Genomic DNA, 228,383 nt, shown 5'->3' with positions numbered 1-228,383 from the left:
GCTGGGTCGTGCTGGCGTCGCTCATCGGTAGAACTCACCCCGTCAACATCATCTTTCGTACAGCCGGGCGAGTCTAACCGTCCCCCCTCGGAACGGATCCAGGCGGCCACGCCGACCGGCACGACTTTGTTACGTGCCCGCCATACGACCTGTCAGGGGTGCCTGCTGCAGCGGAACCGGGCGCGGCGCGTCGGCCGCCGCGGCCTGCCGCGCCGGGTCGGCCGGATCGTCCGCGTGCAGTGCTGCCTGCAGCCCCGCCTGCGGTCCCATCCGGGGTCCCTCCTGCGGCCCCATCCGGGGTCCCTCCTGCGGGAACGAGGGCAGCGCGGGCCCGTCCGCCGGGTGCGGCGGCCCCCCGTCCGGCCCCGTCGCCCGCGCGTCCGCCGGGTCCGGACCGTCCGCCGCGCACGGCGCCGGACGCGGGGGCGCCGCCCACCGCGCCACCGCGCAGGGCACCTCCTCGGTGGCGTACGGCAGGCACAGCTCGGCCTCCGGAGTCCACCGGCCCGCGCCCGCCAACCACCCCTCCGGTGCCGGGAGATGGTGCACCCGGCGGTCGGCGGGGCGCCACATCCCGACCCAGCTGCCGAGCGCGCCCTCGCAGTGCAGGGCGACCGCGCAGTGCTCCGGCGTCAGCACCTGCCCCGGCTGGATCGCGAACGGCGTCACCACGCAGTCCGCCAGCCGCAGGCACGCGGGGAACCGCACCGGCAGCGCGCTGCCGAGGACGCCCCAGCCCAGCCGGGGCTGCCCGGGGGAGGGGGCGTCCGAGCGGATCAGCAGCAGCCCGCTGTCCGGGTCGGCGAGCAGCAGCCGGTCGTCGCTGCCCGGCGCGATCTGGAGCAGCGGCGACACCTCGCCCTCGCACTCCAGGTCCACCACGACCGTCCGCGTCCGCCCGGCGATCTCCCGGTCCAGGGCCAGCATCCGCCCCGAGCGGTCCAGCCACACCCCGCCCGAGCAGCGGCCCGGCACCTCCGCCACCAGCTCCGGCCCGAGGGCGCCGCCCACCACCAGCCACACCGCGGTCGACCGGCGGCCCACGGCGATCGCGTAGGCCCGCCCGCCGCAGGGCGCCGGGGGCAGCAGCCGCAGCCCGGTGCCCTCCGGGCACTCCACCGCGCCGAGCGCCAGCTCACCGGTGCCCGGACCGGTCGGGTACAGCAGCGCGAACGTGTGCCGGCCGGCCGCGAGCCGCCGGACCAGGACCCGGCCGTCGCCCATCGGCTGGACCTCGGTGCCGGGCTCCTCGGGCTGGTTCCCCGGCAGCGGCACCGCGTAGGGCTCGGGGCCGTCCAGCGTCCAGCGCTCCGGGAACAGGGAGTCTCCCCGGCGGGCGAGACGGGCCGCGTACGCGCCGTCCGCGGTGATCGTGCAGCCTGCCCGCGGCGCGTCGCCGGGCTCCTGCTCCGCCGTCGGCGGTGGGACCACCCCCTGCTCGAACGCCGCCGGGAGCTTGGGAGACGCACAGGCCGTCATCGTTCGGTCACCTCCGGTGGGTGACGCTAGTTTTCGCCCGCGCAGCGGGTGGGGCGGCGGGCGGCGGCTTCACACATAAGGGTGGTGCAGAAGCGATTCGCCTGAGGGAACGGAGAGCCCTGTGCTGGACGCCGGGGGCCGCCACCGGGGCGGGCGGCACCGGTACGGCGGCGCAGTACGGGCAGGTAGCCTTGCACCCGTGCCCCGTCTGTCTGAAGTCATCGCCGCGCTGAACGACCTGTGGCCCGCCGAGCGGGCCGAGTCCTGGGACGCGGTCGGCACCGTCGTGGGCGACCCCGACCAGGAGGTCCGCCGCGTGCTGTTCGCGGTCGACCCGGTCCAGGAGATCGTCGACGAGGCGGTGAAGCTGGGCGCCGACCTGCTCGTCACCCACCACCCGCTCTACCTGCGCGGGACGACGACGGTCGCGGCCTCCACCTTCAAGGGCCGCGTGGTGCACACCCTCATCAAGCACGACGTCGCGCTGCACGTGGCGCACACCAACGCCGACACCGCCGACCCGGGAGTCTCCGACGCCCTCGCCGGCGCGCTCGACCTGCGCGTGGTGGGCCCCCTGGTGCCCGACGCCGGCGACCCCGCGGGCCGCCGCGGGCTGGGCCGGATCTGCGAACTCGACCACCCCATCACCGTCCGCGAACTCGCCGCCCGCGCAGCCGAGCGGCTGCCCGCCACCGCGCAGGGCGTCCGCGTCGCCGGCGACGCGGAGGCCGTGGTCCGCACCGTCGCCGTCAGCGGCGGCTCCGGCGACGGCCTCTTCGACGCCGTGCGCGCCGCCGGCGTGGACGCCTTCCTCACCGCGGACCTGCGCCACCACCCGGCGTCCGAGGCCGTCGCGGACCGCACCCACGGATCCCTCGCGCTGCTCGACGCGGCGCACTGGGCCACCGAGTGGCCCTGGTGCGAGCTGGCCGCCGCGCAGCTCGACCAGATCTCCGACCGGCACGGATGGGACCTGCGCGTCCACGTCTCCAAGACGGTCACCGACCCCTGGACCGCCCACGCGGCGTCCACCGCCACCACTAGCTAACGGGAGCCCCCAACTGAACGCCGCGCCCGCCGACCAGATCCGACTCCTCGACGTGCAGGCCCTGGACGTGCGCCTGCAGCAGCTCGCGCACAAGCGCCGGTCGCTGCCCGAGCACGCCGAGATCGAGTCGCTGACCAAGGACCTCACCCAGCTGCGCGACCTGCTGGTCGCCGCGCAGACCCAGGACAGCGACACCGCCCGCGAGCAGACCAAGGCCGAGCAGGACGTGGACCAGGTGCGCCAGCGCGCCGCCCGCGACCAGCAGCGCCTGGACTCCGGCGCGATCACCTCGCCGAAGGACCTCGCCAACCTCCAGCACGAGATCGTCTCCCTCGCGAAGCGGCAGGGCGACCTGGAGGACGTCGTCCTCGAGGTCATGGAGCGCCGCGAGGCCGCCCAGGAGCGGGTCGCGGAGCTGACCGAGCGCGTCGGCTCCGTCCAGGCGAAGATCGACGACGCGACCGGGCGCCGGGACGCCGCCTTCGAGGAGATCGACGGCGAGGCCGCGTCGGTGTCCAAGGAGCGCGAGGTCGTCGCCGGCTCCGTCCCCGCGGACCTGCTGAAGCTCTACGACAAGCTGCGCGGGCAGCAGGGCGGCATCGGTGCGGCCAAGCTGTACCAGCGCACCTGCCAGGGCTGCCGCCAGGAGCTCGCCATCACCGAGCTGAGCGAGATCCGCGCGGCCGCCCCCGACACGGTCGTGCGCTGCGAGAACTGCCGCCGGATCCTGGTGCGCACCACCGAGTCCGGCCTGTAGGGAGCGAGCGGCGTGCGGGAGTTCGTCGTCGAGGCCGACGGCGGGTCGCGGGGCAACCCGGGACCCGCGGGCTACGGCGCGCTGGTGGCCGACGCGGCGACGGGGGAGACCCTCGCCGAGGTCGCCGAGTACGTGGGCGTGGCCACCAACAACGTCGCCGAGTACGGCGGTCTGCTGGCCGGACTGCGCGCCGCGCACGCCCTCGACCCGGCGGCCCGCGTGCACGTCCGGATGGACTCCAAGCTCGTCGTCGAGCAGATGTCGGGCCGCTGGAAGATCAAGCACCCCGCGCTCAAGCCCCTGGCCGGGCAGGCGTCCCGGGTGTTCCCGGCCGACCGGGTGACGTACGAGTGGATCCCGCGCGAGCAGAACAAGCGGGCGGACCGGCTGGCGAACCTGGCGATGGACACAGGGGTGGCCGGCGGAGGCGCGCCGCCGGCCGGGGCCGAGCCGTCCTCCGGGCAGCACCAGCCCGCGTCCGACGCATCGTCCACCGCCGGTGAACCGCCCGCCGGTGAAGCGTCCGCCGGTGACGCATCCGTTGGCGCACTGCCCCTCGGTGAACCGCCCGCCGGTGAAGCGTCCGTCGGCGCACTGCCCGTCGGCGAACCGCCCGCCGGACGGGCCGCTGCGGACCTCCGCGCGGCCCGCACCGTGGGCACCGCCGCCCCCACGGCGACCGGCGCCCTCCCCGCCGCCGGCTGGGCCCCCGCCGACCTCGGCGCCCCCGCCACCCTGGTGCTGCTGCGCCACGGCGAGACCCCGCTGACCCCGCAGAAGCGGTTCTCCGGCAGCGGAGGCAGCGACCCCTCGCTCTCCGGCATCGGCCGGGAGCAGGCCGAGCGCGCCGCGGCGGCCTTCGCCCGGCGCGGGACGATCCAGGCCGTCGTCTCCTCGCCGCTGGCCCGCACCCGCGAGACCGCGGGCATCGTGGCCGCCCGGCTCGGCCTCGACGTCACCGTCGACGACGGCCTGCGCGAGACCGACTTCGGCGCCTGGGAGGGCCTCACCTTCGCCGAGGTGCGCGAGCGCCACCCCGAGGACCTGAACGCCTGGCTGGCCTCCCCGGACGCTGAACCCACCGGCGGCGGCGAGAGTTTCGCGGCCACCGCGGACCGGATCGCCGTCACCCGCGACCGGCTGGTCGCGGCGCACGCGGGCCGTACGGTCCTGCTGGTCACGCACGTCACCCCGATCAAGACGCTGGTCCGGCTGGCGCTCGGCGCCCCGCCCGAGGCGCTGTTCCGCATGGAGCTGTCGGCGGCCTCCGTCTCCGCGGTGGCGTACTACGCGGACGGCAACGCGAGCGTGCGCCTGCTCAACGACACGTCCCACCTGCGCTGAGCGCCTCGGTCCCGTCCGGACCCGGCGCCCGGATCCCGTACGCACCCGCGGGCCGGAGACCCCCTGCCCCGGCCCGCGGTCCCTGCCCGCGACCCCGCGTCACGCCGCCCGGACCAGCCCCGACGCCGCGCGGGCCAGGGCCTCGATCCGCGTCCAGTCCCGGTCGGCGACCGCGTCCGGGGGAAGCATCCACGTACCCCCCACGCAACCGACGTTGGGCAGGGCGAGGTACTCCGCCGCGTTGCCGGGGCCGATGCCACCGGTCGGGCAGAAGCGGGCGCCGGGCAGCGGCCCGGCCAGTGACCTCAGATAGGCGGTGCCGCCCGCGGCCTCGGCCGGGAAGAACTTCATCTCCCGCACGCCCCGCTCCAGCAGCGACACGACCTCCGTCGCCGTCGACACCCCCGGCAGGTACGGCAGTCCGGACGCGTCCATGGCCGCCAGCAGGGCGTCCGTCCAGCCAGGGCTGACCAGGAAGCGCGCCCCGGCCGCCCGGCACCGCGCCACCTGGGCCGGACCGAGGACCGTGCCCGCGCCGACCACCGCGTCCGGCACCTCCTGCGCGATCGCCCGGATCGCGTCGGGCGCGGCCGGCGTCCGCAGGGTCACCTCGATCGCGGGCAGTCCCCCGGCCACCAGGGCCCGCGCCAGCGGTACGGCGTCGGCGGCGTCGTCGACCACGGCGACCGGCACCACGGGCGCGAGGTCCAGCACGGAGCCGTGCCGGGCGGCCGGGGAGGAGGGCGGGGACGAGGTCATGGGCTCATCGTGCCGCCGCGTTTCACTCCACGCAAAGGCTGTTGCACACACTGCAACACCAGGCCCGGGTCCGCGGCAACCGCCCTCCGCGGGGGCACAGGACCCCTCCGCCGGGGCGCGGGAACCTCCGCCGGGCGCAGGCGCCCCCTCAGTGGATCTCCGACACCACCACGTCCAGTGCCCACGCCCGGCCGGCCCGCGCCGGCGGCTCCGCCTCGACCGTGTGGCCGAGGTCGCGCAGCGCCTCGACCAGCTCCGCCGGGTTCCTCGGGGCGGCTCCCTCGGTCAGCAGGCCGCGGACGATCCGGCCCTTGGTGGCCTTGTTGAAGTGGCTGACCACGGACCGCTTCTCCACGCCGTCCACGATCTGCGTGTGCAGCACCCGCACGGTCGCCGTCCGGCCCGCGACCTCGCCCCGGGGCTTCCAGGCGGCCGCGTAGGCGGCGGACCGCAGATCCAGCACCAGACCGTCACCGGCGGTCTCGGGCATGACCGACGCCATCGGGGCGCGCCAGTACGCGCCCAGCGCGCCGAGCCCCGGCAGCCGCACCCCCATCGAGCACCGGTAGGAGGGGATCCGGTCCGTCACCCGCACAGCACCCCACAACCCGGAGAACACCAGCAGGGACCGCGCGGCGCGCCTCTTGGCGGCGGTGTCCAGGGAGGCCAGGCCGAGGGCGTCGTAGAGCACACCGGTGTAGATCTCCCCGGCGGGACGCGTGCCGGCCGTGAGCAGCCCGGTGTTCTTCGCGACCTCCCCGCGCAGCCCCTCGCTCAGCCCGAGCACCTCGCGCGCCTTCTCCTCGTCGCCGGCGCACAGCCCGGCCAGCTCGTCGAGGACGGCGGCCCGGGCGTCGGCGAGCCCCGGCAGCGACAGCGAATCCGGCCGCAGCGGGGCACCGCGACCGGAGGACGCCTTGCCTTCGGACGGGGGCAGCAGGACAAGCACGGGGTCTCTCCTTCGACGATCCTTCGGCGCCAGCGTACGGCGCCCACGGCCGTCTTCCCCCACCCGCTCACGCCGCCAGGTCTCCCGCCACCGCGACCGGGCGGAAGCGGTCGGATCCGCCCGGTACCATGGTCGGCACGGCAGACGAGCCGGGCGGGCGGCCGCGTGGAGTCCCTCAGGGGGCTTCCCGAGGAACGTCCGGGCTCCACAGGGCAGGGTGGTGGCCAACGGCCACCCGGGGTGACCCGCGGGACAGTGCCACAGAAAGCAGACCGCCGGGGACCTCGGTCCTCGGTAAGGGTGAAACGGTGGTGTAAGAGACCACCAGTGCCCAGGGTGACCTGGGCAGCTAGGTAAACCCCACCCGGAGCAAGGTCAAGAGGAGCGCCGTGAAAAGCGCTCTGCGCGGACGTTCGAGGGCTGCCCGCCCGAGTCCGCGGGTAGACCGCACGAGGCCGGCGGCAACGCCGGCCCTAGATGGATGGCCGTCGCCCCGGCGCCCGCGAGGACACCGGGGAACAGAACCCGGCGTACAGCCCGACTCGTCTGCCCCCCGTTCGGAGAGCCGGCCGGTGGATCGGGGCCGCGCGCCCGCGCGCGGGATGCCGGCTTCCGGTCCCGGTCAGGGCAGTGTCCAGAACCGGACCGTGACGAGGTAGAAGACGACCGCCCAGAGGGCCATCGCCACCGCGACGACGCCGAGGCCACGGAGCCCGGCCCGTGCCGGTTCGTCCGGCGGCGGCCGCAGCCATCGCCCGAGCAGCGGGTTCACGTAGTAGGGCATCGTCAGGAAGCTCATGATGAAGCTCGACAGAAGATTGCCCACGAGCAGGCCGATCCAGAGCGGCATGTGCAGCGGGAACAGAGCGAGCGTCAGCAGCACGACGGTCGGGTACAGGCCGACCCAGACGGCGAGGGACGTCCTGGTCTCGGAGGGAGGCGGCGGGGCCTCCTTGCCGTTGCCCTCGAAGGCGAACCAGCTGCCGAACGAGTTGTCGATCGTGCGCAGCCTGAAGTCGCTGAACTTCGCGCCCTCGGCCAGGACCTTGCGCCGCTCGGGCGAGGTCAGCCAGGCGTCGAGGTGCTCGGCGGTGTCGTAGCGGTACAGCGTGGTCCATTCCTCCTGGAGCCCCTCGATGGGACGGAAGAGCTCGGTCCCGCGAAACCCCTCGAACCTGCTCTCCTCCTCGACCATGCGGTGCTGCCAGTCGAGGAAGTCGTCGACCTGGTTCGGCTGGACGCGGTGGGTGACCACCACGGTGACCAGCGGGTCCAGTGACTGCGTGCCGCTGCTCACCACCTGCTGGGTCGCCGGGCCGTCGAAGTACTGGGCGCCGACGTCGAGATACGTCTGCCGGGTCGCGCTGTTGACCCACGCCTGCAGATGGGCCACCGAGTCGAACCGGTACACGACGACCCAGTCGGCCTGCAGCGATGTCGGCCGGGAGATCTCGGCGCCGAGGAAGCCGGGGTAGTAGGCGGCTGCGGCGTTGAGGTTCTCCTGCCACGACTCGAACTCCCTTTCCCTCCCGGGCAGGACCTTCTGGCCGATGATCACCGTCGCTGCGGCGGCGATGTTCTTCCCGGTGTTCATGGCGGCTCAACCTGCCGACACCGACTGCTCCGCGAGGAGCCGGCCGTAAATGCGTTCCGGGGTCAGCGGCAGCGCACGGTAGCGGACGCCCGTGGCGTCGTGCACCGCGTTCGCGAGCGCGGGGGCCACGGGGTTGATGCAGCACTCCGCCATCCCCTTCGCCCGCATGGGTCCCACCGAATCCGCCGATCCCACCAGGAGCACCTCGGTGCGGGGGATGTCGGCGTAGGTGGGGATGCGGTAGTTCCGGAGGTTCGGGTTGACCATGACGCCGCTGCCGTCGAGGTGGTGGTTCTCGGTCAGTGCGAAGCCGATTCCCTGGGCGACGCCGCCCTCCACCTGTCCCCGGACCTGCGCCGGGTTGATGATCACCCCGGCGTCCGCCGCCTGCACGCTGTACAGGATCCGTATCTCGCCCGTCACGCGGTGCACGGCGACCCGGAACCCCTGCGTGTTGGAGGTGACGCTCCGGGGCGAGCCGTACGCCTTGCGTGCGGCAGTGAAGCGGATTCCACGCGCCCGGCCCAGCGCGACGAGTTCGGCCAGCGACACCCGCCGGTCCCCGCACACGACACCGTCGTCGTCCATCGTGCACATCACGACATGGACGCCGGTGTGCGTCGCGGCGCATTCCAGGATGCGGTCGCGCACGGCGTTGGCCGCCCGCAGGACCGCGTTGCCCGCGACGAAGAGGCCCGCGCTCGCGAAGGCGCCGGTGTCGAATCCCGTGCGGTCGGTGTCGGACTGCACCAGGCGGATCCGCGACGGCGTCGTGCCCAGCTGGTTGGCGGCGATCTGGACATGGGCCGTGGAGGTGCCCTCCCCGAACTCAACGGTCCCGACGGCCACTTCGTAGATGAGATCGTCGCCCAGCGTGACCCAGGCCTCGGAGAGGTGTTCCGTCGGGGGCGCGGTCTCGTGCAGGGAACTCGCCACGCCGGCTCCGACGAGCCACTCGGGGCCCGGGGGCACCTGGTCGGCCGTCCGGGCCAGGGCGTCGCCCACCAGGTCGAGGCACGTGGCGAGCCCGTCCTCGCCGAAGACCACGTCGTCGGGGCCGTCGTGCAGGGCGACCAGGGGCTCAGCCGGCCGCACGATGTTGCGCCGTCGCAGTTCCAGCGGGTCGATGTGCAGGGCGCGGGCCAGTTCGTCCATCGCCGACTCCACGGCGAACGCCGGCTGCGTCATCCCGTAACCCCGCAGCGCCCCGCTCGGCACGGTGTTGGTGTACACGGAGTACGCGTCGAACTTCTTGTTCGGGCAGCGGTAGATCATGACGGCGGCTCCGCCCGCGTACATCGTTTCGCCGCCGTGGTTGCCGTAGGCGCCCGTGTTCGACACGTTGCGGACCTGGAACGCCGTGAGCGTTCCGTCGGCCTTCGCGCCGAGCTTGACCGTCAGGGTCATCGGATGCCGCGGCGAGGCCGTGGTGAACTCCTCCTCACGGGTGAACTCGAGGCAGGCGGGCCGCCCGGTGTCCAGGGTGGCGAGCGCGACCAGGTCCTCCGTGATCACCTCCTGCTTGCCGCCGAACCCGCCGCCGACGCGCCGGCAGAACACCCTCACCTGGTCCGGGCGCAGCGCGAACAGGTGCTCCAGCTTGACCTTCGCGATCGACGGCGACTGCGAACTGGTGCGGACGTTCAGCCGGCCGTCCTCCATCCAGGCGATCGAACCGTGGGTCTCCAGGTGCGCGTGCTGCACCCGCGGTGAGAAGTACGTGCCCTCGTGGATCACGTCGGCCGCGGCGAACCCCGCGTCCACGTCGCCGATGTGCGCGTGGAGTTCGAGCAGGATGTTGTGGGCGGGGTCGCGGACGAACGGGTCGTCGGAGCCGTGCAGCTGGGGCGCGCCGTCGGCCATGGCCGCCTCCGGGTCGAACACCGCAGGCAGCACCTCGTACTCCACCGCGAGGCGCCGGCAGCCCTCCTCGGCCGCCCCGACCGTGTCGGCCAGGACCGCCGCGACGCGCTGGCCGGCGAAGCGGACCGTGTCGTCGAGGACGTAGGTGTCGTCCGGGTCGACCAGGTGGTCGGTGTGGATCGCCGTGGTGAAGCGCCTGCGGGGGACGTCCTCCCAGGTGTAGACCCGGTGCACGCCGGGCACGGCGAGGGCGGCGCTCCTGTCGATCGAGAGGACACGGGCGTGCGCGTGGGGCGAGTGCAGCACCTTGAGGTGCAGCATGCCGTCGATCCGGGTGTCCATGGTGAACTCGGCGTGACCCGTCACCACGTCGTGGCCCGCGGGAGCGCCGACGCTCGCCCCTACGGCCTTGCCCGGTGCCGCCGCCTCCACCGCGCCGACGCCCTTCACGGCGTCCTCGATCGCCCGGTATCCGGTGCAGCGGCAGAGGTTGCCCTTCAACGCCCTCGGCAGATCCGCCCTCTGGTCCTCGGTGAAGGTCGCCGAGGTCATGATCATCCCTGCGGTGCAGAAACCGCACTGGAACCCCGGGGCGTCCTCGAACTGCCGCTGCACGGGATGCAGGGCGCCGGGCCGACCCAGGCCCTCGATCGTGGTCACCTCCCGGCCGTCCGCGCGGAACGCGGGGGTGATGCAGCTGTGCACCGGCGCGCCGTCCAGCCACACCGTGCAGGCGCCGCAGTCGCCCGCGTCGCACCCCTTCTTGACGCCGAAGTGGCCGAGTTCGCGCAGGAAGGTCCGCAGGCACTGGCCGGGTGCCGGCTCCCGGCCGAACTCCCTGCCGTTCACGATGCAGCTCATGCCGGGCCCCCAGCCGTGAGTTCGCGGCGGATCTCCTCGGCGAAGTGCCGTGTCAGATGCCGACGGTGGTCGGGGGTCCCGTTGGGATCGGCGAACCAGACGTCGGCCGGGACAGCGTCGATGCTCTGCCGCAGGGTGCGCGCATCGGGCAGGGAGTCGAAGGCGATACGGAGGGGCCGCGTGGTGCCGGCTGTGACGGTCAGCACCAGGTCGTCCCCTCCTGGCCGCTGCGTGCCGACGAGGAACACCGTCGAGCGGCCGAGCCGGGTCAGCGTGAAGCGGCGGTGCGCGGTGCGTCTGCGCAGCGCGTGCTCCGGAATGACGATGCGCCGCAGGACCTCCCCGGGGGCGAGGACGTTGCGGTGATCGCCCGTGACGAAGTCGAGGGCGTCGACGAAGCGCACGGAACCGTCGGGCGCCCACAGTTCGTACTGCGCCTCCAGCGCGACCGTCAATGTGATCATCGGGCCGGCGGGCAGGGACAGGCAGACGTTTCCGCCGACGGTCGCCGTGTTCCAGACCTTGAACGAGGACAGGAACGCCTCACAGCTCCTCCGGAAGAGGACTCCGGCGCTCCGGCCCTCAGGCCACGGGAAGGCGTACAGGTCACGGATGGTGCAGGTGGCGCCGATCTCCAGACCCGTGTCCGTGGGAACGAGGGGCTCCCAGTGCAACGCCGTCAGGTCGATCAGGCGGCGCAGGTCCGGCTGCTCCGTGGAGTAGAGCCATGTTCCGCCGGCGAGCCAGGCGTCGCCCTCGTGCCAGCCCGCACCCGGCCGCTCGGACGGCCGCCGGACTACTTCGGTGATGGTGTTGAGGTCCATGGAAACCGACCTACGGGAGAACGGACCTGCAGGAGGACAACGGACCTGCAGCAGGGAGGCGCCCCCGGCACTGTGGAGTGGATTTCCTGCCGATAAGGCAGTCGTCGCCGCGATCCCGCACCTTCGGAGCGGCGGAGCCGCGAGGGACCGGCGGGCCCGGACACTGTTTTTTCAGCTTATCGCAGCATAGGGGCGAGGGCTCGGCCGGCGCCGGCGCGGCCATCGCCTCCGCACAGGACCGCGAGGAGACGGGCCTCCTCGCCGTCGCCCCGGACCGGTGACCGTGCGTCAGTCGAGTGTGAGGCGCCAGGCGTCCCTGCCCCGCAGCCGCCCCGGCGGCAGTGGCGCGGAGTCACCCGCAGCGGTGGCCCGTCCGGAGCGTCGGGGCGCGCTCGTCCACGGCCGCGTGGCGCCGTCCGCGATCCCCGCGATCTCCGTGCCCTCCTCGCCGAGTTGGGGCGGTGCCCCCGCCGGAGTCCCGGACGAACCCTTCACTGCGGGGTGACTTCGCCGCCCTGGTGCGGGGGCCGTGGCGTCACCGCGTTCAGGGACCGGGCCGTCACCCGGTTCAGATGGTGGGTGAAGACCGCGCGGGCGTCGGGGGTGAGGGTGCGCAGGGCGACCAGGGCCGTGATCGCCACGTTGCAGAGTTCCGCCTGGACGTCCTCCCAGGTGTGGCTGGCTCCCTTGCGGGGGTTGTGGCCCATCGCGCCGATCACCGCCTGGGCGACCTCGCCGACCTCCTCGGAGAGCTTCAGCAGGCGCAGCAGCAGTTCCGCGCCGTCGTCGCGCCGGGTGTTTCCGTCGAGCCAGGCCCACAGGCCGTCGATCGAGTCCCACAGGTCGTCCATGTGCGCCGGTAGGGGCGCGTCCTGGTCAGCAGCCATGGCGGCAAGCGTGCCAGGCGGGCGGACGCCCCGGGGGCGTGCGGGGAGACGGACGGCCGCGGCGTACGGGGACGAGGCCGGCCGAGGTGCGGGGGAGGGGGCGGCGAGGGCGGGTGCTACGCGCCGAAGAGGGCCTGCTGCTCGCCCTCCTTCTCCCTGCGCAGCCGCTGGTTGCGCAGGCCCACGACCACCGCGGTCGCCGCCGCCACCGCGGCCAACGCCGCCGGGACCATCCAGCCGCGGTTGGCGGTGTGGCCGAGGGCGTGGTCGAGGGACAGCCGGCCGGGGCCGGTGATGGCGAGGCCGGCGGCCGTCAGACCCAGCGTGGCCGCGTACTCGTAGCCGCCGCTCTGGGCGAAGAAGCCGTTCGGCGCGTGCACGGCCGCCGCCCCCGCCATCGCACCCGCCGCCGAGGCACCGGCCGCGGGGGTCGCCAGGCCCATCGCCAGCAGCACTCCGCCGCCCGCCTCCGCGAGCCCCGCCGCGGTCGCGCTCTCCCGGCCGGGCCGGTAGCCGACGGACTCCATGAACTGCCCGGTCGCCTCGATCCCGCCCCCGCCGAACCAGCCGAACAGCTTCTGCGCGCCGTGCGCGGCGAGCACACCCCCGGTGCCCAGCCGGAGCAGCAGCAGGCCCAGATCACGCCGGTCGTAACAGGTCACGTCGACTCCCGAAGACAGGGACGGTGCTCGTCCTCCGCCCGTCCACCGTCGCACCCGGTCCCCCTCCCCGGCCCGTCCCATGAGCCGTACGGGTGACGGATCGGTGGCGGGGCCCGGGGTGCGGTGTGACGCTGCCGACATGACGATTTCGACCGCCAAACTGAGCGACCCGGCCGTCCGTGCCTTCGTCACCGCCGTCAACTCGCACGACCGCGAGGGCTTCATGCAGCTCCTCGCGCCCGGCGCGACCATGTCCGACGACGGCTCCGACCGCGACCTCGCCGAGTGGATCGAGCAGGAGATCTTCGCCACGCACGGCCACATGGAGGTCGACAACGAGTCCCGGGGCGGCCTCGCGCTCCTCGCCCGCTACAGCAACGACACCTGGGGCGAGATGCGCACCCGGTGGGACTTCGCGGTGGGCGACGACGGCCGCATCACCCGCTTCGAGACCGGACAGGCGTAGACCCGGGCGCACGCGGCGGTGCAGGCAGCGCAGGCGGAGTACGGGGCGTGTGCGGCGTGCGCCCGGGGCCCGCCGTCCGGCCGGTCGGCCCGCCCCGAAGCCCGCCGGGCCGCCGGACGGCCCGGCCCGCCGGACCGGTGATCCGGACCCGGCGGGTCCGCCGGGCCGGATCGGTGGCTGTCAACCGGCGCGGTGCGGTCTTTGATGATCCTTTGACCCGGCTTTGAGGACCCTCCGTGCGTCCGCACAGGGTCACTCTGTACGGTCCCCGACGTGCGTCATTCGTCTCCGCCGATCCGAGGGGCCGCCGCCGGGCCGTCCCGCCGCTCCCTGCTCGCCGCCACCGCAGCCGTGCCCCTGGCCGTCGCCGGGGCCGCCCCGGCCGCCGCCGCGAGCCCGGTCGTCGGTGGTGAGCGGCTGGCCCGCGACGGGGTGCAGGCGGAGGGAGCCGTCGGCCTGCCGAAGAACCTGACCGCCCGTTCCTGGCTCGTCGCCGACGGCACCACGGGCGAGGTGCTCGCCGCCTACCGCGCGCACCACCGCCTGCCCCCGGCGTCCACACTGAAGATGCTCTTCGCGGGCACGGTGCTGAAGAAGTTCTCCCGTGAGGAACGCCACACGGTCACGCCCGCCGACCTGGCCGACATCCCCGAGGGCTCCAGCCTGGTCGGCATCCAGGCGGGCACCACCTACACGGTGGAGCAGCTGTGGCAGGGCGTCTTCCTGCGCTCCGGCAACGACGCGGTGCACGTGCTCGCCCACATGAACGGCGGCGTCGGGCGGACGGTCGCCGAGATGCAGGCCCTGGCGACCGACCTCCAGGCCCTGGACACGCACGTGGTCAGCCCCGACGGCTTCGACCACCCGGGCCAGACGTCCTCCGCGTACGACCTGACGCTGTTCGCCCGGCACGGGCTGAAGAACGCCGACTTCCGCTCCTACTGCGGAACCCGCACCGCCGACTTCCCGGCCGGCGGGCACAGGACCTTCCAGATCCAGAACACCGACCGCCTGCTGACCGGGGCGTGGGGCCTGCGGACGTACCCGGGCCTGGTCGGTGTGAAGAACGGCTACACCAGCAACGCCGGCAACACCTTCACCGGTGCCGCCACCCGCGACGGCCGTACCCTGCTCGTCACCGTGATGCACCCCGGCATCGGCGGCAACGCGGTCTACGAGGAGACCGCGGCGCTGCTCGACTGGGGCTTCGCGCACGGCGCTTCGGCGCGTCCGGTGGGCACGCTGGCCCGGCCGCTCAGCGAGGGCGGTTCCCGGGCCGGTGCCGCCGGGCCTGCCCGCCGGGCCCAGACCGCGGCCGGGGCGGCCGGGGTGCCCGGGAAGCCCTCGGGATGGCGGCTGCTGGAGGGTGCGGGCGGCACGGTCGCGCTGCTCGCGGGCGGGGTGTGGGCGCTGCGCCGGCGCCGTCGCGAGGCGCCCGCCGGAGACGAATCCGGCCGGCGCCCTCGTACGGTGCCCGCGAGGGAGGAGTCCGGGGGCCGGCGCCGTCGTGCGGTGCCCGCGGGGGAGGAGTCCGGGGGCCGGCGCCGTCGTGCGGTGCCCGGCGGGGAGGAGCCCGGGGGGCGGCGCCGTCCCACGGTGCGCGTGGCGGACGAGTCCGGGGGCCGCCACCGGCGTTGAGGCCGGTCGGACGAGCCCGTGCCGCGTCCTGCGGACACGTGTGCGGCGGCCGTTCCCCGCTACCGGTGCGCACCCCGCGGTCCCGCACGAGGTCCACCCCCAACCGGTGGCGGGGAACGGCTGCCGCCTACCCCCCTCGGAGTGGTATCGGAAGCCGCCTCCTCCATATGTGAAGCTCGTGTGGAGGACTTGAAGAGCATAAGCCCGTCCTCGGCCGTACAGTGCGGAGTTTGACATTCCGCTTGTGCCGATTGCGTTCCCGGTGAACCTCCGGGTGTGCCGCCGCGCGTGCCCGCGGCGTGCTCCGGCCGGCCTCCCGCACCGGCGCGGACCGGCGGGACCGGCACCCCGTTCGAGCTGAGACCATGAGGGCGCACCGGTCGGAGAGGGAGGCACACATGACCGACGGCGGGGGGACGGCACCGCACGCGTCAGGGACGGCGGTGACGGACACGGGGACGGGGAGCCCTCCGGGGCCCCGGGCCGAGGCGCTGCGCCGCACCGGGTTTCTGGTCGTCCTGATCCTCGGCGGCCTGACCGCCACGCCCCCGCTGGCGATGGACATGTACCTCCCGTCGCTGCCGCAGGTCACCCGCTCCCTGCACGCGCCCGCCGCGACCGTCCAGCTCACGCTCACCGCCTGCCTGGCCGGCATGGCGCTGGGACAGCTGGCGGTCGGCCCGATGAGCGACCGCTGGGGCCGCCGCCGCCCCCTGCTCGCCGGGCTCGCCGTCTACGTCGCCGCCACCGCGCTCTGCGCGCTCGCGCCCACCGTCGAGTCCCTGGTCGCCTTCCGGCTGGTGCAGGGCCTGGCGGGCGCCGCCGGCATCGTGATCGCCCGGGCGGTCGTCCGGGACCTGTACGACGGCGTGGCCATGGCCCGCTTCTTCTCCACGCTGATGCTGGTCTCCGGGGCCGCCCCGATCGTCGCGCCGCTGATCGGCGGGCAGATCCTGCGGGTGACGGACTGGCGGGGCGTGTTCGTCGTCCTGACCGGAGTCGGCCTGCTGCTGGCGGCGCTCGTCCGGGCGCGGCTGCCCGAGACCCTGCCGCCCGGCCGGCGGCACACGGGCGGGGCCGGGGAGACCCTCGCCGCCGTGCGCGGGCTGCTCGCCGACCGCGTCTTCGCCGGATACGTGCTCACCGGCGGCTTCGCCTTCGCCGCGCTGTTCGCGTACATATCGGCCTCCCCGTACGTGATCCAGGAGATCTACGGCGCCTCCCCGCAGACCTTCAGCCTGCTCTTCGGGCTGAACTCCGTCGGCCTCGTCGCCGCCGGCCAGATCAACGGCAAGGTGCTGGTCGGGCGGGTCCGCATGGACCGGGTGCTCGGCGCCGGACTGGCCGCCGTCGTCACGGCCGCGGCCGCGCTGCTGCTGATGGCGTCCGGCGCCCTCGGCGAAGTGGGGCTCGCCCCGGTCGCCGGCGCGCTGTTCGTGCTGATGTCCGCGATGGGCCTCACCCTGCCCAACGCGCAGGCCCTCGCCCTGATGCGCACCCGGCACGCCGCCGGTTCCGCGTCCGCCCTGCTGGGCGCCACCTCCTTCCTCGTCGGCGCGGTCGCCTCCCCGCTCGTCGGCATCGCCGGGGAGGGCACCGCCGTCCCGATGGCCGTCGTCCAGCTGGCCGCCGCCCTGGTGGCGGCGGCGTGCTTCCTGGGAATGTGCCGTCCGTGGAGCCCGCGCGCGCATCCGGACGGCGCGGCTGCCCACCCGGGCGCCGGGACCCCGGGGGAGGGCAGCTGAGCGCCCCGCGGCTGCGCCTCGACACCGCGCAGCGGGCCGGGCTCGACCCCGGCGGGATCGAGCGGCTCGTCCGGGAGGTCCACGGCCTCACCGCCGGGGACCGCCCCTGGGCGGCCGGCGCCGTCGTGGTCGCCGGGCGCGGCCCCGTGATCGCGGTCGCCGAGGCGGCCGGCTGGGCCGTGCGCTACGCGGCCCACGACCCGGTGGCCGACCGGGGGGTGGAGCTGCCGCCTGGCGAGCGCGTGCCGACGACCGTGGACACCCCCTTCGACCTGGCCTCCCTCACGAAGCTGTTCACCGCCCTCGCCGCGGTGCAGCAGATCGAGCGGGGCACCCTCGGCATCGACGCCCGCGTCGGCGCCTACCTGCCGGACTTCCGGGCCGTCGCCGCGGCCGGGGTCACCGTCCGGCAGCTGCTCACCCACACCTCCGGGATGCGCCCCGAACTCCCGCTGTACGAACGGCCCGACGCGGCCTCCCGCCTGGCGATGCTGCGGGCGGAGGGCCCGGCCGGGCCGCCCGGCACGCCCGTCTACTCCGACCTCAACCCGATCCTGCTCCAGCACGTCCTCGAGCGCCTCACCGGCCGCCCCCTCGACGTCCTGGTCCGCGACGGCATCACCCGCCCCCTCGGCATGACCGCGACCCGCTTCGGCCCCTGCCCCGGTGCCGCCGCGACCGAGGACCAGCGCCGGCCCTGGGCCAAGGCCGACCGGGGGATGCTGCGCGGCGAGGTGCACGACGAGAACGCCTGGGCGCTGGGCGGGGTCGCCGGGCACGCCGGGCTGTTCTCCACCGGCCGTGACCTCGCCGTCCTGTGCCGTGCCCTGCTGGCGGGCGGGGCCTACGGGCCCGCCCGCATCCTCGGCCCCGACTTCGTGGAGCTGCTGCTGGCCCCGCCCGGCCTCGGGTTCGCCGTGGACCAGCCGTGGTTCATGGGGGAGCTGGCGGGACGCGGGGCTGCGGGCCACACCGGCTTCACCGGCACGTCCCTGGTCCTCGACCCGGCCACGGACACCTTCCTCGTCCTGCTCGCCAACACCGTCCACCCCCGCCGCCGCCCCCCGGACAACACCCCCCGGGCCGCGGCGGCCACCCGTCTGGCCCGCGCGGTCCGCGACGCGTAGGCACCGCCCGGGGACGGCGGCTCCCGGGCCGGCCGCCCCCGGACGGGGAGGGGCACCGCCGACCGGACCACCCCGCCGGCCCCCGTCCCCGGCGCCCGTAGAATCGCCGGGTGAACGAGCTGTCCCCGGCCGAGACCCTGCGTGCCGCCCTTGCCGGTCTTCTCGACGGGCTCCCCGCCCGGCAGGCCGCGGGCGCCGTCGAGCGGCTGATCGCCACCTACCGGGGGACCACCCCCACCGACGCCCCGATCCTGCGCGACCGCGCCGACGTGGCCGCGTACGCCGCGTACCGGATGCCCGCCACCTTCGAGGCGGTGCGCTCCGCGCTGGCCGCGTTCGCGGCGGCCACCCCGGGGTGGGAGCCGGCCGGCCACGTGGACGTCGGCGGCGGCACCGGCGCCGCGACCTGGGCGGTCAGCGCCACCTGGGACGGCACCCGGCCGGTGACCGTGCTCGACTGGGCCGAGCCCGCGCTCGCCCTCGGCCGGGAGATCGCCGCCGCCCGCCCGGAACTCCGCGAGGCCCGCTGGCAGCGCGCCCGGATCGGCGCCGCGCTCACCCTCGACCCCGCCGACCTCGTCACCGTCTCCTACGTCCTCGGCGAGCTGGCCGAGGCCGACCGCGCGGCCGTCGTGGACGCCGCCGCGCAGGCCGCCCGGGCCGTCGTGGTCGTGGAACCCGGTACGCCCGACGGCTACGCCCGCGTCCTCGCCGCCCGCGACCGCCTGATCGCCGCCGGGTTCCGCGTCGCCGCGCCCTGCCCGCACAGCGGCGCCTGCCCCGTCGTGCCCGGCACGGACTGGTGCCACTTCTCGGCCCGGGTCAGCCGCTCCTCCCTGCACCGCCAGGTCAAGGGCGGCTCCCTGGCGTACGAGGACGAGAAGTTCGCCTACGTCGCCGCCACCCGCCTGCCGGCGGCCCCCGCCGCCGCCCGGGTCGTCCGCAAGCCGCAGATCCGCAAGGGCCAGGTGCTCCTCGAACTGTGCGAGGCCGACGGCGGGCTCGCCCGGCAGACCGTCACCAAGCGCCACGGCACGCTGTACCGGGCGGCCCGGGACGCCGACTGGGGCGACGCCTGGCCCCCGGAGGCGGAGGGGGCGTAGCCCCGCGCGGTCAGTCGCGCAGCTCCTGCGTGCAGCACTTGACCGCGCCGCCGCCCTTGAGGAGTTCGCCCAGGTCCACCCCGACGGGCTCGAAGCCCCGCTCGCGCAGCGCGGCCGTCAGCCCGGCGGCGGCCTGCGGCAGCACCACGTGCAGCCCGTCGGACACCGCGTTCAGGCCGAACACGGCGGCGTCCTCGTCGTCCGCGACCAGCGCGTGCGGGAACAGCCGGCGCAGCACCTCCCGGCTGCCCGGCGAGAACGCGGGCGGGTAGTACGCCACCTCGTCCGCCGCGTCGTCCAGAACGGCCAGCGCCAGGTCGAGGTGGTAGTACCGCGGGTCGATCAGCTCCAGCCCGATCACCGGGCGCCCGAAGAACTCCTGCGCCTCGCCGTGCGCGAGCGGGTTCGTGCGGAAGCCGCGCCCGGCGAGCACGTAGGAGGCGGTGACGGCGAAGTCGCCCTCCCCCTCGTTGATGTGCACCGGCACGTGCAGGTGCCCGAAGCCGTGCGCGGCGAACCACTGGAGGTGCGCCTCGGCCTCCGGCTCCCGCTCCGGGTGTGCGAACCGTGCCCCGAACACCCGGCCGTCGACCACCGTCGCGCCGTTCGCCGTGAACACCATGTCGGGCAGGCCCCGCACGGGCGCGAGCTCCTCCACGGTGTGGCCGAGGGAGCGGTGCACGGCCCGCAGGTCCTCCCACTGGGCGAGGGCGAGAGCCGGGTCGACCGGCTTGGCCGGGTCCATCCACGGGTTGATGGCGTAGGCGACGTCGAAGTGGGCCGGCGGGCACATCAGGTAGCGCCGGGGCACGGCGCGGCGGGAACGGGCCAAGGTGGGCTCCTCCGAGACCGCAGGGGTGCGGGGGGACGTACCGCGGGGACGCTCTGCTGCCCATGGTGCGGTGCCCGGCCGCACCGCGCGTCCGGGCGAACGGGTTCACTACGGTGCGTGGTGGCCCCCGCCCGCGGCGAGACGGCCCGTCTCACCCCCCTGCTACGGTCGGCCCATGGTCAAGAAGCCCGCGCCCGACGCCACCCGCCGGAGCCAGAGGTCCCGCCGCGCGATCTACGAGGCCGCCCTCGCGCTCGTCGTCGAGGAGGGCTACCCCCGGACGACCGTCGAGGGCATCGCCGCCCGGGCCGGCGTGGGCAAGCAGACCATCTACCGGTGGTGGTCCTCCAAGGCGGACGTCCTGCTGGAGGCGTTCCTGGACCTGGGCGAGCAGGCCGCCCGCCAGGCCGGGTACGAGCCGTACTCCGTCCCCGACACCGGAGACCTCGCCGCCGACCTCAAGGCGGTCCTGCGCGCCACCGTCGACGAGCTGGTCGACCCCCGCTTCGAGGCCCCCTGGCGGGCCCTGGCCGCCGAGGGCCTCGTCGACGAGCAGCTCGGCCGGGAGTTCGTCGCCAAGCTGCTCGAGCCGCAACTGGACCTGTACGCGCGGCGGCTGCGCGCCGCCCAGGCGGCCGGCGCGGTACGGCCCGACGTCGATCCGCGCATCGGGCTGGAGCTCTTCGTCTCCCCGCTCGCGCAGCGCTGGCTGCAGCGCACGGCGCCGATCTCGCACGCCTACACCGACACCCTGGTCGACTACGCCCTGTACGGTCTCGCCCCGCGCTGACCGGCCCACGATCCGGGGCGGGCACCCCGGTTCCCGGGTCCGGCCACCCGGGGCGCAGGATGGTGGGACCATAGGGCATGCTGACCACACCAGCGAGGCGAGGGGATAGATGAGCGCGGAGTTCGGCGGCCGCACGGGCCGGCAGAGCAGGATCTCCCAGTGGCTGCGCGGACGCCGGCCGAAGGAGGCAGCCGGGGACGGCGGCCGTGAGGACCTGCTGCTCGCCGCCGCCGCCGCGGGACTGCCCCTCGCGCCCGCCGCGCATCCGGCCGACGGCTACGGCTGCTCGTGCGACCGCGTCGGCTGCCCCACCCCCGCCCGCCACCCCGTCTCGTTCGCCTGGCAGACTCAGTCGACCACCGACCGCGCGCAGGTCGAGCGCTGGGCCCGCCACCAGTCGCAGGCCAACTTCGTCACCGCCACCGGCATGGTGCACGACGTCTTCGACGTCCCGCTGGAGGCCGGGCGGCAGGCGCTGCGGCGGCTGCTGGAGGAGGGTGTCGAGGCCGGCCCGGTCGCCGAGAGCGACGACGGCCGCATGCTGTTCTTCACCCTCACCCGCGGCACCCCCGAGGACGAGGACGAGTGGTGGCCGTGCGAGCTGGACTGCCACCCGGAGACCATGGACGAGCATCCCGGCCTGCGCTGGCACTGCCGCGGTTCGTACGTCCTCGTGCCGCCCGCGCGGCTGCCCGGCGACGACCGCGGGGTGCGCTGGGTGCGCGGCCCGGAGCACGCGCTGCCGGACCCGCTGAGCCTGCTGGAGGCGCTCACCGACGCGTGCGCCCGGTACGCGGGCGACGAGCCCGACCACGTCGGCGCGTCCTGGCCGCGCCACTGACCCCGCCCGGCCCCCCCACCGGGACGCGCGGCCGGCACCCGGCGGTACGTGCCGCCGAGGCTACTCGCCCTGCGCGCCCGTCAGCCCCTGGATCCGCCCGAGCACCGACACCCGCCGGCCGGCCCCCTGCACCGGGTCGAGCACGACCTCGTTGGAGACGAACTCCATCGTCAGGGACTGCTTGACCTCGCCGGTGGTCAGCGCCTGCACGTCCTGGTTGGGCGTCGGCACGGCGGCGCCGGCCGCGGCCGTCTGCTTCTCGTAGTGGTGCGTGGCGAAGAACACCAGCGCGCCGCCGTCCGCGGTGCGCAGCGCCAGCGGCGCGTAGTCCCCGTCGGTCAGCGGCTGGTCGATGTACTGGGTGGCCAGGCCCGGCCTGCGGGCGTCCTTCGTGCGCAGCGCCCGCCAGCCCGTGGTGTGCGGTCCGGGGGCGAAGGCGCCGCCGCCGCTGTGCAGGTACGTGGCGTAGGACGCGCTCAGGTCCCGCGGCGCGACGGCCGGGACGGCGGAGTCCGCGGGCACCGCCCGCGCCCAGCCGTCGGCGTCCTTCGCGAAGCCGGGGACGTCGCCGGGGGCCACCAGGGTCAGGAAGGCCACCTGCCACGGTCCGGCGGGCCCGGAGCGCGTGAACACCAGCAGCCAGCGCACGTCGCCGCCCTTGTTGCCGCGGGCGTCGGCGAGGAACCAGCGCGGCCAGCCGGCCTTCTTCGGGATGGTGAACTTCGCGTCGGTGAGTTCCAGCGGGGTGTGCGCGGGGTTCCCGGCCGGGTGGTTGGCGTGCCCCGCCTTCAGCCGGGCCGCGTCGATGGCGGCGAGCGCCCCGGTGACCCGGCCGGCGTCCAGGGAACTGTCGTACGCGCGGTCGGCCTTGTTGTACGCGGCCGTGAACTGCGTGAGCGCGGCGGCCGCCTGGGTGCGGGTGGCGGCCGGGAGCACCTCGCGCTCCCCGTGCACCACCACGCACCCGCTCGCCGTCAGCGACAGTGCGCTCGCGAACACCGCCGCCAGCAGCCGCCGTTCACGCCTGCGAGGCCTCCGTGGGCCGCGGACCCTGCTCATCCGTTGACGTCACCTTCCCCTTCCCGGAGGCGAACCCTACCGGGGCGAAGAACACGGCGAGCGTGGGGACCAGGTACAGCAGCCACACCGTGACCTGGAGGACCGTCGGATCGGGCTGGAAGTTGAACACGCCCTTCAGCAGGGTGCCGTACCAGCTGTCCGGCGGGACGGTGCCGCTGATGTCGAAGGCCAGGCGGTTCAGGCCCGGGATCCAGCCGGCCTCCTGGAGGTCGTGCACCCCGTAGGCCAGGACGCCCGCGGCGACGACGACCAGCATGGCGCCGGTCCAGGTGAAGAAGCGGGCGAGGTTGATCCGCAGCGCGCCCCGGTAGAACAGCCAGCCCAGCAGGACCGCCGTGGCGAGCCCCAGCGCGACGCCGATCAGCGGCCGCGGGGTGCCGTCGGAGGCCGCGTGCACCGACGCCCACACGAACAGCGCGGTCTCCAGGCCCTCCCGGCCGACGGCGAGGAAGGCGGTGGCCACCAGCGCGCCGGTGCCGAGCCGCAGGGCGCTGTCGAGGCGGCCGTGCAGTTCGGACTTCAGATGCCGGGCGGTGCGCCGCATCCAGAACACCATCCACGTCACCAGGCCGACCGCCACGATCGACAGGGACCCGCCGAGCGCCTCCTGCGCCTCGAACGTCAGCTCCTGGGAGCCGAACTCGAGGACGCAGCCGAAGCCCAGGGCGATGGCGACGGCGATGCCGATGCCGGCCCAGATGGGCCGCAGGGCGTCCCGGCGGCCGGTCTTGACCAGGTAGGCGATCAGGATGCAGACGACGAGGCTTGCCTCCAGCCCCTCGCGCAGGCCGATCAGGTAGTTGGAGAACACGGGCTACGCCTCCTCGGTCAGCAGGCTGCGGCCCCACCAGTCGCCGGCGTCCCGGACGCCGGGCGGCACCGCGAAGACCGCCGAACCCACGTGCTGGATGTACTCGTTGAGCGCGTCGTGCGCGGACAGCCGGCGCTGCAGCGGGACGAACCCCTTGCGGACGTCGCGCTGGTAGGCCAGGAAGAACAGGCCCGCGTCCAGGCGGCCGAGGCCGTCGGTGCCGTCGGTGAAGGAGTAGCCGCGGCGCAGGATGGTGATGCCGTCGTTGGAGTCCGGGTGCGCGAGCCGGACGTGGGCGTCGGGCTTCATCCCCTTGAGGAACGGCCGGTCGTGCTCCTCAGCCCGGCCGGCCGGCGCGCCCTCGCCCTTGTCGCGGCCGAAGACGTCCTCCTGCTCCTGCAGCGAGGTGCGGTCCCAGGTCTCGATGTTCATCCGGATGCGCCGGGCGACGAGGTACGAACCGCCCGTCATCCACGACGACTTCGCGTCGCCGTCGGAGGTGCCGACCCACACGTGCCGGTCGAGCCGGCCGGTCTCCGTGCCGGCGATGTTGCGGGTGCCGTCCTTGAAGCCGAAGAGGTTGCGCGGGGTCTGCGCGTCCGGGGTCGTCGACGAGGTCTTGCCGAAGCCGAGCTGGGACCAGCGCACGGCGACCTTGCCGAAGCCGATGCGGGCGAGGTTGCGGATGGCGTGCACGGCGACCTGCGGGTCGTCGGCACAGGCCTGGACGCACAGGTCGCCGCCGGTGCGGAAGCGGTCCAGGTTGTCGCCGGGGAACTTCGGCAGGTCCACCAGCGCCTCGGGCCGGCGGTCCGCCAGCCCGAACCTGTCGAACAGCGACGGGCCGAAGCCGACGGTCAGCGTCAGCCGCGAGGGCCGCAGGCCCATCGCCTCGCCGGTGTCGTCCGGCGGGGCCTCGGCGAGCCCGCCGAAGGCACCCTCGCCGACCGCCTTCCCGGCCGTCATCCGCCGTGCCGCGGCCGTCCAGTCCTTCATCAGCTGCACGAACGCGGCCCGGTCGTCGGTCCGCACGTCGAAGGCGGCGAAGTGCAGCCGGTCCTGCACCGGGGTGGCGATCCCCGCCTGGTGCGCGCCGTGGAACTCCACCGCGGCGCCCGTCCCGGCGTCCGCGGGGTCCGCGTCGGGTCCCGCGTGCGCCACCGCCACCGCGCCGCCGGCCGCGGCGGCGCCGAGCGCGATCCCGGCCCCGCCCCAGCCGATCAGGGCGCGGCGCGACGGGCTGCTCTCGAGGGGTTCGGTCATCGGTCCGTCCTCCCGGTCACTTCGCGACGGCCGCGGCGAGCTTCGACAGCGGCTCGGCCAGTGCGTTGACGGCGTCGGACAGTTCCTTGCGCTGCTCCTTCGTGACCTTGTCGTAGGAGACGAAGTCGTAGGAGTCCTTCTCGGCGCGGTACCGGTCCAGCAGCGTGTTCAGCGCGCCGAACTGCTTGTCCAGCTCCGCGGCCAGCGCCGCGTCGTTCCCGGCGGCGACGGGCCTGAGCAGCTCGTACGCCTTCTGCGCGCCCTCGACGTTGCCCTTGAAGTCGACGAGGTCGGTGTGCGCGTAGCGGTCCTCCTCGCCGGTGACCTTGCCGGTGGCGACCTCGTCGAGGAGTTCCTTGGCGCCGTTGGCCATGGAGGTCGGGGTGATGGCCGCCTTGCCGACGCGGCGCTGCCAGTCCTTCAGGTCGGCGACGAGCCGGTCGCCGAGGGCCTTCTCCTCGCCGCCGATCCTCCCGTCCTGCCAGAGGGACTTCTCCAGCCGGTGCCAGCCGGTCCACTTCTGGCCCTGCTCCAGGCCGTCGGCGCGGGTGTCGGTCTTCGGGTCGATGTCCCCGAAGGACTCCGCCACGGGCTCGGTGCGCTCCCAGCCGAGGCGGGAGGGCGCGTAGGCCTTCTTCGCGGCCTCCAGGTCCCCGGCGCGGATCGCCTTCGCGAACGTCTCGGCGAGCGGCACGGTCGCGTCGGCCTGCTCCTGCGCGTACGCGCGGTACCCGGCGACCGCCCGGTCCAGCCGCGGGTCGCGCCGGGCCGCCCTGCCGGACCCGGTGACGTCCAGCTTCTGCCGGATGCCGTGGCCCTTCATGCCGGGTCGGCACGCGATCTCGTACGAGCCCGCCTTCACCTCGGCGGTCAGCGTGTAGGTGGTGCCCGGCCCGATGTTCTCCTTCTCGGAGACGATCCGGTCGTCGGGCAGGACGATCTCGACCTCGGTCGCGCGCGAGCCCTTGTTCGCTATCTCCAGCGTGACCCGGCCGGCCGGGACCGCGGTGGTCGAGGTGTCGCACCGGGAGTCGGCGGCGGTCACGCGGATCGCCTGGCCTTTCTCGGCGCCGCCCTTCGCGGTGCAGGCCGTCAGGGCGGTCAGGGCGGCCGCGGTGGCGGCGGCGGTGACGACGGAGAGGCGGGCGGCTCGCATGCGGGCTCCAGACGGAAACGGTTCGGTGAGGCTGCCCTAACTTACCTGAGGCTTACCTGACTCATACCATCGCGGTCTGTGATTCGGATCGCATGCGGGCCCCGGGGGCCGTGATGTTTCAATGCCGGAGTGACTGATTACGACGTGCTGCGCGTGTTCTGCGGACCGAAGGGCGGCTACGGCAACGAGCTCGGTGTCGTCCGCGACGGCTCGGTGATCCAGGCGCAGAGCGAGCGGCAGGAACTCGCGGCGAAACTCGGCTTCAGCGAGACCGTCTTCGTCGACGACCCCGAGCGCGGCGTCATCGAGATCTACACCCCCACCCTGCGCCTGCCCTTCGCCGGGCACCCCTGCGTCGGCACGGCCTGGCTCCTGGACGTACCCGAACTGGTCACTCCCGCGGGCGTGGTGGGCGCCCGCCTGGACGGGGAGTTCACCTGGATCGAGGCGCGGGCGGAGTGGGCGCCGCCGCGCACGCTGCGCCAGTACCCGACCGCCGCCGAGGTCGAGGCGCTCCCCGTGCCGCCGCCCGGCGAGTGGATCTACGCCTGGGCCTGGGAGGACGAGGCGGCCGGGCGCATCCGGGCCCGCGCCTTCCCCGGGCGCGTGGATGAGCGCGGCGGCAGCCGCTCCGGTGGAGCCGGGGCTTGCCCCGGGGGCATCGTGGAGGACGAGGCGACCGGTGCCGCGGCCCTGCTGCTCACCGACGGACTCGGCCGCGCCCTCAACATCACCCAGGGCGCCGGCTCCCAGATCCTGACGGCACCGCAGCCGGACGGCTGGGTCGAGATCGGCGGCCGCGTGGTCCTGGAGCGGTAGGGGGCCGGGACGGCCCTCAGGTGCTCACGCCGAACTCCTCGGCCAGCTCCCGGAACATCCCCGTGTTCAGGGCGAACGCCCGGCGGCACTCGTCGACCATCCGCCCGCGTTCCGGCTCGTCGGCCCGGACGGTGTCCAGAAGGTGCCGGTAACTCCGCTTGAAGGCGGCCGGGTTGGGGATCCGGTCGAAGACGTAGAACCGCACCCCGTCGCCCTTGCGGACGAAGCCCCAGGCGCGCTCCGCCCGGTCGCGGACGACCTGGCCGCCGGAGAGGTCGCCGAGGTAGCGCGTGTAGTGGTGGGCGACCCAGCCCGCGGGCCAGGTGCGGGCGCAGCCCGCTATCCGGTCGGCGTACGCGCGGGTCGCCGGGAGGGTCCGCAGTGCCGCGCGCCAGTCCGGCCCCCGCAGGTGCGCCAGGTCCCGCTCCAGCGCCGCCAGCCGCATCAGCTCCGGCCGCACGAAGGGCCCGGCCACCGGATCCCGGGCCAGGTCCGGGGGGCCGGACTCCAGCGCCTCGTAGACCACCCACAACTGCTCGGTGTAGCGCGTGAACGCCTCCCGGCCCAGCCGTCCGTCCAGCAGGCCGCTCATGAACGCCGAGGTCTCCGCCTCCGTGTGCTGCTGCCGGGAGGCGGTGCGGATGACCGTGGAGAAGGGGTCCATGGGACCTTCCTGTCGGAACGGATGCCGACACCATGTCGGTAAATTTTATCCGGAAAGCGGATCAACCGCAGAAAGGGGCCCGCCCTCCTCGGAGAGCGGGCCCCGGCGGGCGGCGCGTCACGGGAGGGTCAGGATCTCCGCGCCCGTGTCGGTCACCACCAGCGTGTGCTCGAACTGGGCCGTCCGCTTCCGGTCGCGGGTGACGACCGTCCAGCCGTCGTCCCACATGTCGTACTCGTGCGTCCCGAGCGTCAGCATCGGCTCGATCGTGAACGTCATGCCGCGCTGGATCACGGCCGTGGCGTGCGGGCTGTCGTAGTGCGGGACGATCAGCCCGGAGTGGAACGACGTGCTGATGCCGTGCCCGGTGAAGTCCCGCACCACGCCGTAGCCGAACCGCTTGGCGTACGACTCGATGACCCGCCCGATGACGTTGATCTGCCGACCCGGCCGGACCGCCCTGATCGCCCGGGCCAGCGCCTCGCGGGTCCGCTCGACCAGCAGCCGGCTCTCCTCGTCCACCTCGCCGACCAGGTACGTGGCGTTGTTGTCGCCGTGCACCCCGCCGATGTACGCCGTCACGTCCAGGTTGACGATGTCGCCGTCGCGCAGCACCGTCGAGTCGGGGATGCCGTGGCAGATGACCTCGTTGACCGAGGTGCACAGGGACTTCGGGAAGCCGCGGTAGCCGAGCGTCGACGGGTAGGCGCCGTGGTCGCACATGAAGGTGTGCGCGATCCGGTCCAGCTCGTCGGTGGTGACGCCCGGCGCGATGTGCCGGGCCGCCTCCTCCATCGCCTGCGCGGCGATGCGCCCGGCGACCCGCATCGCCTCGACGGTCTCCGGCGTCTGCACCTCCGGACCGCCGTACGGCTTCGGTGCGGGCTTGCCGACGTACTCGGGACGGCGGATGTTCCCGGGCACGGTACGGGTGGGGGACAGCTCCCCCGGGACGAGCAGCGACTGGCCAGACATGCCAGCGAGTCTATCCAGGGCCGATGGGGGAACATGTCCGTGGCGAAAGGAGCTGGTCATGGCCCTGTTCAAGAAGAGCACCGCCGGGAAGCCGGGCGAGTGGTACTACTGCCTGGAGCACAAGAAGGTCGAGGAAGGACCGGAGTGCCCGGCGAAGGACCGGTTCGGTCCGTACGCCTCACGGGAGGAGGCGCAGCACGCGATGGACACCGCGCGCGAGCGCAACCTCGAATGGGAGAACGACCCACGGTGGCACGACAAGGCACCGGACGGGAGCACCGCCGAGGAGTGATCGGGCCGCGGCCCGCACCGCGGCTGCGCGCCGGTCGCGCAGCCGCGCCGCGTGCTCGTCGGCCCGCGCGTCGCACGCCGGCCGCCGGGGCAGGCCCACCGCCGGCGGTGCGACCGCCCCCGTGCACAGCAGCCCGCCCCACCACACCGAGGCACGCACCCCGGCCCGGGCGGCCACCGCGCCGGAACGGACCTGGCCGACCTGCGACCGGCCGTGCAGGCCAGCACGTCGATCCCGGCCGCCGCGCAGCCCGTCGGGGATCGTCGGGATCTTCCACATCGCGCTGCGGAAGCTCCCGCCGGCCATGTCGCGGGCGCCGGCGCGGGGACCGTCACCAGCGGGCCGGTGGCGGGGCCGTCAGGGAGTCCGCCAGGCGCGACAGACGGTCCCGGAGGCGCCCCCGGCCCCGCGGGGCCGGCACCGCGTTCTCCCCGGCGGCCGCGCTGACCAGGTGCTGCACGGTGTCGAGATCCAGCTCGGCGCCGTCCGTCACGGCCAGCGACTCGTGCGCAAGCGCCGTGAGGTCGCGGCCCCCGCAGCCGAGCGCCAGCACCGTCGCCCCCGCCCGCCGCGCGTCGTGCACCCGCTCCAGCAGCGGCCCACCCGACGCCTCCGGCGCCACCACCAGCAGCGTCTCCCCGCGCCGTGCCGCCTCCAGCCGGCCGAGCCCCACGGCCAGGTGCGCCGGATCCGACGGGCGGGCCGCGTGCCGGACCAGCGTCGGCTCCAGCTCCGGCGTGCCCGACCAGGCCGCCTCGTCCACCAGGTGCGCGGCCAGGTGCCAGGGCTCGTACCCGGGCGTGCCCACCAGCAGCAGCCCGCCCCCGTGCGACACGACCGACCCGCGCAGGACCCCCGCGAACCGGCGGGTGGCGCCCAGCCACTCGGTCCCCGACAGCACTTCGCGCAGCAATGCGACCCGTACGGCGTCCATACGGGCGCATCCTGCCGTACCCGGCGCCGCCCGGCGCGCGGTTCGCCGCGGATTCGCCCGACCCGGGGACGCGACCGCCGTCCGCACCCGGCAGTGACCGCCCCGCCCGGGCGCCCGGGCGGGCGCCGACCCGGGCCGTCCGCGCCGCCGGGGCGGACGTAGAGTCGGCCCATGACCTCTAGCGACAGCGCACAGAAGGCCCCCGCCAAGGACCCCTGGGACCTCCCCGACGTGTCCGGGCTCGTCGTCGGCGTGCTCGGCGGGACCGGACCGCAGGGCAAGGGCCTGGCCTACCGCCTCGCCCTGGCCGGCCAGAAGGTGATCATCGGGTCCCGGGCCGCCGAGCGCGCGCACGCGGCCGCCGAGGAGATCGGCCACGGCGTCGAGGGCGCCGACAACGCCGAGACCGCCCGCCGCAGCGACATCGTGATCGTCGCCGTGCCGTGGGACGGCCACGGCAAGACGCTGGAGTCGCTGCGCACCGAACTCGCCGGCAAGCTCGTCGTCGACTGCGTCAACCCGCTCGGCTTCGACAAGAAGGGCGCCTACGCCCTCAAGCCGGAGGAGGGCAGCGCCGCCGAGCAGGCCGCCGCGCTGCTGCCGGAGTCGCGGGTCACCGCGGCCTTCCACCACCTGTCGGCCGTGCTGCTCCAGGACCCGGGGACCGAGCGCATCGACACCGACGTGATGGTGCTCGGCGAGGAGCGCGCCGACGTGGAGACCGTGCAGGCGCTGGCCGGGCGCGTCCCCGGCATGCGCGGCGTCTTCGCCGGGCGGCTGCGCAACGCCCACCAGGTCGAGTCGCTGGTCGCCAACCTGATCTCGGTCAACCGCCGGTACAAGGCGCACGCGGGACTCCGCGTCACGGACGTATGAGCCGATGGGGGACACTGGTCCTCGAAGCAGTGTCCCCCGACAGGAGCCGTCCCCATGTCCCCCCTGCCCCCGCACGGCCCGGCCCGGCGCCTCGGTCTCTACGCCCTCGTCGTCTGCGTGCTCGCCGTGGCCGCGGCCGTCGTCTCCTTCGCCCGGGGCAGCTGGCTGGGTGTGGTCTGGGTCCTGCTGGCCGGCCTGTCGTCCAACATGGCCTGGTACTACGTCCGCCGGGGCCGCGCGGCCGGCCGCGACGGCACCGTCACCGGCTGACCGAGCACAGGTCCGGCGTCGCCTCCCAGAACCGGTAGAGCGACTGCCCGCAGTAGGTGTCGAAGTCGCCGATGCCCAGGGCCCGCAGCACCGCGTCGATCACGTCGAAGAACGCGGTGTTCAGCGACGGCACCCACAGCAGCGCGAACACGAACAGCAGGCCGAACGGCGCGAACGGCTCCACCTGCCGCTTCACGCCGTGCGACAGCCAGGGCTCGACGACGCCGTAGCCGTCCAGGCCGGGCACCGGCAGGAGGTTCAGCAGGGCGGCGGAGACCTGGAGCAGGGCGAGGAAGGCGAGGGCGAACCGGAACTCGCCGGGCACCCCGTCCAGGCCGCCCAGCCAGAACGGCGCGGTGCACACGGCCGCGAACAGCACGTTCGTCAGCGGGCCCGCCGCCGACACCAGGCTGTGCCGCCACCGGCCGCGGATCCGGCCGCGCTCGATGAACACCGCGCCGCCGGGCAGGCCGATCCCGCCCATGATCACGAACACCACGGGCAGCACGATGCTCAGCAGGGCGTGCGTGTACTTCAGCGGGTTCAGCGTGAGATAGCCCTTGGCGCCGACCGTGATGTCGCCGCTGTGCAGGGCGGTGCGGGCGTGCGCGTACTCGTGCAGGCAGAGGGAGACGACCCAGGCCGCCGTCACGAACAGGAACACCGCCACCCCGGGCCGGGCGGCGAACCCCGTCCAGGTGGCCCAGGCGGTGACCGCCGTGACGGCCAGGATCCCGACGAACACGGGACTGATCCGGCGGTCGCCGCGGCGGGTGGTCGCGGTGGTCATGGGCGGCTCCATCGGGACGGGCGAAACGGTACGGTCGGAAGGCCCGACCGTACCGGCCGGCACCTCCCGAGGAAAACGCCTCGCGCCACCGCCGGGGTTCCTGGAGGCTGGGGGCGGCGGAACGGGGCCGCGCGGCAGGCCCAGCGACCCGCCGAACGGATCCGACCCCACCGGAGACAATGGACCCCGTGCGCTTCTCGCTTCTCGGACCCACGCAGGCGTTCCGCCCCGACGGCGCGCCCGTCCCGGTCGGCGGGGCCCGGCTGCGCGCCCTGCTGAGCGTCCTCGCCCTGCGGGCCGGACGGACCGTGCCGGTGGGCCTGCTGGTGGACGAGGTCTGGGGCGACGACCCGCCCGCCGACGCGGCCGGTGCCCTGCAGGCCCTGGTCGGCAGGCTGCGCCGGGCCCTCGGCGCGGACACGGTCGCCTCCGCCGACGGCGGCTACCGGCTCACCGCCGCCCCCGACGACGTCGACCTCACCCGCTTCGACCGGCTCACCGCCGAGGGCCTCGGCGCCCTCGCGGACGGCGACCCGGCCAAGGCCGCCGCCGTCCTGGACGACGCGCTCGCCCTGTGGCGCGGCCCCGCCCTCGCCGACCTGCCCGACCGCACCGCCGAGGCGGCCCGCTGGGAGACCCGCCGCCTCGACGCCCTGCGCGGCCGGCACGCCGCCGCCCTCGGCCTCGGCCACGCCGGGCAGTCGCTGCCCGAGCTGGCCGCGCTGTGCGACGGCCACCCCCTGGACGAGCCGCTCCAGGCGCTGCGGCTGCGTGCCCTGCGCGACGCCGGCCGCCCGGCCCAGGCCCTGGCCGCCTACGAGGACGTCCGCCGGCTGCTCGCGGACCGGCTCGGCTCCGACCCCGGACCCGAACTGCGGGCCCTGCACGCCGAACTGCTCGCCAGGGCCCCGCGGGAGGCACCCCGGGAAGCCCGCCGCGCGCCCCTGCCGCAGGCCCCGCCCGCGCCGCCCCGGCCCCCGGGCAACCTGCCCGCCCGGCTCACCTCCTTCGTCGGCCGGGAGCAGGAACTCGCGGCCGTCGGCGCCGACCTCGCGCACGCCCGGCTGGTCACCCTGCTCGGGCCCGGCGGAGCGGGGAAGACCCGGCTGTCCCAGGAGGCCGCCGAGGCGGTGCGGGCCGATTTCCGCGACGGCGTGTGGCTGGCCGAGCTGGCACCCGTGGACGACCCGGACGCCGTGCCGCAGGCCGTGCTGACCGCGATCGGCGCCCGCGAGACCGTGCTGCACGGCGCCGGCGTCGAGACCCTGCGCGCCGTGACCGACGCCGACGACCCCGTCGTGCGGCTGGTGGAGCACTGCGCCCGGCGCCGGATGCTGCTGATCCTGGACAACTGCGAGCACGTCGTGGGGGCGGCCGCCCTGCTGGCGGAGCGGCTGCTGGCCCGCTGCCCGGAGCTGACCGTGCTGGCCACCAGCCGGGAACCGCTCGGCGTGCCGGGGGAGGCGGTGCGACCCCTGGACCCGCTGCCCGAGCCCGTCGCGCTGCGGCTGCTCGCCGACCGGGGCGCGGCGGCCCGGCCCGGGTTCCGGGTCGCGGACGACCCCGAGGCGTGTGCCGAGATCTGCCTGCGGCTCGACGGGCTGCCCCTGGCGATCGAGCTGGCCGCAGCCCGTCTGCGCATGCTGACCCCGCGCCAGATCGCGGACCGGCTGGACGACCGCTTCCGGCTGCTGACCGGCGGCAGCCGCACCGTGCTGCCCCGCCAGCAGACGCTGCGGGCCGTCGTGGACTGGTCCTGGGACCTGCTCGGCGAAGACGAGCGCGACGTCCTGTCCCGCCTGTCCGTCTTCGCGGGCGGCTGCGACCTGGCCGCCGCGGAGGCGGTGTGCGGCCCGCTCGCCCTCGACGCCCTCGGCTCCCTGGTCGACAAGTCCCTGGTGGTGTCAGCCCCTTCGGCGGAGGGAGGCATGCGCTACCGGCTGCTGGAGACCGTCGCCGAGTACGCCGCCGCACGCCTGGACGAGGCCGGCCGCCGCACCGCGGCCGAACGCGCCCACCTGGCGTACTATCGCGAACTCGCCCGCACCACCGATCCGTTGCTGCGCGGCCCCGGCCAGCGGGCCGCCATCGAGCGCTTCCAGCTGGAGTACGAGAACCTGCGCACCGCCCTGCGGCACGCCGTCGCCCACGCCGACGAGCAGGAGGCGCTCAGCCTGGTGCTGTCCCTGGTCTGGTACTGGCAGATGCGGGACCTGCGCATCGAGTGCCGCACCTGGTGCCGGGAGGTCATGGCGCTGGGGCCCGACCCGTTCACCGAGCCGGTGCGGCGCGCCCGCCCGGTGCGGGAGCGCTGCACCGACACCCCGCCCCCGCTCACCGGCGAGGTCCTCGCCGAGGCCCGGCGCGGGGTGCACCTCGCCCATCTCGCCTGCATGGACACCGAGCTGGATGCCTGGCAGACGCCCGAGGCGCAGGCGAGGCTGCGGGTGGTCACCCAGGTCTACGAACCGGGCCTGCCGCAGACCTGCCGGGCCCCGGGCATGCTGTGGTTCTTCGCCGAGATGCTGACCGCCGGGGTGGACCGGCTGCGCACGATCCTCGACGCCGCCGTCCGCACCTGCCGCGCCACCCCCGGCTTCGAGTGGGAGCTGGCGGGCGCGCTGCACCTGCGCGCCAACCTGCTGGCCAACCGCGCCGACTGGGCGGGCCACGCCCTGCACGACGCCGACGAGGCGCTGGAGATCTACCGCCGCCTCGGCGACGAGTGGGGAGCCGCCGAGGCGCTGTCCGCCCGGGGCGAGGCCCACGAGCGCCGGGGCGCCCACCAGGCGGCGGCCACCGACTACCGGGCGGCCGTGGAACACGCCGAACGCCTCGGCGCCCGCGCGCAGAAGGCCGTCCTCAACGCCCGCCTCGGCAACGTGCTCATGGAGACGGGCGACCTGGAGGGCGGCGAGCGGCTGCTGCGCGACGTCATCGCCGGGCAGGAGGGCGTGCACACCGACGCGATGCCCGCCGCCCGCCTGTTCCTCGCCTGCTGGCTCGCCCTGACCGACCGCGTCGGCGAGGCCCGCGAGCAGCTGCGGCACCTGCGCGAGGAGTTCCGGATCGCCTACTTCGTCGTCTTCGACGCCCTGATCCTCGGCCAGGAGGCCTGGCTGGACGCCCTCGACGGCCGGTCCGACGCCGCCCTGGAACGGGTCCGCGGGGCCCTGCGGCTCGCGGACGACCCGCTGTCCCGGGCCATCACCCCGCACCTGCCGTCCATCTGCCTCACGGTCGCGGCGACGGCCCTGGCCGGAGTGGACGGCGGCACCCGCGCGGCGGACGGCGCCCGCTGCCTGGCCGCCGCCGACGCCCTGCTGCCGCCCGGGCACGTCCCGTCCGGGGTGGAGCGCCGGGTGCACGACCTCACGGTGGCCCGCCTCAGGGAGGTGCTCGACGCCCCCGCCTACGCGGCCGCCTACGCCGAGGGCGGCGGCCTCTCCCTCGCGGAGGCCACCGCCCTGGTCTGAGCCGGCGGAGGTCAGGTCTTCGTGCGGAACTTGTGGATGGCCACCGGGGCCGTCACCGCGGTGATCGCCGCCGACCAGCCCAGCGTCATCCACAGGTCGTGCGCGACCGGTCCGCCGGTCATGAGGCCGCGGGCCGTGTTGGCGAGCGTGGACAGCGGGTTGTAGTCGGTGAAGTGCCGCAGCCAGCCCGGCATCGAGTTGGGCGGGGCGAAGATGGACGAGCCGAACTGGAGCGGGAAGAGCACCAGGAAGCCCATCGCCTGCACCGACTGCGCGTTCTTCAGGACGACGCCGAGGGTGAGGAACACCCACATGACCGACGAGGCGAACACCGCGGACAGCCCCACCGTGGCGAGCAGGCCGGGCCAGTTGCCGATGTCGAAGCCGACCAGCACGGCGACGACCATGAGCACCGCCGTGGCGAACAGCATCCGGCCCAGCTCCACCGCGATCTTGGCGACCAGCACCGAGCCGCGCCCGATCGGCAGGGACCGGAAGCGGTCCATGACACCGCTGTTGAAGTCCTGGCTGAAGCCGGTGCCGACGCCCTGCGACAGCGTCATGCTCATCATCGCCAGCATGCCGGGGATGACGTACTGGACGTACCGGTGCTGACCGCCGCCCAGGGCCTGCCCGATGGAGCCGCCGAAGACGTACACGAACAGCAGGGTGAAGACCACCGGCATCAGCAGGACGTCGAACATCGACTCGGGGTCCTGGCGGATCCACAGCAGGTTGCGGCGGACCAGTGCACCGGTGTGGCGCAGATGGGCGCGCAGCGTGATCCGGGGGTCGGACCGGTGGTCCGGGGACGTGACGGTGGCGCTCATACGGCGACCTCCTCGCGGGTGCCGGCGGGCCGGGCGTCCTGCGGGGCACTGGCGCGGTGGCCGGTGAGCGACAGGAACACCTCGTCCAGGCTGGGCAGTTCGGTGGTGATCGAGGCGATGGTGATTCCGCGGGCGGTGACCGCGCCCACGACGGCGGTGAGCTGCTCGTCGCTGAGGACCGGCACGGCCAGCGAGCCGTCGACCGGGTCGACGGCGGCGGTCGCGAGCCCCGTGATGCCCAGCTCGTCCAGCATCGCGGCGAGCGGGCGGAGTTCTGCCGGGTCGGCCGGGCGCACGCGCAGGGCGCGCCCGCCCACCCGGGCCTTGAGCTCCTCGATGCGGCCGCCGGCCACGACCCGGCCGCGGTCGATCACGGTCAGCTCGGAGGCGAGCCGCTCGGCCTCCTCCATGTACTGGGTGGTGAGCAGCACGGTGACCCCGTCGCCGACCATGGCCTTCACCTCGTCCCACACCTCGTTGCGGGTGCGGGGGTCGAGCCCGGTCGTCGGCTCGTCCAGGTAGAGCACCGCGGGCCGGCCGATCATCGAGGCGGCCAGGTCCAGGCGGCGCCGCATGCCGCCGGAGTACGTGCTCGCCGGGCGCCGGGCCGCCTCGGTCAGGGAGAAGCGTTCCAGCAGTTCGTCGGCCCGGGCGCGGGCGTCCCGGCGGGACAGGTCCAGCAGCCGGCCGATCATGTACAGGTTCTCCCAGCCGGGCAGCTTCTCGTCGACCGAGGCGTACTGCCCGGTGAGCCCGATCACCCGGCGCAACTGCCGGGGCTGGCGCACCACGTCGTAGCCGGCGACGGTGGCCCGGCCGGCGTCGGGGGCGAGCAGGGTGGAGAGGATGCGTACGAGGGTGGTCTTGCCGGCGCCGTTCGGTCCCAGCACGCCCATGACGGTGCCCTCGCGCACGTCCAGGTCCACGCCGTCCAGCGCCCTGGTCCCGCCGTAGTGCTTGGCCAGGCCGCGCACGGTCACGGCGCTTCCCGCGCCGCCGGATTCGTCGTCCATTCGCGTCATGCCGTCGACGGTGCCGCACCCGGCCGACAGACCGCCGACATCCCGCCGACAGCAGCGCCGGCCCGCCGACGGACCCCCGACAGCCGGTGGCCCGCCCCGGCGGTCCGCCGCCGGTCTGCGCCCGCGGGCCTCCGGCGGACCACCGCCGGCCGCCGTCCGGACGCGGTGGGAAAGCCGACGGCCCCGCCGACGGGGGAAGATCGGCGGGGCCGCTCCGGTGCCGCAGTGGCTCGGTGGGGCGCGGGTCAGTGGACGGAGTGCTCCTCCAGCGGGAAGGTGCCGCCGACGACGTCCTCGGCGAACTCCTTCACCGCCTCACCCATGACCTCGCGCAGGTTCGCGTACTTCTTGACGAACTTCGGCACCCGCCCGCCGGTCAGGCCCAGCATGTCGGTCCACACCAGCACCTGGGCGTCCGTCTCCGGGCCCGCGCCGATGCCGACGGTCGGGATGTGCAGCACCCGGGTCACCTCGGCCGCCAGCTCCGCCGGGACCAGCTCCAGGACCACGGCGAAGGCACCGGCGTCCTGCACGGCCTTGGCGTCGCGCAGCAGCTGGGCGGCCGCCTCCTCGCCCCGGCCCTGTACGCGGTAGCCCATGGAGTTGACCGACTGCGGGGTCAGGCCGATGTGCGCCATCACCGGGATGCCGGACTCCACCAGGAGCCGGATCTGTTCGTGCGAGCGCTCGCCGCCCTCCAGCTTGACGGCGCCGACGCCGGCCTCCTTCACCAGCCGCGTCGCCGAGCGCAGCGCCTGGACGGATCCCTCCTGGTAGGAGCCGAAGGGCAGGTCGCCGACCACGAGGGAGCGGCTGGTGCCGCGCACCACCGCGGCGGAGAGCATGGTCATCTGGTCGAGCGTGACGGGCACGGTCGACTCGTAGCCGAGGTGGCAGTTGCCCGCGGAGTCGCCGACCAGGATCACCGGGATGCCGGCCTCGTCGAAGACGGAGGCGGTCATCGCGTCGTAGGCGGTGAGCATGGGCCACTTCTCGCCGCGCTCCTTGGCGGCGGTGATGTCGCGGACCGTGATGCGTCGCGTGCCCTTGCCCCCGTACAGCGCCTTGCTGCCGTCGGAGGACGTGTGAGGGGCAGCCGAAAGCTGCGTCATTGCAACGGCTCCTTCAGTCGTCTCGAGGCGCCCTGACGGCGTCCCCGGATCGCCTCCATGGTGGCACTCCGCACCGGCCGGGGCCAGAGGACCCCCGTGTGATCCACGGCCCGCCGCGGCCGCCCGGGCCGGAGCCGGGCGGGCAGGGGACGGCCGCGTAAGATCTCGGTAAAGGATTTCCGATACGAGACGGTCTCGTATCGGAAATGCCCTAGGCTCGGACCATGACTACTGCTGCCGCCACCGCCTCCCGGATCCCGGAAGCGGTGCACCGGCGCCGCTGGGCGATCCTCGGCGTCCTGATGCTGAGCCTGCTGATCGTCGTCCTCGACAACTCGATCCTGAACGTCGCCATCAAGACGATCTCCACCCCGGCGCCGACCGGACTCGGAGCCACGCAGAGCGAGCTGGAGTGGGCGATCAACGCCTACACCCTGGTCTTCGCGGGCCTGCTGTTCACGGCCGGCCTGGTCGGCGACCGGGTGGGCCGCAAGAAGGTGCTGCTCGGCGGGCTCGTCGTGTTCGGCGCGGGTTCCGCGCTGGCCGCCGAGTCCGGCTCGCCGGGCCAGCTGATCGCCTTCCGTGCCCTGATGGCCCTCGGCGCCGCCTTCGTCATGCCCGCCACCCTCGCCGTGCTCATGAACGTCTTCGAGCGCGAGGAGCAGCCGAAGGCCATCGGCATCTGGGCCGGCGGCGTCGGCCTCGCCATCGCCATAGGGCCGATCACCGGCGGACTCCTGCTGGACCACTTCTGGTGGGGCTCGGTCTTCCTCATCAACGTGCCGATCGTGGTCCTGGCGCTCGTGCTGATGCTGTGGCTGGTGCCCGACTCCCGCGACCCGCGGCCCGGCCGCGTCGACCCGATCGGCGTCGTGCTGTCCGTCGTCGGTCTGGTCCTGCTCGTCTACGGCATCATCAAGGGCGGCGAGCTGGCCGACTTCACCGACCCGAAGGTGCTGGCGACCATCGTGGCGGGCCTGGCCGCGCTGGCCGCGTTCGTGGTCGTCGAGAAGCGCAGCGACCACCCGTCGCTGGACGTCTCCTACTTCCGCAACAGGGTCTTCTCGGCCGCGATGACTGCGATCGCGCTGGTCTTCTTCGCGCTGATGGGCGTGACCTTCTTCGCCGTCTTCTACACCCAGAGCGTGCGCGGCTACTCGCCGCTGGAGTCGGGCCTGCTGATGCTGCCGCTGGCCGCCGCCCAGATGATCTTCGCCCCGCGGGCCCGGCTCGTCGTGGACCGGTTCGGGAACAAGGCCACCACCACGGCCGGACTGCTCGTCATCGCCGCCACCCTCGCATCCTTCGCCGGCTTCGAGGCGGACACGCCGATCTGGGTGCTCGAGGTCGTCTTCTTCCTCATGGGCACCGGCATGGCGCACATCATGACGCCGACCAGCGTGGTCATCATGCAGGCCCTGCCCCGCGAGAAGGCCGGCTCGGCGTCCGCGCTGAGCAACACCTTCCGCCAGGTCGGCGGTGCGCTCGGCATCGCCGTCCTCGGTTCCGTCCTGTCGACGGCCTACCGCGGCGGCATCGAGGGCAGGCTGGCCCTCCTCCCGCCCGGCCTGCGGGACGCCGCCGGCGAGTCCATCGAGGCCACCCTCGGCATCGCCGACCGGCTCGGCCCGCGGGGCCAGGCCCTGATCGGCCCCGCCGACGACGCCTTCCTGCACGCGATGCACGTCACCGCCCTGTGCGGCACCGGGGTCGCGCTGATCGGCGCCGTCGTGGTGGCGCTGTTCCTGCCGGGACGGCCCGCGGCCCCGCAGCAGGGCGAGGAGCAGGAGCTGGTGGCGGCCATGGAGTAGCAGCCGGTCGCGGGGGGCCTGCCGCCCGGGCGGCGGCGGGCGGGACAATTTCCCAGGACGACGAAAGGACGGCCCCCCAGTGAGCCTCGCCGACAGCCAGACCGCCCCCGGACTCCCCGTCCGGGGGCGCCCCCGCAGCGAGGCGGTGGAGCGCGCCATCGTCGAGGGCGTGATGAAGCTGCTGGAGGACGGCGTGCCGCTCGCCGAGCTCTCCATCGAGCGCATCGCCCGCACCGCCGGCGTCGGCAAGGCCACCATCTACCGCCGCTGGAGCGGCAAGGAGGAGCTGTTCGTCGACGTGGTCCGCGCGGCCGAGCCCGTCGACCCGGAGCTGCCCGGCACCTCCGTGCGCGACGACCTCGTGGCGCTGCTGGAGCAGTTGCGCCGGCGCGGACTGGTGAGCCGCTCCTCGGCCATCCTGCACAACGTCTACGCGCAGATGAAGAGCAGCCCGAAGATCTGGCGCGCCTACGACACGACCGTCGTCGAGCCCCGGCGCCGGATCCAGCTGGAGATCCTGCGCCGCGGGCAGCTGAGCGGCGAGCTGCGCGACGACGTGGACCTCGACCTGCTGAACGACCTCTTCGTGGGCCCCATGCTGGTCCGCACCGTCATGCGGCCCGACGGCGAGCTGCCCGAGGGCCTGGCGGAGCAGATCGTCGACTCGCTGCTCACCGGCCTACGGCCCGTCAGCTCCCGCGCGTAATGTGCGGGTTTCGTCACAGAGCGCGCTCCGCGGCCCGGTGATCGGAACCTACCCCGCCGCCTTGTTCGTCCTCGTGCCCGTACGGCCGTCATGGACGGCAGGAACGGAGCCGGTCATCCCCTAGGGTCGTAGGACGAGGGGGCGACGGAGTGCACGGCAGGCAGTGAGGCGACGGTATATGGCCCAGCAGGCGTACATGACGGAGACGGACGACGGCGGCTCGGGGCCCGAGCAGCCAGGATCCGGGTTCCGGCGCCTGATGAACCGGTTCCTCGGGGGCTGGCGCGGGGACCCCCGGATCTGGCGCCGCGGCCTCCTCCTCGCCGCCGTGGCGATCCTCCTCGCCCTGGTGATGCTGCTGCACTCGCGCATCCCCAACCGCGTCGGCAACCTCGGCAGTCTCACCGAGACCTTCCTGCCGTGGCTGGGGCTGCTCGTCCCGCTGCTGCTGGTGCTGGGCCTGGTGCGCCGGTCCGCCACCGCGCTGATCGCGGTGCTGCTGCCGGCGATCGTGTGGGTCAACCTCTTCGGCGGCCTGCTCACCGACAAGACCGGCGGCACCGGCGACCTGACGGTGGCCACCCACAACGTCAACGCCGACAACCCCGACCCCGCCGGCACCGCCCGCGCCGTGGCCGCCTCCGGAGCCGACGTCCTCGCCCTGGAGGAGCTGAAGGCGTCCGCGGTCCCGGTGTACGAGAAGGCGCTCGCCGCGACCTACCCGTACCACTCGGTGCAGGGCACGGTCGGGCTGTGGAGCCGCTATCCGCTCGGCGGGGTGCGGGCGGTCGACATCCGGCTGGGCTGGACCCGGGCGATGCGCGCCACCGTGGGCACGCCCTACGGCGACGTCGCGGTGTACGTCGCGCACATGCCGTCGGTGCGGGTGAAGCTGAACGCGGGGTTCACCGCCCGGCAGCGCGACACCAGCGCGGACGCCCTGGGCGAGGCGATCGCCGCCGAGCCGCTGCCCAGGAAGATCCTGCTCGGCGACCTGAACGGCACCATGAACGACCGCTCGCTCAACGAGGTGACCTCCCAGATGCGCTCCACGCAGGGAGCGGCGGGCAGCGGCTTCGGGTTCAGCTGGCCGGCGTCGTTCCCGATGGCGCGGATCGACCAGATCATGGTCCAGGGGATCGAGCCGGTCGGCTCCTGGACCCTGCCGCGGACCGGCAGCGACCACCTGCCCGTGGCCGCCCGGGTGAACGTGAACGCCACCACATCGGCCACCCGCTCGTAACCCGCGGGAATCAGAGACCCGGGGGACTTTGTTCCGTCAGTGAACATATTGACGTTACGCTGTACGGAACCCCGCTCTGAAAGGTCCCTCATGCCCCTGGCCCTGCTCGCCCTCGCCGTGGGCGCCTTCGGCATCGGCACCACCGAGTTCGTGATGATGGGGCTGCTGCCCGACGTCGCGGACGACCTGCACGTCTCCATCCCCACCGCCGGTCACCTGGTCTCGGCGTACGCGCTGGGCGTCGTCGTCGGCGCCCCGCTGCTGGCCGCGCTCACCGCGCGCCTGCCCCGGCGTTCGGTGCTGATCGGCCTCATGGCCCTGTTCGTCGCGGGCAACGCGCTGTCCGCCCTCGCCCCCGGCTACGACTCGCTGCTCGCCGCCCGCTTCCTGAGCGGTCTGCCGCACGGCGCCTTCTTCGGCGTCGGCGCCGTGGTCGCGACCGGCATGGTGGCGCCCGAGCGCAAGGCCCGCTCGGTGTCGCTGATGTTCCTCGGCCTGACCGTCGCGAACATCGCGGGCGTCCCCGCCGCCACGCTCATGGGCCAGCACCTCGGCTGGCGGGCGACCTTCCTCGGGGTGGGCGCGATCGGCCTGGCCGCCATCGCCGCGCTGACGCTGCTCGTCCCGCGCGACCGTCCGCACCCCGGGGCGGCCGGACTGCGCGGCGAGCTGGCCGCGCTGCGTCCGCTGCCGGTCTGGCTGGCCCTGGCCACCACGGTGGCCGGCTTCGGCGCCCTGTTCGCCGCCTACAGCTACGTCACCCCGATGCTGACCGGCGCCGCCGGGTTCGCCGAGTCCAGCGTGACGCTGCTGCTGGCCCTGTTCGGCGTCGGCGCGACCGCGGGCAACCTGCTCGGCGGCCGCCTCGCCGACCACTCGCTGCGCGGCACCCTGTGCGGCGGGCTCCTGTCGCTGACGGCCGTCCTGCTGCTCTTCCCCCTGCTGATGCGGGCCGGGTGGAGCGCGGCCCTCGCGGTCGCCCTGCTCGGCATGGCCGCGTTCGTCACCGGCTCCCCGCTCCAGCTCATGGTCATGGAGAAGGCCGCGGCCGCGCCGTCCCTGGCCTCCTCCGCCAACCAGGCCGCCTTCAACCTGGCGAACGCCGGGGGCGCCTGGATCGGCGGCCTCGCCCTGGCCGCCGGCTTCGGCACCACCTCCCCGGCCGTCGCGGGCGCGGGCCTGGCCGTCCTCGGGCTGGCCGTGGCGGGCGCGGCCCGCGTGGTGGACCGGCGGCGGGCCCTGCCGGGCGGCCGCGAGCGCGTGGTCGCCGCCCACCGGCCCGAGCCGGCGGAGACGTTCACCCACTGACCCGCCGCGAACGGCGGTGCGGGGGCCCGGTGCGCCAGGCACCGGGCCCCCGCGCGTTTCCTCCGGGGTGCCGTGCCGTGCCGTGCCGTCCGTCCGGCGCCCCGCGGGCCGCCGGGCCCGCGGGCGGTCATGATGCAGGGGAGGGCACCGTCCCGGCCCGCCGGCTGCGCGCCACGCGTACCGGACGGGACGGACGGCGCGGAGAGCAGCAGCCGGCAGGGACGGCAGCCACCGGCAAGGACGGCGAGGACCGGCCGAGGCAAGAGGAACGCCAGGGGCGGCGGGGCCGGGGAACGGCGGGAGCGGCACGTGACCTTCGTGCGGATCGACGGCGTCGCCCACCACGTCCTCGTGGAGGGCGCGGGCCCGCCGTGCGTGCTGAGCCCCGGCCTCGGGCTGTGCTGGTTCGACTGGGACCCGGTCGTCCGGCTGCTGGCGCCGCACCGCACCGTCGTCCGCTTCGACCGCCCCGGGCTCGGCCTGAGCGGGGCCGCACGGGCCTGGCCGACGCTGGCCGGGGAGGCCCGCCGCATCGCGGCCGTCCTCGGCTCGCTCGGCGTGGAAGGGCCCGCCACGGTGGTCGGGCACTCCCTCGCAGGTTTCCACGCCGAGGCCTTCGCCCGCCTGTTCCCGGCGCGCACGGCCGGGCTCGTCCTCGTCGACGGCAGCGTGGAGGAGGACCCCCGCCCGCGCCGGGCGCGGGCGGCCCGCGACGCCGCCACCCGGGCGTGCGCGGCGGTGGCGAGCGCCACCGGGCTGCCCCGTGTGGCCGGGCCGCCGCTGCGGCGGGCCGTGGTGTGCGCGGCCCGGATCGGCGGCGGCGAACCGGCTCCGGACGGCGCGGTCCGGCGCGCCTACTCCACCAGCCGCTGGGTGCGCGCGGCGCTGGCGGAGAACGCCACCTACACCGACCAGGCCGTCGCCCTGGCCGCCCTGCGCCGCCGGGCCGCGCTCCCGGCCGGGCTGCCCGTCACCGTGCTCGCCGCCGACGACCCGCGCGGGCCCGCCCGCCTGCGCGAGCGGAGACTCGCCCGCCAGCGCGCGCTCGCCGCCGGCCTGGGTGGCGTCCTGCGGGTCAGCGCACCCGCCGGGCACCTGGTCATGCTGGACCGCCCGGAGGACGTCGCCGACGCGGTGCTCCGCACAGGGGTGCGCCCGCCCCTCGTGAACGAGGAGCGGGCGCAGGGCCGTTGAACCGCTGACAGGTGTCAGTGGCGACGGTAGGAGTCGACGTAGCCGTTCGCGGGCGTACCCACGCCGGTGACGTCGTCGTAGCCCTTGACGGCCTTGAGCGAGCTGTCCTTGCCGAGGCTGCGGACGGAGGTGCTCAGACCGCCGGAGGCGTCCATGCCGTTGACGAAGTCCACGCGCGCCACGGCGAGTTCGGAACCCGTGGGGGTGTCCGTCACGTCGTGGTACAGCTTCGAGCCGTACTTGGCGTAGATCGACGGGTTGGCGAAGCCGATCGCCTTGCCGCCCTTCGCCTCCTGGGCGAGGGCCTGGACGGCGGCGATGACCGGCGCGGCCAGCGAGGTGCCGCCGATGCGGTACTCGCTGTACTGCTGCGACCCGTCCGGGAAGGTCTGCGTCTGGCCGACCTTGAAGCCGGTGTTCGGGTCGGCGATCGCCGAGATGTCCGGGACCACGCGGTTGCCCGCGGCGTTGTTCGCCGTGGCCAGCGTGTTCGGGACGATGCCCTTCTGGTAGTACGGCTGCGGCACGGTCCTGCTCGTGCCACCGCCGGCACCGGAGGTGTAGGCACCGGGGAAGTTGACCCAGCTCTTGCCGTCCGAGGACAGCGCGGCCTTGTCGGTGCCCCAGCCCGTCTCCCACATGTAGGAGTCGTTCTTGCCGACCGCCAGCGAGGTGCCGCCGACCGCCGTCACCCAGGCGGAGTTGGCCGGGGTGTCGACCTGCTTCGTCCCGGTGTTGGCGACCTCGTCGCCGTTGTCGCCGGAGGAGAAGTAGAAGCCGATGCCCTCGACCGCGCCGAACTGGAAGACCTGGTCGTAGGCGGCCGCGAGGTCCGGCGTCTGGCTGGCCTCGATGTCGCCCCAGGAGTTGGAGACGATGTCGGCCAGGTGGTTGTCGACGACCTTGCTGAGCGAGTCGAGCAGGTCGTCGTCGTAGCAGGACGCGGCACCGACGTACGTGACGTCGGCGGCCGGCGCGACCGCGTGCACGGCCTCGACGTCGAGGGTCTCCTCGCCGTACCAGCCGGCGGCCCCGCACTCCTTGGTCTTGGTGTACGTCTTGGGCAGCGACTGGCGCAGCTGGCCGGTCTTCCAGGCCGCGTCACCGTGCTTCTTCGCGTAGGTGGCCGCGTCGAAGGCGATCGTCGGCGAGGCGTACGCGTCGGTGATGGCGATCCGGACGCCCTTGCCGGTGTACGTCCCGGCGCCGTAGGCGGCCCGCAGCTGCTTGCCCGTGTAGCCCTCGACGGCGTACGGGATCTTGTGACCGTACGCGTCCGGCAGCGTGCTCGCGATCTTCGAGCCGAAGTACGAGGAGAACGGCCCGGAGTTCTTGAACACGGCGTCCGGGGGCGGCAGCTGGTCGTCGTGGTTCGCCTTGTGCGGGGCGTTGTCCAGACCGGTGACGGTCAGGACGGCGCCCTTGAGGCCGGCCGGCACCGTGGCCGCCGAGGACGGCGCGCGGTAGGTGCCGGAACCCTTGGCGAAGTTGTGCAGCTGGGTGCCGAACGCCTTCTCGGCGGCGGCCACGTCACCGGAGACGGCGACGTAGTGCGCAGTCACGGCGGTGACCTTCAGTCCCGAGGACTTCAGCCAGCTCTTCACCGCGGCCACCTGGGCCTTGGTGGCGCCGTAACGCGCCTGTGCCTGCTTGGCGTTCAGGTACTTGCCGTACGAGGCCGAGGACGGGTCGGAGACTGCCCTGGCGTACGCGGCGAGGCCGGAGGCGTCGCGGCCGGCCAGGTAGACACGCGCGTTGATCTGCGCGCTGTCGGACGTCGCCCCCTTGTCCGCCTTGGCCGTGGCCCACACGGGCTTGGTGCCCGCGAGCGCGTTCCGGCCCGGGTTGCCCGCGGCGTGGGCCGCGGGTATGCCGAGCGCCAGCGCACCGGCGAGCATCGGCAGCGTCGCCGCCATGCTGACACCGGCGCGCACGGTGGCGCGGTTGGATCTCATAGAACCCCCTGCGATGCGGATCGCATGTAACGCAATGAGTGGTTGGTCATCGATGTGGTCCGCGCAGGGCCGCGGCGGTTCGGCTCGCGAAGGGATCACACGATGGGGTCACTCTTCCCGATGAACCGTTCATGCCAGGGGAACGCGAAGGTCAAGAGAACGCCAAGGAACGTTCATCCAGGGCGATTTGAGGGTTTCGTCCGGGGGTGGTGTGGCGTGCGTATGCGTGTGCCACTCGTGAACGGGTGTGTGCACCGGGTGTTGTGCGTGCGGGCGTGCGGAGGTCGGGCCGACCGGAGGCGTGCGGCCGCGGACTCCTGCTCCACCCGGCCGCGGGCGTACGCTGAGTCGGGGCCGGAAGCCGCCGGACCGGGCGTCACCGTCCCGTGAAGGGGGAGGTGCCATGGCGTACGACACCGCCGCGGCCCGGGGTGAACGCCGGGCCGAGTGGGGCCTGTTCCTGGGATGGCTCGCGGTGGGCGCCTGCCTGGTCCTCGGGACGGCCGCGCTGCTGTCGGTGGGCCCCGTCCTGATCGCCCTCGCCGCCGCGGGCACCCTGCTCCTCCTGCGCGCCGGTCGCCGTCACGCGGCCGCCGGGGCCCTCACGGGGGCGGCGCTGCCGCTCTTCCTCCTCGCCGGCCTGAACCGGGGCGGCCCGGGCACCGTGTGCCACGCGGTGCCCGGCGGGCAGACCTGCGCGGACACCTACGCGCCGATGCCCTTCCTGGCAGCGGGCCTGCTGCTGTGCGCCGCCGGCCTGCTTCTCTTCCGGGTCCTCGTCCGCCGGCGCCGGGCCGCCGGCTGACCCGGCGCGCTCACCGCGGCTTCGCCCCGCGCTCCTTGAGCATCCCGGCCATCAGCTGGATCTCCGACTGCTGCGCGTCCACCATCCCCTGCGCGAGCCGCTTCTCCACCCCGACGGTGCACTTGGCCACGCACCCCTCGGCCATGTGGATGCCGCCCTTGTGGTGGTCCGTCATCAACTGCAGGTAGAAGACCTCGGCCTGCCGTCCGCTGAGCGTCCCGAGCTTCTTCATCTCGGTGTTCGTCGCCATGCCCGGCATCAGCGCGCCGTCCTTGCCGGAGGCCATGCCGCCCATGCCCATCCAGGTCATCGGCGGGTCCGCCGACACCTTCGGCAGCTCCCACAGGTCCAGCCAGCCGAGCAGCATGCCGCGCTGGTTGGCCTGCGTCTGGGCGATGTCGTAGGCGAGACGGCGCACGTCCGCGTTCCGGGTGCGGTCGCGCACGATCCACGACATCTCGACCGCCTGCTGGTGGTGGACCGCCATGTCCCGGGCGAACCCGGCGTCCGCGGAGCCGGCGGTGGGCGTGACGGGCGCGGGGGAGCCGCCGCCGTCCTCGGCGACGGCGTACGTGATCGCCCCGGCCGCGACGAGCGCGGCCGCGGCGGTCCCGGCGATCCAGCCGGCGTGGCGCCTCACCGCATCATCCCGCCGGTGCACGAGGCGCCCGGCTCGGGCGTCTGGGCGCCCTGCACATAGGTGGCGAAGAACCGGTCGACCGCCGGGTCGGCCGCGCTCCGCACGGTGAGCTGGTGCCCCCACGCCGACAGCATCAGCGGCGCGGCCTGCCCCGGGAAGGGGCTCATCAGCGTGTACGGCGTCTTCCTGACCTTGGCCGCGAGCGCCGCCACGTCGGACGTGGCCGCCTTGCCCGTGTAGGTCACCCAGACCGCGCCGTGCTCCAGGGCGTGCACCGCGTTCTCGTTCTTCACCGGCTGCGTGTAGACGTCGCCGTTGCAGTTCAGCCAGACCGGGTTGTGGTTGCCGCCGACCGGCGGCTGCATCGGGTACGTGACCGGAGTGGTGACGTGGGTCCGGGCCAGGGTCCCCTGCCAGGTGCGCACGCCGTCCTTGCCGGTCACGAAGTGCCCCGAGTCCCCGGAGTTGCCCGGAGCGGCCGACCCGCCGGAGTGCGCGGAGCCCTTTCCGTCGCTCGCGGTGTCCTTCGTGCCGCCGGACTGCGCGTGCACCAGCGCCACCCCGCCGACCGCCAGGCCGGCCACGACGACGGCGCTCGCCACGACGGCGAGGATCCGGTTGCGGCGCTGCCGGGAGCGCTCGGCCCGGCGCATCTCCTCTATGTGCGCCTTGCGGTGGTCGGCGCCGGTCGTGGGGGCGGAACCCATGGCAAGTCCTTCGGGTCAAGGGACGGGTGCGCTGATCGTAGTGGGCTGCCGGGCCCCTTACGCGGTAGGGGCACAGGAAGTACACGCGAGCCGCCGTGCTTCCGTCCGCCCCCGTGCCGCGGCCCGCACTCCGCAGCGGGAGTCGAACATTTGGAGCAGGGATATGCGTTGCCTAAGGTGGCCGCATGCGGCTGCTGCGCTCCACCGACCTGGCGTTGCGCGTCCTGATGCGGCTCGCCGTCGCCGGCGGGTCCACCCCCACGACCCGTGAGGTCGCGGAGGACATGGACGTGCCGTACACGCACGCCGCGAAGGTCGTCGCCGACCTCACGCACCGGGGTCTGCTCACCGCCCGGCGCGGACGGGGCGGCGGGCTGTCGCTCACCGAGCAGGGACGCACCGCGTCGGTCGGCGCCCTGGTGCGCGCCTACGAGGGGGACGGCGACGTCGTCGACTGCGAGGGTGCCACGCCCTGCCCGCTGCACACCGGCTGCCGGCTGCGGGGCGCCCTGCGCCGGGCGCAGGAGGCGTTCTTCGCCGCGCTGGACCCGGTGACGGTGGCGGACGTCGTGTCGGACCCGACCGGCCCCCTGCTGCTGGGCCTGCCGACGGCGTCCCGTACCCCGTCCGCCGATCCGCCGGGCGAACGCCGGCCCTGAACGCCGGGCCGCCGACGGCCCGGCCGGCGCCGCCGCCCCCTCGCCCGCGCCCGGTGTGCGGCGCGGCGCACACCGGGCGCGCCGCCTCCGTGGGACCTCGCCGTGCGCCGCCGCCGTGGCGTCCACCCGGGGCGCCGCCTCCCGGGCGCCTCCCCCCGGGGTGCCTTCTCCGCGGGGCGGCGTCCACCCGGGGCCGGTGCGGGCGGGCCCCGCCTCCGGCCTCCCCGTTCACCCCGCGGCGACCGCGACCCCGGAGCGCTCGGCGCCGGGGTGGGAGGCGGGAGCGGGTGGTGCGTCCTCGCCGGCGAGCCACAGGTCCGGCCCGAACACCTCGTAGCGCACGTCCGCCGCGGCCACGCCCCGCGCGATCAGCCCGTCCCGCAGTTCCCGCATGAAGGGCAGGGGCCCGCACAGGTACGCCCGGGTGCCCGGGTGGAGGGCGACGCCGTCGAGGCCGGCCCGTCCGGTCCGGGCGCCGGGCCCGGCGTCCCGCCCGTAGAAGAAGTGCACGTCCGCCCGGGGAAGACCGGCCGCGTACGCCTCGTGCTCGGCACGCAGGGCGTGGTCGGCGGGGGAGCGGTCGCCGTGCAGCACGGTCACCGGCGCCCGGTGGCCGGTCCCGGCGAGTTCCGCCAGCATCGCGACCACCGGGGTGACGCCGATGCCCGCGGAGGCGAGCAGCACGGGGGTGTCCGCGTCCGCGTCGAGCACGACGTCGCCGTACGGCTCCGACAGCCGCAGGACGTCGCCCGCCTGCACCCGCGCGTGGAGGTGCTCCGAGACCTCCCCGCCGGGCGTGCCGTCCCCGCCGCGCACTCGCTTCACGGTGATCCTGCGGAGCGCGGCGTCCGGTGCGCCGGACAGGCTGTACTGGCGCAGCTGCCGTGCGCCGTCGGGGAGTTCGACCTGGACGGAGACGTACTGGCCCGCCCGGTACGGGGTCACCGGGCCGCCGTCGGCCGGGCGGAGCAGGAAGGAGACCACGTCGGACGTCTCGGTGACCCGCTCGGCGACCTCCCAGTCCCGCCGGCCTGCGCCGCCGCCCTGCTCGTACAGCCCCCGCTCGGCCGCGGTCAGCGCGTCGGCCATCAGCCGGTAGACCTCGTCCCAGGCCGCCGCCACCGCGGGGGTCACCGCGTCGCCGAGGACGTCGGCGATCGCGGCGAAGAGGTGGTGGCGGACGAGCTCGTACTGCTCCGGGGCGACCCCGAGGGAGGCGTGCTTGTGCGCGATGCGGCCCAGCAGCGCGGCGGGACGCCGGTCCGGGTGCTCCACCAGGTGTGCGGCGAAGGCGGCGAAGGCGCCGGCCAGTGCCCGGCGCTGGGTGCCCGAGGCCTGGTTGCCCCGGTTGAAGAGGTCGCGCAGCAGGTCGGGGCGGGCGGCGAACAGGCCCGCGTAGAAGCGCTCGGTGATCTCGCCGAGGGCGTCGGTGACGGCGGGCAGGGTGGCGCGGACGACGGCCGCGGACGGTTGGGACAGCAACAGGACACACTCCTCGTGCCTCGACTGGACGGCACGGTATTGAAACTTGCATCTGAGATGCAAATTACGTGGCCGGGGGCGCCGCGGACCGCGCCGGATCGGCCCTGACGGATGGCGCCGCGAACAGGCAAGATGGGCTAGGAGCGGTCCGCCCGCCGGACGCGGCGCGTTCAGGCCGGGGACGGCCGGGCGAATCAGGTCCGCAACGCGCATGAAATGGTGTTGTGGTGGGATGCTCAGGTGCCCGACCGCCTTCCGGTGGCACCGGGGAAAGGCGGCCTGACCAGCAAGGATGGGGAAGCGGAAGATGGACAAGCAGCAGGAGTTCGTGCTCCGTACGTTGGAGGAGCGCGACATCCGGTTCGTGCGCCTGTGGTTCACCGACGTGCTGGGCTTCCTCAAGTCCGTGGCCGTGGCTCCCGCCGAGCTTGAACAGGCGTTCGACGAGGGCATCGGCTTCGACGGCTCCGCCATCGAGGGCTTCGCGCGGGTCTACGAGTCGGACATGATCGCCAAGCCCGACCCGTCCACCTTCCAGATCCTGCCCTGGCGCGCCGAGGCCCCCGGCACCGCCCGCATGTTCTGCGACATCCTCATGCCGGACGGCTCCCCGTCCTTCGCCGACCCGCGCTACGTCCTCAAGCGCGCCCTCGCCAAGACCTCCGACCTGGGCTTCACCTTCTACACCCACCCCGAGATCGAGTTCTACCTGCTGAAGGACCGCCCCCTTGACGGCTCCCGCCCCACCCCCGCCGACAACTCCGGCTACTTCGACCACACCCCGCAGAACGTGGGCATGGACTTCCGCCGCCAGGCCATCACCATGCTGGAGTCGATGGGCATCTCGGTGGAGTTCTCCCACCACGAGGGCGCCCCCGGCCAGCAGGAGATCGACCTGCGCTACGCCGACGCGCTCTCCACCGCGGACAACGTCATGACGTTCCGCCTGGTCATGAAGCAGGTGGCGCTGGAGCAGGGTGTCCAGGCGACCTTCATGCCGAAGCCGTTCTCGGAGTTCCCCGGCAGCGGCATGCACACCCACCTCTCCCTGTTCGAGGGCGACCGCAACGCGTTCTACGAGTCCGGCGCCGAGTACCAGCTCTCCAAGGTCGGCCGCTCCTTCATCGCGGGCCTGCTGCGGCACGCGGCGGAGATCTCCGCGGTCACCAACCAGTGGGTGAACTCCTACAAGCGCATCTGGGGCGGCTCCGAGCGCACCGCGGGCGCGGGCGGCGAGGCCCCCTCCTACATCTGCTGGGGCCACAACAACCGGTCCGCCCTGGTCCGCGTCCCCATGTACAAGCCCGGCAAGACGGGCTCCGCGCGCGTGGAGGTCCGCTCCCTGGACTCCGGCGCCAACCCGTACCTGGCCTACGCCCTCCTCCTGGCCGCCGGCCTGAAGGGCATCGAGGAGGGCTACGAGCTCCCGCCGGGCGCCGAGGACGACGTCTGGGCGCTCTCCGACGCCGAGCGCCGCGCCCTCGGCATCGAGCCCCTCCCGCAGAACCTCGGCGAGGCGCTGGCCCTGATGCAGCGCAGCGACCTGGTCGCCGAGACCCTCGGCGAGCACGTCTTCGACTTCTTCCTGCGCAACAAGAAGAGCGAGTGGGAGGAGTACCGCTCCGAGGTCACCGCCTTCGAGCTCCGGAAGAACCTGCCGGTGCTGTAGGCGCAGGTCAGAGGGAATTCGACCCCGTGGGGCCGACGATCGCGGATCGTCGGCCCCACGTCGTTCCACCGCCTCGGGGCCGCCGGTGCCGCCGGGGCCGTTCGGAGGCCCCGGCTTCGGGCGCCAGGGGGTGTCCGTCGGCGGTCCGGCCCCGCTGCCTGCCGACGGACGCCTCAGGACGCCCAGACGCCGGTGATGTCCTTGGCGGCGGCCGCGTTGCCCGCGTGGGTGGTCAGACCCTGCGAGTCCTCCAGCGTGCGCAGCAGGTCGTAGTGGTTGTACGTGACCGACGAGCTCGACCCCGGCGAGACCGGCCCGCCGTACAGGACCGTCGGGATCCGGTTGCTGCTGGAGTTGTCGTCCTCGTCGAAGGTGACGACGAGCAGGCTGTTGTGCGTCCTGGCCCAGGTCGCGTAGGCGCCGAGGTTGTTCTTCAGCCAGGTGTCACCGGTCGCCACCGAGCAGTTGTGCATGTCGCTGCAGAGGTTCGGGGTCACGAAGGAGAGCTGCGGCAGCGTCGTGTAGTCCGAGGGGAACTGGGCGAAGGTCCGGGCCGTCGAGGTGGGCACGTTGCCGAAGCCGAACCACGGGTTGTGCTTGCGCGCGTAGTCACCGCTGCTGCACGTGGTCGAACCCTGGCTGGGCAGGGACTCGTTGTAGCTGCCCCAGCTGCGGCCCGCCGCGATCAGCTCGGAGGCGAGGTTCGGGGCGGAGGAGAAGCCGGGGGTGTAGCAGCTGTCGTCCGTGATCCCCTGGGTGGAGCCGGAGAACAGGGCGAAGTAGTTCGGCTGGCTGGGGTGGGTCACGGCGTGGGACTGGGTGAGGTTCGCGCCGCCGGACTTCAGCGAGTTGAGGTACGGGGCGCTGGAGGAGCCGATCACCTCGCCGTAGGCGTGGTTCTCGAAGACCACGACGACCACGTGGTCGGGGGCCGGCACCCCGGTGGCGGCCTGAGCGGGTGGGCCGGAGAGGCCGGCCCACAGGCCGGCGGCGGCGAGCGCCGTCGCGGACGCCAGGGCGGTGCGGCCGCGACGAAGGAGGGACTTGCCGTTACTGCCGGACACATCGACCTCCGGTGGGGGGAAGACGGGGATGACGGTACGGATGCATCATGCACACGCCAACCTTCCCCTGTCCCACGGTGCCCAACCCGCCGGATGAAGACCGGATGAACGGGTCGCTCCCGCCGCCCTCCCGCTCCCCCTCCCGCGATCCCCCCACCAGCATCGCCCCGGAGATCCGGCGCCGCCGCCCCTGAGCCACCGCCGTCGACTGCGGATAGGCTCTCGCCAGGACGACCTTGATCCGACGGGAGGCCGGGCATGACGGGGCCGGGGCGCAGGAGCAGTACCTTCACACGGCTGCTGCGGCACGGCTTCACGGCGCCCGCGGCCGCCGAGCGGCTGCTGGACGGCGCGGAACTCGCCCCCGTCCGCGACGACCCGGTGCTGCTGGAGGCCCTCGGCGCCACCGCCGACCCCGACCTGGCGCTCGGCTCCCTCGTCCGGCTGCTGGAGGCCCAGCCGGACCCCACCGCCCGGCGGGAGCTGCTCGACACCCTGACCGCGGCCAAGCCGCTGCGCGACCGGCTGCTCGGCGTGCTCGGCGCGTCCGCCGCACTCGGCGACCACCTCGCCCGGCACGCCGGCGACTGGCAGGCCCTGGTCACCTACGAGCCGCGCGATCTGCACCCGGGCGTCGAGGAGTTCGAGCGGGGCCTCGCCGGCGCCCACGACCCCGTCGCGCTGCGCGTCGCCTACCGGCGCTGCCTGCTGTCCATCGCCGCCCGGGACGTCTGCGGCACCATCGCCGTCGCCGAGACCGCCGCCGAGCTGGCCGACCTCGCCACCGCCACGCTGCGCGCCGCGCTCCGCATCGCGGGCGCCGCCGCGCCCGACGACACCCGGCTGTGCCGGCTCGCCGTGATCGCGATGGGCAAGTGCGGCGGCCACGAACTGAACTACGTCTCCGACGTCGACGTCATCTTCGTCGCCGAGCCCGCGGACGGCGCCGACGAGGGCAAGGCGCTGCGCGCCGCGACCCGGCTCGCCTCGCACCTGATGCGGATCTGCTCCGAGACCACCGTCGAGGGGTCGATCTGGCCGGTCGACGCCAACCTGCGCCCCGAGGGCCGCAACGGCCCGCTCGTGCGCACCCTCAGCAGCCACGTCGCGTACTACCAGCGCTGGGCCAAGACCTGGGAGTTCCAGGCGCTGCTCAAGGCCCGCCCGGTGGCCGGCGACGCCGGGCTCGGCCAGGACTACGTCGCCGCCCTCAACCCGATGGTCTGGCAGGCCGCCGAGCGTGAGAACTTCGTCGCCGACGTGCAGAAGATGCGCCGCCGGGTGGTGGAGAACATCCCCGCCGCGGAGGTCGAGCGGGAGCTGAAGCTCGGCCCCGGCGGCCTGCGCGACGTGGAGTTCGCCGTCCAGCTGCTCCAGCTGGTGCACGGGCGGGCCGACGCCTCGCTGCGCAGCGGGACCACCCTAGACGCCCTCCGGGCCCTGGCCGCGGGGGGCTACGTCGGCCGCACGGACGCCGTGCAGCTCGACGAGGCGTACCGCTTCCTGCGCTCGATGGAGCACCGGATCCAGCTGCACCGGCTGCGCCGCACCCACCTGGTCCCCGAGGACGACGCCGACCTGCGCCGGCTGGGCCGCTCCCTGGGCCTGCGCACCGACCCGGCCGCGGACCTGGTCCGCGAGTGGAAGCGGCACACCGGCGTCGTACGGCGGCTGCACGAGAAGCTCTTCTACCGGCCGCTGCTCGACGCGGTCGCCCAGCTCGGCCCCACGGAGGCCCGGCTCAGCCCCGAGGCGGCCCGCGAGCGCCTGGTCGCCCTCGGCTACGCGGACCCGGCCTCCGCCCTGCGCCACCTGGAGGCGCTGGCTTCCGGCGTCACCCGCAAGGCGGCGATCCAGCGGACCCTGCTGCCGGTGCTGCTCGGCTGGTTCGCCGACTCCGCCGACCCGGACGCCGGCCTGCTCAACTTCCGCAAGGTCTCCGACGCGCTCGGCAAGACTCCGTGGTACCTGCGGCTGCTGCGCGACGAGGGCGCGGCCGCCGAGAACCTGGCGCGGGTGCTGTCGGCCGGGCGGCTCGCCCCCGACCTGCTGCTGCGGGCGCCCGAGGCGGTCGCTCTGCTCGGCGACGGCGACGGCGGCGGCCTGGAGCCGCGCCGGCGCTCCCACCTGGAGCAGGAGGTCCTCGCCGCGGTCGGCCGGGCGGGCAGCTCCGAGCAGGCGGTCGCGGCCGCGCGCGGGGTACGGCGCCGGGAGCTGTTCCGCACCGCCGCCGCCGACATCGTCGGCTCCTACGGCACCGAGGAGCAGCCGGCCGAGGCCGACCAGGGCGCCCTGGTGGACCTGGTGGGCGGCGCCGTGTCGGACCTGACGGCGGCCGCGCTGGCGGGCACCCTGCGGGCGGTCGTGGACGCGGGCTGGGGCGAGACGCTGCCGACCCGTTTCGCGGTCATCGCCATGGGTCGCTTCGGGGGCCACGAGCTGGGCTACGGCTCGGACGCGGACGTGCTCTTCGTGCACGAGCCGAGGGACGGCGTCGACGAGCACGAGGCCGGGCAGGCCGCGGGCCGGGTCGTCGCCGAGATGCGGCGCCTGCTGCAGATCCCGAGCGCGGACCCGCCGCTGCTGATCGACGCGGACCTGCGGCCCGAGGGGAAGACCGGGCCGCTGGTGCGGACCCTGACGTCGTACGCGGCCTACTACCGGCGCTGGTCGCTGGTGTGGGAGGCGCAGGCGCTGCTGCGCGCCGAGCCGGTGGCCGGGGACGAGGGCCTCGGGCGCCGATTCGTCGAACTGGTCGACCCGCTGCGGTACCCGGCCTCCGGACTGGACGAGGACGCGGTCCGGGAGATCCGGCGGCTCAAGGCGCGGATGGAGGTCGAGCGGCTGCCGCGGGGCGCCGACCCCAAGCTGCACACCAAGCTCGGGCCGGGCGGCCTGTCCGACGTGGAGTGGACGGTGCAGCTGCTGCAGATGCAGCACGGCGCCCAGGTGCCCGGCCTGCGCACCACCCGGACCCGGGCGGCCCTTGCGGCGGCCCGGGAGGCGGGCCTGCTCACGGAGGAGGACGCGGCGGTCCTCGACGAGGCATGGGTGCTGGCGACGCGGGTGCGCAACGCCGTGATGCTGGTCCGCGGACGGGCCGGGGACACCTTCCCGTCGGACCCGCGGGAGCTGGCGGCGGTGGGCCGCTACCTGGGGTACGGGGAGGGGCACGTGGGCGACATGCTGGACGCCTACCGGCGCACCGGCCGACGGGCCCGGGGCGTGGTGGAGCGGCTCTTCTACGGCACGTGAGGCCTCCCCGCCCGGCGGGCCGCGCCGGAGCCGCCCGGCGCCCCGTCCCGGACGGCACGGGGCCGTGTCACACCGGGCGGTCCTGCCGGGCGGCCGCCGCCGGCACCGGCGACGCGACCCCGGCGGGCAGCCGGGGCAGGGCGTGGGGAAGGGCGCCGTACCAGAGGCGGGCCAGGGTGAAGCCGACGGTCAGGCACAGCACGCCGCCCACCGCGTCCAGCCAGAAGTGGTTGGCGGTGGCGACGATCACGACGAGGGTGGCCGCCGGGTACAGCAGGCCGAGCAGCCGCACCCACGGGACGCGGGCCAGCGCGAAGAGGGTGAGCCCGCACCACAGGGACCAGCCGATGTGCATCGACGGCATCGCCGCGTACTGGTTCGACATGTGCTTCAGGTCGCCGGAGGCCATCGAGCCCCAGGTGTGGTGGACCTGCACGGTGTCCACGAAGCGGCCGCCGGTCATCAGTCGCGGGGGCGCCAGCGGATACAGGTAGTAGCCGAGCAGGGCGATTCCGGTGGTCGCGAACAGCACCGTGCGGGCCGCCGCGTACCGCCCGGGATGACGGCGGTACAGCCAGAACAGCACGCCCACCGTGATCACGAAGTGCAGCGTGGCGTAGTAGTAGTTCATGCCGACGATCAGCCAATTCACCGAGTTCACGACGTGGTTGACCGACTGCTCCACGGCGATGCCCAGGCGGTGCTCGGTGCGCCAGATCCAGTCCGCGTTGTGCAGCGCGGCCGCCTTCTGCTCGGGGACCGCGTTGCGGATCAGCGAGTACGTCCAGTAACTCACCGCGATCAGCAGGATCTCGAACCACAGCCGGGGCCGGCGCGGGGTGCGCAGCCGGTGCACGACATCCGTGCGCCCGGCGTCCGTGACGGGGTACGGAACGGCCTCCTCGGGGCCCTCCGGTCGCGTCACGGTCGTGTCACCCATAGGCACAGAGTCTGCCAGAAAAGACGTGTCCCACCGATCATCCCGCGGCCGGGTTCAGGACGCATGTTGTCCACCTGCCGGGGCCCGGCAGGGGTGTGCCGCGGCCGTCGGCGCGACGCCCCCGTGCGGCCCGCCCGAGCTCAGGCGCGCGTGCGGTCCCCGGGAGCGGAGGCCGTCGAGCCGCGCACCACCAGCTCCGGCATGAACACGAACTCGCTGTGCGGGGCGGGCGTCCCGCCGATCTCCTCCAGCAGCGTGCGCACCGCGGCCTGCCCCATGGCGGGCACCGGCTTGCGGATCGTCGTCAGCGGCGGGTCGGTGAAGGCGATCAGCAGGGAGTCGTCGAAGCCGACCACCGAGAAGTCCCGCGGCACCTCCAGGCCGCACTGCCGGGCGGCCCGTATGGCGCCGAGCGCCATCATGTCGCTCGCGCACACGACCGCGGTGCAGTCCCGGTCGATGAGTGCGCCCGCGGCGGCCTGGCCGCCCTCCAGGGTGTAGAGCGAGTGCTGGATCAGCTCGGTCTCCACGACGTCCGCGGTCAGGCCCAGCTGGTCCTGCACGGCGCGCACGAAGCCCTCGATCTTGCGCTGCACCGGCACGAACCGCTTCGGTCCGACCGCAAGCCCGATCCGGGTGTGGCCGAGGGAGACGAGGTGGGTGACCGCGAGCGTCATCGCGGCCCGGTCGTCGGGCGATATGAACGGCGCCTGCACCTTGGGGGAGAAGCCGTCCACCAGGACGAACGGCACGCCCTGCCCGCGGAGCTGCTCGTAGCGCTGCATGTCGGCCGTGGTGTCGGCGTGCAGTCCGGAGACGTAGATGATGCCCGCGACCCCGCGGTCCACCAGCATCTCGGTGAGCTCGTCCTCGGTGGACCCGCCCGGGGTCTGCGTGGCGAGGATCGGGGTGTAGCCCTGCCGGGTCAGCGCCTGTCCGATGACCTGCGTCAGAGCGGGGAATATCGGGTTGTCCAGCTCCGGGGTGATCAGGCCGACCAGGCCCTCGATGCGCTGCCGCAGGCGCACCGGGCGCTCGTAGCCCAGCACGTCGAGGGCGGCCAGTACGGACTGGCGGGTGGCGGAGGCGACGCCCGGCTTGCCGTTGAGGACGCGGCTGACGGTCGCTTCGCTCACCCCCGCCTGCGCAGCGATGTCGGCAAGCCGTGTGGTCACGGGATTGGACTGTACCGGTCGGGCGCGACGTTGCCCACCGACCGGACGCCGGGCGCGGGTTGTTGCACGGCGCCCTGCGGGCTGCTGCGTCATCGCATTCCCTCGTGTTCTGGTCGGCGTCCCCCGGTCCGCAAGGGGATGATTCCCCCCGCGGACACGGATGGCAAGAGCTTGCAGAGTCTTGCACAAAGGTGCGGATGCCCGCTGAACGGCCGGAAAACCCGGCCTCGAAGCAAGCGCGAAGAGGTCACGGGCGCGTAACTGTCATGATCTCTTGCACTTTTTTTCTGCAAGGTCTTTCGCCCGGCTTACATCGCTGTTACGTTCGCGGTCGCCCGGCGGCCGCAACGGCGCAGTCGGCAAGTCGGCGGGGACGGCGGACGGGACCGCTCCCCGCACACGGGCTTTCACCCTCAAGGAGAACTCATGCGGCGTGGCATAGCGGCCGGCGCGCTGGTGGCGTCCATCGCCCTCACGGCGACGGCGTGCGGCGGAAGTGACAGCAGCAGCAACAAGTCGAACGGGCCGGTGACCCTCACCTGGTGGGACACCTCCAACGCCACCAACGAGTCGCCGACGTACCAGAACCTGGTCAAGCAGTTCGAGGCGGCCAACAAGAACATCAAGGTCAAGTACGTCGACGTCCCCTTCGACCAGGCGCAGAACAAGTTCGACACCGCCGCCGGTTCCCAGGGCGCCCCGGACGTGCTGCGCTCCGAGGTCGGCTGGACGCCCGCCTTCGCGAAGAAGGGCTACTTCCTGCCGCTGGACGGCACGACGGCCCTCGCGGACCAGGCCAAGTTCCAGCCCAACCTGATCAAGCAGGCGCAGTTCGAGGGCAAGACCTACGGCGTCCCGCTGGTCACGGACACGCTCGCCTTCGTCTACAACAAGGCCCTGTTCAAGAAGGCCGGCATCACCGACGCCCCCAAGACCTGGGACGAGCTGAAGTCCGACGCCGCCAAGATCAAGGGCAAGACCGGCGTCGACGGCTACTGGGGCTCCACCCAGGCCTACTACGCCCAGTGCTTCCTCTACGGCGAGGGCACCGACACCGTCGACCCCGCCGCCAAGAAGATCACCGTCGACTCGGCCCCGGCCAAGAAGGGCTACGCCGCCTGGCTGAGCACCTTCTCCGGCAAGGGTCTGCACAAGGCCGACACCACCGCGGACGCCTACGCCCACATCCAGGACGCGTTCGTCAACGGCAAGGTCGCCGCGATCGTCCAGGGCCCGTGGGAGATCACGAACTTCTACAAGGGCTCCGCCTTCAAGGACAAGTCCAACCTCGGCATCGCCACCGTCCCGGCCGGCTCCACCGGCAAGGCGGGCGCCCCGACCGGCGGCCACAACCTCTCGGTCTACGCCGGCTCGGACAAGGCGCACCAGGAAGCGGCCCTGAAGTTCGTGCAGTTCATGACCTCGGCGAAGACCCAGGAGGCCATCGCCCTGAAGAACTCCACGCTGCCCACCCGCGCCGACGCCTACACCGCGCAGGTCAAGGCCGACCCGGGCATCGCCGGCTACCAGGGCGTGCTCTCCGCCGCCCAGCCGCGCCCGGCGCTGCCCGAGTACAGCTCCCTGTGGGGCCCGCTCGACACCGAGCTGCCCAAGATCGCCGGCGGCAAGGAGTCCCTGGACCAGGGTCTGAGCAACGCGCAGCTGGCCATCGCCAAGCTGGTGCCGGACTTCAGCAAGTGAGTCCGTGTGGCCGCCGGATCCGCCCCGCCCGGGGGCGGATCCGGCGGCCACCGGCCTGTGCCCGGGCCCGCCCCCTGAACCCCCCCGAAGGTGTCGAACCATGACAGTCGCCATCGACCGCGCGACCGGCAGTCCCCGCGGTGACCGCGCGCCTCGGCCCGGCCTGGGCCGGCGCATCAAGAACGGGTACCAGAAGCACTGGTACGCCTACGCGATGATCGCCCCGGTGGTCGCCGTCCTCGGCGTCATCGTCGGCTACCCGCTGGTGCGGGGCGTGTACCTCACGCTGACGGACGCCAACAGCCTCAACTCGGCGCGGACGATCGGCGTCAACCACATCGCCGCCACCTACAAGTACATCGGCTTCCACAACTACGCCGACATCCTCTGGGGCCCCACGGCCTACGACCGGTTCTGGTCGCACTTCCTGTGGACCGTCTTCTGGACGGCCGCCTGCGTGGCCCTGCACTACACCATCGGCCTCGGCCTGGCGCTCATGCTCAACGAGAAGCTGCGCGGTCGTACCTTCTACCGGTTGCTGCTGGTGCTGCCCTGGGCCGTGCCGACCTTCGTCACCGTCTTCTCCTGGCGGATCATGCTCGCCGACTCCGGCGTGCTGAACCAGGTGCTCGGCGCCCTCCACCTGCCCCAGCCGCAGTGGCTGGAGGACACCTTCTGGCAGCGGTTCGCCGCGATCATGGTGAACACCTGGTGCGGTGTGCCGTTCATGATGCTCTCGCTGCTCGGCGGCCTGCAGTCCATCGACCCCTCGCTCTACGAGGCGGCGGAGATGGACGGCGCCACCTCCTGGCAGCGGTTCCGGCACGTCACCCTGCCCGGTCTGCGCTCGGTCAGCTCCACCGTCGTCCTGCTCGGCATCATCTGGACCTTCAACCAGTTCGCCATCATCTTCCTGCTGTTCGGACCCACCGGTGCCCCCGACGCCCAGATCCTCGTCACGTGGGCCTACTTCCTGGGCTTCGGCCAGCAGCCGCGCGACTTCGCCCAGTCCGCCGCGTACGGTGTGCTGCTGCTGTCGATCCTGACCGTCTTCACCTCCTTCTACTTCCGCTGGCTGAAGCGCAATGACCAGCTCGCCGTCTGACGCCGCAGGAGCCGCCATGAGCACCACGACCCTCGAGAAGACGCCGGCCGCAGCGGCCGCCGCCGGGCGGTCCGCCCGCCGGTCCCGCGGGCGCGGCGAGCGCGGCCCGCTCGGCGCCGCCGTCCTGCACGCGGGCCTCGCCGTCGCGAGCCTGATCGCCCTGGCGCCGGTGGCCTGGCTGTTCTACCTGTCCCTCGGCCCGGACAAGGACGACTACCTGCACCCGAGCCGGATCGCGTCCCGGCTGACCTTCTCCAACTACAACTTCGTGCTGGAGCACACCGCCTTCTTCGACTGGTTCAAGTCGACGATGGTCGTGGCCCTCGGCACCACCGTGATCGGGGTCTTCGTCGCCGCGACCACCGGCTACGCCGTCTCGCGCATGCGCTTCCCCGGCTACAAGTCGCTGATGTGGGTGCTGCTGCTCACCCAGGCCTTCCCGATCGCCATCCTGATCGTGCCGATGTACGAGATCTTCAGCGAGCTCGGCCTGATCGACACCTACTGGGCCCTCATCGTCATCAACTGCACCACGGCCGTGCCCTACAGCGCCTGGCTGCTCAAGGGGTACTTCGACACCATCCCCTTCGAGATCGACGAGGCCGGACGCGTCGACGGGCTCAGCCCCTTCGGCACCTTCGCGCGGCTGATCCTGCCGCTGGCCCGCCCGGGTCTGGCGGTCGCCGCCTTCTACAACTTCATCACCGCCGTCGGCGAGGTGGCGTTCGCGACCACCTTCATGCTCGACGACTCCAAGTACACCTTCGCCGTCGGCCTGCAGACCTTCGTCAGCGAGCACGACGCCCAGTGGAACTACATGGCCGCCACCGCGGTGCTCATCGCGATACCCGTGTCGGTGTTCTTCTACCTGGTGCAGAAGAACCTCGTCACCGGTCTCACCGCCGGCGGCACCAAGGGCTGACCGGCGTCGAACGGCTCCCGCGCGCCTGTCCGCGCGGGCGGCGGCCGCGGTGTCCCCCCGCGGGCTCCGTGCCCGCGGGGGAATCCAACACCCCGCCGGCACCGCGGCCGCCTCGTCCTCCCGCCGGCCCCACCCCCGACCTGTATTCCGCCCCCGCTCCCGGCCCCGCCGGAGCGGGCGACCCCCCTCGCAGCAAGGACGCCATGAGCCAGCAGCACTCCTCGGCCGGAACCCCCACCTCCGACGCGCCCGTCGCCACCGTCGACCAGCGGCCCGACTGGTGGCGGGACGCGGTGATCTACCAGGTGTACCCGCGCAGCTTCGCCGACAGCAACGGCGACGGCATGGGCGACCTCGAAGGCGTCCGCTCCCGCCTGCCCCACCTGCGCGACCTCGGCGTCGACGCCGTGTGGCTCAGCCCCTTCTACGCCTCGCCGCAGGCGGACGCCGGCTACGACGTCGCCGACTACCGGGCCGTGGACCCCATGTTCGGCACCCTGCTCGACGCCGACGCCCTGATCCGCGACGCGCACGCGCTGGGCCTGCGCATCATCGTGGACCTGGTGCCCAACCACTCCTCCGACCAGCACGAGTGGTTCCGCCGCGCGGTCGCCGAGGGCCCCGGCTCGCCGCTGCGGGACCGCTACCACTTCCGCCAGGGCAAGGGTCGGGACGGTGAACTGCCGCCCAACGACTGGGAGTCCATCTTCGGCGGGCCGGCCTGGACCCGGGTCACCGAGCCGGACGGCACCCCGGGCGAGTGGTACCTGCACCTCTTCGCCCCGGAGCAGCCCGACTTCAACTGGGACCACCCGGCCGTCGGTGACGAGTTCCGCTCCATCCTGCGTTTCTGGCTCGACATGGGCGTGGACGGCTTCCGCATCGACGTGGCGCACGGCCTGGTCAAGGCCGACGGCCTGCCGGACCTCGGCGGCCACGACCAGCTGAAACTGCTGGGCAACGATGTCATGCCGTTCTTCGACCAGGACGGCGTGCACGCCATCTACCGCCAGTGGCGCACCGTCCTCGACGAGTACGCGGGCGAGCAGATCTTCGTGGCCGAGGCATGGACCCCGACCGTCGAGCGCACCGCGAACTACGTCCGTCCCGACGAACTGCACCAGGCATTCAACTTCCAGTACCTGGGCACGGAGTGGGACGCGGAGGAGCTGCGGACGGTCATCGACCGCACGCTGGAGGCGATGCGCCCGGTCGGCGCCCCCGCCACCTGGGTGCTGTCGAACCACGACGTCACCCGGCACGCCACCCGCTTCGCCAACCCGCCCGGCCTCGGGACCCAGATCCGCACCGCGGGCGACCGCGAACGCGGCCTGCGCCGGGCCCGCGCCGCCACCCTGCTGATGCTGGCGCTGCCCGGCTCGGCCTACGTCTACCAGGGCGAGGAGCTCGGCCTGCCGGACGTGGTCGACCTGCCGGACGAGGTGCGCCAGGACCCCGCGTACTTCCGGGGCGCGGGCCAGGACGGCTTCCGCGACGGCTGCCGGGTGCCGATCCCGTGGACCCGCGAGGGCTCCTCCTACGGTTTCGGCGAGGGCGGCAGCTGGCTGCCCCAGCCCGGGGCCTGGGGCGAGCTGAGCGTGGAGGCGCAGACGGGCGTGCCCGGCTCCACCCTGGAGCTGTACCGGGCGGCGCTCGCCGCCCGCCGCACCCACCCCTGCCTGGGTGCCGGTGACGCGGTGGAGTGGCTGCCGGCACCCGAGGGCGTCCTCGCGCTGCGCCGGGGCGAGTTCGTGTGCGTGGCCAACACCACCGGCGACCCGGTGAGCGTCCCCGCGTACGGCAGGGTGCTGCTGGCGAGCGTCGAGCCGGGCGAGCCGGGGGCGGACGGCCGGGCCGTGGTGCCCGCCGACGCCACCGTGTGGTGGACCACCGCCTGACCGGCACGGCCCGCGCGCACGTCCAGGGGCCCGCCGTCCGCACCGGACGGCGGGCCCCGCCGCGTCCCCGTGCCGCTGCGCGCCGGCCAACGCCCCGCAGAGCAGCCGCATTTCGCGTGGGTGACGGGAGCATGTCCAGGGGATTGACCGCCGGGGTCGAGGCTCGTACCTTCTGCTGCACTGCAAGTGGTTGAAAACTTGCAGCAATTGCCTTCAACGAAGAAGGAACCCCCACATGGCCAGCAGAATCCTTTCCGCCGCGCTCGCCCTGACGGCGGCCGCGTCGGTCGCGCTCGTGGTCCCGGCCGGGACCGCCGAGGCCTCCCCGCCCGGCACCAAGGACGTCACCGCCGTCCTCTTCGAGTGGAAGTACGACTCCGTCGCCAAGGAGTGCGGCAGCACCCTGGGCCCCGCCGGCTACGGCTACGTCCAGGTCTCCCCGCCCGCCGAGCACATACAGGGTCCGCAGTGGTGGACCTCCTACCAGCCCGTGAGCTACCGGATCGCCGGCCGGCTCGGCGACCGCACCTCCTTCCGGAACATGGTGGCCGCCTGCCACGCGGCCGGGGTCAAGGTCGTCGTCGACACGGTGATCAACCACATGTCGGCGGGCAGCGGCACCGGCACGGGCGGCTCGTCGTACACGAAGTACGACTACCCCGGCCTCTACTCGATGCCCGACTTCGACGACTGCACCGCCCAGGTCAGCAACTACCAGGACCGCTGGAACGTCCAGCACTGCGAACTGGTCGGCCTCGCCGACCTGGACACCGGCGAGGAGTACGTCCGCAAGACCATCGCCGGCTACATGAACGACCTGCTGAGCCTCGGTGTCGACGGCTTCCGCATCGACGCGGCCAAGCACATCGACGCAGCCGACCTCGCCAACATCAAGTCCCGCCTCACCAACCCGGGTGCCTACTGGAAGCAGGAGGTCATCTACGGCGCGGGCGAGGCGGTCCAGCCGACCGAGTACACCGGCAACGGCGACGTCCAGGAGTTCCGCTACGCCTACGACCTCAAGCGGGTCTTCAACAACGAGAAGCTCGCGTACCTGAACAACTTCGGCGAGGGCTGGGGCTACATGAGCAGCTCGGTCGCCGGCGTATTCGTCGACAACCACGACACCGAGCGCAACGGCTCCACGCTCAACTACAAGGACGGCGCCAACTACACCCTGGCCAACGTCTTCATGCTCGCCTGGCCCTACGGCGCCCCGGACATCAACTCCGGCTACGAGTGGTCGGACCCGGACGCCGGCCCGCCGAACGGCGGCACCGTGAACGCCTGCTGGCAGGACGGGTGGAAGTGCCAGCACGCCTGGCCGGAGATCAAGTCCATGGTGGCCTTCCGCAACGCCACCCGCGGCCAGGCCGTCACCGACTGGTGGGACAACGGCAACAACGCCATCGCCTTCGGCCGCGGCTCCAAGGGCTTCGTCGCCGTGAACCACGAAGCGGGCACGCTCAGCCGGACCTTCCAGACCTCCCTGCCCGCCGGCACGTACTGCAACGTGCAGAACAACACGACCGTCACGGTGAACTCCTCCGGGCAGCTCACCGCCACCCTGGGCGCCAACACCGCCCTGGCCGTGTACGCCGGCAAGTCCGGCTGCTGACCCCGCACCGCCCCGGCCCGCGCCCCCTTCCCGCGGGGGCGCGGGCCCCGGGCACGCCGCGCCCCGTCCCGTACCGGCCCCTCCGGCGCGCCGCGGGCGGTGCGTCCGGTCAGGAGGCCGGGTGGGAGCGGTGGTTGAAATTCCTTACCGATGCTTTCACGCCTCTTGCTGCAACCCTTTCGGCGGCGGTACGGTCGCGCGGGCGCCCGGCGACGCAGCCGTCCGCGCGAGCCGGAACGGGCCCGACTGAGCCGTAATCGCAAGGAGTTCACGCCTGTGATACCGAGATGGCCGGCGCCCCGGACGCGCCGCACCCCGTACAGGAGAGGGGGCGCGGCCACCCTCCCGGGCGGACGCGCCCGGCGGCTGGCGGCCGTCACCGTCGCCGCCCTGGCCGCGGCCCTCGTCCAGCCCCTCGCCGCACGGGCCGCCACACCGCCCGCGCCCCCGTCCGACGCACGGCTCGCCGCCGCGCCGGCCCGGCACGACGACACCCGCGAGCAGTTCTACTTCGTCATGCCGGACCGTTTCGCCAACGGCGACACGTCCAACGACCGCGGCGGCCTGACCGGTTCGCGGCTGAGCACCGGCTACGACCCCACCGACAAGGGCTTCTACCAGGGCGGCGACCTCAAGGGCCTGACGAAGCGGCTCGACTACATCAAGGGCCTCGGCACCACCGCCATCTGGCTGGCGCCGATCTTCAAGAACCAGGCCGTGCAGGGCACCGGCAAGGACGCCTCGGCCGGCTACCACGGCTACTGGATCACCGACTTCACCACGGTCGACCCGCACTTCGGCACCAACCAGGACCTGGCGACCCTCATCTCCTCGGCGCACGCCAAGGGCATGAAGGTCTTCTTCGACGTCATCACCAACCACACCGCCGACGTCGTCGACTACGAGGGCCAGTCCCACGACTACCTCTCCAAGGGCGCCTTCCCGTACCTGACCAAGGACGGCCGCCCCTTCGACGACGCCGACTACGCCGACGGGAAGCGGGCGTTCCCCGCCGTCGGCACCGCCTCCTTCCCGCGCACGCCGACCGTCCCGGCCGCGAAGCGGAACATCAAGGTCCCGTCGTGGCTGAACGACCCGACGATGTACCACAACCGCGGCGACTCCACCTACGCCGGCGAGAACGCCACCTACGGCGACTTCTCCGGCCTCGACGACCTGTGGACCGAGCGTCCCGAGGTCGTCGCCGGCATGGAGAAGATCTACGAGCGCTGGGTGAAGGACTTCGGCGTCGACGGCTTCCGGATCGACACGGTCAAGCACGTCGACATGGACTTCTGGACCCAGTGGGCCACGGCGCTCGACCGCTACGCCGCCGGGCGGGGCCGGAAGAACTTCTTCATGTTCGGCGAGGTGTACTCCGCCGACACCTCGGTCACGTCGCCGTACGTCACCCAGGGCCGCCTCGACGCCACGCTCGACTTCCCCTTCCAGGACGCGGCCCGCAGCTACGCCTCCCAGGGCGGCAGCGCGAAGAAGCTGGCGGGCGTCTTCGGTGACGACTACAAGTACACGACCGACAAGGCCAACGCGTACGAGCAGGTCACCTTCCTCGGCAACCACGACATGGGCCGCATCGGGTACTTCCTGAAGCAGGACAACCCGAAGGCGACCGACGCCGAGCTGCTCAAGAAGGACGAGCTGGCCAACGAGCTGATGTTCCTCAGCCGCGGCAACCCGGTCGTCTACTACGGCGACGAGCAGGGCTTCACCGGCGCAGGCGGCGACAAGGACGCCCGCCAGACCATGTTCGCCTCCAAGGTCGCCGACTACCTCGCCGACGACGAGATCGGCACCGACCGCACCCACGCCAGCGACTCCTACGACCCGAAGGAGCCCCTGTACCGGCAGATCGCCGCGCTGGCCGCGCTCCGCAGGGCCAACCCGGCGCTGACGGACGGCGTCCAGACGGAGCGGTACGCGGCGGACGGCGCGGGCGTCTACGCCTTCTCCCGCACCAGCACCGGCGCCGACCGCACCGAGTACCTGGTCGCCCTCAACAACGCCGACGCGCCGAAGACCGCGACCTTCGCGGCCGGCTCGGCGGACATGACCTACCGCGGCCTCTACGGCACCGGGTCCAGCGTGACCTCGGACGCCGACCGCAGGGTCACCGTCACCGTCCCGGCCGGCTCCGCCGTCGTCCTCAAGGCCGCGGGCCGTCTCCGGGCCCCCGCGGGCAAGCCCGCCATCACGCTCACCGCCCCGGCGGCCGGCGCCACCGGCACCGTCGACGTGCCCGCCGGCGTCCCCGGCGCCAGCCTCGACCGGGTCGTCTTCGCGGCCCAGGTCGGCAACGCCCCCTGGAAGGTGCTCGGCTCCGCCGACCACGCCCCCTACAAGGTCACCCAGACCCTCGCCCGGAGCGTCCCGCCCGGCACCGCGCTGCGCTACAAGGCCGTCGTCGTCGACGCGGCCGGCCGCACGGCGAGCGCCACGGCCGCCTCCACCACCGGCACCCCGCCGGCCCCCGAGGTCCCCACCGCGAGCTCGCGCGACTACGCCGTCGTCCACTACAAGCGCACCGACGGCGACTACGCGAACTGGGGCCTGTACGCCTGGGGCGACCTCGCCGACGGCGAGTCGACCACCTGGCCCGCCAGCCACCCCTTCATCGGCCGCGACGCCTACGGCGCCTTCGCCTACGTCAAGCTGAAGCCCGGCGCCTCCAACGTCGGCTTCCTCGTGATCGACAAGGACGGCAACAAGGACGTCTCCGCCGACCGCTCCATCGACGTCACGAAGACCGGCGAGGTCTGGATCGAGCAGGGCAAGGACACCGTCCTCACCCAGCGTCCCGACTACCCGGCGCAGGACACCACCAAGGCCGTCATCCACTACCACCGCGCCGACGGGAACTACGACGGCTGGGGCCTGCACGTCTGGACCGGCGCCGCGCAGCCCACCGACTGGTCGAGCCCGCTGAAGCCGGTGCGCACCGACGCCTTCGGCGCGGTCTTCGAGGTGCCGCTCACCGACGGCGCCACCAGCCTGAGCTACATCGTCCACAAGGGCGACGAGAAGGACCTCCCCGCCGACCAGTCACTGGACCTCAAGGCCGACGGCCACGAGGTGTGGCAGCTGAGCGGACAGGAGAAGTACCTGCTGCCGCAGCCCGCCGGCAGCGCGGCCGCCCTCGACCTCACCACCTCCAAGGCGGTCTGGATCGACCGCGACACCCTCGCGTGGAACGGCGTCGAGGGCGCCGCCTCCACCCAGCTGGTGTACTCCCACGACGGTTCGATCGCCGCCAAGGACGGAACGCTGACCAGCGACGACGAGCGCTGGCTGCGATTGGCGAAGACCACGCTCACCGACGCCCAGAAGGCGAAGTTCCCGTACCTGAAGGACTACACCGCCTGGTCCGTCGACCCGCGCGACCGCGGCCGGGTCCGTGAGGCCCTGCGCGGTCAGGTCGTCGCCTCCCAGCGCGCCGCGAACGGCGCGGTGCTCGCCGCGACCGGCGTCCAGCTCGCCGGCGTCCTCGACGACGTGTACGGCAGCAGCGCGGCGAAGGCGCAGCTCGGCCCGGTGTTCCGGCACGGCCGGCCCACGCTGTCGGTGTGGGCGCCCACCGCGCAGGGCGTCGCGCTGGAACTCGGCGGTTCCACCGTGCCGATGCACCGCGACGACACCACCGGCGTGTGGTCCGCGACCGGCCCCGCCTCCTGGAAGGGCAAGCCCTACCGGTACGTCGTGAAGGTCTGGGCGCCCAGCGTGCGCAAGGTGGTCACCAACAAGGTCACCGACCCGTACTCGCTCGCCCTCACCGCGAACTCCGGGCGCAGCCTCGTCGTCGACCTGGACGACCGGGCGCTCGCGCCGAGCGGCTGGTCGGCGCTGGCCAAGCCCCGGGCCGTGCCGCTGCGGGACGCGCAGATCCAGGAGCTGCACATCCGCGACTTCTCGATCGCCGACCGGACGGTCCCGGCCAAGGACAAGGGCGGCTACCTGGCCTTCGCCGACCGTAACAGCGACGGGTCGAAGCACCTGAGGGCCCTGGCGAAGGCGGGCACCTCCTACGTCCACCTGCTCCCGGCCTTCGACATCGCCACCATCCCGGAGAGGAAGGCGGACCAGGCGACCACCGACTGCGACCTCGCCTCCTACCCGGCGGACTCCGACAAGCAGCAGGCGTGCGTGGCCAAGATCGCCGCCAAGGACGCCTACAACTGGGGCTACGACCCGTACCACTACACGGTCCCGGAGGGCTCCTACGCCACCGACCCGGACGGCACGGCCCGCACGGTCCAGTTCCGGCAGATGGTCAAGGCGCTCAACCAGGACGGCCTGCGCGTCGTCATGGACGTGGTCTACAACCACACCGCGGCCGCCGGGCAGGCGGACACCTCCGTGCTCGACCGGATCGTGCCCGGCTACTACCAGCGCCTGCTGGCCGACGGCTCGGTGGCGAACAGCACCTGCTGCGCCAACACCGCCACCGAGAACACCATGATGGGCAAGCTGGTGGTCGACTCGGTCGTCACCTGGGCCAAGGAGTACAAGGTCGACGGCTTCCGCTTCGACCTCATGGGCCACCAGCCCAAGGCCAACATCCTCGCGGTCCGCAGGGCCCTCGACGCGCTCACCCCGCAGAAGGACGGCGTCGACGGCAAGAAGATCATCATGTACGGCGAGGGCTGGAACTTCGGCGAGGTCGCCGACGACGCCCGGTTCGTGCAGGCCACGCAGAAGAACATGGCAGGCACCGGCGTCGCCACCTTCTCCGACCGGGCCCGGGACGCGGTGCGCGGCGGCAGCCCCTTCGACTCCGACCCCGGCGTCCAGGGCTTCGCGTCCGGCCTCTACACCGACCCGAACTCCTCCACCGCCAACGGCACCCCGGCGGAGCAGAAGGCCCGCCTGCTGCACTACCAGGACCTCATCGAGGTCGGTCTGACCGGCAACCTCGCCACGTACCGCTTCACCGACTCCGGCGGCCGGCAGGTCACCGGCGCGGAGATCGACTACAACGGCGCGCCCGCCGGATACGCGCAGGCCCCCGGCGACGCCCTCGCCTACGTCGACGCGCACGACAACGAGTCGCTGTTCGACGCGCTCGCCTACAAGCTGCCGAAGGGCACCTCGGCCGCCGACCGGGCCCGCATGCAGGTCCTGGCGATGGCCACCGCGGCCCTGTCGCAGGGGCCGGCGCTCTCCCAGGCCGGCACCGACCTGCTGCGCTCCAAGTCCCTGGACCGCAACTCCTTCGACAGCGGCGACTGGTTCAACGCGATCCACTGGAACTGCGCGGACGGCAACGGCTTCGGCCGGGGCCTGCCGCCGGCGGCCGACAACCAGTCCAAGTGGCCCTACGCCACGCCGCTGCTGGACTCGGTGCGGGTGGGCTGCCCGCAGATCGACGCGACCTCGGCCGCGTACCGCGACCTGCTGCGGATCCGCACCACGGAGAAGGCGTTCTCCCTGGCCACCGCGGCGCAGGTGCAGGACCGGCTGTCCTTCCCGCTGTCCGGCAAGGACGAGACCCCCGGCGTGATCACCATGCGCCTGGGCGGCCTGGTCGTCGTGTTCAACGCGACGCCCCAGCGGCAGGACCAGCGCGTCGCGGACCTGGCCGGCACGCACCTGCGGCTGCACCCGGTGCAGTCCGCCGGCGCGGACCCGGTGGTGAGGACCTCGTCGTACGCGGCGGCGACCGGCACGTTCAGTGTCCCGGCCCGCACGGTGGCGGTGTTCACCCGGTAACCCGGACCGCCCGCAGCGGCGAGGGGGCCGGGGTCCGCACGGACCCCGGCCCCCTCGTGCGTACCGCGGTCAGGACGCCAGGGCGATCAGCCGGGCCACCAGGTCGCCGAACGGCCCGTCGGCCGGCTCGTCCCGCAGCATCCGCCGCACCACCGCGGCGGTCTCCTCGTCGTACGCGGCGCTGACCGCGGCCAGTGCGCCGAAGTCGTGCACCAGCTGCGACTCCAGCTCGGCACGCGGAATGCCCCGCCCGTCCAGCCAGAGCAGCGCCGTCGACTCCGCGAGGGAGATCCACGACCGCACCACGAGCTCCAGCCGGGCCGGCGGCTCCGCGACGTCCAGATGCGAAAGGATCTGGACATAGGCGGCCTGGCGTACGGAGTCGATCAGCGCGTTCGTCGTCGACGAGCCGACCGCCGGGCCGCCGCGCATCAGGGCCGCGAAACCGGGCCCGTGCTCGTCCACGAAGTCGAAGAAGCGCCGCATCACCCGCAGCAGCCGTGCCCCCAGCGGACCCTCGTGCGGCTCCACGAAGCGGCCCGCGAGATCCTCCGAGGCCCGCTTCAACGCGGCCTCGTACAGGCTGAGTTTGCCCGGGAAGTAGTGGTAGACCAGCGGGCGGGAGATACCGGCCGCCGAGGCTATCTCGTCGATGGAGACCTCGTCGGGCGAGCGGCGGCTGAACAGTTCGAGGGCGACGCCGATCAACTGCTGCCGCCGCTCCTCCACTCCCATCCTGCGGCGAACCCCGGTAGTCATGCGAACACCTTACCGATCGAATCCGGCCTCGCACGGACCGGACCGGAAGGTGACGTTCCCCCGGGGGTCTCACAGGTCCGGCACCGGCCGGCCGCCGTGCGCCCGGGAGACACGGACGAGCATCGAGCCGGCACGCTCCGCGTCCGTCGGCTCGACCCGGTGACCCACCTCGCCCTCCGGCACGCGCCGTTGGCTGGTCCCGCGCGGCCCTGCGCACAGGTGTGCGCGCTGTCCGGCGGCTCCGCCCGGACGGCCTCCCGGGGGAACTCCTTCGACCCGCCGGAGCCGGCCACGGCGGGCCGCTCGCGGACGCGCGTCCTTCAGTACTCACCGGAGCCCGGTGCGGCGACCTCGCGCACGGCCTCGGCGACGGCCCGGAAGTCCTTCCTGAGCACCGCACCGTGGTTGCCGGCGACCTTCGCGGCGATCCGGATGCGGGGGTTGCGGGCGGTCGCCGCGTCGAGGCCGGCGCGTATCCGCTCCTGCTCGTCGCCGCGGCTTCCGAAGGACGTCCCCGAAGCGACCACGTACCGCACCGGGACGGTGATGCCGTCCAGCACGGGGCCCAGTTCGCGCTCGCGGGAGAGCCTGCCGAGTTCGATGTTGCTGTCCGCCTGCTGCTCCGCGGTCATCCGCGGGGCCAGGCCCGTCGGCCGCAGCAGCGGCAGGAACCAGCCCAACCGCCGGAACAGCCTCCGGATCCGCTGCTCCATGGCCTCGTCGAGCCAGTCGTACGGGAACGCGCCGTCCACCAGGACCGCGCCCAGGGCGCGCTCCGGATTCCGCCCGGCCCAGTGCGCTGCGACGACCGCTCCGTAGGACCAGCCGACCACCAGCGCCCGGTCCACGCCCCGGGCGGCGAGCACGGCGTCGACATCCCGGACGGCGGCTTCGAACGAGTAGTCCGCCGAGCGCCCCGACCTGCCGCGGGCCCGCTCGTCGTAGGTGATGTGCCGCCATCCCGGTCCCAGTGCGGCGACGACCCGCCGCCAGTACCCCTGGGTGGCGAACTGGCCGTTGAGATAGACCACGGGGACACCGGGGCCTCCGGTGTCGGTGACGGCCAGGGCCGTGTCGTCGACCGGCACCCTGCCGGTCCAGGCCGAAGTGGCCGGGGGAGTGCTGTTCTTCGTCATGTGTTCCACCTCGTCGCGTCGGGTGTCCTGTACGGCTCCCGCGGCCCTGCGCGGGGGCGCAGGGCCGCGGGCCTTCAGAGGCTGCGGGCGGTGATGTCGCCGTGGGAGGTCGTGGCGTGGATGTCGAGTGCGGCGGTGCCGTCGTTCTTCAGGGTGTTGCTGACGCGGCCGAGGTCCGTGCCGGCGTCCAGGGCGGCCGAGACGCCGGCGGCGGCGCCGACCGTGATGTCGCCGGACCGGGTGCGCAGGACGACCGTGCCGCGCACGGCCTCGGTGACCCGGATGTCGCCCCGTGCGGTGCTGATCTCCGCGGGGCCGCCCAGCCGGCCGACCTCGACGTCGCCGTCGAGCGCGGTGAGGCGGAGGCTCGCGGCCTCGTCGATCTTGATGCGGTGGTACGCGCCGTCGAAGGCGACGTCGCCGAGGCGCCCCACGCCGCGGAGCTCGGAGCCGCCGGTCCTGGCCTCGACGCGGGAGCCGGCGGGCAGTCGGACGGTGACCTCCAGGGATCCGGAGGGGCCGAGGAGCCGGTTCCCGGATTCGGGGGTCCGGATCCGCAGGACGCCGTCGGCGCAGTCGACGACGGTCCGCTCGGCGGTCCGGACGTCACGGCTCCTGGAGGGGTCGGCGGGCAGGACCTCGACGGCGGTGTCGACGCGGTCGGCGGCGATGAACCGGATGCGTCCGGCGGGGATCTCCAGGACGGCGGAGATCGGGGCGGGCGTGTCGAACTTCTGCATCGTGCTCTCCCGTAGCGCTCGTTGTTTCCGACTCTTGAAAAGCTACGTTGCTTTCCATTGTCTGACAACGAGTTCGTTGCACAAGAATTACATATATGCAGCTAGGAGGCTAGAAAGTGTTGCAACGAATGTGGCGTTAACGCAATGCCCGTCGACAGGGTCGTTGCAATGGATGAGGAGTGAACGCGGCCGATGCACGGCTTCGCCGTGCCCGCTCCGCCGCGCTCGGCAGGCCGCCTCAGTGCAGCGCGTCCACCGGGTGGCCGTTCTCCAGCGTGCCCTTGAGGCCGGCCCGGGTGCCCTGCGGGGTGCGGACCGTCAGGAGGTTGCCCTGGGCGGCCGCACGGACCCCGCCCGTGGTGGCGATCGAGGCGGTGTCGCGGCTGCCCGCCGCGAGCAGGTACCAGTTGCCCCCGGCGGACTTCCACAGCACTCCGGCGAGCACGTGCGGATCGCGCGGGCCGCACGCCGGGACGTCCCCCGCCTGCGCCGCCACCGCGCCGAACTTCCCGCCCGGAGTGCGGAACTGGGCCAGTACCCGGGTCCCGTCGCCGCGCCAGGTCTCGGCACGGGTGCACACCCAGTCCGCCGCGCCGCTCGCGTCGGGCAGCGGCTGCTCCGCGTACGGCCAGGCGTTCACCGACCGCACGCCCTGTGCGCGCAGGGACCCCAGGGAGCAGGCGAAGGGCGCCCAGGAGCGCAGGCCCTGCGGGCCGGAGACCTCGCGCGGCGTGCCCGGGCGGCCCGCGGTGAGCAGGGCGGGCACCAGCTCGCCCAGGTCGCTCAGCAGGTGGGTGCCGGAGCCGTCGGTCAGCTGGAGCACGTCCCACGAGGTGCAGGCGCCCGTCCGGGCCGTGCCCGCCAGCGGTGCGGCCACGCCGTCCCGCAGCGGCAGCGCGGTCGATGCCGACGCCGGCTGCAGCAGGTCCCGCTCGGCGGCCCGGCGCACCCACGGCGCCGTCAGATAGCGGACGTTGCCGTCGGAGCGGCCGAGGACCACGGCGGACGCCCCGGCGCCGGTCGCGCCGTCGACCCGGGCGAAGTCGAGCGCCGCGCCGATCGTGGAGTCCCTCGGCTCGGCGTACCGGACGATGCGCAGGCCGTCGTACAGGATCACCACGCGGGCGGCGTCGACGTCGCCCGCGTAGAGCAGCTGCGGCGGCCCGGCGGGGCCGCCGGAGGGGGTGCCGGGGGTGGCCGACACCCGGACGGCGGCGCCCGGGCGGGCCCACACCGCGAGGGCGCGGCGCAGCAGGGCGGTGTCGCCGGCGAGGCTGCCGCGGGCGGGCCACACGGAGAAGTCGGTGCGCGCGGAGGTCCGCCAGGCGGCGGGGTCGGTCCTCGTCAGCCGCCCGGGGTCCAGGGCGGCCTCGGCGGACGGGTTCTGCGCGTACGCCGGGGCCGCGGCGCCGTCGGGCCCCCAGCCGTCACCCGGCAGTGCGGCCAGCGCTCCGCACACGGCGAGCGCGGCGACCGCGGCGAGCGCGGCCCGGCCGTGCTGGCGCCGCCGCACCAGGTCGGTGGGCCGGGCCTGGAGCGCGCAGGGGTCGAACTCGGCGGAGCCCAGCAGGGCGTCCTCGGCCGGGACCCGGTCGGCCTCGCGCAGAGCTGCGGCCGCGTCGGACGCGCCCGCCGAGGTGAGGATCTCGCGGACCGTCCCGTCCGGCAGCCCCTCCAGCCCGCGCAGCACGTAGGCGGCGCGGGCGGGCGCGGACAGTGCGGCAAGCCGCTGTTCCAGGGCGAGTTCGCCCGCGCCTCCGGAGCGCGGGAACAGCCGCAGGCCCCACACCTGGGGGAGCAGCGGCGGCAGCTGGGCGCGCCGCGGCCACCGCAGGCCCTTCGCCGGCCGGCCCGCCTCCAGCGCGGAGCGCACCACCCGTCGTCGCAGGAAGGCGTACCCGGGGCCGGTTCCGCGGCCGGCGGACTGGGCCGGGATCCGGGTCGCCGAGGAGCGGCGGCGGGGCAGGGCCCGCTGGGTGAGCGCGTGCGCGGTCAGGACGCGCCGGCTGCGGCCGAGGCCCGGGGGCAGTACCAGGTAGGCGAGCCGGACCAGCCGCGGGTAGTGCTCGACGAGCGCGGCCTCGGCCTGCTCGACGTCCATGGCCTGACCGGGGGAGGCGGACGAGGGGTGCGGGGCGACATCCTGTGACTGCACGTTCAGCAGAACGAGCGAATCGTCGGATGGTCACCGCCGGGGCAGGCGCGCCCGCCCCGCGGGGCCGGGGGCGTGCGATGGTGCGAGAGGTCAACGAGCCTGCGCGGCAGGGTCCTTCGGGTCCTGTGCTCCGGCGGTGTCCTCCGGCTCGACCAGCAGCCGGGCGTAATGCGCCATCGACCGCTGGTAGCGCGGCAGATGGGGGGCGAGGGCGCCGAGGACCAGGGACAGCCCCTCGCGGTCGCGGCCGAGACCGGACAGGCACAGGGCCAGACAGGCACGGACCGCGTCGTCCAACTCGTCGGACGGGGCGTCCAGTTCGGGGGTCAGCAGCGCGACGCCCTCCGCGGCCTGCCCGGTGTTCCGCAGCGAGCTGGCCAGCTGGATCCTCGTGCGCCGCGCGCGGTAGCCGGTCAGGCCCCGGGCCAGCGCCTCCCGGTACAGCGGCACCGCCCGGTCGGAGTGGCCGGTGGAGTCCCAGGCGCAGGCCTGCTCGAACGGCCCGAGTGGGCTGCCGGCGGGCAGTTCCGCGACCAGGCCGTCGATCACCGCGCGGAAGGCGGCCGCGTCGTCCTCCGCGTAGTCGTCGAGGCGGCCCCAGGCGGCGGCCACGCGCTCTTCCCAGTCCCTGTTCACCGGGTCACTCTCGCACAGGTGTGCCCGGCGGGGCCGGTGATTTGAGTGCTGCGGGCCCCGCGGCCGTATCGAAGGGCGGGCCCCCGCCGGGGCGCTCTGCGGCATGTCTGTGCTCCATGCCGCCGCAAGCGACCGCCGGAAGGACCGGAGGAACAGATGAGGATGACCCGACCGATGCTCGCGGGGGCCGGTGCCGTCGCGGCGCTGGTGCTGGCGGGCTGCGGCTCCTCGGGCGACGCGGCCGCGAAGGTGCCGCCGACGGCGACCGGCAGTCTCGAGAGCCTCGCCGCCGACGTCCGGTGCAAGCCGAACATCCAGACCGACGCCGACACGATCCGGCAGGCGATCTGCACCGCACCCGCGGGCAGGTTCGTCCTCGCCACCTTCTCCACCGACCGCGGCCAGCGGGAGTGGATCAACGAGGCCAAGGACTACGGGGGTTACTACCTCGTGGGCCGCAAGTGGGTCGCCGTCGGCGACGACGGCACCGTCACGGCACTGCGCGGCACCCTCGGCGGGGACGTGGAGATCGGCACCGACCACCACGCCCACAGCGGCCACCGGAGCTGAGCGGGCGCACCGCGCGCAGAAGGCCGGCGGCGGGGGATCCCGCCGCCGGCCTTCCTCAGGGGGTCACCGGTTCAGTGCGTCACTGGCACCGCTGGCCGTTGTTGACGCAGTCGGCGATCCTGTTCGCCAGGCCGCCGGTCGTGACGCTGATGAAGTCGTCGTGGTCGGTGGCCGCCTTGTGCAGCTGTTCCGGGAAGCCGTCCACGGCGTAGGCGTTCTTCACCTGGCCGTTCTGCAGGGTGGGCGGCGGGATGTCGTACACCAGGCGCATCGTCAGCTGCGGAATGGCCTTGAAGCCGTTCTGGCAGTTGCCGCCCGCGTCGGCGAAGGCGACGTGCGTGCGGTGGTTCGCACTGTCGATGTTCTGGCCGTCCCAGCAGCTCTGGAAGGCGAAGGTGCGGACCACCTGGCTGCCCTGCGGACAGATCGGGTACTGCGTGGTCAGCTGGACCTTGTTCTCGAAGCCGGTGCAGCTCCAGTGCGCGTTGGCGTTCGCCAGGCCGTTGGTGGTGGTCTTGGCGTCACCGGTGATGATGCGCAGGAACTGCGGCATCGGGACGACCTTGGAGGTCGGGCTGCCGACGTACTTGATCTGGGCCTGGACGGGCGTCAGGATCTTGCCGACGTTGCCCTCCTTGCCACCGCCGTCGGCGTTCTGGTCGAAGTCCTGCGAGCCGTCCTGGATGCGGACCACGGGCCAGTAGTACGCCGAGAGGTCGTTGCTGTTCTGGCAGCTGGTGCCGCCCTGCAGGAACGTGTCGTTGCTGGAGAACGCGTTGACCTTCTGGTTGCCGACGTAGTCGTGCAGGTGGTGGGCGCCGTTGGTGACACCGGGCGCCACGATCACGTTGTCGGTGTTGTGGTTCTTGTTGGCGTTCACGCCGCAGCGCGTGGTGAACGAGCCGGTCGAGGCCGCGTTGGTCCGCTGCGCCTTGGCCTGGACGTTCGGCTGGACCTGGGTGATGTCGACGAAGTCCGCCGCCGTCGGCCCGTTGCCGGCCTGGCCGCCGACGTTCTGCTGCTGGCCGTTGTCGCCCTGCTGTCCGCCCTGCTGCTGTCCGCCCTGCTGTTGGCCGCCGTTCTGCTGGCCGCCGTTCTGCTGGCCGCCGTTCTGCTGACCGCCCTGCTGTTGACCGCCGGTCTGCTGTCCGCCCTGCTGCTGGCCGCCGCCCGCGGTGGTCTGGTCGGCGGACTGCGTGGTGCACGCCGCGAGCTGCCCGAGCCAGCCGGACACGCTGCCTCCGCTGTGCCGGATGTCCATCCGGATGCGGTCGATGGTCGCGGAGCGCTTCGACTTCAGCGGGCCCACGATCGCGTTCTGCACGAAGTTCGCGTCGTTCGTCTGTGCCTGGCGGGTGGAGGCGAGTCGGGCGTAGGCGGCGGTGATCTGCTTGTCGAGGTTCGCCAGCTCCGCGGCCACGCGGGTGCGGGCTCCCCTCGGCACGTTCGTCAGCTTCTGGCCCACGTCCGGGCACGAGATCGTCGCCACCTGCGCGGCCGCCGATTTCGTCTGGTTCTGCCACCCGCCGTTGTTCTGCTCGTGGGCCGATGCGTAGAAGTTCGCCCAGATCAGCCCGCCCCCACCGAGCGCTAGGGCCGCCGATGCGGCAATGGCCTTGGTGGCCAGCGGCGTACGGCGTTTTCGTGTGTTGCGTCCCATGGAACTCCTCTGACTTCCTTGCGGGGCAGCATCGAGGCGCCCGACAGGAGTGAAGCGGCTCCCTTCCATACGGCTCCGGTCGCCCGTGTGTTCAGCCGCCCCACGAATTCCTCCGCGACGCCCTGGACGCAGCGCGCTCAACTGCCGCAACGGAATAGTCAGTTGTCGTCAGAGTCCCAGCACCTTGCGCTCCACCGCCGGGTCGAGACCGACCGGGGGCCGCCCCGCGCGCGGCGGCACCGATCCGCCCACCGTCCTCAGCCACTCCCAGGTCCCGGCCACGGTGTCGGCGACCGGACGGCAGCGCAGCCCCGCCGCGACGGCCCGGGAGACGTCGGCGGAGTGCAGGGCGTCGTGCAGGTCGGAGGCCGGCGGCACCCACACCGGCAGCTCGGTCCACGGCCGCACGCCCGCGCCGAGCACCGCCTCGGGTGCGGTCCAGCGCAGCTCGGCGTCCGCGCCGGTGGCCCGCACGCACGCCTCCAGCAGCGAGCCCATGGTGGCGTGTCCCGGCGGACTCGCCAGGTTGTACGGCCCGCTCAGCTCCCGCTCCACCGCCCCGAGCACCCATGCGGCCAGGTCGCGCACGTCGACGTAACTCAACGGCAGATCCCGGGGGCCGGGTGCCAGGACGGGGCCGCCGCGCGCGATCCGGCCGAGCCACCAGGGCAGCCGGCCGACGTTCTCGTACGGGCCGAGGATCAGTCCGCAGCGCACCAGCAGCGCACGGTCCGGGCCGAAGGACTCCAGCGCGGCCAGCTCGCCGCCGCGCTTGTCCCGGGCGTAGTCCGTCGCGTCGGCGCCGGCCTCGGCGCCCTTGACGACGGCCGCGTCCTCGGCGTACCCGGCGGGCGGGGCCCAGGTGTAGACCGAGCAGCTCGACACGTAGGCGTAGGTGCGCACCCGGTCGCGCAGCAGCCGTGCAGCCTCCCGGACCGCGCGGGGCGCGGCCGCCCAGGTGTCGACGACCGCGTCCCACTCGCCCCCGGCCAGGGCGGCGAGTCCGCCGGGCGCGGTGCGGTCGCCGTGCAGCGACCGCGCTCCCGCGGGCGGCTCGTGCCGCCCCCGGTTCAGGACCGTCACCTCCCAGCCGTTCCCGAGGGCCGCCTCGACGACGGCCCGCCCCACGAACTCCGTACCACCCAGCACCAGAAGTCTCATACCGGTGACTCTGCCCGCCGGGGACGCCGCGGGGAACAGGACTCTGCCGGAGGCAGAGCGCCGTTCGCCACGGTCGCCCCCGGACGGACGGCTCCGGGCCGGGCGGGGTCAGCCGCCCGTCGCCGGGACGTACTTGTAGCCGACGCGGCGCACCGTCTGGATCGCGCCGCGGTGGGCCGCGCCCAGCTTGCGGCGCAGCCGGGCGACGTGCACGTCGACGGTACGGCCGTCGCCCACGTGCCCGTAGCCCCACACGGTGCCGACGAGATGGTCGCGGGTGTGCACCCGGTGCGGATGGGCGACAAGATGCGCCAGCAGTTCGAACTCCAGGTACGTCAGGTCGAGCGCGCGGCCGTCCACCGCCGCGGTGCGCCGCACGGGGTCGATGCGGACCGGCCGCTCGCCGTCCTCCGCGCCGGACCCGGGCCCGGTTGCGATCTCGGGTGCGGGGCCGGTCCGCAGCCCGGTCCCGGCCCCCGGCCCGGTCTCGTTCCCGGCCGCGGTCCCGAGCGAGGTCTCGGGCCGGACCGGCTCCGGCACCGGCGCCGGCAGGAACGGCGGCTGCTGGTCCGCGGGGACGAGGACCAGGTAGCCGACCATGGGCGGCCGGCCCGGCAGCGCGGGCACGGTGTGCGGGGGAGCGGGCAGCCAGGTGGCGCCCGGGGGCAGGACGTCCGCGACGCTCACGACCTCGTCGCGGTCGACGGCCCGCAGCCGGTGGCGCGGGGTGCCGGACGAGGCGGGGGCGGCGGTCGGGGAGAGGTAACGGGTGATCGCCATGAGAGGTCAGCTCTTTCACGCGAGAGGTTCGTCGGAGGTTCCGGCAACCGCGAGTTCGTGGTCGGGGCGCCGGGGACGTACACCGTTGCGCGTGGCCGAGGGCCGGGGGTTACGGCTTCACTGGGCCGGCGCGGTCGTCGCGCGGCAACACATCCGGTCGAAGTCGTGGTGCTGACGGGAGGGCCAGAAGGGCTCCAGGTCATGGCGGCCCGCTGCGCTGCACTTCCGGAAGCCGACCATGGCTCCATTGAAGCAGACACCGCGCACGCGCAGGACCCTCCTCTCACGGGTTGGACGCACCTGGCCCGAAAGCGGCGGCCGGGGAACGGGCCGCGCCGCGCTCACCCCGCCGCGGGTCCCGCGACGTCCCGTGGAGCGCGCGCCGGGCGCGCCTGCGGACCGGACCTGGCCGGCCTTCTCCGGCGTGGTGCAGCAGGTGCCGACGGGCAGGCGCCTCGTCGGCACCTGCCCCGCCCCGCAGCAGCCGCCCCGGGGCGACGGGAAGCCGCCCGCGGGGAAGCCCGGCGGGCGGGTGCGCGCCGCGGGTCCTCGCCGGGCGGACCGCCACCGGGCGATGTCCCGGCCATGAACCCCGTGTTGCCCGGCGCCGGGCCGCCGGGGCACCGGCCGGGTCCTCCGGGGTGTGCGGTCCGGCCGCCGGCTTCCCCTCCGTACGAAGCCGGTGGCCGGACCGCGTCCGGCGCAGGCGCGCCGGTTCGCACGCGCCGGCCCTGCCGCCCCTGGCCGGGGGCGGCAGGACCGCGGTACGTGCGGGCGGCGGCGGGGCCGCCGCGTCACCGGTCTCCCGCGGGGCCGGGCCTCACCCCACCTTCTCGATCACGGCGCGCCGGATCAGGAACTTGCCCGGTTCCCGGACCTGTTCGAAGGCGGCGTTGTTGAGCAGGACGCAACTGCCGGAGGTGGAGGTGACCTTCACCGTGGTGGACTTGTTGTTGTCCAGGTTGGTGACCTTCAGGGCCGTCCCCGCCGGGAACTGGTTGCTGGACGCGGCCGGGGCCCCGCCCTCGCCGGACAGCGTCACGGTCGAGCCCTTGCACACCTGCTGCCCGGAGGCGGCACCACCGGCGGCCGCGCCACCGGCGTTCCCCGCTCCGGCGTTCCCCGCCCCGGCCGACTGCGCGGGCTGCCCGCCCTGCTGGGCGCCGCCGCCCTGCTGACCGGCCTGCTGTCCCGCCGGCCGGCCGCCCTGCGCCGACTGGGAGCCCTGAGCCGACTCCCCAACGGTGCAGCCCGCCGCCTTCTGCTGGACCTTGATCTGCGCGATGACGGCCTCGCGGTTGGCGATCCGGGCCGCCGACTGCGCGTCCGGCTGGGCCTTCTGGCCGTCGATGAACTTCTGGTTGTTGCCGAGGGCCGTGGCCAGCCCCTGGCAGACGGTCGAGTCCGCGGCGGACAGCGTCCGCGGGGACTGCGGCTGCGCCGCGTTGGACGTGGCCGCCATGGCGAAGGCGCCGCCGCCGGCCACCGCCGCGGCGCTGACCAGCAGGGCGACCTTCTTCTTGGTGCTGAGAGTTCTCCTACGCGACATGCGCGCCTCCTGAAGAGGTGGGGGAGCGTACGTCGCTAGGTACGGGATACCGAACGGGGTTACTCAGCGGTTACGGAATTCCCCGAAGTAACCTGCGTCACAGCCGAGTTGGCCGATCCCTCAACAGGGCGCTCAGCGGCGGCCGAGCGCGTCCCGCACGGCCTCCTCCGAGCGCGCCACCACCGCGGTGCCGTCCTCGGCCGTGATGATCGGGCGCTGGATCAGCTTCGGGTGCGCGGCCAGCGCCGAGATCCACCGCCCGCGCGCGGCGTCGTCCCGCGGCCAGCCCTTCAGTCCGAGCTCCTCGGCGTCGGCCTCCTGGGTCCGGGTGATGTCCCACGGCTCCAGCCCGAGCCGGTCGAGCACCGCGCGGATCTCGTCCTCGGTCGGCACGTCCTCAAGGTAGCGGCGGACGGTGTAGTCGGCGCCCTCGGCATCGAGCAGCGTGAGGGCGCTGCGGCACTTCGAGCAGGCCGGATTGATCCAGATCTCCATGCCGCACACGGTACGCGAACGCCCGTCCCCACTCCGGCCGTGCATCCTGTCTGTTCGAATTTCTGGCGCCCCGTACGTCCCTCCCGGAACGGGCGTGTCGCGCGGTCAAATACCTTTCCTACCAGTGCTTTTGACGGTGCTGGGAATCTTCGCTCTGTCAGTGCCGGGCAGTAGAATGGGGGCAGTGTTCGAGGGTGGCCGCCGGAATCCCGGCCGGTGCCCCGACCCGCGACAGGAGGATGCCCGTGCCCGCTGCCGCTCTCCGGCCCAAGCCGCTGCCGACCCAGTCCACCGCGAAGCGTCCCGTCCCGCTCGACCTGCCGTACGCGCCCGTCGCCAAGCGCCCGCTGCCGGCGGGCCTCCCGCGCGAGTGGTACGTCACGCACAACCGGCGCCTGAAGGCGATGCGCCTCGCCATCGCCCTGCTCGACTCCGGCGTCTACCTGCCCGACCAGGCCCGCAACGCGAGGATACGGAGCACCGCGGAGCTGATCGGGGTGCACCCGCCGTCCGACGCGACCTGCCGGCTGGTGCGCGCCCTGCTCCACCGGCACCGCTGATCCCGGCCGGGCGCCGTCCCGGGGGCGGCGCCCGGAACCCGCCGGCGGTGCGTGGCGCCCACCGTCACCCGATCGCCGTATCCGGCATGGCCGCCTCCCCGTCCGCGTTCCTGCGCGGCGCCGCCGCCGTGATGACCGCGGACCTCGCCGCGCAGCCGCACACCGGCCTGACCTTCCAGTTGTGCAAAGACGCCCACCTGCTCAACTTCGGTCTCCAGACATCTTCCTCGGCTGGACGAGCGGACCGCAGGGCCGGGCCTTCCACTGGCGCCGGCTCCGCGACATGAAGGGCTCGGCGGAGGTCGGCGGGACGGACCCCGTCGCGCCGGCGGCCTACGCCCGGCGTGCGGCACCGCGCCGGCCCGGGGCCACGCCCGCTCCGGCGACCGCATCGCCCTCGCCGGGCACCTCGGCGGCGGCGACGTCTTCGGCCGCGCCGTCGCCGACTTCGCCCCGCACCACGCCGACCGGAACGCCGCCGACCACGCCGCCCTCGCCGCGGGCCTCGTCCCGGCCGCCCCCGGCGTATGACCCGGCCGCCCGGTCAGGCCCCGCCGTACTGCTCCAGCACGCCCCGGACGTACGCCTCCAGCCGCGCGCCCACCACTCGGGTGTCAGGTCGGTGCGGCCCAGTTCGCGCCAGGGGACGGCGAGCTTGACGGCGTCGGGGCAGTGGGCCAGGGCGTCGATGAGCCGCCAGTACGCGTGGTCCCGGCCGCCGGCGAGCGGACGGCCGCCCCGGGCCTCGTAGCGCGCGCGGAACCCGAGGCCGTGCCGCGGCCCGTGCAGCAGAGCCAGCGCCGTCGAGCAGTGCGCGACGTCGAGGTCGGCCGGACCCCAGGAGGTCTCCACCCAGTCCACGACCCCGCTGACGCGCAGGGCGGCGCCCGCCCCGGTGAACAGCACGTTCCCCGGGTGGAAGTCCCGATGCAGGAAGCAGCCCTCGTAGGCGGGCGGCGGGCGCCGGACGACGTCCACCGCCCGCTCCCACAGGGCGCCGCCCGGGGTGCGCACCCGCTCCGCGGACGTCCACGCCTGGTACCTGCGCGGCCGCTCCCGCGGGACCACGCGGTGGATCCGTACGAGCTGGGCCGCCAGCAGGTCCAGGCGCCGCTCCAGGTCCTCCTCGTCGACCCGGACCCGCCCGGGCAGCCGGGTCGTCAGCAGCGAGGGGTGGTCGCAGTGGGAGGCACCGGCGTCGACCGCGACCGGGAGGGCCGCCGGCACGCCCTCCTCGGCGGCGAGCAGCTCCAGGACGTCCGCCTCACGGGTCAGCAGACCGGTCGCGTGGCGGCGGAAGAAGGGCTTCACGAAGCTGCGCAGCACCAGCCCGCTGCCGTCGTCGAGGGTCAGTGCCCGCATCTGGGAGCTCCAGCCCCCGTGCAGCGGACGGCTGTCCCGCACCGTCCGGCCGAGGGGAAGCTGCGCGGCGACCCAGGCTCGGGTCGCCGTCCAGCCGCGGTCGCCGGACCCGGTGAGCAGGGCGTCCACGAGGGCCCGCCGGTCGGCGTCGTGGTCGTGGAGCCACAGGCCCAGCTGGTGCCCGGCGTCCGGCAGGTCGAGGCGGGTGAACTGGGCGCGGGCGGCGAGCGCGTCCTGGACGGCCTCCGTGACCTCGGGCGGGATGACGGAGTCCGAGCCGGGCACCGCGAGCACCGCCCGGCCGGAGAAGGCGCGCAGCGCGTCCAGCGCGGGTGCCGACCGCCACCCGCCGCGGGTGCGGATGATCCGGGTGAACTCCCCGTCCCCGTCGCCGAACGGCACGTCCCACGCCTGCCCCGCGTACACCGCCGGCGCGCACAGGCCGAGCGCGGCGACCCGTTCCCCGTAGTGCCGGGCCAGGTCGGCCACGGTCTGCCCGCTCATGCTGAAGCCGACCAGGATCAGCGGGCCGCCCGCGGGCACGCGCGCCTCGATCACCGCGACGGACTGCTCCAGGCGCCGCCGCAGACTCAGCTCCCGCAGCGCGCCGGTGCTCTCGCCGTGTCCGGAGAAGTCGAAGGCGACGCCCCGGCAGCCGCGGGCGGCGAACTCGGCGAGCAGCGGGAGCAGCCGTTCCTTGCTGCCCTGTCCGGCGCCGTGCAGCAGGATTGCCGTGGGCCGGTCCGCCGGCGCGGCGCCAGCTCCGTCCGCGCCGTGCACCCCGCTGAGCCGTTCGCCTTCGTGGGCGTGCACGAAGGGAGAGAGTGTGATCATGCGGCCATTCACGCACGGTGCACGGCCCGCCGGTGCCGTTTCCGGCTGCCCCGGGCCGCTCGCCCCCGCACTCCGCGGACGCCGCGTCCCCCCGGAGAGCGCGGCCCTCCGCGCGTCACAGACCCGGCGCGCCCCACACCGGGAACCAGCGGCTCAGGTCCTGCTCGATGCGCAGGTCGTCCGCGAGGGCCGCCTTGACCTGCAACTCCAGTGCGCTGTCCCGCCGCTGACCGGAGCCGGGCAGCGGCGCGAACGGGTAGAAGGTCCCGCGCTTGTAGAGGTAGACCAGGGCGAGCCGGCGGCCGGAACCGTCGTGGAAGCCGGCCAGGGAGCACAGCAGCTGCGGCCCGAAGCCGTTGCCCTCCAGCGAACTGTTCACCGCATGCAGGTCGTTCACCAGCTCGGGCAGCCGGTCCGGCGGGCGGCGCGAGACCAGCCAGGAATAGCCGTAGGCGTCCCGGGACAACTCCACCGGCGAGCCGTCGCGGTCGGTGTCGGCGTCCAGCAGCTCCTGCACCTCCCGGTGCGTCTGCTCGAAGGCGCCGCCCTCGACCGTGGCGAAGCACACCGCGCCCTGCCCGGTCGGGGTGAAGCCCGCCGCGGCCTCCAGCGTCACGGCGGCCGAGGGCAGCGCGAACAGCCGGTCCAGGTCGGGCGCGACCGGCTTCGTCCGGCCGAGCAGGATGTCCAGCAGGCCCATCCTCAGCCCGCCTTCCCCGGAGTCGCGGCCTCGCCCAGCTCGGCGGAGATCCGGCCCAGCTGCTCCAGCCGCTGGTCCAGGCTCGGGTGGGTGGAGAAGATCCGCTCCAGGCCGGGCTCACGGCCCAGCGCCGGGGTGAAGTAGAAGGCGTTGAAGGCCTGCGCGGTGCGCAGGTCCTCCGTCGGGATCCGGGCGATCTCGCCCGTGACCTTGGTCAGGGCGGACGCCAGCGCCGAGGGCCGCCCGGTCAGCAGGGCCGCCGCCCGGTCCGCGGCCAGCTCCCGGTACCGCGACAGCGCCCGGATCAGCAGGAAGCTGATCGCGTACACGGCGGCCGAGACGCCCATCACCGCGGCGAACACCACGAGCGTGTTCTGGTCCTTGCGGCCGCGCCCGAACAGCTCCGAGTAGAAGGCGAACCGCACGATCAGGCCGGCGATCACCCCCAGGAAGGAGGCGATGGTGATCACGGCCACGTCCTTGTGGGCGACGTGCGACAGCTCGTGGGCCAGCACGCCCTCCAGCTCCGCCGGCTCCAGCCGCCGCAGCAGCCCGGTGGTCACGCACACCACCGCGTTGTCCGGGTTGCGGCCGGTGGCGAACGCGTTCGGCATGTCGACGCCGGACACGGCGACCACGGGCTTGGGCATGTCCGCCATGGCGCACAGCCGGTCGACGACCGCGTGCAGCTCCGGGTACTCCTCGCGTTCCACGACCCGGCCGTGCATCGCGAACAGCGCGATCCGGTCGGAGAACCAGTACTGGGCGCCCAGCAGGCCCGCGGCGACCACGACGACCAGCACCCACGACTTCAGCAGCACGATCAGCGCGGCGACGAACGCCACGTACAGCAACCCGAGCAGGAACAGCGTGACCCCCATGCGCACGGTCAGCCGCCGGTCGCTCCGGAAGCGGCTCTGCATCTTGCATCACCCCGCAGTCAGGAACTCGTCCCGCTGTCCAGTGTGCACCTGCCCCGCCCCATGAACAGGTCCAGAACGGCCCCCGCCGGGGCAAAAGGTCCCGACCCGGTCACCCCGTCCCCCTCGGCCGGGACGGGGCCCTTCTCCTCGCCGGGCCGGGAGCCCCGCGCCGCTCTCAGCGGCCGCCGCGCACCTGCGCGTAGCCGAGGAGCACGATCACCGCGGCCACGCAGCCGAGGACCACCACCGTGGAGACCCACGACGACCGGCGGGGAGCCGCCGGGCCCGGATCGGCGCGGAAGGGCACCGGCCCGGGCGGGTGGTCGCGCCAGCGGGCGGCCAGCATCCGGGCCCGCGCGGAGGGCTCCTTGTGCGCGGCGGCGTCCGCCCATCCGTGATCGAACTCGCGCTCCCAATGGTCCTGTTCTGACATCCCCGTTCACCTTTCCTCTTCGGTCGAGCAGGGAAGGAAGGTCCCGGAGAGGAGGACGCAGGACTGCGCCGAAGGGTGCACCCGCGGTCCGGCCCTTCCGCGCCCCACGCGCCGTCGGGGCCCGCACCGGGGTCCCGGCGATCCGGCCGGACCCCGGCACCGAGATGCCGCGCATTCGGGTGACGGCTACCTTTGACCGAGGAGCCGCACCGCGGAGGCCGATCCCCCGCCCGTGACCTGCAGCGCAGCACGTCCACGGCCGGCCCCGGCCTCCACCCTTCCCCTGCGGCGACCCCAACGACCGGGCCGACGATTCCCGCTGCGGCCGCGGCCACCCGTCCCGCGCTCCCCGAGCCACGCCCGGGGCGTGCGCGCGAGGGGTGGAAGAAGGGAGATCCCATGTCAGCACAGCGCGCGAGGCGCCTGCTCGCGACGTCCGCAGTCGGCCTCCTCCTGGCCGGCGGAGCCGCGATCGGCGCGGCGGGCACGGCCTCCGCGGCCGTCCCGTCGACGACCCATGCGTCCGCCCCGTACGGCGGGGGATGCGGCTACGGCCGCGGCTGGAACGACTGCCGCTACGGCTACGGACCCCGCGACGCCGGCCGTGCGGGCTTCGGCTACGGACCCGTCGGACTCGGGGGAGTGGGCGGCATCGGCGGAGTGGGCGGCATAGGCGGAGTGGGAGGGATCGGCGGAATCGGTGGCGTGGGCGGACTGGGCGGGCTCGTGGTGATCCTCGTGCCCTGACGGCGACGCCCGCTTCCGGAACCGGGGGGACCCCGTCCGTACCGGCCGCGTGCGGGCCCGTGGGGCTCGCACACGGCGTCTGTGACGCCGCGGCCCACCGCTGCCGGTTCGCCCGGGCCGGACACCCCCCACCTGCCCTGATCACCCCGACGGCACTGCCCGCCTCGTCGACCTGCCCTCCGGCGCGCCGCTCGGCATCGGTGGCGCCTCCTTCACCACCACCGAGGTCCCGGTCGCTCCCGGGACCGTGCTCGTCCTCTACACCGAGGGGCTCGTCGAAGCCCGGGAGCACGACCTCGACGAGCGCCTGGAGGAGCTCACCCACCTCCTCGCCGGTACCCGTCCGTCCCTCGACGAGCCGGCCGGCACCCTCGTCGACGGCCTCGCCCCGACCCCCGCGCAGGACGACGTCGCCCTCCTCATCGCCCGCGTCGGCACCTCGATCCCCCGGTGAACGCCCGATGGGGCCGTGAGGCGCCACCGGGACGCCGGCGACGTCGAGAAGGGGAGACCGCGTGCCGTGGACGACGCAGGCGGAGCAGGCCCCGGCACCCGGAGCCGAAAAAGCCGCCGGCCGGCTCTCCCGCGCGGGGAGAGCCGGCCGACGGCCCACGGACGGCCCAGGAGAGCGGAAACCCGCTCCGACCCGGGGCGACATCACACGTCGAAGTACATCTCGAACTCGTGCGGGTGCGGACGCAGCTGCAGCGGCGCGATCTCGTTCGTCCGCTTGAAGTCGATCCAGGTCTCGATCAGGTCGGACGTGAAGACGTCGCCCGCGAGCAGGAACTCGTGGTCGGCCTCCAGGGAGTCCAGCACGGCCGGCAGCGAGGTCGGGACCTGCGCCACGTTCGCGTGCTCCTCCGGAGCCAGCTCGTAGAGGTCCTTGTCGATCGGCTCGGCCGGCTCGATCTTGTTCTTGATGCCGTCCAGGCCCGCCATCAGCAGCGCGGAGAAGGCCAGGTACGGGTTGCCGGAGGAGTCGGGGGCGCGGAACTCGACGCGCTTGGCCTTCGGGTTCGAGCCGGTGATCGGGATGCGCATGGCGGCGGAGCGGTTGCGCTGCGAGTACACCAGGTTGATCGGGGCCTCGAAGCCCGGCACCAGGCGGTGGTACGAGTTCACCGTCGGGTTGGTGAAGGCCAGCAGCGACGGGGCGTGCTTGAGGATGCCGCCGATGTAGTAGCGGGCGGTGTCGGACAGGCCCGCGTACCCGGCCTCGTCGTAGAACAGCGGGTCGCCGTTGGTCCACAGCGACTGGTGGACGTGCATGCCCGAACCGTTGTCGCCGAAGATCGGCTTCGGCATGAAGGTCGCCGTCTTGCCGTTGCGCCAGGCGACGTTCTTCACGATGTACTTGAAGAGCTGGAGGTCGTCGGCGGCCGCGAGCAGCGTGTTGAACTTGTAGTTGATCTCCGCCTGGCCGGCGGTGCCGACCTCGTGGTGCTGGCGCTCGACCTTCAGGCCGGCCCGGTCCAGCTCGAGGGAGATCTCGGCGCGCAGGTCGGCGAAGTGGTCCACCGGGGCCACCGGGAAGTAGCCGCCCTTGTAGCGGACCTTGTAGCCGCGGTTGTTCTCGACGGCGCCCGTGTTCCAGGCACCCGCCTCGGAGTCGATGTGGTAGAACGACTCGTTCGCGCTGGTCGCGAAGCGGACGCTGTCGAAGACGTAGAACTCGGCCTCGGGACCGAAGTAGGCGGTGTCCGCGATGCCCGTGGAGGCCAGGTACGCCTCCGCCTTCTTCGCCACGTTCCGCGGGTCGCGGGAGTACTGCTCGCCCGTGATCGGGTCGTGGATGAAGAAGTTGACGTTGAGCGTCTTGTCGCGGCGGAACGGGTCGACACGAGCCGTCGACAGGTCGGCGCGCAGGGCCATGTCGGACTCGTGGATCGCCTGGAAACCGCGGATCGAGGATCCGTCGAACGCGAGCTCCTCGTCCGGGTCGAACGCCTCGACGGGCACCGTGAAGTGCTGCATGATGCCCGGCAGGTCGCAGAAGCGGACGTCGATGAACTCGACGTCCTCGTCCGCGATGAACTTCTTGGCCTCGTCGGCGTTCTGGAACATCCAGCTCCTCCTACTCCCGACCGTCCCGCCGGGGTGGTAGATCGTTCGTGCGGCCAGTGCGGTGGCACACGCTGCACTCGACCCTAGGGACGGGTGATTTCTCGGGCGTGACCCGTTTGTTTCGCAGAAGTTAACCGGCGCGGGTGCGGTCACGGCGTCGACACCCCGCCGTCCCCCGTCCCTCCAGGGTCGCAGTACCGTGGTCGGGTGGACAACAGGCAAGCAATCGGATCGTGGCTCTCCGGGCCGCGCGCGGCCGCCGAGGACGCCGGAGCCGACTTCGGGGCCCGGGGCGAACGGCTCGGGCTCCCGGAGGAGGGGCCGGGCTCCATCGCCCGTCCGGGCCGCCGGATCGCCGCCCTCGCGGTGGACTGGGCGCTGTGCCTGCTGATCGCATCCGGCCTGATCACGCACGGCTACGACCAGGCCACGGGCAACTGGGCGCTGCTGATCCTCTTCGTGCTCGGCGTCCTGACCGTCGGCACCGTCGGCTTCACCCCGGGCAAGCGTCTGCTGGGCCTGCGGGTCGTCGCCCTGGGCACGGGCCGGGTGAACCCGCTGCGGGCCGCGCTGCGCACCGCGCTGCTGTGCCTGGCGGTCCCGGCGCTGATCTGGGACCGCGACGGCCGCGGCCTGCACGACCGCCTGGCCGGCACGGTCGAAGTCCGCCTCTGACGGCCCCCGGGACCGAGGCCCCTCCGGCGCCTCGTCCCGGCCTCGCGCCCGCATGCCGCGTACGGCCGGCCTCCGCCCGGCTCCTGGCCGGACCCGCGGGGCCGCGCCCTGCCCGCCCGCCCGCGGACGACCGGGCCCGTACCCCCGGCACGGCACCCCTGCTGCCCGGGCCCACGCCCGCCCTCCCGGGGCCGCGGATCCCGGTGGAAGCCGGTCCCGCACATGACGAGGGGCCGGTCCCGCACCCGTGAAGGGTGCGGGACCGGCCCGTTCGGCTCGGAGGTTAGGGGACCCGTCGTCCTAGCGGGTCCGGGGGCCGCCCCGCGGCATCCGCATGCCCTTGGGCATCGGACCCTTCGGCAGCGGCATGTTGCTCATCAGGTCGCCCATGGCGCGCAGCCGGTCGGTGGTCGCGGTGACCTGCGGGCCGGTGAGCACCCGCGGGTACTTCAGCAGGGTGGTGCGGAGCTTCTTCAGCTCGACCTGGCCCTCGCCCTCGCCGACGATCACGTCGTGCACCGGGACGTCCGCGACGATGCGGTTCATCTTCCTCTTCTCGGCGGCGAGGAGGGTCTTCACCCGGTTCGGGTTGCCCTCGGCGACCAGCACGATGCCGGCCTTGCCCACCGCGCGGTGCACCACGTCCTGGCTGCGGTTCATCGCGACCGCCGGGGTCGTCGACCAGCCGCGGCCGATGTTCTCCAGCACCGCCGCGGCCGCGCCCGGCTGGCCCTCCATCTGACCGAAGGCGGCCCGCTCGGCCCGGCGGCCGAAGACGATCGCCATCGCGAGGAAGGCGAGCAGTACCCCGAGGATGCCGAGGTAGACGGGGTGGCCGATCAGGAAGCCGATCGCGAGGAGGACACCGAAGGTGATGATGCCGACAGCCGCGAGTACAAGACCGATCTTCTTGTCGGCCTTGCGGGTCATCTTGTACGTCAGAGCGATCTGCTTCAGTCGCCCGGGGGTGGCAGCCTCGGCTGCGTTGTCCTTCCTCGCCATGCGGCAAAGTCTACGTGGCCCGGGGGCGGGCCAGCGACGGCAGTGCCCCCGGCGCCCGGGGGACGGCCGGGAAGGGGCGCGCTCAGGGGCGGCCGGTGAAGGTCCGGTCGAGGACGCGCTGGGCCTCCACCCGGTCCTTGGCCCGGCGGCGGTCCTCCAGGACGGACGTCCAGGCGTTGCGGCGGGCGGTGCGCTGTCCGCTGCTCATGAGCAGGGACTCGACCGCACGCAGTGCGTCGGTGAAGGACGGGATCGCGGTGGCGCGAACGGGCGCGGCCTGCATGGTGGAGGTCCCCCTCGTCAGGGCTCGTGGTGTACGGGGCGTGAGTCCAGCGTCACTGATTGGTGTTACCAGGACGTGACCGGGGGGTCAAACACCAATGAAGCCTTGACGGAGGAGGCCGAAAGACTGACGCGGCCCTGACGGGCGCCCTCATCTGCGGCGACCGCCGGACCGCGCCGTATCGGCCAGTACCGAGCAGTAATGTCTTGTGCGCGAATTCACACGTGCACGGGCCCCCTTGCGGGGGAAGGGCGCTGACGGTACGTCAGACGGCCTGGGAGGCGACGTAGGAGCCGCGCTTCTCGATCGCCATCCGGTACAGGCGCCCGGCACGATACGACGAACGCACCAGCGGGCCCGACATCACACCGGAGAAACCGATCTGCTCGGCCTCCTCCTTCAGCTCCACGAACTCGTCCGGCTTGACCCACCGCTCCACCGGGTGGTGCCGGACGCTCGGCCGCAGGTACTGCGTGATCGTGATGAGCTCGCAGCCCGCCTCGTGCAGCTGCCGGAGCGCCTCGCCGACCTCCTCGCGGGTCTCGCCCATGCCGAGGATCAGGTTGGACTTGGTGACCAGGCCGACGTCGCGGGCCTCGGTGATGACCTTCAGCGAGCGCTCGTAGCGGAAGCCCGGGCGGATCCGCTTGAAGATCCGGGGCACGGTCTCGACGTTGTGCGCGAAGACCTCGGGCCGGGACGAGAAGACCTCGGCGAGCTGCTCCGGGACCGCGTTGAAGTCCGGGGCGAGCAGCTCCACCTTCGTGCGGCCGCCCTCGCGCTCCGCCGTCTGCCGGTGGATCTGGCGCACCGTCTCGGCGTACAGCCAGGCGCCGCCGTCCTCCAGGTCGTCGCGGGCGACGCCGGTGATGGTGGCGTAGTTCAGGTCCATGGTGACCACGGACTCGCCGACGCGGCGGGGCTCGTCGCGGTCGAGCGCCTCGGGCCTGCCGGTGTCGATCTGGCAGAAGTCGCACCGCCGGGTGCACTGGTCGCCGCCGATGAGGAAGGTCGCCTCGCGGTCCTCCCAGCACTCGTAGATGTTGGGGCAGCCGGCCTCCTGGCACACCGTGTGCAGCCCCTCGCTCTTCACGAGGCTCTGCATCTTGGTGTACTCGGGACCCATTTTCGCCCGGGTCTTGATCCACTCGGGCTTGCGCTCGATGGGGGTCTGGCTGTTGCGGACCTCCAGGCGCAGCATCTTGCGTCCGTCGGGTGCGACTGCGGACACGACCGGCTCCCTGTAGCTTCGATTCTTCGGCGTACACCAGGGTACGCCCGTGTTTACTGAGCCCTACCGGTGAGGCCGACCCTGCGGCCGCAGGGCGCATTCCCCGGGGGCGGTGCCGGTCAGGCGCTCGCCCGCTCGACCTCGCGCGGCCGGGGGTCGGCGTGCTCCAGCACGTCCCGCAGGTGGCGCTCGACCACCGGCAGGACCTCGGCGATCGTCACGTCCCGGCCCAGCTCGCCGGCCAGCGACGCGACCCCCGCGTCCCGGATCCCGCAGGGGATGATCCGGTCGAACCAGGTGTTGTCCGGGTTCACGTTCAGTGCGAAGCCGTGCATCGTGACGCCCTTGGCCACCCGGATGCCGATGGCGGCGATCTTGCGGTCCTCGCGCCGCTGGCCGGCGTTGGAGGGGGCGTAGTCCGGGCCGTTCAGCCGCGGGTCGAACTCCTCGTCGGCGAGCCGCGGGTCGAAGTCCAGCGACAGGCCGCCCGGGGTGGTCCGCCGCTCGACCGGGTCGCCGAGCACCCACACCCCGCTGCGGCCCTCGACCCGGGTGGTCTCCAGGCCGAACTCCGCACAGGCGCGGATCAGCGCGTCCTCCAGGCGCCGCACGTGGGCGACCACGTCCACCGGGCGCGGCAGCTTCTGGATCGGGTAGCCGACGAGCTGCCCGGGACCGTGCCAGGTGATCTTGCCGCCGCGGTCGACGTCGACGACGGGGGTCCCGTCGAGCGGGCGCTCGCTGTCCTGGGTGCGCCGGCCCGCGGTGTAGACCGGGGGGTGCTCCACCAGGAGCACGGTGTCGGGCACCTCGTCCGCGAACCGGGCGGCGTGCACCCGGCGCTGCTCGTCCCAGGCCTCCCGGTACTCCACGGCCTCGGCACCGAATCCCATGCGGACGAACCGCAGCTCACTCACGGCTAGCGCCTCCCTGGCAGGTCGTAAGGCACGAAACGTGCCCACGCCACTGTACGTCCGGCCGTCGCGGATCGGTCCGGCCGTCCCGCGTCAGCCGTACGGGCAATCCTCACACGATCGGATGAATGACCCCCGAAGCCTGCGACGGGCCGCTTACGCTCCGCTACATTCGCGCCGTTCACGAGGCCATAAGGGCTGCTCACAGGCAATCCGGGCACCACGCGGCCCCGCGGGTGCCCGAAAGGCAGGAGACCGCACCGCAGATGACGGAACGACCCGCGCAGCGCACGCCCAACCGACAGCTCGCCGCGCTCATCGCAGAAGCGGGGTTCTCCAACGCAGGTCTGGCCCGTCGCGTCGACCAGCTCGGCCTCGAACACGGACTGGACCTGAGATACGACAAGACGTCGGTCACCCGCTGGCTGCGCGGCCAGCAGCCCCGGGGGACCACGCCCGCCCTCATCGCCGAGGTCTTCACCCGGCGTCTCGGCCGCCGCCTGTCCGCGCAGGACCTCGGCCTGGACGCCTGCGCCCCGGTCTACGCGGGCCTGGAGTTCGCCGCAACCCCCGAGGAGGCCGTCGACATCGTCAGCGGGCTGTGGCGCAAGGACTCCGGCAGCCACGCCGAGCTGCGCAAGATCGCCTTCACGCCGGCCGGCCTGGTCGTCCCCAGCCGGGACTGGCTGATCGGGCGGGCCGACGAGCGGGTCGTGCGCGCCGAGGCCCACCCCGCCCGGGTCCCGGCCCAGGTCCGGGCCGCGCCCCGGCCGACGGCGGCCGCGGACCGCCCGGGGCCCCTGGTCCCGCTGCCCCGCCAGCGCGGGCAGGCCGAACGCGGCCCCGGCCAGCGCGTCACCGCCGGGGACATCGCCGCGCTGCGCTCGGTCGGCGAGCTGTTCCGCAGCCTGGACGACATGTACGGCGGCGGCCACGCCCGCCAGGCCCTGGTGCGCTACCTGGAGCACGAGTGCGAGCCGATGCTGCGCGGCACCTACGGCGAGCAGACCGGGCGCCGGCTGTTCGCCGCGGCCGCCGACCTCACCCGGCTCGCCGGCTGGACCTCGTACGACATCGCCGCGCACGGGCTAGCCCAGCGCTACTTCGTGCAGGCGCTGCGGCTGGCACAGGCCGCCGGGGACCGGTCCTACGGCGCCTACGTGCTGATCACCATGAGCCGCCAGGCCGTCTACCTCGGGCACGGGCGGGAGGCCGTTCAGCTCGCCCGCGTCGCCCAGCAGGGCCTGGGCGGGTCGGCCGCCCCGGTCGTGCAGGCGCTGCTGCACGCCGCCGAGGCCCGCGGGCACGCGGTCCTCGGCGAGGTGCGCGCCTGCACCGCCTCGCTGGCGCGGGCCGAGCGGTCCCTGGAGGCCGCCCGCCCCGGCGACGAGGTGCCTCCGTGGGCCCGCTGCTTCGACGAGGCCCAGCTCGCCGACGAGCTCGGGCACTGCCACCGCGACCTCCAGCAGTACCGCGCCGCGGCCCAGCACGCCGAGCGCTCCCTCCAGTTGCGCGCACCGGCGTACGCCCGCAGCCGGCTGTTCTCCCGGGTCGTCCTCGCCACCGCGCGCCTGGGCCTCGGCGACCTCGACCAGGCCTGCCGGCTGGGGGCCGAGGCGGCGGGGCAGGCGGCCGACATGCGCTCCGTCCGGGCCAACGAGTACGTCCGGGACTTCGAGCGCCGTCTGGAGCCGTACCGGGACGCCGCGCCGGTCCGGACCTACCGCGACAAGGTGGCGGCCCTCGGCTGACCCGCCGTGCCCCCCGCCGCGGCGGCCTCCGGGTCCGGCCGCCGCCGGGAGCGCCGCCGCCGGGCGTGTCAGGCCGCCTCGGCCTCCGGGTCCGGGGCCGTCCGGGGCGCCGGCCGGGTGGCGCCCAGGTCGGTCAGGACGGCCGAGGCGGCCCGGTGCGCGGAGTGCAGGGCGCCCTGGACCGTGCTGGTGTCGCGGTGGTCGCCGCACACGTACAGGCCCGCCAGCAGGCGCACCGTGCGCCGCAGGTCGTGCGGCGGACGCATCGCGGGCACGGCCTCGGCGGTGTGGTGCACGGCGAGGGTCTCCCAGCGGGACGTCGAGGTGCCGTAGAGGCGGGACAGGTGGATGCGGACCGCCGTGTCCACCTCGGCCGGGGGAGTGCCGAGGACCGTGGAGGACACCAGGGTCCGGCCCGCCGGCGCCCGCGAGGGGTCGACCCGGCTGATCACCGAGGTGTGGGCGACCGGCCCTCCCCGGTCGGCGTCCAGCAGCAGGTGGCCGCCCGTGGAGGGGGCCTCGTCCATGGTGTGGTGCACCACCGTCACCGGGTGGAAGTCCGGCACCCGCAGCCCCGGCAGCAGCGCGGCGGCCGCCCGGGCGTCGGTGGCGAGCAGGACGGCCCGGCAGCGGATCCTGCCGTGCTCGGCCGTGGTCACCGCGCTGGTGGACACCGAGGTGACCCGCACTCCGGTGTGCAGGGTCCCGGGCGGCAGCGTCCGGGCGAGCAGCTCCGGCAGGGCCTCCGCGCCGCCCTCGGGGAGGCACAGCCGGCCGGCGGCGAACGCGCGCAGCGCGAGGTCGGCGCACCGGCTGGACGTGGTGAGGTCCGGGTCGCACAGCAGCGCCGCCAGCAGCGGCCGCAGGAAGCCGTCGACCGTGCGGGCGGGCAGCCCGCGGGCCGCCAGCGCCTGGGCGGCCGGCTGCTCGGGCCGGGCCAGCAGCCGCTGGACCGGCATGCCCGCGATCCGGGCGAGCGCCGGTCCGAGCCGGGCCTGGTCGACCGCGGTGCCCAGCGGGGCGCCCGAGCGGGGCCGCACCACGGCCGGCCGCAGGGTGCCGGAGGCCCGCAGCCGGGGCGCCGTCGGCGGCCGGGGGGCGCTCGCGAGGGCGCGCACCGCATGGAGTGCGCCCCTTGCGCTCCTCCCGCCCGCCGGAGTGCCCGCCCGGTGGTGCCGTCCGTCGCTGTGCAGCAGCACCCCGGGCGCGAAGGAACGCAGGACGAGCGCGTCGAGCCCTGGAGTCAGCTCCAGTTCGGGATACGCCGTGGACAGCAGCTGTCCTATCCGGTCGAGCCGGAAACCGTCGACCTTCTCCGTCGACATGCGGCCGCCCGCGTAAGGGGCGGCCTCCAGGACGGCGGTCGTTACTCCTGCGCTGATCAGCCGATGCGCCGCCGAGAGCCCGGCAACCCCGGCTCCCACGACGACGACATCCGCCTGGTACGCGGGCTCAAGCACGTGCCCCTCCTCGAGGTTGCGCGACCGGTGGAGCTGTGATGCCCTCAACCGGCGTGAGGAATACCCGAGTTCGCGTCGAGGTTAGGGCGACGACCGGTCATGTGCAGTCGCGCAGAGGCAGGGCACGGTCGCACGACGGTCGCATACGATCGACAGGGGTCGTGAGCCGGAACACAGGCGGAAGTCCGCCCTCCGGCCCACCCGTCACAGGGCGGCCCGGATCGCTCCCTCCACATCCGGGAACGCAAAGGTGAACCCGGACTCCAGCAGCCGCCGGGGCACCACCCGTTGACTGCTCAGCACGTCCCCGGCCATCTCGCCGAGGGCCGCCCGCAGCACCGGTGCGGGGACGGACAGCACGGTCGGCCGGTGCAGCACCCGCCCCATCGCCTCCGTCACCTCACGGTTCGTCAGCGGCTCGGGGGCGGTGAGGTTGACCGGCCCGGACAGGTCCTCCGTGTCGATGAGGTGCCGCAGCGCCGCCACCTCGTCGTGCAGCGCGATGAACGACCAGTACTGCCGCCCGTCGCCGATCCGGCCGCCGAGCCCCGCCTTGAACAGAGGGAACAGCCGCCCCCACGCCCCTCCCTCGCCGGACACGACGAGTCCGGTGCGCGCGAACACCGTCCGCACGCCGGCCTCCTGCGCCGGAGCCGCGGCCTCCTCCCACTCCACGCACAGCGACGCCAGGAAGCCGTCGCCGGGCGGTGCGTCCTCGTCGACCTTCCGGTCGCCGGTGTCGCCGTAGAAGCCGATCGCGCTGCCGCCGACGAACACCCGGGGCGGCTCGTCCATGGACGCGACCGCCTCGGCCAGCGCGGCCGTGCCGAGGACCCGGCTGTCGCGGATCGTCTTCTTGTAGGCGTCCGTCCAGCGGTGGTCGCCGATGCCGGCGCCCGCCAGATCGACCACGGCCGTGCACCCGGCCAGCCCCGCCGTGTCCACGTACTGGCCCTCCGGGTCCCAGCGCACCTCGTCCGTTCCCCGGGTCTCCCGGCGCACCAGGCGCACCACCTCGTGCCCGTCCGAGGCCAGGGACCGGGCCAGGGCACCGCCGATGAGGCCGGACGCCCCGGCCACCGCAATTCGCGTACGTTCCATGGCCACATGGTGCCCCGCAGGCCGGAAAAATCCCCGGGAGGCCGTCCGGCGTCTGCCGTACAGTGACCCGCATGCCGGTTCCGTACCCCTCCATACGCCCCGCCCGGCCCGGCGACGAGGAGAGTCTCGGCCGGCTCGACCGCGCCACCTGGTCGCCGCTGCACTCCGTCCAGCCGCGACCGCAGGAGCCGCACCCGCCCTTCTTCGGCGAGCGCTCCGGCCCGCGCGACCACCTCGTCGCCGAACTCGACGGCACGGTCGTCGGTTACATCCGGCTGGCGCTGCCGACCCCGCTCGCGTGCAACACCCACGTCCGCCAGATCCAGGGGCTCGCCGTCGCCGACGAGGCGCGCGGGACCGGCGTCGGGCGCGCCCTGCTGCGGGCCTGCCTCGACGAGGCCCGGCGGCGCGGCGCCCGCCGGATCACCCTGCGGGTCCTCGGGCCCAACGCCCCGGCCCGCAGGCTCTACGAGTCCGAGGGCTTCGCGGTCGAGGGCGTGCTTCCCGGGGAGTTCCTCATCGACGGCGCCTACGTGGACGACGTCCTCATGGGCCGCCCGCTCTGACGGCCCCGCCCCGGGCCGCCGGGCCTCACGACGAGACCAGCCGCCCGGTGTCCACCGGGGTCGTGGCCGCCGCCGCGCGCTGCGCGTCCGGCCGGATCTCCGCCGCCGTCAGCGCGTACCCCGTCTCGTCGTCGGAGGTCGAGCGGGCGAACACCATGCCGTAGACCCGCCCGTCGGTGGTCAGCAGCGGCCCGCCGGAGTTGCCCGGGCGGACCGTGGAGCGGACCGAGTACACCTCACGGGTGACCGTGCCGGTGCTGTAGATGTTCTGCCCGGTCGCGCGGATCCGGTTCGCGACCGTCGCCGCCTGGAGGTTCAGGTCGCCGGCCTGCGGATAGCCGGCGACCACGGCCGAGTCGCCGTGCGCCGCGGTCCCGTCGAAGTGCAGGACGGGAGCCTGCAGCCGGGGGACGTACAGCACCGCCACGTCCCGGTCCGGGTCGAACAGCACCACGCGCGCCTCGAACGACCGCCCGACGCCGCCGATCCGCACGGCCGGGTCGTCGATGCCCGCCACCACGTGCGCGTTGGTCATCACGTGCCGGGGGGCGAAGACGAAACCACTGCCCTCACGCCCCTGGTTCCCCGAGGTGCCCTCGATCTTGACCGTGCTCAGCTGGGCGGCGTTGGTGCTGCTCCGCGTCACGCTGTCGCCGGAGGGCTCGGCCACGCCCGCCGCCGGCTCGTTCTCGAAGGGGTTGAAGACCTGCGGGAAGCCCGCCTCCGTCAGCGCCGAGGTGGCCCGCGAGAACCACGCCGGCGTGGTGTCCGGCATCGTGTCCTGCACCGCGCCCAGCACCCTGGAGTCGCGGATCGCCGAGGTGACCACGGGGGACGAGGAGGCGCCGAGGACGCTCGCAGCCACCCAGGCCACGATCAGCACCGCCACCGCGTTGGCCGCGGCCCCGCCGACCCCGTCGACCAGCCGCAGCGGACCCCGGCCCGCGCGGTCGAGCTCGCGCCGCAGCCGCAGCCCCAGCCGCCCCGCCAGTTCGTGCCCCAGCACCGCCGGCACCAGCACGGTGAGCACGGCGGTCACCGTCGCGGCCGAGGTGCCGCGGGTGACCAGGCCCATCGCCCAGGGCAGGATCCACACACCCACGACCGCGCCGCCCACGAACCCGGCCAGCGAGAGGCATCCGGCCACGAGTCCGCGCCGGTAGCCGGAGGCCGCGTACAGGACGATCACCAGCAACAGCAGGAGGTCGAGCAGATCCACTCACGCCGCCTTTCTCACGGATCCCCGGGGTGCGTGCGGCCGGAGCCGGTGCCCCGCCGCACGCGGGAACGGGCACCGGCCATGTGTACGTGTACCCCCAGAAACGTCCTGGAGCAGGACGATGGTTCCACCAGGTGGCAGAACACACATCGCGGACGAACCCGTTCGCGCCGACAGTGGGACCATGCGTGTCCTGGGAGGAGCCCGGCGGGCCCCGTGGAGTCCCGGCCGGCTGCGCCGCGCCGCCGTCGTCCTGCTGTGCTGCCTGGCGGGCTCCGCCGCGGTCGCGGCGCTGGTGCTGTGCACCCGGGACATCGACCGCGGGGCGGCCGCCTCCGCCCGCACCGCCCTGGTCCGCTCGGCCGGGCCCGCGCACCCCGCGCACCACGCGCCCCGGCCCCGCATCGTGCCGCGTTCGGCCTGGATGGACGCCACCGTCCGGCGCACGCAGCCCCCGCCCCACTACGACGACCGGGTCGTCGCCGTCTTCGTGCACCACACCGACTCGCCCAACGCGTACGACTGCGCCGACGCCCCGCGCATCATCCGCCACCTCTACGCGGGCCAGACCGGCATCCGCAGCTGGGACGACCTCGGCTACAACTTCGTCGTCGACCGCTGCGGCACCATCTACGAGGGCCGTGCGGGCGGCGTGGACCGTGCCGTCACCGGCGCCCACACGCTGGGCCTCAACCACCGCACGGCCGGTATCGCGGCGCTCGGCACCTTCACCTCCGGGGCCGAGGTGCCGCGGGCCATGACCGACGCGATCGCCGCGCTGGCCGCCTGGAAGCTGGGCCTCGCCGACGTCGACCCGCGCGCCCGGGCCCACCTGGTCTCCAGCAACGGCCAGAGCCGCTTCCAGGCGGGCACCGCCGCCGACCTCCCCGCCCTCGCCGGGCACCGGGACGGATACATGACCAGCTGCCCGGGAGCCGCCCTCACCGCCCTGCTCCCCGACATCCGGCAGGCCGCGGCCCGCCTCCAGGGCAGGGTGTGAACGGACGCCCCGAACGGTCCCGTGCGGGAGGGGGCCGGGTGGGGCGGGCCCGGCGGGACCTCGCGGAGGGCTACTCGCGGAAGCGGTCCCACAGCTTCGGGTACCGCTCCGCGAGCACCCGGTCGTTCTCGAAGTCGACCGGCGTCCCCTCCGGCTCGGCCGGCGCGGGCGCGATCCCGAGATCCGGGGCGACGATGCCGGTGAGCTGCTCGTACGCCTCGTCCGCCGCGTAGCCGAGCTCCTCGCCGTCGCCGTCGATCTCCTCGTCGAAGTCGGGGAGCAGTTCGGCCAGCACGTCCGGATCGTGCAGGGCGCCCTCGAAGACCTCCCGGCCCTGGCCGATCAGCCAGCACCGGAAGAAGTCGAACGCGTCGTCGCTGGCCCCGTCCAGCAGCACCCAGGCGGCGCCCCACAGGTCCCAGTGGTAGGCACGGTTGTAGCGGGCCTCGAAGTGACGGGCGAAGTCCAGCACCTGCTCGGGATCCTTCCCGAGCAGCCGCTCGAGGAGCAGGTCCGCCTGCTCCTCGGCATCGCCGCCGGCGGCCTCGCGGGTGGCGTCGATCAGCTCCCAGAACTCCGTCTCGTCCATCACGGGTCAAGCATCGGGCCTCGGGGCAGGGGGCGCACGCGGAGTGCGGCGGATTGTTATGGGCGGTACCGGGCCGCCAGCCGCAGCGCGTCCCGCGCGAACCGCTCCCGCAGCGCCGGGGGCGCCAGCACCTCGGCCTCCGGCCCGAGCGCCGTGAGCTGGGCGTGGGCGACCTCCTCGGACTCCACCGCCAGGGTCGCCGTCACCCAGCCCTCCGCGTCGGAGGCGCCCGCCCGCTCCAGCGCCTCCCCGGCCGCCCGCGCGTCCACCGCGTGCCGCAGCCGCCGCGCGCCGTCCGGAGAGAGCCGCACCACGACCTCGGCGCGCAGGAGCGACCGGGCGAACTGCTCCGCCCGCTCCTCCCAGAAGGCGGGCAGGTCGAAGTCCGCGTCCCGGGCGAACCGCTCCCCGCCGGTGGCCACGCCGGTGAACCGGTCGACCCGGTACGCCCGGAAGGAGCCGTGCCCGGTGACCCGCGCGCACAGGTACCACTCGCCCGCCTTGAGGACCAGCCCGTACGGCTCCAGCTCCCGCTCGGCCTCGCGCGACCCGCGCCGATAGCGGGCCCGGATCCGCCGGTCGTCCCACACCGCGTCCGCCACCGCGGGCAGCAGCGCCGGCGTCCCCGGCTCCCGGAACCAGCTCGGCGCGTCCAGGTGGAAGCGCTGCGCCGCGGTGCGCGAGGCGTCCCGCAGGGAGGGCAGCAGCGCGGCGGACACCTTCAGCCGGGCCGCGGAGGCCGCGTCGTCCAGCCCCATCTCCCGCAGCGCCCCCGGCACCCCGCTCAGGAAGAGCGCCTCGGCCTCACCGCGGGCCAGCCCGGTCAGCCTCGTGCGGTAGCCGCCGACCAGGCGGTACCCGCCGGCCCGCCCCCGGTCGGCGTACACCGGCACCCCCGCCTCCGACAGGGCCTGCGCGTCCCGCGTCACGGTCCGCTCCGACACCTCCAGCTCACGGGCGAGTTCGGCGGCGGTCATCGAGGGCCGCGACTGGAGCAGCAGCACCATGCGGATCAGACGGGCGGCACGCATGCCCTCATGATGCCGGGACCCACCGACACCACAGGGGCACGGCGATCGCCGTGCCCCTGTGCCGTCGATGTCCCGCGGCCGCTACAGGCCGTACTGCTCCCGGGCCTCCTTGACCGAGGACGCCTTCACCTCGCCGCGGCGGGCGAGCTGCGCGAGCGCCGCGACCACGATCGACGGTGCGTCCACGCCGAAGTGGCGGCGGGCCGCCTCACGGGTGTCCGACAGGCCGAAGCCGTCGGCGCCCAGCGAGGACCAGTCCTGCTCGACCCACTGCGCGATCTGGTCCGGGACCTGGCGCATGTAGTCGGACACCGCGAGGACCGGGCCCTCGGCGGCCTGCAGCGCCTGGCGGACGTACGGCACCCGCTCCTCGCCCCGCAGCAGCGCCGCGTCCGCGTCCATGGCGTCCCGGCGCAGCTCGGTCCACGAGGTCGCGGACCACACGTCGGCGGCCACGCCCCACTCCTCGGCGAGCATCCGCTGCGCCTGGAGCGCCCAGTGGATCGCCGTGCCGGAGCCCAGCAGCTGGATCCGCGGCGCGTTCGCCGGGGCGGTCAGGCCCGCGGACTCCGCCGTGTTGAACCGGTACAGGCCCTTGACGATGCCCTCGTCGATGCCGAGCCCCGACGGCTTCGCCGGCTGCGGCAGCGGCTCGTTGTAGACGGTCAGGTAGTAGAAGACGTTCGGGTCCTCGCCCGGCACCGGCTCGCCGTACATGCGGCGCAGGCCGTCCTTGACGATCACCGCGATCTCGTAGGCGAAGGCCGGGTCGTAGGACAGCGCCGCCGGGTTGGTCGCCGCGATCACCGGGGAGTGGCCGTCGGCGTGCTGCAGGCCCTCGCCGGTGAGCGTCGTGCGGCCCGCCGTGGCGCCGACCAGGAAGCCGCGGCCGAGCTGGTCGCCGAGCTGCCACATCTGGTCGGCGGTGCGCTGCCAGCCGAACATCGAGTAGAAGATGTAGAACGGGATCATCGCCTCGCCGTGCGTCGCGTACGCGGTGGACGCGGCGATGAAGTCGGCCATCGAACCGGCCTCGGTGATCCCCTCGTTGAGGATCTGGCCGTTCTTGGCCTCCTTGTAGTACATCAGCTGGTCGCGGTCGACCGGCTCGTACGTCTGGCCCTTGGGCGAGTAGATGCCGAGGGACGGGAAGAGGCTCTCCATGCCGAAGGTGCGCGCCTCGTCGGGGACGATCGGCACCCAGCGGCGGCCGGTCTCCTTGTCCCGGACCAGGTCCTTGACCAGGCGCACGAAAGCCATCGTGGTGGCCACGTTCTGCGAGCCGGAGCCCTTGTCGAAGGAGGCGAACGCCTTCTCGGCGGGCGCGGGCAGCGGCGCCACCGGGTGCGTGCGGCGGGCCGGGGCCGGGCCGCCGAGGGCCGCGCGGCGCTCCTGGAGGTAGCGGACCTCGGGGGCGTCCGCGCCGGGGTGGCCGTAGGGGACCTGGCCGTCGGCGAAGGCGCTGTCGGCGATCGGCAGCTCCAGCAGGTCGCGCATCGCCTTGAACTCGTCCACCGTCAGCTTCTTCATCTGGTGGTTGGCGTTCTTCGACGCGAAGCCCTCGCCGAGGGTGTGGCCCTTGACCGTCTGGGCCAGGATCACCGTCGGAGCGCCCTTGTGCTCCACGGCGGCCTTGTAGGCGGCGTACACCTTGCGGGGCTCGTGGCCGCCGCGGGAGAAGTGGAAGCAGTCGAGGATCTTGTCGTCGCTCAGCAGCTTCGCCATCTCGGCGAGCGCCGGGTCCGTGCCGAAGAAGTCCTCGCGGATGTAGGCCGCACCGCGGGTCTGGTACGTCTGCACCTGCGCGTCCGGCACCTGGCGCAGGCGGCGGACCAGCGCGCCCGTGGTGTCGAGGGCGAACAGCTCGTCCCAGGCCGAGCCCCAGAGCGTCTTGACGACGTTCCAGCCGGCGCCGCGGAACTGCGCCTCCAGCTCCTGCACGATCTTGAAGTTGGCGCGGACCGGGCCGTCGAGGCGCTGCAGGTTGCAGTTGATGACGAAGGTGAGGTTGTCCAGCTCCTCACGGGCGGCGAGTGCGAGGGCCGCCGTCGACTCCGGCTCGTCCATCTCGCCGTCGCCGAGGAACGCCCACACGTGCGACGCGGAGACGTCCTTGATGCCGCGGCTGGTGAGGTAGCGGTTGAAGCGCGCCTGGTAGATCGCGGACAGCGGGCCCAGACCCATGGAGACGGTCGGGAACTCCCACAGCCAGGGCAGCCGGCGCGGGTGCGGGTACGAGGGCAGGCCGTCGCCGCCGGCCTCCTGGCGGAAGTTGTCCAGGTGGGCCTCGTCCAGCCGGCCGTCGAGGAAGGCGCGGGCGTAGATGCCGGGGGAGGCGTGGCCCTGGATGTAGAGCTGGTCGCCGGACCCGTCCGCCTCCTTGCCCCGGAAGAAGTGGTTGAAGCCGGTCTCGTACAGCCAGGCGGCGGAGGCGAAGGTGGCGATGTGGCCGCCGACGCCGTGCTTGCTGCCGCGGGTCACCATGGCGGCCGCGTTCCAGCGGTTCCACGCGGTGATCCGGCGCTCCATCTCCGGGTCGCCGGGCGCCGCGGGCTCGGCGGCGGTCGGGATGGAGTTGACGTAGTCGGTCTCCAGGAGCTTCGGCAGCGCGATGCCGGCGCCCTCGGCGCGCTCCAGCGTGCGGCGCATCAGGTATGCGGCACGGTGCGGCCCGGCCGCCTCGGTGACGGCGTCCAGGGACGCCCGCCATTCGGCGGTCTCCTCCGGGTCGCGGTCCGGGAGCTGGTCGAGCTCGCTCGGCTGGATGGCCTTGGGGTCGGTCATGTCGCCGCCTTCCTCAGTCGAAGGGGGTTCCCTCATCGGTAAGGGTTCGGGGGTGCCCTTGGTCTTTGGCAGGACAGGGCGTGGGCTCGGGTCGGAGCCCGTCGGCGACTCTAGCTCCCTGATCGATGATCGATCAAAGATTTCGGGGCCAAAATCTCTTGATCACGAGAAAGTCGGCACGCGGTGCCCTTCGAACAGGCACGCGGTGCCGCGTTCGTGCCTGGCTTTCGCAGGTGAGCGGGGGGGGCTCGGGTGCGTCACGCCCGCGGAGCGCAGCCGAGGACGTGCGCCTTCACCAGCTCGGGGATCCGCGGGTCCCGGCGCTTGAAGGCCTCCACCAGCTCCTGGTGCTCCTCGGCGTAGGACTGCTGGACGGTCCCCAGCCAGCGGATGGACAGGGCGGTGAACACCTCGATGCCCAGCCCCTCCCAGGTGTGCAGCAGCACCGAGTTGCCGGCCGCGCGGACCAGTTCCCGGTGGAAGCCCACCGTGTGGCGTACCTGGGCGGTGCCGTCGGCGGCGCGGTCGGCCTCGTAGAGGGCGGTGACGTGAGGCTCCAGCGCCGAGCAGTCCTGCGCCAGCCGCTCCGCCGCCAGCTCCGCGGCGATGGCCTCCAGGCCCGCCCGGACCGGGTAGCTCTCCTCCAGGTCGGCCGCCGTCAGGTTCCGCACCCGCACGCCCTTGTTGGGCGCGGACTCGATCAGCCGCAGCGACTCCAGCTCGCGCAGCGCCTCCCGCACCGGGGTCTGGCTGACCTCCAGCTCGGTGGCGATCCGCCGCTCGACGATCCGCTCGCCCGGCTTCCAGCGCCCGCTGACGATCCCCTCCACGATGTGCTCGCGGATCTGCTCGCGCAGCGAGTGGACGACGGGCGCGGTCATGAGGGCTCCTTCTCGGGGGGCGATCCGATGCGGCGGGGCACGAGGGCCTCGGTGCGGGCGGTGGTCGGACGGCGGGCGGGGACCCTGGGGCGAGTGACGCTTAGACAATACGGCGGCGGCCGTCGCGGGGAAGGGCGCATACGGGCGCTTCTTCGCAGGTGAGACGAGGCTTACACGCAGGTCGCGCCGGACAGCACGGGGCCCCCGCCCGGAATGCTCCGGACGGGGGCGCCGTGGGGACCTGCGAAGGCGGTCGGACTACAGGCCGAGCTCGACCTCGAACTCGCCCGCCTCCAGGATCGCCTTGACCGCCGTCAGGTAGCGGGCGGCGTCGGCGCCGTCCACCAGGCGGTGGTCGTAGGAGAGGGTCAGGTAGGTCATGTCGCGGACGCCGATGACCGTGCCCTCCTCCGTCTCGATGACGGCCGGGCGCTTGACCGTGGCGCCGATGCCGAGGATCGCGACCTGGCCCGGGGGCACGATGATCGTGTCGAACAGCGCGCCGCGCGAACCGGTGTTGCTGATGGTGAAGGTCGCGCCGGACAGCTCGTCCGGGGTGATCTTGTTGGCCCGGACCTTGCCCGCCAGGTCGGCGGTGGCCTTGGCGATGCCGGCGAGGTTCAGGTCACCGGCGTTCTTGATGACCGGGGTCATCAGGCCCTTCTCGGAGTCCACCGCGATACCGACGTTCTCGGTGTCGAAGTAGGTGATGGTCCCCTCGGCGTCGTTGATCCGGGCGTTGACGGCCGGGTGGGCCTTCAGCGCCTGGGCGGCGGCCTTCACGAAGAACGGCATCGGGGAGAGCTTGACGCCCTCACGGGCCGCGAAGCCGTCCTTGGCCTGGGCGCGCAGGCGCATCAGGCGGGTCACGTCGACCTCGACGACCGAGGACAGCTGGGCCTGCTCGTGCAGGGCCTTGACCATGTTGTCGCCGATGACCTTGCGGATCCGCGGCATCTTCACGGTCTGCCCGCGCAGCGGCGAGGCCTCCAGGACCGGCGCCTTCCTGCCGGCGGCCGGAGCGGCCGCGGCGGGGGCCGGAGCGGCCGCCGCCTTCGCGGCCTCTGCGGCGGCGAGGACGTCCTGCTTGCGGATGCGGCCACCGACGCCGGTGCCCTTGACGGCGGACAGGTCGACGCCGTTCTCGGCGGCGAGCTTGCGCACCAGCGGGGTCACGTAGGCGCCCTCGTCGGACGCGGCGGCGGCCGGGGCCGGTGCCTGCGCGGCCGGGGCGGGCGCGGGGGCGGCCGGCGCCGGCGCGGGGGCCGGCGCTGCCTGCTGCGGGGCCGGGGCCGGGGCGGCCTGCGGGGCCGGGGCGGCCGGCGCGGGCGCCGGAGCCGGGGCGGGGGCGGGGGCGGGGGCCGGAGCCGGGGCGGGCGCCGGAGCCGGAGCGGCCGGGGCCTCGGCGGCGGGGGCCGGAGCCGGGGCGGCCGGAGCGGCGGCCGGGGCGGCACCGGCGGCACCGATGACGGCGAGCTTGGCGCCGACCTCGGCGGTCTCGTCCTCGCCCACCACGATCTCCAGCAGGGTGCCGGAGGCGGGGGCCGGGATCTCGGTGTCGACCTTGTCGGTGGAGACCTCGAGCAGCGGCTCGTCGGCCTCGACGCTGTCGCCGACCGACTTCAGCCAGCGGGTGACGGTGCCCTCGGTGACGGACTCGCCGAGCGCGGGCAGGACCACGTCCGTGCCCTCGGCGGAGCCGGCGGGGGCGGCCTCGGCGGCGGGCGCCGGGGCGGGGGCGGCCTGCTCGGCGGCCGGGGCGGCGGGCGCCGGGGCGGGCTGCTCGGCGGCCGGGGCCGGAGCGGCCTCGGCGGCGGGGGCCGGGGCGGCCGCGGGGGCGCCGGAGCCGTCGTCGATCAGGGCCAGCTCGGCACCGACCTCGACGGTCTCGTCCTCGGCGACCTTGATGGAGGCCAGCACGCCGGAGGCGGGGGCCGGGATCTCGGTGTCGACCTTGTCGGTGGAGACCTCGAGCAGCGGCTCGTCGGCCTCGACGCGCTCGCCCTCGGCCTTCAGCCAGCGGGTGACAGTGCCCTCGGTGACGCTCTCGCCGAGCGCCGGAAGGGTTACGGAAACCGCCATGGTTTCGGTTGCTCCTTACGGATGGGTTCCCCCCGGGTCCGGGCGAAGCCGGGGGCCCGGGGGAAGCGGAAGTCTGTGTCGTCGCGTCCGGTGACTGAGGGCGTCAGTCGTGGGAGTGCAGCGGCTTGCCGGCCAGGGCCAGGTGGGCCTCGCCGAGCGCCTCGTTCTGCGTCGGGTGGGCGTGGACGAGCTGGGCGACCTCGGCCGGCAGCGCCTCCCAGTTGTAGATCAGCTGGGCCTCGCCGACCTGCTCGCCCATGCGGTCGCCGACCATGTGGACGCCGACCACGGCACCGTCCTTGACCTGGACGAGCTTGATCTCGCCCGCGGTCTTCAGGATCTTGCTCTTGCCGTTGCCCGCCAGGTTGTACTTCAGAGCGACGACCTTGTCCGCGCCGTAGATCTCCTTGGCCTTGGCCTCGGTGATGCCGACGGAGGCGACCTCCGGGTGGCAGTACGTCACCCGCGGGACACCGTCGTAGTCGATCGGGACGGTCTTCAGACCGGCCAGACGCTCCGCCACCAGGATGCCCTCGGCGAAGCCGACGTGCGCGAGCTGGAGGGTCGGGACCAGGTCACCGACGGCGGAGATCGTCGGGACGTTGGTCCGCATGTACTCGTCGGCGAGGACGTAGCCGCGGTCCATGGCGACCCCGGCCTCCTCGTAGCCCAGGCCCTGGGAGACCGGGCCGCGGCCGACGGCGACGAGGAGGACCTCGGCCTCGAACTCCTTGCCGTCGGCGAGGGTGACCTTGACCCCGTCCTGGGTGTACTCGGCCTTCTGGAAGAAGGTGCCGAGGTTGAACTTGATGCCGCGCTTGCGGAACGCGCGCTCCAGCAGCTTGGAGGAGTTCTCGTCCTCGACCGGGACGAGGTGCTTCAGGCCCTCGATGACCGTGACGTCCGCGCCGAAGGACTTCCACGCCGAGGCGAACTCGACACCGATGACACCGCCGCCCAGGATGATCGCGGACTTCGGCACGCGGTCCAGGACGAGGGCGTGGTCGGAGGAGATGATCCGGTCGCCGTCGATCTCCAGGCCCGGCAGCGACTTCGGCACGGAGCCGGTCGCGAGCAGGATGTGACGGCCCTGCACACGCTGGCCGTTGACGTCCACGGAGGTCGGGGAGGACAGGCGGCCCTCGCCCTCGATGTAGGTCACCTTGCGGGAGGCGACCAGACCCTGCAGACCCTTGTACAGGCCGGCGACGACGTCGTCCTTGTACTTGTGGACGCCCGCGATGTCGATGCCCTCGAAGGAGGTCTTGACACCGAACTGCTCGGCCTCGCGCGCCTGGTCGGCGATCTCGCCGGCGTGCAGCAGGGCCTTGGTCGGAATGCAGCCGTTGTGCAGGCAGGTGCCGCCGAGCTTGTTCTTCTCGATCAGGGCGACGTCCAGGCCCAGCTGCGCCCCGCGCAGGGCCGCGGCGTAACCACCGCTGCCACCGCCGAGGATCACTAGGTCGAAAACGGTGCTGGCGTCGTTCGCCACGTCACGTCCTCCATGCATGTGCGCCGTGCGCCGGTCGTCGGTGACCGACAGGCGGCTGGTGTCCGGCCGCTTGGGATTCGGCCCTTCGGTGGGGGCCCTGTCCTGCCGTGCCCCATCTTCGCACTTGTCGGGAGTGAACGAGACGCCGGGCCGGAGTGTGATGCGTCCCACGCCCGGCGGCCCGGTCCCGCCCCGGGACACGGCCGCGCGCCCGGCCGCGCCCGGCCCCGCACCCGCCGTACGACGGGGTGGGACCGGGCCGCCGGGCGCGCGGCGGGGCGTCAGCCCAGGTCGCCCGCGGCGGTCAGCTCCGCGAGGCGCACCAGCGTGCGCACCGCGCTGCCGGTGCCGCCCTTGGGGGTGTAGCCGAAGGGGCCCTGCTCGTTGAAGGCGGGGCCGGCGATGTCGAGGTGCGCCCACGTGATGCCCTCGCCGACGAACTCGCGCAGGAAGAGGCCGGCGACCAGGCCGCCGCCCATGCGCTCGCCCATGTTGGCGATGTCGGCGGTGGGGGAGTCCATGCCCTTGCGCAGGTGCTCGGGCAGCGGCATCGGCCAGGCGTCCTCGCCGACCTCCTCGGCCGCCTCGTGGATCGCGCCGCGGAACGCCTCGTCGTTCGCCATGATCCCGAACGTGCGGCTGCCGAGCGCCAGCATCATCGCGCCGGTCAGCGTGGCGACGTCCACGATCGCGTCCGGCTTCTCCAGCGAGGCGGCCCACAGCGCGTCCGCCATCACCAGCCGGCCCTCGGCGTCGGTGTTGAGCACCTCCACCGTCTTGCCGCTGTACATGCGCAGCACGTCACCGGGGCGGGTGGCGGAGCCGGAGGGCATGTTCTCGGCCAGCGCCAGCCAGCCGGTGACGTTGACCTCCAGGCCGAGGCGGGCGGCCGCCACGACGGCGGCGAACACCGCGGCCGCGCCGCTCATGTCGCACTTCATCGTCTCGTTGTGGCCGGCCGGCTTCAGCGAGATGCCGCCCGAGTCGTAGGTGATGCCCTTGCCGACGAGCGCGAGGTGCTTCTTCGCCTTGGAGTGCGTGTAGGAGAGCTTGACCAGCCGCGGCGCCGCCGCCGCGCCCGCGCCGACGCCGAGGATGCCGCCGTAGCCGCCCTTGGTCAGCGCCTTCTCGTCGAGCACCTGCACCTTCAGGCCGTGCTCCTTGGCGGCGCCCTGGGCGATCGCCGCGAACGAGGCCGGGTAGAGGTCGTTGGGCGGCATGTTGATCAGGTCGCGGGCCCGGTTCAGCTCCTCGCAGACGGCGGCGGCGCGCTCCACGGCGGCCTTGTACGCCTTGTCCCGGGGCTTGCCGCCGAGCAGGGCGACCTCGGCGAGCGGCGCCCGGCCGTTCTTCGCCCGGCTGTCCTTGCCGTTCTCCTTGTACGTGTCGAACGCGTAGGCGCCGAGCAGCGCACCCTCGGCGAGCGCCCCGGCGTCGGCGGCGTCCGCGAGCGGCAGCGCGAAGCCGGCCTTCTTGACCCCGGCCAGGGCGCGCGCGGCCGCACCGGCGGCGCGGCGCAGCGTCTCGGCGCCGTACTCGGCGTCCTTCTCCGGCTGCGCACCGAGGCCCACCGCCAGCACGAGCGGGGACTTGAAGCCGGACGGTGCGGGCAGCTTCGTCACCTCGCCCTCGGCGCCGGAGGCACCGAGGGTCTCCAGGACGTCGGCGAGCCGGCCGTCGTACGCCGTGTCGACGGCCTCCGCGCCCGGTGCGACGACCGGGCCCTTGGTGCCCTTGGCGACACCGATCACGATCGCGTCGGCCCGCAGGCCAGGCGCCGCAGCGGTGCTGAGAGTGAGAGCAGTCACGGTGGTGAAATCTCGCTTCCCTGTGAAAGGTGGTGTGGCCGAATGCGGGTGGGTCGACCGGGCCCGACATCCGACCCTGGGTCCCTCCTGCGGTGCGGTCCTTACCTGATCGGGTAAACAACCAGCACGAGCCTACGCGCGCCACCGCGTCGCGCGTCCCCGCGGGTGTTCACCTGACCGTGGGGTCGCGGACACGTCCCGGCCCGCTCACCGGCCCCGCCGCGGTTCCGGAGGACACCCGTCCGGGGCGTGGTGCCGTCAACTGCGCACGACGGAGGCCGAGTCGGCGGGAGCGGGGTCCGGAAGCGGAGCCGGGGGAGGGGCCCGGCGCCGGAGCCCGCGGCCGAGACCCGGCCCACCCGTCCGCAACCTCCCCGGACAGAACAGCTAGCCGAGGGCCAGGACGACGAGGGTGGTGGTCGCCGCGGTCTCCGCGAGCCCTCCGAAGACGTCGCCGGTCACCCCGCCGAAGCGGCGGGTGCAGTGGCGCAGCAGGAGTTCGGCGGCGGCGAGGCCGAGGACCGGCGCGAGGACCGCGCGGACGGCGCCGTACGCGCCGAGGAGCGGACCCGCGGCCGCCGCCGCCAGGAGGCAGGCCCCTGCCACGGCCAGGGCGGCCGGCACCGGCACCGCGCCGGCCACCGCGGCGCCCAGCCCCTCCGGCCGCGCGGCCGGCACCCCGGTGCGCGCGGCCAGGGTGAGCGCGAGGCGGGCGACGACCGCCGACAGGGCGGCCGCGAGCGCGCCCCGGGCCCACGAGGTGCCGTACAGCTGGGCCAGCGCGGCCACTTGGGCCAGCAGCACGAAGACCAGGGTGAGGACCCCGAACGGGCCGATGTCCGACTGCTTCATGATCCGCAGCGCGTCCTCGGCGGGCCGGCCGCTGCCGAGCCCGTCGGAGGTGTCCGCGAGGCCGTCCAGGTGCAGGCCCCGGGTCAGTGCCGCGGGCACGGCGGCGGTGGCGACGGCGGCGAGCAGCGGGGCCGCGCCGAGGAGGAGCAGCAGCAGGCCGCAGGCGGCGGCCGCCGCGCCGACCACCAGGCCGGCCAGCGGCGCGCAGAGCATCCCGGCGCGGGCCGCCCCGCGGTCCCACCGGCTCACCCCGACGGGCAGCGCGGTGAGGGTGCCGAAGGCGAACCGGGGGCCGTGCAGCGGCGGGATCCTGGACACGCGGGAAGACTACGGGACCTCCGGACGGCCCCCGACGGGCGGGCGGCCCCCCGGGGAAGGCGGCACACTACGCATATGGGGCACTGGCTGGAGCGGAACATCATCGAACCCGGCAAGCTGCCCCTGCTCCTCGCCCTGGCCGCCTTCGTCGTCACCTTCGTGGTGACCCGGTCCGTCACCCGGCTCATCCGGGCGGGGCGGGGCCCCTTCGGCAACGTCAGCGCCGGGGGCCTGCACATCCACCACGTCGTCCCCGGTGTCGTCCTCACCGTCATCGGCGGCTTCGGCGCGGTCGCGACCGGGCGCGGAGGGTTCGGCGGGGCCGCCTTCGCCATCGTCTTCGGCGTCGGCGCGGGGCTGGTCCTGGACGAGTTCGCCCTGATCCTGCACCTCGACGACGTCTACTGGACCGAGGCCGGCCGGCAGAGCGTGGAGGTCGTGGTGCTCACCGCGGCCCTGGTCGGCCTGGTCCTCGCCGGTTTCGCCCCCTTCGGCGTCAACGGCCTGACGCACGACGAGTTCCAGAACCGCGGCACGGTCGTCCTCACCGTCGCGGGCAACTTCCTCTTCTCCCTGATCGCGCTCGGCAAGGGCAAGGCCCGCCTCGCCGTGCTCGGGATCGTCGTGCCGGTGATCGCCCTGGTCGGCGCACTCCGGCTGGCCCGGCCCGGCTCGCCCTGGGCCAGGCGCTTCTACCGTCGCCGCCCGCGCGCCCGCGCCCGCTCCAGCCTGCGCGCCTACCACCACGACCGGCGCTGGACCGGCCCCCGCCGTGTGCTGCAGGACTGGATCGGCGGCAAGCCGGACTCCGAGATCACCCGGGCCCGGGGCCACTCCTGACGGAGGTGGTCCCGCACGGCGGAGGCGAGGCACAGCAGGCCCATCCCGGTGATCGCCGCGAGATGCTCCCGTCCGGCCAGGTTCTCCTTCATCAGCAGCTCGAGCACCATGGCGGCGACCACGGTGCTCGACGTGACGTAGGCCCCGTAGCGGTGTCCGACGTACACGGCGAGCCCCACCACGGCCGCCGACGGTCCGGTGTCCACCACCAGCGCGTCCGCGGCCGGCAGCCCGAACGGGTGGAGCGGCCCGAGCGCGATGCCGCCGCGCGCGTACAGGGTGCCGGCGAGGGTGGCGACGTAGGCCAGGGTGAGCGTGCGCCACCAGCCCAGGCAGATCTCGGCGAGCCCGAACACGCACAGGATCTGCGCCAGCGCGCCCCAGCACGGCAGGTCCGGGGCGGGCACGCACAGCGACAACGGGGTCCGCAGCAGCGCCAGCCACAGCGGGTCCGCGGCCCGGACCGCCCCCACGTGGTGCACGAAGCCCCGGCCCCAGGGCCGGAGCTGGACGAAGTGCAGCAGTCCCGTCAGCCCCACCACGACGAGGGTGGCGGGCACCGCCCGCAGGCGCCGGCGCAGCAGGGGCCCGCGCACGGCGTCGTGCAGCGGCCCCCATTCGGCGCGCGCCCAGCGGGCGAGGGTGGTCATCCGTGCGTCTCCAGGTGCTTGCGGTGCAACCACTTCGGCAGGCCCGGCGCCTCCAGGAACCCCTCCGCGCGGGCCGAGGCGAGGCCGATGCGCGGCAGGTCCGCGCTCTTCTCGAAGAGCAGGAACCGCGGTTCCCAGATGGGCCGGTACTTGGCGTTGGCGCGGTACAGGGACTCGATCTGCCACCACCGCGAGAAGAAGCTCAGCAGTGACCGCCACAGCCGCAGCACCGGCCCGGCACCGAGGCGCCCGCCACGTTCGAAGACCGAACGGAACATGGCGAAGTTGAGGGAAACCTGCGTGATCCCGATCTCTCCGGCACGGCGCAGGAGTTCGATCACCATGAACTCCATCAGGCCGTTCTCGCAGTCCCGGTCCCGCCGCATCAGGTCCAGGGACAGCCCGGCCGGACCCCACGGCACGAAGGAGAGCAGCGCCCGCAGTTCCCCGGCGGCGTCGTGGCACTCGAGCATCACGCACTGCCCGTCGGCGGGGTCCCCGAGCCGCCCCAGCGCCATGCTGAAGCCCCGCTCCGTCGCCCCGTCCCGCCAGTCGTCCGCCCGCTGGACCAGGCGTGCCGTCTCCGCGGCCGGGATGTCCGCGTGGCGCCGGATGCGCACCGTGTACCCGGCCCGCGCCACCCGGTTCCAGGCCTGCCGGACGGTGCGCATGGCCCGCCCCTCCAGGGTGAAGTCGGCGACCTCGACCACGGCCTCGTCGCCCAGTTCGAGGGCGTCGAGCCCGTGCCGCGCGTAGACGGTGCCGGCCTCCTCGCTCGCCCCCATCACCGCCGGGATCCACCCGTGCGCCCGCGCCTGGGCCAGCCACGGCTCGATGGCGCCGGGCCAGGCCTCCGGGTCGCCGATCGGGTCCCCCGAGGCCAGGGACACCCCGCCCAGCACGCGGTAGGCGACGGCCGCCTTGCCGGTCGGCGACCAGATCACGCTCTTCTCGCGGCGCAGCGCGAAGTAGCCGAGCGAGTCCCGCTCCCCGTGCCGCGCCAGCAGCTCACGCAGCCGCCGTTCGTCGTCCCCGGTGAGCGCGTCGACGGCGCGCCGGGAGCGGAAGGCGGCGTAGAGGACGGCGAGGACGAGGGCGGTGGAGAGCACGTTGATCGCGACGTTCGCCCAGTTCGGGGGGTCGACGCCGGGGAAGCGGGCCTCCGGGGCGGCGACCGAGACCAGCCGCAGCGTGCCGTAGTACCAGCGTTCGGTGAAGGTCGAACGGGCCGCGTCCGGGGCCTGGTTGGTGACCGTCACCAGGAGCGCGGCGAGCAGCGAGGAGACCAGCAGGCCCCCGACGGCGACCACGGCGGCGAGCCGGGGGTTGGACCGGTCGCCCTTGGCGTAGAACTCCCGCCGCCCGAGGAGCAGCGCGGCGACGAAGGCGGCGGTGAGCGCGAGGGAGATCCAGTTCTGGGCGGAGCGGCGGATCTCCGGGAAGCTCATGGCGAAGGCGAAGAGCGCCAGGAAGGGCCCGCTGAGCCCGAGGTTCAGGATCCAGGCGGCCCGTTTGCGGCGCCGCATGGTGATGGCCAGGAAGGCCGCGAAGACCCCCGAGGCGAAGCCGGCGGTGAGCAGGTACGGCGTGAAGAGGTTCTCCTGGTTGTGCCGCCGCACGTCCTGGCCGAGCGAGACCCACACCGCGCTGAGGAAGTTGACGAACGCGACGGCCCGCAGGTACCAGACGGCGGACACGGCGGCCCGCCGCGGCACGGCGGCGGCCCGCCGAGGTGTGCTGCCCGGCCGGGCCGGGGGCGATTCCAGTTCCACGGCAATTCGGGCATTCCCCATGAAGAGCGATCATATGTGTGATCGCCCAGGGAACCGCTCTTTTCGGGTGCCCGCTCGCCGTGGCCGCCCCGGCGCCCGCGCCCCTTCGCGCCGGGCGCCGCCGTCACGTCGGTGCGCCGTCCGGGGCGGCGCGACGCGACGGCGCCCCGCGGCGGCGTGCCGCCGGGCGCCAGTGCGGTCGACGCCGGTGTGCGGCCGTGGTCAGTGGGCGTCCGGGGGCGTGCCGCCCGCCGGCCGTGCCGCCGGGTCCGCGGATGGGTCCGCGGCCGGGTCCTCGCCCTCGGCCGGGTCCTCGCCGGCGGGCTCGGGGCCGTCCAGCCCGGTCGCCCGCGCCGTCGTCCCCTCCGTGTCCCCGGGGCGCTCGGGAAGCTCCGCGGCCAGCGCCGCCGCGGCCTGCACCAGGGGCAGCGCCAGCAGCGCGCCGGCCCCCTCCCCGACGGTCACGCCCTGGTCCAGCAGCGGCTCCAGCGCCATCCGGTCCAGCGCCTTCGCCTGCCCCGGCTCCCCGCTGTTCTGCCCCGCCAGCCACCAGTCCGGTGCCCGGAACGCCACCCGCTGGCCCACCAGCGCGCACGCGGCCGAGACCACCCCGTCCAGGATCACCGGCAGCTTGCGCACCGCGCACTGGAGCAGGAAGCCGGTCATCGCCGCGAGATCCGCGCCGCCGACCGCCGCCAGCAGCAGCAGCTGGTCGCCGAGCACCGGCCGGGCCCGCCGCAGCGCGTCCCGGATCGCCGCGCACTTGCGCATCCACGCCAGGTCGTCGATCGCCTCGCCGCCCCGCCCGGTCACCACCGACGCGTCCACCCCGCACAGCGCGGCGACCAGCACCGACGCCGGGGTGGTCCCGCCCACGCTCACATCGCCGAGGACCACCAGGTCCGTGCCCGAGTCGGCCTCCTCGTCGGCCACCGCTACGCCGGCCCGGAAGGCGGCCTCCGCCTCCTCGGGGGTCAGCGCGTCCTCGACGTCGATGCGCCCGCTGCCGCGCCGCACCCGGTGCCGTACGACGTCCTCGGGCAGCGTCTCCGGCGCGCAGTCCAGGGCCATGTCGACCACACGCACCGGGACGCCGAGCCGGCGCGCCAGCACGGACACCGGCCGGCCGCCCTCCAGCACCTCGCGCACCAGCTCCGCCGCGCCGCCCGCGGGCCGTGCCGAGACGCCGAGTCCGGCGACCCCGTGGTCGCCGGCGAACAGCACCACCCGGGGGTGCTCGACGGGCCGCACCGGCACCGCGCCCTGCGCCGCCGCCAGCCACTCGCCCAGGCCGTCGAGCCGGCCCAGCGCCCCGGACGGCACGGCCCGGCGCTCCCGGTGCGCCTCCGCGTCGCGGCGCACACCGCCGTCCGGACGCTCGATCAGATCGGTGAAGTCGTCGAGATTAAGCGAGCTCATTCGCCGAACAGTACCGGCCCCGGCCGGGCGTCCCGGCGCCACGTCGGCACCACACCCCCACCGCGTGATTGCACCCAAGATCTCGATCCCATACGTTCCTTTTGCAGCGGAATGTCGTACGTCCCTGCCGTACGCCCTCGCGCCCCACCGGGAGCCGCCCCATGCCGTCCCTGCCGTACGCCGCGCAGGCCTTGGACCCGCGCCGCCTCGCGTACGCCGCCGAACTCGCCCAGGGCACCGACCGGTTCCAGGAACCGCGCCGCCAGGACTGCCCCTGGTGCGGCTCCGATCGCCTGTGCACCCGGCTGCGCGCGCCCGACCTGCTCCAGCACAAGCCGGGCAGCTTCGCCGTCGACCAGTGCCGGGACTGCGGGCACGCCTTCCAGAACCCCCGGCTCACCGCGGAGGGGCTGGCCTTCTACCACCGCGACCTCGGCGACGACGAACCGCGGGGCCTGGCCGAACGGCTGCTCGCCGCCGGACGCAGCCACCGCCTGCACCGGGCCGTCGCGCGCCTGATGCGCGGGGTCGGGGAGCCGGAGAGCTGGCTGGACGTCGGCACCGGCCACGCCCGCTTCCCGCACGCGGCCCGCGAGGTCTTCCCGTACACCTCCTTCGACGGCCTGGACCCCACCATGCGCGTGGTGCGGGCCCGCGCCGCCGGGCGGGTCGAGGAGGCCCACGTCGGGCACCTGGCCGACCCGCACCTCGCGGCCCGGCTGCGCGCCCGCTACGACGTGGTCAGCATGTTCCAGCACCTGGCGCGCGTCCCCGACCCCCGCGCGGAACTCGGCGCGGCCCTCGCCGCCCTGCGCCCCGGCGGCCATCTGCTCATCGAACTGCCCGACCCGCGCAGCGCGTTCGCCCGGCTTCTGGGCCGGTGGTGGCTGTCGCACGGCCAGCCGCGCCAGCTCCACCTGCTGCCGCTGCGCAACCTCCGCGCGGAGCTCCGGGCCCGCGGCTGCACGGTCCTCGTCGTCGACCGGCGCACCGCCCACACGCCCCACGATCTGTCCGCGGCCCTCGCGCTGGCCCTCACCCACGTCCTGCCCGCGGCCGACGTCCCGTGGTGCACCGAGCCGCCGGGCGACCTGCAACGGCTGCTGCGGACGGCCCTGACGGGCGCCGCCGGGCCGCTGCTGGCCGTGGCGGCGGCCCTGGACCACGTCCTGGCCCCGCTGCTGCGCCACACGCCGTTCGCCAACACCTACCGCGTCGTCGCCCGCCGCGACACCGGCTGAGGGCCCCTCAGCCGCGCAGCGTCAGCGCCTGCCCCGCGACCACCAGCAGGACGTGCTCGCACTCGTGGGCGAACGCCGCGTTCAGACGCCCGAGCTCGTCGCGGTAGCGGCGCCCCGACGCGGTGGCCGGCACGATGCCCGACCCCACCTCGTTGGACACCGCGACCACGGTCCGCCGGGTCGCCCGCACCGCCGCCGCCAGCTCGGCCACCCGCTCCCGCAGCGCCCGCTCCCCGCCGCCCGCCCACTCGGCGTCGTCCCAGGCGCCGGCCGCGTCCATCGCGTCCGTCAGCCACAGCGACAGGCAGTCCACGAGCAGCGGCGGACCGTCCTGCGCCAGCAGCGGCACCAGGTCGCAGGTCTCCGTCGTCCGCCACGACCCCGGCCGCCGGTCGCGGTGCGCAGCGACCCGGGCCGCCCACTCGGTGTCGCCGTTGCGGGACCCGCCCGTCGCCACGTACAGCACCCCGGGGAAGGGCTCCAGCCGCCGCTCCGCCTCCACCGACTTGCCCGACCGCGCCCCGCCCAGCACCAGCGTGCGGCGCGGGACGTCCGGCACGTCCTCGTACGCGCCGACCGCCAGCGTGGTGCCGTCCGGCGCCGCCCGCGCCCCGGCCGCCGCGAGCCGGCGGTCCAGCTCGGGGCCCGGGGGCACGTCGTGGTCGAGGTGCACGGCGAGCACGTCGGTGGTCGGCCCCACCGCCCCGGCCGCCCGCAGCCGGGCCAGCGCGTCCGGCCGGCCCACGACGTCCGCCAGCACCATGTCGTAGCGCTCCGCCGAGCCCTCCTCCAGCCCGGCCGGGGCACCGCCCGGCGGCAGGTACAGCAGCCGCCGCCCGTCCGGACCGGTCACCGCGTAGCCCGTGCCCGGGGCGTCCATCGGCACCGCCCGCACCCGATGCCCCGTCAGCAGCGCCAGCTCCCGGCCGTCCGGCACCCTGCCCGGCTGCGGCAGTCCGGCGGGCACCTCGACCGCGGGCCCGTCGTGCGGGTGCGTCAGCAGCACCTGCCCGACGCCGGCCAGCGAGTGCCCCGCCCGTGCGGCGGCGAAGGCCGCGCCGGGCGTCAGGTCCAGCAGCAGCGCGCCGTCGACGAGCAGCGCGGTCGCGGCCCGCGTCGCGGGGCCGAGGGCCGTCGCGCAGGCCGCGCAGGGACAGTCGGGGCGGGGGAGTCCCGCGGGGGCACCGGTGCCGAGCAGAGTCACGTCCACGGACCTGATTTTCCCGGGTCGCCGCAGCTCCTGCGCGCCCGGTGCCCCCGACCGCCCGCGGGCGGCCCGCCGTCCGGCCCCGTCCCGGGCCGCCGCACCGCCCGCGCACCGCCGTCGGGAGGATCGTCCGCCGCCTCCTGACGGGCCGCCCCGTCCAGCGCATAGGCTGCGCGCAGGAGCCGGACCGTGATCCGGCTCGCGCTGTGCAGTGTGGTCACACCAGGGAGGCGTACATGGTGGCATGGACGTGGCGGTTCGAGACGGCGGACGGGACGGAGGTCCGGCCCGCGGTCCAGCCCGAGGAGTTCACCACGCAGGGCGACGCGGAGTCCTGGCTCGGTGAGCACTGGAAGGACCTGCGCGACGGCGGCGCCGACCAGGTGCGGCTGTTCGAGGACACCGCCGAGATCTACGGGCCGATGAGCCTGCACGCCGAGGACTCCGAGCCCGAGTCCGAGCCGGAGGGCGCCGCCTAGAAGGGGCGCACGCGACCGGCACGGCGGAGGGGGCGGCCCGGCCGGGCCGCCCCCTCCGCCGTCGGACCGTGCCGTGCGGCCGGGCTCAGCCGCGGACCCCGCACAGGTGCAGCAGCGCCGCCACCCTGCGGTACGGGTCGGTGCGGCCGGCCCGCTCCTCGGCCGCGAGCAGCGCGGTCGGGTCGGCCGGCGGCTCCGTGCCGTCGGGGGCCGTGTCGGTCAGGACCCGCACGCCGTACCAGGCGTGCAGCGGCGCCCCGATCCCCGCCAGGGTCGCCGTCAGGTCGGCCAGCCGGTCGGCGCGCCCGTCCACGCCCAGCCGGTTGCGGTACACCGCGCTGTCGAAGGCGGTCAGGGCGCCGGCCCAGTCGCCGGCCAGCCCCGGGCGCATCGCCAGCGCGTCACCGTTGCGCACCAGCAGCGACAGCAGTCCGCCGGGCGCCAGCATCCGCGCCAGCCCCGCCAGCAGCGGATCCGGCTCGGCCACGTACATCAGTACGCCGTGGCACAGCACCACGTCGAAGCTGCCCGGCAGGAAGTGCACCCCGGTGTCCTGGCCGTCGCCCTCGACGATCCGGAACCGGGCCCGGATGCCCTCCGGCTCGGCGGCCAGCGCCTCCCGGGCCACCGAGACCATCCGCGCGTCGCGCTCCAGGCCGGTCACCCTGTGCCCGGCCCGGGCCAGCCGCAGCGCCTGCGTGCCCTGGCCCATGCCCACGTCGAGCACCCGCAGCCGCCGGCCGACCGGGAAGCGGCCGGCCATCTGCTCGTCGAGCTGCCGGGCCACCAGCTCCTGCCGCACCACGTCACGCAGTCCCCCCAGCCGGTCCAGCCAGGCGTCCGCGGCACCCCCGGAGAAGGCGGACGCGCTCAGGGCCGCTCCCCACGCTTGACCTGCGGCTTCGGCAGCCGGAGGCGGCGCATCTGGAGGGAGCGCATCAGGGCGTAGGCGACCGCGCCGCGCTTGTTCTCGTCGGGGAAGCGCTCGGCGAGACGCCCGCGGAGCCGGAAGCCGGTGACGGCCGAGTCCAGCACGATCAGGACGATCACCACGAGCCACAGCAGCAGCACGACGCTCTGCAGCGCGCCCGCCCGCACCATGCTCAGCACCAGGATGACCACGGCCATCGGCAGGAAGAACTCCGCGACGTTCCACCGGGAGTCGACGAAGTCGCGGGCGAACTTGCGGACCGGGCCCTTGTCGCGGGCGGGGAGGTACCGCTCGTCGCCGCCGGCCAGCGCCTGGCGCTGGCGCTCCATGGCGGCACGGCGGTCCTCGCGCTGCCGCTTGGCGGCATCCTTGCGCGTGGTCGGCGTGCTGGCCACGCTGCGGCGCTGAGACTGGGCCTCGCTGCGCTTGGGGGTCGGCCGGCCCTTGGGGGCCTGCGGGTCACGGGGCTGCTTGGAGAAGTTCACCGGAGCCTTGTCGGCGACCGGGGTCTTCTCTTCCTTGGCACGGCTACGGAACACAAAACCCAAGGGTACGGGCTTGACCCGCATGGGCCCCAGTCCGGCGGGGAACGATCCGGCAACACCGGGCGTCTGTAGGGGGACAAGGGGGACAAGGGGGACGTTGCGTACGCCGCGTCCGGTGGCACCCGGGGATCACCTACTCCCTGCGCCGGAGCGGCGGCGGACGCAGTCGTCCTCGGGGATGACCGCATCCCTGCCCGGACAGTGCGGTAATGGATGCAGGGCCCGTACTGTGGGTTCTGTCGCAGTGCTTGAGCTGGAGTCCGTCAGAAGGGGGCGCGCGAAGCCCATGAGCGGTGTCATGAAGCGTATGGGGATGATCTTCCGCGCGAAGGCGAACAAGGCCCTTGACCGGGCCGAGGACCCGCGCGAGACCCTCGACTACTCGTACCAGAAGCAGCTGGAGCTGCTGCAGAAGGTCCGCCGCGGCGTCGCGGACGTCGCCACCTCCCGCAAGCGCCTGGAACTCCAGCTCAACCAGCTGCAGCAGCAGTCCTCCAAGCTGGAGGACCAGGGCCGCAAGGCGCTCGCCCTCGGCCGCGAGGACCTCGCGCGCGAGGCGCTGTCCCGGCGGGCCGCGCTCCAGCAGCAGGTGACGGACCTGGAGACGCAGCACACCACCCTCCAGGGCGAGGAGGAGAAGCTCACCCTGGCGGCCCAGCGCCTGCAGGCCAAGGTGGACGCCTTCCGCACCAAGAAGGAGACCATCAAGGCCACCTACACCGCCGCCCAGGCCCAGACCCGGATCGGCGAGGCGTTCTCCGGCATCTCCGAGGAGATGGGCGACGTCGGCCTGGCCATCCAGCGGGCCGAGGACAAGACGGCGCAGCTCCAGGCCCGCGCCGGCGCCATCGACGAGCTGCTCGCCTCCGGCGCCCTGGACGACCCCTCCGGCACGGCCAAGGACGACATCCAGGCCGAGCTGGACCGGCTCTCCGGCGGTACGGATGTGGAGCTGGAGCTCCAGCGCATGAAGGCGGAGCTGGCCGGGGGCTCCCCGCAGCAGGCCATCGAGGGCGGCACCGGCCAGGGGCGGTCCCAGCAGCAGCCGCAGGACACCCCCCGCTTCGACAAGCAGTGAGGCACGGAGCCGCACGTCACCGACAGCCGGGGCGCACGCCGAGGAGGGCGACATGATCGTACGGATCATGGGGGAGGGGCAGGTGAGCCTGGCCGACAGCCACCTCGCCGAACTGAACACGCTGGACGACGAACTCCTCGCGGAGGTCCAGAAGGGCGACGGCCCCGGCTTCCGCCGCACCCTCCAGGCCCTGCTGTCCAGGGTCCGCGAGCTCGGCGACCCGCTCCCCGACGACCTGCTGGCGCCGTCCGAGCTGATCCTCCCGTCGCCCGACGCGAGCCTGGAAGAGGTACGGGACCTGCTCAGCGACGAAGGCCTCATCCCCGGCTGAGCCGGCCGGGCCGCCCGCACGGTCCCCGGGCGCCGTACCGCGGCGCGCCGGGGGCCCCGTACCGTTGACCCCCGTGAGCACACTCGACCGCGCCCGATGCCGTCTGACGGCGCACCCCCTGGCGTGGGACGCGGCGCTCGCCGCCGCGGTCCTGGTGTGCATGGTCGTCGGATCCTTCGCCGGACCGCACGGCGAGAACGGGGTCAGCTGGGGCGTGCGCAGGCCGGACCTGCTCGCCCTGGTGCTCATGGCCGCGGGCGCCGGCGCGCTCGTGTTCCGCCGCCGCGTCCCGCGGACGGTCCTCGGCGTCACCGGCGCCGTCTCCCTCGTCGAGTGCCTCACCGGCGACCCGCGCGCCCCGGTCGCCATGTCCGCCGTGGTCGCCCTCTTCACCGTCGCCGCGGCCACCGACCGCCCCACCACCTGGCGCCTCGGCCTGCCGACCATGACCGTGCTGACCGGCGCCGCCATGATCGCCGGACCGCTGCCCTGGTACGCCCAGGAGAACCTCGCGCTGTTCGCCTGGACCGGCATGGCCGCCGCCGGCGGAGACGCCGTGCGCAGCCGCCGGGCCTTCGTGCACGCCATCCGGGAGCGGGCCGAGCGCGCCGAACGCACCCGCGAGGAGGAGGCCCGCCGCCGCGTCGCCGAGGAGCGCCTGCGCATCGCCCGCGACCTGCACGACGTCGTCGCCCACCACATCGCCCTGGTCAACGTGCAGGCCGGAGTCGCCGCCCATGTCATGGACCGGCGCCCCGACCAGGCCAAGGAGGCCCTCGCCCACGTCCGTGAGGCCGGCCGCTCCGCCCTGGAGGAGCTGCGCGCCACCGTCGGCCTGCTCCGGCAGTCCGGCGACCCGGAGGCCCCCACCGAACCGGCGCCCGGGCTGCACCGCCTGGACGAGCTCGTCGCCACCTTCCGCAACGCGGGCCTGCCCGTGGAGGTGGCCCGCACCGACCGGGGCGCCCCGCTGCCCGCCGCCGTCGACCTGGCCGCCTACCGCGTCATCCAGGAGGCCCTCACCAATGTGCACAAACACGCGGGCGGCGAGGGGAAGGCAGAGGTCAGCGTCGTACGGGTGGGACCGAACGTCGAGATCACCGTCCTCGACGACGGAGCCGGCGCCGGGGACGGCCCGACGGCCGGCGGCGGGCACGGACTGCTCGGCATGCGCGAGCGGGTCACCGCCCTCGACGGCACCCTCACCACCGGTCCCCGCTACGGAGGCGGCTTCCGCGTCCATGCCATCCTGCCGGTCAAGACCCGCACGCGTGCCTCGGGGGAGCCCGTATGACCATCCGCGTCCTGCTCGCCGACGACCAGGCACTGCTGCGCAGCGCCTTCCGCGTGCTCGTCGACTCCGAGCCCGACATGGAGGTCGTCGGCGAGGCGTCCGACGGTGCCGAGGCGGTGCGGCTGGCCGCGGAGCAGCGCGCCGACGTCGTCCTGATGGACATCCGCATGCCCGGCACCGACGGCCTCGCGGCGACCCGGCTGATCAGCGCCGACCCCGCCCTGGCCGGGATCCGGGTGGTCATCCTGACCACCTTCGAGGTCGACGACTACGTCGTCCAGGCGCTGCGGGCCGGCGCCTGCGGATTCCTCGGCAAGGGCAGTGAGCCCGGGGACCTGCTCGCCGCGATCCGGGTCGCCTTCGGCGGGGAGGCGCTGCTGTCCCCGGCGGCCACCCGGGGGCTGATCGCCCGGTTCCTCGCCCAGGGCGACGCGGCCGGCGAGGACCGCGACCCGGCCCGGGCCGAGCGGCTGGCCGCGCTGACCGGGCGGGAGCGCGAGGTGCTCGTCCAGGTCGCCGGCGGGCACTCCAACGACGAGATCGCCGAGCGGCTGGAGGTCAGCCCGCTCACGGTGAAGACCCACGTCAACCGCGCCATGGCCAAGCTGGGTGCCCGCGACCGGGCCCAACTGGTCGTGACCGCCTACGAGTCGGGGCTGGTGCGCCCGCGCACGAACTGATCCGGCGGCCCGCGCGGGACCTGCCGGGCGGCGCACCGGTGGGTACGGCGGGACGGCGAAGCGTGCGGCGAGGCGCGGGGACCGGGCGCCGGAGCGGGAGCCGGTTGGGTGTGTGTGATCCCGCCACGCCCGGCGCAGGGCGACGGGCGTGGGCCGCGGACACCCAGGTGTGTCCGGGGCCCACGCCCGTATCCGCCCTACGGCAGGGCGAGCATCCGCTCCAGCGCCTGCTTCGCGTACGCCTCGGTCTCCCGGTCCACCTCGATGCGGTTGACCAGGTTGCCCTCGGCCAGCGACTCCAGGGCCCAGACCAGGTGGGGCAGGTCGATGCGGTTCATGGTCGAGCAGAAGCACACCGTCCGGTCCAGGAAGACGATCTCCTTGCCCTCCGGAGCGAAACGGTTCGCCAGCCGGCGCACGAGGTTCAGCTCGGTGCCGATGGCCCACTTCGAGCCGGCCGGGGCCTCCTCCAGCGCCCGGATGATGTACTCCGTGGAGCCGACCAGGTCCGCGGCGGCCACGACCTCGTGCCGGCACTCCGGGTGCACGAGGACGTTGACGCCGGGGATGCGTTCCCGGACGTCGTTCACCGAGTCCAGGGAGAAGCGCCCGTGGACCGAGCAGTGGCCGCGCCACAGGATCATCTTCGCCGCGCGCAGCTCCTCGGCCGTCAGGCCGCCGTTCGGCCGGTGCGGGTTGTAGACCACGCAGTCGTCCAGGGACATGCCCATGTCCCGCACCGCGGTGTTGCGGCCGAGGTGCTGGTCCGGCAGGAACAGCACCTTCTCGCCCTGCTGGAAGGCCCACTCCAGGGCCCGCTGGGCGTTGGAGGAGGTGCAGATGGTGCCGCCGTGCCGGCCGGTGAAGGCCTTGATGTCGGCCGAGGAGTTCATGTACGACACGGGCACGACCTGGTCGGCCACGCCGGCCTCGGTCAGCACGTCCCAGCACTCGGCGACCTGCTCCGCCGTCGCCATGTCGGCCATGGAGCACCCGGCCGCCAGGTCCGGCAGGACGACCTTCTGCGCGTCCGACGTCAGGATGTCCGCGGACTCCGCCATGAAGTGCACACCGCAGAAGACGATGTACTCGGCCTCCGGCCGCGCCGCCGCGTCCCGGGCCAGCTTGAAGGAGTCGCCCGTGACGTCGGCGAACTGGATGACCTCGTCGCGCTGGTAGTGGTGGCCGAGCACGAAGACCTTGTCGCCGAGCTTCGCCTTGGCGGCGCGGGCGCGCTCCACCAGGTCCGGGTCGGACGGCGAGGGCAGGTCGCCGGGGCACTCGACGCCGCGCTCGCTCCTCGGGTCGGCCTCGCGGCCGAGGAGGAGCAGGGCCAGGGGAGTCGGCTGTACGTCGAGCTCCTGGGTCTGGGCGGTGGTCACGACACGCACCCTTTCTTCTTTTCGTCTATCTGACGCTATCTATCATAACCGCTTCACGTCACTTTGACGATGGCGATTGTGTCGATGTGACGGGAATCCCGGCCGCCGCCCACGGGCCCGGCCGCCCGCTGCCCCGTCGCCCCGCCCGGCCGTCGCCCGCGTCGCTCCGTCGTCTTCGCGGTGTCCTGCGCGGGGCGCCGTCCGCGCCGTCCACAGGGCGCTGTCCGCTCCACGGCGCATGTGCGAGCATGAAGACGACGAGCATGACACTTGCGCACCAGCACGTGCTCGGCCCGGAATGAATCCGCGGCCTTGCCGGTTGCACTCGTCGGCAAGCAGTCTCCGTACAACCCGGGAGAGATGTAGATGTCCGTATCGGACGAGACCACCACCGTCACCGACGGCATCATCCTGACCGACGCCGCCGCGTCGAAGGTCAAGGCCCTGCTCGACCAGGAAGGCCGTGACGACCTCGCGCTGCGCGTGGCCGTCCAGCCCGGTGGCTGCTCCGGCCTGCGCTACCAGCTCTTCTTCGACGAGCGCTCGCTCGACGGCGACGTGGAGAAGGACTTCGGCGGTGTCAAGGTCGTCACCGACCGCATGAGCGCCCCGTACCTGGGCGGTGCCACCGTCGACTTCGTGGACACGATCGAGAAGCAGGGCTTCACCATCGACAACCCGAACGCGACGGGTTCCTGCGCCTGCGGCGACTCCTTCAGCTGAGCCGGCCGCACCGGCACGCAGGCGGCGGCCCCCTCCCGTGGGAGGGGGCCGCCGCCTTGTGCGTCGCGCTCAGCGTGCGAGCGACGAGGTCTGCGGCCTGCGCGCTCCCGCCTTCCCCTGGGCGATCCGCCCGCCGTCGGCGCCGACCACCGTCCGGTCGCCGAGCGGCCGGTCCAGGTGCAGCGTCCGCTGGTACTCCTTGGCGATCAGGATGCAGACCTTGCCCGGCTGCCGCTTCTCGGTGACCGTCACCGTCACACGGTCCCCGCTCTCGCGTGCCGAGGCCGTGTAGGCGGCGCACACCCCGCCCTCGAAGGCCACGGTCAGGTCGTTGCCCGAGGTGGTGTACCCCGTGACGGCCACGGTGCGGGTGGCCGGGGCGCCGCTGCCGCTCGGCGCCGGCTGCCCGGGAGCCGCGGCCCCGGCCAGAAAGCGCGGGTCGACCGCCGGGTAGGCGACCGTGAAGCCCTCCTGCCCGTCCTGTCCGCGCACGCGGAACAGCCAGGACGGCACCAGCGCCTGCCGCCCCTGCGAGGACCGCGCGGCCAGTCCGAACACCGCCCCGTCGACGGTCAGGTCGTCCCGGGTGTTCCGCGGGGCCCGGCACGGCCCCTCCAGCCGGTCCTTCGGCGGCTTCGGGACGGTGCAGCCGCCGACGCCCATCCGGTGGTCGGTCCGGGGCGCCCCGTTCATCAGGTCCAGCGTCCGCCGTGCGCTCAGCACCGGGTACGTGTCGCCCTTGACCGGCTCCTTCAGCTGACCGCTGCCGCCGACCACCTCGCCCTGCGCGCCGACTGTGAGGGTCGTGGACCACCCCTGGGTGGGCAGGCCGCCGACCACGGGGTCGGCGTTGACGACCCGCTGCGCGCCCATGACCTGGTGCGCGTCCACGGAGGCGCGGTCCTGACCCAGGGCCTTCAGCACCGGCGCCGCCGCCTTCCCGGCGGCCGCCTCGCTCACCGGGGTGACCGCGGGGGCGGCCGGGTCGTGCGTGCACAGCACGCCCTTGCAGTCGTCCGTGCCCGGCGCGTACCGGGTGAACGTCCACGCCCCCGGCGCCTGCCTGCGCACCCGGAGCATCGGCCCCGAGCCGTCCCTGCCGCTGCCCACCGTCCACTCCTGCGCGGCGGCCACCGGCGTCCCCTCGACGCCGAGCGCCCTGGCGAGCCGGGCCACCCGGTCCTCGGTGACGTCGCCCTTCGCCCAGTACGCGGCCGCCGAGGCGGGCCCCTGGGGGAGCGTCCCCTTCAGGTGGTAGGTCGCGCCGTACGGGTTGGGCTCGCCCGGCGCGATGCCGTTGCCGCCGCCGTCGCCCCCGGCGTCCGCCCCGCCGGTCCCGCCCTGCCCGGGGGCGGAGTAGCCGTCGAGCACCAGGGGGGCGGGGGCGCCGTGCCCGCCGGGTGCCGCCGCGTCCGCACGGCCGCCGCCGGACGCGCTCGTGGCCAGATACGCCCCGCCGCCGCCCGCCAGCAGCACGGCGGCCGCGACCGCGACCGCCGCGAGCGGCGACCGCCCGCGCAGGGGCCGCCCCGCCCGCTCCCCGTCCTCCGGACCGCCCACGACCGAGATCTCCTCGGCGTGCGACTTCTCGGTGTGCGACTTGTCGGCGAGGGGGTTCTCGGCCTGCGTCCGCGCGGCCCGGGCCTCTCCGGCCGCCGCCTTCGCGCCCGCGTCCGGCGCGACATCCGGCTCGTCCGTCGTGGCGTCCGCCGATCCGACGGCGTCCGGTTTCCCGGCCTGCGTCCGGGCGGTCCGGGTCTCCTCGGTGCCCGGCTCCCCGCCGGACGGTGCGGCGGCGTCGGTCTCCGGGGCGGCCGGCGCCTTCTCCGGGGCTCCGTGCCCGGCCCGGGGCGCCGAGGCCGCCCGCTCCTGCGCGGCTCCCTCGGCGGTACCCGCGGCCGCGTCCTCGTTCTCGGGTCGCTCGGTGTTCACCGCATCGCTCCTTCGGCTGCCCGTCTGTCCCGGAAACCCTGACCCGGCCCTGTCAAAAATGATCGGCCGACGGGTCGTATCCCGCATCCCCCGGACGGGGGACGGCGATGGGACGCGGCGGGGGAGCGCGCGGTTCCCCGGGACGGGCGCCGCCCCGGGGAGGAGGGGGGTCAGTCCCCGTAGTCGGACATCGCGTCCAGCAGCCGCGCGGAGGACGCCGGGACCCGGACGCCGTGGATGCGGGACGGCTTCACCGGCCGGACGGCGGCCCGGTCGGGCGCCGCCCAGTGGGGGGCCATCCGCGCGCAGTCCCCGCGCAGCGACGCGAGATCGCCGTCCAGGTCGGACGGGACGGGGGCGGTGTGCACCTCGAGGTTCGTCATGACGGCACCGTAAGCACGGAGTGCCTCACGAAGAAAGATCTACTATCGGGTATTTTTGCCTGCTTCTGGCCACCCTGCCGACCGGGTAGCGTGAAGTGTCAGTCCACCCCCCTGTCTCCCACCGCAGGAGAGTCCACGCCGTGCGCATCGCAGTCACCGGCTCCATCGCCACCGACCACCTCATGACCTTCCCCGGCCGTTTCGCCGACCAGTTCGTCGCGGACCAGCTGCACACGGTCTCGCTCTCCTTCCTGGTCGACCAGCTGGACGTCCGGCGCGGCGGGGTCGGCGCCAACATCGCCTTCGGCATGGGGCAGCTCGGCACCGGGCCCGTCCTGGTCGGCGCCGCCGGCCCCGACTTCGCCGAGTACCGCGCCTGGCTCGACCGGCACGGCGTCGACACCTCCTCCGTCCGGATCTCCGAGACGCTGCACACCGCCCGCTTCGTGTGCACCACGGACGCCGACCACAACCAGATCGGCTCCTTCTACACGGGCGCCATGAGCGAGGCCCGGCTCATCGAGCTGAAGGCCGTCGCCGACCGCGTCGACGGCCTCGACCTGGTCCTGATCGGTGCGGACGACCCCGAGGCGATGCTCCGCCACACCGAGGAGTGCCGCTCCCGCTCGATCCCGTTCGCCGCCGACTTCTCCCAGCAGATCGCCCGGATGAACGGGGAGGAGATCCGGATACTGCTGGACGGGGCGACCTACCTCTTCTCCAACGAGTACGAGAAGGGGCTCATCGAGTCCAAGACGGGCTGGACCGACGCCGAGATCCTCTCCCGGGTCGGCCACCGCGTGACCACCCTCGGCGCGCGCGGCGTCCGCATCGAGAGCGAGGGCCGGGACGCGGTCGAGGTCGGCTGTCCCGACGAAGAGCGCAAGGCCGACCCCACGGGCGTCGGCGACGCCTTCCGCGCCGGCTTCCTGTCCGGCCTGGCCTGGGGCGTCTCCCTGGAGCGCGCCGCCCAGGTCGGCTGCATGCTCGCCACCCTGGTGATCGAGACCGTCGGCACCCAGGAGTACCAGCTGCGCCGCGCCCACTTCATGGAGCGCTTCACCAAGGCGTACGGCGACGACGCGGCCCGCGAGGTCCGGGCGCACCTCGGCTGACCCGGGCGCGTCCCGCCCGCTCCGGTCCGGCCGCACCCACGGGTGCGGCCGGACCGGCGGGACCGGCCGCACCGGCGAAGGGGCCGCCCCGGCCGTCGGGGTCAGGAGATCCGGCGGACCACGTAGGCCGCGCCGCCGTCCGCCGCTTCCTCACCCACGTACTCCTGCCCCCGCATCTCGCACCAGGCGGGGATGTCCAGGCGGGCGGCCTCGTCGTCGGCGAGGACGCGGACCGTGCCGCCCACCGGGACGTCCCCGATCACCTTCGCCAGCTCGATCACCGGGATCGGGCAGCGCCGGCCGAGCGCGTCCACGACCAGCTCGTCCCGGGCCGGGGCCGTGCCCGGGGCCGCGGCCGGCGCCCCCAGCTTCTCCCGGACCCCGGCCACCGCCTCCGGCAGCACCGCGAGGAACCGCTCGACCTCGTCCCCGGGCGTCCCCGGCGGCAGCGACACCCGCACGTTGCCCTCGCTCAGCACGCCCATCGCCCGCAGCACATGGCTCGGGGTCAGGGTGCTGCTCGTGCACGACGAGCCGGAGGAGACGGAGAAGCCCGCGCGGTCCAGCTCGTGCAGCAGTGTCTCCCCGTCGACATAGAGACAGGAGAAGGTGACGACTCCGGGCAGCCGGCGGTCCGGGTCGCCCACCACCTCCACGTCGGGCACCAGACGCGGTACCCGTGTCCGGATCCGCGCGGTCAGCTCGCGCAGCCGCCCGGCCTCCGCGGCCGCCTCCGCCCGCACCGCCCGCAGCGACGCCGCCGCCGCCACGATCGCCGGGATGTTCTCGAAGCCGGCTGCCCGGCCCGACTCGCGCTCGTCCGCCGGGCCCCCGGGGGCGAACCGCACCCCCTTGCGCACGGCCAGCAGCCCGACGCCGGGCGGCCCGCCCCACTTGTGCGCGCTGGCCGCCAGCAGCGACCAGTCCCCTTCCACCGGGCCCCAGCCCAGCGACTGGGCCGCGTCCACCAGCAGGGGCACCCCCGCGGCCCGGCACGCCTCGCCCACCGCGCCCACCGGCTGCTCGGTGCCCACCTCGTGGTTGGCCGACTGCAGGCAGGCCAGCGCGGTGTCCGGCCGCAGCGCGGACCCGTAGGCCGCCGGGTCCACCGCGCCGGTGCGGCCGACGGGCACCTCGGTGACCGCCCCGCCGTCCGCCTCGTGCGTCCGTGCCGCGTGGAGGACCGAGGAGTGTTCGACTGCTGACACGATCAGGTGGCGCCCGATGCGGCGCCGGCCGGCCAGGGCGCCGGCCACGCCGGTGTGCACGGCGCGCGTGCCGGAGGAGGTGAAGACCAGCTCGTCGGGGCGGCACCGCACCGCCTCGGCGGCCGCCTCGCGTGCCGCGTCCAGCAGCAGCCGCGCCCGCCGGCCCTCCCGGTACAGCCGGGCCGGGTCCGCCCAGCCCTCGTCCAGGGCGGCCAGGAGCGCCTGGCGGGCGACGGGGTGGAGGGGAGCGGCGGACGCCGCGTCGAAGTAGGCCACACCGCAACGCTACGACCTGCGGCGCGGGGAACCGTACGGGTGGCGTCCGCGGGCCGGTGCCGCGACCGGTTCCGGCGCCCGACCCGCCGTCACATATCGACCCACCCCCGGTCATCCCACCCCTTCGGGGTGACCCGCGGCGCGTATGGCACCCTCCCCGCGACCCTCCGGATGGCGTCCAGTAGGGTTTGGTCCGCATAAACATCCAAACCCCTGCCCGACGCAGGGCGGCGACCGACCAGCGAGAAGGCCGCAGCCGAACAGCGCGGGCGAGACTCTCGGGAAGGCGCTACGTGAGTCCCAACGGCTCCGACCGCTCGCCGCGGCGCCCGATGCGGCGGAAGCTGCTGCAGGCACTGACTGCGGGCCTGGTCCTGGCGACCGCAACCGGTTGCACATACAAGGACTTCCCCCGGCTGGGTATGCCCACCCCGACCACGGAAGAGGCTCCGCGTGTCCTCTCCCTGTGGCAGGGTTCCTGGGCGGCCGCGCTCGCGGTCGGCGTCCTGGTGTGGGGCCTGATCCTGTGGAGTTGCTTCTTCCACCGGCGCAGCCGCACCAAGGTCGAGGTTCCTCCGCAGACCCGGTACAACATGCCGATCGAGGCGCTGTACACGGTCGTCCCGCTCATCATCGTCTCGGTCCTGTTCTACTTCACGGCCCGGGACGAGTCGAAGCTCCTGGATCTGTCCAAGAAGCCGGACGTGACGGTCAACGTCGTCGGCTACCAGTGGAGCTGGGCGTTCAACTACATCGAGCCGGTCCCCGGTTCGAAGGGCAACGCCAAGACCGACCCGAACCTGGCCACCATTCCGGACCGGTTCAAGAACGACTTCCCGGCCAACGCCGGCGGTGTCTACGAGGTCGGTGTGCCCGGCGAGCGGAACCCGCAGACCGGCAACCCCGGCCCCACCCTGTGGCTGCCCAAGGGCAAGACGGTCCGCTTCGTCCTCACCTCGCGGGACGTCATCCACGACTTCTGGGTGCTGCCGTTCCTCATGAAGCAGGACGTCGTCCCCGGCCACACCAACTCCTTCCAGGTGACCCCCAACCAGGAGGGCACCTTCCGGGGCAAGTGCGCCGAGCTCTGCGGCCAGGACCACTCCCGGATGCTGTTCAACGTGAAGGTCGTCTCTCCGGAGCGCTACGAGCAGCACCTCAAGGACCTCGCTAAGAAGGGGCAGACCGGTTACGTTCCCGCCGGCATCGCGCAGACGAGCCACGAGAAGAACCGGGAGACGAACAACCTGTGAGCATCCTCAACGAACCTCAGGGTGCCGCGGCGGCCGAGGGCTCTTACGAGAGCGAGCTGCCGGTCCGGCGCAAGCAACCCGGAAACGTCGTGGTGAAGTGGCTGACGACCACCGACCACAAGACGATCGGAACGCTGTATCTGGCGACGTCGTTCGCGTTCTTCTGCATCGGCGGCGTGATGGCGCTCTTCATGCGCGCCGAGCTCGCCCGCCCGGGCCTGCAGATCATGTCGAACGAGCAGTTCAACCAGGCGTTCACGATGCACGGCACGATCATGCTGCTGATGTTCGCGACGCCGCTGTTCGCGGGCTTCGCGAACTGGATCATGCCGCTGCAGATCGGCGCCCCGGACGTGGCGTTCCCGCGGCTGAACATGTTCGCCTACTGGCTGTACCTGTTCGGCTCGTCCATCGCGGTGGGCGGCTTCCTCACCCCGCAGGGCGCCGCCGACTTCGGCTGGTTCGCCTACAGCCCGCTCTCCGACGCGGTGCACTCGCCGGGTCTGGGCGGTGACCTGTGGATCATGGGTCTGGCCTTCTCCGGCTTCGGCACGATCCTCGGCTCGGTCAACTTCATCACCACGATCATCTGCATGCGCGCGCCGGGCATGACCATGTTCCGCATGCCGGTGTTCACCTGGAACGTGCTGCTCACCGGTGTGCTGGTCCTGCTGGCCTTCCCGGTGCTGGCGGCGGCCCTGTTCGCGCTGGAGGTGGACCGCAAGTTCGGCGCCCACATCTTCGACGCGGCCAACGGCGGGGCGCTGCTGTGGCAGCACCTGTTCTGGTTCTTCGGGCATCCCGAGGTGTACATCATCGCGCTGCCGTTCTTCGGCATCATCACCGAGGTCATCCCGGTCTTCAGCCGCCGCCCGATCTTCGGCTACATGAACCTGATCGCGGCGACCATCGCGATCGCGGGTCTGTCGGTGACCGTGTGGGCCCACCACATGTACGTCACCGGTGGCGTGCTGCTGCCGTTCTTCTCCTTCATGACCTTCCTGATCGCGGTCCCGACCGGTGTGAAGATCTTCAACTGGATCGGCACCATGTGGAAGGGAAGCCTCTCCTTCGAGACGCCCATGCTCTGGGCGATGGGCTTCCTGATCACCTTCACCTTCGGTGGCCTGACCGGCGTCATCCTGGCCTCGCCCCCGATGGACTTCCACGTCTCCGACTCGTACTTCGTGGTGGCGCACTTCCACTACGTGGTCTTCGGCACGGTCGTCTTCGCGATGTTCTCCGGCTTCCACTTCTGGTGGCCGAAGATGACGGGCAAGATGCTCGACGAGCGCCTGGGCAAGATCACCTTCTGGACGCTGTTCGTCGGCTTCCACGGCACCTTCCTGGTCCAGCACTGGCTGGGCGCGGAGGGCATGCCCCGCCGCTACGCCGACTACCTCGCGGCCGACGGCTTCACCACGCTGAACACCGTGTCGTCGATCTGCTCGTTCCTGCTCGGCCTGTCGATCCTGCCGTTCCTCTACAACGTCTGGAAGACGGCCAAGTACGGCGAGAAGATCGAGGTCGACGACCCGTGGGGGTACGGCCGCTCGCTGGAGTGGGCGACCTCCTGCCCGCCGCCGCGGCACAACTTCGTCACCCTGCCGCGGATCCGCAGCGAATCCCCGGCGTTCGACCTGCACCACCCCGAGCTCGCTGCGCTCGACCAGCTCGAGAACACCGGACACGGCAACGCGGCCCTGGCCGGCAGCAAGGAGGCCGGCAAGTGAAGATCCAGGGCCGGATGTTCATGTGGCTGAGCGTCTTCGTCCTCGCCATGGCGGTCGTCTACGGCGTGTGGTCGAAGGAGCCGGCCGGTACCACGGCGCTCTTCCTGGCCTTCGGCCTGTGCATCATGATCGGCTTCTACCTGGGCTTCACGGCCCGGCGGGTCGACGCGGGTGCCCAGGACAACAAGGAGGCCGACGTCGCGGACGACGCCGGTGAGGTCGGCTTCTTCAGCCCCCACAGCTGGCAGCCGCTCGCGCTCGGCATCGGCGGCGCACTCGCCTTCCTCTCCATCGCGGTGGGCTGGTGGCTGCTCTACTTCTCGCTGCCGGTCGTCCTGGTCGGTCTGTGGGGCTGGGTGTTCGAGTACTACCGCGGTGAGAACCGCACCCAGTAGCACGCGCAGCGCTCTTGGGAGCCCGGACACTCCGCTCGGAGTGTCCGGGCTCCTGCGTATGCAGTACCGACCCTCCCTCGGACGGGTGACCCGCCGTGCCGAAGCCGAAGAAGCTTTCTAGCGTGAGGTCATGAGCACGACTCCGCACAGCCGCACCGTCGTCAGCTGCGCACTGCTGGTCGTCGCCCTCGGTGCCGGCGCCGCCGCCTGCGGCGCGGACGGCAACCCGCTGGCCGACACCCCGTACGACGCAGCGGACCAGATCTCCTTCAACGGTCCCACCGAGGCCGGCCAGAAGGCCGACCCGGACAAGCCGCTGGAGGTCACCGCAGACGGCTCGGACGGCCGCATCACGGATGTGACGGCCGTCGACACCACGGGCCGCTTCGTCTCCGGTGAACTCTCCGCCGACGGCACCCACTGGCACAGCACCTCACCGCTGGCCGCCAACGCCCACTACACGCTCCGGGTGAGCACCGAGGACGACGACGGCGCACCCGGCCGCAAGGTCATCACCGTCGACACCAGCAAACCCGAGATCAAGAAGCGCCTGAACGTCACGTTCGGGCCGCAGGCGGGCACCTACGGTGTCGGCCAGCCCATCACCGCCGACCTCGACCAGCCGGTCAAGGACAAGGCCCAGCGCACCCTCGTGGAGCGCGCCCTCAAGGTCGACTCCGTGCCCGCGGCCCAGGGCTCCTGGTACTGGGTCAACGACAAGCAGCTGCACTACCGCCCCCGCGACTACTGGCCGGCCCACGCCCAGATCCAGGTGCACAGCACCCTGGAGAACATCAGGATCAGCGACCGGCTCTGGGGCGGCGCCGCCAAACCCCTCAAGATCACCACGGGTGACCGCATCGTCGCCGTCACGGACGCCGCCGCGCACACCATGTCGGTCTACAAGAACGACCAGATGATCAAGCAGGTGCCCGTCACCACCGGCAAGCCCGGCTTCGACACCCGCAACGGCGTCAAGGTCATTCTCGCCAAGCAGTCCGTCGTCCGGATGAAGAGTTCGACCGTCGGCATCGCGCAGGGCTCCAGCGACTCCTACGACCTGCTGGTCCACTGGGCGACCCGCGTGACCTGGAGCGGCGAGTACGTGCACGCCGCACCCTGGTCGGTGGGCTCCCAGGGCATCGCCAACGTCAGCCACGGCTGCACCGGCATGAGCAACGAGAACGCCCAGTGGTTCTTCAACGCCGTGCACGAGGGCGACCTGGTGCAGGTGATCAATTCCGGGGGCCAGCAGATGGAGCCGTTCAACAACGGCTTCGGCGACTGGAACCTCCCCTGGGGCAAGTGGCTCCAGGGCAGCGCGGTCAACTCCTCGGGCCAGGACTCCCAGCCCCAGGCGGACCGGGCGCGGCTCAGCCCGCAGGACCTCTGAGCGCCGCCCGGGCGCCGCACGGCCCCGGCCGGCCCCATCCGGTCACGCAGGCCCCGTACGGCCCGCGGAAGGCGTCCTGAGGCGCTTTCCGCGGGCCGTACGGGACCGCGGCGCCGGGCGGGCGGAGCTCCGGGCTCCGCTCAGGCGTTCAGGGCCGCGCGGTCCCTCAGCAGGGACGCCAGCGCGGAGGCGAACTCCACCGGCTCCACCGGCAGGGTCACCGCCGCGTCCGCCCGGCTCCAGGTCGCCAGCCAGGCGTCCTGCGGCCGGCCGATCAGCAGCAGCACCGGCGGGCACCGGAAGACCTCGTCCTTGATCTGCCGGCACAGGCCCATGCCGCCCATGGGCACGGCCTCGCCGTCCAGGACGCAGACGTCGATCCCGCCCCGGTCCAGCTCCCGCAGCACCGCGTCCGGGGTCGCGCACTCCAGGAACTCCACGGCGGGGGCGTCCGGGGCCGGTCGCCGACCGGTCGCGAGCCGCACCTGCTCCCGGGTCCGGGCGTCATCGCTGTAGACCAGCACCGTGGCGGTCGCCTGCATTGTTCCTCCGCGTCATTGGTCGGGAACTTCCGGGTACCGATGGCGCGGATGCTACTCCCTTCAACTCCTGGTCAACAGCGCCGGGAACGGGCCTTCGATGGGCCATCCGGGCTGGACACACCCCACGGACACTCCGAACGGCACCCCCCGGAGTGAGGGCGGGATAAGCGAGCGACATAATGTCGGCGTGGCGACAGCAACGACAGTAGAAACCGGGCACGCGCACCCGTCGGTCAACCGGCCGAACCTCACCAGCGTCGGAACCATCATCTGGCTGAGTTCCGAGCTGATGTTCTTCGCGGCCCTCTTCGCGATGTACTTCACCCTGCGATCGGTGACGGGTCCGACGCACTGGAAGGAGATGGCAAGTCATCTCAACCTTCCGTTCTCGGCGACCAACACCACGATCCTGGTGCTCTCCTCGCTGACCTGCCAGCTCGGCGTGTTCGCGGCCGAGCGCGGGGACGTGAAGAAGCTCCGGGGCTGGTTCATCGTCACCTTCATCATGGGTGCGATCTTCGTCGGCGGTCAGATCTTCGAGTACACGGAGCTGGTGAAGAAGGACGGCCTCTCGCTGTCCTCGGACCCGTACGGCTCGGTGTTCTACCTGACCACCGGCTTCCACGGCCTGCACGTGACGGGCGGCCTGATCGCCTTCCTGCTGGTCCTCGGCCGTACCTACGCGGCCCGGAGGTTCACCCACGAGCAGGCGACCGCCGCGATCGTCGTGTCCTACTACTGGCACTTCGTCGATGTCGTCTGGATCGGGCTCTTCGCCACGATCTACCTGATCCGGTAATCGGAGCCGTCCGCGGCGGGTCGGTTTTCACCCGAACGTGGAGGTCCGAGGACCGAAGCACCCGCGGCGAACCGAGCCACATCCAGAAGCATCGACGCAGAAGATCCTGACACCGGGGTAATCCGTGAAAAAGCTCTCCGCACGACGACGCCATCCGCTGGCGGCGGTCGTCGTCCTACTCCTCGCGCTGGCGGCCACTGGGGGGCTGTACACCGCGTTCGCGCCCGCGAGCAAGGCGAAGGCCGACGACACGGCCCAGTCCCTCACCATCGAGCAGGGCAAGAAGCTCTACGAGGTCGGCTGCGCCAGCTGCCACGGCACCGGTGGCCAGGGCTCCAGTGACGGTCCGAGCCTGGTCGGCGTCGGCGCCGCCGCCGTGGACTTCCAGGTCGGCACCGGCCGTATGCCGGCCCAGCAGCCCGGCGCGCAGGTGCCGGCGAAGAAGGTCATCTACTCGCAGGCCGAGATCGACCAGCTCGCGGCGTACATCGCCTCCCTGGGTGCCGGCCCGGCCGTGCCCACCAAGAACGACTACAGCCCGGAGGGCGCGGACATCGCCAAGGGCGGTGAGCTGTTCCGCACGAACTGCGCGCAGTGCCACAACTTCACCGGCCATGGCGGTGCGCTGACACACGGCAAGTTCGCTCCGGACCTGGGCGACGTGTCCCCGAAGCACATCTTCGAGGCCATGCAGACCGGCCCGCAGAACATGCCGTCCTTCCCCGACACGACGATGACGGCGAAGAACAAGAAGGACATCATCGCGTACCTGAACGCGGTCAACGGCAACGAGACCGTGACCCCGGGCGGCTTCGAGCTGGGCGGCCTCGGTCCGGTCAGTGAGGGTCTGTTCGCCTGGGTCTTCGGACTGGGCGCGCTGATCGCCGTCGCCGTCTGGGTCGCCGCGCGGACCGCAAAGGCCAAGAAGTCATGAGTAGCCAAGACATTCCCGAAGAGAACCTGCCCGCTGAGCAGGCCGCCCACGAGGGCGCCCACGGCGCGGTGTCCGTCGCGGACGAGAAGAACCCGTTCGCCGACCCGGGCCTGCCGCCCCACGAGCACCGGATCCAGGACGTCGACGAGCGGGCCGCCCGGCGGTCCGAGCGGACGGTCGCCCTGCTGTTCACGGTGTCCATGCTCGCCGCCGTCGCCTTCATCGCCTCCTACGTGGCGATCCCGAAGGACAAGGCGATCTACGTCTTCCCGCTGGGCCACATCAGCGCGCTGAACTTCGCGCTGGGCCTGACGCTGGGACTGGCGCTGTTCTGCATCGGCGCGGGCGCGGTCCACTGGGCCCGCACCCTGATGTCCGACGTGGAGGTCGCCGACGAGCGCCACGCGATCGCCGCGGACCCCGACACCCGTGCGAAGGTCCACGCGGACTTCAAGCTGGGCGCCCAGGAGTCGCAGCTCGGCCGCCGCAAGCTGATCCGCACCACCATGCTCGGCGCGCTCACCCTGGTGCCGCTCTCCGGCATCGTGCTGCTGCGCGACCTCGGTCCGCTGCCCGGCGACAAGCTGCGCCACACCCTGTGGGCCAAGGGCAAGCGCCTCGTCAACATGAACACCAACCTGCCGCTGCGCCCCGAGGACGTCGCCGTGGGCTCGCTCACCTTCGCCATGCCCGACGGGCTGAAGGAGACCGACGAGGACTTCCAGACCGAGATCGCCAAGGCGGCCCTGATGATCGTCCGGCTCCAGCCGGACAACATCAAGGACAAGCGCGAGCTCGACTGGTCGCACCAGGGTGTCGTGGCCTACTCGAAGATCTGCACCCACGTGGGCTGCCCGATCTCCCTGTACGAGCAGCAGACGCACCACGTGCTGTGCCCGTGCCACCAGTCCACCTTCGACCTCTCCGACGGTGCCCGAGTGATCTTCGGCCCCGCCGGCCACGCCCTGCCGCAGCTGCGCATCGGCGTGGACAGCGAGGGTTACCTCCAGGCGCTCGGCGACTTCGAGGAGCCCGTCGGTCCTGCATTCTGGGAGCGCGGATGAGCACTACATCCAGCAACGAGTCCCGCTCGCGCGGGAAGGCACCGGCCGGCGAGCGCGTCGCCGACTGGGCCGACGGCCGGCTCGGGATCTACTCCCTGGCCAAGGCCAACATGCGCAAGATCTTCCCCGACCACTGGTCGTTCATGCTCGGCGAAGTCTGCATGTACAGCTTCCTCATCATCATCCTCACGGGTGTGTACCTGACGCTGTTCTTCCACCCGTCGATGAACGAGGTGGTCTACCACGGCAGCTACGTCCCGCTGCAGGGACAGCTGATGAGCGAGGCGTTCAACTCGACCCTGCACATCTCCTTCGACGTGCGCGGTGGCCTGCTCATCCGGCAGATCCACCACTGGGCCGCGCTGATCTTCCTCGGCGGCATGTTCGTGCACATGATGCGCGTGTTCTTCACCGGCGCGTTCCGCAAGCCGCGTGAGGTCAACTGGCTGTTCGGCTTCCTGCTCTTCGTCCTGGGCATGTTCACCGGTTTCACCGGCTACTCGCTCCCGGACGACCTGCTCTCCGGCACCGGTGTCCGCTTCATGGAGGGCGCGATCCTGTCCGTGCCGGTCGTCGGCACGTACCTGTCGTTCTTCCTCTTCGGCGGGCAGTTCCCCGGCGGCGACTTCGTGGCCCGGTTCTACTCGATCCACATCCTGCTGCTGCCGGGCATCATGCTCGGCCTGATGGTGGGCCACCTGATCCTGGTCTTCTACCACAAGCACACGCAGTTCGCGGGTCCCGGCAAGACGAACAACAACGTCGTCGGCATGCCGCTGCTGCCGGTGTACATGGCCAAGGCCGGAGGCTTCTTCTTCCTGGTCTTCGGTGTGATCGCGGCCATCGCGGCACTGTTCTCGGTCAACCCGATCTGGGCCATGGGCCCCTACCGGCCGGACCAGGTGTCCACCGGCGCCCAGCCCGACTGGTACATGGGCTTCGCGGAGGGCCTCATCCGTGCGATGCCGGGCTGGGAGATCAACTTCTGGGGTCACACGCTGATCCTCGGGGTGTTCATCCCGCTGGTCATGTTCGGTGTGGTCCTCATGATGATCGCGCTCTACCCTTTCGTGGAGTCCTGGGTCACCGGAGACAAGAGCGAGCACCACATCCTGGACCGCCCGCGCAACGCCCCGACCCGCACCGCGTTCGGCGTCGCCTGGATCACGATCTACATGGTGGGTCTGATCGGTGGTGGCAACGACCTGTTCGCCACGCACTTCCACCTGTCGCTCAACGCCGTGACCTGGTTCGTCCGGATCGCGTTCTTCGCCGGACCGGTGCTCGCGTTCGTCATCACCAAGCGGATCTGCCTCGGCCTCCAGCGCCGGGACCGGGACAAGGTGCTGCACGGTCGCGAGACCGGCATCATCAAGCGCCTGCCGCACGGTGAGTTCATCGAGGTCCACGAGCCGCTCAGCCAGGAGCAGCTGCACACCCTCACGGCGCACGAGCAGTACCAGCCGGCCGAGATCGGCCCGACGGTCGACGAGAACGGTGTCGAGCGCAAGGTCAAGGGCTCGGAGAAGCTGCGCGCCAAGCTCAGCAACGCCTACTACGGCGAGGACTCCCAGATCCCGAAGCCGAGCGTCGAGGAGTACAAGGAGATCACGAGCGGCCACGGCCACCACTGATCGCTGCGCACGCCACGCCACGACGAAGGGCCCGGTCCGGGTACGGACCGGGCCCTTCGCCCTGTCCGGGGCTGGATAGGGTGGGGACCGTACGACAGATGCGTCCCGGCCCGCGGGGCGCCGATCCAGGAGCGGCTTATGAGCGCTGTGACCCCCGCTGGAGGCGACACCGCGGCGGGCCGTTCCTGGCCCCAGGTGCTGAACGGCCTGCTCGAGGGCCGTGACCAGAGCGCCGACGACACGGCCTGGGCGATGGACCGGATCATGCGCGGCGAGGCGACCGACGCCCAGATCGCCGGCTTCGCGGTGGCGCTGCGGGCCAAGGGCGAGACGGTCGAGGAGATCACCGGCGTGGTCCGGGCCATGTACGAGCACGCCCGGGTGATCGAGGTGTCGGGCCCCACCGTCGACATCGTCGGCACCGGCGGCGACGGCGCGAAGACGGTCAACATCTCCACCATGTCGGCGCTGGTGGTCGCCGGGACCGGCGCGAAGGTGGTCAAGCACGGCAACCGCGCGGCCTCCTCGGCGTCGGGCTCCTCCGACGTCCTGGAGCAGCTCGGCGTGAACCTCGACCTGACCCCGCAGCGGGTCGCCCAGGTCGCGGAGGAGGCGGGCATCACCTTCTGCTTCGCGGTGAAGTTCCACCCGGCCCTGCGGCACGTGGCGGCCGCGCGCGGCCAGCTGGGCATCCGGACCGTCTTCAACGCCCTCGGCCCGCTGACCAACCCGGCGCGGGTCAAGGCCCAGGCGGTCGGGGTCGCCGACCCGCGCATGGCGCCGATGATCGCCGGGGTGTTCGCCGAGCGCGGCAACTCCTCCCTGGTCTTCCGCGGCGACGACGGCCTCGACGAGCTGACCACCACCGCCACCTCCCGGGTGTGGGTGGTGCGGGACGGCGCCGTCACCGAGGAGCGCTTCGACCCGCGGGACGTGGGCCTGGAGCTGGTGCCGGTGGAGGCTCTGCGCGGCGCCGACGCCTCCTACAACGCCGGGGTGGCCCGCCGTCTGCTGGACGGCGAGCGCGGTCCGGTGCGGGACGCGGTCGTGCTGAACTCGGCGGCTGCGCTGGTCGCCCTGGCACCGGGCCCCGGCACGCTGGCCCAGCAGATCCGGGCCGGCATGGACCGGGCCGCCGAGTCCCTCGACTCCGGGGCGGCCGCCCGTACGCTGGAGCGCTGGGTCAAGGCCAGCAACGCCTGATCCGCACGGCGGCGAGCGCCGGGAGAAGGCCGGCAACGCCTGATCCGCACGTCGCGCACGGGGCGCGGTCCGTATGGCGGACCGCGCCTTGCGCGCCGAAGACCGTGTGGCAGGATGTGGAACCAGGTCATGAGCGACAGCCCTTCGGCCCCGGCCGGCTGTCCGGCAACCCTCCGTCCGTGGCGGGGTGCCCCGGGTGAGGACCAGGCCGTGGACAGCAGGGTCCACGGCAAGCGCGGACCCCTCGCGCGCTGCCGAGGCAGCGTGGGGCCAGGGGTCCTGGTCGTTCGAGGGAGCCTTCCGTGAGCAAGCGAATGAGCTAGGGCCGCAGCGCCCCGCCTCCGCACGCCCATCGTTCCTTTCTGCTTCCCCGCCCCCTGTGCTCCCGTGCCGTCGACGCGTGTTCCGCGGTTTCCCGCGCCGTCCGGCACGGCGACCGGGCCTGCCTCACGGGAGTTCCGCCATGTCCGTCTCCACCGTTCTCGCCGACCGTTCCCTCGCCGCCCCGCTGCCCGTGCTGGGGCGGGACGTCACCGTGCCGCTCGTCACCGGCGGCGAGGTCGCCTACGCCGCCCTCGACTACGCCGCCAGCGCCCCCGCCCTCCAGCGCGTCTGGGACGACGTGGCGGCGTACGCGCCCTACTACGGCAGCGTGCACCGCGGCGCCGGCCACCTGTCCCAGCTCTCCACCGACCTGTTCGAGAACGCCCGCACCACCGTCGCGGACTTCCTCGACTGCCGGAGCGGCGACCAGGTCGTCTTCACCCGCTCCACCACCGACTCCCTCAACCTGCTGGCGCACGCCCTGCCGGCCGGCTGCCGGGTCTACGTCTTCGAGACCGAGCACCACGCCTCGCTGCTGCCCTGGCGGGACGCGGACGTCACCTTCCTCGACGCGCCGCGCACCCCGCGGGACGCCGTGCGGATCCTGGAGCGGGCCCTCGCCGACCGCAGCCCCTCCCCGGGCTCCCGGCCGCGCCCGGCCGGGGCGGGCCACGACGGCCCGGCCCTGGTCTGCGTCACCGGCGCCTCCAACGTCACCGGCGAGCTGTGGCCGGTACGGGAGCTGGCCGCCGCGGCCCACGCGCACGGCGCCCGCATCGTCCTGGACGCGGCGCAGCTGGCCCCCCATCACCCGGTGTCGGTGCGGGACCTGGACGTGGACTGGGTGGCCTTCTCCGGGCACAAGCTCTACGCCCCCTTCGGCTCCGGCGTGCTCGCCGGCCGCGCCGACTGGCTGGTGGAGGCCGAGCCCTACCTCGCCGGGGGCGGCGCCAGCCGCCGGGTCGCCCGGCGCGCGGACGGCGGGGTCGAGGTGGAGTGGCACGCGGGTGCCGCCCGCCACGAGGCCGGCTCCCCGAACGTGATCGGCGCCTACGCCGTCGCCTCCGCCTGCCGGGCCCTGTCCGACGCCGGCTTCGCGTCGCTGGTGGCCCGTGAGCAGGACCTGCTCGCCCGGGTCCGGGCCGGACTGGCCGAGGTGCCCGAGGTCAGGGTGCTGTCCCTCTTCGGCGACGACGCGCCGCGGGTCGGCGTGCTCTCCTTCGTCGTCGAGGGCTGGAACAGCTCCCACTTCGCCGCCGCGCTCTCCGCCGAGTACGGCATCGGCGTCCGCGACGGCCTCTTCTGCGCCCACCCGCTGCTGCGCACGCTGCTCGGCGGCGACCCGCAGACCCAGGGGGAGTGCGGCGCCCCGGAGGCCGCGCCGGGGGAGAGGTCCCTCAACGCGATCCGGGTCAGCTTCGGCGCGGGCACGCCCGACGAGCACGTGGAGCGGTTCGTCGGCGCCGTGCGGGAACTGGTCCGCGAGGGCGCCCGGTGGCGGTACCGGACGCAGGACGGCCGCTGCGTGCCCGCGGTGTGACCCCCGTGCGGGGCGGCGTTCAGGCGGTCAGGAGTCCAGGCCGATCGAGAACGCCGCCTCCAGGTCGTGCTGCGAGTACGTCCGGAACGCCACGTGCGTGTCCGTCCCCTCCACGCCCGGGATCCGGCTGATCCGGCCCGGGATGACCTCCGCGAGGTCCTCGTGCTGCGAGACCCGCACCATGGCGATCAGGTCGTAGGTGCCGGTGACGGAGAAGACCTCGCTCACGGACTCCAGGGCGGCGATCTGCTCCGCGATCTCGGGGATCCTGTCCACGCTGGTCTTGATGAGGACGATCGCGGTGATCACGGCTGGTTCTCTCCCTCGGGGGCCGGAGCAGGGGCTGGCCTCACTCTAGTCGTCCGCCCGAAACGGGCCCACGCGTAGCCGAAGCCGAGGGCGAAGCCCACCAGGTGGGCCAGGTAGGCCACCTGCGGCCCCTGCGCACTCTGCCCGGCCGCCAGCCACTGCAGGGCCGCCCAGAACGGCAGCACCACCCAGGCCGGGAAGCGCAGCGGCAGGAAGAACAGGAACGGCAGGAGACTGGTCACCCGGGCCCCGGGGAACAGGTAGAGAAACGCACCGAGGACCGCCGAGATCGCCCCCGACGCCCCTACCAGGGCCTGCTCGGAGGCGGCGTTGGCGGCCGCGTAGCCCAGCAGTGACAGATAGCCGCAGCCCACGTAGAACAGCGTGAACTGGACGCGCCCCATGCGTTCCTCGGTCATCGCCCCGAAGACGTAGAGGAAGAGCATGTTGCCCAGCAGATGCACCCAGCTGCCGTGCACGAACAGGGCCGTCACGGGGGTGAGGGCGGCCCGGGCCGAGCCCTCGAACAGCTCGGCGGGGACCACGCCCCAGTGGCGGAAGTAGGCCTGCTGGGCCGCCAGCAGCCGCTCACCGGTGCCGTGGACCGGGTCGAGCCCCGAGACCGGGCCCACGGCGAAGGCCAGGCCGCACAGCACGATCAGGGCGCACGTCACCGGGGCCGGCATCCCGCGCGCCGCCCTGACCGTCCGGACGGCGAGGCCCGCTGCCGCATTCCAGTAGGTGATCACCAACAGAGCATGACGTAACCGGACGCACCCCCGCAGACCGCCTCGCCGCCGTGGACGGGCGGGCGGGCGGGTGCCGGCACGCCGTAGGGTTACGGACCACACGCACCGGGAGTCCGGCGCGTCACGGACACTGGCAAGGAAGGCGAACAGCCACGATGACGGTTCCCCTGCCGACCGCCTCGACGCGGTGGCGCTGCACCCTCTGCGGCAACCTCACCCGTTTCGACGTCACCCGCTCGTCCAAGGTCGTCGAGTACGTCCACCTCGATCTGGCCGGAGAGCCGAAGGTCGAGGAGCGCGAGGTGGTCAGTGAGACGATCGAATCGGTGCGCTGCCGCTGGTGCAACGCCGTGGACCAGGTCGAACTCGTGGACAGGCCGGGCACCGACTCCTGAGCGGAGCGGGCCCGCACCGGCGATCCCCGACGAGGGGATCCGGCTAGGCATAGGGGTGACGGATGGCGGAGACACGAGGCGGGGAGCCGGGCGACGGCGCCGCCGAGGTGCTCGACCGCCCGCTGCCCGACGGCGTGCGCCGCAGGGTGGTGCAGATCGTCTCCGACGGCTTCGGCGGCCTGACGGTCGCGGAGCTGCCCGCCCAGCTGCGCCAGTACGCCCGCTTCGCCCCGAACCGGCGGGCCAAGTTCGCCGGCAACGCCATGGCCGCGGCGGTGGAGTCCGACCCGCTGTTCCGCCAGCGCATCGGGGAGAAGTTCAGAGAGGCCGAGCCGGAGTTGTCCGGCGCCCTGGACTCCGGCACACCGCCCCCGGCCGCGGACCCGCTCGACGTGGCGGCCGCGGCCTACGTACTGCGGCCCGCGGGCTGGGTGAAGCTGGTGACGGCCGCCGGCGAGGAGGCCCAGCGGGCGGACGCCGAGCGGGCCGACGAGGAGAGCCGCGCCGAGCTGGCCCGGCTGCGCGACGAACTCGACCGGGCCCGCGAGCAGACCCGCGCCGAGACCGAGCGGCTGCGCGCCGAACTGGACGCCGTGAAGAAGGAGGCCGAGTCGCTGCACCGCAAGCTGCGGGCGGCGCTCAGCGACGTCAAGCGCGGCGAGGCCGCCCTGCGCAAGCTGCGGGGGGAGACCGAGGCGGTGCGCACCGAGGGGCACGCGCAGGTGTCCGCCGCGGAGAGCGAGACCCGGCGCCTCAAGGCGCGCCTCGGCGAGGCGGAGGCGGCCCTGGAGGCCACCCGCAGGGCCGCGCGCGAGGGGCGCAGCGTGGAGGACGTACGGCTGCGGCTGCTGCTGGACACCGTGCTGGACGCGGCGCAGGGCCTGCGCCGGGAGCTGGCGCTGCCGCCGGTGTCGGTGCGCCCCGCCGAGACCGTGGACGCGGTCGAGCCGGGGCGGATGACGCCCAAGGACATCGCCGCCCGTGCCCTGTCGGAGAACGACCCGGCGATCCTCGACCAGCTCCTCGCCCTGCCGCAGGCGCACCTGGTGGTCGACGGGTACAACGTCACCAAGACCGGCTATCCGCAGATGCCGCTGGAGAAGCAGCGGCTGCGGCTGCTCGGCCAGCTCTCGCAGCTCGCCGCGCAGAGCGGCGCGGAGGTCACCTGCGTCTTCGACGGGGCCGAGCTGGTGGCGCCGGTGCTGCTGGCGCCGCCGCGCGGGGTGCGGGTGCTGTTCTCCAAGCCCGGGGTCACCGCCGACGAGCTGATCCGCCAGCTGGTGCGCGCCGAGCCGCCGGGCCGACCGGTCATCGTCGCCTCCACCGACCGCGAGGTGGCCGACGGGGTGGCGCGGGCCGGGGCCCGGCCGGTGGCGTCCGCGGTTCTGCTCAAGCGCCTCGTGCGCGGCTGAGATTCGGGCACATCGACCTGTACGCCCCAACGGCAACGTTGGTTCCTCATGACCGAATTGACCGGTGCGCCGTGCGACACAGGGTCAACCCGCTGTCACCTCGTGTGAGTTGAGTGCAAAGATTGCATTGCGTGACGGGATTTTTTGGTGGGAGGATTTGAATTCATCACGATGAGGTCACTAGGGTCTGGTCGAACCTCCGAGCGGGTGATCACTCAGAAGAAGGAGCTCGCTTCCGTGGCGTCCCACCGTCGACCCAAGCAGCCGAGCCGTGCACGCGTGACCGTGCTCACGACCGCGGCCGCTGCCGCCGTGGCCATCAGCGCGCAGGCCGCCAATGCCGCGCCGAGCGCGAAGCCGAGCAAGGACGAGGTCAAGTCGAAGGTCGACGCCCTCTACCAGCAGGCGGAGCAGGCCACCGAGAAGTTCGACGGGGCCAAGGAGAAGCAGGAGAAGCTCCAGAAGGAGATCTCCACCATCCAGGACAACGTCGCCCGCGGCCAGCAGGAGCTCAACAAGCTGCGCGACGGCCTCGGTTCGCTCGCCGCCGGCCAGTACCGCTCCGGCGGGATCGACCCCTCGGTCCAGCTGTTCCTCTCCTCGAACCCGGACGACTACCTCGACAAGGCGTCCACCCTCGACCAGTTGAGCAGCCAGCAGGTCGACGCGCTGAAGAAGATCCAGGACAAGCAGCGCGAACTGGCCCAGCAGCGGGCCGAGGCCACCGAGAAGCTCAAGGACCTCGCCTCCACCCGCACCGAGCTGGGCAAGAAGAAGAAGGAGATCCAGAGCAAGCTGGGCGAGGCCCAGCAGCTGCTGAACTCCATGACGGCCAAGGAGAAGGCCGAGCTCGCCGCCGAGCAGAGCCGGGCCAGTCGCGCCAGCCAGCGCAGCGCGCTCGACGGCAACACCCCGGCCGCCTCGGGCCGGGCCGGCGCCGCCTTCGCCGCGGCCCAGAGCAAGATCGGCTCGCCCTACGTGTACGGCGCCACCGGCCCGTCCGCGTACGACTGCTCGGGCCTGACCTCCTGGGCCTACGCCCAGGCCGGCGTCTCCATCCCGCGCACCTCCGAGCAGCAGGCCACCATAGGCACCCGGATCTACTCGCAGAGCCAGCTCCAGGTCGGCGACCTCGTCTTCTTCTACGGCGACATCCACCACGTCGGCCTCTACGCGGGCAACGGCCAGGTGCTGCACGCCCCGCACACCGGTGCCGTCGTGCGCTACGAGACCATGGCCGACATGCCGTTCCAGTTCGGCGTCCGCGTCTGAACCACCCCCGCCATCAAGGCGCCGTAGCGCCCGAACGGGCGAATCACGGCACCGGCCGCTGACCCCGCGCCCCGCCCATGACCTGCGTCAGAGGCGGGGCGCCGCGTTGTGCGCCCCCGGAGGTCTTTGGCCGGAGCGTGTCCGCGCGGCTACTGTCTGGCGCGTTTCCCCCGGGCACCGGTCCCGCTCGTCCGTCCGGCGCCGGGGGCGGCCATGTCCGCCAGCGGAAGGAGCGCGGTCAACCGTGGGGTCCCATCGCCGTCTTGCACCGTCCGGGTTCGACCGGGGCACCGGTGCCGCCCTGTGCGCACTGTCCGCCGCGGCCGCGGCACTCGGCGCCGTGCCGGCCGTCGCCGCGCCCCGGGCGCCGCACCCGCCCACCCGCTCCGAGGTGGACCGCCTCTACGAGGAGGCGGAGAAGGCGACCCAGGCCTACGACCGGGCCGACGAGCGCGCGAACCAGCTGCGCCACCGGGTGCACGACGCCCAGGACCGCATCGCCCGGCAGCAGCAGCGCGTCAACACCCTGCGGGACGAAGTGGGTTCGCTGGCCGGGGCCCAGTACCGCACCGGCGGCATGGATCCCTCCCTCGCCCTGCTGTTCTCCGACGACCCGGCCGACTACCTGGACCGGGCCGCCGCCCTCGACCGGATCGGCGCCCACCAGGCCGGGCAGCTGAGGGAACTCCAGCGGGCCGCGCGGGAACTCGCCCAGGAACGCGCGGAGGCGTCCGGCACCCTCGCCGCCCTGGAGCGCAGCCGCGCGCGGGTCGCCGCGCACAAGCGGACCGTGGAGCGGAAGCTCGCCCAGGCCCGTGCGCTCCTCGACTCCCTCCCGGCGGCCGACCGTATGTCCGACGACCGCGCCTCCCGCTCCGGCCGCGACGACCTGCCGGACCTGCTCGGCGGCCCGGCCGCCTCCGGGCGCGCCGCGGCCGCCCTCGCCGCCGCGCAGTCGGCGCTCGGCCGCCCCTACGTCTGGGGGGCCGACGGGCCCTCCGGCTTCGACTGCTCCGGCCTGATGCAGTGGTCCTACGCGCGCGCCGGGGTCCACCTGCCGCGCACCTCGCAGGAGCAGCAGTACGCCGGCCGCCGGATCCCGCTGTCCCAGGCCCGGCCCGGCGACCTGGTCGTCTACCGCTCCGACGCCAGCCACGTCGCGATGTACGTCGGCCACGGCCGGGTCATCCACGCCCCCCACCCCGGCGCCCCGGTGCGCTACGACCGGATCGACATGCTGCCGATCTCGTCGGTGACCCGGGTCTGACGGCCGCAGCGAAGCCGCCGTACGATCGTGAAATGGCTGGTCGAGGACGAGCGTCGGGATCCTGGGCGGTGGCGCTCTGCCTGGCGCTGGCGTCCACCGCGTCCCTGACGTCGTGCGGCGACCTCGCCGACACCGCCCGGGGCCGGGTGCAGCAGGTCCTCGACCGGCGCGCGCGGGCGGTCCTGCACCACGACGAGCGCGCCTTCGACGCCACCGGGGACGGCACGCAGTACGCGAACCTGCGGGCCGTGCCCCTCACGGACTGGTCCTACCGGCTGACCTCGCTGCACCGCACGGGCGGCACCGCCACCGCCGGCGCGGAGCTGCGCTACCGGGTGACCGGGTACGACAGCGCGCCCGTCACCTCCGGCCGCACGCTCACCCTGGCCGCCGGGCCGCAGGGGACCTGGCGGGTCGTCTCCGACCGGCCCGCCGCCAAGGCCTCCCAGCAGCTGTGGGACCAGGGCCCGGTGACCGTGGTCCGCGGCCGCAGCAGCCTGGTCCTCGGCGTCGGCCAGAGCAGCGGCACCCTGCACGGCTACGCGGGCCTGGCGGACCGGGCGGTGCCGGCCGTGTCGGACGCCTGGGGCACCGGCTGGAGCCGGCACGTGGTCGTGCTGGTCCCCAGGACGCTGGACGGGATGGCCGGCCTGCTCGGGTCGCCCGCCTCCCAGTACCGCGGGATCGCCGCCGTCACCACCGGCGAGGCGGGCGGCTCGGGCCGCACCACCCCCGCCGACCGGATCATCGTCAACCCGGACGCGTACGGCATGCTCGGCGGGCTCGGCAAGCAGGTCGTGCTCACCCACGAGACGACCCACGTGGCCACCCGCGCCCGCACCGACCCGGCCACCCCGCTCTGGCTCTCCGAGGGGTACGCCGACTGGATCGGCTACCGCGGCACCGGACGCACCCCCGCCCAGGCCGCACCCGAGCTGCAGCGCGCGGTGGCCGCGGGCCAGGTGCCGGCGGCGCTGCCGACCGACAGGGACTTCGGCTTCGCGGGGGACGCCACCCGGCTCGCGCAGGCCTACGAGAGCGGCTGGATGGCCTGCCGGCTGATCGCCGGCCGGTGGGGCGAGGACAGGCTGCGCGACTTCTACGTCGCCGTCGGCCGGCACCGGCACCGGTCGGGCGCCGTCGAGGACGCGCTGCGGCGGGTGCTGCACACCGCCCCCGGCGCCTTCACCGATCAGTGGCGGGCCTACCTCCGCGCCCAGCTGGGCTGAGCCCGGCGGCGGCCGGACGGCGCGGAGCGGGAGCCTCCGGAGCGGGCGGGACCGTGGCGCGCCAGAGCCGCCGGGCGGCGCTCAGGGACGCGGCGGCCAGCAGCCCGTCGCGCACCAGGAGGAGCGCGACCCCGAGCGGGTCGCTCGCGACGACGTCCGCGAAGAACACCGGGAACTCCAGGACCGTCGCGGCGGCGGCCGCCAGGACCAGCCCGACCGGCCACCGCATCGCGCTCTGCCGGAAGCAGCGGCAGACGGCCCCGAGCCCGACCAGCCACACCAGGTACTGCGGGCTGATGACCCGACTGGTGGTGGTGAGGAGCAGCACGGCCGTGAACGCGGCGTCGGCGACCGCGTGCGGCGCGAGGGCGCGCGCCCGCAGCCGCCACAGCAGCAGCCAGCCGAGGGCCGCCCCGGAGACCGCGAGCGCGGCCGCGGACACCACGTCGACGTACGGGCCGAGGAACTCCACCGAGCCGTAGCGCAGCAGCACCCGCCCGCTCCAGCCGAAGCGCCGGGCGAGGTGGAACACCAGCGCGCCCAGCGACTCGATCTCGGTGCCGCGGTCCCGCTGGGAGGTCAGGAAGGCCAGCGCGCCCGGCGCGGCCAGGGCGGACACCGAGGTGAGCACGGCCACGGTGAGTCCGGCCGCGCCCCACGTCCGCCGCCGGGCCACGCCCACCAGCAGCAGCGCGGGCCACACCTTCAGCAGCGCCCCGAGACCGGCGAGCACACCGGCCGCCCGGGGATGCCGGGCGGCGGCGAGCAGCGCGGCCACCGCGACCGCGGTGACCATCACGTCGTAGCGCGCGTACAGGGTGGGACCGAGGACGGCCGCCCCCGTGGTCCACACCCAGGCGCCGCCCGCGGACCGGCCGGGGCCCCGGCCTGCGCGCAGCAGCAGGCACAGCACCGCCAGGTCGGCCAGCAGGGCCAGTACGAAGAAGGCCGTCGCGTAGCCGAGGAAGGGCAGCGCGCCGGGAGCGACCACGGCGAGCGCGGCGGCGGGCGGGTACTGCCAGGTGACGTCACCGAGGGGGAAGGCGCCGTGCCGCAGCACCTCGTACCAGCCGCGGTAGATCACCGACACGTCGGTCGTGACGTCCGGGCCCGGGAGGACGAGCACCCCGAGCACGCAGAGCAGCAGCACCAGACGGGTCGCGCTCCAGGTCGCGAGCAGCCCCGCACGGCCGCGCGTCGTGCCCGGCATGGTCACCTCGGTCCCCGTCCGTCCGCCCGGTCCGCTTCGTCCGTCCGCTCCCCATGGTCACCCGGCGGACCGGACGCGGACGGCGGACGCGGCCGTGACGGGCCGCACATCCCCCCGCCGGGCGCCCCGCCGGTTCCGGCCGGACGGGTTGGATAGGGTCGGCGGCGATGGACAAGACCCTCGTCGTGACCAACGACTTTCCGCCCCGGCCCGGCGGCATCCAGGCGTTCCTGCACAACATGGCGCTGCGGCTGGACCCGGAGCGGCTGGTCGTCCACGCCTCCACCTGGAAGCGCGGCCGCGAGGGCGCCGAGGCCACGGCCGCCTTCGACGCGGAGCAGCCCTTCACCGTGGTGCGCGACCGGACCACGATGCTGCTGCCCACGCCCGGGGCGACCCGGCGCGCGGCCGGACTGCTGCGCGAGCACGGGTGCACCTCGGTGTGGTTCGGGGCGGCGGCGCCGCTCGGGCTGATGGCCCCGGCGCTGCGCCGGGCCGGCGCCCGGCGGCTGGTGGCCACCACCCACGGCCACGAGGCCGGATGGGCGCAGCTGCCCGCGGCCCGCACCCTGCTGCGCCGCATCGGCGAGTCGGTGGACACGGTGACCTACCTCGGCGAGTACACCCGCTCGCGGATCGCCGCCGCGCTGACGCCCGAGGCCGCCGCCCGCATGGTGCAGCTGCCGCCCGGCGTCGACGAGAAGACCTTCCACCCGGGCTCGGGCGGCGACGAGGTCCGGGCCCGGCTCGGGCTGAGCGACCGGCCCGTCGTCGTGTGCGTCTCGCGGCTGGTGCCGCGCAAGGGCCAGGACACCCTGATCCGGGCCCTGCCGCGGATCCTCTCCGCCGAGCCGGACGCGGTGCTGCTGATCGTCGGGGGCGGCCCGTACGAGAAGGACCTGCGGCGGCTGGCGCGGGAGACGGGGGTGGCGGACGCGGTGCGCTTCACCGGCGCGGTGCCCTGGGCGGAACTGCCCGCGCACTACGGCGCCGGGGACGTCTTCGCCATGCCGTGCCGCACCCGGCGCGGCGGCCTGGACGTCGAGGGGCTCGGCATCGTCTACCTGGAGGCGTCCGCGACCGGACTGCCGGTGGTCGCCGGGGACTCGGGCGGGGCGCCCGACGCGGTGCTCGACGGGGAGACCGGCTGGGTGGTGCGCGGCGGCTCCCCCGAGGAGTCGGCCGACCGCATCACCGCCCTGCTCGGCGACGCCGGGCTGCGCCGGCGGATGGGGGAGCGGGGGCGCACCTGGGTCGAGGAGCGGTGGCGCTGGGACCTGCTCGCGGAGGGCCTGAAGGCGCTGCTCTAGGAGCCCGCGCCCGCGCCCGCACCCGTGCCCGGGTGCGCACGCCGGCACCCGCGCCCGCGATCCTGCCGGTGCGCCGTCCGGGCCGGGCCCGCACGTACGACGGCGCGGTGCCCCCGCCGGGGACACCGCGCCGTGAGCCGTACCGCGGGCGGCTACTTGGCGTAGATCGCCTCGATCTCGTCCGCGTAGTCCTTCGCGACCACGTTGCGCTTCAGCTTCAGCGACGGCGTCAGGTGCCCCGACTCCTCCGTGAACTGGGACGGCAGGATGCGGAACTTGCGCACCGACTCCGCCTTGGACACCGCGGCGTTGCCGTCGTCGATCGCGTCCTGGATCGCTGCGAACAGGTCCGGGTCCTGGCCCAGCGACGTCACCGTGGAGCCCGCCGGCTTGCCGTGGTCCGCGCACCAGTGGGCGAGGAACTCCTCGTCCACGGTGACCAGCGCGCCCACGAACGGCCGCCCGTCGCCCACCACCATGCACTCCGCGACCAGCGCGTGCGCGCGGATGCGGTCCTCGATCACGGCCGGAGCGACGTTCTTGCCGCCCGCGGTCACGATGATCTCCTTCTTGCGGCCGGTGATCCGGAGGTAGCCGTCCTCGTCGAGGGTGCCGATGTCCCCGGTGTGGAACCAGCCGTCGGCCAGCGCCTCCGCGGTCGCGCCCGGGTTGTTCCAGTACTCCTTGAACAGGTGCTCGCCGTGCAGCAGCACCTCCCCGTCGTCCGCGATGCGGACCACCGAGCCGGGCAGCGGCTGGCCGACCGTGCCGATCTTCTGCCGGTCCCACGGGTTGAACGCGGTCGCGGCGCAGGACTCGGTGAGGCCGTAGCCCTCCAGCACGGTGAAGCCGATGCCGCGGAAGAAGTGGCCGAGCCGCTCGCCGAGCGGGGCGCCGCCGGAGATGGCGTACTCGCCCCGGCCGCCGAGGACCGCGCGCAGCTTGCTGTAGACCAGCTTGTCGAAGGTCTTGTGCTTGATCCGCAGGCCCAGGGACGGGCCCGACGGGGTGCCCAGCGCCTTGCTGTAGGCGATGGCGGTGTCCGCGGCCTTGTCGAAGATGCGGCCCTTGCCCTCGGCCTGGGCCTTGGCGCGCGCCGAGTTGTAGACCTTCTCGAAGACGCGCGGGACGCCCAGCACCAGCGTCGGCCGGAAAGCGGCCAGTTCGTCCGTGAGGTTCTTGATGTCCGGGACGCAGCCCAGCTTGATCGGTGCCATCATCGGCGCGATCTGCACCAGCCGGCCGAAGACGTGCGCCAGCGGCAGGAAGAGCAGCACCGAGCACTCGCCGGTGCGGAACAGCGGGCGCAGCCGCTCGACGATGTTGCCGCACTCGGCGAAGAAGCTGCGGTGGGTGAGCACACAGCCCTTGGGGCGGCCGGTGGTGCCCGAGGTGTAGACGATGGTGGCCGGGTCGTCGGCCTTCGCCAGCGAGCTGCGCTCCTCCACGGTGGCGTCGCTGATGTCCTGCCCGGCGCGGGCCAGTTCCTCGATGCCGCCGGCCTCGATCTGCCAGAGGTGCTTCAGTGCGGGCAGCGCCTCGCGCACCGACTCGACCGTGGCCGTGTGGGCGTCGAGCTCCACGACGCAGGCGGTGGCGCCGGAGTCGCTGAGGATCCACTGCACCTGCTCCGGGGAGCTGGTCTCGTACACCGGCACGGTGACCGCGCCCGCGCACCAGATGGCGAAGTCCATCAGCGTCCACTCGTACCGGGTGCGGGACATGAGGCCCACCCGGTCGCCGGGCTGGACGCCGGAGCCGATGAGGCCCTTGGCTGCCGCGTGCACCTCGGCCAGGAAGGTCCTGGCCGTCACGTCCTGCCAGGCGCCGTCCGCCTTGCGCGCGATGACGGCGACGTCGGGGTGCTGCGCGGCGTTTCTGCGGACGATGTCGGTGAGGTTCCCGTCCGCAGGGACCTCGTACAAAGCCGGAAGGCTGAACTCGCGCAAGACTGCTGCTCCTCATAGGGCGCCGGCGCCACGACGTTGTGTGATGCGACGGTCCGGTCCAAGGCTCGGTCGGATGCCCGGGGCCCGGCCACGGAACCACGGGGGTTCGGTGGTTGAAACCCAGAGCACGACTGGACGGGCCGGACGTTACCCGCCGGTATGGCTTCTTCGACAGGGGGTCCCGGCGAGATGTTCGCTGCGTCACACGGACTGATGTTCCTTCGCGCACAGTAGTCGACGCCTGAACTGACTAGCCAGTAACCGCGGTCCCGGGCGTCACTGTTCACGTATGCCGCACAGGCCTACCCTTGATCGTCATGGCTTCCCCATCACTCCGCACCGGCAGCACGCGCATCCACGTGGTCAGCGACGTGCACGGCAACGTCCGTGACCTCGCCCGGGCCGGCGAGGGCGCCGACGCGCTGGTCTGCCTCGGAGACCTCATCCTCTTCCTCGACTACGCCGACCACTCGCGCGGGATCTTCCCCGACCTGTTCGGCGTCGAGAACGCCCGCCGCATCGTGGAGCTGCGCACCGCCCGCCGCTTCGCCGAGGCCCGGGAGCTGGGCGCCCGGCTGTGGGCCGGCGTCGAGGAGGACCGGGCGGCCGTCATGGAGCGGGCCGTGCGCAGGCAGTACGCCGAGCTGTTCGCCGCCTTCCCGACCCCCACGTACGCCACCTACGGCAACGTCGACATGCCGCCGCTGTGGGGGGAGTACGCCGGCCCCGGCACCAGCGTGCTGGACGGCGAGCGGGTGGAGATCGGCGGCCGCGTCTTCGGCTTCGTCGGCGGCGGACTGCGCACACCGATGCGGACGCCCTACGAGATCGGCGACGAGGAGTACGCGGCGAAGATCGAGGCCGTCGGCGAGGTCGACGTCCTGTGCACGCACATCCCGCCGGAGGTCCCCGAACTCGTCTACGACACCGTGGCCCGCCGCTTCGAACGCGGCAGCCGCGCCCTGCTGGACGCGATCCGCCGCACCCGGCCCCGGTACGCGCTCTTCGGCCACGTCCACCAGCCGCTGGCGCGGCGCATGCGGATCGGGGGCACCGAGTGCGTCAATGTGGGGCACTTCGCCGGGACCGGACGGCCCTTCGTCCTCCAGTGGTGAGGACCGGGCCGGTGCGCGCGGGTGCGGGTGGAGTCGCCCGGTCGGCCGCGCGGTAGCCTTCACGCTGCACACCCGTGCGCACGACCCCTTCCCGCCTCCGTACACGGACGGGAAGGCCCCCGACACGGCCCGCACCTGGAGGAGCCACGGCGATGGCGGAACACACCAGCTCGAGCATCACGATCGAGGCGGCCCCGGCCGACGTCATGGCGGTGATCGCCGACTTCGCCCGCTACCCGGACTGGACCGGCGAGGTGAAGGAGGCCGAGGTCCTGGCGGCCGACGACCGGGGCCGCGCCGAGCAGGTCCGTCTCGTCATGGACGCCGGCGCCATCAAGGACGACCAGGTCCTCGCCTACACCTGGACCGGTGACGACGAGGTCTCCTGGACCCTGGTCAAGTCGCAGATGCTGCGCTCCCTGGACGGCTCCTACCTCCTGGCCCCGGCCGGCTCCGGCGCCACCGAGGTGACCTACCGGCTCACCGTCGACGTCAAGATCCCCATGCTCGGCATGATCAAGCGCAAGGCCGAGAAGGTCATCATCGACCGCGCGCTGGCCGGCCTGAAGAAGCGCGTGGAGTCCGGCGAGGCGTAAGCCCCGCCCGGACCGGACGTCCCCGCCGCCGGGCTCCCGTCCCGTGCCCGCCCCCTCCGTTACGACGCGAGCCGGGCGACAGCACCCCCGGGAGCGCGGTGCGCGGGTAGCGTTCACCCCCATGCGCACCCTCCTGATCACGGGACCGGGCGGCAGCGGCCGCACCACCGTCGCCGCCGCCACCGCCCTCACCGCCGCCCGGGACGGCGTACCCACGCTCGTCCTCGGCGCCGACCGCACGGACACCCTCGGCGCCGTGCTCGGGGTGCCGACGGGTGCGCACCCCGTGCCCGTCGAGGAGAACCTCACCGCCTGGCGCCCCGACGCGGCGGCGGGGTTCCGCGACGACCTCACCGCCTTCCAGACCCGCGCGGCGGGCGTACTGGACCTGCTCGGGGCCTCCCGCCTCGACGCCGAGGAGCTCACCCCGCTGCCCGGCGCGGAGGAGCTGGCGCTGCTGCGCGCGCTGCGGGACGCGGCCCTCTCGGACCGCTTCGGGCTGCTCGTCGTCGACCTCCCGCCCGCCCCCCAGGCCCTCTCCCTGCTCTCCCTGCCCGAGGAGCTGCGCCGCTACCTGCGCCGGCTGCTGCCGCCCGAGCGGCAGGCGGCACGGGCCCTGCGCCCGGTCCTCGGCCGCCTGGCCGGTGTCCCGATGCCCGCCGAGTGGCTGTACGAGACGGCCGCGCGCTGGGACGTCGAACTCGCCGCCGTCGAGGCGGTGCTCGCCGACCGCGGTACCGCCGTCCGCCTGGTCGCCGAGCCCGGACCGGCCGGCGCCGAAGCCGTGCGCACCGCCGCCCTCGGCCTCGCGCTGCGCGGACTCGGCACCGAGTCGCTGGTGGCCGGCCGGGTGCTGCCCGAGGCCCCGGCGGACTCCTGGCTCGCCGGACCGGTCGCCCAGCAGCGCAAGGCCCTCGACGAGTGGCGGGAGTCCTACGTCGTGCACCCGGCCGGCCACCTCGGACGCGACCCGCGCGGCACCGACGACCTCGCCGCCCTCGCCCTGCCCGGCGTCAATCCGGCGCCCGTCCCGGTCGAGTGGCCCGTCGCCGACCGGCTCGCCGAGGACGGCGTGCTGGAGTGGCGCATCCCGCTGCCCGGCGCCCGGCGGGACGAGCTGGACCTCATCCGCCGCGGCGACGAACTCGTCGTCTCCGCAGGACAGTTCCGCCGGATCGTGGCCCTGCCCTCCGCGCTGCGCCGGTGCACCGTGGACGGGGCAGCCCTGCGCGAGGACGAGCTGCGCGTCCGCTTCGCCCCGGACCCCCGGCTGTGGCCCCGCACGACGTGAACCGCGTACGCCCGTTCGGGTAACGTCGTAGGGACGAACCGTAGTCAGGAGTCCGTCATGAGCGAAGACCCACCCACGCCCGACGCCGCTCCGCAGGACGCGGCCGGCGGCGGGGCCCGCGCCGCGGCCGACGCCGACGCATGGGCCACCGCCTGCGCCGAGGACCTCGCCGCCGAGAAGGCCCGCCGCCGCGAGCGGCACGGCCCGCCATCGGGATCGGCCGCCGAGGAGCTGCGCAGGTTCGTCGGCACCGTCGCCGACCGGCTGTCCGGGTGGGAGTCCCCGCTGCTCGGCGCGGTCGCCGGGCCGGCCGCCCAGCAGGTGGTCCGGCAGGTGGTGGAGCAGGCCAGGGCGGCCGTCGAGCCCGTCGTGGAGCGCAACCCGGACGTCTTCGACCACCTCGCGGCCGCCGGCGGCGAGCTGCTCGCCGCGTACCGCTCGGCCGTCCAGGCCCAGGAGCGCCGCTGGACCGGCCGCTCCGACGCCCCGGAGGACGGCCCCGGGGCCGCACCGGGCGGCCCGGGCGGACCCGGCGGCCCGGACCGGGGTCCCGACGGCCCCGGCGAGCGCATCGACCTCGACTGACCGGGCATCCGACCGGGCGCCGGGCGGACGCGGAAGTCCCACAGGCAGGGGCTCGGGTACGGTTGGCCGTAGCGGGGCTCGACCGGAACTGAGGGATTCATGGGACTCACCATCGGCGTCGACATCGGCGGCACGAAGATCGCGGCCGGCGTGGTCGACGAGGACGGCAACATCCTCTCGACCTTCAAGGTGCCGACCCCCACCACGCCCGAGGCCATCGTGGACGCCATCGCCTCGGCCGTGGAGGGCGCGCGCGCCGGGCACGACATCGTCGGCGTCGGCATCGGAGCGGCCGGCTATGTGAACCGGCAGCGCTCCACGGTCTACTTCGCGCCCAACATCGACTGGCGCCAGGAGCCGCTGAAGGAGAAGGTCGAGGCCCGCGTCGGCCTCCCGGTCGTCGTGGAGAACGACGCGAACGCCGCCGCCTGGGGCGAGTACCGCTTCGGCGCGGGCAAGGGCCACCGCAACGTCATCTGCATCACGCTCGGCACCGGCCTCGGCGGCGGCATCATCATCGGCAACAAGCTGCGCCGCGGGCACTTCGGCGTGGCCGCCGAGTTCGGGCACATCCGGATGGTCCCGGACGGCCTGCTCTGCGGCTGCGGCAGCCAGGGCTGCTGGGAGCAGTACGCCTCGGGCCGCGCCCTGGTGCGCTACGCCAAGCAGCGTGCCAACGCCACCCCGGAGAACGCCGAGCTGCTGCTGTCGCTGGGCGACGGCTCCCCGGACGGCATCGAGGGCAAGCACATCTCCATGGCGGCGCGCCAGGGCGACCCGGTGGCCAAGGACTCCTACCGCGAGCTGGCCCGCTGGGCCGGAGCGGGCCTGGCAGACCTGGCCTCCCTCTTCGACCCGTCCGCCTTCATCGTCGGCGGCGGCCTCTCGGACGAGGGCGAGCTGGTCCTGGACCCGATCCGCAAGTCGTACAAGCGCTGGCTGGTCGGCGGCAACTGGCGCCCGGTCGCCGACGTGATCGCCGCCCAGCTCGGCAACAAGGCCGGCCTGGTGGGCGCGGCCGACCTGGCCCGGGAGCCGGACCCGGTCATGTGACACCGCCCGTACCCGCACAGCGCCCGCCGCGTCCCCCGGACCGGCGGGCGCCGTGCGTGGACGCGACCCGGCGCCCGCCTCACCGCCCGGCCGGGCCGCGCGGCGTATCTTGACCGGCATGGCCACCCCGACCCCGCTGCTGCCCAACTCCCGCACCGAGGCCGACGGTTCCGTCGTCCTGCGCGTCCTCAGCTACAACATCCGCTCGATGCGCGACGACACCGGGGCCCTGGCCCGGGTGATCGGCGCCTGCGCCCCGGACCTGGTGCTCGTCCAGGAGGCCCCGCGGTTCTTCCGGTGGCGCAAGAAGCTGGCCCGCCTGGCGGCCGACACCGACCTGGTGGTCCTCTCCGGCGGGGCCACGGCCGCCGGTCCGGCACTGCTGTGCGGGCTGCGCGCCACCGTCGAGCGGACGGAGGACGTGCTGCTGCCGCTCACCCCGGGCCGCCACCGGCGCGGCTTCGCCACCGCGGTGGTCCGCTTCGGCGGGGTCCGGCTCGGTGTCCTGAGCGCCCACCTCTCGCTGGACGGGGACGAGCGCTACGAGCAGGGCGGGATGATGCTGGACCGGTTGGCCGGGATGGGCGTGGACCACGCGATCGCGGGCGGCGACCTGAACGAGCGGCCGGACGGGGCGACCTTCCGCCGGCTCGCGGCCGGCCTCCAGGACGGGTGGGCCACCGCGCCCTGGGGCGGCGAGCACACCTGGACCCGGTCCGGCCCCCGCCGGCGCATCGACGCGGTCTTCGCCACCCGGGGCGTCGAGATCCTCGGCTGCGGGGTGCCGCAGGGACTCCCGGGCGTCCGCGAGGAGGACCTGCACACCGCCACCGACCACCTCCCGGTCCTGGCCGCGATCCGCATCCCGGCCACCTGAACACCGCGGGACCCCCGTCCGGCGGAGCCGGGCCGTGCGGGACGGCCGGGCGGCCGCCCGCCGCGGCCGGTGCCGGGCGCGGGCCGGGCGGGTCGGGCAGCACCGGGCAGGTCGCGTCGGGGCGGCGGGGTCAGACCACCGCGCCGCGGCCCGGGTTGTCGTCGTCCTCGTCGTCCGGCTTCATCCGCATCACCAGCGTCGCGAAGCCGCCCAGGAAGCCGCCGATGCCGAGGGTGGTGAGCCACCACGTCATGTCCCAGCGGAGCAGCACCGCCAGCAGCAGCAGGACGGGACCGCCGATCACCGCCAGCCAGGCGAACTTCGCGGTGACGTCGGCGGTGGGCAGCGGCGGCGGCTCCGGCGGGACGAAATGCCCCTCGTCGTCCTCGTCGAAGTCGTCCTCGGACGGGTCGGGCGCCGTGTGGTCGCGCGGGCCGACGCCGGGCGCGAAGGAGACGGAGTGGCCGACCGGGCCGGCCGGTGCCGCCGGGCGGGACGCGCCGGGCTCGTCGTCGGCCGTGAAGGGCGGCAGCGCCAGGTCCTCGATCCGCTTGAAGGGCTTCGCGCCCGGCGGGTCCGCCGGCTCGTCGCCGTATCCGGCGACGATCGCGGCCCAGGCGGCCTCCTCGTCGAGGGGACGCCCCTTCTCGTCCGGCTCGCGGCCCTCGCGGTCGGAGTCGTGCTCAGCCACCGGACGTCGTCCCTTCCTTGCCGACACTGGGAGCGAGCCGGCCGATGAAGGCGAAGCTCTCCTCGAAGACCCGGTCCGCGTCGTGGTCCAACGTCGCCACGTGGTAGCTGTGTTCCAGCAGGACCTCGGTCACGTCCGTGGAGGAGACCCGGCCGAGGACACGGGCCGAGTCGGCCGGCGGCACCACATGGTCCTGCGGGCTGCGCAGGAGCAGCAGCGGCTGGGTGACCTGCGGAAGGTCGCCGTCGACCAGCCGGAAGAGGTGCCGCAGCGAGTGCGCGGCGTGCAGCGGCACCCGGTCGTACCCCAGCTCGGCGCCCTCCGGACGGGCGATGTCGCTGGCGATGCCCTTCGTGGTGCGGACGAGGTGGCGGGCGACGGGCAGGGCGTACGCGGACAGGCCGTGCACCTTGACGGCGGGGTTGACGACCACGACGCCGTCGACCGCGTCCCCGTGCCGGGCGGCCAGCCGCAGCGCCAGCGCGCCGCCCATGGACAGCCCGGCCACGAACACCCGCGGGCACCGCTCGCGCAGGGCGCCCAGCGCGCGGTCGACCTCGGCGTACCAGTCCTGCCAGCCGGTGAGCTGCAGGTCCTCCCAGCGGGTGCCGTGGCCGGGCAGCAGCGGCAGGGAGACGGTCAGGCCGCGGTCGGCCAGGTACTGCGCCCAGGGGCGCAGCGACTGGGGGGAACCGGTGAATCCGTGGCAGAGGAGCACACCGACCTCCCCGCCCTCGTGGCGGAACGGCTCGGCTCCGGGGAGGACCGGCACGACGGTCTCCTGTTCGTGGAGTGGACGGGGCGCCGCTCGACCGCTGGCACGTCGTCGAGTGCGGTACTTCACCGTACGCGACCGCACTGACACCGACCAGGGCCGTCGGCCCGTTCGACGGCGGTTGGGGTTATGGTCTGATCGACAGACACAGGAGGCACTCGGTTGTTGTACGGCACGATGAAGGTCGCCATCGGGGGACCGCTGAAGGTCGCCTTCAGACCCTGGGTGGAGGGACTGGAGAACATTCCGGCCGAGGGTCCGGCGATTCTGGCCAGTAATCACCTCTCGTTCTCGGACTCGTTCTTCCTGCCCACGATGCTCGACCGCAAGGTCACCTTCATCGCGAAGGCCGAGTACTTCACCACGCCCGGTGTGAAGGGCAGGCTCACCGCCGCGTTCTTCAAGGGCGTCGGCCAGCTCCCGGTGGACCGCTCCGGCGCGCGCGGCGCGGGCGAGGCCGCCGTCAGGAGCGGCATCGAGGTGCTGGAGCGCGGCGAGCTCTTCGGCATCTACCCGGAGGGCACCCGCTCCCCGGACGGCCGCCTGTACCGCGGCAAGCCGGGCGGCCTGGCGCGGGTGGCGCTGGCCACCGGCGCGCCCGTCATCCCCGTCGCCATGATCGACACGGAGAAGATCCAGCCGCCCGGGAAGGTCGTCCCGAAGCTGATGCGCCCGGGCATCCGCATCGGCAAGCCGCTGGACTTCCGCCGCTACCAGGGCATGGAGCACGACCGCTTCGTCCTCCGCGCGCTGACCGACGAGGTCATGTACGAGATCATGAAGCTCTCCGGCCAGGAGTACGTCGACGTCTACGCGACCGTCGCCAAGCGGCAGATCGCGGAGGCGGCGAAGGCCGACAAGGAGGCCGAGAAGTCGGCCCGCGCCGCGCTCGCGCAGGCCGAGAAGGAGCAGGCCGAGAAGGAGAAGGACGCCGCGAGGGACGTGTAGCGGCGCGGGCGGGACCGTCCGCCGGGGGAGGCACGAGGGGGGCACGTGGCGCGGCGCGAGCGGGTCATGAGGATGTCGGTCGAGCAGCCGCTGTGGCGTGCCCTGACCGCCTACCGGGTGCTGACCCTGCTCTACGCGGTCGGCCTCTTCGCCGCCGCCTACGGCCGCTTCGCCCGTCCCTCCGTGGCCGTGGCCTACTTCGGCGTGCTGACCGTCTGGACGTTCGCCACCCTGCCGAGGGTGGCGAACGCGGTGAGCTGCACCCGGCGCTTCCTCGCGGCCGACCTCGCCCTCGCCGCCGGGGGCATCCTCCTCACCTCCGTCGCCGACGCGCCGGCCCGGGTGGCGTCGGGCGGCCCGACGCTGCCGTCGATCTGGACCGCCGGCTCCGTCCTGGCCTTCGCCCTGAAGGGCGGCTGGCGCTGGGCCGCCGCCGCCTCCACCGCGATCGCGGCCGCCGACCTGGCCGAGCGCGGCACCCCGGCCCGCGACACGGTGCACAACGTGGTCCTGGTCTGGGTCGCGTCCATCGCCATCGGCTACGTCGTCGAGGTCGCCCGCGCCTCCGAGCGCACCCTCGCCCGCGCCCTGGAGATCGAGGCGGCCACCCGCGAGCGGGAGCGGCTCGCCCGGGACATCCACGACGGCGTCCTGCAGGTCCTGGCCATGGTCCAGCGGCGCGGGGCGGTCCTCGGGGGCGAGGCGGCGGAGCTGGGCCGGCTCGCGGGCGAGCAGGAGGCGGCCCTGCGCACCCTGGTCCTGGGGGGGCTCGTGCCGGTGTCGCGGGTGTCGGAGGACGCCGCCGAGGGGGCGGTGGTCCGGCTGGTGGAGGAGGACCCCGACGACGGCCCGCTCGACCTGCGCTCCCTGCTCGCCCCGTACACCGGCTCGCGGGTCGCCCTCGCGGAGCCGGGCGCCCCGGTGCCGCTGGCGCCGCACGCCGCCCGGGAGGTCGCCGCGGCCGTCGGCGCCGCCCTGGACAACGTGCGGGCGCACGCGGGGGAGGACGCCCGGGCCTGGATCCTGGTGGAGGACGAGCCCGGCACGGTCGTCGTGACGGTCCGGGACGACGGCCCCGGCATCCCGCCGGGGCGGCTGGCCCAGGCGGAGGGCGAGGGCCGGCTGGGCGTGGCCCAGTCCATCCGGGGCCGGCTGCGCGACCTCGGTGGCACGGCCGACCTGGTCTCGGTGCCGGGCCAGGGCACGGAGGTCGAACTGACGGTACCGAGAAGCACGGGCACGGCACGGGGGAAGGCGGAACGGCGATGAGCGGCGAGGACACGGGCGTCGGGCAGGACACGGCGGCGGGCGGCGGTCCGGACGGGGCCGGCGCGGACGGCGGGCCGGGCCCGATCAGGGTGATGGTGGTCGACGACCACCCGATGTGGCGGGACGCCGTCGCCCGGGACCTGGCCGAGGCCGGCTTCGATGTCGTCGCCACCGCCGGCGACGGTGAGCAGGCGGTGCGCCGGGCGCGGGCGGCCGCCCCGGACGTGCTGGTCCTCGACCTCAACCTGCCGGCCAGGCCCGGCGTCCAGGTGTGCAAGGAGCTGGTCGCCGCCGACCCGGCGCTGCGGGTGCTGGTGCTGTCCGCCAGCGGCGAGCACGCCGACGTCCTGGAGGCGGTGAAGTCCGGCGCGACCGGCTACCTGCTGAAGTCGGCCTCCACCGGGGAGCTGCTGGACGCGGTGCGCCGCACGGCCGCCGGCGACGCGGTGTTCACCCCGGGCCTGGCGGGGCTGGTCCTCGGCGAGTACCGCCGCCTCGCCGCGGAGCCGGCGCCGGCGGGGGGCGCCGTCGAGCCGAGGGCGCCCCGGCTCACCGACCGCGAGACGGAGGTGCTGCGCCTGGTGGCCAAGGGCCTGAGCTACAAGCAGATCGCGGAGCGCCTGGTCATCTCCCACCGCACGGTGCAGAACCACGTCCAGAACACCCTGGGCAAGCTCCAGCTGCACAACCGCGTGGAGCTGGTGCGGTACGCCATCGAACGCGGACTCGACGAGGAGTGACGGCGCGTCAATGCGCACGCACGGCGAGGTAGCTCGTCCGAGTGGTTTTGCTGTGATCAACTACCGGACATTTCACCGGAATTGACCGTCCCGCCCATGCCGCAGTGACCTGCGTCACCATTAGCGTGGCCCGTATCAGGCAACCGCGGCGAAGGGACATTTCCATGCGGGTCGGAGTACTGACCGGAGGCGGCGACTGCCCCGGGCTCAACGCCGTCATCCGGGGTGTCGTCCGCAAGGGCGTGCAGGAGTACGGCTACGACTTCGTCGGCTTCCGGGACGGCTGGCGCGGACCCATGGAGGGGGACACGGTCCGCCTCGACATCCCCGCGGTGCGCGGCATCCTGCCCCGCGGCGGCACCATCCTCGGCTCCTCGCGCACCAACCCCCTCAAGCAGGAGGGCGGCATCCGGCGGATCAAGGACAACCTCGCCAAGCTGGAGGTCGAGGCGCTCGTCGCGATCGGCGGCGAGGACACGCTCGGCGTGGCGGCCCGGCTGTCCGACGAGTACGGCGTGCCCTGCGTCGGTGTGCCGAAGACCATCGACAACGACCTGTCGGCCACCGACTACACCTTCGGCTTCGACACCGCCGTCGGCATCGCCACCGAGGCCATCGACCGGCTGCACACCACCGCCGAGTCCCACATGCGGGTCCTGGTCTGCGAGGTGATGGGCCGTCACGCCGGCTGGATCGCCCTGCACTCCGGACTGGCCGGCGGCGCCAACGTCATCCTCATCCCCGAGCAGCGCTTCGACCCGGACCAGGTGTGCGCCTGGATCACCTCCCGCTTCAAGGCGTCGTACGCCCCGATCGTGGTCGTCGCCGAGGGGGCCATGCCGAAGGACGGCGAGATGGTGCTCAAGGACGCGTCCCGGGACTCCTTCGGGCACGTGCGGCTGTCCGGGATCGGCGAGTGGCTCGCCAAGGAGATCGAGCGGCGCACCGGCAAGGAGGCCCGCACCACCGTCCTCGGCCACATCCAGCGCGGCGGCACGCCCAGCGCCTTCGACCGCTGGCTCGCCACCCGCTTCGGACTGCACGCCGTGGACTGCGTGCGCGACCGCGACTTCGGGAAGATGGTCGCCCTGCGCGGCACCGACGTCGTCCGGGTCCCGATCGCGGAGGCCACCGCCAGGCTGAAGACCGTCGACCCGGCGCTCTACCAGGAGGCCGGGGTCTTCTTCGGCTGACGCCGGCGTCCCGGCGCCGCGGGGTTGTGGGCCGTATTCTCGGCCCATAACCCCATCGAACGGGAGCAACCGTGGAGATCCTCGCCTTCGGTGTGCAAGCCGACGAGAAGCCGCTGATCGTGCAGGCGTTCCGGGACCACCACGCGGTCCGCTGCCTGGGCATCACCCTCGACCGGGACACCGCCCCCGTCGCGGCGGGCGCCGAGGTGGTCTCCAGCAGCGTGTACGCCGACCTCGGCCCGGACACCCTGGAGATCCTCGCGGCCGGCGGCACGCGGATGATCGCCCAGCGCTCCACCGGCTTCGGCAACGTCGACCTGCGGGTCGCCGAGGAGCTGGGCCTGACCGTGGCCCGCGTGACGTCCTACTCGCCCCACGCGGTCGCCGAGTTCGCCTGGACCCTCGCCCTCGCCGTCAACCGGCGCATCGTGCGGGCCTCGAACCGCACCCGTGACCTCGACTTCCGGCTCGACGGCCTGATGGGCCGCGACCTGCACGGCCGCACCGCCGGGGTGTTCGGCACCGGCAAGATCGGCGAGGCGTTCGCCCGGATCGCCCACGGCTTCGGCATGCGGCTGCTCGGCTGGGACGTCGCCGAGAACCCGGCCTGCATGCAGCTGGGCATGAAGTACGTGTCCCGGGACCAGCTCCTCGCCGAGTCCGACCTGGTCAGCCTGCACGTCCCGCTGATGCCGGAGACGCACGACCTCATCGACGCCGGCGCGCTGAAGACGATGAAGGACGACGCGATCCTGGTGAACTCCGGCCGCGGCGGACTGATCGACACCGCGGCCCTCGTCTCCGAGCTGCACGAGGGCCGCTTCACCGGCGTCGGCCTCGACGTCTACGAGGCGGAGGCGGGCCATTTCCCCCTCGACCCGGCGCTGCGGCCCGTGAAGGACGACGCCCTGGCCCGCCTGGTCACCTTCCCCAACGTCCTGGTCACCTCCCACCAGGCGTACTACACCGAGGACGCCGTCCGGCAGATCGTCGACACCACGGTGCGCAACGTCCTCGACTACAAGGCGGGCCGCCGCTCGGAGAACGTGCTCGTGCCGCGCAACTGACCCACCAGCTCCCGCACGATCGCCACCCCGTTCAGCGTCAGCACCGACTCCGGGTGGAACTGCACTCCGGCGAAGCCGGGGCCGCGCAGCGCGTGCACCTCCCCGTTCGCGGCGCGGGCGACCGACACGCCGTGGGCGGCGAGCTCCTCCCGGGCCGCGTCGTCGCAGCGGGCCGTGAAGCTGTTGTAGAAGCCCACCGTCTCGGCCCGGCCGAACAGGTCGATCGTCTCCTGCGCCCCCTGCTGCGGCACGTCCTTCCGGGTGATCTCCAGGCCCAGCTCGGCCGCGATCAGCTCGTGCCCGAGGCAGACGCCGAGGACGCCGTTGCGCCGCTCGCGGATCAGCCCGGCGGCCAGCGCGCGCAGCACGCGCATCCTGGGGTCGTCCGGATCGCCCGGGTCGCCGGGGCCGGGCCCGAGGACCACCGGCCCCTCGTGCGCCGCCACCGCCTCCCGCAGCCCCGGATCGTCGTAGCGGCGGACGGTGACCGCGAGTCCGGCGGACCGCAGCAGGTGCGCGAGCATCGCGGTGAAGGTGTCCTCGCCGTCCACCACCAGGGCGTGGCCGGCGGGCCCGGCCGGCTGCTCCTGCATCCGCAGCCAGAACGGCGCCAGCGAGGCCCGCCGCCCGTCCAGCGCCGCCCGCACCCGGGGGTCGTCGGCGAGCCGCGGCCGCGCCCGCTCCGCCGCCGGCCGGCCGGGCCGCACCCCCAGCGCCGCCAGGACCCCGGCCGCCTTCGCATGGGTCTCCGCCACCTCGCCCGCCGGGTCCGAGCCGCGCACCAGCGTGGCGCCCACCGGCACCCGCAGCCGTCCGGCGGCGTCGATGTCGGCGGTGCGGATGAGGATGGGGGAGTCGAGGGTCTGCGCACCCGCGCCGTCCCGGCCGAGCAGGGCGAGCGCCCCGGCGTAGTAGCCGCGGCCACCGGACTCGTGGCGCTCGATGACCCGGCAGGCGTTCTGCACCGGCGACCCGGTGACGGTCGCCGCGAACATGGTCTCCCGCAGCACCTCGCGCACGTCCAGCGAGGACCGGCCGCGAAGCTCGTACTCGGTGTGCGCCAGGTGCGCCATCTCCTTCAGGCGCGGCCCGACGACGACCCCGCCCCGGTCGCCGACCGTGCACATCATCTTGAGCTCCTCGTCGACGACCATCGACAGCTCCTCGATCTCCTTGCCGTCCGCGAGGAAGCCGAGCAGGTGCTCGGGGGTCGGCCCCCCGGAGGGGTAGCGGTAGGTGCCGCTGATCGGGTTCATGACGACGGTGCCGCCCGACATCCGGACGTGCACCTCCGGGCTCGCCCCGACGAGCGTCCGGTCCCCGGTGTGCACGACGAACGTCCAGTACGCCCCCCGCTCGCCCTCCAGCAGCCGCCGGAACAGGGCCAGGGCGTCCGCGCGGGAGTACCCCTCGATCCACCCCCGGTACGTCCGCCGGATCACGAAGTTCGCGCCCTCGCCGGTGCCGATCTCGTCGCGCAGCACCCGTCCGACGGTCTCCGCGTACTCCTCGTCGGGGACGTCGAAGCCGCCGTCCTCGACCCGCACACCGTGCGCGGGCAGCGCGGCCAGTGCCCCGGCCAGCGGGACCTCGTACCGCTCCTCGGGTGTGAGCACCGCCAGCGGGGTGCCGTCGTCGCGCACCTCGAAGCCACGCTCGCGGATCTGCCGGAACGGCAGCAGCGCGAGGCACTCGCCGGGCAGTTCGGCCAGCGTCTCGCAGGTGGTGACCGGTCCGCGCAGGACCTCCACCACGTCGTGGTCGCGGCCGGGGGTGCGGCGGCGCAGCAGGGCGAACGGGCGGTCGTCGTGAAGCAGGTGCGCCAGGTCCATCGGTTCCTCTTCCGTCGGGAGCGGGTCTCGCTGATCGGGGAGGAACGGCCGGCCGCACGAACGCCGAAGGCCGCCCCTCGGGCGGCCTTCGCGAAGTGTGGGATACGCGCAGTCAGCGGGCCGCCGGAGAAGCGGTCCACCACCAGTTCTGGATACGGGTCGGGTGCGCGATCATGCCCGCACCCTATCCCACGACCCACCCCGGCCGGCCCTCGCCCGGACGCACCACAGTCGGTTTCCGGCGCCCGGCCCGGGTGGAAGGAGGGCGACCGTCACCCGCGCCGACCCGCGCCCCCGGCATCCCGCAGCGCGCCGCGCCCGACCGAGGAGTACCCCATGCCCGCACCGCGCCCGACACGGGCCGCCGCCCGCACCTCCCGCCGCGCCCTCTCCGCCCTCACCGCGCTGGCCGCGTGCGCGGCCCTCGGCACGGGCGTGTCCGGCAGTGCCCGCGCCGCGTCCGGCGGCACGAAGACCGTCGAGTACCGCGGCCACACCTTCACCGTCCCCGCCGACTGGCAGGTCGTGGACCTCGACGAGAACCCGTCCGCCTGTGTCCGCTTCGACCGGCACGCCGTCTACCTGGGCACCCCCGGCGACCAGCAGGACTGCCCGGCCCGGATCGTGGGCCGCACCGAGTCCCTGTGGGCGCAGCCGGCCGCCACCGGCACGAAGAGCTCGGTGACCGAGAACCGGGCCGCCCGCGTCTACCGCGCGACCGGCGACGGCATCGCCGTCACGGCCCCCTACGGCGACGACCGCGAGGCCGTCCGCCAGGTGCTGAGCAGCGCCGGCCTGCCGGTCGCCGCCGCCCGCACCGAGCAGCCGGCCGCGACGCCGGCCTCGCTCACCCTCCCCGCCGTGGCGACCACCCACCGGGGCCGCGGTTTCGACGCCTGCACCGCCCCGGGCCAGGCGTCCATGGGCGCCTGGAAGTCCGGCTCCCCCTACGGTGCCGTCGGCATCTACATCGGGGGCGTCAACCGGGCCTGCGCGCAGGCGAGGCTCACCGCGCAGTGGGTGCTGACGCAGTTCGCGGCCGGCTGGCGCTTCTTCCCGCTCTACGTCGGCCCGCAGCCGTCGTCCGGAGCGGGCAGCTGCTCGGACGGCTGCGCCGCCATCACCGACCCGGCGCCGCAGGGCAGGGACGCCGCCGAGGACGCGGCCGCCCAGGCCGCCGCGCTGGGCCTGGGCAAGGGCACGGTGATCTACAACGACCTGGAGCAGTACACCCCCGGCGCCTCCGTCACCGCCCGGGTGCTCGGCTACCTGGGCGCCTGGACCGCGCGCCTGCACGAGCTGGGCTACCGCTCCGGCGCGTACGGCAGCGCCTCCTCGCTGGTCTCGGACCTGGTGGCGAACGCGAGGACGGCCACGCTGCCCGACGTCATCCACTTCGCGCGCTGGAACGACGACGACAGCACCGAGGACGCGGTCCTCCCGGCCGCCCTGTGGCGCGCCCACCAGCGCGTCCACCAGTACGCCGGGAACCGCACCGAGTCCTACGGCGGAGCGACGATCAACATCGACCGGGACCAGCTGGACGTGGGGACCGGCACCTCCTGACCCCGGACCGGGGCACCGGGGTACCGGCGCGACCGGATCCGGAATTCCCCCGTCCGCCATCGAGTACGGTCTGTCTCATTTGATGGGCGGATGAGGGGGACGGTCCGGCGACCACGTAAGGTTTACGAGGTGACCGTGAACGCTAAGCCCAGCGCGAGCGCTGGCAACACCTGGCGAAACCTGCCCGCGGCGCAGCAGCCCGAGTACCCCGACACCGAGGCTCTGCGCGCAGTGATCGCGGACCTCGAGTCGTATCCGCCGCTCGTCTTCGCGGGCGAGTGCGACCAGCTGCGCGCCCGGATGGCGGCCGTCGCCAGGGGAGAGGCGTTCCTCCTCCAGGGCGGCGACTGCGCCGAGGCCTTCGACGCGGTGTCCGCCGACCAGATCCGCAACAAGCTCAAGACCCTGCTCCAGATGGGCGCCGTGCTGACGTACGCCGCCTCGGTGCCGGTCGTGAAGGTCGGCCGCATCGCCGGCCAGTACTCCAAGCCGCGCTCCAAGCCCACCGAGACCCGCGACGGCGTGACCCTGCCGACCTACCGCGGCGACTCGGTCAACGGCTTCGACTTCACCGAGGAGTCGCGGGTCCCGGACCCCGAGCGCCTGAAGCGGATGTACCACGCCTCCGCCTCGACGCTGAACCTGGTGCGGGCCTTCACCACCGGCGGCTACGCCGACCTGCGCCAGGTGCACGCCTGGAACCAGGACTTCGTGAAGTCCTCCCCGTCGGGCCAGCGCTACGAGCAGCTCGCCCGCGAGATCGACAACGCGCTGAACTTCATGCGGGCCTGCGGCACCGACCCGGAGGAGTTCAAGACCGTCGAGTTCTTCTCCTCCCACGAGGCGCTGCTGCTCGACTACGAGTCCGCGCTCACCCGCGTCGACTCGCGCACCGGGCAGCTGTACGACGTCTCCGGGCACATGGTGTGGATCGGCGAGCGCACCCGGCAGCTGGACGGCGCGCACATCGAGTTCGCCTCGAGGATCCGCAACCCGATCGGCATCAAGCTGGGCCCGACGACGACGCCGGAGGAGGCGCTCACCTACGTCGAGCGCCTGGACCCGGAGCGCGAGCCGGGCCGGCTGACCTTCATCGTCCGCATGGGCGCCGACAAGATCCGCGACCGGCTCCCGGAGCTGGTGGAGAAGGTCACGGCGTCCGGTGCGGCGGTGGCCTGGGTGACCGACCCGATGCACGGCAACACCTTCGAGGCGGCCTCCGGGCACAAGACCCGCCGCTTCGACGACGTGCTCGACGAGGTCAAGGGCTTCTTCGAGGTGCACAAGGCGCTCGGCACCCACCCCGGCGGCATCCACGTGGAGCTGACCGGCGACGACGTCACCGAGTGCGTGGGCGGCGGCGACGAGATCTTCGTCGACGACCTGCACCAGCGCTACGAGACGGCCTGCGACCCGCGGCTGAACCGCAGCCAGTCGCTGGACCTGGCCTTCCTCGTCGCCGAGATGTACCGCGACCAGTGAGCCGCCCGTCCGGCGCGGACAGCTGAAAAGGGGCGCGGATCACACAGGGTCCGCGCCCCCGCCCCTGTCGCGGTCCGGGCAAGCCGGGTAAGGTTAGGTTTGCCTCACCGGATCGGACCACCCGGTCCCCGGTACGGCACCCACCACGACCCCGGCGGGAGGTGAGCCGCGTGTACGTCTGCAGTTGCTTCGGGATCACCGAGCAGCAGGTGCAGCAGCACGCCGAGCGCGGTGCGTGCACCCCTCGCCAGATCGCCTCCGCCTGCAAGGCCGGCACGGACTGCGGCGGCTGCGTGCGCCGCATCCAGGCGCTGCTCGGGCGGGGCGCCATCCCGCCCCGGGAACAGGACGGCCGGAGCGCTCCGGCGGCCGCCCCGGCCCTCTCGTCGTTCGGCCGGCCGGCCTCCGCGGCGGGGAAGGTCCCTCTGGGCGACGCCGCCTGAGGCGCGCTCGGGCCGGCTACATCGAGCCGGTGCCGGGTCCCGAGGCGTCCGGCTGGCTCTGCTCGATCACCGTGGCCAGGTAGAGCGCCTCGCCCAGCTTGTCGAGCAGTTCGAGCTGGGTGTCCAGGTAGTCGATGTGGTGCTCCTCGTCGGCGAGGATCGCCTCGAAGATGTTGGCGGACGTGACGTCCCCCTTGGCGCGCATCACCTCGACCCCGCGGCGCAGCCGGTCGATCGCCTCGACCTCGATCTGCCGGTCCGCCCGGAACATCTCGACCGGCGTCTGCCCGACCTGGACGTGGAAGAGCCGCTGGTAGTTGGGCAGGCCGTCGAGGAGCAGGATGCGGTCCGTCAGGATCTCCGCGTGCCGCATCTCGTCGAAGGACTCGGCGCGGGTGTAGGCGGCGAGCTTCGTCCACCCCTTGTGGTCCTGCAGCTTCGCGTGCAGGAAGTACTGGTTGATCGCGGTGAGCTCGGCGGTGAGCTGCTCGTTGAGCAGTTCGATGACCTCGGGGTCGCCCTGCATCGAAGGGGCTCCTTCCGGACGGATCTGGACAGACTGGCCCGCATGATCGCACCGGCATCAAGGGCCGTCCAGTAAGTACACACTTAGTACGAGTTGCCCGGAATCGATTCGAGGCGGGTCGGGTGCACCCCCTTCGGTCTGTCAGGATGGAGCCATGGGTCGACCGGTGGAGCGCGGATCAGGGGACGCGTCTGGATCAGCGGCGCAGCCGGAGCTCCCGCCGGGCCAGCGACTGCAGCGCGGATGGCCGGTCACCCACTACGGGCCGGTGCCCAAGTTCCGCCCCGAGCGCTGGGAGTTCCGGGTCTTCGGCGCCACCGCCGACGGCGGGAAGCACTGCTGGACGCACGAGGAGTTCACGTCCCAGCCGTACACCACCGTGCTGGCGGACCTGCACTGCGTCACGAAGTACAGCATGCTCGGGGCCGAGTGGGGTGGCATCCCCGCCCGCGCGATCCTCGAGATCGCACCGCCCGCCCCCCAGGTCACCCATGTGATGGTGTGGGCGGAGTACGGGTTCAGCTCCAATCTGCGGCTGGCGGACTTCGCCTCCGAGCGCACCCTGTTCGCCACCCACAAGGACGGCGAACTGCTCACCGCGGAACACGGCTTCCCGCTCCGCCTCGTGGTGCCCCACCTGTACGCCTGGAAGGGCCCGAAGTGGGTCCGGGGCGTGGAGTACATGACCGCCGACCGCCGCGGCTTCTGGGAGGAGCGCGGCTACCACAACGTCGGCGACCCCTGGAAGGAGCAGCGCTACTCCTACCAGGAGGAGCCGGGCGACGGCCCCGAGCTGTGACCGGCGCGCGCCCCGGGCGGGCGCGGGCGCTCAGCCGTCCCTGAGCCGCTTCAGCCGCGCCACGTCCGCCGCGTGCCCCTCGCGGCCCCCGGGCGTCTCGATGACCAGCGGCACGCCCTCGGTGGCGGGATGCGTCATCAGGGCGCGGAAGGGGTCCTCGCCGATGTGGCCGGCCCCGATGTTCTCGTGCCGGTCCTTGTGCGCGCCGGCGACGTCCTTGGAGTCGTTGGCGTGGATCAGCTTCAGCCGGCCCGGGCCGACCGTATCCACCAGCAGGTCCAGGGTGCTGTGCATCCCGTCCGGGCCCGTCAGGTCGTGGCCGGCCGCGAAGATGTGGCAGGTGTCCAGGCAGACCCCCAGCATCGGGTGGGCGTCCAGCGCCTCGAAGTAGGGCCCGAAGTCCCAGGTGCGCGAGCACAGCGAGGAGCCCTGGCCCGCGGTCGACTCCAGCAGCAGGTACGGGTCGTCGTCGTGGGTCAGCTCGTCGAGCAGCGGCAGCAGGTGCTCCCGCACCTGCTTCAGCGCCACCGACCGGTGCCGCCCGCCGGTCGCGCTGCCGGTGTGCACGACCACGCCCCGGGCGCCGATCTCCCGGCCGCGCCGCAGCGAGTGCCGCAGCGACTCCACCGACCGCTCCACGGTCGCCTCGGTGTGCGAACCGAAGTTGATCAGATACGGGGCGTGCACGTACGCCGGGAGGGACTCCTCCGCACACGCGGCGCGAAATGCCTCGTCCTGCCGCGGGTTCCCCGCCGGGGTGGCCCAGCCGCGCGGATTGGCGACGAAGACCTGCACGGTCTCGGCCTCCAGCTCACGGGCGTAGGACAGGCCCACCGTGTGGAGTCCGCCCGCGACGGGGACGTGTCCGCCGACCGGGTTGCGGAGGGGGCCGGGGGCGGTGCGGGAGGGCTGGCTGCTCACCTGCCCAGGGTGTCATGCGCGCGGCCGGATCCGGTCATCGGATCCGGCCGCGGGACCGGCCCGCGCGCGGGTCGCGGACGACTCCGGCCCGCCCGCGGCTCAGCGGATGGTGATCGTGATCGTCGAGCCCTTCGGTGCCCGCTGCCCGCCCTCGACCGACTGGCGCTTGACGGTGTCGCCGAACAGCCCGAGGAAGCCCCGGTCCTCCTCGACCTTGAAGCCGGCGTCCTGGAGGGCCTTCTTCGCGTCGTCGACGCTGTCCCCGGTGACGTCCGGGACCTGGACCGTCTCGGGGCCCTTGGACAGGGTCAGGGTGACGGTGTCGCCCGTCGCGGCCGGGGCGGCGCCGGCCGGTGTCTGCCGGGCCACCTGCCCGCGGTCGAACTCGGAGGTGACCTGCCCGGGGGCGACGCGCACCTTCAGGCCCGCGTCCGTCAGGTCGGAGCGCGCCTCGTCCAGGCTCTCCCCGGTGACGTCGGGCACGTCGACCGGGGCGCCCTTGCTGACGGTGAGCGCGATGGCGGAACCGGCCCGCCGGTCGGTGCCCGCCGCCGGGTCGGTGCCGATCACCGAGCCGCGCTGGACGCTGTCGCTGAACCGGCGGGTGACCATCCCCGGCTCCAGCCCCTGCTTGCGCAGGCGGGCCCGTGCCGCCTCCAGCCGCTCGCCCCGCACGTCGGGCACCCGCACGGTCTCGGGCCCGTCGGACACGGTCAGCGTCACGGCGTCGTTGCTGCGGATGCGGGCGCCGGGGGTCGGGTCGGTGCTGATGACGGTGCCGCGCGCGACGGTGTCGCTGTAGGCGTGCCGGACCTGACGGACGTCCAGGCCGGCCGCCGACAGGCGCTGCCTGGCCTGCGCCTCGGACTTCGCCAGCAGCGGCGGCACCTTGGTGAACTGGCCGGAGTTGATGTACCAGACGCCCGCGCCGGTCCCGAGGACCAGCAGCACGGCGGCGATCACCGTGACCAGGGCGCGCCGGGGCCGGCGCCGCGGGGCCGGGGCGTCCGCCGAGGTGACCCCGGCGGACTCCAGCCTGCTGGTGCGGTGCAGGGCGGCCTGCGGGTCGTCGCCGTCGACCGGCAGCGGGCGCGGCACGGTCAGTGAGCGGGGTATCACGCTGGTGCGGTCCCCGGCGTTGCTGTGCTCGGCGGAGAGGGCCTGCGGCGGCACCCGGTCCAGCTGCTCCGCGCCGAGAGCCGCCCGGGCGCCGCGCAGCAGCGCGAGCAGCGCGACGGCGTCCTGCGGGCGGGCGCCGGGTGTGCGCGCGGCGGCCGCCGCGACCAGCTCGTCCAGCGCGGCGGGCAGGCCCGGCACGGCGGCCGACGGAGCCGGCACGTCCTCGTGCAGGTGCTGGTAGAGGACCTGCGCGGGGCTCTCGCCCCGGTGCGGCTTGCCGCCGGTGAGCATCTCGTAGAGGACGACCCCGCACGCGTACACGTCGACCCGGGGGTCGGCGGTGCCGCTCTCGATCTGCTCCGGCGCGAGGTAGGAGACGGTGCCGAGGATGCTGCCGGTGGTGCTCGTGACCGTGTCCACGGAGCGCACCAGGCCGAAGTCGGCGACCTTGACCCGGCCGTCGTCGCCTATCAGCACGTTCTCCGGCTTCATGTCGCGGTGCACGAAGCCGGCCCGGTGGGCGGCGCCGAGTGCGGCGAGGACCGGCTCCAGGATGTCCAGAGCGGCGCGCGGCGCCAGCGCCCCGCGCTCGCGCAGCACGTCGCGCAGGGTGCATCCGGCGACGTACTCCATGGCCAGGTACACGTACGACCCGTCGGTGCCCTGGTCGAACACCTGCACGACATTCGGGTGGGCCAGCCGGGCGACCGACTTGGCCTCCCGGATGAAGCGCTCGACGAAGGATCCGTCGGCGGCGAGCGACGGGTGCATCACCTTCAGCGCGAGGACGCGGTCCAGGCGGGTGTCCAGGGCCCGGTAGACCGTGGCCATCCCACCGACCGCGATCCGCGCGTCGACGCGGTATCGGCCGTCGAGCACCTGCCCGACCAACGGGTCCTGAAGGGTCGTATCCACGCAGGTGAGTCTACGAGCCGACACCGACACCCCGCGGCCCGCGGCGGGGACCGGGGCGGTACTGCAGCGGACCTGTGACGCTTCCCACGCGCCCACGACCGCCCCGCACGGGCCCGCCAGGGGGGACGAACCCCTGCTCGGGCCGCGGGCGGACCGGGCGCGCGGCCCGGGACCGTGATCCGCCCCACGCCGGGCCCGCACCGGGTGCGCGGCCGTCGGCGGGCGCCCCCGGAGGCGGGTGGGAGCGCGTCGGCCGCCGCCAGAACGCGGGCCGCCAGAACGCGGGCCACCAGAACGCGGGCCGCTAGAACGCGGGCCGCTCCGGGTCCAGGCGGGCCGTGCCCGCCGTGGGGGACGACGCCTCCGCGTGGAACCGGCGCGGGATCCGCCCCGCCAGCCGGGCCAGCCGTCCCGCCTCCACCGCGTGCCGCATCGCCTCCGCCATCCGCGCCGGCTCCTGCGCGCGCGTCACCGCCGAGGCCAGCATCACCCCGTCGCAGCCCAGCTCCATGGCGAGCGCCACGTCCGAGGCGGTGCCGGCGCCCGCGTCCAGGATCACCGGCACGCGCGCGTGCTCCACGATCAGCTGGAAGTTGTGCGGGTTGCGGATGCCGAGCCCCGACCCGATCGGCGAGCCCAGCGGCATGATCGCGGCGCAGCCCACGTCCTCCAGCCGGCGGGCGAGCACCGGGTCGTCGTTGGTGTACGGCAGCACCGTGAAGCCGTCGTCGACCAGCGTCTCCGCGGCCTCCAGCAGCTCGATCGGGTCCGGCAGCAGCGTCCGCTCGTCGGCGATGACCTCCAGCTTGACCAGGTCGGTGCCCAGCGCCTCCCGCGCCAGCCGCGCCGTCAGCACCGCCTCCCCGGCGGTGAAGCAGCCCGCGGTGTTCGGCAGCACCCGGATGCCCAGCTCCTCCAGCACGGACAGCACCGAGCCGTGCACGGAGGGGTCCACCCGCCGCATCGCGACCGTGGTCAGCTCCGTTCCCGAGGCGGTGAGCGCCCGCCGCAGCACCTCCAGGCTGGGGGCGCCGCCCGTGCCCATGATCAGCCGGGACGCGTAGGGCGTGCCGCCGAGGACGAAGGGGTCGTCGGCCATGGGTCAGCCTCCCTGGACTGCGGTCAGCACCTCGACCCGGTCGCCCTCGGACAGGGCGGTGGCGGACCAGCGGGTGCGCGGGACGACGGTCTCGTTCAGGGCCGCGGCCACCCCGGAGGGCGCGGACGTCAGCAGCCGCACCACCGTGTCGAGGGGGGTGCCGGGAGCGACCTCCCGGAACTCCCCGTTCAGTGAGATGTTCATACGGGCTGCTCCTCGCGGGCGGCGGCGCCGAAGCGCCGCGGGGTGAAGGGACGGGCCTCCTCGGGCAGCTCCCCGGTGGTCAGGACGTGGGCCATCGCGTCCCCGGTGACCGGGGTGAGCAGCACGCCGTTGCGGTAGTGCCCGGTGGCCAGCAGCAGCCCGTCCAGCGCGGTCGGGCCGAGCAGCGGCGCGTTGTCGGGGGAGCCGGGGCGCAGCCCGGCCCGGGTCTCGGTGAGCGGCAGTTCGGTGATCCCGGGCACCAGTTCGTGCGCGTCCCGGAGCAGCGCGTACATCCCGCCCGCGGTCACCGCGGTGTCGAAGCCCAATTCCTCCGTGGTCGCCCCGACGACCAGCTCGCCGTTGCGCCGCGGCACCAGGTAGACGTGGCTGCCGCGGACCACGGCCCGCACGGTCCGGCTCAGGAAGGGCGCGTACCGCTTCGGCACGGTCAGCCGCAGCACCTGCCCCTTCACCGGGCGCACCGGCGGCAGCACAGCGTCGGGGACGCCGGCGAGACGGCCGCTGAGGCTGCCCGCCGCCAGCACCACGCGGTCCGCGGACAGTGCGGTGCCGTCGGCCAGCACGCAGCCCGCGGCCCGGTCCCGGACCACGGTCAGCCGCTCGGCCCACGACCGGTGCAGGACCACCCCGGTCCGCTCGCACGCGGCCACCAGCGCGGCCGCCAGCCGCCGCGGATCGACCTGGTGGTCGCCGTCCACGCGCAGGCCCCCGCGCACGCCCGGCGCGAGCAGCGGCTCCAGCCGACGGCACTCCCGCCCCGTCAGCCACTCGGACTCCAGCCCCGACCGGCGCTGCAGCGCGTGCAGTTCGCGCAGATGGGCCCGGTCGTCGGCGTCCAGGGCCACGGCGAGCGTGCCGCACCGGCGGTAGCCGGGGTCGTGCCCGGTCAGCTCGGTCAGCTCGGCCGCGAAGTCCGGATAGCGGCGGGCCGAGGCCAGGTTCAGGGCGAGCAGGGTCTCCTCGCCGTAGTGCAGCTCCGTGACCGCGGCGAGCATGCCCGCCGCCACCTGTGCGGCGCCGCCGCCCGGCTCCGGGTCCACCACGGCGGTGGCGAGCCCGCGTTGCGCAGCGCGCCAGGCCGTCACCAGCCCGATGATCCCGCCCCCGACGACGAGGACGTCTGACGTACGGGAAGACGACATGGGCGTCCAGCCCCTCCCTTCGCCGGCATGACCCGGATCAGGTTCGTACGGTCGGAGGCCGCCAGCCTCCCTCTCAGCCCGGTGCGTCCGGGCTCCCGCGAGTGCGTGTACGGGGGCCACCCTAGCCCTTGGGCCTGTGCCGCAGTAAGGGAGCCTCGCGCCGTGCCACGCCCGCCGGACGCGCCCGCGCGGGCTCCGGAGAGGGCCGGGCGAGGGCCGGAAGCGGGCGGGGAGGGGGCCGGGAGGGGCTCGCGGACCGGCGGTGTGCAGCAGGTCACGGCGCACACCCCCTGACTGACGGTTCGTCAGGTGTCTATGGTGGTCGGGTGAGCGAGCAGACGCAGGAAAACGGCACGGCGCAGCCGCGGCGCGTGGTCGTCGCCGGAGCGGGCATGGCCGGCGTGCAGACCGCGGTCGCCCTGCGCGAGCAGGGCTTCACCGGCACCGTCACCCTGATCGGCGCCGAACCCCATCAGCCCTACGACCGGCCCCCGCTGTCCAAGGCCGTGCTGCTCGGCAAGGCCGAGGACTCCGCCTTCGACGTCGACTTCGAGGCCCTCGGCATCGAACTGCAGCTGGGCCGCGAGGCGCTGGGTGTGCGCCTGGACGCGCACGTCCTCGACACCTCCGCCGGCCCGGTGCCCTACGACGTCCTGGTGCTGGCCACCGGCGCGGAGCCGCTGCGGCTGCCGGGCGCCGAGGGCGTGCCCGGCGTCCACCTGCTGCGCACCCTGGACGACGCCGAGCGGCTGCGGCCGGTGCTCGCCCGCCAGCACGACATCGTGGTCGTCGGCGCCGGCTGGATCGGCGCCGAGTTCGCCACGGCCGCCCGTGAGGCGGGCTGCACGGTCACCGTCGTGGAGGCCGCGGACCGCCCGCTCGCCGGGGCCCTGCCCGCCGGCGTGGCCGCCCCGATGGCCGGCTGGTACGCGGACGCGGGCGCCGAGCTGAGGACGCACGCGCGTGTGGACCGCGTCGAGCCCGGCGCGGTCGTGCTCGACGACGGCACCCGGCTGCCCGCGGACGCCGTCGTCGTCGGCATCGGCGCCCGCCCGGCCACGTCCTGGCTGACCGCCTCCGGCCTCGCGCTCGGCGACCAGGGCGAGGTCCTGGCCGACGACCACCTGCGCACCTCGGCCGCGGACGTCTACGCGGTCGGCGACTGCGCCTCCTTCCCGTCCGCGCGCTACGGACGGCGTCTGCTCGTCCACCACTGGGACAACGCGCTCCAGGGCCCGCGCACCGTCGCGGCGAACGTGGTCGGGGAGACCTCCGCGGTCTACGACCCGGTCCCGTACTTCTGGTCCGAGCAGTTCGGCCGCTTCGTCCAGTACGCGGGCGACCACGAGGGCGCCGACACCGCCGTCCGGCGCGGCGACCCCGACGGGCCCGCCTGGTCGGTGTGCTGGCTGCGCGAGGGGCGCCTGGTCGCCCTGCTGGCCGTGGGCCGGCCCCGCGACCTCGCGCAGGGCCGCCGCCTGATCGAGGCGGGCACACCGATGGACGCCGCGCTGCTCGCCGACCCGGCCCGTCCGCTGAAGGCGGCCACGGCGCCGGGGGACGCGCCGGCGTCGGCGTAGCCCCGACCGCCCGAGACCGCCCGCGGCCCGCGACCGGACCGGACCAGCCCGGCCCTGGCGGCGGGCCCGGACCCGGAGCCCCACCGGCCTCGATCCGGGAGCCCGTGACCGGCCCGGATCCGGTCCGGCGACCGGCCCGGACCCGCGGCCCGGGGCGGGCGACCGGGGGACCGGGGCGGGCGGCCCGGCGCTCGGGCGGACGTGGCGAGTCCGCCTCGCGGGAGGGGTCTGACTTCCGACTGTCGGTCCCAGATGGCACGCTTGATCCCGTGACCGAGATTGACGCAAAGATCGATGCTCTCGTCCCCGCCTGGCTCACCCTCCCCGACATCGCCGAACAGCTCGGCGTCGAGGTGACGCGTGTGCGGCAGCTGGTCAAGGACGGCCAGCTCATCGCCGTGCGCCGTGGTGAGAACCGCGCGCTGCACGTCCCCGCCGCCTTCATCGACGGGGACAAGGTGGTCAAGGGCCTGTCCGGGACCCTGACCCTCCTGCGGGACGACGGCTTCACGGTGGAAGACATGCTGGAGTGGCTCTTCACCCCCGACCCGACCCTGCCCGGCACCCCTGCGCAGGCGCTGAGCGAGAATCGCGGCACGGAGGTGAAGCGCCGCGCCCAGGCGCTCGCCGTCTGACCGGCGCCACCGACCGTCCGGCGTACGGGCCGTGACCCACCGGGCCGCGGCCACGGCGGAGCACGGCCCGTACGCCACCGACACACCGCAGCGACACCCGGGGGGACCCACCCATGCCCGACACCGCCTCCACCGCCCGCGGCCGGCTGGCCGGCGCCCTGCTCTACCTGTGCACGGACGCGCGCACCCGCCAGGGCGACCTCCCCGAGTTTCTGGACGCGGTCCTGGCGGCCGGGGTCGACATCGTGCAGCTGCGCGACAAGGGCATGGAGGCGGCCGAGGAGCTGCACCACCTGGAGGTCTTCGCCGACGCCTGCGCCCGCCACGGCAGGCTGCTCGCGGTCAACGACCGGGCCGACGTCGCCCACGCGGCCCGCGCCGACGTCCTCCACCTGGGACAGGGTGACCTCCCGGTGCCCGCGGCCCGCGCGATCGTCGGCCCCGACGTCCTGATCGGCCGCTCCACGCACGCCGAGGCCGAGGCCGGGGCCGCCGCCGTCCAGGACGGTGCCGACTACTTCTGCACGGGCCCCTGCTGGCCCACGCCCACCAAGCCCGGCCGCCACGCCCCCGGCCTGGACCTGGTCCGCCGCACCGCCGCCCTCGGCACCGACCGCCCCTGGTTCGCCATCGGCGGCATCGACCTGGGCAACCTCGACGAGGTACTGGACGCCGGAGCGCGCCGCGTGGTCGTCGTCCGGGCGATCACCGAGGCGGACGACCCGGGCGCGGCGGCGGCGGAGTTCGCCGCTCGCCTGCGCGCGGCGGCCTGAGACCGGTCCGGCACCGGCGCCCACCCGCGCGTTCCCCGGACTGCGGAGGGGGCGGACCGTCACGCGTCCGCCCCGCCCCACGGCGGACGGAAGCGGCCGATCCGGCCCCGGTTGTCCGAGGAGTGGACAAGAGGCCGACGATTCGGGCAAATTTCCCGGTTGCGGTTGGGGGTCCGGCGTCCCCTGGATAACCTGCGGGTATGGCCCTCGGAACCGCATCGACCCGGACGGACCGCGCCCGCACCGTGCGCGACATCCTCGCCGCAGGCAAGGCGACCTACTCGTTCGAGTTCTGGGCCCCGAAGACGGAGAAGGGCGAGCGCAACCTGTGGAACGCGCTCCGGAGGGTCGAGGCGGTCGCCCCCGACTTCGTCTCCGTGACGTACGGCGCCGGCGGATCCACCCGCGCGGGCACCGTGCGGGCCACCGAGCAGATCGCCGCCGACACCACGCTCACCCCGGTCGCCCACCTCACCGCGGTCAACCACTCCATCGCCGAACTGCGCAACATCATCGGCCAGTACGCCGACGCGGGGATCCGCAACATGCTGGCCGTGCGCGGCGACCCGCCCGGCGACCCCATGGCCGACTGGGTGCCGCACCCGCGGGGCCTGACCTTCGCGGCCGAACTGGTCCGGCTCATCAAGGAGTCGGGCGACTTCTGTGTGGGCGTGGCCGCCTTCCCCGAGATGCACCCGCGCTCCCGGGACTGGGACACCGACGTCGCGCACTTCGTCGACAAGTGCCGGGCCGGGGCGGACTACGCCATCACACAGATGTTCTTCCAGCCGGAGTCCTACCTGCGTCTGCGGGACCGGGTCGCCGCGGCCGGCTGCGAGACGCCGGTGATCCCGGAAGTCATGCCCGTCACCAGCGTCAGGATGCTGGAGCGGCTGCCCCAGCTCAGCAACGCCTCCCTGCCCGCGGCGCTGAAAGAGCGGATCCTCACAGCGAAAGACGATCCGGCGGCTGTACGCTCGATCGGGATCGAGTTCGCCACCGAGTTCTGCGCACGGCTGCTGGCCGAGGGAGTGCCGGGTCTGCACTTCATCACGCTCAACAACTCCACGGCGACCCTGGAAATCTACGAGAACCTGGGCCTGCACCATCCCCCGCGGGCCTAGACCGGCCGCACCGCGATGGGACACACTGCGAGCGGCCACTGGGAGAGGGGCGTACATGGGCTGGACGGTCCTCTACATCGCGTTCGGCATCGTCGCGCTGTGGCTGCTGGGTGAGGTGCTGCTGCAGTACAAGGCGCGGCTGCGCTGGCGGCTGCTGGCCTTCGGCGGCTTCCTCGGCGTCGTTCTCGGCGTGCTGATCCCGTCGGTCGTCGTCATCGGTCTGGGCGCGGCCGCGTTCGCGGTGGGCCAGACCTACGTCACGCTGTCCTTCCGCCGGGGCTTCGCCTCGGGCTGGGCGGTCAACCGGCCGGGCGCGGCGGGGGCCGGCAAGAGCCGCCGCGGCGAGGAGGACGACGCCGACTTCGAGGACGCCGGCCTCCCGGCCGCCGAAGGCCACGAGGACGACCACTTCCCGGGCCCCGACCGCCTCGCCCACACCGAGCCCGACGAGCACGACGCCGACGACGTCTTCAGCCCGGCCCGCCCTCCCGCGGCCGCGGAGACCACCGCGGTCTACGAGCCGCAGCCGATGCCCGACGACACCGGCTCCTACGGCATATACGGCGACTCCGCCCCCGGCCACCCGGCGGCGGGCACGGACTCGGCCTACGCCGCCGCGGGCCACCCCCACGACCAGTACGCCACCGCCCAGGGCGCCGATCAGGCCTACGCGTACGACTACTCCGGCTACGGCCAGCAGGGCTACGGCTACGACGCGACCGGCCAGCAGCAGTACGCCGCGTACTCCGACCCGTACATCGGCACCCCGACCTACGGCGGCGGCTCCTACGACACCGGGTACGGCGACCAGCAGGGCTACGGCCAGCAGGGGTACGGCCAGGACGGTTACGGCGACGGCGGGTACGGCGGACAGACCCCGACCGGCGGGGCGTGGGTCCCGCAGCAGCGCAGCGACGAGACCTACGGCGGCGACCTCCCGCCGGAGCAGCCCTACCCGTACCAGGGCGACGGCCAGGGGCAGGGGCACGGCACCGGGCAGAACCAACCGCACGGCCACGGGTTCGACGAGCAGTACCGCTTCTGAACCGTCTCCGCCCGGCCCGGGACCGGGCCGCGGAGCCGCCCGGACGGTGAGCGGCCCGGCGCGCTCACCGGGAGCCGCGGAACTCCGGGCCCTCCACGATCAGACCGGCGACCAGCGCCCCCGACATGCCGGCGTGCGGCAGTCCGCCGCCGGGGTGCGACCAGCCGCCCACGGTGTACAGGCCGGGCAGCCGGGTGGTGTTCCCCGGGTGCAGCAGCCGGCCTCCGGCCGCCGCGAACGCGGGCGCGGGCACGGCGCCGCCGTCCGCGCCGGTCGCCTCCGCCACGTCGGCCGGGGTGCGGACCTCGTGCCACAACAGCCGGTCGCGCAGTTGCGGGACGGCCCGTTCGGCGGCGGTGATCAGGCGGTCGGCGTGTGCGTCGAGGCCGGTGCCCCCGGGCCGCTCCCGGCCCGCGGGCGGCGCCGGCACGGTGGCCGTCACGGTGACCGCCTCGTGGCCCGGGTCCGGCACGAGAGCCGCGTCGTCCGGGCGCAGCACCGTCACCGTCGGGTCCGCGGGCAGCGCTCCGGCCGGCCCGAACAGCGCGTCCAGCTCGCCCTCGCGATCGGCCGTGTGCACCACGGTCCGGTGCGCCGTCCCCGCCGGACGCGCACCGCGCAGCGCCATCAGCACCGTCAGCCGGCTGGCCGACGCCGGCTGCGGGGCGACCCCGTCCGTGTCCCGCGGCGCGGTGCCCCGCGCGGCCCGGGCGAGCGCACCGGGCGCGATCCCCGCCACCACGACGTCCGCCTCCGCGGTCGTGCCGTCGGCGAACTCCACCCCGGCCGCCCGGCCGTCCGCCTCCAGGATCCCCACGGCCTCGGCGCCGAACACGAACTCCACCCGGCGTGCCGTGCACCGCTCGTACAGGGCCCGCGCCAGCTCGCGCAGGCCGCCGCGGACGTACCAGGTGCCGAAGGCGTACTCCATGTACGGCAGGACCGCGGTGCTCGCCGGGGCGGTGCGCGGGTCCAGGCCGTACGCGAGCGCGTGGCTCTCCAGCAGCGCGGCCAGCCGCGGGTCCCGGAGCTCCCAGGCGCCGATCTCGGCGAGCGTGGCGGCCCGGCGGGTGCGCAGCAGGCGCTTGTGCGGGACCGACGGATACGGCTCACGCTCGCCCAGCACCTGCCAGTCGGGCCACAGCGGCTCCTCCAGCAGCGGCCGCCGGGTCCGGTCCCAGGCCTCGCGGGCACGCACCAGGAAGTCGCCCCAGCGCTGCCCGGCACCGGCGCCGAGCGCCTCGTCCAGGGCCGCGACGGCTCCCGCGCGGGACGCGTTCGGCAGCACCGCCCCGGTGCCGTCCGCGAAGACGTGCCGGGAGGACGGGTCGACCTGGACGAGGTCGACGCACTCCTCCAGCGGTTCCCGGCCGGTCTTGACGAACAGGTCCCGGAAGACGGCGGGCAGCGGCAGCAGCCCCGGCCCGGTGTCGAAGGAGAAGCCGTCCCGCTCGACGCGGCCCACCGCCCCGCCGTACGTCCGTGTGCGCTCGTACACCGTCACCCGGTGGCCCGCCACGGCCAGCCGGGCGGCCGCCGCCATCGCGCCCGTCCCGGCGCCGATCACCGCAATCCGTGCCATGCCGGGGACTTTATCCGCCGTCGTACGCCGCACCCGCGCCGGGGCGGTGACCAGCGGGTTCGACGGTCGGACCGCGGCACGCGGCCCGTGGGTGGGACGGCTGCCCGGGGTCGGAGCACGGGGCTGAGTACGCGTACTCATTCGCCGGGATGAGTACCCGCGCGGATGGGGCCGGGGCCGCGCGGACGGAAGAGTGGAGCCACGGGACGGGGCACACGGCCGGAACCGCCGGCACGGGGCGGCGGAACGGCCGGGCCCTCGGCCGCTCCTTCCGCCGGCCCCCGTCGGCGGGAGCGGGACACGGGGGTGACCCGGGGGGACGACCGCACGGGGGAACACCGGCGCCCCTCCTCCTTGAGCCCGCGGACTCCGGCGCGGGTGCCCGCCCGGTCAGCGGGCGCCGCTCACCCGTCCCTGGAGCAGCCGGGACAGCGCCGCGTGCACGTCGTCCAGGGAGCGTTCCGGCTGGAAGGACTTCCAGTCCAGCGCGGCCACCAGCACCATCCCGACCAGGGCGGCGGCGGTCAGCTGGATGTCGATCTCGTCGCTGAACTCGCCGCCCTCCACGCCCTCCCGCAGCACGCCCTCGACGACCGCGACCGCCTCCTGGCGGACCACCATCAGCGTGGACTGCCAGGCCCGGTTGGTGCGCCACAGCTCGGCCACGTACAGCTGGGTGAAGGCCGGGTAGCGGTCGATGAAGACCAGCCCCGCGCGGACCATCGCGTCCAGGGCGTCCACCTTGTTCCCGCCCCGGAGCGCCGTCTCCTCGGCGGCCTCGCGCAGGGAGGCGGTGAGCAGTCCCACGCCGTGCCGCAGCAGCTCCTCGAAGAGGACCGACTTGCTCGCGAAGTTGTAGTAGACCGTGCCCTTGGCGACCCCCGCCCGCTCCGCGATCTCGTCCACCGTGGTGGCCGAGAAGCCCTGTTCGGCGATGAGCGTGACGGCTGCCTCGTAGAGCTTCTGCCGGGTGGCCTCGCGGCGGGTGCGGCCGCCCGGCGTGGCGCTGCTGCGTTCCATGGTCCCGATTCTCACAGGAACGGTCGGCCCGGCGGACACGGAGTCCCCGCCGGGCCGCGCCGCCGCGGCGGCGGAGGTCACAGCGTCAGCTCCGGGTGCAGCCGGTCCAGCGTCCACACCTGGCGGCGCCGGGCCGACAGGGCGGTCAGCGCCAGCGCGCCCGCGGTGAAGGCGGCGAGCACCGCGCAGGCCGTCCAGACCGGGCCGAGGCCGCCGCCGGTGATCAGCCTGCGGAGCGCCGCGACGATGTAGCTCATCGGCAGGAAGGGGTGGATCGCGCTGAAGAAGCCGGGGCTGGTCTGCACCGGGTAGGTGCCGCCCGCCGAGGTCAGCTGGAGCATCAGCAGCGCCAGCACCAGGATCCGGCCCGCCGCGCCGAAGCGCGCGTTCAGCCACTGCACGATCGCCGCGAAGCACGCCGCCACCAGGAACAGGAAGCCGACCGTGCCGGCCGCCCGCACCATCTGCAGGCCGATCGCCCAGTGCAGCACCGCCATCAGCGCCGAGGTCTGGAGCACCCCGATCGCCACCACCGGCAGCCAGCCCGCCAGCGCGATCCGACCGGCTGCGGCGCCCGCGGCCAGCGCACGCCGGTTCATCGGCGCGATCAGCATGTACGCCACCATGGCCCCCACCCACAGCGACAGCGGGATGAAGTACGGGGCGAACCCGGTGCCGTAGTTCGGCGCGTGGTGCATGTCGTGGGCGGCCAGCTGGACCGGGTCGGCCATGACGTCGGTGCGCCGGTCGCGGTCCTTCTTGCCGTAGTCGGGGACCTGGCGGGCGCCGTCGTGCAGGCCGCCGGCCAGCTTCCCGGAGCCGTCGGCCAGCTTGAACATGCCGCCGTTCAGGTCGTCGGCGCCCGTCTTGAGCCGGCCGACGCCGGTGTCGAGGTCGGCCGCGCCGGACTTGGCCGTGCCCAGGCCCGCGTGCAGCTGCTTCGCACCCGCGGCGACCTTCCCGGCGCCCTGGTTCAGCTTGTTGATCTTCCTGACGGCGTCGGTGAGGTCCTCGGAGAGGTGGGGCGCACGGGCCGACAGTGCCTCCGCCTGCCTCTGCAGGGTGCCGAGGTCGGAGTCGAGCGTCTTCAGGTCGCCGTGCTGGTCCGCGATCAGCGTGTTGAGGTCGTCGGCGATGGCGGCGACGTCGGCCGCGGACTGCTTCGCCTTCTTCAGGTCGGGGCAGGCCGGGTCCGGCAGCAGGGCCTTCTCGCAGCGCCGGGCGTAGATGTCGTCCAGGGCGGCGGAGACCGCGTGCGCACCCCTGGCCGCACCCGGCGCGTGCTTCACCAGCGTGGCGAGGTTGTCGCGGACCGTCCTGGCGGAGTCGGCGACCAGCCGGGCGGTGTCGCCGATGGTCTTCTCGTTGTCCCGGACGTACGGGCCCACCGCGCCGTCGACCCCGTTGACCTTGTCGGCGAGTGCCTGCGTGCCGTCGGCGACCCGCCGCGAGCCGTCCTCCAGGTCGCCCGCGCCGGTGGTGAGCCTGCGCAGGCCGCCCGACAGCTTGCCGCTGCCCTTGCGGGCCTCGGCCAGACCGTCGGCGAGGTCCTTGGAGCCCTTCTCCGCCTTGCCGATGCCGCCCTTGAGCCGGTCGGCGCCGTGCGCTGCCTCCACCGTCCGGCCGTGGATGTCGGAGAACGAGATGAAGATCCGGTCGAAGAAGGACCGCGACGCCTTGGTGGAGGCCGCCGAGCGGACCTCGTTGAAGACGGTCTTGGAGATCTGCCCGACGATGTAGTTGTTCGCGTCGTTCGTGCGGACCTGGAGCGCGCTGGTCTCCGGGGAGTCGCCGGCGCTGGAGGCGATCCGCCGGCTGAAGTCGGCGGGCATGGTGAGCGACAGGTAGTACGTGCCGTCCTCGACGCCCCGGCGGGCCTCGTCGGCGTCCACCCGGTGCCAGTCGAAGACGTCGCTCTTGACGAGCCCTTCGGTCAGGTCGTCGCCGGCCCGCAGCCGGTGGCCGCCGGCGGTCGCGCCCCGGTCGTCGTTCACCAGCGCCACCGGGATGCGGTCCAGGCGGCCGTACGGGTCCCAGAAGGACCACAGGTACAGCGCGCCGTAGAGCAGCGGCAGCACCAGCAGTGCCACCAGGGCCGCCCGCGGTAGCTTCCCCCGCCCGAAGCGCCTCAGCTCAAGCGCGGCCAGTTTCGGCGAGCGCATCGGCCGCCCCCTTCCCCTCGTCGTCGTCGGCGGTGCCCGTGCGCGGCGCGCCGCCGGATGCCGCGGTGTCCGCCGGCGGCCGGTCCGCCCCGGCGCCGCCCGCCCCGCCGGCGGCCCGTTCCCCGGCCGCGTCCTCGGCGTTCTCCTCGCCCGTGGTGCCACCGGCGTTCCCGGCGCCGGCGTCCGCGGCCGGTGCCGTGGACACCCGGACCGCGTCCGCAGGCGCCTCGCTGCACGCCGCGACCACCGTCGTCCCGGAGGCCGCCAGCGTGCGCAACAGGTCCCAGACGGCGGCCCGCTCGTCGTCCGAGAGCTTGAAGTCCGCGTCGTCCACGGCGAGCAGCCGCGGTCGCGCCATGAGCGCGAGCGCGACGGACAGGCGCAGCGCCTCCGGCCGCTCCAGGTCCCGGACGGCGGTGCGCAGCCCCTTGGGCAGGGTCTCCGGGTCGAGCCCGGCGGACGCCAGCGCGGTGTCGACGAGCAGCTTCGCCTCCGCCCGCCGCTCGGTGCGCGGCCGCAGCAGCCCCCGCACGGAGTCGCCGAACCTGCGCTGCAGCAGCGCCCGTTCGCGCAGGTGCTCCCCGACGGTCAGGGCCTGGTCGAGGTCGGTGACGCCGGCGACGTTGGCGAGGGCGCTGACGCGGCGCAGCGCGGCCATCTGCCGGGGCGGCGCGAAACCGCCGACCTCGGCCACTCCCTCGGTGGGCTTCATCCGCCCGGTGAGCGCGAGCAGCAGGCACGTGCGGCCGGACCCGGACGGGCCCGCGACCGCGATGAGCGCGCCGGGCTCCGCGTCCAGCCGGACACCGCGGAACGCATGGCCGCGGGGCCCCCGCAGACCGAAGTCGCGGGCCGTGATCCCGAGGCCGTGCGCCGTGTCCCGAGGGTTGTCCTGCGAGCCGTCCACGGCTCCCCCTCCCCCTGCAATTTTTGAACTGACTGGTCAGTGCAAAAACTACCCCGAACCTACGAGCGAAGCAAAAGCGCAGGTCGGAACGGATTGTCAGTGCCATACCGCACGATGGGGCACATACGGCACCTGTGCCGTATCCAGACGACAGGAGGTTCGTCATGGCCAACTCGCCCGCAGCCGCCGCCCGTCGGCGCGCCGCCGCCGGCCCTGCCCCCTCACTGACCGGCCCGGCGAGCGACGTGCACCCCGTACTGCGCCGCGCCTCGGCCCCGCCCGCCGCCCTCGACCTGCTCGCCCAGGCCCGCGCCGGACTCGACGAGGCCGCCGTCCTCCCCACCCCGAACGAGCGGTATGCCACCGCCCACCTCGCCGCCCTGCGCACCGCCGCCGCGGTGCTCGCCGCCCGAGGCCGCCCCGAGACCACGCCCAGGCGCCGCGCCCGCATCCGCAGCGTCTGGGAGGTGCTCCCCGAGACAGCACCCGAACTGTCCGAGTGGAGCGCCCTGTTCGCCGCGGGCGCCCAGCGCCGTGCCCGCGCCGAGGCCGGCATCCGCGACGCGGCCGGCCACCGGGACGCCGACGACCTCATACGCGACGCGGCCGTGTTCCTCCGGCTCGTCGAGCGGATGCTCGTGCCCCAGCCGGTGCTCCCGCAGCCCCGCCGGGACGCGGAGCCGCCGGGCGGCGGACGCGGCCGACACGACCTGCCCGACGCGGGCTGAGCGGGTCCCGGGCCGCGGCCGGACGGAGGCCGCCGGGCCCGTGCCGGGGCGTCCCGGCACGGGTCAGGGGCAGGTCGGGCCGCGGAGGCAATAGGGTGGAGGACGCCTGACGCCTTCCCCCTCCCGGATCCCGGGGCGGGAGGGCCGACCGATCGCTCCGCCGTGCCAGAGGCGGTGCCGCGCCGAGGAGTCAACTGCCGTGTCGGACCCGATGCGCCCCCGCGCTTCTCTCCGTACCGCCGTGGTCTGGGAGGTCCTCCAGGACGCCCTGGACCGCCGGGTCAAGGCCACGGGCCGTGAGTCGCTGGACGTCCTCGACACCGGCGGCGGCAGCGGCAACTTCGCGGTGCCCCTGGCCCGCCTCGGCCACCGCGTCACCGTCGTCGACCCCAGCCCCAACGCGCTCTTCGCGCTGGAGCGCCGGGCCGCCGAGGCCGGCGTGGCCGACCGGGTGCGCGGCGTCCAGGGCGATGCCCACGGCCTGTTCGAGGTGGTCGAGCGCGGCGGCCACGACGTCGTCCTGTGCCACGGCGTGCTGGAGTACGTCGACGACCCCGCCGAGGGCCTCGGCAACGCGGTCGCCGCACTCCGTCCCGGCGGTGTGCTCAGCCTGCTCGCCGCGGGGCTCGGCGGCGCCGTGCTGGCGCGTGCCCTGGCGGGCCACTTCACCGAGGCCCGCACGGCCCTCCAGGACCCCGCCGGACGCTGGGGCGCGGGCGACCCGGTGCCCCGCCGCTTCACCGCCGAGCAGCTCACCGCGCTCGTCGAGGGCGCGGGCCTGCGGGTCGGCGCGGTGCACGGCGTACGGGTCTTCGCCGACCTCGTCCCCGGGGTGCTGGTGGACACCGAACCCGGTTCCCTCGACGCCCTGCTGAAGCTGGAGGCGGCGGCGGCCGAGCTCCCCGCGTTCCACTCCGTGGCGACCCAGCTCCACGTCCTCGGCGAGACGCGCGGTGCCGAGGAGGCCTGAGCGGCCCCCCGCTTGCGGGCCGTGCGCCGTATGATCGGAGAAGACCGCCCGGCATGACGGGCCGGACGCCGGGGAATGGAAGCCTCAGCGAGCCGGGTCGGCCACGGCGGAATCCGGTTTGGTCAGTTGGCGCAGAGGGGCGGGTTTCACGGGGGCGATTCCCTGCCTATCCTGAAGGGACCCCCCGGGTCGCCCCGGCGACTGCACGATGAGGAGGACTCCGTGCCGCTCTCGGAGCACGAGCAGCGCATGCTCGAGCAGATGGAGCGAGCGCTGTACGCCGAAGATCCCAAGTTCGCGTCGGCGCTCGAGGGAAGCGGGCTGCGTACGTACACCCGACGGCGGGTCTACCAGGCGGTCGCGGGCTTCCTCGCAGGTGTCGCGCTCCTCATGGCAGGAGTGGTCGCCCAGCTCATCTGGGTCAGCGTCGTCGGCTTCCTCGTGATGCTGGGCTGTGCCGTGCTGGCCGTGACGGGCTGGCGCAAGGCCCCCAAGCCGGGCGAGCAGGCCGTCCGCGGTCCGCAGGCCCGTCGGCAGCCGCCTCCGAAGCGCTCGGTGATGGACCGGATCGAGCAGCGGTGGCAGCGCCGCCGGGACGAGCAGGGCCACTAGCCCGCCGGCCGTCCCCCGTGCATCGCGGAGGGGGTGACCACCGAGGGTGGTCACCCCCTCACGCATGTCCCGACGGGGTCCGCGCCGGGCGGTCGGGCACGAGCTGGGCCGCCGGGGCCGGGTCGCCGGGCGTGCGCGCCGGCCCGTGCGGAGTGCTGCGAGCCGGCACCGGGCGGCGGCCGACGCCGCCCGGGCTCAGCCCCGCTGTCCCGACGCCCGGCGCAGGGACGGGCGGTGGAAGGGCGGGCGGGGGAGGGACGCCAGGGAGGACGCGGTGCGGGTCCGGAGCGTCGCCCAGCGTGCCGAGGCCGCCCACCCGAGCCGAGCGGCCGAGCGCGGGGCGAACGTGGCGCGCAGTCGCGCCCCCCGGCCGGACCCGCCGCGCAGCCCGTCGGCGACCGCGCGGACGTCGTCGGCGAGTCCCGCCGCCGGACGCGGGTGCGGGGCGTAGAGGACCTGCTCCACCGCGTCCGCCAGCCGGTGCACACCGGCCGCCGCCGCCGGCTCCAGACGGCCGAGGCGGGCGATCCGGGCGGCCGTCCCGCGCGGGGTCTGCGAGCCGTCCGGCACGATGCCGAAGTCCCAGGCCGTGTCCGTCAGTTCCTGCCAGGCGGCCAGGACGCGGGCCGTGGCCTGCCCCTCGCCGCGCCCCCGCGTGCCCAGCCGCACGGTCCGCATCCGACGGCGCCACAGCAGCGGCGTCAGCGGCAGCGCGAGCGCCACCGCCGCACCGAGCGCCCAGGCCAGGGCGGCATACCACGGCGGACCCCCGCCGTCTCGGGGGAGCGCGGTCTGCGGGACGGTGCTTCCGCAGTCGTCGAGCCGCCGCTGCTGCGGAGTGCAGCTCCGGTTCGCGGAGGGCGCCGCGGAGGGCGTCCCGCCGGCCTCCCGGGTCGGTGCCGTCGGCGTCGGCACCGAGTCGCCCGGCGTGTCCGAGCGGGTGTAGGACGGCGTCGAGCCCCGGGTCGGGGTCGGCTCGAACCGGGTCCAGCCGACGCCCTCGAAGTACAGCTCCGGCCAGGCGTGCGCGTCCCTCAGCCCCACCGCCACCGTGCCGTCGGCCTGCGGGGAGCCAGGGGCGAAGCCCACCGCGACCCGGGCCGGGATGCCGAGCGTGCGCGCCATCGCCGCCATCGCGAAGGAGAAGTGCACGCAGAAGCCCCGCTTGTCCTTCAGGAACCGCTCGATGGCCTGCGGGCCGGTGCCCACCTGCACCTGGGTGTCGTACTGGAAGCCGCCGTTCAGCGCGAACCAGTCCTGGAGCTTGACCGCCTGCTCGTAGTGGTTCGCCGCCCCGTCGGTGACCTTCAGAGCGGTCGCCAGGACGGCCCCCGGCAGCGAGTCGGGCACCTTGGTGTACTCGCGCCGCAGGGCCGCCGGCGGCGCCGGCGCGTCGGCCAGCTGCTCCGGCGTCGGCTCCACGTCCAGGCTCCGCACCTGGTAGCGGGCCCCGCGGGTGCTCTGGCCCCGGTCGCCGACCAGGGTCATGCCCAGCGGCTCGTAGCGCCAGGTGCCTCCGATGCGCACCCCGCTCGGCGGGTACGGCATCGGCAGCCAGTCCTGCGCGTACCAGTCGGCCGTGGCGACGGACGTGGTGATCTCGGTGCGCCGGACGTCCGGAGCGAGGCCGGCCGGGGCGGGGAAGGTGTCCGGCACGCCGGTGACGTGCCGCTGCGACGGCTTCCACGTGACGCCGTCGAAGTCGTCCAGGGAGACGATGCGCAGGTACAGGTCCGACAGGTCGGAGGAGGTCGTGCGCAGCGACATGACCGTGCGGTCCTCGTTCACGTTCAGGCTGTCGCGCAGGGACACCAGCGGGTTCACCGCGGAGATCGTGCCGCCGTCCCCGTCGCCCGGGCCGACGCCGGTCCCGGAACCGCCCAGCAGCCCGCCCTGGAGGGACGGCAGCGCGAGCGGCACCAGCAGCGCCGCGCCCAGTGCGACCGCGCCGATGCGCCGCCCGGTCCGCACCGGTGCCACCGCGGCCCCCGGATCCCCGCCCGGGGTGCGGGCCGCCCCGGCGAACACCCGCCCCCACTGCGCGAGCCGGTCCCGGCCCTCGGCGAGCAGCAGGGCCAGATAGCCCGCGGCCGCGAGCAGGAACCACAGCCAGTCGGCGTGCCCGTCGGACAGGCCCGCGGCGACGGAGTAGAGCGCCAGCAGCGGCAGGCCCGCGGGGGCCGCGCTGCGGAAGGTCACCGCGAGGGTGTCCACGATCAGCCCGATCACCAGGACACCGCCGACGAGCAGCAGCCGTATCCCGGCGGACAGCGGCGCCGGGATCGCGTAGCGGCCCACGTCGGCCGATCCCTGCTGGAACAGGTCCGCGAAGCGGCGCACGGCGTCCGGGCCGGGCACGATCCCGGCGACAGCCTGCCCGTGGGCGAAGACCAGGGTCAGCAGGAGCAGTGCGGCCAGGGCCTGCGCGGCCACGGTCAGCGGCCGCGCCAGCGGCACCCGCCGCGCGGCCACGCCGACCGCCGACTGCACCGCCAGCATGACCGCCGCCTGCACGATCCAGGTCGCGGGCGAGACCAGCGGCAGCAGCGCACAGGACGCCGCCAGCGTGGCCAGCGCCGCGCACAGCGCCAGTCGTGTCCGCCCGCTCATGGGCGCCCCTCCCCGTGATGGGTGCCGTGGACCGCTCCGCTCGCCGCGCCGGCGGCCGTGCGCTCACGGTCGGCCTGCCGCCAGAGCGCCTCCAGGGAGGCCCCCGGCGGCACCGGCACCGCGGTCCAGCCCGCGTCCCGCAGCAACCGCAGCCGCTCCCCGCGGTGGTGCGCCGGTCCGGGCACGTCGGTCGGCTCCCGCGCCCATTCCGCGCCGTCCAGCACGAAGGCGACCGCTCCGCCGCTGCGCTGGCGCATCCGTGCGGCGATCGCGGCCTGCTCCTCGTCGAGATCGCCGAGGAAGGCCACCAGGAGCCCCTCGTTGCCGCCGCGCAGCATGTCGTACGCCCGGGACAGGCCCGCCCCGTCCGAGTGGTCGATCACGGCGAGGGTGTCCAGCATCAGCCCGGCGGCCTCCGCCGACCCCGCCCCGGCGCTCGCGAACCCGTCGGCCCCCTCGCCGGGGACCGTGTCGCCGGTGTCCGTCAGCAGCCGTACCGAGAAGCCCTGTTCCAGCATGTGCACCAGCACCGACGCGACGCCCGACACCGCCCATTCGAAGGCCGAGTCCGGGCCCGAGCCGTGGAAGGCCAGGTACCGGGTGTCCAGCAGGACGGTGCAGCGGGCGCGCTGCGGCTGCTCCTCCCGGCGGACCATCAGCTCGCCGTAGCGGGCGGTGGAGCGCCAGTGCACGCGGCGCAGGTCGTCCCCGTACCGGTACCCGCGCGGGATCACGTCGTCCTCGCCGGCCAGCGCCAGCGAGCGCTGCCGTCCGTCGCCGTACCCCCGCGCCTCCCCGCTCAGCCGCACCGGCGGGAGCGGATCGACGCGCGGGACGACGGTGAGGGTGTCGAACGAGGAGAAGGACCGGGTCAGTTCGCACATGCCGAACGGGTCGGTCAGACGCAGCTGGAGCGGGCCGAGCGGATAGCGGCCGCGGAGGTCGGAGCGGACCCGGTAGGACACCTCGCGGCGGCCGCCCGGCTCCACGCGGTCCAGCACGAAGCGCGGCCGCGGGCCGAGCACGTACGGCACCCGGTCCTGGAGCATGAGCAGTCCCGTGGGCAGCCGGGAGACGTTCTCCGTGCGCAGGTGCACGCGGGCCTCGCTGCCGGCGGGCACGCGCGCGGGGGAGAGCCGGCGGGTGCCGGCGACCCGGTGGCGGGTGCGCAGCAGCACCGCGGCGCAGACCAGGGGCAGCACCGCGAGCAGCAGCCCCACCCGGAGCAGGTCGGCCTGCCCGAGGACGTAGGCGCAGATCGCGGCCGCGATCCCGGCGGCCAGGAAGGAGCGCCCGCGGGTGGTGAGACCCGCCAGCGCGGTGCGCACTCCGTCCCCGCCGTCCCGGTCGTCCTCCGCGTGCTCCGGCCCGGCGGCGGCCATCAGAGCCTCCGCGGCGGCTGCTGGCCGTACGCCGGCGTGCCGGAGGCGAGGCCGAAGCCGCTCTGCTGCCCCGGCGCCGCGGGCACCGGCGTGCTCTGCAGGATCTCCTGGACGACCTGCTCGGAGGTCCGGCGGTTGAGCTGGGCCTGGGCGGTGGGCAGCAGCCGGTGGGCCAGCACGCTCACGGCCAGGTCCTGCACGTCGTCCGGGAGGGCGTACTCCCGGCCGCCCAGCGCGGCGGCCGCCTTCGCGGCGCGCAGCAGGTGCAGCGTGGCGCGCGGCGAGGCGCCGAGTCTGAGGTCGGGGTGGGTGCGTGTGGCGGCGACCAGGTCCACCGCGTACCGCCGGACCGTCTCGGCGACGTGGACGCCGCGGACCGCCTCGACCAGCTTGCTGATGTCGTGCGCGTGGGCGACGGGCTGCAGGTCGTCCAGCGGGTTCGCCCCGCCGTGCACGTCCAGCATCTCCACCTCGGCCTCCGGGCTCGGATAGCCGATGGAGACGCGGGCCATGAAGCGGTCGCGCTGGGCCTCGGGCAGCGGGTAGGTGCCCTCCATCTCGACCGGGTTCTGGGTGGCGACCACCATGAACGGGCTCGGCAGCTCGTAGGTCTGCCCGTCGATGGTGACCTGGCGCTCCTCCATCGACTCCAGCAGGGCCGACTGGGTCTTGGGCGAGGCGCGGTTGATCTCGTCGCCGATCACGATCTGCGCGAAGATCGCCCCGGGCTTGAACTCGAAGTCCCGGCGCTGCTGGTCCCAGATGGACACGCCGGTGATGTCCGACGGCAGCAGGTCCGGCGTGAACTGGATGCGGCGCACCGAGCAGTCGATGGACCGCGCGAGCGCCTTGGCCAGCATGGTCTTGCCGACGCCGGGGACATCCTCGATCAGAAGATGCCCCTCGGCGAGCAGCACGGTCAGCGAAAGCCGTACGACCTCGGGCTTGCCCTCGATCACTGCTTCCACCGAACTGCGGACGCGCTCCGCAGTGGCGGTCAGATCAGTGAGGCTCGCTCGATCGTCATAGGTCGTCACCCGGCCCTCCTCGGCCTTTCCCCGCGCCCTGGGACGGGCGGGGGATTCCCCAGCTCTTGACGGGCCGATCCGCACCGCGGCACGGATCGGCCCACCCCGAATCACGGACACCACACGGCACAATGCGTGGTGCCACCCCCGCATTCTTGTGGCCGTTACCGGTTCGTGTCACTCGCCTGTGGACAACTGGCTGCGATATGTCAGGTCTTAGGGCTTTTTGTGGGTGATGGGGCCCGGGTGGCAACCCGGCGGAAGCGGGACGTCCGGGGCGGGCGCCCCGGTCAGGCCGGGTCGATCTCGCGCAGCAGGCCCGTCTTCACGTCGAAGACGAAGCCCCGCACGTCGTCGGTGTGCAGCAGGAAGGGTGAGGTGCGCACCCGCTGCATGGACTGGCGCACGTCCTGGTCGGCGTCCCGGAAGGACTCCACGGCCCAGGAGGGACGCTGCCCGACCTCCATCTCCAGGTCGTGCCGGAACTCCTCGGTGAGCGATTCCAGCCCGCAGCCCGTGTGGTGGATGAGCACCACGCTGCGGGTGCCCAGCGCGCGCTGGCTGATGGTCAGGGAGCGGATCACGTCGTCGGTGACGACGCCGCCCGCGTTGCGGATGGTGTGGCAGTCGCCGAGCGCGAGGCCCAGTGCGGCGTGCAGGTCGATCCGGGCGTCCATGCACGACACCACGGCGACACCGAGCACCGGCCGGGCGTCCATCCCGGGGTCGGTGAAGGCGTCGGCGTAGCGCTGGTTGGCCTCGACGAGGCGCTCGGTGACGGAACCGCCGCCCGTTATGGCGTCTTCGGAACCGGCGGGAACTGCTGCAGAAGTCGTCATACTCATGACGTTACTGGTCACGCGCGGTCCGGTCCTGCTGTGAGGGGGGACAAAGAACGCCAGTGCCGCTTGTTGTGAGCGACTCCACACGCACCGCAACGGACACCTGAATGGGTGAATCCTTTCGCATTCCGGTGTCATCACCCCTCCGGTGGGCGACGCGCAGGCCAGTTGATTGACCGCGCCACAGGGTGGACTAAAGTGACGCGAAGCGGGAGGCGCGGATCTCCCCGCTGACTGCAATTCCCCGGAGACCCCGGCACCCGCGCGGACCGTCTCCCCACGCGCGCGGCGCGTACGTACGGCTCGGCCTCCTCCCACCGCCGGCCGGCCGACGCCTCCGGCGCCGGCGGGCCTCCCGCCATCGGGGCACCCCCGGCGTCAGCCGGAGGAGGGACGTGACCCGGCGGCACGTGCGGCCCGCGCCGGATCTGAGAGGGCCCCTTGAGCCAGAGCCGACACGTCCCCGTGATGCTCCAGCGGTGCCTGGACCTGCTGGCGCCCGCCCTGGAGCGCCCGGGAGCGGTGGTCGTCGACTGCACCCTCGGCCTCGGCGGCCACAGCGAGGCGCTGCTCACCCGCTTCCCGGAGGCCCGGCTCGTCGCCCTCGACCGCGACAAGGAGGCGCTGCGCCTGTCCGGCGAGCGCCTCGCGCCCTTCGGCGGGCGCGCCACCCTCGTGCACGCCGTCTACGACGAACTGCCGGACGTGCTCGCCCGGCTCGGCATCCCGCGCGTGCAGGGCGTCCTGTTCGACCTCGGCGTCTCCTCCATGCAGCTCGACGAGGCCGACCGCGGCTTCGCCTACGCCCAGGACGCGCCGCTGGACATGCGTATGGACCAGACGGCCGGGATGAGCGCCGCCGAGGTCCTGAACACCTACCCGCCGGGCGAACTGGTCCGCATCCTGCGCGCCTACGGCGAGGAGAAGCAGGCCAAGCGGATCGTGTCCGCGATCGTGCGCGAGCGCGAGAAGGAGCCCTTCTCCACCAGCGCCCGCCTGGTCGAGCTGATCCGCGACGCCCTGCCGCAGGCCGCCAAGCGCACCGGCGGCAACCCGGCCAAGCGCACCTTCCAGGCGCTGCGCATCGAGGTCAACGGCGAACTGTCGGTCCTGGAACGGGCGATCCCGGCCGCGGTGAAGGCCCTCGCCGTCGACGGCCGGATCGCCGTCCTCTCGTACCACTCGCTCGAAGACCGGCTGGTGAAGCAGGTGTTCGCCGCCGGCGCGGCCGGCACGGCGCCCCCCGGCCTGCCGGTCGTCCCCGAGCGCTACCAGCCCCGGCTCAAGCTGCTGACGCGCGGTGCCGAACTTCCCACCGAGGAAGAGATCGCCGAGAACCGGCGGGCGGCACCCGCCCGGCTGCGCGGGGCCCAGCGCATCAGGGAGGACATCGAGTGAGGCAGCTGACGGGGCGGCCGCGGCGGGTGCGCCCCCGCGGGACGGACGGGCACGGCGAGCGGACCCTGGGGGACCGGTGAACAGGAGACCCGAACTGAGAGGCCGTGCCGCCCGGCTCGCGCGGCTCCTTCCGGCGGGCCGCGGTCAGGCGGCCCGGGCGCCCTTCGTCCTCCTCGTCGTGCTCCTCCTCGGCGGCGGCCTGATCGGGCTGCTGGTGCTGAACTCCGCCCTCAGCGAGGGCGCGTTCCAGCTGGACGACCTGCAGAAGGACACCAAGAGCCTCACCGACGAGCAGCAGGCCCTCCAGCGGGACATCGACTCCTACTCCGCCCCGGACGCCCTCCAGCGCCGGGCGCAGCAGCTCGGCATGGTGCCCGGCGGCGATCCGGCCTTCCTGGGCCCCGGGGGCACCGTCAGGGGCGTCCCCTCGGCGGCCGCCGCCCAGGCCGCGCCGCAGGACCTGCCGGTCTCGCTGCGGCCACCCCGGACCCCGGCCGCCCCGGCCGCCCCGGGCGGCTCCTCCGCCACCGCACCCCCCGCGTCCCCGGCCGGCGGCCAGACCGCCGTGCCCGGCGCGGTAGCGCCCTCCGCGAAGAGCCCCGCGCCCGCGGCCCCCGGGGGCGCCCCGCCCACCGGCCAGGCCGCCCCCACCGCGGGCCGGGCCGCCCCGACCACGACCCCCGGCAGGTGACGGAAGTGTCCGACAGGCAAGCGCCGCGCCGCCGGGTGCCCGGACCCGCCCGGCCCGCCCGCTCCGGCGGCTCCGCCGGCCGGGAGCGGCCCGCCCCCGGGGCCCGCCCGGCCTACCGCCCCACCCCGCGCCGCCCCCCGCCGCCGAACGCCCTCCGCCTCGGCAGCCCCCGCCCGCGCCTGCGGATGGTCGTCCTCACGCTCACCCTGGTGCTGCTCGTCTTCGTCGGACGGCTGCTCCAGGTGCAGGCCGTCGACGCCAGCGCGTACGCCGCCAAGGCCGACGAGAACCGGTACGTCGTCCACACGCTCGCCGCCGAGCGCGGCGGCATCACCGACCGCAACGGCGTGGCCCTCGCGAACAGCGTGGACGCCGAGGACATCACCGCCGACCCGACGATGTTCGGGCGCGACCAGCTGAAGATCGGCGACGGGCCCCAGCGGGCCGCCGCCCTGCTGGCCCCGATCCTCGGCCAGGACCAGGAGGCGCTCACCCGCAGGCTCAGCACCCGCAACACCCGCTACGTGCTGCTCGCCCGCCGCCAGACCCCACAGGTCTGGAAGCAGATCAAGGATTTGAAGGCCGCCCTCACCAAGAAGGGGCGGAAGGACCCGGCCACGGTCAACGTCCTCGCCGGCGTCTTCTCCGACCCCAGCAGCAAGCGCGTGTACCCCAACGGCGACCTCGCCGCCGGGATACTGGGCTGGGTCAACGCCGAGGGACGCGGCGGCGGCGGGATCGAGCAGCAACTGGACAAGCTGCTGTCCGGCAAGTCCGGCAAGATCCGCTACGCCCAGTCCGGCGGCCGGCAGGTGCCCACCGCCGGCTCCGCCGAGACGCCCGCCGTGGCCGGCTCCGACGTCGAGCTGACCATCGACCGGGACATCCAGTGGGCCGCGCAGAACGCCATCACCGACCAGGTGAAGAAGTCCGGCGCGGACCGCGGCTACGTGGTCGTCCAGGACACCCGCACCGGCGAGGTCCTGGCCATGGCCGACTCCCCGGGCTTCGACCCCAACGACCTCACCAGGGCGAACCCGGCCGCCCTCGGCAACGCCGCCGTCCAGGACGCCTACGAGCCCGGCTCCACCGCCAAGGTCATGTCCATGGCCGCCGTGCTCCAGCAGCACGCGGCCGAGCCCCTCACCCACGTCGTGGTGCCCAACCGGCTGCACCGCGGGGACCGGCTCTTCCAGGACGACGTGGACCACGGAACCTGGTACCTCACGCTCAACGGCGTGCTCGCCAAGTCCAGCAACATCGGCACCATCCTGGCCACCGGGCAGCTGGGCCGGACGCAGGCCGAGACCAACCGGATCCTCTACTCGTACCTGCGCAAGTTCGGCATCGGCAGCCACACCGGGCTGGACTTCCCCGGCGAGACCCGGGGCATCCTCGCGCCGCCCGGGAAGTGGTCCACCTCCCAGCAGTACACGATTCCTTTCGGCCAGGGCTTCTCCATCAACGCCATGCAGGCCGCCTCCGTGTACTCGACCATCGCCAACGGCGGCGTCCGCGTCCAGCCGACCCTGGTGCGCGGGACCAGGGGCGCCGACGGCCGCTTCACTCCCGCCCCGAAACCCGGGACGACCAGGGTGGTGGACGCGCGGACGGCGCAGCAGATCGCCCAGATGCTGGAGTCCGTGGTCGACGACGAGCAGGGCACCGGTGTGAAGGCGCGCATCCCCGGGTACCGGGTCGCGGGCAAGACCGGCACGGCCAACCGCGTGGATCCGGCCACCGGCCGGTACCGCGGCTACACCTCGTCCTTCGCCGGTTTCGCCCCGGCCGACAACCCCCGCATCACCGTCTACTGCGCCATCCAGAACGCCACCCGGGGCAGCTACTACGGCGGCCAGATCTGCGGCCCCATCTACAAGCAGGTCATGGAGTTCGCGCTGAAGACCCTCCAGGTGCCGCCGACCGGGGCGCCGGCCGCGAACCTGCCCGTCGACTTCAAGCCGTGACCGGCCCCGCCCCCCGCACCCCACGCGACCGCTCCGCCGCCCCGCACCCGTCAGGAACAGCCCGTGACCACGATCACCCCCGACCCCGGGAACCGCACCCCGTCCGAGGGCTCGCTTCGCCCACAGGCGGGTACGCCCGGTACGCTCACCGCCGTGCCACACGCTGATCAGCCCCGAACCACCCAGAAAGGCGCTTCCGTGACCTATCCGGGACCGCCGCGGCCGGCGCGGGTCTCCGCCACACCCCTTGCGGAGCTCGCCGGTCAGCTGGGTACCGCCGCCCCCGAGTCCGCCGCCGACGTCACGGGCATCACCCACGACTCGCGCGCCGTCCGGCCCGGCGACCTGTACGCCGCGCTGCCCGGAGCCCGCGCCCACGGCGCCGACTTCGTCACCCAGGCCGCCGGCCTCGGCGCCGTCGCCGTGCTCACCGACCCGTCCGGCGCCGAGCGCGCCGCCGCGACCGGCCTGCCGGTCCTGGTCGTCGACGACCCGCGCGGGCGGATGGGCGAACTGGCCGCGACGATCTACGGCCACCCCGGCCGGGACCTCCTCCAGATCGGCATCACCGGCACGTCCGGCAAGACCACGACCGCCTACCTGATCGAGGGCGGCCTGCGGACCGCCCGGTCCACCGGACTGATCGGCACGGTCGAGATGCGTATCGGCGACGAGCGGATCAAGTCCGAGCGCACCACGCCCGAAGCGACCGACCTGCAGGCCCTGTTCGCGGTCATGCGCGAGCGCGGGGTCGACGCCGTGGCCATGGAGGTCTCCAGCCACGCCCTGGTGCTGGGCCGCGTCGACGGCTGCGTCTTCGACATCGGCGTCTTCACCAACCTCAGCCCGGAGCACATGGAGTTCCACTCCGACATGGAGGACTACTTCCGGGCCAAGGCGCAGCTGTTCACGCCCCGCCGCGGCAGGCTCGGCGTGGTCAACGTCGACGACGAGTACGGGCGCCGGCTCGTCCGCGAGGCCACGGTCCCCGTCGTCACCTACTCCGCCGAGGGACACCCCGACGCCGACTGGCGCGCCGCCGACGTCCAGGTCGGCCCGACGGACTCGACGTTCACCGTGATCGGCCCCGAGGGGCAGCGCGTCGCCGCCCGCGCGCCGCTGCCCGGCCCGTTCAACGTGGCCAACACCCTGGCCGCCGTGGTCGCCCTGGCCGCCGCCGGACTCGACCCGCAGACCGCCGCCGACGGCGTCGCCGCCGTGCCGGGCGTGCCCGGCCGCCTGGAGCGCGTGGACGCCGGACAGCCGTACCTGGCCGTCGTCGACTACGCCCACAAGACCGACGCCGTCGAGTCCGTGCTGCGCGCGCTGCGCAAGGTCACCAAGGGCCGGGTGCACGTGGTGCTGGGCTGCGGCGGCGACCGCGACCGGAGCAAGCGCGGGCCGATGGGCGCCGCCGTGGCGCGGCTCGCCGACACCGCCGTACTGACCTCGGACAACCCCCGCTCCGAGGACCCCCTCGCCATCCTCGCGGCCATGCTGGAGGGCGCGGCCGGCGTGCCCGCCCACGAGCGCGGCGAGGTGCTGCTGTTCGAGGAACGGGCCGCCGCCATCGCCGCCGCCGTCGGCCGGGCACGGCCCGGCGACACCGTGCTGGTCGCGGGCAAGGGCCACGAGCAGGGCCAGGACATCGCCGGAGTGGTCCGTCCCTTCGACGACCGCCAGGTGCTTCGCGAAGCTATCCAGAAGACCCAGGGATGAACTTGTGATCGCCCTCTCCCTCGCCGAGATCGCAGAAGTCGTCGGCGGGCAGACGCACGACATACCGGATCCGTCCGTCGAAGTGACCGGACCCGTCGTCCGGGACTCCCGGGAGGTCTGCGCCGGCAGCCTCTTCGTCGCCTTCGTCGGTGAGCGGGCGGACGGCCACGACTACGCACGGGAGGTCGTCGGGGCGGGCGCGGCCGCCGTCCTGGCGTCGCGCCCCGTCGGCGTGCCCGCGATCGTCGTGGACGACGTCCAGCGCGCCCTCGGCGCCCTCGCCCGCCATGTGGTGCGACGGCTCGGCGCGACCCTGGTCGCCCTCACCGGGTCCGCCGGCAAGACCAGTACCAAGGACCTGATCGCCCAGGTGCTCCGGCACCGGGCGCCCACCGTGTTCACCCCGGGCTCCCTCAACAACGAGATCGGGCTGCCGCTCACCGCGCTCAGCGCCACCGAGGAGACCCGGTTCCTCGTCCTGGAGATGGGCGCCCGCGGCATCGGGCACATCCGCTACCTCACCGAGCTGACCCCGCCGCGGATCGGGCTGGTGCTCAACGTGGGCAGCGCCCACATCGGCGAGTTCGGCGGCCGCGAGCAGATCGCCCAGGCGAAGGGCGAGTTGGTCGAGGCGCTCCCCGCGGCCGAGGAGGGCGGCGTGGCCGTCCTCAACGCCGACGACCCCTTGGTCCGGGCCATGTCCTCCCGTACGAAGGCGAAGGTGATCCTTTTCGGAGAGTCCGGCGAAGCGGACGTTCGCGCCGAGAACGTGCGACTCACGGACACCGGACAGCCCGCATTCAGGCTTCTCACACCCTCCGGTGCATGCGATGTGACCATGCGCCTGTACGGTGAGCACCACGTGTCGAACGCGCTCGCCGCGGCCGCCGTCGCCCATGAGCTGGGCATGTCCGCGGAAGAGATCGCCACCGCGCTCTCCGAGGCGGGCTCCCTCTCCCGGTGGCGCATGGAGGTCACCGAGCGCCCGGACGGCGTGACCATCGTCAACGACGCCTACAACGCCAACCCCGAGTCCATGCGGGCCGCTCTGCGCGCGCTCGCCGCCATGGGCCAGGGGCGCCGCACGTGGGCGGTGCTCGGCAGGATGGCCGAGCTCGGGGACGAGGCGCTCGCCGAGCACGACGCGGTCGGACGGCTCGCCGTCCGGCTCAACGTCAGCAAGCTCGTCGCGGTCGGGGACAGGGAAGCGTCCTGGCTGCAACTGGGCGCATATAACGAGGGTTCGTGGGGTGAGGAGTCGGTGCACGTGTCCGACGCACAGGCGGCGATCGACCTGTTGCGCAGCGAGCTGCGCCCGGGAGACGTCGTCCTCGTGAAGGCGTCCCGTTCGGTCGGTCTGGAGAGCGTGGCCCAGGCGCTCCTCGAGACCGGTGCCGAGGGTGAGGTCGCCGCCCGATGATGAAGCAGATCCTGTTCGCAGGTGTCATTGGCCTCTTCCTGACGCTGGTCGGCACCCCGCTGCTGATCAAGCTCCTCGCCCGCAAGGGCTACGGCCAGTACATCCGCGACGACGGCCCGCGCGAGCACGCCAGCAAGCGCGGTACGCCGACCATGGGCGGCATCGCCTTCATCCTGGCGACGGTCGCCGCGTACTTCCTGTCCAAGGTGATCACCGGCTACGCCCCGACCTACTCGGGTCTGCTGGTGCTGGGCCTGATGGTCGGCATGGGCCTGGTCGGCTTCCTGGACGACTACATCAAGATCGTCAAGCGCCGCTCGCTGGGTCTGCGCGCCAAGGCGAAGATGGCCGGCCAGCTGATCGTCGGCATCGGCTTCGCCGTGCTCGCGCTGCAGTTCGCCGACAACCGCGGCAACACCCCCGCCTCCACCAAGCTGTCGTTCATCACCGACTTCGGCTGGACCATCGGCCCGGTGCTGTTCGTGGTGTGGGCGCTGTTCATGATCCTCGCGATGTCGAACGGCGTGAACCTCACCGACGGCCTCGACGGCCTGGCCACCGGCGCCTCCGTGCTGGTCTTCGGCGCCTACACCTTCATCGGGGTCTGGCAGTTCCAGGAGTCCTGCGCCAACGCCATGACCCTGACCAACCCCAACGCCTGCTACGAGGTGCGCGACCCGCTCGACCTCGCGGTGGTCTCCTCCGCGCTGATGGGCGCCTGCCTCGGCTTCCTGTGGTGGAACACCTCGCCCGCCAAGATCTTCATGGGCGACACCGGCTCGCTCGCGCTCGGCGGCGTCCTCGCGGGCCTGGCGATCTGCTCCCGCACCGAGCTGCTGCTCGCACTGCTCGGCGGCCTCTTCGTGCTGATCACCATGTCGGTGGTCATCCAGGTCGGCTCCTTCCGCCTGACCGGCAAGCGGGTCTTCCGGATGGCGCCACTCCAGCATCACTTCGAACTCAAGGGCTGGTCCGAGGTACTCGTCGTGGTCCGCTTCTGGATCATCCAGGGCATCTGCGTGATCGTCGGACTGGGTCTCTTCTACGCGGGATGGGCAGCGGACAAGTGACCGACTGGCAGGGGAAGAACGTCACCGTCGCCGGACTCGGCGTCTCCGGTGTCCCGGCGGCCCGGGTGCTGCACGGCCTCGGCGCGCACGTCACCGTCGTCAACGACGGCGACGACGACCGGGCCCGGGCCCAGGCCGCCGAGCTGGAGGCTCTCGGGGTCACCGTGCGCCTCGGTGACGGGGCGACCCTGCCGGAGGGCACCGAGCTGATCGTCACCGCGCCCGGCTGGCAGCCGGACAAGCCGCTGTTCGCGGCCGCCGAACGGGCCGGCGTCCCGGTCTGGGGCGACGTCGAGCTGGCCTGGCGGCTGCGCGGACCCGACGCGGCCCCCTGGCTGGCCGTCACGGGCACCAACGGCAAGACCACCACCGTGCAGATGCTCGCCTCCATCCTCACGGCGGCGGGCCTGCGCACGGCCGCCGTCGGCAACATCGGCGTCTCGCTGCTGGAGGCGGTGCTCGGCGACGAGCCGTACGACGTGCTCGCCGTGGAGCTCTCCAGCTACCAGCTGCACTGGGCCCCTTCGGTGCGCGCCCACTCCGCCGTCGTGCTGAACCTGGCCCCCGACCATCTCGACTGGCACGGCTCCATGGAGGCCTACGCGGCCGACAAGGGCCGTGTCTACGAGGGCAATCGGGTCGCCTGCGTCTACAACGCGGCCGACAAGGCCACCGAGGACCTGGTGCGCGCGGCGGACGTCGAGGAGGGCTGCCGGGCGATCGGCTTCACCCTGGGCACGCCCGGGCCCTCCCAACTCGGCGTCGTGGACGGCATCCTGGTCGACCGGGCCTTCGTGGAGAACCGGCAGAAGAACGCCCAGGAGCTCGCCGAGGTCTCCGACGTCGTCCCGCCGGCCCCGCACAACATCGCCAACGCCCTGGCCGCCGCGGCCCTCGCGCGCGCCTTCGGCGTCCCCCCGCAGGCCGTGCGGGACGGGCTGCGGGCCTTCACCCCGGACGCCCACCGCATCGCCCATGTCGCGGACGTCGACGGCGTCGCCTACGTGGACGACTCCAAGGCCACCAACACCCACGCCGCGCAGGCGTCGTTGGCGGCATATGAGTCGATCGTATGGATTGCGGGCGGTCTGGCGAAGGGTGCCGCCTTCGACGAGCTGGTCGCCTCCTCGGCGCGGCGGCTGCGCGGCGTCGTGCTGATGGGCGCCGACCGTGCGCTGATCCGCGAAGCCCTGGCGCGACACGCCCCGGAAGTACCCGTGGTCGACCTCGACCGGACCGACACTGGGGCGATGCTCCAGGCCGTCCAGGAGGCGAAGCGGCTCGCCGGACCAGGCGACACGGTGCTGCTGGCCCCCGCCTGCGCCTCCATGGACATGTTCGCCAACTACAACAGGCGCGGTGACGCGTTCGCCCAGGCGGTGCGCGAACTCGGTGCCTGACCCGGCCGCCCGCCGGGCGACTTCGGGAGGGACGCGTGGGACCGTCGAGGCCGACGTACAGGGGAGGTGCCGATGCCCGGTAGCCGCACCGGCCGGATGCCGCCCGTCCAGCGGGCCCAGGGACGCCCCGCGGCGGTCCACCCGCAGGGCGCCCCGTCCGTCGGGCGCTTCCTCGCCCGCGCCCGCAAGGCCTGGGACCGGCCGCTGACCGCGTACTACCTGATCCTCGGCGGCAGCCTGCTGATCACGGTGCTGGGCCTGGTGATGGTCTACTCGGCCTCCCAGGTCACGGCGCTGCAGATGGCGCTGCCCGGCTCCTACTTCTTCCGCAAGCAGCTGCTGGCGGCGGTGATCGGCGCCGGGCTGATGTTCGTCGCGTCCCGCATGCCCGTACGGCTGCACCGTGCGCTGGCGTACCCGATCCTCGCGGGCGCGGTGTTCCTGATGGCGCTGGTGCAGGTGCCGGGGATAGGGATGTCGGTCAACGGCAACCAGAACTGGATCTCGCTCGGCGGCTCCTTCCAGATCCAGCCCAGCGAGGTCGGCAAGCTGGCGCTGGTGCTCTGGGGCGCCGACCTGATCGCGCGCAAGCAGGAGCGGAGGCTGCTCGCGCAGTGGAAGCACATGCTGGTCCCGCTGGTACCGGTGGCCTTCCTGCTGCTCGGCCTGATCATGCTCGGCGGCGACATGGGCACCGCGATCATCCTCACCGCGATCCTCTTCGGCCTGCTGTGGCTGGCCGGCGCCCCCACCCGCCTCTTCGTGGGCGTGCTGTCGGTCGCCGCCGCGATCGGGGCGCTCCTGATCAAGACCAGCCCGAACCGGATGGACCGCCTCGCCTGCATCGGCGCCACCGACCTCGGGCCGGGCGGCACCTGCTGGCAGGCGGTGCACGGCATCTACGCCCTCGCCTCCGGCGGTATCTTCGGATCCGGGCTCGGTGCCAGTGTGGAAAAATGGGGCCAACTCCCCGAAGCCCACACCGACTTCATCTTCGCCGTCACCGGCGAGGAGCTGGGCCTCGCGGGAACGCTGTCGGTGCTCGCCCTGTTCGCGGCTCTAGGCTATGCGGGTATCCGCGTGGCCGGACGCACGGAGGACCCCTTCGTGAGGTACGCCGCGGGAGGTGTGACCACCTGGATCACCGCGCAGGCGGTGATCAACATCGGTGCGGTGCTCGGCCTGCTGCCGATCGCCGGCGTCCCGCTCCCGCTGTTCTCCTACGGAGGTTCCGCCCTGCTGCCGGCCATGTTCGCCGTCGGACTGCTGATCGCCTTCGCGCGGGACGAGCCCGCCGCGCGGGCGGCGCTTGCGATGCGGCAACCTCGCTTTGGTAGAAAGCGGGCGGGAGGCTCCGCGGCCGAACGGAAGTCCGGACGGAACCCCGGCCGGACGTCCGCACGGACGCCCGAGCGGGGGTCCGACCGGGAATCCGGCCGCGGACCTGGGAGATGGAACACGATGCGACGACGTGCCGCGGCGGCACGCTCGTCCGGAGAGCGGTGAATTTCGGTGCATGTCGTACTCGCCGGCGGAGGTACCGCGGGCCACATCGAGCCCGCGCTCGCCCTCGCGGACGCCCTGCGCAGGCAGGACCCGGCCATGGGGATCACGGCCCTGGGCACGGAGCGCGGCCTGGAGACCCGGCTCGTCCCGGAGCGCGGCTACGAGCTCGCGCTGATCCCGGCCGTGCCGCTGCCGCGCAAGCCCACCCCCGAGCTGATCACCGTCCCGGGCCGGCTGCGCGGCACGATCAAGGCGACCGAGCAGATCCTGGAGCGGACCAAGGCGGACGCCGTGGTCGGCTTCGGCGGCTACGTGGCGCTGCCGGCCTACCTGGCCGCCAAACGGCTCGGCGTGCCGATCGTCATCCACGAGGCGAACGCCCGCCCCGGCCTGGCCAACAAGATCGGCTCCCGGTACGCGGCCCAGGTCGCGGTGTCGACGCCGGACAGCAAGCTGCGCGGCGCCCGCTACATCGGCATCCCGCTGCGCCGCACCGTCGCCACCCTGGACCGGGCCGCGGTGCGTCCCGAGGCGCGCGCCGCCTTCGGGCTCGACCCCAACCTGCCGACGCTGCTGGTCTCCGGCGGCTCCCAGGGCGCCCGCCGCCTCAACGAGGTCGTGCAGCAGGTCGCGCCCTACCTCCAGCAGGCGGGCATCCAGATCCTGCACGCCGTCGGCCCGAAGAACGAACTGCCGCAGGTGCATCAAATGCCGGGGATGCCCCCGTACATCCCGGTAAGTTATCTGGACCGGATGGACCTCGCCTACGCCGCGGCCGACATGATGCTCTGCCGCGCCGGCGCGATGACCGTCGCCGAACTCTCCGCCGTCGGGCTCCCGGCCGCCTACGTCCCGCTGCCCATCGGCAACGGCGAACAGCGGCTGAACGCCCAGCCGGTGGTCAAGGCCGGCGGGGGAATGCTGGTGGACGACGCGGAACTCACCCCGGAATGGGTGCAGCAGAACGTGCTGCCCGTGCTCGCCGACCCGCACCGGCTGTACCAGATGTCCCGTGCCGCCGGGGAGTTCGGCCGCCGGGACGCCGACGACCTGCTCGTCGGCATGGTGTACGAGGCGATCGCCTCGCGCCGCTAGGCCGTCTGCACGAAAGGGCTGAGAGCGTGGCCGGACCGACGACCGCCGAGCGCGGTGACCGCCAGCAGGAGTCGTCCGGCCCGCCCGTGCTCCGCCGGCTGCGGCGCCCGGGCCTGCGGACGACCGCGCTCCTGGGCCTGGGCGTGCTGCTCCTGGGCGCGGGTGTCCTCTGGCTGCTCTACGGCTCGTCGTGGACGCGTGTGGAGCACGTGTCCGTCACCGGCACCCGGGTCCTGACGCCCGCACAGGTGCGGTCGGCCGCGGCGGTACCGGCCGGCGTCCCCCTGGTCTCCGTGGACACCGACGCCGTCGAGGCGCGGCTGCGCAGGGAACTGCCCCGTATCGACTCGGTGGACGTGGTGCGCGCCTGGCCGCACGGCATCGGACTGAAGGTCGTGGAGCGCACGCCGGTCCTGGTGGAGGCGAAGGGCGGGAAGTTCGTCGAAGTGGACGACGGCGGTGTCCGGTTCGCCACGGTCGACCGGGCGCCGCACGGCGCCCCCGTGCTCGAACTCGCCCTGTCCGACGAGGGCTCCGCGACCGCGAGCGTACGGCGCTTCGGCGAGAACCGGCTGGTGCGTGCGGCGGTCGAGGTGGCCGGCCGCGTCCCCGGCGCCGTCGCCCGCGAGACCCGCGTGCTCAAGGTCCGTACCTACGACGACATCTCGCTGGAGCTGACCGGCGGTCGTGACGTCGCGTGGGGCAGCGCGGAGGGAAGCACGGCGAAGGCGCGCGCGCTCGCCGCCCTGATGAAAGCCGCCCCGCACGCCCGCCACTTCGACGTCTCCGTGCCCACCGCACCCGCGTCATCGGCGAGTTGACGCACATCAGCGCAGGCCAGCACCCTGGTTGGGCACTGCTATGGCTGATCACATAGGGTGAAAAGAAAAACGGGAGGTTCGGCGTGTTCGTTGAACGGGCGCCACTTGTCGACTTAGTGTCCTGTTCCGAAGACTTCAAGGAACAGACACACTGGTAACCCTAAACTTCAGGGTTAGGGTTCGGGTCGGCGTTCGGACCGTCCCATTCGGCATCAGTCGTTCGGATTGCGGCACGCGGAGGCGTCCCGGAGACCGGCGACACGTAACTCGAGGCGAGAGGCCTTCGACGTGGCAGCACCGCAGAACTACCTCGCAGTCATCAAAGTCATCGGTGTCGGCGGCGGTGGTGTCAATGCCATCAACCGGATGATCGAGGTCGGTCTCAAGGGCGTCGAGTTCATCGCCATCAACACCGACGCGCAGGCGCTGTTGATGAGCGACGCCGACGTCAAGCTCGACGTCGGCCGCGAACTGACCCGCGGACTCGGCGCCGGAGCCAACCCGGCCGTCGGCCGCAAGGCCGCCGAGGACCACCGCGAGGAGATCGAGGAGGTCCTCAAGGGGGCCGACATGGTCTTCGTGACGGCCGGCGAGGGCGGTGGCACCGGCACGGGCGGCGCGCCCGTCGTGGCCAACATCGCGCGCTCGCTCGGCGCCCTCACCATCGGCGTGGTCACCCGCCCGTTCACCTTCGAGGGGCGGCGCCGGGCCAACCAGGCCGAGGACGGCATCGCCGAGCTCCGCGAAGAGGTCGACACCCTCATCGTCATCCCCAACGACCGGCTGCTGTCCATCTCGGACCGTCAGGTCAGCGTGCTCGACGCGTTCAAGTCCGCGGACCAGGTGCTGCTGTCCGGTGTGCAGGGCATCACCGACCTGATCACCACCCCGGGCCTGATCAACCTCGACTTCGCCGACGTCAAGTCGGTCATGTCGGAGGCCGGTTCCGCGCTCATGGGCATCGGCTCCGCCCGCGGCGACGACCGCGCCGTGGCCGCGGCCGAGATGGCGATCTCCTCGCCGCTGCTGGAGGCGTCCATCGACGGGGCGCGCGGTGTCCTGCTCTCCATCTCCGGCGGCTCCGACCTGGGCCTGTTCGAGATCAACGAGGCGGCCCAGCTGGTGAGCGAGGCGGCCCACCCCGAGGCCAACATCATCTTCGGCGCCGTCATCGACGACGCCCTCGGCGACGAGGTCCGGGTCACCGTGATCGCGGCCGGCTTCGACGGCGGCCAGCCCCCGGCCCGGCGCGACAACGTTCTCGGCTCGTCCTCCGCCAAGCGCGAGGAGCAGGCCCCGGCCCGGCCGCCGCAGCAGCAGACCGAGAGCCGGCCGACGTTCGGCTCGCTCGGCAGCGTGACGCCGAAGGAGGACCCGGAGCCGGCCGCCCCCGAGCCGGCCGCCGACCTCACGCCCGTCCACCCGCCGGTCCCGCCGTCGCGGAGCTACGCGGACAGCGCGGCCGAGGAGCTGGACGTGCCGGACTTCCTCAAGTGATAGGACGGCGCGACACCGTGAACGGCGCGCACTTCGGCTTCACCGACCGGTGGGGCGGGGTGAGCGCCGTTCCGTACGAGGAGCTCAACCTCGGCGGGGCGGTCGGCGACGACCCCGCCGCCGTGCGCACCAACCGGGAGCGGGCGGCGCGCTCGCTCGGGCTCGACCCGGCCCGGGTGGTCTGGATGAACCAGGTGCACGGGGCCGACGTCGCGGTGGTGGACGGCCCCTGGCAGGACCGGCCCGTGCCCGAGGTCGACGCCGTCGTCACCACCACGCGCGGGCTCGCCCTCGCGGTGCTCACCGCGGACTGCACCCCGGTGCTGCTGGCCGACCCCGTCGCCGGGGTCGCGGCCGCGGCCCACGCCGGGCGTCCCGGTCTGGTCGCCGGGGTCGTCCCCGCGGCCGTACGTGCGATGGTCGAACTCGGCGCCGAGCCGGGCCGGATCGTCGCCCGCACCGGGCCCGCCGTGTGCGGCCGGTGCTACGAGGTGCCGGAGGCGATGCGCGCCGAGGTGGCCTCCGTCGAACCGGCGGCGCACTCCGAGACGAGCTGGGGCACCCCGGCCGTCGACGTGAGCGCCGGAGTGCACGCGCAGCTGGAGCGCCTCGGAGTGCGCGACCGGGAGCAGTCGCCGGTGTGCACGCTGGAGTCGCCCGACCACTTCTCGTACCGCCGCGACCGCACCACGGGGCGGCTCGCAGGCTATGTCTGGCTGGACTGATGGAGCATGACGGACCGTAAGGGCGAAATCGCCGCAAACCTGGCGAGAGTGGAGCAGCGCATCGCCGCCGCGTGCGCGGCCGCGGGCCGCCCGCGCGAGGACGTGACCCTGATCGTGGTCACCAAGACCTACCCGGCGTCGGATGTGCGGATCCTGTCGGAACTCGGTGTGCGGCACGTCGCCGAGAACCGCGACCAGGAGGCCGCCCCGAAAGCCGCGGAATGTGTGGATCTGCCCCTCGTTTGGCATTTTGTCGGTCAACTCCAGACCAACAAGGTGCGATCCGTGGCCGGGTACGCCGACGTCGTCCAGTCGGTCGACCGGGTCCGGCTCGTGACCGCGCTGTCGAAGGAGGCCGTCCGGACGGGGCGCGAGCTCGGCTGCCTCCTCCAGGTCGCGCTCGACGCGGGGGAGAGCGGTCGCGGGGAGCGCGGCGGTGTGGCGCCCGGCGGGGTGGAGGAGTTGGCCGGCGCGGTCGCGGCCGCCCCGGGGCTCCGGCTCGACGGCCTGATGACGGTCGCCCCGCTCACCGGGGAGTACGCCGGCCGTCAACCTGCCGCCTTCGCGCGACTGGTGGATTTGTCGACCGACCTGCGCCGGGCCCATCCGGCTGCAACCATGGTCTCGGCAGGGATGAGTGCGGACCTCGAGGAGGCCGTGGCCGCCGGGGCGACACATGTGCGCGTCGGCACCGCGGTACTCGGAGTCCGCCCCGGCCTCGGGTAACGTCGCCAGGAAGTCGGACCACAGCAGAAAATATGGTCAATACCGTCGCAGGCGGTGGCAACGACCACGTGGATCGCGGGACTTGACGGTCAGCGTCAGTCGATCCACCACAGAGCGGAGGACTCGGAGCATGGCCGGCGCGATGCGCAAGATGGCGGTCTACCTCGGCCTCGTGGAGGACGATGGGTACGACGGCCGGGGATTCGACCCCGATGACGACTTCGAACCCGAGCTCGACCCGGAGCCGGAGCGGGACCGCAGGCGGCATGAGCCGTCGCACCCGCCCCACGGGGCACATCAGCCCCAAAGGGACGAACCGGTACGGGCGGTGCAGCCTCCGGCGCCGCGCGACCCCATCTCGCACGCCGCTTCGCTCCCGGCGGAATCGGGCCGTCCGGCGCGCATCGCGCCCGTGTCATCCATCACACAAGAACGCCAGAGCCTGGAGAAGAACGCGCCGGTGATCATGCCCAAGGTCGTGTCGGAACGTGAGCCGTACCGGATCACCACGCTTCACCCCCGGACCTACAACGAGGCCCGTACCATCGGGGAACACTTCCGTGAGGGCACTCCGGTGATCATGAATCTGACGGAGATGGACGACACGGACGCGAAGCGACTTGTCGACTTTGCGGCCGGTTTGGTGTTTGGTCTTCACGGCAGCATCGAACGGGTGACGCAGAAGGTGTTCCTGTTGTCGCCTGCTAACGTCGATGTCACGGCGGAGGACAAGGCCCGTATCGCAGAGGGCGGGTTCTTCAACCAGAGCTGAAACGCATCACCGGTACACCGCAGGGAAACAGGGGAGAGGGAAGCACGGGTCATGAGCGTGTTCCTGGACGTGATCTACATCGCGTTGATGTGCTTCCTGATCGTGCTCATCTTCCGGTTGGTCATGGACTACGTCTTCCAGTTCGCCCGTTCGTGGCAACCCGGCAAGGCGATGGTGGTCATTCTGGAGGCCACCTACACTGTCACCGATCCACCGCTCAAGCTTTTGCGGCGGTTCATCCCGCCGCTGCGTCTCGGAGGCGTGGCGCTCGACCTGTCCTTCTTCGTGTTGATGATCATCGTCTACATCCTGATCTCGATCGTGAGTCGGCTGTGAGCGATGTGAACTACCGTCTTGCCGAACGCCGACGACTACGTTGAGGTGAAGAGATGCCGTTGACCCCCGAGGACGTGCGGAACAAGCAGTTCACGACCGTCCGCCTCCGAGAAGGCTATGACGAGGACGAGGTCGATGCCTTCCTCGACGAGGTCGAAGCCGAGCTGACCCGCTTGCTCCGCGAGAACGAGGACCTGCGCGCCAAGCTGGCCGCTGCCACGCGCGCTGCTGCCCAGAACCAGCAGAACATGCGCAAGCCTCCGGAGCAGCAGGACCAGCCGCAGCAGGGCATGCCGCCGCAGCAGGGGATGCCGCCGCAGCAGGGCATGCCGCCGCAGCAGCAGGGCATGCGAGGTCCGGGCGCTCCGGTGCCCGCCGGCATATCGGGCCCGCCGCAGCAGCAGATGGGCGGCCCCATGGGTGGTCCGCCCCAGCTGCCGAGCGGTGCTCCGCAGTTGCCCGCCGGTCCCGGCGGTCAGGGCCCGCAGGGTCCCGGTCCGATGGGTCCCGGTCCCATGGGCCAGGGTCCGATGGGCCAGGGCCCGATGCAGGGCCAGATGGGTCCGGGTCCGATGGGTCCCGGCCCGATGGGTCCCGGCCCGATGGGCGGCCCCGGCCCGATGGGTCAGGGTCCCGGTGGCGACAGCGCCGCGCGCGTCCTGTCGCTGGCCCAGCAGACCGCAGACCAGGCGATCGCCGAGGCGCGTTCCGAGGCCAACAAGATCGTCGGCGAGGCTCGCAGCCGCGCCGAGGGTCTGGAGCGCGACGCGCGCGCCAAGGCCGACGCGCTGGAGCGGGACGCGCAGGAGAAGCACCGCGTCGCGATGGGCTCCCTGGAGTCCGCCCGCGCCACGCTGGAGCGCAAGGTCGAGGACCTGCGCGGCTTCGAGCGCGAGTACCGCACGCGTCTGAAGTCGTACCTGGAGTCGCAGCTGCGTCAGCTGGAGACCCAGTCCGACGACTCGCTGGCCCCGCCGCGCACCCCGGCTGCCGCGTCCCTGCCGCCGTCCCCGGCGCCCTCGATGGCTCCGGCCGGCGCGAGCGCCCCGTCGTACGGCGGCGGCAACCAGGGCATGGGCGGTCCGTCCGGTCCGGCGGCCCCGTCCTACGGCGGCCAGCAGCAGATGTCGCCGGCGATGACCCAGCCGATGGCGCCGGTGCGTCCGCAGGGTCCGTCGCCCATGGGTCAGGCGCCCTCGCCGATGCGCGGGTTCCTGATCGACGAGGACGACAACTGACAGTGATGAGTACGTCGTAGACGTCGGCAGCGTTCAGGGCGGGGCCCCGGATCTCGGATCCGGGGCCCCGCCCTTTTTACGCGCGTTGATGCGCACGGCGACGCCCCGCCCCGCCGTGCGGCACGGGGGCGGGCAGCACGAAGGCCCGGGACCCGACCGCAGTCGGCGCCCCGGGCCTTCACTCGTTCCGTTACGCCCTGCGCAGGCGGAAGGTCAGGGAGAGCCCCTCGTCGGTGAAGGGCTCGCCGTAGCCGGCGTCCGCCTCGCCCTCGGCGAAGTCGGTGGCTAGGACCTCCTCGGAGATCAGCTCGGTGTGCTCGCCCAGGGCGGCGGTCACGGCCGGGTCCGTGGACGTCCAGCGCAGCGCGATGCGGTCCGCGACGTCCAGGCCGCTGTTCTTGCGGGCCTCCTGGATCAGCCGGATCGCGTCCCGGGCCAGGCCGGCCCGGCGCAGCTCCTCGGTGATCTCCAGGTCGAGGGCGACGGTGGCGCCCGCGTCGGAGGCCACCGACCAGCCCTCGCGGGGGGTCTCGGTGATGATGACCTCGTCGGGGGCGAGGGAGACGGTCTCGCCGTCGACCTCCACCGACGCGGTGCCCTCGCGCAGGGCCAGGGACAGCGCGGCGGCGTCGGCGCCCGCGACGGCCTTGGCGACGTCCTGGACCCGCTTGCCGAACCGCTTGCCCAGGGCGCGGAAGTTGGCCTTGGCGGTGGTGTCCACGAGGGAACCGCCGACCTCGCTGAGCGAGGCCAGCGAGGCCACGTTCAGCTCCTCCGTGATCTGTGCGTGCAGCTCCGTGTCGAGGGAGCCGAAGCCGGAGGCGGCGACCAGGGCCCGGGACAGCGGCTGGCGGGTCTTCACCCCGGACTCGGCGCGGGTGGCCCGGCCCAGCTCCACCAGCCGGCGCACCAGCACCATCTGCCGCGACAGGTCCGGGTCGATCGCGGACAGGTCCGCCTCGGGCCAGGTGGCCAGGTGCACCGACTCGGGGGCGTCCGGGGTGACCGGGACGACCAGGTCCTGCCAGACCCGCTCGGTCAGGAACGGGGTGATCGGCGCCATCAGGCGGGTCACCGTCTCCAGGACCTCGTGCAGCGTGCGCAGGGCCGCCTTGTCGCCCTGCCAGAAGCGGCGGCGGGAGCGGCGGACGTACCAGTTCGACAGGTCGTCGACGAACGCGGACAGCAGCTTGCCGGCGCGCTGGGTGTCGTAGGACTCCAGCGCCTGCGTCACCTGGTCGGTGAGGGCGTGCAGTTCGCTCAGCAGCCAGCGGTCCAGCACCGGACGCGCGGCCGGCGCCGGGTCGGCCTCGGAGGGCGCCCAGCCGGAGGTGCGGGCGTACAGGGCCTGGAAGGCGACCGTGTTCCAGTAGGTCAGCAGCGTCTTGCGGACGACCTCCTGGATCGTGCCGTGGCCGACCCGTCGGGCCGCCCAGGGCGAACCGCCGGCCGCCATGAACCAGCGCACCGCGTCGGCGCCGTGGGTGTCCATGAGGGGGATCGGCTGGAGGATGTTGCCCAGGTGCTTGGACATCTTGCGGCCGTCCTCGGCGAGGATGTGGCCGAGGCAGACCACGTTCTCGTAGGAGGACTTGTCGAAGACGAGGGTGCCGACCGCCATCAGCGTGTAGAACCAGCCGCGGGTCTGGTCGATGGCCTCGCTGATGAACTGCGCAGGGTAGCGGGACTCGAAGAGTTCCTTGTTCTTGTACGGGTAGCCCCACTGCGCGAACGGCATCGAACCCGAGTCGTACCAGGCGTCGATGACCTCGGGCACGCGGGTGGCGGTGCTGCCGCAGCCGTCGTGGCGGCAGGCGAAGGTGATCTCGTCGATGTAGGGGCGGTGCGGGTCCAGCTCCGACTGGTCGGTGCCGGTCAGCCCGGTCAGTTCCGCGCGCGAGCCGACGCAGGTGAGGTGGCCCTCCTCGCAGCGCCAGATCGGCAGCGGGGTGCCCCAGTAGCGGTTGCGGGACAGCGCCCAGTCGATGTTGTTGGTGAGCCAGTCGCCGAAGCGGCCGTGCTTGACCGTATCCGGGAACCAGTTCGTCCGCTCGTTCTCCTCCAGCAGGCGGTCCTTGACCGCCGTGGTGCGGATGTACCAGGACGGCTGCGCGTAGTACAGCAGCGCGGTGTGGCAGCGCCAGCAGTGCGGGTAGCTGTGCTCGTAGGGCAGGTGCCGGAAGAGCAGGCCGCGGTTCTTCAGGTCCTCGGTGAGCTGCTCGTCCGCCTTCTTGAAGAAGACGCCGCCGACCAGCGGGACGTCCTCGGCGAAGGTGCCGTCCGGGAGGACCGGGTTGACCACGGGCAGGCCGTAGGAGCGGCAGACCCTCAGGTCGTCCTCGCCGAAGGCGGGGGACTGGTGGACCAGGCCCGTGCCGTCCTCGGTGGTGACGTAGTCGGCGTTGACGACGAAGTGCGCCGGGGCGTCCTCCGGGAAGGGCACGAGGTCGAAGGGGCGCTGGTACGTCCAGCGCTCCATCTCGGCGCCGGTGAAGGTCTCGCCGGTGGGCTCCCAGCCCTCGTCGAGGGCCTTGGCGAGCAGCGGCTCGGCGACGACGACCTGCTCCTCGCCGTCGGTCGCGACCACGTAGGTGACGCCCGGGTGCGCGGCGACCGCGGTGTTGGAGACCAGCGTCCACGGGGTGGTCGTCCACACCAGCAGCGAGGCGCGGCCGGCCAGCGGACCCGAGGTGAGCGGGAAGCGGACGTAGACGGAGGGGTCGACGACGGTCTCGTAGCCCTGGGCCAGCTCGTGGTCGGACAGGCCGGTGCCGCAGCGCGGGCACCAGGGGGCGACCCGGTGGTCCTGGACCAGCAGGCCCTTGTCGAAGATCTGCCGCAGCGACCACCACACCGACTCTACGTACTCCGGGTCCATCGTCCGGTAGGCGTCGTCGAGGTCCACCCAGTAGCCCATCCGGGTGGTGAGCTCCGCGAAGGCGTCGGTGTGCCGGGTCACGGACTCGCGGCACCGGGCGTTGAACTCGGCGATGCCGTACGCCTCGATGTCCTGCTTGCCGGTGAAGCCCAGTTCCTTCTCCACCGCCAGCTCCACCGGGAGGCCGTGGCAGTCCCAGCCGGCCTTGCGGGCCACGTGGTAGCCGCGCATGGTGCGGAAGCGGGGGAACACGTCCTTGAAGACGCGGGCCTCGATGTGGTGGGCGCCCGGCATGCCGTTCGCGGTGGGCGGGCCTTCGTAGAACACCCACTCGGGGCGGCCCTCGGACTGCTCCAGGCTCTTGGCAAAGATCTTCTGCTCGCGCCAGAAGTCGAGCACTGCGTGCTCGAGCGCGGGCAGGTCGACCTGGGCGGGCACCTGGCGGTACTGCGTCATCAGATCTTCCTCCGGCGGACGTGCTGCCTTCCGTCGGAGGGACGAGAGCCTTTCAGCTGTCCACGCCGTGTGCGGCGCGCTCCCGCGGTACCACCCTCCTTGGCCCTCCGGCACCCCTGGCGCCGGTGAGCCCCCTCATTGGGGTCGCGATGCCGGGTCTACCGGCCCCTGATCCTGCACCGGGGCGTTCTTCCGGCGGCTCCGGGGTGATCTTCACGTCGCGCTCGCCCCCGGGCTTCCACCGTCCCCGGGTCGCTCTGGGCTGCGTACGCCGCTACTCGTCCCCATCCATGCCGTTCGCTCCGCCCAGTGTACGGCGCTCCCGGGGCGCCGGTGGACCGGTTTTCCCCGGTGCGGCCGCGGGGGCGGGGCGCGGGCGTGCGGTGACCCGATTGGCGCGGCGCGCCCGTCCGGACCGCGGGGCCGTGCGCCGGCCGGATTACCCGGCGGGGAGCTGGGCACAACGCAGGCAGGCCGGCCCGGCGGTGCCCGGGAGGCGGGCGGATCGGGCGGCGTGCCCCGTTGCCGCGGGACCCGAGTCGATTTATCGTCCCAGCACGATTCGCGTGCAAGATCACAATATGTGAAGGGGCCGCGGCCATGGTGGCGAAGAAGACCGCCGAGCAGTCGGCGTCCGGAAGGTCCCCGGATGCCTCCGGCCCGCACGCGACGGACGGGAGCGGGAGGACGCGGGCGCACGGGACCGGCGCGGCGGAGCACGCGGCGGCGGCCGGGAAGGACCCGGCGGACGAGGCGGCCGCGGCCCGCAGGACGGCGACCGCGAAGGCAGAGGCGAGGAAGAGCGCGGGAAGGGCGGCGGCGAAGAAGACCGCGAAGAGGACGGCGGCGGAGGCGGCGGCCGGCCCCGCCCCGGAGAGGACGGCGAAGAAGGCGGCGGCCGGGAAGGCCGCGGCGAGGAAGACCGTGGCGAAGAAGGCCGCGGCCGGGAGGACCGCGGCGAAGAGCACCGCGGTCCGGGAGACGGCGGCGAAGAAGGCGTCGGCACACAGGGCCGCGCCCGGGACGGCGGTGGAGGCGGTCGTGGCGGAGAGGACGGTCGCCGGGAAGGCGGCCCCGGAGAAGGCGACGGCGAAGAGGACCGCGACCGGGAAGGCGGTCGCGAAGAAGGCGGTGGCGGCGAAGGCCGCGGGGAGGACCACGAAGAAGGCGGCGGCCGGGAAGGCCGCGGCCGGGCAGGGCACGGCGAAGCAGGCGGGCGCGGCACGGGCCGCGGACGAGACGGGAGCCACGACAGTGGTTGCGAAGAAGACTCCGGCCATGGCCACGGCGGCCGACAACGCCGTCCCCCCGGCACGGGCCGTCGCGGCGGAGCCCGGCGACCTCGCGGTACGCCCGGGCGAGGAGCCCTGGACCCCGGAGGAGGTGGCCGAGGCCCGCGCGGAGCTCCAGTCGGAGATGGAGCGGCTGCGCTCGGAGATCAGCTCCTCGGAGGCGTCCCTGGCGGGCATGATGCGCGACTCGGGCGACGGCGCCGGCGACGACGAGGCCGACACCGGCACCAAGAACATCGCCCGCGAGCACGAGATGGCGCTCACCGCCAACGCCCGCGAGATGCTCATCCAGAGCGAGCGCGCCCTGGACCGGCTGGACGCGGGCACGTACGGCCTGTGCGAGAACTGCGGCAAGCCCATCGGCAAGGCCCGGATGCAGGCCTTCCCGCGGGCCACGCTGTGCGTGGAGTGCAAGCAGAAGCAGGAACGCCGGTACTGACCCGGGCGGGCGGCGGCAGCGGGCGCGCCGGCCGGGCGCGCGCCGCCCCGGCCGGGCGCGCGCCGCCCCGGCCGGCCGGGTCCCCACGGGCCGCCTGAGCACGTGGGGCCGGCCGGGCGTGCCGTACGCTCGTCCTCAGTCAGGCACCTAGGTTGAGGGACTCACGTGGCAGAGGCGGAGCGCATCATCGGTACGCCGGACACCCCGGACGCGGAACGGCCCGGCCCCGAGGGCACCCCGGCCGGGGGGACCGGCGCGGCGGCGGACGCCGGCGGGACGGACGGCGCGGGACGGACCGCGCCCCGCAGCAGGCGGCGGATCGCGGTGCTCTTCGGCGTCGCGGCCCTCGCGTACGCCCTGGACCTGGTCAGCAAGCTGATCGTGGTGGCCCATCTGGAGCACCACGCGCCGATCGAGATCGTCGGGGACTGGCTGAAGCTGGAGGCCATCCGCAACGCGGGCGCCGCCTTCGGTGTCGGCGAGGCCTTCACCGTGATCTTCACGGCGATCGCGGCCGCCGTGATCGTGGTCATCGCCCGGCTCGCCCGCAAGCTCTACAGCCTGCCCTGGGCCGTCGCGCTCGGCCTGCTGCTGGGCGGCGCCCTCGGCAACCTCACCGACCGGATCTTCCGCGCGCCCGGCGTCTTCGAGGGCGCGGTCGTCGACTTCATCGCGCCCAAGCACTTCGCCGTCTTCAACCTCGCCGACTCCGCGATCGTCTGCGGCGGCATCCTGATCGTGCTGCTGTCCTTCCGCGGTCTGGACCCGGACGGCACCGTCCACAAGGACTGACGGCACCGTCCGCGGGGGCCGGAGCGGCCACCGCGAGGGCGGGGGCGCGGAGCTGCCGGAGGCGTCCGGCATACTCGACGGGTGAGCACGATTCCCGAGATCCGTACCCTGCCCGTGCCGGACGGCCTGGAGGGCGAGCGCGTCGACGCCGCCATCTCCCGCATGTTCGGCTTCTCCCGTACCAAGGCGGCGGAGCTGGCCGCGGCCGGGAAGGTGCTGGTCGACGGGGTCGTGGTCGGCAAGTCCGAGCGGGTCGGCGGCGGCTCCTGGCTGGAGGTCGAGATGCCGCAGGCGTCCGCTCCGGTGCAGGTCGTCGCCGAGCCCGTCGAGGGCATGGAGATCGTGCACGACGACGAGGACGTGGTCGTCGTCGTCAAGCCGGTCGGGGTCGCCGCGCACCCCAGCCCCGGCTGGACCGGACCGACCGTGATCGGCGGTCTCGCCGCCGCCGGCTACCGCGTCTCCACCTCCGGGGCCGCCGAGCGCCAGGGCATCGTGCACCGCCTCGACGTGGGCACCTCCGGTCTGATGGTGGTCGCCAAGTCCGAGCGGGCCTACACCTCCCTGAAGCGGCAGTTCAAGGAGCGCACGGTCGACAAGCGCTACCACACGCTCGTCCAGGGCCACCCCGACCCGACCAGCGGCACCATCGACGCGCCCATCGGCCGCCACCCGAACCACGACTACAAGTGGGCGGTCACGGCGGACGGCAAGCCCTCGGTCACGCACTACGACCTGATCGAGGCGTTCCGCGCGGCCTCCCTGCTCGACGTGAAGCTGGAGACCGGCCGCACCCACCAGATCCGCGTCCACATGGCCGCCCACCGCCACCCCTGCGTCGGCGACCTGACCTACGGCGCCGACCCCACGCTCGCCAAGCGGCTCGGCCTGACCCGCCAGTGGCTGCACGCGGTCCGGCTCGGCTTCGAGCACCCCGGCGACGGGCAGTGGGCGGAGTTCTCCAGCGACTACCCGGAGGACCTGCAGAAGGCTCTCGACCAGGTCCGCGAGGAGACCTACGGATGAGCCGGCCCGAGCCCGCGTACACGGTGCGCGTCGCGGAGGACCCGGCGGACCGCGAGGCCTGCTTCGCGGTGCGCAAGCAGGTCTTCGTGGCCGAGCAGGGCGTCCCCGAGGAGATCGAGTACGACGCCCACGACGCCGGCGCCGTCCATGTGCTCGCCGTCCGCGCCGACGGACTGCCGCTCGGCACCGGCCGGCTGCTGCACGGCGAGGCGGCCGCCGCGAAGACCGGCGGCGACCCGGCGGTGGGATCCCTGGGCCGGCTCGCCGTCACCCGTGAGGCCCGCGGCCTCGGCGTCGGCGCCGCCCTGGTGCGGGCCGTCGAGGACGCCGCCCGTGCGCACGGGCTCGCGGCGGTGGACCTGCACGCCCAGACGCACGCGCTCGGCTTCTACGAGCGCCTCGGCTACGCGGCGTACGGGCCGGAGTTCCCGGACGCGGGCATCGCCCACCGGGCGATGCGGCGCCCGCTGTAGGACCGCTCCGCTCGTGCGGCCCACGGTGCCGCGCCGCGCCGCGGGACCGGGCGCGGCGGCGTACAACCGCAGGTCGCAGGGGTGACATGGCACGCTTGAAGTCTGTCGTGTGTACGTCTGGATCACCGGAGCGCTGACCGTGGATCAGTTGGCCCTGTTGTTCGTGGTGTTGCTCGGGGCCGTGGTGAGTGTGCCCGTGGGCGACCGGCTGGGGCTCCCGGCGCCCGTGCTGATGACCCTGCTCGGGGCGGCCCTCGCGCTGCCCGGCTTCGTGCCGAACGTCAGCATCCCGCCCGAGCTCATCCTCCCGGCGCTGCTGCCGCCGCTGCTCTACGCCGCCGTGCGGCGCACCTCGTGGCGCCAGTTCACGGCCAACAAGCGGCCCATCTTCCTGCTGGCCGTGGCGCTGGTCTTCGTCACCACCCTGTGCGTCGCGGCCGTCGCCCACGCCGTCGTGCCCGGCCTCCCGGTCGCGGGCGCGGTGGTGCTCGGCGCGCTGGTCGCCCCGCCCGACCCGGTCGCGGCGACCGCGGTCGCCGGCCGGCTCGGGCTGCCGCGCCGCCTGGTGTCGATCCTGGAGGGCGAGGGGCTCTTCAACGACGTCACCGCGATCGTCCTGTACCACGTGGCCATCGCCGCCGCGGTGAGCGGCTCGTTCTCGCCCTGGCGGGCAGGGCTGGACCTGGTGCTGTCCGCGGTCGTGGCGGTCGCCGTCGGGCTGGTGCTGGGCTGGGGCACCGACAAGCTGATGGGGCTGCTGGACGACCCCACCCTCCAGATCGGCCTCACCCTGCTCGTCCCGTACGCCTCCTACGTGCTGGCGGAGGAACTGCACGGCTCCGGCGTCCTCGCCGTGCTCACCACCGCGCTGTTCCTCGCCGAGCACGCCGCCGACGCCGACGACGTCATGACCCGGCTGGCCGGGCACACCGTCTGGGACGTCGTCGACACCCTCGTCACCGGCGTGGCCTTCGGGCTGGTCGGGCTGGAACTGCACAACGCGATCCGCACGGCGAGCGGCCGCTGGGGCGAACTCCTCGGCTGGGCGGCGGCGGTGGTGGTCGTGGTGGTGCTGGTCCGGCTGCTGTGGCTGCTGCCGGCGACCTGGCTCACCAAGCGGCTGCATGCGCTGCGCGACTACGACGAGGAGATCCCGCTGAGCTGGCGGGAGACACTCGTCATGTGGTGGTCGGGGATGCGCGGGGTGGCGTCGGTCGCGCTGGCCCTGGCCATCCCGCTGCACACGGACGACGGGGGCCCCTTCCCGGACCGCGACGAGATCGTCTTCGTCGCCTTCGGGGTGATCATGGCGACGCTGGTGCTCCAGGGGCTGACCCTGCCGTGGCTGGTGAAGCGGCTGGGCGTGCGGGCCGACACCGAGCGCGAGAAGGACTTCGAGAAGCAGCTCGCGGCCCGTGCGGCCAAGGCCGCCAAGAGCCGGCTGAGGGAGATCGAGCAGGTGGAGGACCTGCCGGAGGAGCTGTCCGAGCAGATGCTGCGGCGCGCCTTCGAGATCGGGGTGCGCATCAGCCCGGACATCGGCGACGAGGAGCGCCGGGAGGCGCACGAGTACCGGGTGCGGCGGCTGAAGCGGGTGCGGCGGATCCAGAGCGAGATGCTGAGCGCGGCCCGCCACGAGGTGCTGGCCGCACGCAGCGAGCCGGGCGCCGACCCGGAGATCGTGGACCGGGTGCTGCGCCATCTCGACGTGCGCAGCCTGCGGTGAACCGGGGGCCGTGCTGTGCGGCGGCGTGACCGCCCGCGCCCGCCTTTGTAGGCTCGGCCCATGAGTCGCAACGTGGTGATCAGCGGGGGCGGCACGGGCATCGGTCTCGCCGCGGCGCGGGCCTTCGCGGCCGACGGGGACCGGGTGCTGCTGCTCGGGCGGCGGGGTGACGTGCTGCGCCGGGCCGGGGTGCCCGGGGCGCTCACGCACGCCGCCGACGTCGGGGACGTGGCGGGCGCCCGGGGCGTGGCCGACTTCGTGGCCGCCGAGATGGGCGCGGTCGACGTCCTGATCCACAGCGCCGGGGGCTCGGGGCGCCACGAGCCGCGCCCCGAGCGGGACGAGCCCGATCCGCTGGACGAGGTCGCCGACGACTGGACGGCCGCCTTCCGGATCAACACCCTGACCGCGGTGCTGCTCACC

General features: G+C 73.8%; 200 protein-coding genes, 1 other RNA gene, 2 pseudogenes and 2 riboswitches (2 of these 205 cut by a window edge). Of the genes and pseudogenes, 111 read left to right on the top strand and 92 right to left on the bottom strand.

All coding sequences use genetic code 11. The features are described from left to right. Both P3H78_RS01275 and P3H78_RS01270 read right to left on the bottom strand, forming a co-directional pair. On the bottom strand, positions 1–25 hold the 5' portion of the coding sequence (locus P3H78_RS01275) for a hypothetical protein (protein ID WP_276106825.1). 134 nt of this gene lie to the left of the window's left edge; 25 of the gene's 159 nt are visible here — the first part of the coding sequence; its start codon is at positions 23–25; the stop codon falls past the left edge of the window. Positions 26–129: 104 nt separating this feature from the next. Then, complete coding sequence (locus P3H78_RS01270; protein WP_276106824.1) at positions 130–1,479, bottom strand: hypothetical protein; 1,350 nt, start codon at positions 1,477–1,479, stop codon at positions 130–132. A 199-nt stretch (positions 1,480–1,678) separates the two neighbouring features. Between P3H78_RS01270 and P3H78_RS01265 the strand changes: the two genes are divergently transcribed. From P3H78_RS01265 to P3H78_RS01255, 3 genes are read left to right on the top strand one after another with little or no spacing between them, the layout of a single operon-like run. After that, a complete protein-coding gene (locus P3H78_RS01265; RefSeq protein ID WP_276106823.1) occupies positions 1,679–2,527 on the top strand; it encodes a Nif3-like dinuclear metal center hexameric protein in 849 nt (282 codons plus the stop codon). A 13-nt stretch (positions 2,528–2,540) separates the two neighbouring features. Further along, entirely contained in the window at positions 2,541–3,284 is a 744-nt protein-coding gene (locus P3H78_RS01260) for a zinc ribbon domain-containing protein (protein WP_276107314.1), read from the top strand. A 12-nt stretch (positions 3,285–3,296) separates the two neighbouring features. Beyond that, entirely contained in the window at positions 3,297–4,628 is a 1,332-nt protein-coding gene (locus P3H78_RS01255; protein WP_276106822.1) for a bifunctional RNase H/acid phosphatase, read from the top strand. Positions 4,629–4,727: 99 nt separating this feature from the next. Here the strand turns inward: P3H78_RS01255 and eda are convergent, their stop codons facing one another. Both eda and yaaA read right to left on the bottom strand, forming a co-directional pair. Continuing rightward, the gene (gene eda / locus P3H78_RS01250; RefSeq protein WP_276106821.1) at positions 4,728–5,387 is read right to left on the bottom strand and encodes a bifunctional 4-hydroxy-2-oxoglutarate aldolase/2-dehydro-3-deoxy-phosphogluconate aldolase; all 660 of its coding nucleotides are present in this window, start codon (positions 5,385–5,387) and stop codon (positions 4,728–4,730) included. Between the two features lie 148 nt (positions 5,388–5,535). Continuing rightward, complete coding sequence (yaaA, locus tag P3H78_RS01245) at positions 5,536–6,336, bottom strand: peroxide stress protein YaaA (RefSeq protein ID WP_276106820.1); 801 nt, start codon at positions 6,334–6,336, stop codon at positions 5,536–5,538. A 145-nt stretch (positions 6,337–6,481) separates the two neighbouring features. Here yaaA and rnpB point away from each other — a divergent pair. Next, positions 6,482–6,885, top strand: an RNA gene (gene rnpB / locus P3H78_RS01240) — RNase P RNA component class A. Between the two features lie 73 nt (positions 6,886–6,958). Here rnpB and P3H78_RS01235 read toward each other — a convergent pair. The 5 genes from P3H78_RS01235 to P3H78_RS01215 form a co-directional block, all read right to left on the bottom strand. Then, positions 6,959–7,930: an antibiotic biosynthesis monooxygenase gene (locus tag P3H78_RS01235; protein ID WP_276106819.1), complete on the bottom strand. Its 972-nt coding sequence runs from the start codon at positions 7,928–7,930 to the stop codon at positions 6,959–6,961. A gap of 6 nt (positions 7,931–7,936) precedes the next feature. Next, the gene (locus tag P3H78_RS01230) at positions 7,937–10,654 is read right to left on the bottom strand and encodes a molybdopterin-dependent oxidoreductase (RefSeq protein WP_276106818.1); all 2,718 of its coding nucleotides are present in this window, start codon (positions 10,652–10,654) and stop codon (positions 7,937–7,939) included. After that, positions 10,651–11,478, bottom strand: coding sequence for an FAD binding domain-containing protein (locus tag P3H78_RS01225; protein ID WP_276106817.1), 828 nt, complete (start codon positions 11,476–11,478; stop codon positions 10,651–10,653). Before P3H78_RS01225 ends, P3H78_RS01230 begins: the two co-directional genes overlap by 4 nt. A 491-nt stretch (positions 11,479–11,969) precedes the next feature. Next, positions 11,970–12,365, bottom strand: coding sequence for a MazG-like family protein (locus P3H78_RS01220; protein WP_276106816.1), 396 nt, complete (start codon positions 12,363–12,365; stop codon positions 11,970–11,972). A gap of 116 nt (positions 12,366–12,481) precedes the next feature. Further along, a complete protein-coding gene (locus tag P3H78_RS01215; protein WP_276106815.1) occupies positions 12,482–13,027 on the bottom strand; it encodes a DoxX family protein in 546 nt (181 codons plus the stop codon). A gap of 139 nt (positions 13,028–13,166) precedes the next feature. Here P3H78_RS01215 and P3H78_RS01210 point away from each other — a divergent pair, with 139 nt between their 5' ends. The 5 genes from P3H78_RS01210 (at position 13,167) to P3H78_RS01190 (ending at position 19,106) form a co-directional block, all read left to right on the top strand. Next, positions 13,167–13,493, top strand: a complete 327-nt coding sequence (locus tag P3H78_RS01210; RefSeq protein WP_276106814.1) for a nuclear transport factor 2 family protein — start codon at positions 13,167–13,169, stop codon at positions 13,491–13,493. A gap of 273 nt (positions 13,494–13,766) precedes the next feature. Next, positions 13,767–15,131, top strand: coding sequence for a D-alanyl-D-alanine carboxypeptidase family protein (locus tag P3H78_RS01205; protein WP_276106813.1), 1,365 nt, complete (start codon positions 13,767–13,769; stop codon positions 15,129–15,131). A 398-nt stretch (positions 15,132–15,529) separates the two neighbouring features. Next, a complete protein-coding gene (locus P3H78_RS01200) occupies positions 15,530–16,876 on the top strand; it encodes a multidrug effflux MFS transporter (protein ID WP_276106812.1) in 1,347 nt (448 codons plus the stop codon). Then, entirely contained in the window at positions 16,804–18,003 is a 1,200-nt protein-coding gene (locus P3H78_RS01195; protein WP_276106811.1) for a serine hydrolase domain-containing protein, read from the top strand. Before P3H78_RS01200 ends, P3H78_RS01195 begins: the two co-directional genes overlap by 73 nt. A 110-nt stretch (positions 18,004–18,113) precedes the next feature. After that, a complete protein-coding gene (locus tag P3H78_RS01190; RefSeq protein WP_276106810.1) occupies positions 18,114–19,106 on the top strand; it encodes a small ribosomal subunit Rsm22 family protein in 993 nt (330 codons plus the stop codon). Positions 19,107–19,116: 10 nt separating this feature from the next. Here P3H78_RS01190 and ddaH read toward each other — a convergent pair whose 3' ends face one another. Continuing rightward, positions 19,117–19,938, bottom strand: a complete 822-nt coding sequence (gene ddaH, locus P3H78_RS01185; RefSeq protein ID WP_369015693.1) for a dimethylargininase — start codon at positions 19,936–19,938, stop codon at positions 19,117–19,119. 175 nt (positions 19,939–20,113) lie between these two features. Between ddaH and P3H78_RS01180 the strand changes: the two genes are divergently transcribed. Continuing rightward, positions 20,114–20,728 carry a TetR/AcrR family transcriptional regulator gene (locus P3H78_RS01180; RefSeq protein WP_276106809.1) on the top strand — a complete coding sequence of 205 codons (615 nt, stop codon included), beginning with the start codon at positions 20,114–20,116 and terminating at the stop codon, positions 20,726–20,728. A gap of 109 nt (positions 20,729–20,837) precedes the next feature. Beyond that, the gene (locus P3H78_RS01175; RefSeq protein ID WP_276106808.1) at positions 20,838–21,569 is read left to right on the top strand and encodes a bifunctional DNA primase/polymerase; all 732 of its coding nucleotides are present in this window, start codon (positions 20,838–20,840) and stop codon (positions 21,567–21,569) included. Between the two features lie 60 nt (positions 21,570–21,629). Here the strand turns inward: P3H78_RS01175 and P3H78_RS01170 are convergent, their stop codons facing one another. Genes P3H78_RS01170 through efeO form a run of 4 tightly spaced genes read right to left on the bottom strand, consistent with a single transcriptional unit; the run spans position 21,630 to position 25,879 of the window. Further along, entirely contained in the window at positions 21,630–22,628 is a 999-nt protein-coding gene (locus P3H78_RS01170) for an SCO2278 family lipoprotein (RefSeq protein ID WP_276106807.1), read from the bottom strand. After that, the gene (gene efeU / locus P3H78_RS01165) at positions 22,588–23,460 is read right to left on the bottom strand and encodes an iron uptake transporter permease EfeU (RefSeq protein ID WP_276106806.1); all 873 of its coding nucleotides are present in this window, start codon (positions 23,458–23,460) and stop codon (positions 22,588–22,590) included. Before efeU ends, P3H78_RS01170 begins: the two co-directional genes overlap by 41 nt. Positions 23,461–23,463: 3 nt before the next feature. Beyond that, positions 23,464–24,723: an iron uptake transporter deferrochelatase/peroxidase subunit gene (gene efeB, locus P3H78_RS01160; RefSeq protein WP_276106805.1), complete on the bottom strand. Its 1,260-nt coding sequence runs from the start codon at positions 24,721–24,723 to the stop codon at positions 23,464–23,466. A 16-nt stretch (positions 24,724–24,739) separates the two neighbouring features. Next, positions 24,740–25,879: an iron uptake system protein EfeO gene (gene efeO, locus P3H78_RS01155; RefSeq protein ID WP_276106804.1), complete on the bottom strand. Its 1,140-nt coding sequence runs from the start codon at positions 25,877–25,879 to the stop codon at positions 24,740–24,742. A gap of 129 nt (positions 25,880–26,008) precedes the next feature. Here efeO and P3H78_RS01150 point away from each other — a divergent pair, with 129 nt between their 5' ends. Next, on the top strand, positions 26,009–26,698 hold the full coding sequence (locus P3H78_RS01150) for a PhzF family phenazine biosynthesis protein (protein ID WP_276106803.1): 690 nt from the start codon (positions 26,009–26,011) through the stop codon (positions 26,696–26,698). A 16-nt stretch (positions 26,699–26,714) separates the two neighbouring features. On the opposite strand, the gene P3H78_RS01145 is transcribed toward P3H78_RS01150, so the two are convergent. Next, a complete protein-coding gene (locus P3H78_RS01145) occupies positions 26,715–27,362 on the bottom strand; it encodes a biliverdin-producing heme oxygenase (RefSeq protein WP_276106802.1) in 648 nt (215 codons plus the stop codon). A gap of 117 nt (positions 27,363–27,479) precedes the next feature. Then, positions 27,480–28,337 carry a type I methionyl aminopeptidase gene (map, locus tag P3H78_RS01140; protein WP_276106801.1) on the bottom strand — a complete coding sequence of 286 codons (858 nt, stop codon included), beginning with the start codon at positions 28,335–28,337 and terminating at the stop codon, positions 27,480–27,482. 58 nt (positions 28,338–28,395) lie between these two features. Here map and P3H78_RS01135 point away from each other — a divergent pair, with 58 nt between their 5' ends. Then, positions 28,396–28,629: a hypothetical protein gene (locus P3H78_RS01135; protein ID WP_276106800.1), complete on the top strand. Its 234-nt coding sequence runs from the start codon at positions 28,396–28,398 to the stop codon at positions 28,627–28,629. Between the two features lie 331 nt (positions 28,630–28,960). Here P3H78_RS01135 and P3H78_RS01125 read toward each other — a convergent pair whose 3' ends face one another. Beyond that, the gene (locus P3H78_RS01125) at positions 28,961–29,563 is read right to left on the bottom strand and encodes a hypothetical protein (protein ID WP_276106799.1); all 603 of its coding nucleotides are present in this window, start codon (positions 29,561–29,563) and stop codon (positions 28,961–28,963) included. Positions 29,564–29,734: 171 nt separating this feature from the next. Between P3H78_RS01125 and npdG the strand changes: the two genes are divergently transcribed. Further along, complete coding sequence (npdG, locus tag P3H78_RS01120) at positions 29,735–30,439, top strand: NADPH-dependent F420 reductase (protein ID WP_276106798.1); 705 nt, start codon at positions 29,735–29,737, stop codon at positions 30,437–30,439. Between the two features lie 54 nt (positions 30,440–30,493). Next, positions 30,494–30,709 (top strand): hypothetical protein, encoded by a 216-nt coding sequence (locus tag P3H78_RS01115; RefSeq protein WP_276106797.1) that lies wholly within the window; start codon positions 30,494–30,496, stop codon positions 30,707–30,709. Here the strand turns inward: P3H78_RS01115 and P3H78_RS01110 are convergent. Next, positions 30,699–31,499: a site-2 protease family protein gene (locus P3H78_RS01110; protein ID WP_276106796.1), complete on the bottom strand. Its 801-nt coding sequence runs from the start codon at positions 31,497–31,499 to the stop codon at positions 30,699–30,701. The two genes, P3H78_RS01115 and P3H78_RS01110, sit on opposite strands and share 11 nt — an antisense overlap. A gap of 179 nt (positions 31,500–31,678) precedes the next feature. Here P3H78_RS01110 and P3H78_RS01105 point away from each other — a divergent pair, with 179 nt between their 5' ends. Further along, entirely contained in the window at positions 31,679–34,975 is a 3,297-nt protein-coding gene (locus tag P3H78_RS01105) for an AfsR/SARP family transcriptional regulator (protein WP_276106795.1), read from the top strand. Positions 34,976–34,986: 11 nt separating this feature from the next. Here P3H78_RS01105 and P3H78_RS01100 read toward each other — a convergent pair whose 3' ends face one another. From P3H78_RS01100 to panB, 3 genes are all read right to left on the bottom strand, one after another. Continuing rightward, the gene (locus P3H78_RS01100) at positions 34,987–35,805 is read right to left on the bottom strand and encodes an ABC transporter permease (RefSeq protein ID WP_276106794.1); all 819 of its coding nucleotides are present in this window, start codon (positions 35,803–35,805) and stop codon (positions 34,987–34,989) included. Then, entirely contained in the window at positions 35,802–36,827 is a 1,026-nt protein-coding gene (locus P3H78_RS01095; RefSeq protein WP_276106793.1) for an ATP-binding cassette domain-containing protein, read from the bottom strand. Before P3H78_RS01095 ends, P3H78_RS01100 begins: the two co-directional genes overlap by 4 nt. Before the next feature lie 245 nt (positions 36,828–37,072). After that, positions 37,073–37,939: a 3-methyl-2-oxobutanoate hydroxymethyltransferase gene (panB, locus tag P3H78_RS01090; RefSeq protein WP_276106792.1), complete on the bottom strand. Its 867-nt coding sequence runs from the start codon at positions 37,937–37,939 to the stop codon at positions 37,073–37,075. A 224-nt stretch (positions 37,940–38,163) separates the two neighbouring features. Here panB and P3H78_RS01085 point away from each other — a divergent pair, with 224 nt between their 5' ends. The 5 genes from P3H78_RS01085 (at position 38,164) to P3H78_RS01065 (ending at position 44,201) form a co-directional block, all read left to right on the top strand. Further along, positions 38,164–39,750, top strand: a complete 1,587-nt coding sequence (locus P3H78_RS01085; protein ID WP_276106791.1) for an MFS transporter — start codon at positions 38,164–38,166, stop codon at positions 39,748–39,750. Positions 39,751–39,829: 79 nt separating this feature from the next. Then, positions 39,830–40,456, top strand: coding sequence for a TetR/AcrR family transcriptional regulator (locus P3H78_RS01080; protein WP_276106790.1), 627 nt, complete (start codon positions 39,830–39,832; stop codon positions 40,454–40,456). A gap of 259 nt (positions 40,457–40,715) precedes the next feature. After that, positions 40,716–41,699, top strand: coding sequence for an endonuclease/exonuclease/phosphatase family protein (locus P3H78_RS01075; RefSeq protein ID WP_438827897.1), 984 nt, complete (start codon positions 40,716–40,718; stop codon positions 41,697–41,699). A 90-nt stretch (positions 41,700–41,789) separates the two neighbouring features. Continuing rightward, complete coding sequence (locus P3H78_RS01070; protein ID WP_276106788.1) at positions 41,790–43,007, top strand: MFS transporter; 1,218 nt, start codon at positions 41,790–41,792, stop codon at positions 43,005–43,007. 309 nt (positions 43,008–43,316) lie between these two features. Then, on the top strand, positions 43,317–44,201 hold the full coding sequence (locus P3H78_RS01065) for an alpha/beta fold hydrolase (RefSeq protein ID WP_276106787.1): 885 nt from the start codon (positions 43,317–43,319) through the stop codon (positions 44,199–44,201). 14 nt (positions 44,202–44,215) lie between these two features. Here the strand turns inward: P3H78_RS01065 and P3H78_RS01060 are convergent, their stop codons facing one another. Then, on the bottom strand, positions 44,216–46,156 hold the full coding sequence (locus P3H78_RS01060) for a S53 family peptidase (protein WP_276106786.1): 1,941 nt from the start codon (positions 46,154–46,156) through the stop codon (positions 44,216–44,218). 403 nt (positions 46,157–46,559) lie between these two features. Here P3H78_RS01060 and P3H78_RS01055 point away from each other — a divergent pair, with 403 nt between their 5' ends. After that, positions 46,560–46,961 carry a hypothetical protein gene (locus P3H78_RS01055; RefSeq protein ID WP_276106785.1) on the top strand — a complete coding sequence of 134 codons (402 nt, stop codon included), beginning with the start codon at positions 46,560–46,562 and terminating at the stop codon, positions 46,959–46,961. 10 nt (positions 46,962–46,971) lie between these two features. On the opposite strand, the gene P3H78_RS01050 is transcribed toward P3H78_RS01055, so the two are convergent. Continuing rightward, positions 46,972–47,601: a DUF305 domain-containing protein gene (locus P3H78_RS01050; protein ID WP_276106784.1), complete on the bottom strand. Its 630-nt coding sequence runs from the start codon at positions 47,599–47,601 to the stop codon at positions 46,972–46,974. Continuing rightward, entirely contained in the window at positions 47,598–48,308 is a 711-nt protein-coding gene (locus P3H78_RS01045; protein WP_276106783.1) for a thioredoxin-like domain-containing protein, read from the bottom strand. Before P3H78_RS01045 ends, P3H78_RS01050 begins: the two co-directional genes overlap by 4 nt. 185 nt (positions 48,309–48,493) lie before the next feature. Here P3H78_RS01045 and P3H78_RS01040 point away from each other — a divergent pair, with 185 nt between their 5' ends. Further along, positions 48,494–48,967, top strand: a complete 474-nt coding sequence (locus P3H78_RS01040; RefSeq protein WP_276106782.1) for an RrF2 family transcriptional regulator — start codon at positions 48,494–48,496, stop codon at positions 48,965–48,967. A gap of 228 nt (positions 48,968–49,195) precedes the next feature. Here the strand turns inward: P3H78_RS01040 and P3H78_RS01035 are convergent, their stop codons facing one another. Further along, on the bottom strand, positions 49,196–50,449 hold the full coding sequence (locus P3H78_RS01035; RefSeq protein WP_276106781.1) for a globin domain-containing protein: 1,254 nt from the start codon (positions 50,447–50,449) through the stop codon (positions 49,196–49,198). A 307-nt stretch (positions 50,450–50,756) separates the two neighbouring features. Here P3H78_RS01035 and glnA2 point away from each other — a divergent pair, with 307 nt between their 5' ends. Then, positions 50,757–52,118 carry a gamma-glutamylpolyamine synthetase GlnA2 gene (gene glnA2 / locus P3H78_RS01030; RefSeq protein WP_276106780.1) on the top strand — a complete coding sequence of 454 codons (1,362 nt, stop codon included), beginning with the start codon at positions 50,757–50,759 and terminating at the stop codon, positions 52,116–52,118. A gap of 173 nt (positions 52,119–52,291) precedes the next feature. On the opposite strand, the gene P3H78_RS01025 is transcribed toward glnA2, so the two are convergent. Further along, on the bottom strand, positions 52,292–53,182 hold the full coding sequence (locus P3H78_RS01025) for an alkaline phosphatase family protein (RefSeq protein WP_276106779.1): 891 nt from the start codon (positions 53,180–53,182) through the stop codon (positions 52,292–52,294). Positions 53,183–53,440: 258 nt separating this feature from the next. Here P3H78_RS01025 and P3H78_RS01020 point away from each other — a divergent pair, with 258 nt between their 5' ends. Beyond that, a complete protein-coding gene (locus tag P3H78_RS01020) occupies positions 53,441–56,437 on the top strand; it encodes a bifunctional [glutamine synthetase] adenylyltransferase/[glutamine synthetase]-adenylyl-L-tyrosine phosphorylase (protein ID WP_276106778.1) in 2,997 nt (998 codons plus the stop codon). Between the two features lie 67 nt (positions 56,438–56,504). On the opposite strand, the gene P3H78_RS01015 is transcribed toward P3H78_RS01020, so the two are convergent. After that, a complete protein-coding gene (locus P3H78_RS01015) occupies positions 56,505–57,377 on the bottom strand; it encodes a phosphatase PAP2 family protein (protein WP_276106777.1) in 873 nt (290 codons plus the stop codon). Between the two features lie 140 nt (positions 57,378–57,517). Next, the gene (locus P3H78_RS01010) at positions 57,518–58,552 is read right to left on the bottom strand and encodes a LacI family DNA-binding transcriptional regulator (protein ID WP_276106776.1); all 1,035 of its coding nucleotides are present in this window, start codon (positions 58,550–58,552) and stop codon (positions 57,518–57,520) included. A gap of 426 nt (positions 58,553–58,978) precedes the next feature. Between P3H78_RS01010 and P3H78_RS01005 the strand changes: the two genes are divergently transcribed. From P3H78_RS01005 to pulA, 6 genes are all read left to right on the top strand, one after another. After that, complete coding sequence (locus P3H78_RS01005) at positions 58,979–60,253, top strand: extracellular solute-binding protein (protein ID WP_276106775.1); 1,275 nt, start codon at positions 58,979–58,981, stop codon at positions 60,251–60,253. A 100-nt stretch (positions 60,254–60,353) separates the two neighbouring features. Next, on the top strand, positions 60,354–61,358 hold the full coding sequence (locus P3H78_RS01000; protein WP_276106774.1) for a carbohydrate ABC transporter permease: 1,005 nt from the start codon (positions 60,354–60,356) through the stop codon (positions 61,356–61,358). A gap of 16 nt (positions 61,359–61,374) precedes the next feature. Next, the gene (locus tag P3H78_RS00995; RefSeq protein ID WP_276106773.1) at positions 61,375–62,280 is read left to right on the top strand and encodes a sugar ABC transporter permease; all 906 of its coding nucleotides are present in this window, start codon (positions 61,375–61,377) and stop codon (positions 62,278–62,280) included. A gap of 203 nt (positions 62,281–62,483) precedes the next feature. Continuing rightward, complete coding sequence (locus tag P3H78_RS00990; protein WP_276106772.1) at positions 62,484–64,178, top strand: glycoside hydrolase family 13 protein; 1,695 nt, start codon at positions 62,484–62,486, stop codon at positions 64,176–64,178. 235 nt (positions 64,179–64,413) lie between these two features. Next, positions 64,414–65,796 carry an alpha-amylase gene (locus P3H78_RS00985; protein ID WP_276106771.1) on the top strand — a complete coding sequence of 461 codons (1,383 nt, stop codon included), beginning with the start codon at positions 64,414–64,416 and terminating at the stop codon, positions 65,794–65,796. Positions 65,797–66,072: 276 nt separating this feature from the next. Further along, positions 66,073–71,520 (top strand): pullulanase-type alpha-1,6-glucosidase, encoded by a 5,448-nt coding sequence (gene pulA / locus P3H78_RS00980; protein WP_276106770.1) that lies wholly within the window; start codon positions 66,073–66,075, stop codon positions 71,518–71,520. A 69-nt stretch (positions 71,521–71,589) separates the two neighbouring features. Here the strand turns inward: pulA and P3H78_RS00975 are convergent, their stop codons facing one another. The 5 genes from P3H78_RS00975 to P3H78_RS00955 form a co-directional block, all read right to left on the bottom strand. Then, positions 71,590–72,279 carry a TetR/AcrR family transcriptional regulator gene (locus P3H78_RS00975; protein ID WP_276106769.1) on the bottom strand — a complete coding sequence of 230 codons (690 nt, stop codon included), beginning with the start codon at positions 72,277–72,279 and terminating at the stop codon, positions 71,590–71,592. 320 nt (positions 72,280–72,599) lie between these two features. After that, positions 72,600–73,415: an alpha/beta fold hydrolase gene (locus P3H78_RS00970; protein ID WP_276106768.1), complete on the bottom strand. Its 816-nt coding sequence runs from the start codon at positions 73,413–73,415 to the stop codon at positions 72,600–72,602. A 74-nt stretch (positions 73,416–73,489) separates the two neighbouring features. After that, positions 73,490–74,155 carry a DUF4097 family beta strand repeat-containing protein gene (locus tag P3H78_RS00965; protein WP_276106767.1) on the bottom strand — a complete coding sequence of 222 codons (666 nt, stop codon included), beginning with the start codon at positions 74,153–74,155 and terminating at the stop codon, positions 73,490–73,492. 238 nt (positions 74,156–74,393) lie between these two features. After that, positions 74,394–76,310, bottom strand: a complete 1,917-nt coding sequence (locus P3H78_RS00960) for a hypothetical protein (protein WP_276106766.1) — start codon at positions 76,308–76,310, stop codon at positions 74,394–74,396. A 90-nt stretch (positions 76,311–76,400) separates the two neighbouring features. Then, on the bottom strand, positions 76,401–76,964 hold the full coding sequence (locus tag P3H78_RS00955; protein WP_276107312.1) for a tetratricopeptide repeat protein: 564 nt from the start codon (positions 76,962–76,964) through the stop codon (positions 76,401–76,403). Between the two features lie 138 nt (positions 76,965–77,102). Here P3H78_RS00955 and P3H78_RS00950 point away from each other — a divergent pair, with 138 nt between their 5' ends. Then, the gene (locus P3H78_RS00950; protein WP_276106765.1) at positions 77,103–77,516 is read left to right on the top strand and encodes a hypothetical protein; all 414 of its coding nucleotides are present in this window, start codon (positions 77,103–77,105) and stop codon (positions 77,514–77,516) included. A 79-nt stretch (positions 77,517–77,595) separates the two neighbouring features. Here the strand turns inward: P3H78_RS00950 and P3H78_RS00945 are convergent, their stop codons facing one another. The 5 genes from P3H78_RS00945 to P3H78_RS00925 all read right to left on the bottom strand — a co-directional run bounded on the left by P3H78_RS00945 (position 77,596) and on the right by P3H78_RS00925 (position 83,161). Continuing rightward, on the bottom strand, positions 77,596–79,176 hold the full coding sequence (locus P3H78_RS00945; protein ID WP_276106764.1) for a DUF1996 domain-containing protein: 1,581 nt from the start codon (positions 79,174–79,176) through the stop codon (positions 77,596–77,598). Between the two features lie 168 nt (positions 79,177–79,344). Beyond that, entirely contained in the window at positions 79,345–80,337 is a 993-nt protein-coding gene (locus P3H78_RS00940; protein ID WP_276106763.1) for an NAD-dependent epimerase/dehydratase family protein, read from the bottom strand. Positions 80,338–80,445: 108 nt separating this feature from the next. Beyond that, positions 80,446–81,117, bottom strand: coding sequence for a winged helix-turn-helix domain-containing protein (locus tag P3H78_RS00935; RefSeq protein WP_276106762.1), 672 nt, complete (start codon positions 81,115–81,117; stop codon positions 80,446–80,448). A gap of 820 nt (positions 81,118–81,937) precedes the next feature. Then, positions 81,938–82,666 carry an SCO2207 family protein gene (locus P3H78_RS00930; protein ID WP_276106761.1) on the bottom strand — a complete coding sequence of 243 codons (729 nt, stop codon included), beginning with the start codon at positions 82,664–82,666 and terminating at the stop codon, positions 81,938–81,940. Positions 82,667–82,798: 132 nt separating this feature from the next. Further along, positions 82,799–83,161: an arsenate reductase family protein gene (locus tag P3H78_RS00925; protein WP_276106760.1), complete on the bottom strand. Its 363-nt coding sequence runs from the start codon at positions 83,159–83,161 to the stop codon at positions 82,799–82,801. 245 nt (positions 83,162–83,406) lie between these two features. Between P3H78_RS00925 and P3H78_RS00920 the strand changes: the two genes are divergently transcribed. The 3 genes and pseudogenes from P3H78_RS00920 to P3H78_RS00910 all read left to right on the top strand — a co-directional run. Further along, the gene (locus P3H78_RS00920; protein ID WP_276106759.1) at positions 83,407–83,721 is read left to right on the top strand and encodes a hypothetical protein; all 315 of its coding nucleotides are present in this window, start codon (positions 83,407–83,409) and stop codon (positions 83,719–83,721) included. An 86-nt stretch (positions 83,722–83,807) separates the two neighbouring features. Then, complete coding sequence (locus tag P3H78_RS33265; protein WP_313884375.1) at positions 83,808–84,008, top strand: DUF2252 family protein; 201 nt, start codon at positions 83,808–83,810, stop codon at positions 84,006–84,008. Then, positions 83,939–84,252: pseudogene (locus P3H78_RS00910) on the top strand (DUF2252 family protein); the annotation flags it as partial. The gene P3H78_RS33265 and the pseudogene P3H78_RS00910, both read left to right, overlap by 70 nt. Positions 84,253–84,265: 13 nt before the next feature. On the opposite strand, the pseudogene P3H78_RS00905 reads toward P3H78_RS00910, so the two are convergent. From P3H78_RS00905 to P3H78_RS00890, 4 genes and pseudogenes are all read right to left on the bottom strand, one after another. Next, positions 84,266–85,917 (bottom strand): annotated as a pseudogene (locus P3H78_RS00905) (alpha/beta fold hydrolase). Positions 85,918–86,032: 115 nt separating this feature from the next. Continuing rightward, positions 86,033–86,617 carry a PspA-associated protein PspAB gene (gene pspAB / locus P3H78_RS00900; protein ID WP_276106758.1) on the bottom strand — a complete coding sequence of 195 codons (585 nt, stop codon included), beginning with the start codon at positions 86,615–86,617 and terminating at the stop codon, positions 86,033–86,035. Between the two features lie 2 nt (positions 86,618–86,619). Beyond that, complete coding sequence (gene htpX / locus P3H78_RS00895) at positions 86,620–87,540, bottom strand: zinc metalloprotease HtpX (RefSeq protein WP_276106757.1); 921 nt, start codon at positions 87,538–87,540, stop codon at positions 86,620–86,622. A gap of 175 nt (positions 87,541–87,715) precedes the next feature. After that, positions 87,716–87,973: an SCO2583/SCO2584 N-terminal domain-containing protein gene (locus P3H78_RS00890; protein ID WP_276106756.1), complete on the bottom strand. Its 258-nt coding sequence runs from the start codon at positions 87,971–87,973 to the stop codon at positions 87,716–87,718. A gap of 399 nt (positions 87,974–88,372) precedes the next feature. Here P3H78_RS00890 and P3H78_RS00885 point away from each other — a divergent pair, with 399 nt between their 5' ends. After that, complete coding sequence (locus P3H78_RS00885) at positions 88,373–88,720, top strand: hypothetical protein (RefSeq protein ID WP_276106755.1); 348 nt, start codon at positions 88,373–88,375, stop codon at positions 88,718–88,720. A gap of 100 nt (positions 88,721–88,820) precedes the next feature. Continuing rightward, entirely contained in the window at positions 88,821–89,174 is a 354-nt protein-coding gene (locus P3H78_RS00880) for a PP2C family protein-serine/threonine phosphatase (RefSeq protein WP_313884380.1), read from the top strand. 203 nt (positions 89,175–89,377) lie between these two features. Here the strand turns inward: P3H78_RS00880 and glnA are convergent, their stop codons facing one another. Continuing rightward, positions 89,378–90,787 (bottom strand): type I glutamate--ammonia ligase, encoded by a 1,410-nt coding sequence (gene glnA / locus P3H78_RS00875; protein ID WP_276106754.1) that lies wholly within the window; start codon positions 90,785–90,787, stop codon positions 89,378–89,380. Positions 90,788–90,994: 207 nt separating this feature from the next. Between glnA and P3H78_RS00870 the strand changes: the two genes are divergently transcribed. Then, on the top strand, positions 90,995–91,462 hold the full coding sequence (locus tag P3H78_RS00870; protein WP_276106753.1) for an RDD family protein: 468 nt from the start codon (positions 90,995–90,997) through the stop codon (positions 91,460–91,462). Between the two features lie 300 nt (positions 91,463–91,762). Here the strand turns inward: P3H78_RS00870 and P3H78_RS00865 are convergent, their stop codons facing one another. The 4 genes from P3H78_RS00865 to lipB form a co-directional block, all read right to left on the bottom strand. Beyond that, entirely contained in the window at positions 91,763–92,464 is a 702-nt protein-coding gene (locus P3H78_RS00865; protein WP_276106752.1) for a DUF4191 domain-containing protein, read from the bottom strand. Positions 92,465–92,546: 82 nt separating this feature from the next. Next, positions 92,547–92,747, bottom strand: a complete 201-nt coding sequence (locus tag P3H78_RS00860) for an SCO2195 family GlnR-regulated protein (protein WP_276106750.1) — start codon at positions 92,745–92,747, stop codon at positions 92,547–92,549. A 265-nt stretch (positions 92,748–93,012) separates the two neighbouring features. Further along, on the bottom strand, positions 93,013–93,978 hold the full coding sequence (lipA, locus tag P3H78_RS00855) for a lipoyl synthase (protein ID WP_276106749.1): 966 nt from the start codon (positions 93,976–93,978) through the stop codon (positions 93,013–93,015). A gap of 119 nt (positions 93,979–94,097) precedes the next feature. Next, positions 94,098–94,895: a lipoyl(octanoyl) transferase LipB gene (gene lipB, locus P3H78_RS00850; protein WP_276106748.1), complete on the bottom strand. Its 798-nt coding sequence runs from the start codon at positions 94,893–94,895 to the stop codon at positions 94,098–94,100. Positions 94,896–95,158: 263 nt separating this feature from the next. Here lipB and P3H78_RS00845 point away from each other — a divergent pair, with 263 nt between their 5' ends. Continuing rightward, positions 95,159–96,643, top strand: a complete 1,485-nt coding sequence (locus P3H78_RS00845) for an NsdA family TPR-like regulatory protein (protein WP_276106747.1) — start codon at positions 95,159–95,161, stop codon at positions 96,641–96,643. Between the two features lie 68 nt (positions 96,644–96,711). Here the strand turns inward: P3H78_RS00845 and P3H78_RS00840 are convergent, their stop codons facing one another. Both P3H78_RS00840 and P3H78_RS00835 read right to left on the bottom strand, forming a co-directional pair. Next, positions 96,712–98,103: an NAD(P)/FAD-dependent oxidoreductase gene (locus P3H78_RS00840; protein WP_276106746.1), complete on the bottom strand. Its 1,392-nt coding sequence runs from the start codon at positions 98,101–98,103 to the stop codon at positions 96,712–96,714. 204 nt (positions 98,104–98,307) lie between these two features. Next, complete coding sequence (locus P3H78_RS00835) at positions 98,308–99,204, bottom strand: TIGR01777 family oxidoreductase (RefSeq protein WP_276106745.1); 897 nt, start codon at positions 99,202–99,204, stop codon at positions 98,308–98,310. Between the two features lie 71 nt (positions 99,205–99,275). On the opposite strand from P3H78_RS00835, the gene P3H78_RS00830 reads away from it, so the two are divergent. Then, entirely contained in the window at positions 99,276–99,770 is a 495-nt protein-coding gene (locus P3H78_RS00830; protein ID WP_276106744.1) for a GNAT family N-acetyltransferase, read from the top strand. 25 nt (positions 99,771–99,795) lie between these two features. Here the strand turns inward: P3H78_RS00830 and P3H78_RS00825 are convergent, their stop codons facing one another. Further along, the gene (locus P3H78_RS00825; protein WP_276106743.1) at positions 99,796–100,989 is read right to left on the bottom strand and encodes a MarP family serine protease; all 1,194 of its coding nucleotides are present in this window, start codon (positions 100,987–100,989) and stop codon (positions 99,796–99,798) included. A gap of 184 nt (positions 100,990–101,173) precedes the next feature. On the opposite strand from P3H78_RS00825, the gene P3H78_RS00820 reads away from it, so the two are divergent. Next, positions 101,174–101,989: a peptidoglycan recognition protein family protein gene (locus P3H78_RS00820; protein WP_276106741.1), complete on the top strand. Its 816-nt coding sequence runs from the start codon at positions 101,174–101,176 to the stop codon at positions 101,987–101,989. A gap of 70 nt (positions 101,990–102,059) precedes the next feature. Here the strand turns inward: P3H78_RS00820 and P3H78_RS00815 are convergent, their stop codons facing one another. The 8 genes from P3H78_RS00815 to P3H78_RS00780 all read right to left on the bottom strand — a co-directional run bounded on the left by P3H78_RS00815 (position 102,060) and on the right by P3H78_RS00780 (position 113,826). Next, positions 102,060–102,578 carry a DUF4240 domain-containing protein gene (locus P3H78_RS00815; protein ID WP_276107310.1) on the bottom strand — a complete coding sequence of 173 codons (519 nt, stop codon included), beginning with the start codon at positions 102,576–102,578 and terminating at the stop codon, positions 102,060–102,062. A 56-nt stretch (positions 102,579–102,634) separates the two neighbouring features. Then, positions 102,635–103,609 (bottom strand): helix-turn-helix transcriptional regulator, encoded by a 975-nt coding sequence (locus P3H78_RS00810; RefSeq protein ID WP_276106740.1) that lies wholly within the window; start codon positions 103,607–103,609, stop codon positions 102,635–102,637. Positions 103,610–103,690: 81 nt separating this feature from the next. Then, a complete protein-coding gene (gene aceE / locus P3H78_RS00805; RefSeq protein ID WP_276106739.1) occupies positions 103,691–106,393 on the bottom strand; it encodes a pyruvate dehydrogenase (acetyl-transferring), homodimeric type in 2,703 nt (900 codons plus the stop codon). Positions 106,394–106,650: 257 nt separating this feature from the next. Continuing rightward, positions 106,651–107,274 carry a GntR family transcriptional regulator gene (locus P3H78_RS00800; protein WP_276106738.1) on the bottom strand — a complete coding sequence of 208 codons (624 nt, stop codon included), beginning with the start codon at positions 107,272–107,274 and terminating at the stop codon, positions 106,651–106,653. Between the two features lie 258 nt (positions 107,275–107,532). Then, positions 107,533–109,356, bottom strand: a complete 1,824-nt coding sequence (gene sucB, locus P3H78_RS00795; RefSeq protein WP_276106737.1) for a 2-oxoglutarate dehydrogenase, E2 component, dihydrolipoamide succinyltransferase — start codon at positions 109,354–109,356, stop codon at positions 107,533–107,535. 103 nt (positions 109,357–109,459) lie between these two features. Further along, positions 109,460–110,848 carry a dihydrolipoyl dehydrogenase gene (lpdA, locus tag P3H78_RS00790; protein WP_276106736.1) on the bottom strand — a complete coding sequence of 463 codons (1,389 nt, stop codon included), beginning with the start codon at positions 110,846–110,848 and terminating at the stop codon, positions 109,460–109,462. Between the two features lie 281 nt (positions 110,849–111,129). Continuing rightward, positions 111,130–112,656, bottom strand: a complete 1,527-nt coding sequence (locus P3H78_RS00785) for a leucyl aminopeptidase (RefSeq protein WP_276106735.1) — start codon at positions 112,654–112,656, stop codon at positions 111,130–111,132. 387 nt (positions 112,657–113,043) lie between these two features. Further along, positions 113,044–113,826: an adenosylcobinamide-GDP ribazoletransferase gene (locus P3H78_RS00780; protein ID WP_276106734.1), complete on the bottom strand. Its 783-nt coding sequence runs from the start codon at positions 113,824–113,826 to the stop codon at positions 113,044–113,046. 75 nt (positions 113,827–113,901) lie between these two features. Between P3H78_RS00780 and P3H78_RS00775 the strand changes: the two genes are divergently transcribed. Continuing rightward, positions 113,902–114,666 (top strand): hypothetical protein, encoded by a 765-nt coding sequence (locus P3H78_RS00775; protein WP_276106733.1) that lies wholly within the window; start codon positions 113,902–113,904, stop codon positions 114,664–114,666. On the opposite strand, the gene P3H78_RS00770 is transcribed toward P3H78_RS00775, so the two are convergent. The 3 genes from P3H78_RS00770 to cobT all read right to left on the bottom strand — a co-directional run bounded on the left by P3H78_RS00770 (position 114,564) and on the right by cobT (position 118,507). Beyond that, positions 114,564–115,316, bottom strand: coding sequence for a hypothetical protein (locus P3H78_RS00770; RefSeq protein ID WP_276106732.1), 753 nt, complete (start codon positions 115,314–115,316; stop codon positions 114,564–114,566). The genes P3H78_RS00775 and P3H78_RS00770 overlap by 103 nt on opposite strands. Next, positions 115,313–117,109 carry a phosphatidylglycerol lysyltransferase domain-containing protein gene (locus P3H78_RS00765; protein ID WP_276106731.1) on the bottom strand — a complete coding sequence of 599 codons (1,797 nt, stop codon included), beginning with the start codon at positions 117,107–117,109 and terminating at the stop codon, positions 115,313–115,315. Before P3H78_RS00765 ends, P3H78_RS00770 begins: the two co-directional genes overlap by 4 nt. Positions 117,110–117,310: 201 nt before the next feature. Then, positions 117,311–118,507: a nicotinate-nucleotide--dimethylbenzimidazole phosphoribosyltransferase gene (gene cobT / locus P3H78_RS00760; RefSeq protein ID WP_276106730.1), complete on the bottom strand. Its 1,197-nt coding sequence runs from the start codon at positions 118,505–118,507 to the stop codon at positions 117,311–117,313. A 161-nt stretch (positions 118,508–118,668) separates the two neighbouring features. Here cobT and P3H78_RS00755 point away from each other — a divergent pair, with 161 nt between their 5' ends. Beyond that, complete coding sequence (locus tag P3H78_RS00755; protein ID WP_276106729.1) at positions 118,669–119,748, top strand: class I SAM-dependent methyltransferase; 1,080 nt, start codon at positions 118,669–118,671, stop codon at positions 119,746–119,748. A gap of 7 nt (positions 119,749–119,755) precedes the next feature. Here the strand turns inward: P3H78_RS00755 and P3H78_RS00750 are convergent, their stop codons facing one another. Then, the gene (locus tag P3H78_RS00750; RefSeq protein WP_276106728.1) at positions 119,756–120,958 is read right to left on the bottom strand and encodes a bifunctional adenosylcobinamide kinase/adenosylcobinamide-phosphate guanylyltransferase; all 1,203 of its coding nucleotides are present in this window, start codon (positions 120,956–120,958) and stop codon (positions 119,756–119,758) included. 233 nt (positions 120,959–121,191) lie between these two features. On the opposite strand from P3H78_RS00750, the gene P3H78_RS00745 reads away from it, so the two are divergent. Continuing rightward, positions 121,192–121,434, top strand: coding sequence for a hypothetical protein (locus P3H78_RS00745; protein WP_276106727.1), 243 nt, complete (start codon positions 121,192–121,194; stop codon positions 121,432–121,434). Positions 121,435–121,519: 85 nt separating this feature from the next. Here P3H78_RS00745 and P3H78_RS00740 read toward each other — a convergent pair whose 3' ends face one another. Together P3H78_RS00740 and P3H78_RS00735 are read right to left on the bottom strand one after the other, a co-directional pair. After that, positions 121,520–122,221, bottom strand: a complete 702-nt coding sequence (locus tag P3H78_RS00740; protein ID WP_276107309.1) for a class I SAM-dependent methyltransferase — start codon at positions 122,219–122,221, stop codon at positions 121,520–121,522. Between the two features lie 83 nt (positions 122,222–122,304). Next, a complete protein-coding gene (locus tag P3H78_RS00735) occupies positions 122,305–122,934 on the bottom strand; it encodes a DUF3043 domain-containing protein (protein WP_276106726.1) in 630 nt (209 codons plus the stop codon). A gap of 262 nt (positions 122,935–123,196) precedes the next feature. Here P3H78_RS00735 and P3H78_RS00730 point away from each other — a divergent pair, with 262 nt between their 5' ends. The 4 genes from P3H78_RS00730 to P3H78_RS00715 all read left to right on the top strand — a co-directional run bounded on the left by P3H78_RS00730 (position 123,197) and on the right by P3H78_RS00715 (position 126,293). Next, positions 123,197–123,988 carry a PspA/IM30 family protein gene (locus P3H78_RS00730; protein WP_276106725.1) on the top strand — a complete coding sequence of 264 codons (792 nt, stop codon included), beginning with the start codon at positions 123,197–123,199 and terminating at the stop codon, positions 123,986–123,988. A gap of 52 nt (positions 123,989–124,040) precedes the next feature. After that, positions 124,041–124,319, top strand: coding sequence for a PspA-associated protein PspAA (pspAA, locus tag P3H78_RS00725; RefSeq protein WP_276106724.1), 279 nt, complete (start codon positions 124,041–124,043; stop codon positions 124,317–124,319). A gap of 73 nt (positions 124,320–124,392) precedes the next feature. Next, complete coding sequence (locus P3H78_RS00720; protein ID WP_276106723.1) at positions 124,393–125,613, top strand: sensor histidine kinase; 1,221 nt, start codon at positions 124,393–124,395, stop codon at positions 125,611–125,613. Further along, positions 125,610–126,293: a response regulator gene (locus P3H78_RS00715; RefSeq protein WP_276106722.1), complete on the top strand. Its 684-nt coding sequence runs from the start codon at positions 125,610–125,612 to the stop codon at positions 126,291–126,293. The genes P3H78_RS00720 and P3H78_RS00715 overlap by 4 nt, the downstream gene beginning before the upstream one ends. 197 nt (positions 126,294–126,490) lie before the next feature. On the opposite strand, the gene nadA is transcribed toward P3H78_RS00715, so the two are convergent. Next, positions 126,491–127,675: a quinolinate synthase NadA gene (gene nadA, locus P3H78_RS00710; RefSeq protein ID WP_276106721.1), complete on the bottom strand. Its 1,185-nt coding sequence runs from the start codon at positions 127,673–127,675 to the stop codon at positions 126,491–126,493. A 366-nt stretch (positions 127,676–128,041) separates the two neighbouring features. Here nadA and P3H78_RS00705 point away from each other — a divergent pair, with 366 nt between their 5' ends. Next, a complete protein-coding gene (locus tag P3H78_RS00705; RefSeq protein ID WP_016435777.1) occupies positions 128,042–128,398 on the top strand; it encodes a HesB/IscA family protein in 357 nt (118 codons plus the stop codon). 69 nt (positions 128,399–128,467) lie between these two features. On the opposite strand, the gene P3H78_RS00700 is transcribed toward P3H78_RS00705, so the two are convergent. Then, positions 128,468–130,330, bottom strand: a complete 1,863-nt coding sequence (locus tag P3H78_RS00700) for a hypothetical protein (protein WP_276106720.1) — start codon at positions 130,328–130,330, stop codon at positions 128,468–128,470. A 170-nt stretch (positions 130,331–130,500) separates the two neighbouring features. Next, the gene (locus tag P3H78_RS00695) at positions 130,501–130,713 is read right to left on the bottom strand and encodes a hypothetical protein (RefSeq protein ID WP_276106719.1); all 213 of its coding nucleotides are present in this window, start codon (positions 130,711–130,713) and stop codon (positions 130,501–130,503) included. Positions 130,714–130,853: 140 nt separating this feature from the next. On the opposite strand from P3H78_RS00695, the gene P3H78_RS00690 reads away from it, so the two are divergent. Then, entirely contained in the window at positions 130,854–131,828 is a 975-nt protein-coding gene (locus P3H78_RS00690) for a carbohydrate kinase family protein (RefSeq protein WP_276106718.1), read from the top strand. A 101-nt stretch (positions 131,829–131,929) separates the two neighbouring features. Here P3H78_RS00690 and P3H78_RS00685 read toward each other — a convergent pair whose 3' ends face one another. Further along, the gene (locus tag P3H78_RS00685; RefSeq protein WP_276106717.1) at positions 131,930–133,312 is read right to left on the bottom strand and encodes a cysteine desulfurase/sulfurtransferase TusA family protein; all 1,383 of its coding nucleotides are present in this window, start codon (positions 133,310–133,312) and stop codon (positions 131,930–131,932) included. Between the two features lie 293 nt (positions 133,313–133,605). On the opposite strand from P3H78_RS00685, the gene ctaC reads away from it, so the two are divergent. The 4 genes from ctaC to P3H78_RS00665 all read left to right on the top strand — a co-directional run bounded on the left by ctaC (position 133,606) and on the right by P3H78_RS00665 (position 138,086). After that, positions 133,606–134,565, top strand: coding sequence for an aa3-type cytochrome oxidase subunit II (gene ctaC, locus P3H78_RS00680; protein ID WP_276106716.1), 960 nt, complete (start codon positions 133,606–133,608; stop codon positions 134,563–134,565). Next, positions 134,562–136,298, top strand: a complete 1,737-nt coding sequence (gene ctaD / locus P3H78_RS00675; protein WP_276106715.1) for an aa3-type cytochrome oxidase subunit I — start codon at positions 134,562–134,564, stop codon at positions 136,296–136,298. Before ctaC ends, ctaD begins: the two co-directional genes overlap by 4 nt. After that, entirely contained in the window at positions 136,295–136,693 is a 399-nt protein-coding gene (locus P3H78_RS00670; RefSeq protein ID WP_276106714.1) for a cytochrome c oxidase subunit 4, read from the top strand. The genes ctaD and P3H78_RS00670 overlap by 4 nt, the downstream gene beginning before the upstream one ends. A gap of 130 nt (positions 136,694–136,823) precedes the next feature. Then, complete coding sequence (locus P3H78_RS00665; protein ID WP_276106713.1) at positions 136,824–138,086, top strand: L,D-transpeptidase; 1,263 nt, start codon at positions 136,824–136,826, stop codon at positions 138,084–138,086. Between the two features lie 140 nt (positions 138,087–138,226). On the opposite strand, the gene P3H78_RS00660 is transcribed toward P3H78_RS00665, so the two are convergent. Continuing rightward, the gene (locus P3H78_RS00660; protein WP_276106712.1) at positions 138,227–138,628 is read right to left on the bottom strand and encodes a response regulator; all 402 of its coding nucleotides are present in this window, start codon (positions 138,626–138,628) and stop codon (positions 138,227–138,229) included. A gap of 187 nt (positions 138,629–138,815) precedes the next feature. Between P3H78_RS00660 and ctaE the strand changes: the two genes are divergently transcribed. From ctaE to P3H78_RS00630, 6 genes are all read left to right on the top strand, one after another. Beyond that, a complete protein-coding gene (gene ctaE, locus P3H78_RS00655; RefSeq protein ID WP_276106711.1) occupies positions 138,816–139,427 on the top strand; it encodes an aa3-type cytochrome oxidase subunit III in 612 nt (203 codons plus the stop codon). Between the two features lie 124 nt (positions 139,428–139,551). Next, positions 139,552–140,361 (top strand): cytochrome bc1 complex diheme cytochrome c subunit, encoded by an 810-nt coding sequence (gene qcrC / locus P3H78_RS00650; RefSeq protein WP_276106710.1) that lies wholly within the window; start codon positions 139,552–139,554, stop codon positions 140,359–140,361. Then, positions 140,358–141,425: a cytochrome bc1 complex Rieske iron-sulfur subunit gene (qcrA, locus tag P3H78_RS00645; RefSeq protein ID WP_276106709.1), complete on the top strand. Its 1,068-nt coding sequence runs from the start codon at positions 140,358–140,360 to the stop codon at positions 141,423–141,425. The genes qcrC and qcrA overlap by 4 nt, the downstream gene beginning before the upstream one ends. Next, complete coding sequence (qcrB, locus tag P3H78_RS00640) at positions 141,422–143,059, top strand: cytochrome bc1 complex cytochrome b subunit (protein WP_276106708.1); 1,638 nt, start codon at positions 141,422–141,424, stop codon at positions 143,057–143,059. The genes qcrA and qcrB overlap by 4 nt, the downstream gene beginning before the upstream one ends. Before the next feature lie 138 nt (positions 143,060–143,197). Continuing rightward, positions 143,198–144,262, top strand: a complete 1,065-nt coding sequence (gene trpD / locus P3H78_RS00635; protein ID WP_276106707.1) for an anthranilate phosphoribosyltransferase — start codon at positions 143,198–143,200, stop codon at positions 144,260–144,262. A 125-nt stretch (positions 144,263–144,387) separates the two neighbouring features. After that, positions 144,388–144,504: riboswitch (SAM riboswitch) on the top strand. Between the two features lie 221 nt (positions 144,505–144,725). Next, entirely contained in the window at positions 144,726–146,126 is a 1,401-nt protein-coding gene (locus P3H78_RS00630) for an aminotransferase class V-fold PLP-dependent enzyme (RefSeq protein WP_276106706.1), read from the top strand. Positions 146,127–146,153: 27 nt separating this feature from the next. Here P3H78_RS00630 and P3H78_RS00625 read toward each other — a convergent pair whose 3' ends face one another. Next, on the bottom strand, positions 146,154–146,435 hold the full coding sequence (locus tag P3H78_RS00625; RefSeq protein WP_276106705.1) for an Lrp/AsnC family transcriptional regulator: 282 nt from the start codon (positions 146,433–146,435) through the stop codon (positions 146,154–146,156). Next, complete coding sequence (locus P3H78_RS00620; RefSeq protein WP_276107308.1) at positions 146,432–147,121, bottom strand: rhomboid family intramembrane serine protease; 690 nt, start codon at positions 147,119–147,121, stop codon at positions 146,432–146,434. The genes P3H78_RS00625 and P3H78_RS00620 overlap by 4 nt, the downstream gene beginning before the upstream one ends. Positions 147,122–147,339: 218 nt before the next feature. On the opposite strand from P3H78_RS00620, the gene P3H78_RS00615 reads away from it, so the two are divergent. The 5 genes from P3H78_RS00615 to P3H78_RS00595 all read left to right on the top strand — a co-directional run bounded on the left by P3H78_RS00615 (position 147,340) and on the right by P3H78_RS00595 (position 152,759). Continuing rightward, entirely contained in the window at positions 147,340–147,579 is a 240-nt protein-coding gene (locus P3H78_RS00615) for a hypothetical protein (RefSeq protein ID WP_093826198.1), read from the top strand. Between the two features lie 62 nt (positions 147,580–147,641). Beyond that, complete coding sequence (locus P3H78_RS00610; protein WP_276106704.1) at positions 147,642–148,991, top strand: NYN domain-containing protein; 1,350 nt, start codon at positions 147,642–147,644, stop codon at positions 148,989–148,991. Between the two features lie 237 nt (positions 148,992–149,228). Beyond that, positions 149,229–150,263, top strand: a complete 1,035-nt coding sequence (locus P3H78_RS00605) for a C40 family peptidase (protein ID WP_276106703.1) — start codon at positions 149,229–149,231, stop codon at positions 150,261–150,263. 244 nt (positions 150,264–150,507) lie between these two features. Further along, positions 150,508–151,530 carry a C40 family peptidase gene (locus P3H78_RS00600; protein WP_276106702.1) on the top strand — a complete coding sequence of 341 codons (1,023 nt, stop codon included), beginning with the start codon at positions 150,508–150,510 and terminating at the stop codon, positions 151,528–151,530. 32 nt (positions 151,531–151,562) lie between these two features. Continuing rightward, positions 151,563–152,759 (top strand): hypothetical protein, encoded by a 1,197-nt coding sequence (locus P3H78_RS00595; protein ID WP_276106701.1) that lies wholly within the window; start codon positions 151,563–151,565, stop codon positions 152,757–152,759. On the opposite strand, the gene P3H78_RS00590 is transcribed toward P3H78_RS00595, so the two are convergent. Then, positions 152,716–153,969: a glycosyltransferase 87 family protein gene (locus P3H78_RS00590; protein WP_276106700.1), complete on the bottom strand. Its 1,254-nt coding sequence runs from the start codon at positions 153,967–153,969 to the stop codon at positions 152,716–152,718. The genes P3H78_RS00595 and P3H78_RS00590 overlap by 44 nt on opposite strands. A gap of 167 nt (positions 153,970–154,136) precedes the next feature. On the opposite strand from P3H78_RS00590, the gene P3H78_RS00585 reads away from it, so the two are divergent. Further along, entirely contained in the window at positions 154,137–155,279 is a 1,143-nt protein-coding gene (locus P3H78_RS00585) for a glycosyltransferase family 4 protein (protein WP_276106699.1), read from the top strand. A gap of 152 nt (positions 155,280–155,431) precedes the next feature. Here P3H78_RS00585 and P3H78_RS00580 read toward each other — a convergent pair whose 3' ends face one another. Next, the gene (locus P3H78_RS00580) at positions 155,432–157,228 is read right to left on the bottom strand and encodes an AMP-dependent synthetase/ligase (protein ID WP_276106698.1); all 1,797 of its coding nucleotides are present in this window, start codon (positions 157,226–157,228) and stop codon (positions 155,432–155,434) included. Positions 157,229–157,545: 317 nt separating this feature from the next. On the opposite strand from P3H78_RS00580, the gene P3H78_RS00575 reads away from it, so the two are divergent. The 6 genes from P3H78_RS00575 (at position 157,546) to P3H78_RS00550 (ending at position 162,745) form a co-directional block, all read left to right on the top strand. After that, positions 157,546–158,343, top strand: a complete 798-nt coding sequence (locus P3H78_RS00575; RefSeq protein ID WP_276106697.1) for a metallophosphoesterase family protein — start codon at positions 157,546–157,548, stop codon at positions 158,341–158,343. A gap of 152 nt (positions 158,344–158,495) precedes the next feature. Further along, on the top strand, positions 158,496–158,939 hold the full coding sequence (locus tag P3H78_RS00570; RefSeq protein WP_276106696.1) for an SRPBCC family protein: 444 nt from the start codon (positions 158,496–158,498) through the stop codon (positions 158,937–158,939). Positions 158,940–159,060: 121 nt separating this feature from the next. Beyond that, the gene (locus P3H78_RS00565; RefSeq protein WP_276106695.1) at positions 159,061–160,230 is read left to right on the top strand and encodes an ArsA family ATPase; all 1,170 of its coding nucleotides are present in this window, start codon (positions 159,061–159,063) and stop codon (positions 160,228–160,230) included. 57 nt (positions 160,231–160,287) lie between these two features. Further along, entirely contained in the window at positions 160,288–160,815 is a 528-nt protein-coding gene (locus tag P3H78_RS00560; protein WP_276106694.1) for a DUF5304 family protein, read from the top strand. A 99-nt stretch (positions 160,816–160,914) separates the two neighbouring features. Beyond that, the gene (locus tag P3H78_RS00555) at positions 160,915–161,868 is read left to right on the top strand and encodes an ROK family glucokinase (protein WP_276106693.1); all 954 of its coding nucleotides are present in this window, start codon (positions 160,915–160,917) and stop codon (positions 161,866–161,868) included. Between the two features lie 118 nt (positions 161,869–161,986). After that, positions 161,987–162,745 carry an endonuclease/exonuclease/phosphatase family protein gene (locus tag P3H78_RS00550; protein ID WP_276106692.1) on the top strand — a complete coding sequence of 253 codons (759 nt, stop codon included), beginning with the start codon at positions 161,987–161,989 and terminating at the stop codon, positions 162,743–162,745. A 130-nt stretch (positions 162,746–162,875) separates the two neighbouring features. Here P3H78_RS00550 and P3H78_RS00545 read toward each other — a convergent pair whose 3' ends face one another. Both P3H78_RS00545 and P3H78_RS00540 read right to left on the bottom strand, forming a co-directional pair. Further along, positions 162,876–163,436 (bottom strand): hypothetical protein, encoded by a 561-nt coding sequence (locus P3H78_RS00545; RefSeq protein ID WP_276106691.1) that lies wholly within the window; start codon positions 163,434–163,436, stop codon positions 162,876–162,878. Next, the gene (locus P3H78_RS00540; protein ID WP_276106690.1) at positions 163,429–164,208 is read right to left on the bottom strand and encodes an alpha/beta hydrolase; all 780 of its coding nucleotides are present in this window, start codon (positions 164,206–164,208) and stop codon (positions 163,429–163,431) included. Before P3H78_RS00540 ends, P3H78_RS00545 begins: the two co-directional genes overlap by 8 nt. A 180-nt stretch (positions 164,209–164,388) precedes the next feature. Between P3H78_RS00540 and P3H78_RS00535 the strand changes: the two genes are divergently transcribed. From P3H78_RS00535 to P3H78_RS00515, 5 genes are all read left to right on the top strand, one after another. Then, on the top strand, positions 164,389–165,159 hold the full coding sequence (locus tag P3H78_RS00535) for a lysophospholipid acyltransferase family protein (protein ID WP_276107307.1): 771 nt from the start codon (positions 164,389–164,391) through the stop codon (positions 165,157–165,159). 45 nt (positions 165,160–165,204) lie between these two features. Continuing rightward, a complete protein-coding gene (gene macS / locus P3H78_RS00530; protein ID WP_276106689.1) occupies positions 165,205–166,428 on the top strand; it encodes a MacS family sensor histidine kinase in 1,224 nt (407 codons plus the stop codon). A 92-nt stretch (positions 166,429–166,520) separates the two neighbouring features. After that, the gene (locus tag P3H78_RS00525; RefSeq protein WP_276107306.1) at positions 166,521–167,168 is read left to right on the top strand and encodes a response regulator; all 648 of its coding nucleotides are present in this window, start codon (positions 166,521–166,523) and stop codon (positions 167,166–167,168) included. 164 nt (positions 167,169–167,332) lie between these two features. After that, positions 167,333–168,361, top strand: a complete 1,029-nt coding sequence (locus tag P3H78_RS00520) for a 6-phosphofructokinase (RefSeq protein ID WP_276106688.1) — start codon at positions 167,333–167,335, stop codon at positions 168,359–168,361. A 71-nt stretch (positions 168,362–168,432) separates the two neighbouring features. Next, complete coding sequence (locus tag P3H78_RS00515; protein WP_276106687.1) at positions 168,433–169,428, top strand: 2-hydroxyacid dehydrogenase; 996 nt, start codon at positions 168,433–168,435, stop codon at positions 169,426–169,428. Here the strand turns inward: P3H78_RS00515 and P3H78_RS00510 are convergent. Both P3H78_RS00510 and P3H78_RS33650 read right to left on the bottom strand, forming a co-directional pair. After that, positions 169,380–171,260, bottom strand: coding sequence for an anthranilate synthase family protein (locus P3H78_RS00510; RefSeq protein ID WP_276106686.1), 1,881 nt, complete (start codon positions 171,258–171,260; stop codon positions 169,380–169,382). The genes P3H78_RS00515 and P3H78_RS00510 overlap by 49 nt on opposite strands. Positions 171,261–171,372: 112 nt before the next feature. Beyond that, positions 171,373–171,435, bottom strand: a complete 63-nt coding sequence (locus P3H78_RS33650; protein ID WP_498073040.1) for a trp operon leader peptide — start codon at positions 171,433–171,435, stop codon at positions 171,373–171,375. Positions 171,436–171,596: 161 nt separating this feature from the next. On the opposite strand from P3H78_RS33650, the gene P3H78_RS00505 reads away from it, so the two are divergent. From P3H78_RS00505 to P3H78_RS00495, 3 genes are all read left to right on the top strand, one after another. Continuing rightward, entirely contained in the window at positions 171,597–172,826 is a 1,230-nt protein-coding gene (locus P3H78_RS00505; protein ID WP_276106685.1) for a glycoside hydrolase domain-containing protein, read from the top strand. A 129-nt stretch (positions 172,827–172,955) separates the two neighbouring features. After that, entirely contained in the window at positions 172,956–174,308 is a 1,353-nt protein-coding gene (locus tag P3H78_RS00500) for a class II 3-deoxy-7-phosphoheptulonate synthase (RefSeq protein ID WP_276106684.1), read from the top strand. 170 nt (positions 174,309–174,478) lie between these two features. Further along, on the top strand, positions 174,479–174,751 hold the full coding sequence (locus tag P3H78_RS00495; protein WP_276106683.1) for a (2Fe-2S)-binding protein: 273 nt from the start codon (positions 174,479–174,481) through the stop codon (positions 174,749–174,751). Between the two features lie 16 nt (positions 174,752–174,767). On the opposite strand, the gene bfr is transcribed toward P3H78_RS00495, so the two are convergent. Continuing rightward, complete coding sequence (gene bfr, locus P3H78_RS00490; protein ID WP_276106682.1) at positions 174,768–175,277, bottom strand: bacterioferritin; 510 nt, start codon at positions 175,275–175,277, stop codon at positions 174,768–174,770. Positions 175,278–175,431: 154 nt separating this feature from the next. Between bfr and P3H78_RS00485 the strand changes: the two genes are divergently transcribed. Continuing rightward, positions 175,432–176,076, top strand: coding sequence for a sulfite oxidase-like oxidoreductase (locus tag P3H78_RS00485; RefSeq protein ID WP_276106681.1), 645 nt, complete (start codon positions 175,432–175,434; stop codon positions 176,074–176,076). Positions 176,077–176,106: 30 nt separating this feature from the next. Here P3H78_RS00485 and P3H78_RS00480 read toward each other — a convergent pair whose 3' ends face one another. The 5 genes from P3H78_RS00480 to thiO form a co-directional block, all read right to left on the bottom strand. Beyond that, on the bottom strand, positions 176,107–176,997 hold the full coding sequence (locus P3H78_RS00480) for a deoxyribonuclease IV (protein ID WP_276106680.1): 891 nt from the start codon (positions 176,995–176,997) through the stop codon (positions 176,107–176,109). A gap of 99 nt (positions 176,998–177,096) precedes the next feature. After that, positions 177,097–179,031, bottom strand: a complete 1,935-nt coding sequence (gene pknB, locus P3H78_RS00475; protein ID WP_276106679.1) for a Stk1 family PASTA domain-containing Ser/Thr kinase — start codon at positions 179,029–179,031, stop codon at positions 177,097–177,099. 304 nt (positions 179,032–179,335) lie between these two features. Then, positions 179,336–180,130 (bottom strand): thiazole synthase, encoded by a 795-nt coding sequence (locus P3H78_RS00470; protein WP_276106678.1) that lies wholly within the window; start codon positions 180,128–180,130, stop codon positions 179,336–179,338. A gap of 3 nt (positions 180,131–180,133) precedes the next feature. Continuing rightward, positions 180,134–180,334 carry a sulfur carrier protein ThiS gene (gene thiS, locus P3H78_RS00465; protein WP_276106676.1) on the bottom strand — a complete coding sequence of 67 codons (201 nt, stop codon included), beginning with the start codon at positions 180,332–180,334 and terminating at the stop codon, positions 180,134–180,136. Beyond that, complete coding sequence (gene thiO / locus P3H78_RS00460; RefSeq protein WP_276106675.1) at positions 180,331–181,497, bottom strand: glycine oxidase ThiO; 1,167 nt, start codon at positions 181,495–181,497, stop codon at positions 180,331–180,333. The genes thiS and thiO overlap by 4 nt, the downstream gene beginning before the upstream one ends. After that, positions 181,495–181,606: riboswitch (TPP riboswitch) on the bottom strand. It overlaps the preceding gene by 3 nt. A 217-nt stretch (positions 181,607–181,823) precedes the next feature. On the opposite strand from thiO, the gene P3H78_RS00455 reads away from it, so the two are divergent. The 5 genes from P3H78_RS00455 (at position 181,824) to P3H78_RS00435 (ending at position 186,654) form a co-directional block, all read left to right on the top strand. After that, positions 181,824–183,077, top strand: a complete 1,254-nt coding sequence (locus P3H78_RS00455) for an NAD(P)/FAD-dependent oxidoreductase (RefSeq protein ID WP_276106674.1) — start codon at positions 181,824–181,826, stop codon at positions 183,075–183,077. A gap of 269 nt (positions 183,078–183,346) precedes the next feature. Then, entirely contained in the window at positions 183,347–183,712 is a 366-nt protein-coding gene (locus tag P3H78_RS00450) for an Rv2175c family DNA-binding protein (protein WP_276106673.1), read from the top strand. A gap of 113 nt (positions 183,713–183,825) precedes the next feature. Continuing rightward, entirely contained in the window at positions 183,826–184,485 is a 660-nt protein-coding gene (gene thiE / locus P3H78_RS00445; protein ID WP_276106672.1) for a thiamine phosphate synthase, read from the top strand. 200 nt (positions 184,486–184,685) lie between these two features. Next, positions 184,686–185,609: a methylenetetrahydrofolate reductase [NAD(P)H] gene (gene metF, locus P3H78_RS00440; RefSeq protein ID WP_276106671.1), complete on the top strand. Its 924-nt coding sequence runs from the start codon at positions 184,686–184,688 to the stop codon at positions 185,607–185,609. Positions 185,610–185,664: 55 nt separating this feature from the next. Further along, on the top strand, positions 185,665–186,654 hold the full coding sequence (locus P3H78_RS00435) for an SCO2102 family sporulation regulator (RefSeq protein ID WP_276106670.1): 990 nt from the start codon (positions 185,665–185,667) through the stop codon (positions 186,652–186,654). A 64-nt stretch (positions 186,655–186,718) separates the two neighbouring features. Here the strand turns inward: P3H78_RS00435 and P3H78_RS00430 are convergent, their stop codons facing one another. The 4 genes from P3H78_RS00430 to P3H78_RS00415 form a co-directional block, all read right to left on the bottom strand. Next, positions 186,719–188,236, bottom strand: a complete 1,518-nt coding sequence (locus P3H78_RS00430; protein ID WP_276106669.1) for a phytoene desaturase family protein — start codon at positions 188,234–188,236, stop codon at positions 186,719–186,721. 390 nt (positions 188,237–188,626) lie between these two features. Beyond that, complete coding sequence (locus P3H78_RS00425) at positions 188,627–189,256, bottom strand: TetR/AcrR family transcriptional regulator (protein WP_276106668.1); 630 nt, start codon at positions 189,254–189,256, stop codon at positions 188,627–188,629. Between the two features lie 77 nt (positions 189,257–189,333). Next, positions 189,334–191,418: a YhgE/Pip family protein gene (locus tag P3H78_RS00420; protein ID WP_276106667.1), complete on the bottom strand. Its 2,085-nt coding sequence runs from the start codon at positions 191,416–191,418 to the stop codon at positions 189,334–189,336. Then, on the bottom strand, positions 191,390–192,325 hold the full coding sequence (locus tag P3H78_RS00415) for an ATP-binding cassette domain-containing protein (protein ID WP_276106666.1): 936 nt from the start codon (positions 192,323–192,325) through the stop codon (positions 191,390–191,392). The genes P3H78_RS00420 and P3H78_RS00415 overlap by 29 nt, the downstream gene beginning before the upstream one ends. Before the next feature lie 164 nt (positions 192,326–192,489). On the opposite strand from P3H78_RS00415, the gene P3H78_RS00410 reads away from it, so the two are divergent. The 3 genes from P3H78_RS00410 (at position 192,490) to P3H78_RS00400 (ending at position 194,635) form a co-directional block, all read left to right on the top strand. After that, a complete protein-coding gene (locus P3H78_RS00410; protein WP_276106665.1) occupies positions 192,490–193,053 on the top strand; it encodes an SAV_6107 family HEPN domain-containing protein in 564 nt (187 codons plus the stop codon). 199 nt (positions 193,054–193,252) lie between these two features. Next, positions 193,253–194,023, top strand: a complete 771-nt coding sequence (locus tag P3H78_RS00405) for a methyltransferase (RefSeq protein WP_276106664.1) — start codon at positions 193,253–193,255, stop codon at positions 194,021–194,023. A gap of 222 nt (positions 194,024–194,245) precedes the next feature. Beyond that, a complete protein-coding gene (locus tag P3H78_RS00400; protein WP_276106663.1) occupies positions 194,246–194,635 on the top strand; it encodes an SCO2097 family morphological protein in 390 nt (129 codons plus the stop codon). Positions 194,636–194,830: 195 nt separating this feature from the next. Here P3H78_RS00400 and P3H78_RS00395 read toward each other — a convergent pair whose 3' ends face one another. The 4 genes from P3H78_RS00395 to P3H78_RS00380 form a co-directional block, all read right to left on the bottom strand. Beyond that, complete coding sequence (locus P3H78_RS00395; RefSeq protein WP_276106662.1) at positions 194,831–197,245, bottom strand: transglutaminase TgpA family protein; 2,415 nt, start codon at positions 197,243–197,245, stop codon at positions 194,831–194,833. Next, the gene (locus P3H78_RS00390; protein WP_276106661.1) at positions 197,242–198,627 is read right to left on the bottom strand and encodes a DUF58 domain-containing protein; all 1,386 of its coding nucleotides are present in this window, start codon (positions 198,625–198,627) and stop codon (positions 197,242–197,244) included. The genes P3H78_RS00395 and P3H78_RS00390 overlap by 4 nt, the downstream gene beginning before the upstream one ends. Continuing rightward, on the bottom strand, positions 198,627–199,664 hold the full coding sequence (locus P3H78_RS00385; protein ID WP_276106660.1) for an AAA family ATPase: 1,038 nt from the start codon (positions 199,662–199,664) through the stop codon (positions 198,627–198,629). Before P3H78_RS00385 ends, P3H78_RS00390 begins: the two co-directional genes overlap by 1 nt. 281 nt (positions 199,665–199,945) lie before the next feature. Beyond that, entirely contained in the window at positions 199,946–200,494 is a 549-nt protein-coding gene (locus P3H78_RS00380; protein WP_276106659.1) for a beta-class carbonic anhydrase, read from the bottom strand. Between the two features lie 444 nt (positions 200,495–200,938). On the opposite strand from P3H78_RS00380, the gene rsmH reads away from it, so the two are divergent. From rsmH to P3H78_RS00300, 16 genes are all read left to right on the top strand, one after another. Then, positions 200,939–201,895 (top strand): 16S rRNA (cytosine(1402)-N(4))-methyltransferase RsmH, encoded by a 957-nt coding sequence (gene rsmH, locus P3H78_RS00375; RefSeq protein WP_276106658.1) that lies wholly within the window; start codon positions 200,939–200,941, stop codon positions 201,893–201,895. A 76-nt stretch (positions 201,896–201,971) separates the two neighbouring features. Then, the gene (gene ftsL / locus P3H78_RS00370) at positions 201,972–202,586 is read left to right on the top strand and encodes a cell division protein FtsL (RefSeq protein ID WP_276106657.1); all 615 of its coding nucleotides are present in this window, start codon (positions 201,972–201,974) and stop codon (positions 202,584–202,586) included. A gap of 5 nt (positions 202,587–202,591) precedes the next feature. Beyond that, positions 202,592–204,553: a peptidoglycan D,D-transpeptidase FtsI family protein gene (locus P3H78_RS00365; RefSeq protein ID WP_276106656.1), complete on the top strand. Its 1,962-nt coding sequence runs from the start codon at positions 202,592–202,594 to the stop codon at positions 204,551–204,553. Between the two features lie 63 nt (positions 204,554–204,616). Then, the gene (locus P3H78_RS00360) at positions 204,617–206,272 is read left to right on the top strand and encodes a UDP-N-acetylmuramoyl-L-alanyl-D-glutamate--2,6-diaminopimelate ligase (protein ID WP_276106655.1); all 1,656 of its coding nucleotides are present in this window, start codon (positions 204,617–204,619) and stop codon (positions 206,270–206,272) included. Between the two features lie 4 nt (positions 206,273–206,276). After that, positions 206,277–207,692, top strand: a complete 1,416-nt coding sequence (locus P3H78_RS00355) for a UDP-N-acetylmuramoyl-tripeptide--D-alanyl-D-alanine ligase (RefSeq protein ID WP_276106654.1) — start codon at positions 206,277–206,279, stop codon at positions 207,690–207,692. Next, positions 207,692–208,762, top strand: a complete 1,071-nt coding sequence (mraY, locus tag P3H78_RS00350; protein ID WP_276107305.1) for a phospho-N-acetylmuramoyl-pentapeptide-transferase — start codon at positions 207,692–207,694, stop codon at positions 208,760–208,762. Before P3H78_RS00355 ends, mraY begins: the two co-directional genes overlap by 1 nt. Then, positions 208,744–210,162, top strand: coding sequence for a UDP-N-acetylmuramoyl-L-alanine--D-glutamate ligase (gene murD / locus P3H78_RS00345; RefSeq protein WP_276106653.1), 1,419 nt, complete (start codon positions 208,744–208,746; stop codon positions 210,160–210,162). The genes mraY and murD overlap by 19 nt, the downstream gene beginning before the upstream one ends. 72 nt (positions 210,163–210,234) lie before the next feature. Then, positions 210,235–211,668 (top strand): putative lipid II flippase FtsW, encoded by a 1,434-nt coding sequence (gene ftsW / locus P3H78_RS00340; protein ID WP_276106652.1) that lies wholly within the window; start codon positions 210,235–210,237, stop codon positions 211,666–211,668. A gap of 6 nt (positions 211,669–211,674) precedes the next feature. After that, positions 211,675–212,763 (top strand): undecaprenyldiphospho-muramoylpentapeptide beta-N-acetylglucosaminyltransferase, encoded by a 1,089-nt coding sequence (murG, locus tag P3H78_RS00335; protein ID WP_276106651.1) that lies wholly within the window; start codon positions 211,675–211,677, stop codon positions 212,761–212,763. A gap of 26 nt (positions 212,764–212,789) precedes the next feature. After that, on the top strand, positions 212,790–213,584 hold the full coding sequence (locus P3H78_RS00330; RefSeq protein ID WP_276106650.1) for a cell division protein FtsQ/DivIB: 795 nt from the start codon (positions 212,790–212,792) through the stop codon (positions 213,582–213,584). 288 nt (positions 213,585–213,872) lie between these two features. Further along, entirely contained in the window at positions 213,873–215,081 is a 1,209-nt protein-coding gene (gene ftsZ, locus P3H78_RS00325; RefSeq protein WP_276106649.1) for a cell division protein FtsZ, read from the top strand. Next, the gene (gene pgeF, locus P3H78_RS00320; RefSeq protein ID WP_276106648.1) at positions 215,078–215,806 is read left to right on the top strand and encodes a peptidoglycan editing factor PgeF; all 729 of its coding nucleotides are present in this window, start codon (positions 215,078–215,080) and stop codon (positions 215,804–215,806) included. Before ftsZ ends, pgeF begins: the two co-directional genes overlap by 4 nt. A 6-nt stretch (positions 215,807–215,812) precedes the next feature. Beyond that, positions 215,813–216,532, top strand: a complete 720-nt coding sequence (locus P3H78_RS00315) for a YggS family pyridoxal phosphate-dependent enzyme (RefSeq protein ID WP_276106647.1) — start codon at positions 215,813–215,815, stop codon at positions 216,530–216,532. Positions 216,533–216,662: 130 nt separating this feature from the next. Further along, the gene (locus P3H78_RS00310) at positions 216,663–217,304 is read left to right on the top strand and encodes a cell division protein SepF (protein WP_276106646.1); all 642 of its coding nucleotides are present in this window, start codon (positions 216,663–216,665) and stop codon (positions 217,302–217,304) included. A gap of 51 nt (positions 217,305–217,355) precedes the next feature. Continuing rightward, complete coding sequence (locus P3H78_RS00305; RefSeq protein ID WP_276106645.1) at positions 217,356–217,640, top strand: YggT family protein; 285 nt, start codon at positions 217,356–217,358, stop codon at positions 217,638–217,640. 53 nt (positions 217,641–217,693) lie between these two features. After that, the gene (locus P3H78_RS00300; RefSeq protein ID WP_276106644.1) at positions 217,694–218,878 is read left to right on the top strand and encodes a DivIVA domain-containing protein; all 1,185 of its coding nucleotides are present in this window, start codon (positions 217,694–217,696) and stop codon (positions 218,876–218,878) included. A gap of 190 nt (positions 218,879–219,068) precedes the next feature. Here the strand turns inward: P3H78_RS00300 and ileS are convergent, their stop codons facing one another. After that, a complete protein-coding gene (gene ileS / locus P3H78_RS00295) occupies positions 219,069–222,212 on the bottom strand; it encodes an isoleucine--tRNA ligase (RefSeq protein ID WP_276106643.1) in 3,144 nt (1,047 codons plus the stop codon). Positions 222,213–222,812: 600 nt separating this feature from the next. Between ileS and P3H78_RS00290 the strand changes: the two genes are divergently transcribed. From P3H78_RS00290 to P3H78_RS00265, 6 genes are all read left to right on the top strand, one after another. Then, entirely contained in the window at positions 222,813–223,943 is a 1,131-nt protein-coding gene (locus P3H78_RS00290; RefSeq protein ID WP_276106642.1) for a TraR/DksA family transcriptional regulator, read from the top strand. A 165-nt stretch (positions 223,944–224,108) separates the two neighbouring features. After that, the gene (lspA, locus tag P3H78_RS00285; protein WP_276106641.1) at positions 224,109–224,735 is read left to right on the top strand and encodes a signal peptidase II; all 627 of its coding nucleotides are present in this window, start codon (positions 224,109–224,111) and stop codon (positions 224,733–224,735) included. Between the two features lie 81 nt (positions 224,736–224,816). Next, positions 224,817–225,761 (top strand): RluA family pseudouridine synthase, encoded by a 945-nt coding sequence (locus P3H78_RS00280; protein WP_276106640.1) that lies wholly within the window; start codon positions 224,817–224,819, stop codon positions 225,759–225,761. After that, positions 225,758–226,234 carry a GNAT family N-acetyltransferase gene (locus P3H78_RS00275; protein WP_276106639.1) on the top strand — a complete coding sequence of 159 codons (477 nt, stop codon included), beginning with the start codon at positions 225,758–225,760 and terminating at the stop codon, positions 226,232–226,234. The genes P3H78_RS00280 and P3H78_RS00275 overlap by 4 nt, the downstream gene beginning before the upstream one ends. A 139-nt stretch (positions 226,235–226,373) precedes the next feature. Next, a complete protein-coding gene (locus tag P3H78_RS00270) occupies positions 226,374–227,960 on the top strand; it encodes a Na+/H+ antiporter (protein ID WP_276107304.1) in 1,587 nt (528 codons plus the stop codon). Between the two features lie 60 nt (positions 227,961–228,020). Beyond that, positions 228,021–228,383, top strand: the 5' end (the start) of a protein-coding gene (locus P3H78_RS00265) for an SDR family NAD(P)-dependent oxidoreductase (protein WP_276106638.1). Its footprint extends 384 nt past the window's final position; the window shows 363 of its 747 coding nt (coding positions 1–363); it begins with the start codon at positions 228,021–228,023; its stop codon lies off the right edge, out of view.

Source organism: Streptomyces tropicalis (genome assembly GCF_029269835.1).
Taxonomy (GTDB): Bacteria; Actinomycetota; Actinomycetes; order Streptomycetales; family Streptomycetaceae; genus Streptomyces; species Streptomyces tropicalis.
Note: the sequence above shows the minus strand (reverse complement) of the source record. Positions and strands in the feature narration are given on the sequence as shown.

What these genes read in the sequence shown, in the direction of transcription:
- P3H78_RS01110 (WP_276106796.1), bottom strand. Translation starts at nt 31,499, where the DNA reads ATGACCACCGCGACCACCCGCCGCGGCGACCGCCGGATCAGTCCCGTG.
- P3H78_RS00315 (WP_276106647.1), top strand. Translation starts at nt 215,813, where the DNA reads ATGACGGACCGTAAGGGCGAAATCGCCGCAAACCTGGCGAGAGTGGAG.
- thiS (WP_276106676.1), bottom strand. Translation starts at nt 180,334, where the DNA reads ATGAACATCTCACTGAACGGGGAGTTCCGGGAGGTCGCTCCCGGCACC.
- P3H78_RS01220 (WP_276106816.1), bottom strand. Translation starts at nt 12,365, where the DNA reads ATGGCTGCTGACCAGGACGCGCCCCTACCGGCGCACATGGACGACCTG.
- P3H78_RS00555 (WP_276106693.1), top strand. Translation starts at nt 160,915, where the DNA reads ATGGGACTCACCATCGGCGTCGACATCGGCGGCACGAAGATCGCGGCC.
- P3H78_RS00300 (WP_276106644.1), top strand. Translation starts at nt 217,694, where the DNA reads ATGCCGTTGACCCCCGAGGACGTGCGGAACAAGCAGTTCACGACCGTC.
- P3H78_RS00575 (WP_276106697.1), top strand. Translation starts at nt 157,546, where the DNA reads ATGGCTTCCCCATCACTCCGCACCGGCAGCACGCGCATCCACGTGGTC.
- P3H78_RS00975 (WP_276106769.1), bottom strand. Translation starts at nt 72,279, where the DNA reads ATGACTACCGGGGTTCGCCGCAGGATGGGAGTGGAGGAGCGGCGGCAG.
- P3H78_RS01145 (WP_276106802.1), bottom strand. Translation starts at nt 27,362, where the DNA reads ATGGACCCCTTCTCCACGGTCATCCGCACCGCCTCCCGGCAGCAGCAC.
- pspAB (WP_276106758.1), bottom strand. Translation starts at nt 86,617, where the DNA reads ATGGGCCTGCTGGACATCCTGCTCGGCCGGACGAAGCCGGTCGCGCCC.
- bfr (WP_276106682.1), bottom strand. Translation starts at nt 175,277, where the DNA reads ATGCAGGGCGACCCCGAGGTCATCGAACTGCTCAACGAGCAGCTCACC.
- P3H78_RS00620 (WP_276107308.1), bottom strand. Translation starts at nt 147,121, where the DNA reads ATGCCGGCCCCGGTGACGTGCGCCCTGATCGTGCTGTGCGGCCTGGCC.
- P3H78_RS00430 (WP_276106669.1), bottom strand. Translation starts at nt 188,236, where the DNA reads ATGGCACGGATTGCGGTGATCGGCGCCGGGACGGGCGCGATGGCGGCG.
- ileS (WP_276106643.1), bottom strand. Translation starts at nt 222,212, where the DNA reads ATGACGCAGTACCGCCAGGTGCCCGCCCAGGTCGACCTGCCCGCGCTC.
- P3H78_RS00935 (WP_276106762.1), bottom strand. Translation starts at nt 81,117, where the DNA reads ATGGCGATCACCCGTTACCTCTCCCCGACCGCCGCCCCCGCCTCGTCC.
- P3H78_RS01210 (WP_276106814.1), top strand. Translation starts at nt 13,167, where the DNA reads ATGACGATTTCGACCGCCAAACTGAGCGACCCGGCCGTCCGTGCCTTC.
- P3H78_RS00860 (WP_276106750.1), bottom strand. Translation starts at nt 92,747, where the DNA reads ATGCAGGCCGCGCCCGTTCGCGCCACCGCGATCCCGTCCTTCACCGAC.
- P3H78_RS00660 (WP_276106712.1), bottom strand. Translation starts at nt 138,628, where the DNA reads ATGCAGGCGACCGCCACGGTGCTGGTCTACAGCGATGACGCCCGGACC.
- panB (WP_276106792.1), bottom strand. Translation starts at nt 37,939, where the DNA reads ATGACGCAGCTTTCGGCTGCCCCTCACACGTCCTCCGACGGCAGCAAG.
- P3H78_RS00290 (WP_276106642.1), top strand. Translation starts at nt 222,813, where the DNA reads ATGGTGGCGAAGAAGACCGCCGAGCAGTCGGCGTCCGGAAGGTCCCCG.
- P3H78_RS00890 (WP_276106756.1), bottom strand. Translation starts at nt 87,973, where the DNA reads ATGTCAGAACAGGACCATTGGGAGCGCGAGTTCGATCACGGATGGGCG.
- P3H78_RS00520 (WP_276106688.1), top strand. Translation starts at nt 167,333, where the DNA reads ATGCGGGTCGGAGTACTGACCGGAGGCGGCGACTGCCCCGGGCTCAAC.
- P3H78_RS01180 (WP_276106809.1), top strand. Translation starts at nt 20,114, where the DNA reads ATGGTCAAGAAGCCCGCGCCCGACGCCACCCGCCGGAGCCAGAGGTCC.
- P3H78_RS01100 (WP_276106794.1), bottom strand. Translation starts at nt 35,805, where the DNA reads ATGAGCGCCACCGTCACGTCCCCGGACCACCGGTCCGACCCCCGGATC.
- P3H78_RS00950 (WP_276106765.1), top strand. Translation starts at nt 77,103, where the DNA reads ATGAGGATGACCCGACCGATGCTCGCGGGGGCCGGTGCCGTCGCGGCG.
- metF (WP_276106671.1), top strand. Translation starts at nt 184,686, where the DNA reads ATGGCCCTCGGAACCGCATCGACCCGGACGGACCGCGCCCGCACCGTG.
- P3H78_RS00885 (WP_276106755.1), top strand. Translation starts at nt 88,373, where the DNA reads ATGTCAGCACAGCGCGCGAGGCGCCTGCTCGCGACGTCCGCAGTCGGC.
- htpX (WP_276106757.1), bottom strand. Translation starts at nt 87,540, where the DNA reads ATGCAGAGCCGCTTCCGGAGCGACCGGCGGCTGACCGTGCGCATGGGG.
- P3H78_RS00945 (WP_276106764.1), bottom strand. Translation starts at nt 79,176, where the DNA reads ATGGGACGCAACACACGAAAACGCCGTACGCCGCTGGCCACCAAGGCC.
- efeB (WP_276106805.1), bottom strand. Translation starts at nt 24,723, where the DNA reads ATGACCGAACCCCTCGAGAGCAGCCCGTCGCGCCGCGCCCTGATCGGC.
- P3H78_RS00435 (WP_276106670.1), top strand. Translation starts at nt 185,665, where the DNA reads ATGGGCTGGACGGTCCTCTACATCGCGTTCGGCATCGTCGCGCTGTGG.
- P3H78_RS01230 (WP_276106818.1), bottom strand. Translation starts at nt 10,654, where the DNA reads ATGAGCTGCATCGTGAACGGCAGGGAGTTCGGCCGGGAGCCGGCACCC.
- P3H78_RS01045 (WP_276106783.1), bottom strand. Translation starts at nt 48,308, where the DNA reads ATGGGTTCCGCCCCCACGACCGGCGCCGACCACCGCAAGGCGCACATA.
- P3H78_RS00970 (WP_276106768.1), bottom strand. Translation starts at nt 73,415, where the DNA reads ATGACGAAGAACAGCACTCCCCCGGCCACTTCGGCCTGGACCGGCAGG.
- P3H78_RS33265 (WP_313884375.1), top strand. Translation starts at nt 83,808, where the DNA reads ATGGCCGCCTCCCCGTCCGCGTTCCTGCGCGGCGCCGCCGCCGTGATG.
- murD (WP_276106653.1), top strand. Translation starts at nt 208,744, where the DNA reads ATGGGCAGCGGACAAGTGACCGACTGGCAGGGGAAGAACGTCACCGTC.
- P3H78_RS00765 (WP_276106731.1), bottom strand. Translation starts at nt 117,109, where the DNA reads ATGGGGAATGCCCGAATTGCCGTGGAACTGGAATCGCCCCCGGCCCGG.
- P3H78_RS00705 (WP_016435777.1), top strand. Translation starts at nt 128,042, where the DNA reads ATGTCCGTATCGGACGAGACCACCACCGTCACCGACGGCATCATCCTG.
- P3H78_RS00395 (WP_276106662.1), bottom strand. Translation starts at nt 197,245, where the DNA reads ATGAGCGGGCGGACACGACTGGCGCTGTGCGCGGCGCTGGCCACGCTG.
- P3H78_RS00505 (WP_276106685.1), top strand. Translation starts at nt 171,597, where the DNA reads ATGCCCGCACCGCGCCCGACACGGGCCGCCGCCCGCACCTCCCGCCGC.
- eda (WP_276106821.1), bottom strand. Translation starts at nt 5,387, where the DNA reads ATGACCTCGTCCCCGCCCTCCTCCCCGGCCGCCCGGCACGGCTCCGTG.
- P3H78_RS00990 (WP_276106772.1), top strand. Translation starts at nt 62,484, where the DNA reads ATGAGCCAGCAGCACTCCTCGGCCGGAACCCCCACCTCCGACGCGCCC.
- P3H78_RS00665 (WP_276106713.1), top strand. Translation starts at nt 136,824, where the DNA reads ATGAGCACGACTCCGCACAGCCGCACCGTCGTCAGCTGCGCACTGCTG.
- P3H78_RS01005 (WP_276106775.1), top strand. Translation starts at nt 58,979, where the DNA reads ATGCGGCGTGGCATAGCGGCCGGCGCGCTGGTGGCGTCCATCGCCCTC.
- P3H78_RS01055 (WP_276106785.1), top strand. Translation starts at nt 46,560, where the DNA reads ATGGCGTACGACACCGCCGCGGCCCGGGGTGAACGCCGGGCCGAGTGG.
- P3H78_RS00830 (WP_276106744.1), top strand. Translation starts at nt 99,276, where the DNA reads ATGCCGGTTCCGTACCCCTCCATACGCCCCGCCCGGCCCGGCGACGAG.
- P3H78_RS00630 (WP_276106706.1), top strand. Translation starts at nt 144,726, where the DNA reads ATGTCCGTCTCCACCGTTCTCGCCGACCGTTCCCTCGCCGCCCCGCTG.
- P3H78_RS00845 (WP_276106747.1), top strand. Translation starts at nt 95,159, where the DNA reads ATGACGGAACGACCCGCGCAGCGCACGCCCAACCGACAGCTCGCCGCG.
- P3H78_RS00570 (WP_276106696.1), top strand. Translation starts at nt 158,496, where the DNA reads ATGGCGGAACACACCAGCTCGAGCATCACGATCGAGGCGGCCCCGGCC.
- P3H78_RS01135 (WP_276106800.1), top strand. Translation starts at nt 28,396, where the DNA reads ATGGCCCTGTTCAAGAAGAGCACCGCCGGGAAGCCGGGCGAGTGGTAC.
- P3H78_RS01020 (WP_276106778.1), top strand. Translation starts at nt 53,441, where the DNA reads ATGACGGGGCCGGGGCGCAGGAGCAGTACCTTCACACGGCTGCTGCGG.
- P3H78_RS00510 (WP_276106686.1), bottom strand. Translation starts at nt 171,260, where the DNA reads ATGGACCTGGCGCACCTGCTTCACGACGACCGCCCGTTCGCCCTGCTG.
- P3H78_RS01175 (WP_276106808.1), top strand. Translation starts at nt 20,838, where the DNA reads ATGAGCGCGGAGTTCGGCGGCCGCACGGGCCGGCAGAGCAGGATCTCC.
- P3H78_RS00470 (WP_276106678.1), bottom strand. Translation starts at nt 180,130, where the DNA reads ATGGCCGACGACCCCTTCGTCCTCGGCGGCACGCCCTACGCGTCCCGG.
- P3H78_RS00380 (WP_276106659.1), bottom strand. Translation starts at nt 200,494, where the DNA reads ATGACGACTTCTGCAGCAGTTCCCGCCGGTTCCGAAGACGCCATAACG.
- P3H78_RS00595 (WP_276106701.1), top strand. Translation starts at nt 151,563, where the DNA reads ATGGCTGGTCGAGGACGAGCGTCGGGATCCTGGGCGGTGGCGCTCTGC.
- P3H78_RS00560 (WP_276106694.1), top strand. Translation starts at nt 160,288, where the DNA reads ATGAGCGAAGACCCACCCACGCCCGACGCCGCTCCGCAGGACGCGGCC.
- P3H78_RS00485 (WP_276106681.1), top strand. Translation starts at nt 175,432, where the DNA reads ATGGGTCGACCGGTGGAGCGCGGATCAGGGGACGCGTCTGGATCAGCG.
- P3H78_RS00590 (WP_276106700.1), bottom strand. Translation starts at nt 153,969, where the DNA reads ATGCCGGGCACGACGCGCGGCCGTGCGGGGCTGCTCGCGACCTGGAGC.
- mraY (WP_276107305.1), top strand. Translation starts at nt 207,692, where the DNA reads ATGAAGCAGATCCTGTTCGCAGGTGTCATTGGCCTCTTCCTGACGCTG.
- P3H78_RS00585 (WP_276106699.1), top strand. Translation starts at nt 154,137, where the DNA reads ATGGACAAGACCCTCGTCGTGACCAACGACTTTCCGCCCCGGCCCGGC.
- P3H78_RS01200 (WP_276106812.1), top strand. Translation starts at nt 15,530, where the DNA reads ATGACCGACGGCGGGGGGACGGCACCGCACGCGTCAGGGACGGCGGTG.
- sucB (WP_276106737.1), bottom strand. Translation starts at nt 109,356, where the DNA reads ATGGCGGTTTCCGTAACCCTTCCGGCGCTCGGCGAGAGCGTCACCGAG.
- P3H78_RS00425 (WP_276106668.1), bottom strand. Translation starts at nt 189,256, where the DNA reads ATGGAACGCAGCAGCGCCACGCCGGGCGGCCGCACCCGCCGCGAGGCC.
- thiO (WP_276106675.1), bottom strand. Translation starts at nt 181,497, where the DNA reads ATGTCGTCTTCCCGTACGTCAGACGTCCTCGTCGTCGGGGGCGGGATC.
- glnA2 (WP_276106780.1), top strand. Translation starts at nt 50,757, where the DNA reads ATGGACAAGCAGCAGGAGTTCGTGCTCCGTACGTTGGAGGAGCGCGAC.
- P3H78_RS01040 (WP_276106782.1), top strand. Translation starts at nt 48,494, where the DNA reads ATGCGGCTGCTGCGCTCCACCGACCTGGCGTTGCGCGTCCTGATGCGG.
- P3H78_RS00610 (WP_276106704.1), top strand. Translation starts at nt 147,642, where the DNA reads ATGGCGGAGACACGAGGCGGGGAGCCGGGCGACGGCGCCGCCGAGGTG.
- ftsW (WP_276106652.1), top strand. Translation starts at nt 210,235, where the DNA reads ATGCCCGGTAGCCGCACCGGCCGGATGCCGCCCGTCCAGCGGGCCCAG.
- P3H78_RS00775 (WP_276106733.1), top strand. Translation starts at nt 113,902, where the DNA reads ATGGGGCACTGGCTGGAGCGGAACATCATCGAACCCGGCAAGCTGCCC.
- qcrA (WP_276106709.1), top strand. Translation starts at nt 140,358, where the DNA reads ATGAGTAGCCAAGACATTCCCGAAGAGAACCTGCCCGCTGAGCAGGCC.
- P3H78_RS00615 (WP_093826198.1), top strand. Translation starts at nt 147,340, where the DNA reads ATGACGGTTCCCCTGCCGACCGCCTCGACGCGGTGGCGCTGCACCCTC.
- P3H78_RS00525 (WP_276107306.1), top strand. Translation starts at nt 166,521, where the DNA reads ATGGTGGTCGACGACCACCCGATGTGGCGGGACGCCGTCGCCCGGGAC.
- P3H78_RS00730 (WP_276106725.1), top strand. Translation starts at nt 123,197, where the DNA reads ATGAGCGGTGTCATGAAGCGTATGGGGATGATCTTCCGCGCGAAGGCG.
- pspAA (WP_276106724.1), top strand. Translation starts at nt 124,041, where the DNA reads ATGATCGTACGGATCATGGGGGAGGGGCAGGTGAGCCTGGCCGACAGC.
- P3H78_RS01060 (WP_276106786.1), bottom strand. Translation starts at nt 46,156, where the DNA reads ATGAGATCCAACCGCGCCACCGTGCGCGCCGGTGTCAGCATGGCGGCG.
- P3H78_RS00985 (WP_276106771.1), top strand. Translation starts at nt 64,414, where the DNA reads ATGGCCAGCAGAATCCTTTCCGCCGCGCTCGCCCTGACGGCGGCCGCG.
- P3H78_RS00755 (WP_276106729.1), top strand. Translation starts at nt 118,669, where the DNA reads ATGCCGTCCCTGCCGTACGCCGCGCAGGCCTTGGACCCGCGCCGCCTC.
- P3H78_RS00565 (WP_276106695.1), top strand. Translation starts at nt 159,061, where the DNA reads ATGCGCACCCTCCTGATCACGGGACCGGGCGGCAGCGGCCGCACCACC.
- P3H78_RS00940 (WP_276106763.1), bottom strand. Translation starts at nt 80,337, where the DNA reads ATGAGACTTCTGGTGCTGGGTGGTACGGAGTTCGTGGGGCGGGCCGTC.
- P3H78_RS00310 (WP_276106646.1), top strand. Translation starts at nt 216,663, where the DNA reads ATGGCCGGCGCGATGCGCAAGATGGCGGTCTACCTCGGCCTCGTGGAG.
- P3H78_RS00695 (WP_276106719.1), bottom strand. Translation starts at nt 130,713, where the DNA reads ATGACGAACCTCGAGGTGCACACCGCCCCCGTCCCGTCCGACCTGGAC.
- P3H78_RS00735 (WP_276106726.1), bottom strand. Translation starts at nt 122,934, where the DNA reads ATGCGGGTCAAGCCCGTACCCTTGGGTTTTGTGTTCCGTAGCCGTGCC.
- qcrB (WP_276106708.1), top strand. Translation starts at nt 141,422, where the DNA reads ATGAGCACTACATCCAGCAACGAGTCCCGCTCGCGCGGGAAGGCACCG.
- P3H78_RS00715 (WP_276106722.1), top strand. Translation starts at nt 125,610, where the DNA reads ATGACCATCCGCGTCCTGCTCGCCGACGACCAGGCACTGCTGCGCAGC.
- P3H78_RS00275 (WP_276106639.1), top strand. Translation starts at nt 225,758, where the DNA reads ATGAGCCGGCCCGAGCCCGCGTACACGGTGCGCGTCGCGGAGGACCCG.
- P3H78_RS00550 (WP_276106692.1), top strand. Translation starts at nt 161,987, where the DNA reads ATGGCCACCCCGACCCCGCTGCTGCCCAACTCCCGCACCGAGGCCGAC.
- npdG (WP_276106798.1), top strand. Translation starts at nt 29,735, where the DNA reads ATGACCTCTAGCGACAGCGCACAGAAGGCCCCCGCCAAGGACCCCTGG.
- efeO (WP_276106804.1), bottom strand. Translation starts at nt 25,879, where the DNA reads ATGCGAGCCGCCCGCCTCTCCGTCGTCACCGCCGCCGCCACCGCGGCC.
- P3H78_RS00810 (WP_276106740.1), bottom strand. Translation starts at nt 103,609, where the DNA reads ATGCGTGCCGCCCGTCTGATCCGCATGGTGCTGCTGCTCCAGTCGCGG.
- P3H78_RS00800 (WP_276106738.1), bottom strand. Translation starts at nt 107,274, where the DNA reads ATGACCGCGCCCGTCGTCCACTCGCTGCGCGAGCAGATCCGCGAGCAC.
- P3H78_RS01115 (WP_276106797.1), top strand. Translation starts at nt 30,494, where the DNA reads ATGTCCCCCCTGCCCCCGCACGGCCCGGCCCGGCGCCTCGGTCTCTAC.
- P3H78_RS00410 (WP_276106665.1), top strand. Translation starts at nt 192,490, where the DNA reads ATGGCCAACTCGCCCGCAGCCGCCGCCCGTCGGCGCGCCGCCGCCGGC.
- P3H78_RS01015 (WP_276106777.1), bottom strand. Translation starts at nt 57,377, where the DNA reads ATGGGTGACACGACCGTGACGCGACCGGAGGGCCCCGAGGAGGCCGTT.
- glnA (WP_276106754.1), bottom strand. Translation starts at nt 90,787, where the DNA reads ATGTTCCAGAACGCCGACGAGGCCAAGAAGTTCATCGCGGACGAGGAC.
- P3H78_RS00835 (WP_276106745.1), bottom strand. Translation starts at nt 99,204, where the DNA reads ATGGAACGTACGCGAATTGCGGTGGCCGGGGCGTCCGGCCTCATCGGC.
- P3H78_RS01070 (WP_276106788.1), top strand. Translation starts at nt 41,790, where the DNA reads ATGCCCCTGGCCCTGCTCGCCCTCGCCGTGGGCGCCTTCGGCATCGGC.
- P3H78_RS00770 (WP_276106732.1), bottom strand. Translation starts at nt 115,316, where the DNA reads ATGACCACCCTCGCCCGCTGGGCGCGCGCCGAATGGGGGCCGCTGCAC.
- P3H78_RS01170 (WP_276106807.1), bottom strand. Translation starts at nt 22,628, where the DNA reads ATGAGCAGGGTCCGCGGCCCACGGAGGCCTCGCAGGCGTGAACGGCGG.
- P3H78_RS00925 (WP_276106760.1), bottom strand. Translation starts at nt 83,161, where the DNA reads ATGGAGATCTGGATCAATCCGGCCTGCTCGAAGTGCCGCAGCGCCCTC.
- P3H78_RS00745 (WP_276106727.1), top strand. Translation starts at nt 121,192, where the DNA reads ATGGTGGCATGGACGTGGCGGTTCGAGACGGCGGACGGGACGGAGGTC.
- P3H78_RS00535 (WP_276107307.1), top strand. Translation starts at nt 164,389, where the DNA reads ATGAAGGTCGCCATCGGGGGACCGCTGAAGGTCGCCTTCAGACCCTGG.
- map (WP_276106801.1), bottom strand. Translation starts at nt 28,337, where the DNA reads ATGTCTGGCCAGTCGCTGCTCGTCCCGGGGGAGCTGTCCCCCACCCGT.
- trpD (WP_276106707.1), top strand. Translation starts at nt 143,198, where the DNA reads ATGAGCGCTGTGACCCCCGCTGGAGGCGACACCGCGGCGGGCCGTTCC.
- P3H78_RS00420 (WP_276106667.1), bottom strand. Translation starts at nt 191,418, where the DNA reads ATGCGCTCGCCGAAACTGGCCGCGCTTGAGCTGAGGCGCTTCGGGCGG.
- P3H78_RS01105 (WP_276106795.1), top strand. Translation starts at nt 31,679, where the DNA reads ATGGACCCCGTGCGCTTCTCGCTTCTCGGACCCACGCAGGCGTTCCGC.
- P3H78_RS01225 (WP_276106817.1), bottom strand. Translation starts at nt 11,478, where the DNA reads ATGGACCTCAACACCATCACCGAAGTAGTCCGGCGGCCGTCCGAGCGG.
- P3H78_RS01125 (WP_276106799.1), bottom strand. Translation starts at nt 29,563, where the DNA reads ATGGACGCCGTACGGGTCGCATTGCTGCGCGAAGTGCTGTCGGGGACC.
- P3H78_RS00305 (WP_276106645.1), top strand. Translation starts at nt 217,356, where the DNA reads ATGAGCGTGTTCCTGGACGTGATCTACATCGCGTTGATGTGCTTCCTG.
- P3H78_RS00390 (WP_276106661.1), bottom strand. Translation starts at nt 198,627, where the DNA reads ATGGCCGCCGCCGGGCCGGAGCACGCGGAGGACGACCGGGACGGCGGG.
- aceE (WP_276106739.1), bottom strand. Translation starts at nt 106,393, where the DNA reads ATGACCGACCCCAAGGCCATCCAGCCGAGCGAGCTCGACCAGCTCCCG.
- P3H78_RS00965 (WP_276106767.1), bottom strand. Translation starts at nt 74,155, where the DNA reads ATGCAGAAGTTCGACACGCCCGCCCCGATCTCCGCCGTCCTGGAGATC.
- P3H78_RS00930 (WP_276106761.1), bottom strand. Translation starts at nt 82,666, where the DNA reads ATGTCGCGTAGGAGAACTCTCAGCACCAAGAAGAAGGTCGCCCTGCTG.
- P3H78_RS01095 (WP_276106793.1), bottom strand. Translation starts at nt 36,827, where the DNA reads ATGACGCGAATGGACGACGAATCCGGCGGCGCGGGAAGCGCCGTGACC.
- P3H78_RS01000 (WP_276106774.1), top strand. Translation starts at nt 60,354, where the DNA reads ATGACAGTCGCCATCGACCGCGCGACCGGCAGTCCCCGCGGTGACCGC.
- P3H78_RS01235 (WP_276106819.1), bottom strand. Translation starts at nt 7,930, where the DNA reads ATGAACACCGGGAAGAACATCGCCGCCGCAGCGACGGTGATCATCGGC.
- cobT (WP_276106730.1), bottom strand. Translation starts at nt 118,507, where the DNA reads ATGAGCTCGCTTAATCTCGACGACTTCACCGATCTGATCGAGCGTCCG.
- P3H78_RS00820 (WP_276106741.1), top strand. Translation starts at nt 101,174, where the DNA reads ATGCGTGTCCTGGGAGGAGCCCGGCGGGCCCCGTGGAGTCCCGGCCGG.
- thiE (WP_276106672.1), top strand. Translation starts at nt 183,826, where the DNA reads ATGCCCGACACCGCCTCCACCGCCCGCGGCCGGCTGGCCGGCGCCCTG.
- P3H78_RS00995 (WP_276106773.1), top strand. Translation starts at nt 61,375, where the DNA reads ATGAGCACCACGACCCTCGAGAAGACGCCGGCCGCAGCGGCCGCCGCC.
- P3H78_RS00865 (WP_276106752.1), bottom strand. Translation starts at nt 92,464, where the DNA reads ATGGCGAGGAAGGACAACGCAGCCGAGGCTGCCACCCCCGGGCGACTG.
- P3H78_RS01075 (WP_438827897.1), top strand. Translation starts at nt 40,716, where the DNA reads ATGAACCGGTTCCTCGGGGGCTGGCGCGGGGACCCCCGGATCTGGCGC.
- P3H78_RS01270 (WP_276106824.1), bottom strand. Translation starts at nt 1,479, where the DNA reads ATGACGGCCTGTGCGTCTCCCAAGCTCCCGGCGGCGTTCGAGCAGGGG.
- P3H78_RS01085 (WP_276106791.1), top strand. Translation starts at nt 38,164, where the DNA reads ATGACTACTGCTGCCGCCACCGCCTCCCGGATCCCGGAAGCGGTGCAC.
- P3H78_RS00815 (WP_276107310.1), bottom strand. Translation starts at nt 102,578, where the DNA reads ATGGACGAGACGGAGTTCTGGGAGCTGATCGACGCCACCCGCGAGGCC.